This is a genomic window from Micromonospora trifolii (assembly GCF_022229005.1).
Lineage (GTDB): Bacteria > Actinomycetota > Actinomycetes > Mycobacteriales > Micromonosporaceae > Micromonospora > Micromonospora trifolii.
On the sequence record NZ_JAKKFD010000008.1, the window covers coordinates 1 to 170,425 of the forward strand.

159 protein-coding genes, 4 tRNA genes, 2 pseudogenes and 1 riboswitch are annotated in these 170,425 nt (G+C 70.9%); of the genes and pseudogenes, 94 read left to right on the forward strand and 71 right to left on the reverse strand.

Features of this window, described 5'->3' with window-relative positions:
- Positions 1-268 precede the first annotated feature (268 nt).
- From NIE79_RS05365 to rpmH, 8 genes are all read right to left on the reverse strand, one after another.
- Positions 269-1,285, reverse strand: coding sequence for a ParB/RepB/Spo0J family partition protein (locus NIE79_RS05365; protein WP_238677488.1), 1,017 nt, complete (start codon positions 1,283-1,285; stop codon positions 269-271).
- 27 nt (positions 1,286-1,312) lie between these two features.
- Positions 1,313-2,452: a ParA family protein gene (locus NIE79_RS05370; RefSeq protein ID WP_372471415.1), complete on the reverse strand. Its 1,140-nt coding sequence runs from the start codon at positions 2,450-2,452 to the stop codon at positions 1,313-1,315.
- A gap of 441 nt (positions 2,453-2,893) precedes the next feature.
- Positions 2,894-3,604 carry a 16S rRNA (guanine(527)-N(7))-methyltransferase RsmG gene (gene rsmG / locus NIE79_RS05375; RefSeq protein WP_238677621.1) on the reverse strand — a complete coding sequence of 237 codons (711 nt, stop codon included), beginning with the start codon at positions 3,602-3,604 and terminating at the stop codon, positions 2,894-2,896.
- Between the two features lie 154 nt (positions 3,605-3,758).
- Positions 3,759-4,379, reverse strand: a complete 621-nt coding sequence (locus tag NIE79_RS05380; protein WP_238677489.1) for a Jag family protein — start codon at positions 4,377-4,379, stop codon at positions 3,759-3,761.
- 212 nt (positions 4,380-4,591) lie between these two features.
- Positions 4,592-5,581 (reverse strand): membrane protein insertase YidC, encoded by a 990-nt coding sequence (gene yidC / locus NIE79_RS05385; RefSeq protein ID WP_238677622.1) that lies wholly within the window; start codon positions 5,579-5,581, stop codon positions 4,592-4,594.
- 2 nt (positions 5,582-5,583) lie between these two features.
- A complete protein-coding gene (gene yidD / locus NIE79_RS05390; protein WP_238677490.1) occupies positions 5,584-5,880 on the reverse strand; it encodes a membrane protein insertion efficiency factor YidD in 297 nt (98 codons plus the stop codon).
- Positions 5,877-6,293, reverse strand: coding sequence for a ribonuclease P protein component (gene rnpA / locus NIE79_RS05395; RefSeq protein ID WP_238677491.1), 417 nt, complete (start codon positions 6,291-6,293; stop codon positions 5,877-5,879). Before rnpA ends, yidD begins: the two co-directional genes overlap by 4 nt.
- Positions 6,294-6,327: 34 nt before the next feature.
- Positions 6,328-6,465 (reverse strand): 50S ribosomal protein L34, encoded by a 138-nt coding sequence (rpmH, locus tag NIE79_RS05400; protein ID WP_007453904.1) that lies wholly within the window; start codon positions 6,463-6,465, stop codon positions 6,328-6,330.
- Positions 6,466-7,091: 626 nt separating this feature from the next.
- On the opposite strand from rpmH, the pseudogene NIE79_RS34310 reads away from it, so the two are divergent.
- From NIE79_RS34310 to NIE79_RS05425, 6 genes and pseudogenes are all read left to right on the forward strand, one after another.
- Positions 7,092-7,416, forward strand: a pseudogene (locus tag NIE79_RS34310) (chromosomal replication initiator protein DnaA); the annotation flags it as partial.
- Positions 7,417-7,496: 80 nt separating this feature from the next.
- Positions 7,497-8,921, forward strand: a pseudogene (dnaA, locus tag NIE79_RS05405) (chromosomal replication initiator protein DnaA); the annotation flags it as partial.
- Positions 8,922-9,698: 777 nt separating this feature from the next.
- Complete coding sequence (dnaN, locus tag NIE79_RS05410) at positions 9,699-10,832, forward strand: DNA polymerase III subunit beta (protein ID WP_238677492.1); 1,134 nt, start codon at positions 9,699-9,701, stop codon at positions 10,830-10,832.
- A 40-nt stretch (positions 10,833-10,872) separates the two neighbouring features.
- Entirely contained in the window at positions 10,873-11,745 is an 873-nt protein-coding gene (gnd, locus tag NIE79_RS05415) for a phosphogluconate dehydrogenase (NAD(+)-dependent, decarboxylating) (protein ID WP_091396544.1), read from the forward strand.
- Positions 11,746-11,761: 16 nt separating this feature from the next.
- Entirely contained in the window at positions 11,762-12,895 is a 1,134-nt protein-coding gene (gene recF, locus NIE79_RS05420; RefSeq protein WP_238677493.1) for a DNA replication/repair protein RecF, read from the forward strand.
- Positions 12,885-13,493 (forward strand): DciA family protein, encoded by a 609-nt coding sequence (locus NIE79_RS05425; RefSeq protein ID WP_238677494.1) that lies wholly within the window; start codon positions 12,885-12,887, stop codon positions 13,491-13,493. The genes recF and NIE79_RS05425 overlap by 11 nt, the downstream gene beginning before the upstream one ends.
- Before the next feature lie 9 nt (positions 13,494-13,502).
- On the opposite strand, the gene NIE79_RS05430 is transcribed toward NIE79_RS05425, so the two are convergent.
- Positions 13,503-13,730: a hypothetical protein gene (locus tag NIE79_RS05430; RefSeq protein ID WP_238677495.1), complete on the reverse strand. Its 228-nt coding sequence runs from the start codon at positions 13,728-13,730 to the stop codon at positions 13,503-13,505.
- A 125-nt stretch (positions 13,731-13,855) separates the two neighbouring features.
- Between NIE79_RS05430 and NIE79_RS05435 the strand changes: the two genes are divergently transcribed.
- Positions 13,856-14,344, forward strand: coding sequence for a MarR family winged helix-turn-helix transcriptional regulator (locus tag NIE79_RS05435; RefSeq protein ID WP_238677496.1), 489 nt, complete (start codon positions 13,856-13,858; stop codon positions 14,342-14,344).
- Here NIE79_RS05435 and NIE79_RS05440 read toward each other — a convergent pair.
- A complete protein-coding gene (locus NIE79_RS05440; RefSeq protein ID WP_238677497.1) occupies positions 14,329-14,883 on the reverse strand; it encodes a hypothetical protein in 555 nt (184 codons plus the stop codon). The genes NIE79_RS05435 and NIE79_RS05440 overlap by 16 nt on opposite strands.
- Before the next feature lie 521 nt (positions 14,884-15,404).
- On the opposite strand from NIE79_RS05440, the gene gyrB reads away from it, so the two are divergent.
- The 6 genes from gyrB to NIE79_RS05470 all read left to right on the forward strand — a co-directional run bounded on the left by gyrB (position 15,405) and on the right by NIE79_RS05470 (position 21,436).
- Complete coding sequence (gene gyrB, locus NIE79_RS05445; RefSeq protein WP_238677498.1) at positions 15,405-17,351, forward strand: DNA topoisomerase (ATP-hydrolyzing) subunit B; 1,947 nt, start codon at positions 15,405-15,407, stop codon at positions 17,349-17,351.
- A 130-nt stretch (positions 17,352-17,481) separates the two neighbouring features.
- The gene (gene gyrA, locus NIE79_RS05450) at positions 17,482-20,004 is read left to right on the forward strand and encodes a DNA gyrase subunit A (RefSeq protein WP_238677499.1); all 2,523 of its coding nucleotides are present in this window, start codon (positions 17,482-17,484) and stop codon (positions 20,002-20,004) included.
- A 4-nt stretch (positions 20,005-20,008) separates the two neighbouring features.
- The gene (locus NIE79_RS05455; protein ID WP_238677500.1) at positions 20,009-20,923 is read left to right on the forward strand and encodes a DUF3566 domain-containing protein; all 915 of its coding nucleotides are present in this window, start codon (positions 20,009-20,011) and stop codon (positions 20,921-20,923) included.
- Between the two features lie 150 nt (positions 20,924-21,073).
- Positions 21,074-21,147, forward strand: a tRNA-Ile gene (locus NIE79_RS05460).
- Between the two features lie 42 nt (positions 21,148-21,189).
- Positions 21,190-21,318 (forward strand): DLW-39 family protein, encoded by a 129-nt coding sequence (locus NIE79_RS05465; protein ID WP_209444550.1) that lies wholly within the window; start codon positions 21,190-21,192, stop codon positions 21,316-21,318.
- 42 nt (positions 21,319-21,360) lie between these two features.
- A tRNA-Ala gene (locus NIE79_RS05470) sits at positions 21,361-21,436 on the forward strand.
- A gap of 162 nt (positions 21,437-21,598) precedes the next feature.
- On the opposite strand, the gene NIE79_RS05475 is transcribed toward NIE79_RS05470, so the two are convergent.
- From NIE79_RS05475 to NIE79_RS05485, 3 genes are all read right to left on the reverse strand, one after another.
- Complete coding sequence (locus NIE79_RS05475) at positions 21,599-22,543, reverse strand: hypothetical protein (RefSeq protein WP_238677501.1); 945 nt, start codon at positions 22,541-22,543, stop codon at positions 21,599-21,601.
- Positions 22,540-22,872 (reverse strand): PadR family transcriptional regulator, encoded by a 333-nt coding sequence (locus NIE79_RS05480; RefSeq protein ID WP_238677502.1) that lies wholly within the window; start codon positions 22,870-22,872, stop codon positions 22,540-22,542. Before NIE79_RS05480 ends, NIE79_RS05475 begins: the two co-directional genes overlap by 4 nt.
- 120 nt (positions 22,873-22,992) lie before the next feature.
- Positions 22,993-23,751: a TetR/AcrR family transcriptional regulator gene (locus tag NIE79_RS05485; RefSeq protein WP_238677503.1), complete on the reverse strand. Its 759-nt coding sequence runs from the start codon at positions 23,749-23,751 to the stop codon at positions 22,993-22,995.
- A gap of 109 nt (positions 23,752-23,860) precedes the next feature.
- Here NIE79_RS05485 and NIE79_RS05490 point away from each other — a divergent pair, with 109 nt between their 5' ends.
- The gene (locus NIE79_RS05490) at positions 23,861-25,060 is read left to right on the forward strand and encodes a DUF418 domain-containing protein (RefSeq protein ID WP_238677504.1); all 1,200 of its coding nucleotides are present in this window, start codon (positions 23,861-23,863) and stop codon (positions 25,058-25,060) included.
- An 82-nt stretch (positions 25,061-25,142) separates the two neighbouring features.
- Here NIE79_RS05490 and NIE79_RS05495 read toward each other — a convergent pair whose 3' ends face one another.
- Complete coding sequence (locus NIE79_RS05495) at positions 25,143-29,612, reverse strand: cation-translocating P-type ATPase (protein ID WP_238677624.1); 4,470 nt, start codon at positions 29,610-29,612, stop codon at positions 25,143-25,145.
- Positions 29,613-29,830: 218 nt separating this feature from the next.
- On the opposite strand from NIE79_RS05495, the gene NIE79_RS05500 reads away from it, so the two are divergent.
- The 6 genes from NIE79_RS05500 (at position 29,831) to NIE79_RS05525 (ending at position 33,537) form a co-directional block, all read left to right on the forward strand.
- Entirely contained in the window at positions 29,831-30,091 is a 261-nt protein-coding gene (locus tag NIE79_RS05500) for a hypothetical protein (RefSeq protein ID WP_238677505.1), read from the forward strand.
- A gap of 59 nt (positions 30,092-30,150) precedes the next feature.
- A complete protein-coding gene (locus tag NIE79_RS05505; RefSeq protein WP_238677506.1) occupies positions 30,151-31,539 on the forward strand; it encodes an MFS transporter in 1,389 nt (462 codons plus the stop codon).
- Positions 31,540-31,590: 51 nt separating this feature from the next.
- On the forward strand, positions 31,591-32,244 hold the full coding sequence (locus NIE79_RS05510; protein ID WP_238677507.1) for a GAP family protein: 654 nt from the start codon (positions 31,591-31,593) through the stop codon (positions 32,242-32,244).
- A 219-nt stretch (positions 32,245-32,463) separates the two neighbouring features.
- Positions 32,464-32,661, forward strand: coding sequence for a hypothetical protein (locus NIE79_RS05515; protein WP_238677508.1), 198 nt, complete (start codon positions 32,464-32,466; stop codon positions 32,659-32,661).
- Positions 32,662-32,698: 37 nt separating this feature from the next.
- Positions 32,699-32,893 carry a hypothetical protein gene (locus NIE79_RS05520; protein ID WP_030331904.1) on the forward strand — a complete coding sequence of 65 codons (195 nt, stop codon included), beginning with the start codon at positions 32,699-32,701 and terminating at the stop codon, positions 32,891-32,893.
- 95 nt (positions 32,894-32,988) lie between these two features.
- The gene (locus NIE79_RS05525; protein ID WP_238677509.1) at positions 32,989-33,537 is read left to right on the forward strand and encodes a YbaK/EbsC family protein; all 549 of its coding nucleotides are present in this window, start codon (positions 32,989-32,991) and stop codon (positions 33,535-33,537) included.
- Positions 33,538-33,611: 74 nt separating this feature from the next.
- Here the strand turns inward: NIE79_RS05525 and NIE79_RS05530 are convergent, their stop codons facing one another.
- Genes NIE79_RS05530 through NIE79_RS05545 form a run of 4 tightly spaced genes read right to left on the reverse strand, consistent with a single transcriptional unit; the run spans position 33,612 to position 36,990 of the window.
- On the reverse strand, positions 33,612-34,253 hold the full coding sequence (locus NIE79_RS05530) for a DsbA family oxidoreductase (protein ID WP_238677510.1): 642 nt from the start codon (positions 34,251-34,253) through the stop codon (positions 33,612-33,614).
- A gap of 20 nt (positions 34,254-34,273) precedes the next feature.
- Positions 34,274-34,702, reverse strand: a complete 429-nt coding sequence (locus tag NIE79_RS05535; protein WP_238677511.1) for a SufE family protein — start codon at positions 34,700-34,702, stop codon at positions 34,274-34,276.
- 35 nt (positions 34,703-34,737) lie between these two features.
- Entirely contained in the window at positions 34,738-35,163 is a 426-nt protein-coding gene (locus NIE79_RS05540; RefSeq protein ID WP_030487636.1) for a CBS domain-containing protein, read from the reverse strand.
- Between the two features lie 57 nt (positions 35,164-35,220).
- The gene (locus tag NIE79_RS05545) at positions 35,221-36,990 is read right to left on the reverse strand and encodes a proline--tRNA ligase (RefSeq protein WP_238677512.1); all 1,770 of its coding nucleotides are present in this window, start codon (positions 36,988-36,990) and stop codon (positions 35,221-35,223) included.
- 324 nt (positions 36,991-37,314) lie between these two features.
- Here NIE79_RS05545 and NIE79_RS05550 point away from each other — a divergent pair, with 324 nt between their 5' ends.
- The 3 genes from NIE79_RS05550 to NIE79_RS05560 are packed head-to-tail and all read left to right on the forward strand — an operon-like array spanning position 37,315 to position 39,453.
- Positions 37,315-38,082 (forward strand): SGNH/GDSL hydrolase family protein, encoded by a 768-nt coding sequence (locus NIE79_RS05550; RefSeq protein ID WP_238677513.1) that lies wholly within the window; start codon positions 37,315-37,317, stop codon positions 38,080-38,082.
- Between the two features lie 2 nt (positions 38,083-38,084).
- Entirely contained in the window at positions 38,085-38,531 is a 447-nt protein-coding gene (locus NIE79_RS05555) for an imidazolonepropionase-like domain-containing protein (protein ID WP_238677514.1), read from the forward strand.
- Between the two features lie 19 nt (positions 38,532-38,550).
- Positions 38,551-39,453: a sulfurtransferase gene (locus NIE79_RS05560; RefSeq protein WP_238677515.1), complete on the forward strand. Its 903-nt coding sequence runs from the start codon at positions 38,551-38,553 to the stop codon at positions 39,451-39,453.
- A 50-nt stretch (positions 39,454-39,503) separates the two neighbouring features.
- Here the strand turns inward: NIE79_RS05560 and NIE79_RS05565 are convergent, their stop codons facing one another.
- From NIE79_RS05565 to NIE79_RS05575, 3 genes are all read right to left on the reverse strand, one after another.
- On the reverse strand, positions 39,504-40,697 hold the full coding sequence (locus NIE79_RS05565; RefSeq protein WP_238677516.1) for a hypothetical protein: 1,194 nt from the start codon (positions 40,695-40,697) through the stop codon (positions 39,504-39,506).
- Positions 40,694-41,242: a SigE family RNA polymerase sigma factor gene (locus tag NIE79_RS05570; protein WP_238677517.1), complete on the reverse strand. Its 549-nt coding sequence runs from the start codon at positions 41,240-41,242 to the stop codon at positions 40,694-40,696. Before NIE79_RS05570 ends, NIE79_RS05565 begins: the two co-directional genes overlap by 4 nt.
- Positions 41,243-41,312: 70 nt before the next feature.
- Positions 41,313-41,894, reverse strand: coding sequence for a TetR/AcrR family transcriptional regulator (locus NIE79_RS05575; protein WP_238677518.1), 582 nt, complete (start codon positions 41,892-41,894; stop codon positions 41,313-41,315).
- Positions 41,895-42,000: 106 nt separating this feature from the next.
- Between NIE79_RS05575 and NIE79_RS05580 the strand changes: the two genes are divergently transcribed.
- Positions 42,001-43,158 (forward strand): FAD-dependent oxidoreductase, encoded by a 1,158-nt coding sequence (locus tag NIE79_RS05580; protein WP_238677519.1) that lies wholly within the window; start codon positions 42,001-42,003, stop codon positions 43,156-43,158.
- Here the strand turns inward: NIE79_RS05580 and NIE79_RS05585 are convergent.
- The gene (locus tag NIE79_RS05585; protein WP_238677520.1) at positions 43,155-44,384 is read right to left on the reverse strand and encodes an MFS transporter; all 1,230 of its coding nucleotides are present in this window, start codon (positions 44,382-44,384) and stop codon (positions 43,155-43,157) included. The genes NIE79_RS05580 and NIE79_RS05585 overlap by 4 nt on opposite strands.
- A gap of 121 nt (positions 44,385-44,505) precedes the next feature.
- Between NIE79_RS05585 and NIE79_RS05590 the strand changes: the two genes are divergently transcribed.
- The 5 genes from NIE79_RS05590 to NIE79_RS05610 all read left to right on the forward strand — a co-directional run bounded on the left by NIE79_RS05590 (position 44,506) and on the right by NIE79_RS05610 (position 52,350).
- Positions 44,506-46,293: an HSP90 family protein gene (locus tag NIE79_RS05590; protein WP_238677625.1), complete on the forward strand. Its 1,788-nt coding sequence runs from the start codon at positions 44,506-44,508 to the stop codon at positions 46,291-46,293.
- 2 nt (positions 46,294-46,295) lie between these two features.
- Positions 46,296-49,181, forward strand: coding sequence for a tetratricopeptide repeat protein (locus NIE79_RS05595; protein ID WP_238677521.1), 2,886 nt, complete (start codon positions 46,296-46,298; stop codon positions 49,179-49,181).
- Positions 49,182-49,281: 100 nt separating this feature from the next.
- A complete protein-coding gene (locus NIE79_RS05600) occupies positions 49,282-49,881 on the forward strand; it encodes a TetR/AcrR family transcriptional regulator (protein ID WP_238677522.1) in 600 nt (199 codons plus the stop codon).
- Between the two features lie 71 nt (positions 49,882-49,952).
- Positions 49,953-51,290, forward strand: coding sequence for an acetyl-CoA carboxylase biotin carboxylase subunit (locus NIE79_RS05605; protein WP_238677523.1), 1,338 nt, complete (start codon positions 49,953-49,955; stop codon positions 51,288-51,290).
- A gap of 139 nt (positions 51,291-51,429) precedes the next feature.
- Complete coding sequence (locus NIE79_RS05610; protein ID WP_238677524.1) at positions 51,430-52,350, forward strand: hydroxymethylglutaryl-CoA lyase; 921 nt, start codon at positions 51,430-51,432, stop codon at positions 52,348-52,350.
- A 54-nt stretch (positions 52,351-52,404) separates the two neighbouring features.
- Here NIE79_RS05610 and NIE79_RS05615 read toward each other — a convergent pair whose 3' ends face one another.
- Positions 52,405-52,965 (reverse strand): snapalysin family zinc-dependent metalloprotease, encoded by a 561-nt coding sequence (locus NIE79_RS05615; protein WP_238677525.1) that lies wholly within the window; start codon positions 52,963-52,965, stop codon positions 52,405-52,407.
- Between the two features lie 168 nt (positions 52,966-53,133).
- Between NIE79_RS05615 and NIE79_RS05620 the strand changes: the two genes are divergently transcribed.
- The 3 genes from NIE79_RS05620 to NIE79_RS05630 all read left to right on the forward strand — a co-directional run bounded on the left by NIE79_RS05620 (position 53,134) and on the right by NIE79_RS05630 (position 58,681).
- On the forward strand, positions 53,134-54,666 hold the full coding sequence (locus tag NIE79_RS05620) for an acyl-CoA carboxylase subunit beta (RefSeq protein WP_238669690.1): 1,533 nt from the start codon (positions 53,134-53,136) through the stop codon (positions 54,664-54,666).
- A gap of 78 nt (positions 54,667-54,744) precedes the next feature.
- Positions 54,745-55,893, forward strand: a complete 1,149-nt coding sequence (locus NIE79_RS05625; RefSeq protein ID WP_238677526.1) for an acyl-CoA dehydrogenase family protein — start codon at positions 54,745-54,747, stop codon at positions 55,891-55,893.
- 133 nt (positions 55,894-56,026) lie between these two features.
- The gene (locus NIE79_RS05630; protein ID WP_238677527.1) at positions 56,027-58,681 is read left to right on the forward strand and encodes an ATP-binding protein; all 2,655 of its coding nucleotides are present in this window, start codon (positions 56,027-56,029) and stop codon (positions 58,679-58,681) included.
- Positions 58,682-58,904: 223 nt separating this feature from the next.
- Here the strand turns inward: NIE79_RS05630 and NIE79_RS05635 are convergent, their stop codons facing one another.
- Entirely contained in the window at positions 58,905-59,423 is a 519-nt protein-coding gene (locus NIE79_RS05635; protein WP_238677528.1) for a MarR family winged helix-turn-helix transcriptional regulator, read from the reverse strand.
- Between the two features lie 99 nt (positions 59,424-59,522).
- On the opposite strand from NIE79_RS05635, the gene NIE79_RS05640 reads away from it, so the two are divergent.
- Together NIE79_RS05640 and NIE79_RS05645 are read left to right on the forward strand one after the other, a co-directional pair.
- Positions 59,523-60,104: a YceI family protein gene (locus tag NIE79_RS05640; protein WP_238677529.1), complete on the forward strand. Its 582-nt coding sequence runs from the start codon at positions 59,523-59,525 to the stop codon at positions 60,102-60,104.
- A gap of 311 nt (positions 60,105-60,415) precedes the next feature.
- Positions 60,416-61,894 carry a glutamate-cysteine ligase family protein gene (locus NIE79_RS05645; RefSeq protein WP_238677530.1) on the forward strand — a complete coding sequence of 493 codons (1,479 nt, stop codon included), beginning with the start codon at positions 60,416-60,418 and terminating at the stop codon, positions 61,892-61,894.
- Positions 61,895-62,018: 124 nt separating this feature from the next.
- Here the strand turns inward: NIE79_RS05645 and NIE79_RS05650 are convergent, their stop codons facing one another.
- Positions 62,019-63,428 (reverse strand): hypothetical protein, encoded by a 1,410-nt coding sequence (locus tag NIE79_RS05650; RefSeq protein WP_238677531.1) that lies wholly within the window; start codon positions 63,426-63,428, stop codon positions 62,019-62,021.
- A gap of 123 nt (positions 63,429-63,551) precedes the next feature.
- Here NIE79_RS05650 and NIE79_RS05655 point away from each other — a divergent pair, with 123 nt between their 5' ends.
- Together NIE79_RS05655 and NIE79_RS05660 are read left to right on the forward strand one after the other, a co-directional pair.
- Positions 63,552-64,232, forward strand: coding sequence for a PASTA domain-containing protein (locus tag NIE79_RS05655; RefSeq protein WP_238677532.1), 681 nt, complete (start codon positions 63,552-63,554; stop codon positions 64,230-64,232).
- Between the two features lie 159 nt (positions 64,233-64,391).
- Complete coding sequence (locus tag NIE79_RS05660) at positions 64,392-65,210, forward strand: PASTA domain-containing protein (RefSeq protein ID WP_238677533.1); 819 nt, start codon at positions 64,392-64,394, stop codon at positions 65,208-65,210.
- Positions 65,211-65,217: 7 nt separating this feature from the next.
- Here the strand turns inward: NIE79_RS05660 and NIE79_RS05665 are convergent, their stop codons facing one another.
- Entirely contained in the window at positions 65,218-65,679 is a 462-nt protein-coding gene (locus NIE79_RS05665; protein WP_238677534.1) for a hypothetical protein, read from the reverse strand.
- Positions 65,680-65,777: 98 nt separating this feature from the next.
- Positions 65,778-66,062, reverse strand: coding sequence for a hypothetical protein (locus tag NIE79_RS05670; RefSeq protein WP_238677535.1), 285 nt, complete (start codon positions 66,060-66,062; stop codon positions 65,778-65,780).
- 626 nt (positions 66,063-66,688) lie between these two features.
- On the opposite strand from NIE79_RS05670, the gene NIE79_RS05675 reads away from it, so the two are divergent.
- The 3 genes from NIE79_RS05675 (at position 66,689) to NIE79_RS05685 (ending at position 68,373) form a co-directional block, all read left to right on the forward strand.
- Positions 66,689-67,570 (forward strand): helix-turn-helix domain-containing protein, encoded by an 882-nt coding sequence (locus NIE79_RS05675; RefSeq protein ID WP_091396372.1) that lies wholly within the window; start codon positions 66,689-66,691, stop codon positions 67,568-67,570.
- Positions 67,540-67,761 carry a DUF397 domain-containing protein gene (locus tag NIE79_RS05680; protein ID WP_238677536.1) on the forward strand — a complete coding sequence of 74 codons (222 nt, stop codon included), beginning with the start codon at positions 67,540-67,542 and terminating at the stop codon, positions 67,759-67,761. Before NIE79_RS05675 ends, NIE79_RS05680 begins: the two co-directional genes overlap by 31 nt.
- Before the next feature lie 213 nt (positions 67,762-67,974).
- Positions 67,975-68,373, forward strand: coding sequence for a hypothetical protein (locus NIE79_RS05685; protein ID WP_238677537.1), 399 nt, complete (start codon positions 67,975-67,977; stop codon positions 68,371-68,373).
- On the opposite strand, the gene NIE79_RS05690 is transcribed toward NIE79_RS05685, so the two are convergent.
- Positions 68,341-68,943, reverse strand: a complete 603-nt coding sequence (locus NIE79_RS05690) for a hypothetical protein (protein ID WP_238677538.1) — start codon at positions 68,941-68,943, stop codon at positions 68,341-68,343. The genes NIE79_RS05685 and NIE79_RS05690 overlap by 33 nt on opposite strands.
- A gap of 216 nt (positions 68,944-69,159) precedes the next feature.
- Between NIE79_RS05690 and NIE79_RS05695 the strand changes: the two genes are divergently transcribed.
- Complete coding sequence (locus NIE79_RS05695) at positions 69,160-70,716, forward strand: S8 family peptidase (RefSeq protein ID WP_238677539.1); 1,557 nt, start codon at positions 69,160-69,162, stop codon at positions 70,714-70,716.
- Positions 70,717-70,783: 67 nt separating this feature from the next.
- Here NIE79_RS05695 and NIE79_RS05700 read toward each other — a convergent pair whose 3' ends face one another.
- The 3 genes from NIE79_RS05700 to NIE79_RS05710 form a co-directional block, all read right to left on the reverse strand.
- The gene (locus NIE79_RS05700) at positions 70,784-71,590 is read right to left on the reverse strand and encodes a WecB/TagA/CpsF family glycosyltransferase (RefSeq protein WP_238677540.1); all 807 of its coding nucleotides are present in this window, start codon (positions 71,588-71,590) and stop codon (positions 70,784-70,786) included.
- On the reverse strand, positions 71,587-72,702 hold the full coding sequence (locus tag NIE79_RS05705) for an NAD-dependent epimerase/dehydratase family protein (protein WP_238677541.1): 1,116 nt from the start codon (positions 72,700-72,702) through the stop codon (positions 71,587-71,589). The genes NIE79_RS05700 and NIE79_RS05705 overlap by 4 nt, the downstream gene beginning before the upstream one ends.
- A 64-nt stretch (positions 72,703-72,766) precedes the next feature.
- Positions 72,767-72,852 (reverse strand) — tRNA-Leu (locus NIE79_RS05710).
- A 206-nt stretch (positions 72,853-73,058) separates the two neighbouring features.
- Between NIE79_RS05710 and NIE79_RS05715 the strand changes: the two genes are divergently transcribed.
- Genes NIE79_RS05715 through NIE79_RS05750 form a run of 8 tightly spaced genes read left to right on the forward strand, consistent with a single transcriptional unit; the run spans position 73,059 to position 82,780 of the window.
- Positions 73,059-73,847 carry an FHA domain-containing protein gene (locus tag NIE79_RS05715; RefSeq protein ID WP_007454122.1) on the forward strand — a complete coding sequence of 263 codons (789 nt, stop codon included), beginning with the start codon at positions 73,059-73,061 and terminating at the stop codon, positions 73,845-73,847.
- A gap of 6 nt (positions 73,848-73,853) precedes the next feature.
- Positions 73,854-74,339 carry an FHA domain-containing protein FhaB/FipA gene (locus NIE79_RS05720; RefSeq protein ID WP_238677542.1) on the forward strand — a complete coding sequence of 162 codons (486 nt, stop codon included), beginning with the start codon at positions 73,854-73,856 and terminating at the stop codon, positions 74,337-74,339.
- The gene (locus NIE79_RS05725; protein ID WP_238677543.1) at positions 74,336-75,814 is read left to right on the forward strand and encodes a PP2C family protein-serine/threonine phosphatase; all 1,479 of its coding nucleotides are present in this window, start codon (positions 74,336-74,338) and stop codon (positions 75,812-75,814) included. The genes NIE79_RS05720 and NIE79_RS05725 overlap by 4 nt, the downstream gene beginning before the upstream one ends.
- 30 nt (positions 75,815-75,844) lie before the next feature.
- The gene (locus NIE79_RS05730) at positions 75,845-77,338 is read left to right on the forward strand and encodes an FtsW/RodA/SpoVE family cell cycle protein (protein ID WP_238677544.1); all 1,494 of its coding nucleotides are present in this window, start codon (positions 75,845-75,847) and stop codon (positions 77,336-77,338) included.
- Positions 77,335-78,840 (forward strand): peptidoglycan D,D-transpeptidase FtsI family protein, encoded by a 1,506-nt coding sequence (locus NIE79_RS05735; RefSeq protein ID WP_238677545.1) that lies wholly within the window; start codon positions 77,335-77,337, stop codon positions 78,838-78,840. The genes NIE79_RS05730 and NIE79_RS05735 overlap by 4 nt, the downstream gene beginning before the upstream one ends.
- 1 nt (position 78,841) lies before the next feature.
- A complete protein-coding gene (locus tag NIE79_RS05740; protein ID WP_238677546.1) occupies positions 78,842-80,251 on the forward strand; it encodes a serine/threonine-protein kinase in 1,410 nt (469 codons plus the stop codon).
- The gene (pknB, locus tag NIE79_RS05745) at positions 80,248-82,065 is read left to right on the forward strand and encodes a Stk1 family PASTA domain-containing Ser/Thr kinase (protein WP_238677547.1); all 1,818 of its coding nucleotides are present in this window, start codon (positions 80,248-80,250) and stop codon (positions 82,063-82,065) included. The genes NIE79_RS05740 and pknB overlap by 4 nt, the downstream gene beginning before the upstream one ends.
- Positions 82,066-82,117: 52 nt before the next feature.
- Positions 82,118-82,780 (forward strand): SanA/YdcF family protein, encoded by a 663-nt coding sequence (locus NIE79_RS05750; RefSeq protein ID WP_238677548.1) that lies wholly within the window; start codon positions 82,118-82,120, stop codon positions 82,778-82,780.
- Positions 82,781-82,905: 125 nt separating this feature from the next.
- Here NIE79_RS05750 and NIE79_RS05755 read toward each other — a convergent pair whose 3' ends face one another.
- The 4 genes from NIE79_RS05755 to NIE79_RS05770 are packed head-to-tail and all read right to left on the reverse strand — an operon-like array spanning position 82,906 to position 86,387.
- On the reverse strand, positions 82,906-83,556 hold the full coding sequence (locus NIE79_RS05755) for an aminodeoxychorismate/anthranilate synthase component II (RefSeq protein WP_238677549.1): 651 nt from the start codon (positions 83,554-83,556) through the stop codon (positions 82,906-82,908).
- Positions 83,557-83,558: 2 nt separating this feature from the next.
- Positions 83,559-83,840 carry a hypothetical protein gene (locus NIE79_RS05760; RefSeq protein ID WP_238677550.1) on the reverse strand — a complete coding sequence of 94 codons (282 nt, stop codon included), beginning with the start codon at positions 83,838-83,840 and terminating at the stop codon, positions 83,559-83,561.
- Positions 83,841-83,844: 4 nt separating this feature from the next.
- The gene (locus tag NIE79_RS05765) at positions 83,845-85,590 is read right to left on the reverse strand and encodes a class E sortase (protein ID WP_238677551.1); all 1,746 of its coding nucleotides are present in this window, start codon (positions 85,588-85,590) and stop codon (positions 83,845-83,847) included.
- Positions 85,587-86,387, reverse strand: a complete 801-nt coding sequence (locus NIE79_RS05770) for a DUF881 domain-containing protein (RefSeq protein ID WP_238677552.1) — start codon at positions 86,385-86,387, stop codon at positions 85,587-85,589. The genes NIE79_RS05765 and NIE79_RS05770 overlap by 4 nt, the downstream gene beginning before the upstream one ends.
- 218 nt (positions 86,388-86,605) lie before the next feature.
- Between NIE79_RS05770 and NIE79_RS05775 the strand changes: the two genes are divergently transcribed.
- The 5 genes from NIE79_RS05775 (at position 86,606) to NIE79_RS05795 (ending at position 92,883) form a co-directional block, all read left to right on the forward strand.
- Entirely contained in the window at positions 86,606-86,872 is a 267-nt protein-coding gene (locus NIE79_RS05775) for a cell division protein CrgA (protein WP_091396337.1), read from the forward strand.
- Between the two features lie 206 nt (positions 86,873-87,078).
- Positions 87,079-89,277, forward strand: coding sequence for a (Fe-S)-binding protein (locus NIE79_RS05780; RefSeq protein WP_238677626.1), 2,199 nt, complete (start codon positions 87,079-87,081; stop codon positions 89,275-89,277).
- A gap of 105 nt (positions 89,278-89,382) precedes the next feature.
- Entirely contained in the window at positions 89,383-90,708 is a 1,326-nt protein-coding gene (locus tag NIE79_RS05785; protein ID WP_238677553.1) for a hemolysin family protein, read from the forward strand.
- Positions 90,701-91,702 (forward strand): hemolysin family protein, encoded by a 1,002-nt coding sequence (locus NIE79_RS05790; RefSeq protein ID WP_238659890.1) that lies wholly within the window; start codon positions 90,701-90,703, stop codon positions 91,700-91,702. The genes NIE79_RS05785 and NIE79_RS05790 overlap by 8 nt, the downstream gene beginning before the upstream one ends.
- 167 nt (positions 91,703-91,869) lie before the next feature.
- Positions 91,870-92,883 (forward strand): C40 family peptidase, encoded by a 1,014-nt coding sequence (locus NIE79_RS05795; protein WP_238677554.1) that lies wholly within the window; start codon positions 91,870-91,872, stop codon positions 92,881-92,883.
- Between the two features lie 55 nt (positions 92,884-92,938).
- On the opposite strand, the gene NIE79_RS05800 is transcribed toward NIE79_RS05795, so the two are convergent.
- Positions 92,939-94,921 (reverse strand): N-acetylmuramoyl-L-alanine amidase, encoded by a 1,983-nt coding sequence (locus tag NIE79_RS05800; protein WP_238677555.1) that lies wholly within the window; start codon positions 94,919-94,921, stop codon positions 92,939-92,941.
- Positions 94,922-95,156: 235 nt separating this feature from the next.
- A riboswitch (cyclic di-AMP (ydaO/yuaA leader) is annotated at positions 95,157-95,292 on the forward strand.
- A 13-nt stretch (positions 95,293-95,305) separates the two neighbouring features.
- Between NIE79_RS05800 and NIE79_RS05805 the strand changes: the two genes are divergently transcribed.
- A complete protein-coding gene (locus NIE79_RS05805) occupies positions 95,306-96,346 on the forward strand; it encodes a C40 family peptidase (protein WP_238677556.1) in 1,041 nt (346 codons plus the stop codon).
- Between the two features lie 73 nt (positions 96,347-96,419).
- Here NIE79_RS05805 and dcd read toward each other — a convergent pair whose 3' ends face one another.
- A complete protein-coding gene (dcd, locus tag NIE79_RS05810) occupies positions 96,420-96,998 on the reverse strand; it encodes a dCTP deaminase (protein ID WP_089018323.1) in 579 nt (192 codons plus the stop codon).
- A gap of 99 nt (positions 96,999-97,097) precedes the next feature.
- On the opposite strand from dcd, the gene NIE79_RS05815 reads away from it, so the two are divergent.
- The 4 genes from NIE79_RS05815 to NIE79_RS05830 all read left to right on the forward strand — a co-directional run bounded on the left by NIE79_RS05815 (position 97,098) and on the right by NIE79_RS05830 (position 99,751).
- Positions 97,098-97,655 carry a pyridoxamine 5'-phosphate oxidase family protein gene (locus tag NIE79_RS05815; RefSeq protein WP_238677557.1) on the forward strand — a complete coding sequence of 186 codons (558 nt, stop codon included), beginning with the start codon at positions 97,098-97,100 and terminating at the stop codon, positions 97,653-97,655.
- A gap of 253 nt (positions 97,656-97,908) precedes the next feature.
- Positions 97,909-97,982 (forward strand) — tRNA-Gly (locus NIE79_RS05820).
- A gap of 166 nt (positions 97,983-98,148) precedes the next feature.
- Entirely contained in the window at positions 98,149-98,682 is a 534-nt protein-coding gene (locus NIE79_RS05825; RefSeq protein ID WP_238677558.1) for a SigE family RNA polymerase sigma factor, read from the forward strand.
- A complete protein-coding gene (locus NIE79_RS05830; protein ID WP_238677559.1) occupies positions 98,672-99,751 on the forward strand; it encodes a hypothetical protein in 1,080 nt (359 codons plus the stop codon). Before NIE79_RS05825 ends, NIE79_RS05830 begins: the two co-directional genes overlap by 11 nt.
- A 48-nt stretch (positions 99,752-99,799) precedes the next feature.
- Here the strand turns inward: NIE79_RS05830 and NIE79_RS05835 are convergent, their stop codons facing one another.
- The gene (locus tag NIE79_RS05835; RefSeq protein WP_238677560.1) at positions 99,800-100,369 is read right to left on the reverse strand and encodes a 2'-5' RNA ligase family protein; all 570 of its coding nucleotides are present in this window, start codon (positions 100,367-100,369) and stop codon (positions 99,800-99,802) included.
- Between the two features lie 13 nt (positions 100,370-100,382).
- Positions 100,383-101,321: an LD-carboxypeptidase gene (locus tag NIE79_RS05840; RefSeq protein ID WP_238677627.1), complete on the reverse strand. Its 939-nt coding sequence runs from the start codon at positions 101,319-101,321 to the stop codon at positions 100,383-100,385.
- 208 nt (positions 101,322-101,529) lie between these two features.
- Between NIE79_RS05840 and NIE79_RS05845 the strand changes: the two genes are divergently transcribed.
- On the forward strand, positions 101,530-104,667 hold the full coding sequence (locus tag NIE79_RS05845) for an ATP-binding protein (RefSeq protein WP_238677561.1): 3,138 nt from the start codon (positions 101,530-101,532) through the stop codon (positions 104,665-104,667).
- Here NIE79_RS05845 and NIE79_RS05850 read toward each other — a convergent pair.
- The 4 genes from NIE79_RS05850 to NIE79_RS05865 all read right to left on the reverse strand — a co-directional run bounded on the left by NIE79_RS05850 (position 104,651) and on the right by NIE79_RS05865 (position 107,640).
- Positions 104,651-105,400 (reverse strand): ABC transporter permease, encoded by a 750-nt coding sequence (locus NIE79_RS05850; RefSeq protein ID WP_238677562.1) that lies wholly within the window; start codon positions 105,398-105,400, stop codon positions 104,651-104,653. The two genes, NIE79_RS05845 and NIE79_RS05850, sit on opposite strands and share 17 nt — an antisense overlap.
- A complete protein-coding gene (locus NIE79_RS05855) occupies positions 105,397-106,341 on the reverse strand; it encodes an ATP-binding cassette domain-containing protein (protein ID WP_238677563.1) in 945 nt (314 codons plus the stop codon). The genes NIE79_RS05850 and NIE79_RS05855 overlap by 4 nt, the downstream gene beginning before the upstream one ends.
- A gap of 160 nt (positions 106,342-106,501) precedes the next feature.
- On the reverse strand, positions 106,502-106,855 hold the full coding sequence (locus NIE79_RS05860) for a transcriptional regulator (RefSeq protein ID WP_238677564.1): 354 nt from the start codon (positions 106,853-106,855) through the stop codon (positions 106,502-106,504).
- Positions 106,852-107,640, reverse strand: a complete 789-nt coding sequence (locus NIE79_RS05865) for a hypothetical protein (RefSeq protein ID WP_238677565.1) — start codon at positions 107,638-107,640, stop codon at positions 106,852-106,854. Before NIE79_RS05865 ends, NIE79_RS05860 begins: the two co-directional genes overlap by 4 nt.
- A gap of 152 nt (positions 107,641-107,792) precedes the next feature.
- Here NIE79_RS05865 and NIE79_RS05870 point away from each other — a divergent pair, with 152 nt between their 5' ends.
- Positions 107,793-108,134, forward strand: a complete 342-nt coding sequence (locus tag NIE79_RS05870; protein ID WP_238677566.1) for a VOC family protein — start codon at positions 107,793-107,795, stop codon at positions 108,132-108,134.
- Positions 108,135-108,158: 24 nt separating this feature from the next.
- On the opposite strand, the gene NIE79_RS05875 is transcribed toward NIE79_RS05870, so the two are convergent.
- The 3 genes from NIE79_RS05875 to NIE79_RS05885 form a co-directional block, all read right to left on the reverse strand.
- Entirely contained in the window at positions 108,159-108,803 is a 645-nt protein-coding gene (locus tag NIE79_RS05875) for a dihydrofolate reductase family protein (RefSeq protein ID WP_238677567.1), read from the reverse strand.
- A 32-nt stretch (positions 108,804-108,835) separates the two neighbouring features.
- Positions 108,836-109,540 carry a dihydrofolate reductase family protein gene (locus NIE79_RS05880; RefSeq protein ID WP_238677568.1) on the reverse strand — a complete coding sequence of 235 codons (705 nt, stop codon included), beginning with the start codon at positions 109,538-109,540 and terminating at the stop codon, positions 108,836-108,838.
- A gap of 76 nt (positions 109,541-109,616) precedes the next feature.
- A complete protein-coding gene (locus NIE79_RS05885) occupies positions 109,617-110,045 on the reverse strand; it encodes a hypothetical protein (protein ID WP_238677569.1) in 429 nt (142 codons plus the stop codon).
- A gap of 332 nt (positions 110,046-110,377) precedes the next feature.
- Between NIE79_RS05885 and NIE79_RS05890 the strand changes: the two genes are divergently transcribed.
- Entirely contained in the window at positions 110,378-110,815 is a 438-nt protein-coding gene (locus NIE79_RS05890; RefSeq protein ID WP_238677570.1) for a peptidoglycan-binding domain-containing protein, read from the forward strand.
- Between the two features lie 132 nt (positions 110,816-110,947).
- Positions 110,948-111,829, forward strand: a complete 882-nt coding sequence (locus NIE79_RS05895) for an LLM class flavin-dependent oxidoreductase (protein WP_238677571.1) — start codon at positions 110,948-110,950, stop codon at positions 111,827-111,829.
- A gap of 24 nt (positions 111,830-111,853) precedes the next feature.
- Here the strand turns inward: NIE79_RS05895 and NIE79_RS05900 are convergent, their stop codons facing one another.
- The 3 genes from NIE79_RS05900 to NIE79_RS05910 are packed head-to-tail and all read right to left on the reverse strand — an operon-like array spanning position 111,854 to position 113,974.
- On the reverse strand, positions 111,854-112,285 hold the full coding sequence (locus NIE79_RS05900; RefSeq protein WP_238677572.1) for an ASCH domain-containing protein: 432 nt from the start codon (positions 112,283-112,285) through the stop codon (positions 111,854-111,856).
- A gap of 57 nt (positions 112,286-112,342) precedes the next feature.
- On the reverse strand, positions 112,343-113,389 hold the full coding sequence (locus tag NIE79_RS05905) for a questin oxidase family protein (RefSeq protein WP_238677573.1): 1,047 nt from the start codon (positions 113,387-113,389) through the stop codon (positions 112,343-112,345).
- A 33-nt stretch (positions 113,390-113,422) separates the two neighbouring features.
- Positions 113,423-113,974 carry a phosphoribosyltransferase family protein gene (locus NIE79_RS05910; RefSeq protein WP_238677574.1) on the reverse strand — a complete coding sequence of 184 codons (552 nt, stop codon included), beginning with the start codon at positions 113,972-113,974 and terminating at the stop codon, positions 113,423-113,425.
- A gap of 187 nt (positions 113,975-114,161) precedes the next feature.
- Here NIE79_RS05910 and NIE79_RS33960 point away from each other — a divergent pair, with 187 nt between their 5' ends.
- The 4 genes from NIE79_RS33960 (at position 114,162) to NIE79_RS05930 (ending at position 118,474) form a co-directional block, all read left to right on the forward strand.
- Positions 114,162-114,794: a septal ring lytic transglycosylase RlpA family protein gene (locus NIE79_RS33960; protein ID WP_238677575.1), complete on the forward strand. Its 633-nt coding sequence runs from the start codon at positions 114,162-114,164 to the stop codon at positions 114,792-114,794.
- A 104-nt stretch (positions 114,795-114,898) separates the two neighbouring features.
- Positions 114,899-116,023, forward strand: coding sequence for a PP2C family protein-serine/threonine phosphatase (locus tag NIE79_RS05920; protein WP_238677628.1), 1,125 nt, complete (start codon positions 114,899-114,901; stop codon positions 116,021-116,023).
- A gap of 129 nt (positions 116,024-116,152) precedes the next feature.
- Positions 116,153-118,009 carry an acyl-CoA dehydrogenase gene (locus NIE79_RS05925; RefSeq protein ID WP_238677576.1) on the forward strand — a complete coding sequence of 619 codons (1,857 nt, stop codon included), beginning with the start codon at positions 116,153-116,155 and terminating at the stop codon, positions 118,007-118,009.
- Between the two features lie 195 nt (positions 118,010-118,204).
- Entirely contained in the window at positions 118,205-118,474 is a 270-nt protein-coding gene (locus tag NIE79_RS05930; protein WP_030487564.1) for a DUF6458 family protein, read from the forward strand.
- A 49-nt stretch (positions 118,475-118,523) separates the two neighbouring features.
- On the opposite strand, the gene NIE79_RS05935 is transcribed toward NIE79_RS05930, so the two are convergent.
- The gene (locus NIE79_RS05935) at positions 118,524-119,063 is read right to left on the reverse strand and encodes a SixA phosphatase family protein (protein ID WP_238677577.1); all 540 of its coding nucleotides are present in this window, start codon (positions 119,061-119,063) and stop codon (positions 118,524-118,526) included.
- 112 nt (positions 119,064-119,175) lie between these two features.
- Here NIE79_RS05935 and NIE79_RS05940 point away from each other — a divergent pair, with 112 nt between their 5' ends.
- Positions 119,176-119,463: a DUF6458 family protein gene (locus NIE79_RS05940; RefSeq protein ID WP_238677578.1), complete on the forward strand. Its 288-nt coding sequence runs from the start codon at positions 119,176-119,178 to the stop codon at positions 119,461-119,463.
- Between the two features lie 431 nt (positions 119,464-119,894).
- Here NIE79_RS05940 and trhA read toward each other — a convergent pair whose 3' ends face one another.
- Positions 119,895-120,572: a PAQR family membrane homeostasis protein TrhA gene (gene trhA / locus NIE79_RS05945; protein ID WP_238677579.1), complete on the reverse strand. Its 678-nt coding sequence runs from the start codon at positions 120,570-120,572 to the stop codon at positions 119,895-119,897.
- A gap of 107 nt (positions 120,573-120,679) precedes the next feature.
- On the opposite strand from trhA, the gene NIE79_RS05950 reads away from it, so the two are divergent.
- Genes NIE79_RS05950 through NIE79_RS05960 form a run of 3 tightly spaced genes read left to right on the forward strand, consistent with a single transcriptional unit; the run spans position 120,680 to position 122,968 of the window.
- A complete protein-coding gene (locus tag NIE79_RS05950) occupies positions 120,680-121,375 on the forward strand; it encodes a 5-oxoprolinase subunit B family protein (protein ID WP_238677580.1) in 696 nt (231 codons plus the stop codon).
- Complete coding sequence (locus NIE79_RS05955; RefSeq protein ID WP_372471416.1) at positions 121,273-122,235, forward strand: 5-oxoprolinase subunit C family protein; 963 nt, start codon at positions 121,273-121,275, stop codon at positions 122,233-122,235. Before NIE79_RS05950 ends, NIE79_RS05955 begins: the two co-directional genes overlap by 103 nt.
- On the forward strand, positions 122,219-122,968 hold the full coding sequence (locus NIE79_RS05960; RefSeq protein WP_238677582.1) for a LamB/YcsF family protein: 750 nt from the start codon (positions 122,219-122,221) through the stop codon (positions 122,966-122,968). The genes NIE79_RS05955 and NIE79_RS05960 overlap by 17 nt, the downstream gene beginning before the upstream one ends.
- 32 nt (positions 122,969-123,000) lie before the next feature.
- Here NIE79_RS05960 and NIE79_RS05965 read toward each other — a convergent pair whose 3' ends face one another.
- The 6 genes from NIE79_RS05965 to pdhA form a co-directional block, all read right to left on the reverse strand.
- On the reverse strand, positions 123,001-124,839 hold the full coding sequence (locus NIE79_RS05965) for an NHL domain-containing thioredoxin family protein (RefSeq protein WP_238677583.1): 1,839 nt from the start codon (positions 124,837-124,839) through the stop codon (positions 123,001-123,003).
- A gap of 615 nt (positions 124,840-125,454) precedes the next feature.
- Positions 125,455-128,190 (reverse strand): LppU/SCO3897 family protein, encoded by a 2,736-nt coding sequence (locus tag NIE79_RS05970; RefSeq protein WP_238677584.1) that lies wholly within the window; start codon positions 128,188-128,190, stop codon positions 125,455-125,457.
- 342 nt (positions 128,191-128,532) lie between these two features.
- Positions 128,533-128,670, reverse strand: a complete 138-nt coding sequence (locus NIE79_RS05975) for a hypothetical protein (protein WP_165435866.1) — start codon at positions 128,668-128,670, stop codon at positions 128,533-128,535.
- A 219-nt stretch (positions 128,671-128,889) separates the two neighbouring features.
- A complete protein-coding gene (locus NIE79_RS05980) occupies positions 128,890-130,395 on the reverse strand; it encodes a dihydrolipoamide acetyltransferase family protein (RefSeq protein ID WP_238677585.1) in 1,506 nt (501 codons plus the stop codon).
- A complete protein-coding gene (locus tag NIE79_RS05985) occupies positions 130,392-131,381 on the reverse strand; it encodes an alpha-ketoacid dehydrogenase subunit beta (RefSeq protein ID WP_238677586.1) in 990 nt (329 codons plus the stop codon). Before NIE79_RS05985 ends, NIE79_RS05980 begins: the two co-directional genes overlap by 4 nt.
- The gene (pdhA, locus tag NIE79_RS05990; RefSeq protein WP_238677587.1) at positions 131,381-132,556 is read right to left on the reverse strand and encodes a pyruvate dehydrogenase (acetyl-transferring) E1 component subunit alpha; all 1,176 of its coding nucleotides are present in this window, start codon (positions 132,554-132,556) and stop codon (positions 131,381-131,383) included. The genes NIE79_RS05985 and pdhA overlap by 1 nt, the downstream gene beginning before the upstream one ends.
- A 523-nt stretch (positions 132,557-133,079) precedes the next feature.
- Here pdhA and NIE79_RS05995 point away from each other — a divergent pair.
- Positions 133,080-133,946: a hypothetical protein gene (locus NIE79_RS05995; RefSeq protein ID WP_238677588.1), complete on the forward strand. Its 867-nt coding sequence runs from the start codon at positions 133,080-133,082 to the stop codon at positions 133,944-133,946.
- Positions 133,947-134,011: 65 nt separating this feature from the next.
- On the forward strand, positions 134,012-134,635 hold the full coding sequence (locus NIE79_RS06000; protein WP_238677589.1) for a phosphatase PAP2 family protein: 624 nt from the start codon (positions 134,012-134,014) through the stop codon (positions 134,633-134,635).
- A gap of 69 nt (positions 134,636-134,704) precedes the next feature.
- Here the strand turns inward: NIE79_RS06000 and NIE79_RS06005 are convergent, their stop codons facing one another.
- The 3 genes from NIE79_RS06005 to NIE79_RS06015 are packed head-to-tail and all read right to left on the reverse strand — an operon-like array spanning position 134,705 to position 139,488.
- Positions 134,705-135,928 carry a hypothetical protein gene (locus NIE79_RS06005; RefSeq protein ID WP_238677590.1) on the reverse strand — a complete coding sequence of 408 codons (1,224 nt, stop codon included), beginning with the start codon at positions 135,926-135,928 and terminating at the stop codon, positions 134,705-134,707.
- A gap of 57 nt (positions 135,929-135,985) precedes the next feature.
- Positions 135,986-137,671, reverse strand: coding sequence for a GTPase (locus NIE79_RS06010; RefSeq protein WP_238677591.1), 1,686 nt, complete (start codon positions 137,669-137,671; stop codon positions 135,986-135,988).
- Positions 137,668-139,488 (reverse strand): GTPase domain-containing protein, encoded by a 1,821-nt coding sequence (locus NIE79_RS06015; protein ID WP_238677592.1) that lies wholly within the window; start codon positions 139,486-139,488, stop codon positions 137,668-137,670. The genes NIE79_RS06010 and NIE79_RS06015 overlap by 4 nt, the downstream gene beginning before the upstream one ends.
- Positions 139,489-139,708: 220 nt before the next feature.
- Here NIE79_RS06015 and dnaK point away from each other — a divergent pair, with 220 nt between their 5' ends.
- From dnaK to NIE79_RS06040, 5 genes are all read left to right on the forward strand, one after another.
- A complete protein-coding gene (dnaK, locus tag NIE79_RS06020; RefSeq protein WP_238677593.1) occupies positions 139,709-141,589 on the forward strand; it encodes a molecular chaperone DnaK in 1,881 nt (626 codons plus the stop codon).
- Between the two features lie 48 nt (positions 141,590-141,637).
- Entirely contained in the window at positions 141,638-142,393 is a 756-nt protein-coding gene (grpE, locus tag NIE79_RS06025; protein WP_238677594.1) for a nucleotide exchange factor GrpE, read from the forward strand.
- 85 nt (positions 142,394-142,478) lie between these two features.
- Complete coding sequence (gene dnaJ, locus NIE79_RS06030; RefSeq protein ID WP_210782998.1) at positions 142,479-143,660, forward strand: molecular chaperone DnaJ; 1,182 nt, start codon at positions 142,479-142,481, stop codon at positions 143,658-143,660.
- A gap of 30 nt (positions 143,661-143,690) precedes the next feature.
- On the forward strand, positions 143,691-144,131 hold the full coding sequence (locus tag NIE79_RS06035) for a heat shock protein transcriptional repressor HspR (RefSeq protein ID WP_030332087.1): 441 nt from the start codon (positions 143,691-143,693) through the stop codon (positions 144,129-144,131).
- A gap of 137 nt (positions 144,132-144,268) precedes the next feature.
- Complete coding sequence (locus tag NIE79_RS06040; protein WP_238677595.1) at positions 144,269-144,463, forward strand: hypothetical protein; 195 nt, start codon at positions 144,269-144,271, stop codon at positions 144,461-144,463.
- A gap of 160 nt (positions 144,464-144,623) precedes the next feature.
- On the opposite strand, the gene NIE79_RS06045 is transcribed toward NIE79_RS06040, so the two are convergent.
- Positions 144,624-145,055, reverse strand: coding sequence for a hypothetical protein (locus tag NIE79_RS06045; protein WP_238677596.1), 432 nt, complete (start codon positions 145,053-145,055; stop codon positions 144,624-144,626).
- Positions 145,056-145,227: 172 nt separating this feature from the next.
- On the opposite strand from NIE79_RS06045, the gene NIE79_RS06050 reads away from it, so the two are divergent.
- The gene (locus tag NIE79_RS06050; protein WP_238677597.1) at positions 145,228-145,686 is read left to right on the forward strand and encodes a GNAT family N-acetyltransferase; all 459 of its coding nucleotides are present in this window, start codon (positions 145,228-145,230) and stop codon (positions 145,684-145,686) included.
- Here the strand turns inward: NIE79_RS06050 and NIE79_RS06055 are convergent.
- From NIE79_RS06055 to NIE79_RS06065, 3 genes are all read right to left on the reverse strand, one after another.
- Positions 145,675-146,889, reverse strand: a complete 1,215-nt coding sequence (locus NIE79_RS06055) for a cation:proton antiporter (RefSeq protein ID WP_238677598.1) — start codon at positions 146,887-146,889, stop codon at positions 145,675-145,677. The genes NIE79_RS06050 and NIE79_RS06055 overlap by 12 nt on opposite strands.
- A 5-nt stretch (positions 146,890-146,894) precedes the next feature.
- Entirely contained in the window at positions 146,895-147,395 is a 501-nt protein-coding gene (locus NIE79_RS06060) for a cation:proton antiporter regulatory subunit (protein ID WP_030332098.1), read from the reverse strand.
- A 161-nt stretch (positions 147,396-147,556) separates the two neighbouring features.
- Complete coding sequence (locus tag NIE79_RS06065) at positions 147,557-147,778, reverse strand: winged helix-turn-helix domain-containing protein (protein WP_238677599.1); 222 nt, start codon at positions 147,776-147,778, stop codon at positions 147,557-147,559.
- Positions 147,779-148,061: 283 nt separating this feature from the next.
- On the opposite strand from NIE79_RS06065, the gene NIE79_RS06070 reads away from it, so the two are divergent.
- Positions 148,062-148,325 (forward strand): hypothetical protein, encoded by a 264-nt coding sequence (locus tag NIE79_RS06070; RefSeq protein ID WP_238677600.1) that lies wholly within the window; start codon positions 148,062-148,064, stop codon positions 148,323-148,325.
- A gap of 144 nt (positions 148,326-148,469) precedes the next feature.
- On the opposite strand, the gene NIE79_RS06075 is transcribed toward NIE79_RS06070, so the two are convergent.
- A complete protein-coding gene (locus NIE79_RS06075; RefSeq protein ID WP_238677601.1) occupies positions 148,470-149,606 on the reverse strand; it encodes an epoxide hydrolase family protein in 1,137 nt (378 codons plus the stop codon).
- Positions 149,607-149,691: 85 nt separating this feature from the next.
- Between NIE79_RS06075 and NIE79_RS06080 the strand changes: the two genes are divergently transcribed.
- The 10 genes from NIE79_RS06080 to NIE79_RS06125 all read left to right on the forward strand — a co-directional run bounded on the left by NIE79_RS06080 (position 149,692) and on the right by NIE79_RS06125 (position 158,643).
- A complete protein-coding gene (locus tag NIE79_RS06080) occupies positions 149,692-150,336 on the forward strand; it encodes a TetR/AcrR family transcriptional regulator (protein WP_238677602.1) in 645 nt (214 codons plus the stop codon).
- Between the two features lie 85 nt (positions 150,337-150,421).
- On the forward strand, positions 150,422-153,013 hold the full coding sequence (clpB, locus tag NIE79_RS06085; RefSeq protein WP_238677603.1) for an ATP-dependent chaperone ClpB: 2,592 nt from the start codon (positions 150,422-150,424) through the stop codon (positions 153,011-153,013).
- A 113-nt stretch (positions 153,014-153,126) separates the two neighbouring features.
- A complete protein-coding gene (locus NIE79_RS06090; protein WP_238677604.1) occupies positions 153,127-153,510 on the forward strand; it encodes a hypothetical protein in 384 nt (127 codons plus the stop codon).
- A gap of 69 nt (positions 153,511-153,579) precedes the next feature.
- Entirely contained in the window at positions 153,580-154,410 is an 831-nt protein-coding gene (locus tag NIE79_RS06095) for a hypothetical protein (RefSeq protein WP_238677605.1), read from the forward strand.
- Positions 154,411-154,492: 82 nt separating this feature from the next.
- Positions 154,493-155,080: a DUF4178 domain-containing protein gene (locus NIE79_RS06100; protein WP_238677606.1), complete on the forward strand. Its 588-nt coding sequence runs from the start codon at positions 154,493-154,495 to the stop codon at positions 155,078-155,080.
- Between the two features lie 102 nt (positions 155,081-155,182).
- On the forward strand, positions 155,183-155,950 hold the full coding sequence (locus tag NIE79_RS06105; RefSeq protein ID WP_238677607.1) for a hypothetical protein: 768 nt from the start codon (positions 155,183-155,185) through the stop codon (positions 155,948-155,950).
- Between the two features lie 72 nt (positions 155,951-156,022).
- Positions 156,023-156,679, forward strand: a complete 657-nt coding sequence (locus NIE79_RS06110) for a hypothetical protein (RefSeq protein ID WP_238677608.1) — start codon at positions 156,023-156,025, stop codon at positions 156,677-156,679.
- Positions 156,680-156,689: 10 nt separating this feature from the next.
- A complete protein-coding gene (locus tag NIE79_RS06115; protein ID WP_238677609.1) occupies positions 156,690-157,499 on the forward strand; it encodes an SDR family NAD(P)-dependent oxidoreductase in 810 nt (269 codons plus the stop codon).
- 169 nt (positions 157,500-157,668) lie between these two features.
- Complete coding sequence (pyrE, locus tag NIE79_RS06120; protein WP_112586136.1) at positions 157,669-158,208, forward strand: orotate phosphoribosyltransferase; 540 nt, start codon at positions 157,669-157,671, stop codon at positions 158,206-158,208.
- 57 nt (positions 158,209-158,265) lie between these two features.
- On the forward strand, positions 158,266-158,643 hold the full coding sequence (locus NIE79_RS06125; protein ID WP_030332125.1) for an ArsR/SmtB family transcription factor: 378 nt from the start codon (positions 158,266-158,268) through the stop codon (positions 158,641-158,643).
- Positions 158,644-158,810: 167 nt separating this feature from the next.
- Here the strand turns inward: NIE79_RS06125 and NIE79_RS06130 are convergent, their stop codons facing one another.
- The gene (locus NIE79_RS06130) at positions 158,811-159,632 is read right to left on the reverse strand and encodes a DedA family protein (protein WP_238677610.1); all 822 of its coding nucleotides are present in this window, start codon (positions 159,630-159,632) and stop codon (positions 158,811-158,813) included.
- Positions 159,633-159,760: 128 nt separating this feature from the next.
- Positions 159,761-161,341 (reverse strand): LPXTG cell wall anchor domain-containing protein, encoded by a 1,581-nt coding sequence (locus NIE79_RS06135; protein WP_238677611.1) that lies wholly within the window; start codon positions 161,339-161,341, stop codon positions 159,761-159,763.
- Between the two features lie 180 nt (positions 161,342-161,521).
- Here NIE79_RS06135 and NIE79_RS06140 point away from each other — a divergent pair, with 180 nt between their 5' ends.
- Together NIE79_RS06140 and NIE79_RS06145 are read left to right on the forward strand one after the other, a co-directional pair.
- On the forward strand, positions 161,522-162,001 hold the full coding sequence (locus tag NIE79_RS06140; protein ID WP_238677612.1) for a SigE family RNA polymerase sigma factor: 480 nt from the start codon (positions 161,522-161,524) through the stop codon (positions 161,999-162,001).
- 2 nt (positions 162,002-162,003) lie between these two features.
- Entirely contained in the window at positions 162,004-163,065 is a 1,062-nt protein-coding gene (locus NIE79_RS06145; protein ID WP_238677613.1) for an LCP family protein, read from the forward strand.
- Between the two features lie 73 nt (positions 163,066-163,138).
- On the opposite strand, the gene NIE79_RS06150 is transcribed toward NIE79_RS06145, so the two are convergent.
- Both NIE79_RS06150 and NIE79_RS06155 read right to left on the reverse strand, forming a co-directional pair.
- The gene (locus tag NIE79_RS06150) at positions 163,139-164,704 is read right to left on the reverse strand and encodes an LPXTG cell wall anchor domain-containing protein (RefSeq protein ID WP_238677614.1); all 1,566 of its coding nucleotides are present in this window, start codon (positions 164,702-164,704) and stop codon (positions 163,139-163,141) included.
- A gap of 148 nt (positions 164,705-164,852) precedes the next feature.
- Entirely contained in the window at positions 164,853-165,065 is a 213-nt protein-coding gene (locus NIE79_RS06155) for a hypothetical protein (RefSeq protein ID WP_238677615.1), read from the reverse strand.
- 123 nt (positions 165,066-165,188) lie between these two features.
- Between NIE79_RS06155 and NIE79_RS06160 the strand changes: the two genes are divergently transcribed.
- A complete protein-coding gene (locus NIE79_RS06160) occupies positions 165,189-165,572 on the forward strand; it encodes a phage holin family protein (RefSeq protein ID WP_238677616.1) in 384 nt (127 codons plus the stop codon).
- Between the two features lie 136 nt (positions 165,573-165,708).
- On the forward strand, positions 165,709-166,734 hold the full coding sequence (gene fbaA / locus NIE79_RS06165; protein WP_238677617.1) for a class II fructose-bisphosphate aldolase: 1,026 nt from the start codon (positions 165,709-165,711) through the stop codon (positions 166,732-166,734).
- A 50-nt stretch (positions 166,735-166,784) separates the two neighbouring features.
- Here fbaA and NIE79_RS06170 read toward each other — a convergent pair whose 3' ends face one another.
- Positions 166,785-167,978, reverse strand: coding sequence for an LOG family protein (locus NIE79_RS06170; protein ID WP_238677618.1), 1,194 nt, complete (start codon positions 167,976-167,978; stop codon positions 166,785-166,787).
- Between the two features lie 249 nt (positions 167,979-168,227).
- Here NIE79_RS06170 and NIE79_RS06175 point away from each other — a divergent pair, with 249 nt between their 5' ends.
- The gene (locus NIE79_RS06175) at positions 168,228-168,656 is read left to right on the forward strand and encodes a DUF3151 domain-containing protein (protein WP_238677619.1); all 429 of its coding nucleotides are present in this window, start codon (positions 168,228-168,230) and stop codon (positions 168,654-168,656) included.
- A gap of 45 nt (positions 168,657-168,701) precedes the next feature.
- Here the strand turns inward: NIE79_RS06175 and NIE79_RS06180 are convergent.
- A partial coding sequence (locus tag NIE79_RS06180; protein WP_238677620.1) for a MinD/ParA family ATP-binding protein occupies positions 168,702-170,425 on the reverse strand: 1,724 nt, incomplete at its 5' end.

Genomic DNA, 170,425 nt, shown 5'->3' on the forward strand with positions numbered 1-170,425 from the left:
CCGCCCGCCGCCCGCCGCCCGGGGATTGTGCTGTGCCGCGTGCGAGCCGGCCCGACCGACCCATCCCGCTCACCGCTTTCCGCCGATGCCTCCTGCCGTCGGAGGGGTACGCCGGGTTGCTGGGCGGAGCCGAGGACGGCGACGAAACCACAGGGCATGCCGACCGGCCGATCAGAGCCGCCCGGCTGTTTCACGTGAAACGCGACGACCCCGGAACGCAGAACGGCCGCGCCCCCAGTGGGTGGCGCGGCCGTGGGCGAGCGGGGGGTCAGTCCTCCCCGCCCTCCTCCTGCTGCACTCCGATGATCCCGACGATCCGCTCAAGGTCGTCCACCGTCGCGAACTCGATCGTGATCTTGCCCTTGCTCCGGCCGATGTCCACCTTCACGCGGGTGTCGAACCGGTCGGACAGCCGATCGGCGAGATCGGTCAGGGCCGGCGCGTGCGCCTTGGGTCGGCGTTTCGCGGCCTGGCCCTTCGCCGGCCCGTCGTTGAGCGCCAAGGCCACGATCTCCTCGGTCGCCCGAACCGACAGTCCCTCGGCCACGATCCGCAGGGCCAGCTGTTCCTGCGCCTCCGCCTCGTCGAGGCTCAGCAGAGCGCGAGCGTGCCCCGCCGAGAGGATGCCGGCGGCAACCCGGCGCTGCACCTGCGCGGGCAGGTTCAGCAGGCGGATGGTGTTGGAGATCTGCGGGCGGCTCCGGCCGATCCGGCGGGCCAACTCCTCGTGGGTGGCCCCGAACTCCTCCAGCAGTTGCTGGTAGGCGGCGGCTTCTTCCAGCGGGTTCAGGTTGGCCCGGTGGATGTTCTCCAGCAGGGCGTCGCGGAGCATGGCGTCATCACGGGTGTCCCGGACGATCGCCGGGATGCTCTCCCGCCCCACCGCCTGGGCGGCCCGCCAGCGCCGCTCGCCCATCACCAGTTCGTACTTCTCGTCGTCGAGCTGCCGAACGACGATGGGCTGGAGGAAGCCGACCTCCTGGATCGAGGTCTTCAGCTCCTCCAGCGCCTCCTCATCGAAGACCTGGCGGGGCTGCTTCGGGTTGGGCATGATCGCGTCGACCGGGATCTCGGCGAATCGAGCACCGGGCACCGGGCTCAGCACAGGCTCCGGCTCGCGTACTGGCGCTCCGGCGGGCACCTCGGCGACGGCGTCGATGCCGCTGTCGTCCAGGTGCTCGTTCTCCGGCTCGGCCGTCGCGGTGCCAGCGGCACCCGGCACCGGCCCGGTCGGGATCAGCGCCCCCAGGCCCCTACCCAGACCGCCCCGAGGACGGTTTTTCATGCCACGCCTCCCAGCGACTCGTCCGCACTACGCATTCCGGCCCACCGGCTCCTTGACGCCCCGCTCGGCGATCTCCTGGGCGGCCTCGAAGTAACTCGTGGCACCCCGCGAACCGGGATCGTAGGTCATCACCGACTGGCCGTAGCTCGGCGCCTCGGAGACCCGGACGTTGCGGGGGATGACCGCCTGGAGGACCTTGTCGCCGAAGTGGTTCCGGACGTCCTGCTCGACGGCGTCGGCCAACCGGGTGCGGCGGTCGTACATCGTCAGCAGGATGGTGGAGACGTCGAGCTTCGGGTTGAGGTGCTGGCGTACCAGGTTGATGTTGTTGATCAGCTGGTTGAGCCCTTCCAGCGCGTAGTACTCGCACTGGATCGGGATCAGCACCTCCTGCGCGGCAACCAGAGCGTTGACGGTGAGCAGGCCGAGCGAGGGCGGGCAGTCGATGAAGACGTAGTCGAACTCGCCCGGGTAGGCGGCGATCGCCCGGTCCAGGCGCGACTCCCGGGCCACCACCGACACCAGCTCGATCTCCGCGCCGGCCAGGTCGATGGTCGCGGGTACGCACCACAGGTTGGGGATGCCCTCGACCGCCTGTGCCACCTCGGCCAGCGGCACGCTGTTGATGAGGCAGTCGTACACGTCGGGGATGCCGGTGTGGTGCGGGACGTTGAGCCCGGTCGAGGCGTTGCCCTGCGGGTCTAGGTCGACCACGAGCACCCGGTTGCCGTGCAGGGCGAGCGCCACCGCAAGGTTGACGGTGGTGGTGGTCTTACCCACGCCACCCTTCTGGTTGGCGACGCACATGACCCGGGTCCGGTCCGGTCGAGGCATGGTCACCTCGCCACTGGGATTCAGGATCTGCACGGCGCGCATCGCCTCCATAGCCAACGGTGGGTCATCCTCTTCGCGCGTCGGGGTTTCACGTGAAACGTACGTGGGGTCGGCCGCCACGGCAGCCAACGACTCGGTCGAAGCGACCGGCGCGTCGGCGACCACCGCCGCGGCGTCCCGAACGGCCGCCGCAGTGGGTTGGTGTGGGACGGCCGGCTCGAAGCGAACCGCCGCGGCGGTGTTGCGGCGACCCGCTGTCGATCGGACCTCGGCGGCGTTGACCGGTCGACTCGACGCCTCCGGCGTCCGACGACCGCTCGCCGGCTCCGGAATGGCCGAGCCCTCCGGCCGCCCTGCGCCCGACGGCGGGTCGAGCGCTGCCGGCGGATCGCCGTCGGTGGGTCGAGTCGATGGCCCGGTCGCGCCGGGCGACCAGCTTGGGTAGTCGGTTTCACGTGAAACGGGATCGCTGGTCGACCCGGTCACGCGTGGATCGTCGTACCTGCCGTCGTCATGCACCTGTCATCCCTGCCCGCTTCGGATGGTCGGTCCGCGCCCCGGTCAACTTGCCGCATCCTCGCCCGCAACCCGGAGCGTACGGCCCGCGGGAGCGGTCGGAGACCCGCGACGTCCGTCACCCGCTCCACACTATCGACGCGCGGTCAGCCTACGGCGGACGGGCGCGGCCGGTCCACGTCGGGTTCTCATCCCCTCGTCCATCCGTACCGGTACAACGAGGCAACCCACCGACCGGAAGCCCGATGGCGCGAAGTGTCAGCCTCGGCGGGAGCGGCCGCCACGGGCGCGCTTCTTGGCAGCCGGGCGGGCCGGACCGACCATCCGCTCGCGCACGATCTCCACGACTGTGGTGGGAGGGTCGATCACCCCGACGCCGCAGAGCTGCACGGCCGGCTCTCCGCCGCCGAGTCGCGTGACCACTTCGGCGTGCTCCTCGATCTCGGCCGCGGCGGACGAGCCCTTGAGCGCCAGCAGCCGGCCACCGCGAACCGCCAGGGGAAGACTCCAGCCCGCGAGCCGATCCAGGGGCGCGACCGCGCGCGCGGTCACCACGTCTCCGCTGATCGGCTCCCGGCCACTCGACCCGCTGGCTGCCTCATCGGCCCGGCCACGGAACACCCGCACCGACTTGGCCAGGCCGAGTCGCTCGACGACCTCGATCAGGAACGACGTCCGCCGGGCCAACGGTTCGATCAGGGTGACAGTGAGGTCGGGGCGGGCGATGGCCAGGACGAGACCCGGCAGACCGGCGCCGGAGCCGACGTCGAGCACCGTCGCGCCGGACGGGATCCGCTCCGCGACCGCAGCGCAGTTGAGCAGGTGCCGATCCCAGATCCGGGGTGCCTCCCGAGGGCCGATCAGACCGCGGACCACCCCGTCGGTGGCCAGCAGTTCGGCGTACGCGGCGGCCAGGTCGAGACGGTCACCGAAGAGGGTCAGCGCGGCCGGGGCCAGCTCGGGCGGCAACGCCGCGTCGGCCGGCGAGGGGGTGGTGTCCCGCCCGGTCGATTCGGCGTCGACGTCGGTGTCGACGGGAGCGGGACGGACAGCGGACGGCCCGGGCGGCGTGCCGCCCGGGCCGGACACGGCGTCGGCCGTGATGTCGTCGTGGGTCACCCGGTCAGTCCGCCGGCCGTACGACGATGCGCCGGTTCGGCTCCACACCCTCGGACTCGCTCGCCACGCCGGACATGGCGTTGACGACGTCGTGCACGCACTTGCGCTCGAACGCGGACATCGCCTCCAGGCGGACCGGCTCGCCGTACTCCTTGACCTTCTCGACGGCGTTCTTGGCGACCGCGGCGAGTTCCTTACGGCGGTTCGCCCGGTAGCCGCCCACGTCGAGCAGCAGACGGCTCGGCGTACCGGTCTGCCGGAAGACGGCAAGGCGGGTCAGCTCCTGAAGAGCCTCCAGGGTCGCCCCGCGCTGACCGACCAGATTCTGCAGCCGCTCGCCGACCACCTCGACCATCGGACGACCGGCGGCGACCAGCTCGTCGATGTCGCCGTCGTAGTCGAGGATGTCGAGCAGGCCCTCGACGTAGTCGGCGGCGATCTCGCTCTGCCGGAACAGGTCGCCCTCGCCCACAGCCTTCTTCACCCGGGTGCCAGCGGCGGCGGTGTCGGTGTCGTCGTCCGCCTCGGTGTCATCGGCTTCGGTGTCGTCGCCGTCCACCGCGAGCGTGGCGGTCTCCTCCTCGTCCAGGGACTGCTCGGCGCGGGGGATGCTGGTCTCGGTCACGGTCTCATCTCCGTACTCGCTCGGCCGGACCGTCGGGTCCGACTGGTTTCCCGGGGCCGGCGGGAGGTCGCCGGTGCCCACAGGCACGTCTGTACGGGCAGTGTCGCCCGTGGCCGCGCGGTGCGCGGTCGGTTCCGTCCGGCGCCGGCCGTACGGCGGCTGCGCGGTGCGGAACGGGCCGCCGCCGGTGGTCCGGCGGCGGCCCTCGCAGGTCAGCCCTGCCGCTTGGCGGGGCGGCTCTTCTTCGGGTTGTTCGCCGGCTTGGCGCCCGGCTTCGGCCCGGCAACCTTGGGCGCGGCCGCCTTGACCGGTGCCGGCGGGGCGGCCTTGCCGCGACCGAACAGGCCACCGGACTTGGCGGGCTGCACCGGGTTGCGGGTGGCGGCGGGCGCGACCGCCTTCTTGGCGGTCACCGGCGGCGGGAACTTCCGCAGCACCCACTGCTGCTGGCCGAGGGTGAAGAGGTTGTTGGTGACCCAGTAGATGATGACGCCGATCGGGAAGATCGCGCCGGAGATCAGCAGCGACGCGGGGATGCCGTAGAGCATCAGTCGCTGGATCATCCGCTGCTGCGGGTCCTCGGCCCAGCCGGTCTTGAGGATCATCTGACGGCTGGTCAGGTAGGTGGTCGCGATCATGACCAGGACCAGGACACCAGCAATGATCTTCACGGTGGTGCCGTTGGCGCCGAGGCTGGCCAGCTCGTCGGCAGTGGAGCCGAACTTGCCGGCGATCGGGGCGGTGAAGAGCTTCGCCTGCGAGGCGCTCTGGAACTGGTCGGCGGTCCAGCCGTAGAGGGTCTGGTTCCGCTTGTCCGGGTCGAGCCGGCGCAAGACATGGAAGAGGCCCAGGAAGACCGGGATCTGAAGGAACATCGGAAGGCAACCCATCAGCGGGTTGGCCTTCTCCTTCTTGTACAGCTCCATCATTTCTTTCTGGAGCGTCTCCCGGTCACCCTTGTGCTTCTCCTGAAGCTCCTTGACCTTGGGCTGGAGCGCCTGCATCGCCCGCTGCGACTTGATCTGCTTGACGAAGACGGGGAACAGGATCACCCGGACGGTGACCACCAGGAAGATGATGGAGAGGATCCAGGCGAAGTTGGTGCCGATCACCGCGCCGACGGGCACCCCGATGGCGTCCCAGGCAGAGTGCCAGGTCAGCAGGATCCACGAAATCGCGTAGTAGATCCAGTCGAGACTCAGACTCAATTCGGGGCTCCAGTCACATCAGCACGACGGCGGCCGCCCGGCTCCGGCACCGGGTCATATCCACCAGGGTGAAAGGGGTGGCAGCGCAACAACCGCCGGGCCGCCAGCATGGCTCCCCGGAGCGCGCCGTGCCGGACGACCGCCTCCTGGGCGTACGCACTGCACGACGGGTAGAACCGACAGCGAGCCGGCAGTGCCGGACTTATCCACCGACGGTACGCGATGATGGGCGCGATCAGCACCTTGGCACCTGTTGTCGACGGCCGCGGCCTGCTCTGCTCGGTGCCGGTCATCGGGACCGCCGTTCGCGGGGCGACCGGGCCACAGCGATGGCGGCGTCCAGGTCGGTGGCGAGCCGAGGGTACGACGCCTGCGCCGCGGCGGGGAGCGCACGGACGACCAGGGTGCTGCCGGCGGGCAGGTCGGTCAACCGTTCCCGGACCAGCGCCCGCAGTCGGCGCCGGACCCGGTTACGGGTCACCGCGTTGCCGACCGCCTTGGACACGACGAAGCCGGCACGGGACGGCACGGACGACTGCTCCGCACTGTTGTCCCGTACCGGCTCCGGCGAGGTCGGTGTGCTGGGGTCGGCGGTCACCGCCACGGCCAGGTGGACCACGACGGCGCCACGTCCGGCGCGTCGGCCACCGCGAACCGCTGCGGCGAAGTCAGTGCTGCGCCGCAGTCGCTGTGCGGCGGCCAGCACGACTGCCCACGTCCCCTGGACCGGCCCGGTCGGCTCAGGCCGACAGGGTGGTGCGACCCTTGGCGCGACGGCTCGACAGGATGGCACGGCCGGCACGGGTGCGCATGCGCAGCCGGAAGCCGTGGGTCTTCGCGCGCCGGCGGTTGTTCGGCTGGTAGGTGCGCTTGCTCACGTCAGGCTCTCCGTTTTCGTACGCGCCCCGCGCGACGGGATCGCCGGGGTCGTGTGGTGGTCCAGGCCACCTCGAGGGTGGCCCACGATCGGTGCTGTCCAGCGGAGCGGGGACCTCGGCAATGCGGGGATGCGACCGCGGACAGCAAGCACCCATCACCCTAGCAGAGGGCGAGAAAGCAGCCGTTCCAGCCTACGCAGGGGTGCAATGACCGTCAAACACCCCGAGCAGTGGACAACAGGACGCGCCCGAGGCCGGAGGGCGGTTTTCGCTGATGCCGACAAGGGCGCCGCCGCGTCGCCGGTTGATGGCGCAGGGACAACGCTGTTACCGTGCCCGATTGCGGTGAGCGTCGGAAGCTCCGGTCGTCGCGCAGGCAAGACCGGACAAGGCAGTGAATCGTTCGGCACGGTGAACCCGCTTCAGCGCCCGATCAGGCAGGGGCAGGTCCCACCCGCGTCCGGCGGCGGCCACAATCGGTCGGTACACAGGCTGTGGATAACTTGTGGATGACCACCGGTCGACCGTCCGGGTGGGTGTTGTTCCACCCGCGAACGCGGCGGGCCCGGGACGGCCGGCTGGCAGACAGCGGCGGCCGGGAGCAGAAGCGAGGGGGTGGCACGACGGTGGCCGGTACGACCGACCTTGCCGCAGTGTGGTTAGCGGCGACCGACGAGCTCGCCGACGAGATCATCTCCGCCCAGCAGCGTGCCTATCTCCGCCTGACTCGGCTGCGAGCGATCGTCGAGGACACCGCACTGCTCTCCGTTCCGGACGCGTTCACCCGCGACGTGATCGAGTCACGACTGCGCCCGGCGATCACCGAGGCGCTCACCCGCCGGCTGGGTCGACCGATCCAGGTCGCGGTCACCGTCCGGGTGGCCGAGGACGCCACCGGCCGACCGGCCGGCACCGTCTACCGCAGCGCCCCGGAGACCGGGCAGCTCGACATCGACGGCCCCGGCATCGGGCCGTTCGACGACGACCAGGGCTCTCGGCAGTCGTCCGACGCGATGATCCCCGAACAGTCACCCGCGCCGCGTACGCCCGATCCGGTGGGGCCGCCCGCACCGGCGGGTCCGCCGCTCGCACCGCCCGTGGACGGGCATCGCGCGGGGTTGATCCCCGCCAGCAGGGACGGACAGGAGGCGTTGTTCAGCGCCGCCTTCGCGGAGCCCCTGCGGCCCTCCCGCCCGGGCCCGGACCGACGCGGCTACGACGAGCAAGCCGGCCGCCTGGACCCGCCCGGCCCGGACACCCGGCCGTACGAGCCCCGCTATCGGGACGACTCGGCGTCGCCGCGCGACCAGCACGTGATCCGTTCGCTCCCCCGGGACAGCGGTACGGACAGCGGCCCGGGTCGCAGCGCTGTGGACCATCGGACCGGTGGTCGTGACGACCGTCGGTTGCCCGGTGCCGACACCGGCGGCAACCGGCTCAACCCGAAGTACATGTTTGAGACGTTCGTCATCGGCTCGTCCAACCGCTTCGCCCACGCGGCGAGCGTGGCGGTGGCGGAGTCGCCGGCCAAGGCGTACAACCCGCTGTTCATCTACGGGCACTCCGGGTTGGGCAAGACACACCTCCTGCACGCCATCGGGCACTACGCCACGACACTCGGCAACGCCCGCTCGGTCCGGTACGTCTCGACCGAGGAATTCACAAACGACTTCATCAACTCGCTCCGGGACGACAAGACCAGCGCGTTCCAGCGGCGCTACCGCGACGTCGACATCCTGTTGATCGACGACATCCAGTTCCTGGAGAACCGCGAGCGCACCCAGGAGGAGTTCTTCCACACCTTCAACACGCTGCACAACGCCAACAAGCAGATCGTGATCACGTCTGACCGGTCGCCGCGGCAGCTCGCCACCCTCGAGGACCGGATGCGGACCCGGTTCGAGTGGGGGCTGCTGGCCGACATCCAGCCACCGGATCTGGAGACCCGGATCGCGATCCTGCAGAAGAAGGCGGCGCAGGAGCGGATGTACGCACCGCCGGACGTGTTGGAGTTCATCGCCTCCCGGGTGTCGAACTCGATCCGGGAGTTGGAGGGCGCGCTGATCCGGGTGACCGCCTTCGCCAGCCTGACCCGGTCGACGGTCGAGCTGTCGCTGGCCGAGGAGGTGCTTCGGGACTTCATGCCCGACGGCGCCGGTCCGGAGATCAACGCCGACCAGATCATGGCGTCGACCGCTGACTACTTCGGGGTGAGCCTGGAGGATCTGCGCGGCCAGTCCAGGTCGCGGGTACTGGTGAACGCGCGCCAGGTGGCCATGTACCTGTGTCGGGAGTTGACCGAGCTGTCCCTGCCCCGGATCGGGCAGGCGTTCGGTGGCCGGGACCACACCACTGTGATGCACGCCGACCGCAAGATTCGGCAGCAGATGGCGGAGCGCCGCTCGCTGTACAACCAGATCGCCGAGCTGACCAACCGGATCAAGCAGAACAGCTGAGGCGTACGACAGCCCTCACGGCGGCGCTCAGCCGCGGGACACGCCCGACCGGATCTCCGGTCGGGCGTTCTTTTTTGGTAGGTCAGCTGGACTCTCGACATGGTGGAGACCACAGGATCGAGGCCGTGACCGCCTCGATCCCCACTCGTTGTCCACAGCTCGTTATCCACCGTCGGTGGATAACTACGGTCCGTCCTCCGCCAGTTACCCACAGGCTGTGGAGAAACCCTGTGTACGAGGCTGTGGACGCCTGGGGACGACGGTCAGGTTATCCACCGATCTTCATCAACCTGTGCATGAGCTGTTGAAGGTTCTGGGGATGACGGCAATGGTGATCTTCCCCGCGATCCACAGGCTTGGGGAGAAAGTCGGTGGATTACCGGTGGACAACCGGTGGACAACGGTGGACAACCGGCCGCCGTCGCCGGGCTGTGGACACACAAGCCGGTTGTACCCCGGGTTCTCCACAGCTAAATCACCGGTGGATAACCTGTCTGACCTGCGCATACCTCGGTTTTCCACAGTTTGCACAGGTGCGATGAAGACGATGAGTTATCTCTTCTAAGAGAACAAAAACCAATCATCACCGTTGGGCTTTCTGTGGATCGGGCCGAACGCTGTCGGATCAGCCGGTCAGCATCGACACGATCCATGGGGTCGGGCGCACAGCCGATGTCCCCGCGCCCTAAGGTGCGATGGGTACCCGCACGGTCGGGCGGGACGGTAGGCAGCGGTCGGCATGAGAGAGTTGTCGCTGACGTCGACGCGGAGGCATTGATGAAGTTCCGAGTGGAGCGCGACGCGCTCGCCGAGGCTGTGGCGTGGACCGCGAAGAGCCTGCCCAACCGGCCATCCGTACCGGTGCTCGCCGGGGTGATGCTCCGCGTCACCGACGGCAACCTGCGGGTCTCCGGGTTCGACTACGAGGTCTCCAGCCAGGTAACCGTCGAGGTGCAGGGCGACGCCGACGGCGCCGCGCTCGTCTCCGGCCGCCTGCTCGCCGAGATCACCAAGGCGTTGCCGGCCAAGCCGGTCGACATCGCCGCGGTCGGCGCGCATCTCGAGCTGGTCTGTGGCAGCGCCCGGTTCACGCTGCCCACCATGCCGGTGGAGGATTACCCCGCGCTGCCCGAGATGCCGCAGAGCGCCGGCACCGTCGACGCCGCCGCGTTCGCCACCGCTGTGGCCCAGGTGGCCATCGCCGCCGGTCGCGACGAGACGCTGCCGATGATGACCGGTGTCCGCGTCGAGCTGTCGGGCACCACCCTGTCGATGCTCGCCACCGACCGTTACCGGTTGGCGCTGCGCGAGATCCAGTGGCAGCCGGACGACCCCGAGGTGAGCATCAACGCTCTGGTGCCCGCCCGCACCCTGAACGACACCGCCAAGGCCCTCGGCCCGCTGGGCGGCGAGGTAACCCTCGCCCTCGCCCAGGGCGCTGCGGGCGAGGGCATGGTCGGCCTCGCCGGCGGCACCCGACGCACCACCAGCCGGCTGCTCGACGGCGCCAACTACCCGCCGGTGCGGTCGCTCTTCCCGGCCACGCACAACGCCGCGGCGCGGGTGCCGGTCAGCACGCTGATCGAGGTGGTCAAGCGGGTCGCGTTGGTCGCCGAACGAACCACCCCGGTGCTGCTCAGCTTCAGCGCCGACGGCCTGGTGGTCGAGGCCGGCGGTTCCGAGGAGGCACGGGCCAGCGAGGCGATGGAGGCCACCTTCACCGGTGAGCCACTGACCATCGGCTTCAACCCCCAGTACCTCATCGACGGTCTGGCAAACCTGGGCGCCCAGACGGCCGTGCTCTCGTTCGTCGACGCCTTCAAACCCGCGGTGATCTCCCCCGCCGGCGAGGATGGCGAGGTCATTCCGGGGTACCGGTACCTCATCATGCCGATCCGCGTCTCGCGCTGATCGCGCCCAGCAACACCCAGATCCACGGAGGTAGAAACACATGCAGCTCGGCCTGGTAGGACTCGGCCGTATGGGCGGCAACATGCGGGAGCGGTTGCGTTCGGCCGGGCACGAGGTGGTCGGCTTCGACCACAACGCGCAGATCAGCGACGTCACGACCATCGCGGGCCTGGCGGAGAAGCTTGAGTCGCCCCGCGCGGTCTGGGTCATGGTGCCCGCCGGTGTCACCGACGCCACGATCGACGAGCTCGCCGAGGTGCTCGGCGAGGGCGACATCATCATCGACGGCGGCAACTCGCGCTTCAGCGACGACGCGCCTCGCGCGGAGCGGCTCAACCAGCGGGGCATCGGCTACATGGACGTCGGGGTCTCCGGCGGCGTCTGGGGCCGGCAGAACGGGTACGGACTGATGGTCGGCGGCGCCCAGGAGCACGTGGACCGCCTGATGCCGATCTTCAACGCGCTCAAGCCGGAGGGTGAGTTCGGTTTCGTGCACGCCGGCCCCGTCGGTGCCGGGCACTACTCGAAGATGGTGCACAACGGCATCGAGTACGGCCTGATGCACGCCTACGCCGAGGGCTACGAGCTGATGGCCGCCTCGGAGCTGGTGACCAACGTGCCGGGCGTCATCAAGTCCTGGCGGGAAGGCACCGTCGTCCGTTCCTGGCTGCTCGACCTGCTGGACCGGGCGCTCGACGAGGACCCGGAGCTGGCCGACCTGAGCGGCTACACGGAGGACACCGGCGAGGGTCGGTGGACGGTCGACGAGGCGGTCCGCCTGGCGGTGCCGCTGAACGTCATCACCGCTTCGCTGTTCGCCCGGTTCGCCTCGCGGCAGGACGACTCGCCCGCCATGAAGGCCGTCTCCGCGCTGCGTCAGCAGTTCGGTGGCCACGCCGTCCACAAGCGCTGAGCGGTATCCACAACCTGTGTACGTTCACCGGCTGGAACTGGTCGACTTCCGCTCGTACGAGCGGGTGGCCGTCGACCTCCAGCCGGGAGCGAACGTTCTGATCGGCGCCAACGGCGTCGGTAAGACCAACCTCGTCGAGGCGCTGGGCTACGTGGCGACCCTGGATTCGCACCGGGTCGCCACCGACGCGCCTCTAGTCCGGATGGGCGCCACGTCAGCGGTGATCCGCTGCGCGGTGGTGCACGACGGCCGCGAGCTCCTGGTCGAGCTGGAGATCGTGCCTGGCAAGGCCAATCGGGCCCGACTGGGCCGCTCACCGGCGCGGCGGGCCCGGGATGTGCTCGGGGCGCTCCGGCTGGTGCTCTTCGCCCCAGAAGATCTTGAGCTGGTCCGGGGCGACCCGGCCGAGCGCCGCCGCTACCTGGACGACCTGTTGGTCAACCGGCAGCCCCGGTTCGCCGGCGTGCGGGCCGACTACGAGCGGGTCGTCAAGCAGCGCAACGCGCTGCTGCGAACGGCGTACCTGGCCCGCAAGACCGGTGGATCACGGGGCGGCGACCTCGGCACCCTCGCGGTCTGGGACACCCACCTGGCCCAGCACGGGGCGGAGCTGCTCGCCGGCCGCCTGGAGCTGGTGGCCGCGCTCACCCCGCACGTGGCGAAGGCGTACGACGCGGTGGCCGCCGGTCGAGGGGCGGCGAGCATCACCTACCGGCCCTCGGTCGAGCTGGCCGAACCGACCACCGACCGGGCCGCGCTGGCCGAGGCGCTGACGGCGGCCCTGGCCGCGTCCCGCTCCAACGAGATCGAGCGGGGCACCACCCTGGTCGGCCCACACCGTGACGAGTTGGCACTGAGTCTCGGCCCGCTGCCCGCCAAGGGGTACGCCAGCCACGGTGAGTCCTGGTCGTTCGCTCTCGCGCTGCGGCTGGCCGGGTACGACCTGTTGCGCGCCGACGGCATCGAGCCGGTGCTGGTCCTCGACGACGTCTTCGCGGAGTTGGACACCGGCCGCCGGGAGCGGTTGGCGGAGCTGGTCGGCGGGGCGAGTCAGCTGCTGGTCACCTGCGCGGTGGACGACGACGTGCCGGCCGCCCTGCGCGGCACCCGCTATCAGGTCGGCGAAGGGACGGTACGCCGTGTCGGATGAGCCAGGCACCAAGCGGCCTGCGGCCGGCGACGGCCCTGCTGCGCGTACCCCCAAGGCGGCGGAGGGATCGGCGGGCGGTGGGTCGGCGGCCGCCAGCGGCCCGGAGCTGGCCCGGGCGGTCCTCGACGCGGCGCTGTCGCGACGGCAGGCGGCGGCCCGCGCCCGGCGTACCCCCGGCGGTGGCGATGCTGCCGGCGGCTCGGGGCGGCGGCTGCGCGGCTACTCCGGCCCCGGCCCCGACCCGCGCGATCCGCAGCCGCTCAGCGCCGTGCTGAACCGGCTGGTGAAGGCGCGGGGCTGGCAGCAGCCGGCGGCCGAGGCCACCGTGTTCGGCGCCTGGGAGCGGGTCGTCGGCGCGGAGGTCGCGCAGAACAGCCGCCCGGTGAAGTTGGAGAACGGCGAGCTGACGGTGGAGGCGCGCTCGACCGCCTGGGCCACCCAGCTGCGGCTGCTCGCCGGCTCGCTGCTCAAGCAGATCGCCAGCGAGGTCGGTCACAACGTGGTGCGCAAGCTGCACATTCACGGCCCGGCCGCGCCCTCCTGGGGGAAGGGCCCACGCCGGGTACGCGGCCGGGGCCCGCGCGACACGTACGGCTGAGCCGGCCGTTCAGCCCCGCCGGTCGGCTGCGCGGGCTGCCCGCTTGCGTTCCCGCTGCTCCCGGGTGAAGCGCTTGCGTTCGGCCAGGTCGCGTTTCCACGCCTCGCGGGCCTCGGCGGATCCGCCCTGCACCGCGCCCTGCACGCCCTCGGCCGGGCCGGCGAGGTGCCGGAAGGCCCAACGCATCAGTCGGCCACCCTCGCCCGGGGCCCTGGTGATCGCGCCGTCCTCGCTCATCTGCCGCCCTCTTCCCCGCGTCGCCTCGCCGGTTCTCGCCCGTCGCACGAGCATACCTTTGGGGCACCAATGGTTGGTGTACCAATGATCGGTACGATAGTCACCGTGCGGAGAGAGGGCAACCGATGAGCGAACGTCCGGACGGCGTCGACCCGCTGGCCCTGGAGCAGCAGGTCTGCTTCGCCCTCTCGGTCGCGGCGCGCAGCGTGGTGGCCGTCTACCGGCCCCTGCTCGAACCAATGGGGCTGACCCACCCGCAGTACCTGGTGATGTTGGCGCTCTGGCAGCACGCGCCACTGTCCGGTCGCGACCTCAGTCGCCTGCTCCAGCTCGACCCGGGCACGCTGTCACCCCTGCTCAAGCGGCTGGAGACGGCCGGCTACCTGCGCCGGGAACGGGACCCGAGCGACGAACGCAGCCTCGCCGTCACCCTCACCGCCAGCGGTGCCGCGCTGCGGAGTCAGGCCGAGCTGATCCCGGCCGCGATCGTGCAGCGGCTCGGGCTGCCCGTCGAGGACCTGCAACACCTGCACGGGGTGCTCACGCAGCTGATCTCGGCCGCCAACCGGCCGGCCGCCTCGGAGACCGACGCGGCGACTCAGGCGTCGGCGTAGACGGCGAACCCGCGCTCGGCGCAGCGCCGGTAGAACGCGGCCAGCACGCCCAACTCGGCGCAGGTGAAGTTCCACTGCGGCGGGTCACCGCGCTCGTCGCGCAGCGCGTCGAGCCGACTCTCCAGCCAGCGCAACTGCTGCTCGGCCAACCGACCGTCGCCGAGCAGGGAGCGCAGCACCGTGCTCACCGACTCGAAGGTGACCGACTCGCCGGTCGCGCGGTGCGCGGCCACGAACCGCTCGATGCCGCTCGCGATCCAGGAGCAGCCGTCCGGGTCGATCACCGGGTCCTCGTCCTCGGCGGCGGCGTCTGTGGCGTACAACACACCTTCGAGGCCGAGCAGCAGATCCACCAACTCGGTGTACGCCGTCGCCCGGATGGTGCCGGTCTTCGCGATCAGCTCCGCCAGCGCCGCTGTCGGCGCGGAGATGCGCGGCAGATCGACGATCTCGCCGAAGTCGACGAACTCGGCCGGCGCGACCGGATCGTAGAAGCGGCCGGTCCGCGGCCAGTGCACCGCGACGTTGTCCAGCCCCATCTGTCACCTCTTAAAGAGCACGTGTCGGGTCGATCGGGTCGATCGTCCCGGTTCCAACCGGTAAAGATCAAGGCTGGTTCCGGGGCGCCGCAAACGTACGGCACTGACGCTTTGGCCGCGACCCCCGACCCGCCCGACCGCGGGTCAACCCGTTCGGGGGCGGCGCGTGCGATGGGGGCCTGGCGTGTGGGGGGAGTCGTGGGCGGCGGCGTTCTGCCGGCTATGGACTTCTCAGCCGCCTCTCTGAGGGTGCCGAGTGGTGGTTCTGTCCCCCGGGCACAGTAGGATTGACAACGAGACGAAGACCCGGTGCGGGAGTGGGACGGGGCCGGTGGCCCCAGATTCATTCTCCACGTCGGGTCGAGCCGATCGCGATCCGCGGGCAACCGCGGCGACCGGCGCGTTCGACCCGCTGTCCGGAGGTCTCCGGTGCCGGTCCACGCGCCGACGTCGCGTCCTGTCCGCCGAACCCGCGCCCGACGCGCCCTAGCGGCGCGGCTGACGCGAGAAAGTGGCCGAGGGTGGCAGCGCAGGACAAGCAGGAGTACGGCGCAGAGTCGATCACCGTTCTCGAGGGGCTGGAGGCGGTTCGCAAGCGGCCCGGTATGTACATCGGGTCCACCGGCGAGCGCGGTCTGCACCACCTCGTCTGGGAGGTCGTCGACAACGCTGTCGACGAGGCGCTGGCTGGATACTGCGACACCATCGACGTGGTGCTGCTCGCCGACGGCGGCGTCCGGGTCACCGACAACGGCCGTGGTTTCCCCGTCGACCTTCACCCGAAGCTCAAGAAGCCGGGTGTCGAGGTCGCGTTGACCATCCTGCACGCGGGTGGCAAGTTCGACGGCAAGGCGTACGCGGTCTCCGGCGGTCTGCACGGCGTCGGTGTCTCAGTGGTGAACGCGCTCTCCACCAAGATGTTCGTCGAGATCCACAAGTCCGGCTCGGTGTGGCGACAGCACTACACCAACTCCAAGCCCGGCTCACTGGAGAAGGGCGAGACCACCGACCGCACCGGCTCGGCGGTCTCCTTCTGGCCCGACCCCGACGTCTTCGAGACCGTCGACTTCGACTTCCAGACCATCTACCGGCGCCTGCAGGAGATGGCCTTCCTCAACCGTGCCCTCCGCATCCACCTGCTCGACGAGCGGGTGGCGGAGGAGGAGGACGGCCGGCAGCGCGAGGTCACCTTCTATTACGAGGGCGGCATCGCGGACTTCGTCCGGCACCTCAACGCCTCGAAGAGCCCGATCCACAAGACAGTGGTCGAGTTCGAGGCCGAAGAGGAGGGCATGTCCCTCGAGATCGCCATGCAGTGGAACGAGTCGTACGGCGAGTCGGTCTACACCTTCGCCAACACGATCAACACCCACGAGGGCGGCACCCACGAGGAGGGCTTCCGGTCCGCGCTGACCAGCGTGGTCAACCGGTACGGCACCGACAAGAAGCTGCTCAAGGGCGACGAGAAGCTCTCCGGCGAGGACATCCGCGAAGGGCTCGCGGCGATCATCTCGGTCAAGCTGGCCAACCCGCAGTTCGAGGGTCAGACCAAGACCAAGCTGGGCAACACCCCGGTGAAGAGCTTCGTGCAGCGGGTCTGCAACGACCGGCTGGTCGACTGGTTCGACCGCAACCCGGCCGAGGCCAAGATGATCATCACGAAGGCCTCCCAGGCGGCGCGGGCCCGGATCGCCGCGCAGCAGGCGCGCAAGCTGGCCCGGCGCAAGTCGCTGCTGGAGTCCGGCTCGATGCCGGGCAAGCTGGCCGACTGCCAGTCGACCGACCCCCGCGAGTCCGAGGTGTTCATCGTCGAGGGTGACTCGGCCGGCGGCTCGGCCAAGCAGGGTCGCGACCCACGCACCCAGGCGATCCTGCCGATCCGCGGCAAGATCCTCAACGTGGAGAAGGCCCGGATCGACCGGGTGCTGAAGAACAACGAGGTCCAGGCGCTGATCACCGCGCTGGGCACCGGCATCCACGACGACTTCGACATGGAGAAGCTGCGGTACCACAAGGTGGTGCTGATGGCCGACGCGGACGTCGACGGCCAGCACATCCAGACGCTGCTGCTCACCCTGCTGTTCCGCTTCATGCGTCCGCTTGTCGAGATGGGCAACGTCTACCTGGCCGCCCCGCCGCTCTACAAGATCAAGTGGAACAAGAAGGGCGACGACGCCCAGTACGCGTACTCCGACCGCGAGCGGGACGGTCTGATCGCGCTGCGCCAGCAGAAGAAGCCGAACGCCAAGCCGGACGACATTCAGCGCTTCAAGGGCCTCGGCGAGATGAACTATCCCGAGCTGTGGGAAACCACTATGAACCCGGCGACGCGTACCCTGCGCCAGGTCACTCTCGACGACGCGGCGACCGCCGACGAGTTGTTCAGTGTGCTGATGGGTGAGGACGTCGAGGCGCGCCGGTCGTTCATCCAGCGCAACGCCAAGGACGTGCGGTTCCTGGACATCTGACGGACTGCGCCGGATCGGCCGGGCATCGCCCGGCCGATCCGGCGGTCCACAGAGTTATCCACAGCTTGGCCGGTATCCACAGCCGTTATCCACAGCACGAAAACGACTCTGAGTCTGATAAGGGTATACAGTGACCGATTCTCCCGAGTCCACACCGAACGAGCCCGAGGTCCCCGCCGAAGCCATCGCCGCGGTGGTCGCGCACGACCGGATCGAACCGGTCGGGCTCGAGGTGGAGATGCAGCGCTCCTACCTCGACTACGCGATGAGCGTCATCGTCGGTCGCGCGCTGCCGGACGTCCGGGACGGCCTCAAGCCGGTCCACCGCAAGATCCTCTACGCGATGTTCGACTCCGGCTACCGTCCGGACCGCGGCTACGTGAAGTGCTCCCGCGTCGTTGGCGACGTGATGGGTCAGTTCCACCCGCACGGCGACTCGTCGATCTACGACGCGCTGGTCCGGATGGCGCAGCCCTGGTCGCTGCGTTACCCGCTGGTCGACGGCAACGGCAACTTCGGCTCGCCCGGTAACGATCCGGCTGCGGCGATGCGATACACCGAGTGCAAGCTCGACCCCCTCGCCATGGAGATGCTGCGGGACATCGACGAGGACACCGTCGAACTGCAGAACAACTACGACGGTCGGGCCAAGGAGCCCACGATCCTGCCGTCGCGGATCCCCAACCTGCTGCTGAACGGCTCCGAGGGCATCGCGGTCGGCATGGCGACCAAGATCCCGCCGCACAACCTGCGGGAGATCGGCGCGGCGGTCCAGTGGTGCCTGGAGCACCCCGAGGAGGACGAGGAGGCCACCCTCGAGGCGTTGCTCGGCATCGTAAAGGGTCCGGACTTCCCGACCCACGGTCTGATCGTCGGCACCACAGCGATCCAGGACGCGTACCGCACCGGTCGCGGCTCGATCCGGATGCGCGCCGTGGTGGAGGTCGAGGAGGACAAGCGGGGCCGCCCCTGCCTGGTCGTCAGCGAGCTGCCCTACCAGGTCAACCCGGATAACCTCGCCGAGCGGATCGCCGAGCTGATCAAGGAGGGCAAGCTCGCCGGAATCGCGGACATCCGCGACGAGTCCTCCGGGCGTACCGGCATGCGCATCGTGCTGGTGCTCAAGCGCGACGCCGTCGCGAAGGTCGTGTTGAACAACCTCTACAAGCACACCCAGCTCCAGGAGACCTTCGGCGCCAACATGCTGGCCCTGGTCGACGGGGTGCCGCGCACGCTCAACCTGGCGCAGTTCATCCGCTACTACGTCGAGCACCAGATCGACGTGATCCGCCGGCGGACCGCGTTCCGGCTGCGCAAGGCCGAGGAGCGGGCGCACATCCTGCGCGGTCTGGGTAAGGCGCTGGACGCGTTGGACGAGGTGATCGCGCTGATCCGGCGCTCGCCGACGGTGGACGACGCCCGGCAGGGCCTGATCCGGCTGCTGGATATCGACGAGATCCAGGCGACAGCGATCCTCGACATGCAGCTGCGCCGGCTCGCCGCGTTGGAGCGGCAGCGGATCGTGGACGACCTGGCCAAGCTCGAGATCGAGATCGCCGATCTCAAGGACATCCTCGCCAAGCCGGAGCGGCAGCGGAGGATCATCTCGGAGGAGCTCGGCGAGATCGTCACCAAGTGGGGCGACGACCGGCGGACGCAGATCATCCCGTTCGACGGCGAGGTCTCGATGGAGGACCTCATCGCCCGCGAGGACGTGGTCGTCACGATCACCCGTACCGGGTACGCCAAGCGGACCAAGGTGGATCTGTACCGCTCCCAGCGGCGCGGCGGTAAGGGCGTCAGTGGCGCCACGCTGCGGCAGGACGACATCGTCAGCCACTTCTTCGTCTGCTCGACCCACGACTGGATCTTGTTCTTGACGAACAAGGGCCGCGTCTACCGGGCCAAGGCGTACGAGTTGCCGGAGGCCAGTAGGGTAGCCAAGGGCCAACACGTGGCCAATCTGCTCGCCTTCCTACCCGACGAGCAGATCGCGCAGATCATTGAGATCCCGAACTACCAGGTAGCCCCCTATCTGGTACTGGCCACGAAGAACGGCCTGGTGAAGAAGACGCGGCTCGAGGAGTTCGACTCCAACCGTTCCGGCGGCATCATCGCGATCAACCTGCGCGATGAGGACGAGCTGGTCGGTGCTGCGCTGGTTGCGCCGGAGAACGACCTGCTGCTGGTCTCGAAGAAGGCACAGGCGATCCGGTTCAACGCTTCGGACGAGGCGTTGCGGCCGATGGGCCGGGCCACCTCGGGCGTCATCGGCATGCGCTTCACGGACGACGACGTCCTGCTCGCCATGGAAGTCGTGCGGGAAGGTTTGGACGTCCTGGTGGCCACGAACGGGGGATACGCGAAGCGCACCCCGATCGAGGAATACCCGGTGCAGGGCCGGGGAGGTAAGGGCGTGTTGACTGCAAAGATCACCGAACGGCGCGGTGGTCTGGTTGGCGCGGTGGTGATCGATCCGGACGACGAACTGTTCGCGATCACCAGCAACGGTGGTGTCATTCGGACTCCGGTGAAGCCTGTACGGCGTACGCGTGACCGGAACACAATGGGGGTCAAGCTGATGGACCTCCCGGACGGCGTGACTATCGTGGCGATTGCTCGCAATGCCGACGAGCCTGACGAACAGGACTAGTTGAATGACGGAGACACAGGCGAAGTCGGGGAACACGGGGACCTCGGCCAAACCGGTCGACGAGGAGGCCGCCAAGGGCGGCACACCAGCGACCGGCCGCGCGGCCGTGGGCCGGGCGACGGTCCCCGCCGACGCGCCTGCCCCGAAGTTCACCAGGGCTCCCGGAATGACACCCCCGCCGGAGCAGCCGGGCGACGACGGCGAGTCCGGCGACAAGACCGAGACGCCCAGCGCCGAGACGCCGACGTCGGCCGCCGCCAATCCTCCGGGTCCGGCGGCGGCACCTTCGGCACGTCCGGCGACCACCCAGCCGATCGGTCTGCGGGCCGGTCAGGCGACGTCAACCGGGTCCACCGGCACCCAGCCGCGGATCACACCCGGGATGACCCAGCCGCAGCCGGACGCGGCGCGGGCGGCCGCCGCTGCCGGCCGGCCGGCCAGCGGCGGTGGCCTGCCACCGGGGATCGGCAACGCGTCCGCCGTCGGGGCAGCCCGAGTCGGTGACGCGGTGCGTTCGGCGCGTACGTCGGTCAGTTCGGCCGCCTCCCGCGGACCGCGTCGGGCCCGGCTGAACCTCAAGCGGATCGACCCCTGGTCCGTGATGAAGTTCGCATTCGCGGTGTCGGTGGTGCTCTTCATCGTCGTGGTGGTCGCGACCTCGGTGCTCTACCTGGCGCTGGACGCGATGGGTGTGTTCCAGAGCGTCAACGAGAGCCTGAGTGACCTGGTCAACGCCGGCGGTGGGCAGAGCACCAGCGGCTTCCAGATCACCGCCAAGGGCGTGATTCTCAGCTCGGCGCTGATCGGTCTGGTCAACGTTGTGCTGTTCACCGCTCTGGCCACCCTGGGCGCGTTCGTCTACAACGTCTGCGCCGACCTGGTCGGCGGGATCGAGCTGACCCTCGCCGAGCGGGACTGAGTGACCGGGACGCCGGGGCACCGCGGAAAGCGGTCGCTCCGGCGTCCCGTACTCGGGTAGGTTTTGCAGGCGGCGACGGTCTGGCTCGCAAGCGCGGACCCCGATTTGGGGCCGGCGGAGCGGATGGGTTAATCTTGCTCGTCGCAACGCGGGGCTATAGCTCAGTCGGTTAGAGCGCAGAGCTGATAACTCTGAGGTCGATGGTTCGATTCCATCTAGCCCCACCGCATGTCGTCCGACGGTAGTCGAGCGCGAGGGGTCGCCCCATGTTCAAGAAGCTGCTGATTCTGGCTGGCGTCGTCGGTGTGGCCGCCGTCGTGTTCAACAAGATCAAGGCGTCGAACGACGAGCGTGCCCTGTGGCACGAGGCGACCACCGCGCCCGACCTCCGCTGACGTTCGGCCCGGCGACGAGCGATAGTCGCCGCAGCCACTCACGGGGCCCTAGCTCAACTGGCAGAGCACTGCCTTTGCAAGGCAGGGGTTAGGGGTTCGAGTCCCCTGGGCTCCACCAGCATTCTCCTCGGTTGACCTCGGTCCCGAGTACAGCCAAGTGATCACGCTGGCCCCCACCTCCACCGCGAGTCCGGGCGAAGCCGTTCCACGATGTGCGGACTCACGGCGGAGATGGGCTTCAGGCGGGGCCGAGGACGGCATCGATGTGGCGCAGGGCCTGCTAGGTGCGGGCCTGGCGGCGGAGGCCGAGGGTGCCGGCGGTCAGCAGGGCGATGGCACCGATGACTACCGTCCAGAACCACGTGGCTCCGAGAACCTCGGGTTGCCCCCAGGCGCCCAGGGCTCTGAGCGACAGCATGGCGATGATCAGTGGGATGAGAAGCACCGCGGCCGCGATGGTCGCCCGGGCGTCGACGGCAACCCAGAGCAGGAAACCAGCCATGACGACGACAGTGGCCCCCGGCTGCAGGCCAATCGTCACGTCGTAATCAGTGGGCAGCAGAAACACCGCCACCGGCACGGCGGACAGCCAGGCCACAGGCCGCCGTGTGCCTGACGCCGGCCAAATGATCAACGGCACGATCAACAGCACGGCGAGCGGCAGTGGCCAGAGGGTCGAGTCAGTCATGGCGTCGTCGCGGATGAGCTCAATGGGAGGGTAGTGGCGCTCACCGGTGACGTTGTCCACGCCGACCAGGACGAGGCGCAGAACGACCAGCGCGGCGGCGAGCGCGCTAAGCGTGGCCAGTAGGCCCAGGACGTATCGGCCGCCGGCTACCGCGACGACCGCCAAGGCGGCGATGACGGTTACCAGTGGATAGATGAGCTCAGGCGGATAGTCCACGCCGTCCCTGACCATGCGGGGGAGGACCCTCCCGGTCTCGGCCAGGCTACCGGCCGTGGCATAGACCAGCAGGAGGAGCACAGCCAGGCGCAGCGACCCACGAAGCCCACGGCTTGTCGAACGCGCGTCATGCGTCCTGGCGCGGGTCTGCAATCCCCGCAGTACCAGCATCGCCCCCTCCCGCGCCGTCGGGCGCCGCTGATCGGGGCCGGCTGCCTCCATGAGAGTGCCGATCATTTCAGCGCCGCGCTCACGCCGGTAACGCTTCGGGTACGCGCACAGCAGCAGCCGGTATCGCGCCTCAAGGGCCTCCTGACTCATGCCGGCCTCACCGCCCGAACGCGCAGAGCCGGCCGGTCGATCACGACGCGCGCAGCCTGAATCATCCGATCGGCCTCGGTGCGAAGCACGGCAACGCCCTCGTCCGTGAGGTTGTAGTAGCGCCGTGCCCGACCGTTGACCACCTCCTCGTCGACGACGCGGAGAAGCCCTTCGGTGCTGAGCCGGTCGAGTGCCGCATAGAGAGTGCCGGCCGCCATGCGTACCCGACCGCCCGACAACTCCTCGGCGCGCTTGATGATCGCGTACCCGTGCAGTGGGCCGTCCATCAGCGCGGCGAGCGCAAAGTAGCTCTGTTCGCGGATAGTCATGACAGCATCATACTCAGTCAAGATGAGCATGGCTAGGCTGCGTGGCAGGGTGAGAGCAGGGCTGCCCTATCGCCGCAGGGTCAGGCGGGGTCCGGCCCTGACCAGAGCACGTGCGTGGCTTCAGGTGTTGGAGCGCGCGATGCGGACGGCGATGCCGTCGAGGATCAACTCCAGCCCGAGTGAGAAGTCCGCGTCGGCGATCGCCGCGTCGGGGGTGGTGGACGGCGGCGCCTCGAACAGCGTCGAGGAGAACAGCCTGGCTGCCTCGGGGAAGCGGTCGGGGTTGACGAGTCGCGCCAGCGCCCGGCCGTAGTCGCGTTCGGCGTCGGCCTGACCCTGGCCTTCGGCCCTGCCCTCGGCGAGTTCGCTGAACTGCCGTACCGACTGGACCACATAGCCGCTGATCAGTGACATCGCGCCGATCTTGTGCGCCCAGTCCAGGAGGGTGCCGGACATGATCGCCAGCGCGGCCTCCATCCAGGCGATCTGGTGCGGCCCGGACGGCGGTCCGGCGACGGGCACGCGCGTCAACCACGGCCGACGCTGAAGCACCGCGCGGTGCGCGAAGGCCCACCTGCGCAGCCCTTCCCGCCAGTCGGGGGCAGCGATGTCCGGCGGTGGGCCTAGGGCGGCGTCGGCCATGAGGGTGAGCAACTCGTCCTTGGAGCCGACGTGCCGGTAGAGCGACATGCTCGTGAAGCCGAGGCTCTTGGCGACCTTGGGAAGCGTGACGCCGTCGAGACCGTCACGGTCGGCGATCCCTACAGCCGCAGCGACGACCGCCTTGACGTCGAGGGAAGCGGGCCGTCCGAGACGCGACGACTCTGACATTCCCCACAGCCGGCGCAGCGGCGCCGGAACGAAATCATCGCTGGTCATGGGCTCCCACGTTCGCCCCGGAAGGTTACGTCTACATCATGACAGACAGCATTAGTATATGCCTGATACTTTATCTTCGAAACTATAGCCGAGTTACGGGGAGACGTCCATGAGCATTGACACCGCACCGCGGACTTCGAGAGGGCCGGTGCTGCGCGCCGAGCGTGCCCTCGCGCCGGACCTGGCCCGGGGAGCGATGCTGCTGATCATCGCGCTGGCCAACGTCGCCGGAGTCGTCTTCGCCGGAGAGCCCGGCCTCGACGTCACGCCGGAAGGCGTCGACCGTGGCCTCAACTTCCTGCTCTTCGAACTCGTCCATGCCCGCGGCTATCCGGTCTTCGCCGTGATGTTCGGCTACGGGCTCGTCCAGCTCGCCCGCCGCCAGGACGCCTCCGGCGCCACTCCGAAGCGAGTCCGCTCGGTGTTGTTGCGTCGTAACCTCTGGCTCGTCGTGTTCGGGTTCGCGCACGCCGCGTTGCTGTACTACGGCGACTTTCTCGGGGCGTACGGGATCGTCGGGATCGCGATGACAGTGTTGCTGCTGCGCCGCGGCGACAAGTTCCACCGCGTCGTGCTTGTCCTCTGGGCACTGTCGGCGGTCGAGGTGCTGGCCATCGGCGCCATGGTGGTGAGCGGCATGCTCGGAGGGTCAGGCGGGTCGGCGCCGCTGCCGTCGGGTCACGTCGACTCCCTCGCCGCACCCGGTTACGGCGCGGCCATGCTGGATCGTCTCGGCGAGTGGCCGGGGCACACGCTGACCGTCCTGCCCTTCATCATGATCGCCTGGCTGGGCATGTGGGCCGCCCGCCGTCGGATCCTCGAAGAGCCGGCTCGGCACCGGGCCCTGCTCACCTGGACCGCAGCGCTCGGCCTCGGCGTCGCCGTCGCCGGAGGCCTCCCGGCAGCTCTGGTCAGTGCCGGATGGCTGCACGTCGACGAGTCGGCCGCCAGCCTGATGATGCTGCTGCACGGGGCGAGCGGCATGTTCGCCGGACCGGGTTACGTGGCCGTCTTCGGCCTGATCGCCATTCGGGCCAACAGATCCGGCACCGTCGTCGGCGCTCTCTCCGCCCTGGGCCAGCGGTCCCTGTCGGGATACCTGTTCCAGTCGGTGGCCTGGCTCGTTCTCCTGGCACCCTTCACACTCGCCCTCGGCGACCGGTTCGGCAGCCCCACCGTGACCGGCCTGATCACCGCGGTGGCCGTCTGGCTCGCCACCGTCCTGATCGCCCGACAGCTCGACAAGCGCAAGCAGCCCGGCCCCGCCGAGATCGTCCTGCGGCGCCTGACCTACGGGCCACGGGCGTGATCGCCGCCGCATGAAACCGCCTCGGTGCCGGTGGGTCGGTAGACCCACCGGCACCGAGGAATGCGCTTCCTAGCCGATCTGGTCAGTCGGCGGAACCGCCGTCCGCCACCGGCTCGGCCTCGGATCCGGTCCGGTTGGGGCGGGCCTCCGGGAGGCGTTCCACCAACTTGGTGAGCGCGCCGTTGGCGAAGGTCGCGCCGAGCGCCGACCCGGCCCCGATGGTCCAGCCCACCGGCCCGAGCGGGGTACAGCCGAAGAACTGGCTCACCCCCGGCGTCTGCACCACCACGACCAGAACGCCCAGCGACGCAGCCGTGGAGGCCAGCACGGCCGGGCTGGTGCCGCCGGCCAGGATGGTCTGCCCGAGTTGGGTGCCGACCAGGGAGACCAGGGCGACAGTGCCGGCCCGCTGACGGCGTCCGGTGTAGCGGGCCAACGTCCACCCAGCGGTCGCGCCCAGCGTGGTGGCCGCTGCCCGTAGCCCGATCTCCCTGGTGAGGCTCTCGCCGAGCGCTGTGTCCGGGCCCTCGCGGAGGAGCGCGTCGGTGCGGTCCGACGCGGGTGGCCGGACCGCGATGGCCAGCGCCGGCGCCAGGTCGGTGAGCAGGTTGACCAGCAGCAGTTGTCGTCCGGTGAGCGCGGAGCGGCCGGTCGCTGCGGCGGTGAGCACACTGAACGCGATCTCGCCGAGGTTGCCGCCGACCAGGATGCTCAGCGCGTGCCGCACCGACGACCACATCGCCCGTCCCTCGATGAGGGTGGCGATGATGGTCTCCAGCCGGTCGTCGGTGACCACCAGGTCGGCTGCGGCGCGGGCGGCCGGGGTGCCCCGTTGGCCGAGGGCGATGCCGACGTCGGCCAGCCGGATCGCCGGTGCGTCGTTGGCGCCGTCGCCGGTCATCGCCACTGTCCGCCCGCACTTCTGCAACGCCTGGATGATCCGCACCTTGTGCGCCGGGGTGCAGCGGGCCACCACGTCGGTGTTGGCCAACCGCTCGGCGAGCGCGTCGTCGTCCAGTTGGTCGAGTTCCGCGGCGGTGACCACCCGCTGTTCGTCGTGTTCGCTGATGGTGGCGGCGATCGCCTCGGCGGTGGCCGGATGATCACCAGTGATCATGATGGTGTGCACGCCGGCCTGCCGGATCCGGCGTACCGCCGGGGCGGCGCTCTCCCGGACACCGTCCGCGAGGGCCAGGAAACCCACGAAGGTCAGCCCTCGAACGTCGGAGTCGGTCACCTTCGGGTGGTCGACCGGGCACTCCGCGACGGCCAGGATCCGGTTTCCCGCCCCGGCCCGGTCGGCGAGCATCCGCTCCAACTCCGCGCGACCGGCGTCGTCCAGCGGCTCCTGACGACCGTCGGTGCGCCGGGACGAACAGCGCGGCAGCACCGTCTCCGGAGCACCCTTGACGCTCAACAGCAGGTGACCGTCGGTCTGTCCGATGCTCGCGTGGTAGCCGCGGGACGGCTCGAACGGCAGCCCTCCGGCGGCCCGCCACCCGGCGGCACCGGTCTGCTCCACCACCCCGGCCTCGTCGGCACCCCGCCGGACCGCCCGGTCGGTCTGCAACGCCAACTCCTCCGGGTTCTTCGCGGCGGGGGTGGCCCGCAGCGCCGCGGCCAGCGTCATCCGGAGCCGGTCGTCCAACCGGTCCAACGGGGCGTACCGGTCGCCGACGCCGTCGCCGACCCCGGCGAGCAGCAGCTTGCCCTCGGTGAGGGTGCCGGTCTTGTCGAAGCAGAGCACGTCCACCCGGCCCAGCGCCTCGATCGTGCGCGGGTTGCGGACCAACGCACCGTGCTCGGCCAGCCGCCGGGCCGCGGCCAGTTGCGCCGCGCTGACCAGGAACGGCAGCCCCTCCGGCACCGACGCCACGGCGAGGTTCGCGGCGGTCGCCGCCGTTTCGGCCAGGGGTACGCCTCGAAGCAGGCCCGCGCCGGCCACCGCCACCGCGGAACCGGCGGCCAACGGAATGGCGGCGCTGGTCAACGCGCCGAGCCGAGCTTCCACTCCACTGGCCGGTGGGTCCTGCTTGACCAGCGCGAGGCTGCGACCGGATTCGGTGTCCGACCCGGTCGCCACCACCACGGCCGTGCCGTGCCCGGCGGCCACTGTGGTGCCCTCGTAGAGCATCGAGTGTCGATCGGCGATGGCGGCGGCGACCACTGGCCGGTTGGACTTGCCGACCGGCAGCGACTCACCGGTCAGCGACGACTCGTCGGCCTCCAGCCCCACCGACTCGAGCACCCGGCAGTCGGCGGGCACCGAGTCGCCCGGTTCGAGGGAGATGACGTCCCCGAGGACCAGGTCTTCGGCGGCGAGAACCTGCTCGGCACCGTCCCGCCGGACCCGGGCGGTCACGGCCGACCGCGACAGCAGATCCGCAAGTGACCTCTCCGTGTTGCGCTCGTGCACCGCCCCGATCAGGGCGGACCCACCGACCACGCTGCCCACCAGCGCCGCGTCGACCAGCGAGCCGAACGACGCGGAGAGCACAGCCCCGGCGGCCAGCACCGGCGTGAGCGGGTTGGACAACTCGTCCACGAAGGCACGCAGCAGCCCACCACTTCCGGGCGCGGCGGCGTTGCCATCGGAGCCGTGGCGTCGGCGCTGCGCCTCGGCGCTGGCCAGGCCGTCCGGGGTGGAGCGCAGGTGGTCGAGCACGGTGCCGACCGGCATCAGATGCCAGGCGGTTGCCACCGGTGCCGGGGTGTCCGACTGGTCGTGCAAACGGCGGGCCTGCCAGACCCCGTTGGCGAAGGCCAGTCCGGCCGCACCGTTGACGGCGACGAGCGCCCGGTGCGGCAGCTGGGCCGGTGGGGCGGTGAACGCGCCGAGCGCCCCGAGGCCGGTACCGGCCATGGCAAGCCGGATGTTCTGCTGGGCCGTGCGCCGGGCCACCCCGGTCGCCTCGATCACCAGCGCCACCACCCGCAGGTCGGCGCCGACCAGCAGGTGCGCGCCCCACGGCGGCAGCTCCTCCGGCGCGGCGAACCCGAGACCACAGTCGGACGCGCCGAGTGCCTTCCGGTCCGCGGAAACCAGCATCACCACCGCGCCGTCGCGCTGCAACGCGCGTACCGACTCGGCCAACTGGTCCCCGCCGGGGAGTATCGCGTCGGCGAAGCCGTACCGCTGCTCGTCGCCGCCGGCAACGAGCAGCCGCAGGCCGGCATGTCGGGCGGCGGCTGGCAGGCCGTCAACGCCGGGCGCGGGTTCCGGCTCGACCCGCAACAGGGCGGCGAGCCGGTCGCCGTGGGCGAGGCCCAGGAGGTGGCCGCCGGCGGAGCGCAGCCGGGCCGCGTCCGGAATGGCGTCCGGGTCGTTCGCGGGCATCCGGTCCAGCGGCCCGAGCCGCCAGCCGTCAGCCGAACGGGAAGCGGCCGGGTCGTCCGGGTCGAACAACGCGAAGGCCCGCTCGGCCACCTGGTCGACGTCCGCATCGGGCGCCGGTGCCAGATCGGCCAGTACGCCCCGGTCCGAGCCCAGCACCGCGGCGTCGAGCACGAGCGTGTCGATCCGGTCCAGTTCGCGCAGCACACTCCGATCCATCGCGATCACACCACGCCGGGCCAGCATCCGGCCGAGCTGGGCCGCGTACCCCTCGCGACCGCTGCCCGGTGCCTTCGGTAGCGCGGACAGGCCCAGCGCGGTGGCCCGCTTCGGCCCGGCGAACGGCATCGCCGCCGCGCCCGCGGCCGTACCCGCGGCGAGCATCCGGTTGATGTACCGCTCGACCGGGCCGTCCGGCTTCGGCCGCGGACGTTCGACCACCGGCCAGCGGGCGGTGGCCCGTTCCGCGTCGCCGGTCAGCCGCGGCTCGGCCTTCTCCCAGGCGGAGAGTTGGGCCCGATCCTCACTCCACTGCACGATCCGCTGCGCGCCGTCCAGGACGATCCCCGTCCAGCGGCCGGTCAAGCCCTGCACCACGGCCTCGGCCAGCGGAAACAGGATGTCGGCGCGCGGGTCGGAGCGCAGCCGCTTGCCGATGAACTGGTGCAGCTTCGGCTGAAGATCCACTGCGGAGAGCAGGCCGGCCACCTCACCGGGCAGCGGCGCGAACGGCAGGATCCGGGTGGCCGCCGAGATGGTCAGGCCCAGCGCGTCCGAGGCGAGCGCGCCGAGGGTGCGCGGGGTGCGCGGCCCTTCCTCCGGTGGGTGCGGCGGTGGGATCTCCGGGTCGGGCTCGTGGTCGCAGGTCCGCTCGATGCGGTCGATCGTGGCGATCAGGTCGCGCAACGTCGGCTCGGGGTCTTGGACGGCGACCACCACCCGACCGGAGGGTGCGTTGACCCGGGCCCAGGCCACCCCGGGCATCCGCTCCAGCGCGCCCTCCACCTGCCGGGCCAGCCGGTTGCCGCCGTCCTGGCACACACCGTGCACCTCGATGTGGTGCCGGCCCGGCCGGGACCAGACCCGACGCCGCGTCAGCCCGGCCGTCCGGGCCAGCCGGGTCGCGGTCGCGCTCACCGACCGGGACGCCTCGCCGACCAGGTGCGGCACGCCGAACGACGGCAGGATACGGCCGGCAGCGCGACCCGCCGCCGTCATCGAGGCGTACGGCTGGACGGGCGCCGGCCCGGCTCCCTGTTGCCGCTCGTCCTGACCTTCGCCATGTCGTCCTCCCACCGCACTCACGTCCGGCGGCCTGGCTTCCCGACCTGCCATCCGTTATGCCCCCCGGGTGGCGGAATTTTCCGCCGCCGCTGGCGCATGGACGGGGTGGGCCGTGGAACCCGACGACCATCACCGGACATGGGGAGGCCGGCATGAGCACGCTGACGCGACATCTGAACGGTTCACGGGAGAACGTCACGATGTACAGCCGGCGGGTGCAACTGCCGATGCTGGGTGAGGTGGCGGTGCCGCCACCGGACAAGGTCGTCTACTACGCCGGGCTCGGAGTGCTCGCCGCGCTACAGGTCATCGAGTGGCCGATCGCCGTGGTGATCACCGCTGGTCACCTGCTGGCAGACCAGCACTTCTCCGGACTGGTGCGCGGTGTCGGTGAGGCGCTGCTGGACGCCTGACGAGAGCTGGGTCACCGTACGGTTGACATGAATCCTGGTTGAAGTCGCATGCTCGGTCGATGCCGAGCACAGCCGTCACCGCCGCACCCGACGCACCGGGGCTGTTCGCACCCCGGCTGCGCGCGATGACTGTGGGCAGCGTCGCCTTGATCTCACTGCTCGCGTTCGAGGCGTTGGCGGTCGGTACGGCGATGCCGACCGTCGCGCGCAGCCTGGACGGGCTGGGGCTCTACGGGATCGCGTTCGGTGGCCCGTTCGCCACCGGTGTGCTGGCCATGGTGGTCTCCGGCATCTGGTGCGACGCCAGGGGTCCTCGGGGGCCGATGTGGCACGGCGTCGCCTGGTTCGTGGTCGGGTTGCTGATCGCCGGGACCGCCCCCGTGATGAGCGCACTGGTCGTCGGGCGGGTCGTCCAGGGCTTCGGCTCCGGACTGCTCTCGGTGGCGCTCTACGTGATCGTCGCGCAGGCGTACCCGCAGGAGCTGCACCGGCGGATCTTCGCGGCATTCGCGGCGGCGTGGGTCGTACCGTCACTGGTCGGGCCGGCGGTTGCCGGCCTGATCGTGGAGTACCTGGGCTGGCGGTGGGTCTTCCTGGCGGTGCCGGCGGTGGCCGTGCCGGCGGTGCTGCTGATCCATCCCGGCCTGCGGTCGCTGGGTCGGAGTGCGGCAACGAGCCCGCCGACGGGTGCTGCGGCACGGATCGGTTGGGCGTGTGGGGCTGCGGTGAGTGCTGCACTGCTGCACATCGGGGGACAGCAGCGCGGTACCACCGCGGTGGTGCTTGTCGCGTTCGCCGTGGTCGGCCTGTTGGTCTGTGCTCCGCGCCTGCTGCCGGCGGGTTTCCTCCGGGCCGCGCGAGGGTTGCCCACTGTGGTGGGGCTGCGTGGTCTGGCGTCGGCGGCCTTCGTCGGCGCCGAGGTGGTCATCCCGTTGATGCTCTCCCGGGAACGGGGCCTCTCGCCGACCGCGGCCGGGCTGGTGCTCACTGTCGGCGCGCTGGCGTGGTCGGCGGGCTCGTGGTTGCAGGGCCGGATCCCGGTGCCGGCGTCGCGGGCCAGCCTGCCGCGCGCCGGGTTGATCTGCATCACCGTCGGCACCGCCACTGTGGCGTTGGCCGTCCGACCCGAGCTGCCGGTGGCCGTCGCCGTGCTCGGTTGGGCGGTCGCCGGTCTGGGCATGGGGCTGCTCTATCCGTCGTTGTCGGTGCTCACCCTGGAGCTGTCCGCGCCGGGTGAGCAGGGCCGCAACAGCTCGTCGCTGCAACTGAGCGACTCCCTCTTCGCGGCGACAGTGCTCGCGCTGACCGGGGCCGTGTTGGCTGCGGGAAGTGCCCCGGGCCCGGCCAGTTACACGACGACGCTTGTGGTGACCGGGGGGTTGGCGCTGCTCGGGGCGCTGCTGGCCGGCCGGGTCGTGGTGGGCGGGGGTGTGCGACAAGCCGGGTGATCCGCTGATTCGGCCGCGTCCCACCTGCTCGTGCCGGAAGGATGGCGGGCGATGAACCTTCTGACCATCCTGCCGCTGGCCGTGGTCATGGTCGCCGGGACGCAGTTGGTGGTGGCGGTCTTCCTGGCCTCATCGGACCGGCCCCGGGCGGCGTCGCTGGGCTTCCTCGCCGGGGCAGGGCTGGTGGTCGCCGCCGGGGTGACGGTGGCCTGGTTGTTCACCCGCCTGGTGGGCGGAGTGGCCGCCGACGCCAGCGCCGTCGCCGGGAAGGTCGATCGCGGTCCCGTCATCGACCTGGTGGTGCTGGCCCTGCTGGTGTGTCTGGCCGTACTGATCTGGGTACGCCGGGACCGCTCCGGACCGCCGCGCTGGCTGGGCAGCATCGAGCACGCCGGTCCGGCGCGGGCGCTACGGCTGGGTGCGTTGCTCTTCGTGGCGACGCCCACCGACGACCTGACCATGGCCACCGTCGGGGCGAGTGTGGCCCGACACGATCTGCCGTGGTGGCACCTGGTGCCGTTCGTGCTGCTCACAGTGTTCCTGCTCGCGCTGCCTCTGCTGGCGTTGCTGCTGCTGGGAAGCAGGGCCTCGCGGGTGCTGACCCGGATGCGGGAGTGGGCCGAGGGGCACGCCTGGATCGTCAACGAGATCGTGATCGCATTCTTCGCGCTGCTCACCGCGTTGGACCTGATCCGGTCGGGGTGACCCGCCGCCCACCCCGTCACAGGATGCCGCGCCGTTTCGTCAGGGTCAGGTCAAGCGAGCGGGAGGATGAGATGAGGGTTCTGGTCACCGGGGCGTCCGGCAATCTGGGCCGCGCCGTGCTGGGCCGGTTGCGCGACGACGGGATCAGCGTCCGAGCTGCCAGCCGCCGGCCGCCCGCCGGCACCGCTGGGCGGCATCGAGGAGCTGGGCGGGCCGCAGGTGCTCCGCTTCGACGAGGCCGCCCGGGCGTGGCGAGCGGCCCGAGGCTCCCGCCAGCCGTTGCTGCCGGTACGGATTCCCGGCCGACTCGGTCGCGAGCTGCGCGCCGGTGGTCTGGTCACCGAGGCGCTGCCCCGGGGCGTGCGCACCTGGGCCGACCACCTGGCCGACACGTACGGGGGAACCGGCCGGAAATGAGAGCAACAACGGTTCACGTTCGTCTTACGGTGACGCCATGTTCGCTGTCGTCACCACTGTGATCCTCTACGTCTTCGGCTTCGTCTTCCTCTACGGCGTGATCCGGCTGGGTGTCCGGCACGCCTTCGAGGATCTGGAGTTGCAACGGGCCAAGGCCCAGCGCGAGGAGGAGTTGGCGGCTGCCCGCGACCGCTCCTTCATGCGCGACAACGCTTTCCTCGCCGGCAGTTGAGCGCCGGATCGATCCGGCCCGGGCCGGTGGCGTCGCCGGGCGGTCGGGGAGCCGCCGGGCGGTTCAGCGTCGCGGATGCGAGGATCGCACCCGTGATGGGAACGCTGAAGACCGAACCGGCCCGCGCCCGCCTGGATCTGCTCGCCCCGCCGGTTGCGGAGGCCATCGCGCAGTGGCCGGCCGACGCGCCGGTGGACGTCAACGACGTGCTGGTCGCACCGATCGACGCCGACCTCGCCGACACCGCGGCGTTCTGCGCGGCGTACGAGGTGGGGATGGACGTGTCGGCCAACTGTGTCGTGGTGGCGGGCAAGCGCGAGGGCGTGGTCCGCTACGCGGCCTGCATCGTCCTGGCCACCACGCGCGCCGACGTGAACGGTGTGGCCCGCCGGGCGTTGGACGTCCGCAAGGCGAGCTTCGCCCCGATGACCGACGCTGTCGAGTTGACCGGCATGGAGTACGGCGGCATCACCCCGATCGGGCTGCCGGCGCAGTGGCCGATCCTTGTGGACGCGCGGGTCGTCGCCACACCGCACGTGATCGTCGGGTCCGGCGTACGGCATAGCAAGATCGCGCTGCCGGGGCCGGCGTTGGGCGCGCTGCCCGGTGCCCAGGTGGTGGAAGGGCTGGCCAGGCCCGCCTGACCAGGCATCGGCATCGATGTTGTTGCACGTGAAACATCGTGATCATCGATGCCGGACGCCCGGCCGTCAGTGACTCAGTGTGAGTGGGCGGCCGACTCGCGCTGCTCGACCTCGGCGAGCGCGGCGAGCAACGTCTGCACCTCCTGCGCGCCGGAGACCGCGTACTTTCCGGCCAGCACGAAGGTCGGCACGCTGGTGATGCCCAGGTCGCGGGCGGCGGCCAGGCCGGCAGCGACGTCGGCGACGCGCTCGTTGGAGTCGAGGAACCGGCGCGCGTCGGCCGCGTCCAGGCCGATCTCGCCGGCCAGGGTGGCCAGCGCCTCCCGCGACCCGACGTCGACCCCGTTGTTGAAGTGCGCCTGGTACAGCGCCTCCACCATCTCGGCCGCCCTGCCCTGGTCGGTCGCCCAGGAGACCAGCCGGTGCGCGTCGAAGGTGTTGGCGATCACCGCGCGGTCGTAGTCGAGCTGCAGCCCGTCGGCCGCCGCGACCTGGGTCACGTGGTCGACCATCTGCCGGGCGCGCTCCGGGCCGCCGAACTTGCCGGCCAGCGCCTGCACCAGTGGCAGGGGCTGCGGGACCGGCGAGGGGTCGAGCTGGAACGGTCGGTAGCGGACCGTCACCTCGCCCTCGTAGCTGGCCAGGGCCTCATCCAGGCGGCGCTTGCCGATGTAGCACCACGGGCAGATGACGTCCGCGTAGATCTCGATCTCCATGATCGGTGGCAACCTCGCGGTCAGGCGAGTTGTTCCCGGATCTGCCGCTTGAGACGGCCCAGGATCGCCGTGCCGCCGCGGATCCGCAGCGGGCTGATCGCCTGCGCCAGCCCCATTCGCTGGTAGAGGTCGTCCGGCACAGCCAGCACCTGCTCGGCGCTCGCCCCCGCCAGCCCCTCGGCGAGGATCCCGGCGAACGCCCGGGTGGTGGGCGCCTCCGGCGGGCAGTCGAAGAGCGTCTCCACTGTGCCTTCCGGGGTCACCCGGGCGCGCAGGAAGAACGCCGTCTGACACTCGGGCACCTGCTCCATGCCCTCGCGCTCCGCAGTGCCCTCCGGCAGCGCCGGGAGCACGTCCGAGTACTCCAGGAGCAGCTCCAGCACCAGGTCTCGCGGCGCGGCGGCGAACTCGTCGACGATCTCGGCCAGTCGGGCCGGCATGTCAGCCATGCGTCGAGGCTACCGCCGTCGTGTGGGGGCCTCGGTCACACGGTGGGCGACTGCTCGCTGATCTCGCTGAGCGCGCTCGTGGGGTCGAGCTGCATGGCCAGGTCGCCGAGCGAGACGATCCCCACCAGCTTGCGGTCGCTGTCACAGACCAGCACCCGTCGGATGCCCCGATCCCGCATGAGCGCCGCCGCCTCACCCGCCGTGCAGTGCTGCTCGATCATGACGACCTCGCGGGTGACTATCGAACCGATGGTGGTGGCCGCCGGGGAGCTGTTCTCCGCCACGGCCCGCACCACGATGTCCCGGTCGGTGAGCATGCCGGCGAGGCTGGCGCCGTCGGTGACCACCACGTCACCGATGTCGGCCTCCTTCATCACTCTGGCCGCCTCGTCCAGGGTGGTCTCGGCCGGCAGGTACACGACCTGCTTGGTCATCACGTCACTGACCCGGTAACCGGTCATGAGAGCCTCCGAAGACGTTTCCACCCGATCCGACAGCACTACCCAGTGACGCGGCAGCTACACCAGGCTTGCACGAACCTGGCGCACCTCGTGGACGAGTCGCTCCACCACACCATCCAGCGGCAGCTCCGTGCGCCCGTCGCCGGCCCGCTCGCGCAGCTCGACGTACCCGTCGGCGAGTCGGCGGCCGACCACGACGGCCCGGGGGATGCCGATGAGCTCGGCGTCGGTGAACTTGACCCCGGCCGAGACGTGCGTGCGGTCGTCGACCAGCACCCGCAGGCCGGCGGCGGCGAGACGCCCACCGAGCTCCAGCGCCGCGTCGAGCTGCGGGCCCTTGCCCGCAACCACCAGGTGTACGTCACACGGCGCGATGGCCGCCGGCCAGACCAGGCCCCGGTCGTCGTGGTGCTGCTCGGCGACTGCCGCCACCGCCCGGGAAACCCCGATGCCGTAGCAGCCCATTGTCGGCCGGACCGGCTTGCCGGCCGGCCCGAGCACGTCGACCGCGAAGGCGTCGGTGAAGCGGCGGCCGAGCTGGAAGATGTGCCCGATCTCGATGCCCCGCCGGATGGTCAGCTCGCCCGCCTCGCACTCCGGGCAGGGGTCGCCGGCGCGGACGTCGGCAGCCTCGATGGTGCCGTCGGGTGTGAAGTCCCGTCCGCACACCACGTCGGTGGCGTGTCGGCCCGGCTCGTTCGCCCCGGTCAGCCAGGTCGACCCGGCCACCACCCGAGGATCGACCAGGTAACGGATGCCCAGCTTGTCGAGCAGTTGCGGTGCGATGTAGCCGCGAACCAACTCCGGATGGTCGGCCCAATCCTCGAAGACTGTCACCTGTGCGGGGTGCAGTGCGGCGCCGACCCGCTTCAGGTCGACCTCCCGGTCACCGGGCAGCCCGACGACCAGGGGCTCGGCCCGGTCGGCGCCCGGCTGACGGACGGACAGCACGACGTTCTTCAGGGTGTCGGCGGCGGTCCAGCCGTCCCGACCGCCCAACCGACGGGCGTTGGCCAGCTCCACCAGGCTCGCGATCGTCGGGGTCTCCGGAGTGTCGTGCACCTCGACTGCCGGCTGCGTGCTCGGGTCACCGGCGCTCGGCGCCCGGGTGGCCACCGCCTCCGTGTTCGCCGCGTAGTCGCAGGAGGTGCAGCCGACGAAGGTGTCCTCGCCGACCGGCGTCGCCGCCAGGAACTCCTCCGACGCGGAGCCGCCCATCGCGCCGGACATCGCGTGCACCACCGCGTAGTCCAGCCCCAACCGGTCGAAGATCCGCCGGTACGCGGCCCGATGCCGCCCGTACGCCTCCCGCAGCCCCTCCTCGTCCAGGTCGAAGGAGTACGCGTCCTTCATCAGGAACTCCCGGCCGCGCAGCAACCCGGCACGCGGCCGAGCCTCGTCGCGGAACTTCGTCTGCACCTGGAACAGCGTCACCGGGAAGTCCCGGTACGAGGTGAACAGGTCCTTGACCAGTAGCGCTGCCATCTCCTCGTGGGTGGGCGCCAACAGGTGCTCGGCGCCGCGCCGGTCGGCGAGGGTGAAGATGTCGTCGCCGTACTCCGTCCACCGCCCGCTGGTGCGGTACGGCTCGGCGGGCAGCAGCGCCGGAAAGTGCACCTCCTGGTCGCCGATCGCCATCAGCTCGGCCCGCACCACCTCGGTGATCCGATCCAGCACCAGCTTGCCCAGCGGCAGCCAGGTGTAGCCGCCCGGTGCGGCCCGACGGATGTAGCCGGCGCGCAGCAGCAGCCGGTGGCTCGGCACCTCCGCGTCGGCCGGATCCTCGCGCAGGGTCCGCAGCAACAGGGTCGACATGCGTAGCAGCATCCGCGCAGCCTAGAGCGGGCGTGCCCGGCGCGGCGATCCAATTCGCTCCGAGGTGGACCGGATGAAGGTCGCTGAGCAGGCCGAGCCGCCGAGCCTGACCGACCGGTATGCCCGACGTCGCTGATGCCTGTGAGTCATCGCAATGACTCACAGGCATCACGCTCATCAGAACAGCGTCGGCCGGCCGGAGGCCCAACCCGCGGTTGCACCGGACGATCCGGCCCGCCAATGACCTGCGACACGTCGGCAGATCGGGGCACCATGTGCTGCCTCTCCGGTGACAGACTGGTCGCCGCAGGCAACGAAGGCGTGAGGGGGGCGCGGGTGCGCTGGGGCAGCTTTGTCGCGGTCGGGGACAGCTTCACCGAGGGTATGGACGACGCGTACCCGGACGGTACCTACCGGGGCTGGGCGGATCTGGTGGCGACCCGGCTCGCCGCCGACGCGGGCCCCGACTTCCGGTACGCCAACCTGGCCATCCGGGGCCGGCTCTTCCCCAGCGTGGTCGCCGAGCAGGTGCCCTCCGCCGTGGCGATGAAGCCGGATCTGATCAGTTTCGCGGCCGGTGGCAACGACGTGTTGCGGCGCACCTTCGACCCGGACACCCTGGTCGCCCGCTTCGACGAGGTCGTTCGGCAACTGCGCTCCGGCGGCGCCGACGTCCTCCTCTTCCGGTTCGCGGACGTGATGGCCCGACTGCCCGGCCAACGCCTCGTCGCCCCCCGGGTGCAGTTGCTCAACCATGCGGTCGGTGAGACCGCCGAGCGGCACGGCGCCATCATGGTCGACCTGTACGCCGACGACACGTTCCTCAACCCGATGCTCTGGAGCACCGACCGGCTGCACCTTTCCCCGGCCGGGCATCGCCGGGTCGCCGGGCAGGTGTTGAACGCCCTCGGGGTCGGTTGTGACGAGGAGTGGCTGATGGTTCCGCCGCACCCGTCGCCGTCGCCGTGGCTGGCCGCCCGCGCTTCCGACCTGCGGTGGGCCGGTCAGTACCTCGCCCCCTGGGTGAAGCGGCGGTTGACCGGTCGGTCGTCCGGCGACACGGTGACGGCGAAGCGCCCGCAACTCGGCCCGCTCGTCGACTGAGCGTGCTGACCCTGCACACGGCGGCCCTGCTGCGCCGCGACCCGGACGGCGAGCCGGTGCCCGAGCACGCCGTGCTGATCAGTGGCGACCGGATCGAGGCCGTCGGCCCGCTGGCCGAGCTGAGTTCCGCGTACGCGGGTGCCCGGGTTCGCCGCTGGCCCGGCACGCTGGGGCCGGGTCTGCTGCACGATCGTCCGCTGCCGCCCGCGCCAACCCCGCGCGAACGGGTGCACGCGCTGCTCCGCACCGGGGTGACGGCGGTGCTGGCCGAACACCTGGCCGATCCCACCCTGCGGGCCGCCGCCGAGCGCAGTGACCTGCTGGTGCTGGCCACCGCCGTGGCGCCGACGCTGCGGCCGGCCGGGCGGGCCGACCTCGCGGTACACGGCGACGACGGGTCCTGCCTGGTGACAGTCGTCGCTGGTCGGATCGCCCACCGCCGCGCCTGAACGGCGTACCTTGGGGATCATGTCTGTGCCGAACGATCCCGATCCCCGCCTCCAGTCGTACGCGGACCCGCAGCGGCTGGTCACCACCGAGTGGCTGGCCGAGCATCTGGGCGACGAGGGCCTCGTCGTCGTCGAATCCGACGAGGACGTGCTGCTCTACGAGTCCGGCCACATTCCCGGTGCGGTAAAGGTCGACTGGCATCTGGAGCTGAACGACCAGGTGACCCGGGACTACCTGGACGCCAAGAGCTTCGCCGAGATGTGTGCCGCGAAGGGCATCGGCCGGGGCGACACCGTCGTCTTCTACGGCGACAACTACAACTGGTGGGCCGCGTACGCCCTCTGGGTCTTCTCGCTCTTCGGCCACGTCGATGTGCGACTGCTCGACGGCGGCCGGCAGAAGTGGATCGCCGAGGGGCGCGAGGTGACCCGCGACAAGCCGGCTCGCCCGCGCGCCGACTATCCGGTGCCGCTCCGCGACGACGCCCCGCTGCGGGCCTTCCGCGAGCAGGTCATGGCGCACATCGCCTCCGGCCGGCCGCTGGTCGACGTCCGGTCGCCTGGTGAGTACACCGGCGAGATGCTGCACATGCCGGACTACCCGCAGGAGGGTGCGCTGCGCGGCGGGCACATCCCGGGCGCGGTCAGCAAGCCGTGGAAGTCCGCAGCCAACGAGGACGGCACGTTCAAGTCCGCCGACGAGCTGAAGGCGATCTACGCCGACCAGCTTGGGCTGAGCCCCGACGACGACGTGATCGCGTACTGCCGGATCGGCGAGCGGTCCAGCCACACCTGGTTCGTGCTGCGGCACCTGTTGGGCTACCCGCAGGTGCGCAACTACGACGGCTCGTGGACCGAGTGGGGCAACCTGGTCCGGGCGCCAGTCGTTCAGGGTGACCAGCCCGGCGGCCTGGCCGTCTGAGCGGTACGACAGTCCCCGCGCGACAGTGAACGTCGCGCGGGGACGGTGTCTCAGCCAGGCAGTGCGAACACGCCGCGCAGATCGCGGACGATGCCGGTGATCTCGCCGGTCTCCGGGTGCCAGCGGGCCAGGGCTGCCGGTTGCAGTCGAAGCAGCACCGCGCCCTTGTTGTCCCAGCCCAGGACGTCGCAGCAGCCCTTGCCGCGGTCCCGGCCCAGGTCGAGCAGGTGGAGCACGGCGCCGGTCCGCGCGTCCAGCACGGCGGTCCCCTCGGCACCGTCGATCTCGTTGTTGACGATCCAGGCCGCCCGGGCCAGGCGCTCGCCGTGCAGCCAGCCCCGGCCGTAGAACTCGTTGACCTGGTAGGGCGAGGGCAGCGCCGAGCCGTTGATCGGCTGTTCGGAGCGGAGTTTGCCCTCCCGGGCGGTAAGGCTGCGTAGCATCAGGCTGGTCCCCACGCCGTACATGTCGATCAACGGGGCCTCGCGGCCTGCGGCCGGGTCGGGAGCGATCAACTCCCAGGTCGAGACGTCGATCGTGCTGGCCGCCCCGGTGACCCGGTCCACCGCGTACGTCCGGTCGTCGCCGCCGACCAGCACCCGGTCGTGCGCCCACACCACCAGCTCCAGGTAGCCATCGAGCGGTATCCGGCGGACGGCCGCCGTGGTGAGGTCCACCATGATCAGCTCTTTGGTCTGCGCGAACGCGGCCGACCGGCCGTCCGGCGACAGCATCCCCGGCTTCAGCGCGGGAGCCTCGTTGCCGCTCGCGTCCCGGGTCGGCGCCAGCGTCACCACGTCGAGGCTGCGCATCACGCCGTCGTCGCCGAGCACCCGGACCGGGCCGTTCGCGTGGTACTCCTCGTCGACCGGCTGGAACAGCGCCAGTGCCTGCTGGACCGGTCGCTCGGAGAGCGGCACGGTCGCCGGGTCGCCGAGCTTGGCCAACGGATCGGGAGTAAAGGTCAGCCCGGCGGGCGCTTTCTGCACCGGACCCGCGTGGGAGGGGTCGACGGTCGGGGTCACCGTCGGGCCGACCGGAGGGGCCGGCGTCGGGTCGGCGGGCGGTCGCAGCGCCGCCACCGTGCCGCCACCGACCAGCAACACGGCCAGGGCGACCACTCCGACGGCCCGCCGGGTACGCCGGGTACGCCGAGCCCCTTCCCATCCGGCGGCGGCCGGCTGGCTCGGGAGCACGTCCTCGACGCTGACGGTCAGCAGTCGACGCAATTCCTGTTCGTTCACGGGTTCACCTCCAGACCGCTGGCCAGATCGGCCGAGCCTCGGCGCGGTCGGGCATCGCGGGCGAGGTCCGGGGCGACCTCGCGGAGTCGGCGCAGCGCCGCATGGCACTGGCTCTTCACGGTGCCGACGGTCACCCCGAGTGCCTCGGCGGTGGCGACCTCGGTCAGGTCCTCGTAGTAGCGCAACACCAGCACGGCCCGCTGCCGCGGTGGCAGCAGGCCCAGCGCGTCGTGCATCGTCAGCCGCAACGCGCCGTCCCGGTCATGGGCGACCTGGTCCGGCGGCGCGGCACTGAGCCATTCCCGCCGCCGGCGGCGCCACCACGACACCGAGTCCCGGTAGAGGATGGCCCGCACGTACGCGGAGGGGTCGCCGTCGCGGACCGAGGACCAGCGCAGCGCCAGCTTCAGCAGCGCGTCCTGGAGGAGGTCTTCGGCCTGATGCTGGTTGCCGCAGATCAGGTAGGCCGCGCGGAGCAGCCGGTGCTGGTGGTTCTCCACGAAGGCGAGGTAGCCGTCGCGTCCGTCGTCCCTCGTCGGCGCCATCCGCCCCCCTCCCGGCCGTCGCGATGTACGCGTCATCTGGCAGACGCACGGGAGGTGGGAAAAGGTTGGGTCAGCCCGGTGACGTTCCGGTCAGATAGCGCTGGAGGGTCGGCGCGATCCAGGAGACCAGCTCGTCCGGCGGGGTGTCCACAATCGGCGGCAGGCGGACGATGTACCGGGTGAAGGCGAGGCCGAGGATCTGGCTGGCCACCAGGCCGGCCCGTCGGGCGGTCAGCGCCGGGTCGGTGCCGAACGTGGCCACGGCGGCGGTGAGCTGGTCGGCGAAGATGCCGCGCATGCGTTCGGCAGCGCCGGGGTTGGTGCTGGCGGCCCGCAGCAGCGCCACAAGGGTCTCGTCGCCCTCCCAGCGGGCGAGGAAGTGCCGGACCAGCACCTCACCGAGCTGGGCGGGCGGCACCGGGGTCAGGTCGGGCAGGCGTAGGTCGAACTCGGCCGCCGCCGCGAAGAGCCCCTCCTTGCTGCCGTAGTAGCGCATCACCATCGACGGGTCGATCTGGGCGTCGGCGGCGATGGCCCGGATGGTGGCGCGCTCGTAGCCGTCCGCCGCGAACCGTTCCCGGGCCGCTCGCAGGATCGACGCCCGGGTGGCGTCGGAGCGGCGGGGCTGGGTGGGCTGGGCGGACGGGGTCATGCCAACGACCGTATGCCAACAGGTGTTGACATGCAATCGAGTCGGCCCTAGCGTTGCCAACAAGTGTTTGCCAACACCTGTTGGCAAAGGTCTTCTGGAGGTGGCCATGCTGCCCACGAGCACCGACGTCCTGGTGGTGGGGGCCGGCCCCACCGGTCTCGCCACAGCGTTGACGCTGGCCCAGCGCGGGGTCGCCGTGACAGTGCTGGACCGGTTGGCCGCGCCGCCGACGACCTCCCGCGCAGCCGTCGTGCACGCGTACACCCTGGAGGTGCTGGACCGGATCGACGCCGCGGCGCCACTGATCGCCCAGGCGGTGCGCACGCCGCGCTTCACAGTGCGCGACCGGGACCGGGTGCTGCTGTCGGTGCCGTTCCACGAGCTGCCGTCCCGCTTTCCCTACGCGCTGCTGGTCTCCCAGGCGGTCACCGAGGCCGTGCTCACCGAGAAGTTGGCTGAACTAGGCGTCCACATACGACGTCCGTGTCAGCTCACCGGGCTGAGCAACGCCGGTGACGACATGCTCGCGCAGGTCGACGGGGAGGCGCTGCGGGCCCGGTTCGTGGTCGGTGCGGACGGCCTGCACAGCACGGTCCGGCAGTTGGCCGGCATCGGCTTCACCGGCGGCAGCGACGAGGAGTCCTTCGTGCTCGCCGACGTGCGGGTGCGCAGCGTGCTGCCCCGCAACGAGGCGGCGCTCTTCCTCGCCCGCCCCGGGCCGCTGGTCTGGGCACCACTGCCCGGCGGGGTTGTCCGGTTGGTCGCCGCAGTGGCGAGCGCCCCGGCCGAACCGGATGCGGCCTACCTTCAGGCGTTGCTCGACGAGCGCGGCCCGGCGCGACGACCCGACCGGGTGACCGAGGTGCTCTGGGGCTCCCGGTTCCGGGTGCACCACCGGATCGCCGACACCTTCCGAGCCGGGCCGGTGCTGCTCGCCGGCGACGCCGGTCATGTGCACAGCCCGGCCGGTGGGCAGGGGATGAACCTCGGCATCTGCGACGCGGTGGCGCTCGGCACCGCCGTGGCGGACGTGTTCGACGGTGGCCCGGAGACACTGCTCGACGACTACAGCGCCCGGCAGCGGCCGATGGCCGAGGACGTGCTCAGCTTCGCCGCCGGGCTGACCAGGTTGGCCGGCGTCTCCCCGGCTCGTCGGCCCGCCCGCGACGTGCTGCTCCGGCTGCTTGGTGCCGTCCCACCGGCCCGTCGGCGCATCGCGCTGCGCCTGTCCGGGTTGTCGCACCGCGAGCGGACGCCGGGTTAGGCCGCGCGGCTCAGCACGGCGGGCGCGGCCGGCCGCAGCGAACGCCACGCGGCGAGGGTGACCAGCGCTAACGTCCCCGCCGCCGCGCCCGCCACCGGTGCCGTGCCGTAGGCCGCGGCGGCCAGCCCGGCGAGTGCCGCCCCGAGCGGTGCGGCGAGCAGACCCATCATCCGCTGGGCCGCACCGACCCGGCCCAGCAACTCGCTCGGCACGTGCCGCTGCCCGTACGACGCCCAGAGGCTGTTCCACACCACGGTGCCGGCGGCGAAGACGGCCAATGCGATCCCGCCCGACACCGGATGCCGAGCCAACGCGAAGCCGGTCAGCGCCACGGTCTCCACGGCCAGCACCGCGCGCAGCGCCGGCACCGTACCGAGCCACGCGGCGAGCCGCCCCGCCCCCAGCGCCCCCGCCACACCCCCGACGATGGCGGCGGCGGCGAACAGCCCGTACCCCGCAGGCGGTACCCGCAGCACGTCCAGCGCGTAGAGCACGAGCACCGCCATGATTCCGCTGATCGCCAGGTTGCTCGCGGCGGTGAGAACTGTGACCCGCCACAGGGTCCGGTGCGCCCGCAGCCACCGCAACCCCTCGACGATCTCGTTCCACACCGAGCCGCGCCGGGCTCCGGGCCGCGTTGCCACGGTCGCCACGGCAGTCGGCGCGAGGGCCAGCACGAGCAGGGCGGCCGCCGCGAAGGTGACGGCGTCGAGGGCGAACGGGAGGGCCGGAGCCACGGCGAACAGGACACCGGCGGCCGGCGCTCCGAGGAAGCCACCGGCCACAGCGGACCCCGCCTGGAGCCGGCCGTTCGCCCGGGGCAGCGCGTCCGGCGACACCAGCGCGGGGAGCAACGCGAACGAGGCGGAGTCGAAGAGAGTGCCTAACGTGGCAAGCAGAAACGCCGCCACCAGCAGCACCAGGACGGTGACCCGGTTGAGAGCGACCACCACTGCCAGCGCCGCCACCACTGCCGCGCGTACCCCGTCGACCACTGCCATCGTCCGACGACGGTCCCAGCGGTCCGCGTACACGCCGCCGAGCAGGCCGAAGAGCAGCGGCGGCAACTGCCCGGCCACTGTGACCGCAGCGATGATCCGGGGATCCCGGGTCACCGTCGCGGCCAGCAGGGCCAGGGCCGGGGTACGCAGCGCGTCCCCGAACCGGGACGAGACGGCCGCGGACCACAGGAGCCGGAAGTCCCGGCCCAGAGCGGAGGAAGTCATGCCGGCGACCGTGCCGGTTCGACCGGGTCGAGGGTCAAGCCGCCGGGCGAAAAGGGGACCGCGCCTGTCGGTGATCATGGGTACGGTGAGCGCCGGCATCGGGACCGGGGAGACATCAGGCGTGGACCACACCTTCCAGGTCGACCTACGTGGCGTGGTCGACCTGCTCAGTCATCACCTCTACGGCAGCCCGCGGGTCTACGTCCGCGAGCTACTCCAGAACGCAGTGGACGCGATCACCGCCCGACGCCGGGTCGAGCCGGACGCGCCGGCGCTGGTACGCATCGAACCTCCGGACAGCACCGGCGACGGCACGCTACGGGTGCACGACACCGGCATCGGCCTGACCGAGGCGCAGGTGCACGAGCTGCTGGCCACCATCGGCCGCAGCTCGAAGCGCGACGAGCTGGGTTTCTCCCGGCACGAGTTCCTCGGCCAGTTCGGCATCGGCCTGCTCTCCTGCTTCCTGGTGGCCGACGAGATCCAGGTGCTCACCCGACACGGTGACGACCCCACGGTCCGCTGGACCGGGTACGCCGACGGCCGCTACGCGGTGACGGTGGCCCCGCCGGAGGCCGCCCGAGCCGAGCCGGGCACCACTGTCACGCTGGTGCCCCGCCGCGACGCGGACCAGTGGTTCACCACAGCGACAGTCACCGACCTGGCCCGGCTCTTCGGTGCGCTGCTGCCGGTCACCGTCCGCGTCGGCGACGTCGTCACCACCACCGGGGAGCCGCCCTGGCCGACCACGCCGGGTGCGCCACTGGACCGCGCGGCGCTGATCCGGTACGCCCGGGAGACGCTCGGCGTGGACCCGTTCGACGTCCTGCCGCTGGCCGTGCCGGAGGCCGGGCTGACCGGTGTCGCCGTCATCCTGCCGACCCCGGTGAACCCGGCGGCCCGGGCCGGGCACCGGGTCTACCTCAAGCGGATGCTGCTCACCGAGAACGCCGACGGGCTGCTGCCGGAGTGGGCGTTCTTCGCGCACTGCGTGGTGGACGCGACCGAGCTGCGCCCGACCGCCAGCCGGGAGGCCCTCTACGAGGACACCCTGCTGACGGCCACCCGGGAGGCGCTCGGCGACCAGGTGCGCGGCTGGCTGGTCCGCCTGGCCCGGCACGACCCGCACCGGCTGGCCGAGTTCCTCCAGGTGCACCACCTCGGTGTGAAGGCCCTGGCGCTGCACGACGACGAGATGCTCCGGCTGGTCGACAGGTGGTGGCCCATGGACACCAACGTCGGCACGCTCACCCTCGCCGAGTTCCGGGAGCGCTACGGCGTTGTCCGCTACGCGGCGAGCCTCGACGAGTTCCGTCAGCTCGCCGCGGTGGCCGCCGCTCAGGACCTGGCGGTGGTCAACGCCGGCTACACGTACGACACGGAGCTGATCGAGCGGCTGCCGGTGGTGGACCGCTCGGTGCTGATCGAGCGGCTGGAGCCGAGCGACCTCACCACCCGGTTCGACGCGCTCGACCCGCAGGTGGAGTTGGCGCTGCGACAGTTCCTCGCGGCGGCGCAGCGGGCCGTCGAGCGGTCCGGCTGCGAGGTGGTCATCCGGGCGTACGACCCGGTCTCGCTGCCAGCGCTCTACCTGGTCAGTCGGTCGGCCGCGTTCAACGACCAACTCGCGGCCAGCAGGGACCGCGCCGACGAGCTGTGGGGTGGAGTGCTCGACGCGCTCGCCGCCACCGCCCCGCCGGATCGCCCGCAGTTGGTGCTCAACCACCGCAACCCACTGGTACGACGGGTGGTCAACCTGAACGACCCGGAGCTGGTCGGCCTCGCCATCGAGGCGCTGTACGGGCAGGCGCTGCTGCTCGGCCACCATCCGATCCGCGCGGCCGACGCGGCGCTGCTGAACGATTCCTTCCTCGGCCTGCTCGGCCGGGCTGTTCCGGGACGGGAGTGAGCATGAGCGACGAGGATCTGTGGCGGGTGCTGCACGGCATCGCCGACATGCCGTACGGGGCGGGGCAGATCGCCGCCCTGGAGCAGTTGCTACGCCGGGTGGACGCCGCCGACGACAGGCATCTCGCCTTCGTCACCCGGATGCAGGCCACCACCGGCTACATCTACGGCGGTGAGCCGGCGAAGTCCTTCGTGACGTTCTCCTGGTGTCTGTCCGAGTTCGACAGGGACCCGCAGCCCTACCATCAGCGCCACCTGCACCAGTTGCTGTGGCACTTCAAGTACATGGCGTCCGGCCTGCTGAAGTTCCCCGAGGTGCCACTGGACCGCACGTACGCGGTGCTGGACGACATGGAGAGGCGCTACCGGGCCGGTGGGCACAGCCTTCAGGCCGTGCACAAGCACCGGTTCCGGGTTGCCGAGCACGTGGGCGACGTCGAGGCCGCCGCGCACTGGTACCGGCTCTGGCAGACCACCCCGCGCGACGAACTGTCCGACTGCGCCGGCTGTGATCCGACGAGCCGGGTGGGCCACCTCGCCGACACCGGCCGGGACGCCGAGGCGGTGGCGCTGGCCGAGCCGGTGCTCGCCGGTCGGCTCACCTGCACCGAGCAGCCGCAGGCGATCCTCACCGCGCTGCTCCTGCCGTACCTGCGCACCGGGCGGGGTGACCAGGCACGGGACGCGCACCGGGAGGCGTACCGCCGGCTGCGCGGCAACCTCGCGGACCTCTGGGACATCGCGGACCACATCGAGTTCTGCACGCTGACCGGCAACGAGGCGCGGGCGGTCGAGCTGGTCGAGCGGCACCTGGACTGGCTGGACCGGCCGCCGTCGCCGGCGGCCGCCATGCACTTCGCCGCGGCGTCCGCCGCCGCGCTGCGTCAGGCCGGCCCGTCGACCGTGTACCGCCGCGCCGCCGAGGGCCGGCCCGCCGCCGAGGTGTCGGCGGCGTCGTTGGCGGAGGACCTGGCCGCGACCGCGACCGGTCTGGCCGCCCGCTTCGACACCCGTAACGGCACCACCCACCAGTCGGAGTGGATCGCTCGCCGGCTGGCCGTGCAGGCGAGCGGGGAGCACGTGCCGCTGTCGGCGAGCGTCCGCCGCCGCCCGGCCCGCCCGGTCGGGGACGAGCCGGTCGTCGAGCAGGGCACACCAGCGTCGTCGGCCGACCGGGTCCGGCGAGTGTCAACCGACAGGGCTGAACCACGGGCCGTGACCCTGCCGGTCGACGCCGGCCCGGACGATCTGCTGGACCTCGCTGAGCAGAGCTGGGGCCGGCACGACCGGGCCACCTTCCGGGCGGCACTTGTCGCCTTCGATGACCGGTTCGGCTCGGCCGAGCTGCCCGCACGCACGTCCGCGCACCGGCTGGCGCTGCGCGCGTCGGAGCGCGGCGACGAGGACGACACCGATGGTGCGATCAAGCTGAACCGGGCGGCGTTGGAGCTGTACCGGGAAGCTGGCGAGGAGGTGGCCGCCGAGACGGTCGCCGGGCGGCTCGGCGTGCTGTTGACCCGGTCCGACGACGACACCGACGAGGGTCTGCTGCTGGCCCGAGAGGCGGCCGAGGTCCTGGACCGGCTCGGTGACGCCGGGCAGCGGGCGGCCGGACACGACCGGGTGGCGTTGGCGCTGCTGCACCGCGAGCGTTGGGCGGACGCGCTCGCCGCGCTCGACGGGGTGCCGGCCGACGCGGGCGGCGACCAGCACCTGGCGGCCCGGATCGCCCTGCACCGGGGGCACCTGCTGGAGCAGTTGGACCGCGTCGACGAGGCCCGCGCCGTCGTCGACGAGGCACGTCGGATCGGCCGCGAGCTGGGCGTCGGCGAGGTGGTCACGGGCGCCTGCCTGGCGTACGCGCGGCTCGTCGACGATCCGGCGGACGCCGTGGCCGCCTGCGACGAGGCGTTGGCGGCGGCACCGGCGGACGCGGAGTTGCCGGTCCGGGTCACCCGCGCCCGGGCGCTGTTGGCGGCCGGCCGGGCCCCGGACGCTGTGGACGACTTCGTCGAGGCGGTGACGCTGTGCGTGGAGCGGGGCGCCGAGGGGGACGCGTTCCTGCGGTGGGAGCTGGCGAACGCGTACCGCATGGTGGGCCGGCTCGCCGAGGCCGCCGAGGTCGCCGAGGAGGCCGTGCTCGGTCTGGATCGGCTGGGCGCCCAGGCGGAGGCTGATCGCTGTCGACACCTGCTGGCCGGCGTCTACGCCGGCCTTGGTGAGATCGACCCGTCGTTGGCGCTGCTGGAGCAGCTGGCCAGCAATCTGGACGGACCGGACAACCTTCCGCACCGGGCGCAGGTGCTGGAGGAGGCCGGCGGGATCCTCTACGACGCCGACCGGGACGCGGCGGCGGGCGAGCGGTTCGCCGCCGCGGCTGAGGCGTACCGGCTCGGTGACCTGCCGCTGGACGAGCTGCGCGCCCGCCGGCGGGAGACGTACGCCTGGTTCTGGGCCGACGACCGGGACGCGGCGTTGCACGCCGTCGAGGTGGTGGACGGGTTGGCGGCGAAGCTGGCCGGGCAGGCCGATCCGCCGGTGCTGTACGAGCTGGCGATGGCGGCCGAGGCCGGAGCACGCGTGCTCACCGGGCAGGACCGACCGGACGAGGCGCTGGCCCGGCTCACCGGGGTGCCGGACCGGTTGCGTTCGATTGAGGCGTTCGGCGAGGCCGCCCAGGTGGAAGCCCTGATCGGTGAGCTGCTGCTGCGCATGGACCGGCCGGCCGAGGCGGAGCCGCTGCTGCGCCGCGTACTCGGTGGGTTGCCGGCCGCCTCGCGGCAGGTCCGCCAGACGGCCTGGCTGCTGACGCGGGCGCTCGATCTGCTCGATCGACCCGAGGAGGCCGCCGCGTTGCGCGCGGAGCATGACCTGGACGAGGACGACTGACCTGACTGGCCGCCCCTGGCCAGGTCAGGGGCGGCCCGGTCCGGTGCGGAGGGAACTGACCGGCAACCATTGCGGGCTCCTCGCGGTCTAGGCTTGCCCGGTGACGGTGGAGCAGCAGGCACGGGGTGCGGCGGGTGCGGGCCGGCGCAGGTCCCGCAAGGACGAGATCCTGGAGATCGCGGTAGGTCTGTTCGCGGCCCGTGGCTATCACGGCGTGTCGATGGACGACATCGGCGCGGCCGCCGGGGTCACCGGTCCGGCGCTCTACCACCACTTCGCCGGCAAGGAAGCCATGCTGGCCGCCGCGCTGATTCCGGTCAGCGAGGGGTTGCTGGCCGGTGGGCGGGAACGCGCCGTCGGGGGTTCGGACGACCCGCGCGGCGTGCTGGAGTCACTGATCGACTTCCACGTCGAGTTCGCGCTGGCCAATCCGGCGGTGATCGCATTGCACCTGCACGAGCTGGACCGCCTGCCGGAGGAGCCTCGGCGCCGGATTCGTCGCCTGCAACGGCTCTACGTCGAGGAATGGGTCACGGTGCTCACCGCGCTGCACCCGGGCATGCCCGACGGTGAGGCGCGGGTGCTCGCGCACGCCGCGTTCGGCCTGATGAACTCGACGCCGTTCCTCGGTGGTGAGGTGGACCGGCGACGCCGCGCCGAGCTGCTGCGCGGCGCAACCCTGGCCGCGCTGCTCGCCTGAGCCGACTCGTCAGAACCGTACCGGTCATGATTCCCTGACAGCGTCCCACCATCCGGACGCCGGGAGGAAACATGATCGAGTCACTGCTGGTCGCCAATCGGGGCGAGATCGCCCGCCGGATCATCCGGACCGCCAAGCGGCTCGGCATCCGCGTGATCGCGGTCCACTCGGAGGCCGACGCGGATCTGCCGTTCGTCGCGGAGGCGGACGAGGCGGTCCTCATCGGCCCACCGAACCCGGCGCTGAGCTACCGCAACACCGAGGCGATCCTCGCCGCCGCGAAGTCGACGGGCGCGCAGGCCATCCACCCCGGGTACGGCTTCCTGTCGGAGAACGCCGAGTTCGCCCGTACCGTCGAGGCGAGCGGCCTGATCTGGGTCGGACCCGACGCGGACGCGATCACCGCGATGGGCGACAAGATCAACGCCCGGAACCTGATGGCGGCGGCGGGTGTTCCGGTCGCGCCCGGCACCACCGACCCGGCCGCCGACCTGGACGCGGCGGTGACGGCCGCCGCCGAGATCGGGTACCCGGTGATGGTCAAGGCCGCCGCCGGTGGTGGCGGCATGGGCATGGGCGTGGCCGTCGACGAGGCCGCGCTACGCACCGAGTACGACAAGGTGCGCGCGTTCGCCGAGCGGATGTTCGGCGACGGCTCGGTGTTGATCGAGCGGTACTTCCCCCGGGTGCGGCACGTCGAGGTGCAGATCCTCGGCCTGGCCGACGGCCGGGTGGTGGCGCTCGGCGAGCGGGAGTGTTCGGTGCAGCGGCGCAACCAGAAGCTGGTGGAGGAGTCTCCGTCCCCGGCGGTTTCGCCGGAGCTGCGAGCCCGTCTCCTGGCCGCGGCGGTGCGGGCCGGCGAGGCGGTCGGCTACCGCAACGCGGGCACTGTGGAGTGTCTGCTCGACCCAACGATCGGCGAGTTCTTCTTCTTGGAGATGAACACGCGGTTGCAGGTGGAGCACCCGGTGACCGAGTACGTCTACGGCATCGACCTGGTCGAGGAGCAGCTGCGGGTGGCCTCCGGGCTGGCGCCGACGTTCGACCCGGACGCGTTGACCCCGAGTGGGCACGCCATCGAGATGCGGATCAACGCGGAGGACCCGAAGCGCTTCCTGCCCGGCCCCGGTGTGATCAGGACGTGGGTGGAGCCGACGGGCGACGGCGTCCGGGTGGACTCCGGCTACACCGAGGGCAACACTGTCACCCCGTTCTACGACAGCCTGCTGGCCAAGCTGATTGTGAGCGGCGCGACCCGCGACGAGGCGCTCGATCGCGCGAAGGCGGCCGTCGCGGCGTTCCAGATCGAGGGCCCGAAGAACAACGTCCCCTTCTTCGCCGAGCTGCTGACCAACGACGAGTTCCTCACCGGTGCCTACGACACCGGCATCGTCTCCCGCATGCGCTGACCCCACCCCCACCCTTGTTGATCAAGAGGTTTGCGTCAGGATTCGCGCCGCGGATGACGCAAACCTCTTGATCAACAGCGGGGTGGCATGCTGGGAGGACCCCCTAAGCACTGCTTTCGTCACAGTGAGGTGACCCCTTATGGCGGACCTGCCAGATTCCGTCTCCATTCGTGAGGTTGGGCCGCGGGACGGGTTGCAGAACGAGGACCCGATCCCGACCGACGCCAAGGTGCGGCTGCTCGACGCCCTCTCCGGCACCGGCGTACGCCGGATCGAGGCGGTGTCGTTCGTGCACCCGAAGGCGATCCCGCAGATGGCCGACGCCGACGAGGTGTGGCAGCGGGCGGTGAAGGCCGACGGGGTGCGGTACTCCGCGCTGGTGCCGAACAGCCGGGGCGCCCAGCGGGCCCTCGCCGCCGGATTCACCGAGATCGAAGTGGTGGTCTCGGCCAGCGACACGCACAACCGGCGCAACGTCAACCGGTCCACCGATGAGTCGCTGGACGACATCGCCGAGCTGATCGACCTGCTGCACGGTGCGTCGGCGCGGGTCGAGGTGATCGTGGCGACCAGCTTCGGCTGCCCGTACGAGGGGGACATCGACCCGCGGCGGGTGGCCGGGATCGTGGACCGGGTCGTTCGCGACGGCGCGGACCGGGTCGCGTTCGGCGACACCACCGGCATGGGCACTCCGCGTCGGGTCCGCGAGCTGTTGACAGCGGTACGCGACCGCAACGCGCACGTGCCGGTCCTGCTGCACTTCCACAACACCCGGGGTACGGCGTTGGCCAACCTGCTGACCGCGCTGGAGCTGGGGGTGACCGAGTTCGACGCCAGCGTCGGTGGCCTCGGTGGCTGCCCGTACGCGCCGGGGGCGAGCGGCAACCTGGCCACCGAGGAGGCCGTGCACATGCTGCACGACATGGGCATCGACACCGGCATCGACCTGTCGACGCTCATCGAGGCGGCGGAGTTGGCCGAGGAGCTGCTCGGCAAGAAGCTGCCGTCCGGTGTGCTGCGCGCCGGTCCGCGTACCCGGCTGACGCCGCTGCCGAGCTGAGGACGCGACGAAGGGGCCGGCGCGTGCGCCGGCCCCTTCCACCTGCCAGGTCGGTCAGCTCACCGGGGTGAGCACGCTCGGCCAGCTGTCGCGGAAGATGTCCGCGCTGCGGTCGGTGGCGCTGAACGTGCCGGCGAAGAGGTTGCTGACCCGGTTCGCCTCGGCGGTGCTCGGGTAGGCGTTGGTGCAGCTGGTGCCGGCGCTGCCGCCGGACATCAGCAGGGCACAGTTTCCGTTGTAGTTGTCCGGCAGGCCGAGGATGTGCCCGATCTCGTGGGTCATGATCCGCAGCACGCTGTACTGGGCGGCCTGCTGGGTGTCGATGTAGACCCGGCCGTTGCCGAGGCTGGTCCGCTGGGCGTACGAGCCGCCGCCGGTGATCCGGTAGATGCGCAGGTTCGAGCCGCAGTTGGCGGAGAGCGTCAGGTTGACTGTGGCGTTGTTCCAGATCGAGGCCGCCTGGTTGGCGACGCTGGCGTAGTTGCCCGCCTGGCTGGTGTTGTAGCAGATGGTCATGGCGGCGGACGCGGGCGACGGGTTGGCGACCGTGATGCCGAGGGTGGCGAGTGTCGTCGCGAGCAACGCGACGGCGAGCCGGTTGAGTCGTGAGGTCATCGCTGACTCCGATCTGGGAGGAGGGGTGCCAGGAGCCTAGCGATGTGTATTCATGTTTTTCAATGTCTTGCTCTCGGCTCCGCTGTCTGGTTCGCTCGTAGGTCGCCGACAACCGTGCCGATGCGCTAGCCTAACGATCGTTCAGGTCAGTATGGCGGAGGAGTCGGCGTGACGCTCGACGGTGAGGCACTGGAGCAGCTGCGCAAGCGGGCCCGGTCCGGCGGCGCGGACAAGTACCACGCGGCCAACGCGGCCAAGGGCAAGCTCTTCGCCCGTGAACGGGTCGCACTCCTGGTCGACGAGGGCTCGTTCGTCGAGGACGGCCTCTACGCCAACACGATGGCCGAGGGGCTGCCCGCCGACGGCGTGGTGACCGGCACCGCCACGATCGACGGCCGACAGGTCTGCCTGATGGCCAACGACTCCACAGTCAAGGCCGGCAGCTGGGGTGCCCGCACCGTCGAGAAGATCATCAGGATCATCGAGCGGGCGTACGGCGCCGGCGTGCCGATGGTCTACCTGGTCGACTCGGCCGGCGCCCGGATCACCGACCAGGTCGACCTCTTCCCCGGCCGGCGTGGCGCCGGCAAGATCTTCTGGAACCAGGTCCGCGCCTCGGGCTCGATCCCGCAGGTCTGCGCGCTGTTCGGCCCGAGCGCCGCCGGTGGGGCGTACATCCCGGCGTTCTGCGACGTGGTGGCGCTGGTCGACGGCAACGCGAGCATGTATCTCGGCTCCGACCGGATGGTCGAGATGGTCACCGGCGAGAAGACCACCCTGGAGGCGATGGGCGGGGCGAAGGTGCACACCGCCGAATCCGGCGTGGGGCACTTCCTCTGCAAGACCGAGGCCGACGCGCTCGACGTCGTGAAGACCTACCTGTCGTACCTGCCGGCGAACTGGACGCAGGCGCCGCCGACCGCGCCAGCGGTCGCCGCGCCCGCGAAGGCCGACCTGGCCGCGCTGGTGCCGGCCAGTGAGCGGCAGGCGTTCGACATGCGGCGGTACGTCAAGGGCCTGCTCGACGAGGGTTCGTTCTTCGAGATCCAGGCGCTCTGGGCCAAGGAGTTGACAATCGGCTTCGGCCGTCTCGACGGCCAGGTCGTCGGCGTGGTCGGCAACAACTCGATGTTCAAGGGTGGCGTGCTCTTCGTCGACTCGGCCGACAAGGCCACCCGGTTCGTGCAGCTCTGCGACGCGTTCAACGTGCCGCTGCTGTTCCTCAGCGACGTACCCGGCTTCATGGTCGGGAGCGCCGTGGAGAAGCAGGGCATCATCCGCCACGGCGCCAAGATGATCACCGCGATCTCCGAGGCGACAGTGCCGAAGATCTGCGTGGTGGTCCGCAAGGCGTACGGCGCCGGCCTCTACGCGATGGCCGGCCCCGGGTTCGAGCCGGACGCCACGATCGCGCTGCCGACCGCGAAGATCGCCGTGATGGGCGCCGAGGCCGCCGTGAACGCTGTCTACGCCAACAAGATCGCCGCCATTGCGGACGAGGACGAGCGGGCGGCCTTCGTCGCCGCCAAGCGGGCCGAGTACGAGCAGGACATCGACGTCGTCCGGCTCGCCAGCGAGCTGGTGGTGGACGCCATAGTCGAGCCGCACGACCTGCGCACCGAGCTGGTCCGTCGATTCGCGGCGGCGCGTACCAAGGATCGGCACTTCTCCCGCCGTCGGCACGGCGTCACCCCGGTCTGACCATCGACTCAGGCCCGCACAGCGACCCGCCCCCGGCGTCACGAGCGTCGGGGCGGACCGTCCTTACAGGAGGATGAGATGGACTTCCGGCTCACCGACGAACAAGCGGCGCTGCGCGAGAGCGTGCGGGAATTCGCCCGCGAGGTGGTCGCCCCGGTCATCGCCGAGCACTACGAGCAGCACACCTTCCCGTACGAGGTGATCCGGCAGATGGGCAAGATGGGCCTGTTCGGTCTGCCCTTCGCCGAGGAACACGGCGGCATGGGCGGTGACTACTTCGCCCTCTGCCTGGCCCTGGAGGAGTTGGCCCGGGTCGACTCCAGCGTGGCCATCACGTTGGAGGCGGCGGTCTCGCTGGGCGCGATGCCGATCTACCGCTTCGGCACCGAGGAGCAGAAGGCGACCTGGCTGCCCCGGCTGCTCAGCGGCGAGGCGCTGGCCGGCTTCGGTCTCACCGAGCCGGGCACCGGATCGGACGCCGCCGGCACGCAGACCCGGGCGGTGCTGGACGGCGACGAGTGGGTGATCAACGGGTCGAAGGCGTTCATCACCAACTCGGGGACCGACATCACCGCCATGGTCACTGTCACAGCGGTGACCGGCACGAACCCGGACGGCTCCAAGGAGCTGTCGACGATCATCGTGCCGACCGGCACCCCAGGCTTCACCGTCGCGCCCGGCTACTCCAAGGTGGGCTGGACCGCCTCGGACACCCACGAGCTGACCTTCGACGACTGCCGGGTGCCGGCCGCCAACCTGCTCGGTGACCGGGGTCGGGGTTTCGCGCAGTTCCTGCGGATCCTCGACGAGGGCCGGATCGCCATCGCCGCGCTCGCCGTCGGCCTCGCGCAGGGCTGTGTCGACGAGTCGATCAAGTACGCGAAGGAGCGGCACGCCTTCGGCAAGCCGATCGGCGCCAACCAGGCCATCCAGTTCAAGATCGCCGACATGGAGCTGAAGGCACACACCGCTCGCCTGGCGTACTACGACGCCGCCGCGCGGATGCTGGCCGGCGAGCCGTTCAAGCGGCAGGCCGCCATCGCCAAGCTGCACGCCAGCACGATCGCCGTGGACAACGCCCGGGAGGCCACCCAGATCCACGGCGGGTACGGCTTCATGAACGAGTACCCGGTGGCCCGGTTCTGGCGGGACTCCAAGATCCTGGAGATCGGCGAGGGCACCAGTGAGGTGCAGCGCATGATCATCGCTCGGGATCTGGGTCTCTGACTGGTCCAGTCGGACTGATCGGCCGGTCGTCCCGGACGGACTGTCCGTACGGCTGTCGGGTTTCGGCGAGCGGGCGTCAGTAGCCCGACGTTCGACTGCCGACGGTCGGAGTCCATCCGTACTCTTCGTGCCCATGACTCCGGATCATGACTGGTCGCGGAGCCCGGCTGGGCGTGGCAATCTGCCGGAGCTGCTCCGCGGGCATCGACGCGCCGCCGGCCTGACCCAGGCCGAGCTGGCGTCCCGGGCCGGGGTGGGTGTGCGGACGGTGCGTGACCTGGAGCGTGGCCGGTCGATCCGGCCACAACGCACCACTGTCGAGCTGCTCGCCGGGGCGCTGGCGCTGACCGGCACCAGCCGGGCGGCTTTCCTGGCCGCGGCCCGCGGCGCCGGTGCCGAACCGACCCCGCCGGACGCCACCTCGACGGCGTTCGCGGTCGGCGGCAACGCCACGTCGGCGGCCGCACCCGCCGACCCGTCGGTCGCGCTCCCGCCGCCGGTCGCGTTGATCGGCCGCGAGCGCGACCTCACCGAGCTGGCCGGAATGCTGACGGCGGAGCGAGGGCCCCGGTTGGTGAGCCTCGTCGGGTTGGCCGGCGTCGGCAAGACCGCCCTCGCGACGTCGGTGGCGCACCTGGTGGCCTCCGCCCACCCGGCCGGTGTGGCAGGGGTGCTGGTGGGCGAGGGCGCGGACGGTCCGGACGTGCTCGCCGCCTCGATGTCGGTGCTCGGCGTGGCGCGACTGTCCGAACTCGTGGCGCTACTCGCCGGGCGGCCGACGTTGCTGGTGATGGACGCGGTGGAGCGCGCCCCGGGCCCGGTGGCCGCTACCCTGCACCGGTTGATCGGCGCACTGCCCTCGCTGCGGGTGCTGGTCACCGGGCGACACCCGGTCGGGTTGCCCGGTGAACGGGTCTGGCCGGTCGCGCCGCTCGACGTGCCGCCACCGGAGGCAGAGCACTCCGGACTCGAATCGTGGCCGGCCGTCGCGTTGTTCACCGCCCGGCTCGCTCAGGTCCGCCGCGAGCCACCCACCCCCGACGAGTTGCCGGCGCTCGCCGCGTTGGTGCGCCGGTTGGGCGGGCTGCCGCTGGCCATCGAGCTGATGGCAGCCCGGGGCCGACTCCTCGACCTCACCGAACTGCTCGACCGGTACGGCGACCGGGTGCTCGACCTGGCCACTCCCGCCGACGCGACCGCCCACCCGGCCTGGGACGCACCGGAGGCCCTCGCCGGCCGGCCGGGCGGACCCGACACCCGTGCGGCGGTCTCGGTCGCCGTCACCCTGCGCGACGCGGTGGCGTTCAGCTACCGCCTGCTGGCGTCGGACGAGCAGGCCGCGCTGCGGCAGTTGGCCGTCTTCGGTAACCGCTGGTCGGTCGAGCTGGCCGAGGAGATGCTCGCCGACGAGGCCGATCGGGACGGCACTGTGGCGATCGACCCGGTTCCGCTGTTGGACCGCTTCGTCGAGTTGGGGCTGCTGAGCGTACGCGGGACCGGGTCGTTCCGGTTCCGGCTGCTCGACGCGGTCCGCGACTACGCCGTCGAGCAGGCGGCCGGTGCCGGTGAGCTGACCTGCATCCGGCGTCGACATGCGGAGGTCATCGCGCGCCTGGTGGCCCGGACCGCCACCGACCTGATCGGCCCACGGATACCCGATGCGGTGCACCGGCTGGACGAGATGAGCAGTGACATCAGCTCGTCGCTGGCCCATGCGGCTACCGACGACCCGTTGACAGCGCTGCGGTTGGCGGCCTGCCTGACCCGTTGGTGGCGGTTCCGCGGACGCGACGTGGTCGGGCGGCAGTGGCTGCGGCGGCTGCTGGCGGACCCGCGGACCGCCGACGCCGATCCTCTCCTGCGTGGCTGGGCCGCCCTCGGGGTCGCCCGGCTGGCGGCGGAGCACGGCGCGGGTGCCGAGGAGTTGTCGACGGCCCGCGCGGCGTTGGACAGCTTCCGGCAGGCCGGCGACGTCACCGGGGAGTTGGAGGCGCGCAACGTGCTGGGCACCCTGCTGATCTCCGTCCGGCGGCAGGACGAGGCTCGCGAGCAGGCCGAGGCGCTGCTGCGGTTGGCCGCCCGCAACGGGCGGACCCGGGACCTGGCGGTGGCGCAGAACAGCCTCGCCTGGCATGAGATCCGTACGGGTGACCTGGCTGCGGCCCGACGCCGGCTCGCCGCGGTGGACCGACTCGCCGCCGAGAGTGGGGAGCAGCGACTGCGGGTGCTCGGCTGGGCCAATCGCGCCGAGGTCGCCCGCCTGGAGGGCTGGTACGCGGACGCCATCGATCGGGGCCGGCGGGCGATCGCTGCGCTGTCCGAGCTGGGTGACCCCGGGCGTCGCCGTCGGGTGCTCGGGACCGTCGGGCTGGCGCTCGCCCAGGACGGGCGGGTCGCGGAGGCGACCGAGGTGCTGACCGAGTTGCGCGCCGGGGGCGGGGAGGCGCTGCCGACTCGGCCGTCAGTGCCGCGACCGCGCTCGGACGACGCTGGGCTGGCCTGGGGTGGCCCGGAGGCCGGACTCTGTGCGCTGATCGAGGGGAACCTGGCGCTGCACCGGGGCGACCGGGAGTTGGCTGCCGAGTGGTTCGCGGCGGCCGCCGACCATGCGGGGCAGGATCGCCGCGACGTGGTGGAGGCGCTGGTGGGGCTGGCTGCGAGCACTGCGGACCCGGCGGTGCTCGATCGACTGGACCGGGTCTGTGTGGAGGGCGGTATCCGGCTGTTGCCGCAGGAGTCGGGCCTGCTCTACGCGCTGATCGCCGCCCGGGGTGGACCGGCTCAGTAGCCTGCGCTTTCCCGGATCGCGACGGGAGAGTGGCGCGGGCGAAGAGCCCCCTTTGGTGCTACCCCTCGCTGATCGCCCGCGCCGTCACCCCCCGGTGATCCCCGGTGCGGGAAGCCTGCCACCGCTGCGGTGGCAGAAAGTCGGCTTGGACCGAATCCTCCAGCTTGGCTGGGTCAGTTCTGCCGGTCTTTCTGCCGCTGCGGCCGCCGGACAGCGGTGCTTGTCAGTGGCGCCGGCTGGCGTTGTCGGTGGCGGCGACCTGCTCCGGGCTGACGTCGTCACTGCCGGCGGTGGCGCACGGATGCGCGGCGTCGCGAACTCGGCGCAACCCGTCGAGGAGAGCCGCCAGCGCCTCGGGGTCGAGCTGACCGGTGAACCACTGCTCGATCATTTGCAGGTGCCCGGGCAGCGTCTCGTTCAGGCGCTGCATCCCAGAGGCGGTGACCACCGCGTACGAGCTGCGTCGGTCGTTCGGGCAGGCCCGGCGGGTGAGCAACCCGTCGCGTTCCATCCGGTCCACCACTCGGGTCACTCCGCTGGTCGACAGGGAGGTCTGCGCGGCGAGGTCGGTCATGCGTAGTTGGTTGCCCGGCGAGCGGGCCAGTCGGGTGATGACCTCGAACTCGACCGCGGAGAGGCCGTGCTCCTCAAGCTGGGCGTTGAACCGGGCGGACAGCCCGGCGTGTGCCTCGAAGAGCAGGCCGACGGCGGTGATCCGGGGATCGTCGAAGACGTTGGTCACCCGTTCATCATACCAGTGCTTGACACGGGGAATGTTGTTGCAGTTATAGTTGCTCAAGCAGTCGTTGGGCTACTAAACAATCTCCTGGAGGACAGCAGCATGACCAGCAGCATCGATGCGGTTACCCGCGACTGGGACGGCCTCACCATCCCGGCGGCCGGCACCTACGCGCTCGACGTGGCGCACAAGCGGGTCGGCTTCGTTGCCCGGCACATGATGGTGAGCAAGGTTCGCGGTGAGTTCAACGAGGCGACCGCCACCATCACCGTCGCCGAGGACCCGCTGCAGTCGTCGGTGGTCGCCACCATTCAGGCCGCCAGCGTCGACACCACCCAGGCTGACCGGGACGCTCACCTGCGCGGCCCCGAGTTCCTGGACGCCGAGAAGTTCCCGACGCTCGAGTTCCGCAGCACCGGGGTCAAGTCCCGTCGTGGCGGCGAGTTCGTGCTCACCGGTGAGCTGACCATCAAGGACGTCACCCGCCCGGTCGAGCTGGAGGTGGAGTTCGAGGGTGTCGGCCGCAGCCCGTTCGGCCAGGACATCTTCGGCTTCTCCGCGAGCACCGAGATCGACCGCGAGGAGTTCGGCCTGACCTGGAACGTCGCCCTGGAGACCGGGGGCGTGCTGGTCAGCCGCAAGATCAAGATCGAGATCGAGGGCGAGGCCGTCCGTCAGGCCTGATCCCCGGGGATCGCCGGAGGGCCAGGGGGGATCCTCCCGGCGATCCGGTACGCAGGGCCCGCGCCGCACGTCGGCGCGGGCCCTGCGTCGTACCCGCTCGTGGTAATTGTCACGGGTTGTTCGCACCGCCATCGGGTCCACCCGGTCGACGACGGGGTACAGATGGCGCCACGAGCGCGTCCGCGCCGGTCGACGTCGGATCACCGCCGTCGGCCTCTGGCCCCGGTCAGGTGGGCGCTCTTACCGTGGATGCTTCACAAAGCGCTTCCGGGACGGCAGGATCCCGACCGCGCCGGCCGTCGGGAGGACACATGGGCAGGGACGTCTCAGAGGGCGCCTTCACCCGGGATGATCGCGTCCGATATCGGCAGAAGGTGCGGCGGTGCCTGGACGTCTTCGCCCTGATGCTGGACGACTTCGGCTTCGACGCCGACCGGCCGATGACCGGCCTGGAGATCGAACTCAACCTGGTCGACTCGGCCGCCGAGCCGGCGATGCGCAACGAGGAGATCCTCGCCGACATCGCCGACCCCCTCTTCCAGACCGAGTTGGGGCAGTTCAACCTGGAACTCAACGCCGAGCCCCGACTGATCGAGGGCACCGGCTTCGCCGACTACGAGCACGACCTGCGCGGCAGCCTTTCCCGGGCCGACGAGCGTGCCGCCAGATCCGATGCGAAGATCGTCCTGGTCGGCATCCTGCCCACCCTCACCGAGGGGCACCTGGTCGAGGACAACCTCTCCACCAACGAGCGGTACCGGGTGCTCAACGACCAGATCGTCGGTGCCCGGGGCGAGGACATCGAACTGGACATCCGCGGCGTCGAGCAGTTGCGGACGCACACCGACTCGATCGCCCCAGAGGCCGCCTGCACGAGCCTCCAGTTCCACCTCCAGGTCGCCCCGGACAGCTTCGCCGACTACTGGAACGCGTCCCAGTCCATCGCCGGGGTGCAGGTGGCGGTCGGGGCGAACAGCCCCTTCCTGTACGGCCGCCAACTGTGGGCCGAAACGCGGATCGCCCTGTTCCAGCAGGCCACCGACACCCGCCCGGACGAACTGAAGGCCCAGGGCGTACGGCCGCGGGTGTGGTTCGGCGAACGGTGGATCACCTCGATCTTCGACCTGTTCGAGGAGAACGTCAGGTACTTCCCGCCGCTGCTGCCGATCTGCGAGGACGAGGACCCGGTGGAGGTCCTGCACGCCGGCGGTGTGCCACAGCTCGGTGAGCTGCGGCTGCACAACGGCACTGTCTACCGCTGGAACCGTCCGGTCTACGACATCATGAACGGCCGTCCCCATCTGCGAGTGGAGAACCGGGTGCTGCCGGCCGGTCCGACGGTGGTGGACATGCTGGCCAACGCGGCCTTCTACTTCGGGCTGGTGCGCGGTCTGGCCGAGGCCGACCGACCGATCTGGAGCCAACTCACCTTCAGCTCCGCCGAGGAGAACTTCCACGCCGCCGCCCGACGTGGCCTCGACGCCGTGCTGCACTGGCCCGGGCTCGGCGACGTGCCGGTCACCAAGCTGGTCCTGGACCAACTTCTGCCCACCGCCGCCACCGGCCTGGACGGGTTCGGTGTCGCCCCGGCGCAGCGGGACCGGCTGCTCGACATCATCGAGCAGCGCTGCCGTACCGGCCGCAACGGCGCCGTCTGGCAGACCGAGGCGGTCTGGGCGGCGGAACGGCATCACGGCATGGACCGGGCGGCCGCGCTACACCACATGGTCCAGCGCTACGCCGAACTCCAGCGCACCAACCAACCCGTCCACACCTGGCCAACCACCTGACCCGCACCCCACCCCGAAACGCGTTGATCATGAAGTTATTGCCATGACACGCCGAGCGAGGTGGCAACAACTTCATGATCAACAGAGTGGGTCGGGGCCCAGGGTGGGTCGGGGTTAGTCGGGGTTAGTCGGTGGTGGGGCGGGTGGTGCGGCGGGCTGCTCGGGTGCGCCGGCTGGTGGCGGTCAGGTCCTCTGCCACTGTTGCTTCGGTGGGACGACCGGCCGGATCCGCCAGGTCTGGGTCCGTACGCGGCGCGGGAACCTGCGGCGCGGCGGTGGCGTCGCCCGGCAGCGAGCCCGTCCGGGGCGTCTGCGATGCAGCGTCGGCCCTTCTGCGCCGCGCTGCGGTTCCGGCCGTCGAAGCTGAGGTTGTGGCCGTCGAGGCGGGGACCGGTGGCTCGGTCTCGGGGACCGGGGCCGGGTCGGCCACCGTGTCCCGTGGCACCGCACTCAGCTCGGCCGAGCGGCCCTGTTCGGCCGGGCGGTTCCGTTCGCTCCGCTCGCCGAGGCGGGCGGCCAGCACTGAACCGCCGATACCGGCGATCACCGCGTACGGGGCGATCAGCTGGGTGGACAACTGCGCTGGGCCCAGCGTCGACCAGTGCGGCAGGGTGGTCAGGTAGGCGAGCGCGACGAGCACCGGGCCCGCCGCTCCGGAGGCGGCCGCACCCACGAGGTGCCCGCCCGAGCGGGCGGATCGCCGGGCGGCCAGTACGCCGATCAGCAGCGCGGGCACCAGTGCCAGCAGCGCGCCGGGCCAGTAGAGCTGGCCGCCGATCCAGTATCTGGCGTGGTCCGGGTCGAACTGCCAGGTGCCGAGTTGCGCGCCGGTCAGCCCTCGTCCGACGCGTACCCCGTCGATCACGGAGATCACCGCGAGCAGCCAGAGCCAGGCGGCCGTCGCTGTCACATTGGCCGCTGCGGCTCGGGAGCGAAGCGCCCAGATCGCGACGAGGACGCCGATCAGGATGCCCAGCGTCGCCTGTACGGCGGCCGTCCGTTGCGGCGCGCCGGTGTCCGCACCGGTCGCGACGCGCGCGGGTACGGCGATCAACAGCACCGTGACCAGCCCGCCCAGCCCCGCGCCAAGCGCCAGGGCCACCCGGCGCAGCAGGCCACCTCGGTCGTGGACCGGCGGCTCGACCACCGGTGGTGGCGTGCCCGCCACCTCCGGCCGGGCGGTGTCGACGGCCGATGGAGGCCCGTCAACCGGGCTCTCGTGCTCCGGTGCCCGATCGCCGAGCTGCGGGCCCTCGCGACGGGCAACACCGTCGGGCGGCGAGATTACGGTCTTCGTCGGGGCGTTCCGTTGGTGCAGCCGCTGCGCGCAGACCGCGCCGAGGACCGTCGAGCTGGCGGCGAGCCAGGTGGCCCAGGCGAGGCCGTCCGCCCAGGCTGTGTCGGTCGCACCGGCGTCGGTGGGCGTCCAGGTGATGACGCCGAGCCCGTAGCCGAAGCCCAGTTGTGCGGCACCCGCGCCGGCAGCGACCCCGATCGCCGTCGCGATCGACACTCCCCAGCCCTGTCTGGCCATGCCGGGCAGCGTAACGTCCCGTCGTCGGCGCGGCGAGTCGCAACGACCCGCCGGTGTGGACCGCCGGTGCGGGCGGATTGGGCGGCGGGCGGTACGGTCGCCGGTGATGAGGCGGTGGGCGTTATGACGGACACGAACACGGGCCAGCAGAATGCCGCTGGTGGCGGTGCGGGTCGGGCCAGCGTCGTGCTCGGTGGTGGGTTGGCGGCTGTGCTGCTCGCCGCCGTGGGCGCGACCGGTGGCTGGTTGCTGGCCGGCGAGGACGACGCACCCTCTGGTGATCCGCTGGCCGTCGCGACCACGGCTGGCGCGTCGACCACCCGGGCCACAGCACCCCGACCGAGCAGCGGGCGGCCGACACCGTCAGCGGTCCAGACCTCCGCCACCTCGACCAAGGGGGCCGGCCTGACCGTGCCGCCGGTGATCGGCACCGACTTCGAGCAGGCCCGGGACACGCTGCGCAAGCAGCGGCTGGGTTGGCGGCTGGTCTTCGGTGGCGGCGTCGGCCGTACGGTCGAGAGCACCACACCGGACGTGGGCACCGAGGTCGCCCGGGGGACGACCGTGCAACTACAGGTCGCCGGGCCGGCGCCGGCCGCCGAGGTGCCGGACGTGGTCGGCAAGAGCTGCGCGGACGCCGCCGACGAGTTGGTCGACGAGGGCCTCTACCCGCGCTACGTCAGCGGACGCACTGGGAAGGTCAGCCGGCAGGAGCCCGCCGAGGACGGCCCGGCCCGGTGGAACGACCAGGTCAGCATCTGGTGTGGCTCCGCCGGCCAGCCGACCACGACACCCACGCCCTGATTCCAGACCGGGGGTCGAGCCTCCCGGCGCGTAACCGCCGTCCTGCCTCGCCGGCAGTCGGCGCGACTCGGCCCGCTGATCCCCACCGATGGCGGTGTGGACGACTAGGTTGGCGGTCGAGGGGCCATGACGCCCGTCCGGTTCGGGAAAGGACGTGCGATGAGCGACGACCGCCAGGAGCCTCCCGCCGGCGAGCACGACGACGACCGGACCCGCCCTCTGCCCCCTGCCGCTGACCGGCCGGAGCCGACGCAACCGGCGCCAGCGGCCGCCGACCCGGACGAGACGGCACCGATCGACGGTACTGTCCCGGCTCGTCCCGACCTGTCGCCCGACCAGACCATGCCGATCGACCGGTCCGCCGGCACCCGGCCGGGCCCGCCGGCCGACCGGACGGCGCCGATACCGCCGTCCTGGTCCGGTAGGGCTGAGGTCCGCTCGCCTCGACCGGACGACGCCGGGGGTGAGTGGTACGTCGAGGAGCAGGGTGGTCGGCGGTGGTGGTCGCCGATCCTCTGGGGCGTACTGGCACTGCTGCTCGCCGGCCTGCTCGGGGGTGCGCTCTGGTTGGTGCTCGCCCAGCAGGACGACCGGGACGATCGTGGGCCTACCCCGTCCCCTTCGCCGACCAGTGCCCCCAGCGCCCCGCCGACCAGCGCAGCCCCCACGTCGGCGGCGCCCACCAGTGAGTCGCCGAGCAGCTCGCCGACCACTGAGGCGCCGGAAGAGGTGCCGGTGCCTCCGATCGTCGGCCTGCCGCAGGCCACCGCCGAAGGGCTGTTGACTCGGCTCGGTCTGCCCTACCGGGTGGTGTACCGCCCGTCGGAGCTGCCACCGGGGACGGTGGTGGGCACCGAGCCGGAGGCGGGCACGTCGGTGTCGACCGACGACGAGGTGTTGTTGATCATTTCCCAGGCCCAGCCATCGACCGGTGCGAGCCCGACCACGCCGAGCCCCACTGTGACGAGCACGTCGTGACCGCTGGTCACCACATCCGGCGGCGGGTGCCGACGAGGCCGATGCCGGCGAGTGAGATGGCGAGGCCGAAGATGCCGGACCAGAAGAGGGAGCGGCGGATGTCCGTGGCGCTGTGCCCGGCCGGAGCTGCTTCGGTGAGTGCCTGACGGCCTTCGGACTGGCCGCCGGCACCAAGGCCGGACACCGGCCCGGTCGGGTCGGCGCCACCGGCGTGGTCGGCCGGGGGGCCGGTGTCGACCCAGCCGGGTTCGTCGTGGATCGACCGACCGTCGCCCGTCGGCGGGTCGGAGTCGAGCACGGTGATCTCCGGTGCGGGCACCGGTGTGGTCAGCCGGGTGGACGACATTGCCGGGTCGCGGACGAGGACCAGGAGTGTCGTCATCGCCCCGAGGAGGGCGAGGAGTCCGAAGGCGTAGGCGATACGGGAGCGGTGGTGCCGCCGCAGGGCGGGCTGATTGACCATGACCATCCCAGGGTCAGGGTCCTGGACGAGCGGGTGGAACGGTGCCGGGGTGGGCGTACCGATTCTATGGCGACGGCACGCCCACCGGCGGCGGATCGGGTCGGTCAGCCCACCCGGAGCGGAGTACGCGCGACCGGGCGGCGGGCCCGCACTGTGTGCGGGCGGGGTTCGGGGGCGGCCTGCAGTTGCTGCAACCCTTCCCGCTGGACGAAGATCGACCGTCGGGTGACCGCGTCGCCCGCGGAGTTCAACTCGTAGCCGTCGAGCCAGAGCCAGCCGTCGTAGGTCGGCCAGTCGAGCACCCGGATCACCCGGAACTTGATCGGCCTGAGGAACTGGACACTCGCCGCGCGTGTCACGTGCAGTACGTCACCGGTGCGGGGAAGCACATGGGCTCCTGGGGAGGATCGGCCGGCGGCTGCGCCGGCGGTGCCTGAACGGGGGACGTCTCGGCCGGTGACGGGGTCGTGCCTCGTGAACCGGTGGTGCGGATGGCAGTGGTCGGGCCGTACCCCGCTGGTGACGTGCCGCCACCCGACCACCACCCGGTTGCTTCCGGGAACCGCGCCCGCCGCCGCAGCTTGCCGGCTTGCAGCGGCGGGGTCCTTACCCCGGAGCAGGTCGCGTTGTCGTCGGCCGGGCTCGCGCCGTGTCCGGCTTCCCCGGAGCGGTGGGGTCACCACTCCGAGGGACCGAACGGAGACGCTGAGTGATCCGTGCCATACGGACAGAGTGCATCAGGGACGTGCTTCATGCAAGTTGCACGTCGACTTTTGCCGATACGTGAGCGTGTCGCGCGAAAGGCCTATTGAAGCCATCCGCGTCCGGACGGCAGACTGAGGGCCGGTTTCGCCCGTCGCGGCCGGCCGAGGACCGGCACCACCCCCTTCGTCGCGAACGCTCGCCGGTCGACGGTCGCGCCCCCGGCGGGTGTCACCCAGTGGCGCGTTACCGGAGGTAGCCCGAGTGGGGTCGAGCAGCCAGCGGCGGGAACCAGTGGCTCACGGGTTGCGCCATGAGTGAGCGGCGCAGTCCCACCATCAGACGGCGGCGGCTCGGGGCCGAGTTGCGCCGCCAGCGGGAGTCCGCCGGAATCACCATCGAGGTGGTCGCCGAACAGTTGGAATGCTCGGCGTCGAAGGTCTCCCGGATCGAGACCGGGCACACCACTGCCACCCCGCGCGACGTGCGGGACATGCTGCGGATCTACGGGGTGGTCGGCGCCGAGAGCGACGAGCTCGTGCAGATCGCCCGGGAGGCCCGCCAAAAGGGCTGGTGGCACCCCTACAGCACAGTGCTCGTCGGCGCGTACGTCGGGCTGGAGGCGGCGGCGAGTTCGATCCGGGCGTACGAACAGCAGGTCGTTCCGGGTCTTCTGGAGACCGAGGAGTACGCCGGGGCCATGATCCGCGCCGCTCGGCCGGACTTCACCGCCGATCAGGTGCATCAAAGGGTGCGTGTCCGTTTGGGCCGTCAGTCGTTATTGACCCAGGACGATCCGGTCGATCTGTGGGTGGTGCTCGATGAGGCGGTGGTAAGTCGGCCGGTGGGCGGGGACGAGGTGATGCGCGGCCAGCTCAAGCGGTTGGTCGAGGTGGCCGAGTTGCCGAACGTGACGCTGCAGATCCTGCCCTTCGAGGTGGGTGCGCATGCCGGCATGGACGGCACGTTCACGATCCTCAGCTTCCCTGAGCCCGGTGATCCGGATGTTGTGTACGCGGAGAACGCCACGGGTGGGCTCTTCCTCGAGAAGAGCGACGAACTGCAGAAGTACAGCTTCATCTTCGATCACATCCGCGCTGCGGCCATACGTCCGGAGGAGTCCGTCGCACACATCGCAAAACTGGCAGAGGAGCCGTTGTGGAAATGGCGACCAAAGGGTTCCCCGTGGACCTGACGCAGGCAGCATGGTTCAAGAGCTCGAAGAGCGGGCCGAACTGTGACAACTGCGTGGAGGTGGCGTACGTGACGGGGGCGGTCGGAGTGCGGGACTCGAAGGACAAGGCGGGCCCCGCCCTGGTCTTCGCTCCGGGTGAATGGCACTCCTTCGTTGCCGGCACCCGGGGTGGTGTGTTCGGCGCGGTCTGACCGACTGGTCAGTGAAGTCCCCGTCCGGTTCGCCGGACGGGGACTTCGCCGTGTCCGCGGTAGGCGCGGCTGACTGCCGCGTCGAGGCGGGGGCCGGCGAGGTTCCGTCGGGAATCCCGTCGCCAGAGCGTCCCCGTCTCGTTGAACCGGTCGGTACGGCGCTGGTCGACGACCCGCCGCACCGACCCGCAACCGAGCGAGTAGGCGAGACGGATGACGACGATCGGTTCAGACAACCTCACCACCGGTCCGGCAAAGCCGGAGCGGTTCGGTGGCAAGTACCGCGGCGCTCGTCGGGACACGGTTCTGACCGAGGTGGTCTCGAGCGACCAGGAGCTGAGCGGGCGGGAGGGCGCTTCCGAGACGACGGATCCTCCGCTCTCGCTGCCCTCACTGGACCCGAACCCGCTGATCGAGCCGTCGTTCCCGCCAGCGGGCTGGCCGATGGAGCCGCCCGAGTCCCTGGCCGACCACCCGTTGCTGCGTGGTCTGCTGATGGAGTTGCCGCCGAAGGGCACGGTGCCCTCGCAGGACTGGCTGGACCGCTGGTTCGAGGCGACCAGGTCGATCCTGGAGTTGCTATACGTGCAGAGCGCCAGCCGTCCGCGTTGACCGTGTGACGGCGGCGGGCTGGGCCCGCTCCGCGAAGCGGTTGTGACGGAGCGCGTGCCGGACCCCGATGGCGATCACCGCGAGCGCGCCCACTGTGATCGCCGGCCCGGTGACGCCGGGGTCGGCCCCGAGGTCGGCACCGGCCGCGGCGATCAACGCCGGCACCGTGGCCAGGGCGGTGACCTGTAGTGGCAGCCCGACGAGCGGGTGGGCCGCGGCGGCGCGCAGACCGTGCGGCGCGGGGGTCGCAGGGGCGCTGGCGAACGCGCCCGCACCGGCCCACAGTCGGCGGATCCGTCGTACCGAGCAGACCGTCGCCACGAGCGCCGGGCCGGCGGCCAGGGTGAGCCCGGCGGAGGCCCGGTCGACCGGCGCGGTGCCGGCGCTGAGCAGCCCGCCGCCGAGCACGACCGCGGTGAGCGCCACGCCGGTGAGGGCCAGCATCAGCAACCATCCGGTACGCCGACGCAGCATGCGGGTGTTGCGCAGCCGGGGAAGGCCGTCGGCAACGACGCCGGCGGCCAGCCAGACGGCGGCGACCGGGAGCAGGATGGTGAGCTGACTCTCCATGTTCGAGAGTCTTTCCCGAATCCCGGCGAGGCGAATCCGGGCCTGTCCCCCGTTCGCCCCGGACGCCGGGCCCGTAGGGGGTCATCACTCGAAGGTATGGCCGTTTCGACATGTTCAACTGCCCGACGGCTGACCTACCCTCAGCTAGATCGGCAAGTGTCGATTGATGTTGGGACCGGTGGTCACGTTTCGCTGCCGGTCAGAGGGAGGTAGGAGATGGGTCTTCCACGAAGGTCCGTACTGATCGGGGTGGCAGCGGCGACAGTGCTGGCCGTCGGTACCCCGGCCCTGGCCGCCGAACCCGTGGGTGTGGTTCGGGCCGCCGGCGGAGCCACCGCCGTGCCGGACAGCTACATCGTCGTACTCAAGGACAGCGCAGTGGCCCGGGACCGGGTCGGCGACACCGCGAAGCGGCTCTCCGGCCGCCACGGCGGCACTGTGGCCCGCACCTACGGTGCGGCGCTGCGCGGCTTCGAGGTCACTGTGAACGCGAGCGCGGCGGCGCGGATCGCGGCCGACCCGGCGGTGGCGTACGTCGAGCAGAACCACACCGTCTCGATCTCCGGCACGCAGGCCAACCCGCCCTCCTGGGGCCTCGACCGGATCGACCAGCGCAACCTGCCGTTGGACAGCTCCTACACCTACCCGAACACGGCGAGCAACGTGCACGCCTACATCATCGACACCGGCATCCGGTTCTCCCACAACGACTTCGGCGGCCGGGCCACCTCCGGCTACGACGCGGTGGACGGCGGCTCGGCCGACGACTGCAACGGGCACGGCACGCACGTGGCCGGCACCGTCGGCGGGTCCGCGTACGGGGTGGCCAAGGCCGTCCAGCTCGTCGGCGTGCGGGTGCTGAACTGCTCCGGCAGTGGCACCAACGCCGGTGTGATCGGCGGCGTCGACTGGGTCACCGCGAACGCGATCAAGCCGGCGGTGGCGAACATGAGCCTCGGTGGCGGCGCGAACAGCTCGCTGGACAACGCCGTCCGCAACTCGATCGCCTCGGGTGTCACGTACGGCCTGGCGGCCGGCAACGACAACGGCGCGAACGCCTGCAACACCTCGCCGGCGCGTACCACGGAGGCCATCACGGTGGGCTCGACGACCAGCTCGGACGCCCGGTCGTCGTTCTCCAACGTCGGCACCTGCCTGGACATCTTCGCGCCCGGCTCGTCGATCACCTCGGCCTGGTACAACAGCAACACCGCCACCAACACGATCAGCGGCACCTCGATGGCCACCCCGCACGTGGTCGGAGCGGCGGCCCTGGTGGCCAGCGCCAACCCGACCTGGACCCCGGCTCAGGTCCGCAACCAGCTGGTGGCCAACGCCACCCCCAACGTGGTGGGCAACCCTGGCTCGGGCTCGCCGAACCTGCTGCTCTACGTGGGCACCGGCACCACCCCGCCGCCGCCCACCGGCTGCACCGGCACCAACGGCACCGACGTGTCGATCCCGGACGCCGGCTCGGCGGTGACCAGCTCGATCACCATCTCCGGCTGCGGTCGCAACGCCTCCTCGGCCTCCACCGTGGCGGTGAACATCGTGCACACCTACCGCGGTGACCTGGTCATCGACCTGCTGGCCCCGGACGGCAGCTCGTACCGGCTGAAGAACAGCAGCACCTCGGACAGCGCCGACAACGTGAACGCCACGTACTCGGTGAACGTGTCCGGTGAGGCCGCCGACGGCATCTGGCGACTTCAGGTGCGGGACACCTACTCGGCCGACACCGGCTACATCAACACCTGGACCCTGACAGTCTGACCGGTCTCCCTACGACCGAGGCCCCACCCGGCACGCCGGATGGGGCCTCGCGTCGTACGGATCGGGCTCAGACCGAGAAGGTGGCCGGCCGCTCGGTGGCCGGGGCCGGCGGGCGGGCCTTCCACAGGCCGATCTTCTGCGCGGCGAGGCGGCTCAGGTAGGCCGGGTTGAGGATGACGTAGCGGCGCCAGAGCCGCTTCGGCTCCAGACCGAGGCGCCAGAACCACTCGAGACCGGCGCGCTGCATCCACGGCGGGGGCTGGCGCAGCAGCCCGGCGTGGTAGTCGAAGGCCGCGCCGACAGCCATCAGCGGCATGTCGAGCAGCGGGCGCATGGCGTACGCGAAGACCTCCTGGCGCGGGCAGCCGAGCCCGACCAGGACCAACCGGGCACCACTGGACCGGATCCGGTCGGCGATCTCGGCGTCCTCACCGGGCTGGACGGCACGGAACTTGGACGGCTCCACCCCGGCGATCTTCAGCGCCGGGAACATCCGCTCCAGGGCCGGGATCAACCGGGTGAGGGTTTCCTCGGTCGAGCCGTACAGGTAGACCGGAAGCCCCTCGTCGGCGAAGCGTGACAGCACGTGCAGGGTCAGGGTCGGGCCGTACACCCGGTCGCTGAGCCCGGCGTGGTGAAGCAGGTTGAGCGCCCACCGCACCGGCTGCCCGTCCGGCGTGACAACGTCGAAGGAGTTGAGCCGCGCGTTGTGCGCCGGGTCGAGCACCCCGGTCATCACACCGTGCACTGCCAACGCGGTCAGCGCGAGGGGACGCCGCTCGTGTGCCGCGGTGACCACCGCGTCGGTCGCCGTGGCGTAGTCGGTGGCGTCGACCAGGACGCCGAGCACGTTGCGCTTCGTCCGGGCGCTCATGGCTGGGCCACCCACTTGTCCACGTTGGCCTCGTAGATTTCCCGCAGGATCATCGGCACGTCGTATGTGATCTTCCAGTCCGGATACTGCGCCTCGAACCGGGCCATGCTGCTGACGTACCACTGGTGGTCGCCGGTGCGGCTCTGCTCGACATAGTTGATCCGCGCCTCGCGGCCGGTGATCTCCTCGGCGATCCGGAACGCCTCGATGTGCGAGGTGTTGGAGTGCCGGCCGCCACCGAGGTTGTAGACCTCGGCGGATCGCGGGGCCCGGAAGAACGCCTCGAACGCGGTCAGCACGTCGTGCGAGTGGATCGCGTCCCGGACCATCTTGCCCTTGTAGCCGAAGAGGTTGTACGTCCGGCCCTCCATGACGCAGCGCATCAGATAGGCCAGGAACCCGTGCAGCTCGGCCGCGGAGTGCGCCGGGCCGGTCAGCGTGCCGCCCCGGAAGCAGGCGGTCTTCATGTCGAAGTAGCGACCGTACTCCTGGACCATCACGTCCGCGGCGACCTTGGAGGCGCCGAAGACCGAGTGCAGCGAGTGGTCGATCGACATCTCTTCGGTGATGCCCTGGTACCAGCGGTGGTCCTCGGGCAGTTCGTACCGGGTCTCCAGCTCGATGAGCGGCAGGCTGTTGGGCCGGTCGCCGTACACCTTGTTGGTCGAGCAGTGGATGAACGGCGCGTCGATCGCGTGCCGGCGGGTGTTCTCCAGGATGTTGAGCGTGCCGCCGGCGTTCACGTCGAAGTCCGTGTACGGCTCCTTGGCTGCCCAGTCGTGGCTCGGCTGGGCAGCGCTGTGGATCACCACGGCGATGTCCGAGCCGTACTTCTTGAACACCTGCTCCAGGCCGTCCCGGTCCCGGATGTCCACCGCGAAGTGGGTGTACGCGTTACCCAGGTCACGGCCGAGCCGTTCCAGACTCCACGAGGTGGAGCCGTCCTCGCCGAAGAAGTACCGGCGCATGTCGTTGTCGATGCCGACGACATCCAGACCGAGGCCGGCGAAATGCCGGACCGCCTCGGAGCCGATCAGACCACCCGACCCTGTCACCAACGCGACACTCACACGCCACTCCTGGTCCATCGGAGGCAGAATCCATCGGAGCATAGCGTGACGTCCAGCACGCCCCGATATGACGGAAGGGCCCCGCATGAAGCGGAGCCCTCGTCGGTGGTGGGGATGGGGGGAGTTGAACCCCCACGCCCTTTCGGGCACACGGACCTGAACCGTGCGCGTCTGCCATTCCGCCACATCCCCGTGGCACAACCCGGAACACTCTAGCTGCCCGGCCCCGCTGTCTCCAACGGGCCTCGGGAATACTACGCTGTCCCTGGCGCTCGCCACGAGCGATTACCGTTCGTGGCGGACGAAAGATTAGCACGACAGTCGCGGCCCTTCCGAACGGGCCGAGAGCAGCCGGCCGAGCGGCGTGTGAGCTGCGCGCGCGCCGGCCGGATACCATCATGTCCTCGGGACCCGAGGAGGAGCCGGTGAGCGTGCTGCAACGCTTCGAGAAGCGTCTGGAAGGCCTGGTCGAAGGGGCCTTCGCCAAGGTCTTCAAAGGGGTGGTCCACCCCGTGGAGATCCTCAACGCCATGCAGCGGGAGGCCGAGGCGCACAAGGCGATCCTGGCCGGTGGGCGCACGTTGGTGCCCAACCGCTACGTGATCGATCTCTCGCCGTTCGACCACAGTCGGCTGGCGCCGTACGCCGCCGCGCTGGCCCAGGAGTTGGCCCAGTCGCAGGCGGAGTTCATCGGCGAGCAGGCGTGGACGGTCTACGGCGACGTGATCGTCGAGATCGAGCGAGGGGAGGGTCTGGACACGGGCATGTTCCGTGTCACGGCCGAGGTCTACACCGGCGGCGAGGTCGCCCCGGTGTCGGCGCCCGGCTACGACGCCGGCCCGCCCGCCTACCCCGCGTACGACCAGGGCGGTGGCTACGGCCCGCCGCCCGGGCACGGTGGCGGTCGCAACGTGCGGCTGGTCTCCGGCGACGGTCGTACCTACCCCCTCCAGATGGGGTCGACGGTGATCGGTCGCGGCGACCAGGCCAACCTGCGTCTGCCCGACGTCGGCATCTCCCGGCGACACGCCCGGCTGGATTTCGACGGGGGTCAGGTCGTGCTGACCGACCTGGGTTCGACCAACGGCACCATGGTGAACGGGCAGCGGGTCTCCGCCGTCGCGCTCAACCCCGGTGACATGGTCCAGCTCGGGACGACGACGCTGACCTTCCGCGTGGACGGCTGACCCGCCTTGCCGGAACTGGTCATCACCGTTGCCCGGTTCGGGTTCCTGATCCTGCTGTGGATCTTCGTGTTCACTGTGGTCGGCGTGATCCGCCGGGACCTCTTCGCGGGGGCCCGGTCTGGTCGTCTGGTGGCCGCACCACGCGCGGTGGGCGCCTCGACGGGGCAGGCGGCCAAGCCAGCGAAGGTGAAACGGGGCCGAGCGGCACACCAGCTCGTGGTGACGGCTGGTCAGCTGGCCGGCACCAAAATCACTCTCGGTGAAGCGCAGATCACGATCGGTCGGGCCGAGGACTCCACCCTGGTCATTACCGACGACTACGCCTCCGCGCGACACGCCCGGCTCCTGCCGCGTGACGGGCAGTGGTACGTCGAGGACCTTGGCTCGACTAACGGCACGTACCTCGATCGCGCTAAGGTCTCCGGACCAACCCCCGTCCCCCTCGGCGTGCCGATCCGGATCGGCCGCACTTCCCTCGAATTACGGCCATGACTCTGACCCTGCGCTATGCGGCCCACAGCGACCGCGGTCTGATCCGAGACGGCAATCAAGACTCCGTCTACGCCGGGCCGCGGTTACTCGCCGTTGCCGACGGCATGGGCGGTATGGCCGCCGGTGACGTCGCCAGCAACATCGTCATCGGTGCCATGGCGCCGCTCGACGAGGACGTCCCAGGGGACGCTCTCGTCGACGCGTTGCGTTCGGCCGTGGGCACCGCCAACCAACAACTCCGCGACACGGTGGACGCCAACCCACAGCTGGAGGGGATGGGCACCACGCTGACGGCGACCCTCTTCACCGGCAGCAAGCTGGGAATGGTCCACATCGGCGACTCGCGGGCCTATCTGCTGCGCAATGGCGAGTTCGCGCAGATCACCAAGGACGACACGTACGTCCAGATGCTTGTCGACGAAGGTCGGATCAGCGCCGAGGAGGCGAGCAGCCACCCGCAGCGGTCGCTGCTCACCCGAGCCCTCGACGGTCGGGACATCGACCCGGAATACTCGGTCCGCCAGGTCATGCCCGGCGACCGGTATCTGATCTGCAGCGACGGCCTCTCGGGCGTGGTCAGCGCCGAAACCATCGGCGAGACCCTGCGGGAGTACACCGACCCGCAGCAGTGCGTCGAGCGGCTGGTGCAGCTCGCGCTGCGCGGCGGTGGGCCGGACAACATCACGGTGATCATCGCCGACGCCACGGACCAGGACATCGTGGAGGCGACCCCGATCGTGGGCGGCGCCGCCGCCCGGGACCGCGGCATGGCCACCTCGGCCGACGACTCGACTCCGGCAGCCCGGGCATCGGCGCTCTCCGCGCCGCGCCCGGCCGCACCCGAGGAGCCGGCGGCCTCCGACGATGACGCCGACCGGCCGAAGCGACGCCCGGTCCGGACCGCCGCGATGGCGCTGGCCCTGCTGGTGATCGTCGGCGGAGCGTCCTTCGGTGGTTGGACGTACACCCAGCGGCAGTACTACGTGGGCGCCACCGAAGAGGGCCAGGTTGCCGTCTTCCGCGGTGTCCAGGGTCAGATCGCCGGGATGGACCTGTCCAGCGTGCACCGCCGCAGCGGCACCCGGCTGGACGACCTCACCGTCGCCGCACAGGACACCGTCAAGGTCGGCATCCGGGCCAAGAGTGAGCCGGACGCCGAGCGTCAGCTCGCCGAGCTGACCAGCGACACGCCGAGCAACCCGAACCTGAAGCCGCTCTGCCCGCTCGACCCGACCGTCGCTGGCGGCAACAACACGCCCACGCCCACGCCGACGCCGGTCGGTTCGACACCGACCCCGAACGGCAGCCCGAGCGCCAACGCGTCGCCGACCCCCAACGGGGTTGTCAGCGCGAGCCCGACCGCCGGTGCCACCACCGCTCTCGGTGGGGCCGGCGCGACCACCACACCCGACGTCACGCCCTCCGACTCGGCAACGCCGGCGCTCGACCCGGCCGGCTGCCGGTCTCCTGAGTGAGCGTCGGCTGAGATCCTGAGGACTCCACCCGTGACCGTAGCGGCCACACCGGCACCCTCGCCCGCCACTGCGGGCGAGCAATCCGGCGTACGCCTGGCGCGGTCGCGCCGCAACGCCGAGCTGTACCTGCTGTTGCTCGCGATGGTGCTGGTGGCCGCGTACGGGGCGACCGTCGAGGCGAACCTGCTGGACACGGTCACCCCGGACTTCTGGATGCCGGCCGCCGCGCTCGGCGCGGTCTTCCTCGGCCTGCACCTGGTCATCCGGTTCCTCGCCCCGTTCGCCGACCCGGCGCTGCTGCCGGCGGTGGCCCTGCTCAACGGGCTCGGGGTGGGCTTCCTGCGCCGGATCGACCTGGGCGACGCCCCGGTGGCCGAGCGGGAGAGTCTGGCCGTCTTCGCCGGGCAGGGTGGGCGCCAGTTGGCCTGGACGCTCGGTGCGGTGATCCTCGCCGCCGGCCTGCTCGCGATCATGCGCGACCACCGGTCGATCTCGCGGTACGCGTACACCCTGGGGTTGGCCGGCATCGTGCTGGTGATGATCCCGGCGGTGCTGCCGTCGAGCATCTCCGAGATCAACGGCGCGAAGCTTTGGGTCCGGGTCGGCAGCTTCTCCATCCAGCCGGGTGAGTTCGCCAAGCTGGCGCTGCTGGTCTTCTTCGCCTACTACCTGGTGCGTAAGCGCGAGGTGCTGTCGCTGGCCAGCCGGCGCTTCCTCGGCATCGACTTCCCGCGGGGCCGCGACCTGGGCCCGGTGGTCGGCGTCTGGCTGATCAGCGTCCTGGTGCTGGTCTTCGAGAAGGACCTGGGCACCTCGCTGCTCTACTTCGGCATGTTCGTGGTGACGCTCTACATCGCCACCGAACGTGTCAGCTGGCTGCTGATCGGCCTGGTCCTCTTCTTCGGCGGCGCCTACCTCGCCTACTTCCTCGGTTCGACGGTGGGCGGTCCGTTCGCCAACTTCTACGTGCGGGCGGAGATCTGGCTCGACCCGTTCGCCGACCCGACCAACAAGGGCTACCAACTCGTGCAGGGCCTGCTGGCCCTGGGCACGGGTGGGCTCTTCGGTGCCGGGCCGGGTGGCGGTCAGCCGGAGATCCTGCCCGAGGTGCAGAACGACTTCATCTTCGCCGGCATCGGTGAGGAGATCGGCCTCTTCGGCCTCTCCGCGCTGCTGGTCGTCTACCTGCTCATCGTGGAGCGCGGGCTGCGTGCCGCGCTCGCGGTACGGGACTCGTTCGGCAAGCTGCTCGCCGGCGGTCTCGCGTTCACTCTCGGCCTCCAGGTCTTCGTGATCGTCGGCGGGATCAGCAAGCTGATTCCGCTGACCGGTCAGACCACCCCGTTCCTGTCCGCCGGTGGGTCGTCGCTGATGGCCAACTGGCTGCTCATCGCGGTGCTGCTGCGGGTCTCCGACGGCGCCCGCCGGCCGGTGACCGGAGGCGGCGGCGGCAAGGCGGCTCGCCCCAGCGCTGGCCCGCCCGAGCAGCTGCACGGTGCTCCCACGGAGGTGATCAAGCCGTGAACGCACCCCTGCGCCGCGTTGGCGTCGTCGTCATGGTCCTGTTCGGTCTGCTCTTCGCCAACCTCAACTGGATCCAGGCCTACAAGGCGGATGAATACCGGACCAGCGACTACAACGGTCGGGTCCAGGTCGCCGAGTACGACCGCAAGCGCGGAAACATCGAGGCCGGCGGTACGGCCCTGGCCACGAGCAAGGAGACCAGCGGGAGCCTGAAGTTCCAGCGCACCTACCCACTCGGCGCCAAGTACGCCCACGTGCTCGGCTACAAGCCGGTCAACCTGGCCGACCAGGGCATCGAGCGGGTGGAGAACGACTTCCTGGCCGGCACCAGCGACCAGCTGATCGGCGACCGGTTGAAGGACATGTTCACCGGCGACGACACCGGCGGCGGCAACGTGCTGCTCACGCTCTCGAAGCGGGCCCAGGACGTGGCGTACGACCAACTGAGCGACAACAGGGTGGGCGCCAAGAGGGGTGCGGCGATCGCCATCGATCCGCGTACCGGCGCCATCCAGGCGCTGGTCTCCATGCCGAGCTTCGACCCGAACCCGCTGGCCAGCCACGAAACCAAAGAGGCAACCGCGGCGTACAACAAGCTGGAACAGGACCCGGAGGGTCCGCTGAAGAACCGCGCGCTCTCCGAGACACTTCCGCCGGGCTCCACCTTCAAGATCGTGGTTGCGGCGGCGGCACTGGAGAACGGCGTCACCAAGGCCACCCAGATCCCGGCCGGTTCCAGTTGGACCCCGCCCACGTCGGGCACCCCGATCCGTAACGCCGCCGCCTCGATCTGCCCGGATCCGAAGGTCACCCTGCTGGACGCGGTCACCTACTCGTGCAACACCGGCTTCGCCCAGCTCGGCGTGCGGCTCGGCGCCGAGACTGTCAAGGAGAAGGCCCGCCAGTTCGGCTTCGAGCAGGACGACCTGACCGTCGGCCAGCTCGGCGAGGGCGGCCTGCCCACCGCGGCCAGCCGGACCGGGGACATCCAGAACCCGGACGGCAGCACCGACCAGGCCGCGCTGGCCCAGTCCTCGATCGGCCAGAACAACGTCCGGATGACGCCCCTCGAAGGCGCCATGATCGCCGGCTCGATCGCCAACAACGGCAGCCAGATGCGGCCGTACCTGGTGCGGCAGCTGCTCGCTCCGGACCGGACAACCAGCTACTACACCGCGAAGGCGCGGGAGCTGCGCCAGCCCGTCGAGCCGCAGGTCGCCACCGACCTGCGCGAGATGATGGTCAGCGTGGTTCGGAACGGCACCGGCAAGGGTGCCGCGATCAGCGGCTACACGGTCGGCGGCAAGACCGGCACCGCCCAGTCCGCACCGGACCGGCCCGACCACGGCTGGTTCATCGGCTTCGCCCTGGACAAGAACGGCAACCCCGTCTCCGCTGTCTGCGTGTCGTTGGAGCAGGCAGGCCCCGGTGGTAGCGCCGAGGCCGCTCGGATCGCCGGCCAGATCATGAAGGCCGCCATCGCCGACCCAGGGGGTCGCTGACATGCTCAGCCCCGGCGTGCAGCTCGGCAACCGCTACCGTCTCGACGAGCGGATCGCCAGCGGCGGCATGGGCGACGTGTGGCGCGGCACCGACCAGGTGCTCGGCCGGACGGTCGCGGTGAAGAGCCTGCTCCCCGCCCTGCTCGACGACCCGGACTTCGGCGAGCGGTTCCGCGGCGAGGCCCGCACCATGGCCACCATCAACCATCCCGGCGTGGTGGACGTCTACGACTTCGGCAACGACCAGCAGATCGCCTTCCTGGTCATGGAGTACGTCGAGGGTGACGCCCTGTCGTCAACGTTGAGCCGGGTCGGCCGGCTCACTCCGGCCCGGACGATGGCCCTCGTCGCGCAGGCCGCCGACGCGCTGCACGCCGCGCACGAGAAGGGCATCGTGCACCGCGACGTGAAGCCGGGCAACCTGCTGGTCCGGCCGAACGGCACGCTGGTGTTGACCGACTTCGGCATCGCCCGCTCCGACCTGGTCGGCCAGCTCACCGCCGCCGGTTCGGTGCTCGGCACCGCCTCGTACATCTCGCCGGAGCAGGCCACCGGCGGCGTGGCCACCCCGGCGTCCGACGTGTACGCCCTCGGCGTGGTCGCCTACCAGTGCCTGGCCGGTCGACGGCCGTTCGAGGGCGACAACCCCCTCGACATCGCGATGCGGCACGTCCGGGAGACGCCCCGGCCCCTGCCGGCCGACATCCCTCCGCAGGTACGCGCCCTGGTCGAACGGGCCTTGGCGAAGGACCCGGCCGCCCGTTGGCCGAGCGCCGCCGCACTCGCCGGGGTCGCCCGTCAGCTCAAGGCCGCGCTCTCCCAGCAGGCCAGGGCCGGCGCCAACTCCGGGCCGGTCTCCGCTGCGCCGGCCTCACCCGCCGCGCCCGGCCGGGCCCAGGTGCCGCAGGCACACCAGATGCGCCCGCCGACTGCCCGCCCGCCGGTGGCCGGGCAAAGGCCGACCGCTGTCGCACCCGCCCAACAGCCACGCCCCACCGCCGTCGCGCCGGCCGTTCAGCCCGCCCGGCCACAGGGCGCACCGAACGGCTACCCGCGCGGTGCGGCAGCGGTGCCGTCCGGGCCGCCCCGGCAGGAACACCCGCCGGCGTACGTCCGACAGGCCGGCCCGGCGACGCCGTCACCCCAGCCCCAGCGGTCCCGGCCGGGAATGGTGCTCCTCGCCATCCTGCTGGCCGTGCTGGTCCTGCTCTGCTCCGGCGTGATTTCCTACAACCTACGGAAGCAGTCGCAGGCCGGTGTATCCGCCGGGCTGGCGCCGCGCACCGTGGCGTCCGGCGCGCTACGACTCGACGGGCGCGACGATCCGACCTGGACGTCGTACCGTCGGGAGGTACGACTCCAGCCGGGCAACGGCGGGACGACGACGAGCGAAGGACGACAGACGCGATGACAGCGCAGGCCCGCCTGCTCGGTGGCAGGTACCAGGTCGGCGAGCTGCTCGGCTATGGCGGCATGGCCGAGGTGCACCGTGGTCGCGATCTCCGGCTCGGTCGGGACGTCGCGATCAAGATGCTCCGCACCGACCTCGCGCGGGACGCGACGTTCCAGATGCGGTTTCGTCGGGAAGCGCAGAACGCCGCCTCGCTCAACCACCCGGCCATCGTGGCGGTCTACGACACCGGCGAGGAGACCGCGCCGACCGGTGAGACGCTGCCGTTCATCGTCATGGAGTTCGTCAACGGGCGGACCTTGAAGGAGGTCCTCGGTGCCGAGGGGCGACTCCAGCCCCGCCGTGCGCTGGAGATCTGCGCCGACATGTGCGCCGCACTCGAGTTCAGCCACCGGCACGGCATCATCCACCGGGACATCAAGCCCGGCAACGTGATGCTCACCCAGACCGGCCAGGTCAAGGTGATGGACTTCGGCATCGCCCGGGCTCTGGCCAGCGGCGCGACCACAATGACGCAGACCAGCGCGGTCATCGGCACGGCGCAGTATCTTTCCCCGGAGCAGGCGCGCGGCGAGGCCGTCGACGCGCGCTCCGACGTGTACGCGGCCGGCTGTGTGCTCTTCGAGCTGGTCTGCGGGCACCCGCCGTTCGTCGGGGACAGCCCGGTCAGCGTCGCGTACCAGCACGTACGGGAGACACCGCCGACGCCGAGCGACATCAACCCGGACGTCACCCCGGCCGTCGACGCGATCGTGCTCAAGGCACTGTCGAAGAACCCGCTCAACCGCTACCAGAGCGCCGGCGAGATGCGGGCCGATCTGCTCCGCGCCGCCGCCGGCCGGCCCGTGCTGGCCACCCCGGTGCTGCGCGAGGCGGAGACCGTGGCGATGGCCCCGGCCGGCGGTGGGGGCGGCTATCCGCCTTCCGGCCGTGGGCCGCAGACCGGGCAGATCCCGGCCCGGGTGGGCGACCCCCGTCAGCGCAAGGCTTCCTCCTGGCTGATCGCGATGTTCAGCGCGGTCGGCGTGCTGGCGGTGATCGCCCTGGTCGCCGCCCTGCTCTGGAACATGCAGCAGGACAAGGACCTGAAGTCGGTGCCCACCCTCACCGGCAAGACCCGGGATGCGGCGATCGCCGAGCTCAAGAGAGTCGGTCTGTCCGCGCAGGTGGGTGACCCGGTGCTGACAAGTGACTGCACAGTGGGCACTGTCGTCCAGCAGAACCCGCTGCCGACCACCCAGGTCGAGCAGAACCGCACGGTCACCATTCAGGTCTGTGGTGGCAAGCCCGAGGTGCGCGTTCCCGCCGGGCTCAAGGGCAGCAAGCAGGACAGCGCCATCGCCCGGCTCACCGAGGCGAAACTGACGTTCGACGTCAAGACGGTGAACGCCGAGGCGAGCGAGGACGAAGTCCTGAATGTCGACCCGCCCTCGGGCGAGAGCGTTCCCGAAGGCACGAAGGTCACGCTCACGGTCTCGAACGGCAAGGTCAAGCCGGTGCCGGATGTCGTCGGACTGGGCCAGGAAGAGGCCACCCGCGTCCTCAAGAACGCCGGCTTCACTGTTGTCGTGAACGACGGGCCGGAGGTGCCCGCCGACCAGGCGGGAAAGGTCACCGACCAGAGCCCGAACGGCAACGAGAAGAAGCCCACCGGCACGAAGGTGACCATCAAGGTGAGTCAGCCGGAGCCGGAGACCGACCCGACGCCGACGGGCACGCCGACGGGCACGCCGACGGGCACGCCGACCACTCCCGGCAACGGGGGCGGCATCGGCCTGCCGTTCCCACCTCCGCCGAGCCGGCCGCAGGACTAGGCAGCACCCGGGCATCGGCATGGCCGAGGCGGAATCGGTCCCGGTCGGGCCGGTGCGGCGATGGCCTCGACGCGTCCGCCGGCTGGTCATCGTGGGCCTCGTCCTGCTCGTGCTCGCCAGTTCGCCGTGGCTGTGGACGACGCTCGCCGCACGCGGCCACCTGTACGCCGCCGCCGACGCGCCGGCCGCCGACGTGGTGATCGTGCTCGGCACCGAGGTGGCAGCCGATCGGCAGCGGCCGGGGGATCGTCTCGCCGGGCGCCTGGACACCGCCGCCGAACTGGTGGCCAGTGGGCGGGCCACCGTCGTCCTCGTGTCGGGCGACGGCGGCGGCGCCTCAGGTGACGAGCCGGCGGTGATGACGACGTACCTCTCCGAGCGGGGCGTCGACAGGCGTCGGGTGGTGGCCGACCCGTTCGGCCTGGACACCTACGACAGTTGCGCGAGAGCGCGCGAGGTGTACGGCGTCGAGCGGGCCCTGATCGTCACCCAGTCGTACCACCTGTCCCGGGCGGTGACGCTGTGCCGGCAACTCGGCCTCGACGTCGACGGGGTGGCTGCCCGTTGTGACGGCTGCGGCGCTGCCCTGCTCGCTGAGAAGTCGGTTCGGGACTACTTCGCCAGTGGCAAGGCGGCGTGGGACGCGGTGCGCGATCGACCGCCGGCGGTGCGGTCGCCAGCGGACCCCGCGATCCAGAACCCGCTCCGGGGCTGACCCACCACCCCCACCCCGCCGATCTTGCACTTGCTGTCGCGACACATGGGGCATCCCCACCCATACCGACGACCGAAACTGCAAGATCGGCGGGGTGGGGGTGGGGGTGGGGTGGGGTGGGGGCTTCAGGCGGTGGCGAACGCCGCGCGACGACGGGCGTCGACCTCGGCGGCCAGCGCGGGTGCCCGCTCCAGCGCCTCGGAGTGACCGCAACTGGCCAGCCAGTTGGCCAGCATCAGGTGACCGCCCTCGGTGAGCACCGACTCCGGGTGGAACTGGACGCCCTCGATGGGCAGCGTCCGGTGCCGCATCGCCATCACCACGCCGGAGCCGGTCCAGCCGGTGACCTCCAGTTCGTCGGGGAGCGTCTCGGGCAGCACGGCGAGCGAGTGGTACCGGGTGGCGGTGAACGGGTCAGGCAGACCGGCGAGTACGCCGACCGAGTGGTGTCGTACCTCGGAGGTCTTGCCGTGCAGCAGCTCCGGAGCGCGCGTCACTGTCGCCCCGAAGGCTTCGCCGATCGCCTGGTGGCCGAGGCAGACGCCGAAGATCGGCAGCTTGCCCGCGTACTCCCGGATGACGTCCAGGCAGATGCCGGCGCGGTCCGGGCTGCCCGGCCCGGGTGACAGCAGGATGCCGTCGGCGCCGACAGTGCCCACCTCGGCGACGTCGATCTCGTCGTTGCGACGGACCTCGCAGTCCACGCCGAGCTGACCCAGATATTGCACGAGGTTGAAGACGAACGAGTCGTAGTTGTCGATCACCAGGACGCGCATGGTCACCTGCTCGGAGAGGGAGGCGCGGAGTTGTTCTGATCGGTGTCGTACGGCAGCTCGTGCTCGTCGCCGGCCGGGGTCTCCCCGGTCACCGGGTCGCCGCCGCCACCCGTCTCGGCGGGTACGCCGGACTCGACCTGCACGTCGTCGAAGGGCAGCAGAGGCTCGGCCCAGGGGAAGGCGACATACCACAGCAGGGCCACGGTGGCGGCCAGGAGCAGCACCGAGCCGGTCAACTTCCCGACCACACCGAACGGCAGCTTGCGCCAGATGAACGCGTACATCGGGTCAGCCTCCCAGCTCCGCCGGGCGGCCCGCAGACTTGGGTTGGGTGCGGTCCAGTTCGGCGTGGATGATCAGGCGCTGGTAGTTGTCGAACTTCGGGTTGCACGTGGTGAGGGTGAGCATCCGTTTGGTCGCCTTCTTGTCCGGCTCGCCGGGCACCGGCGCCACCACCTCGACCTGGGTCGGTCGGACGATCCGGGACTGCGACACCCGGTAGACGTACCAGTCGGTCTTGCTCTCGACCACTATCGAGTCGCCCTCGTCCAGCTCGTCCAGCCGCCAGAAGGTGGCCCGGTTGCGGTGGCCGGCGACGGAGAAGTTGCCCACCTGGCCGGGGAGCGCGCTGGTCGGGTAGTGGCCCGGGGCGAAGCGGATGTCCTGCTGAGTGACGCCCTCGACGACGACCCAGTTCTTGTCGAGCTTGGGGATGTAGAGGCCCGCGAGCGGCTTGCCGCGTACCGGTGGGGACGGTTTGACGCTCGGGCCGACCGACGGGGCCACCGTCGGGTCGTCGGTCGGGCCCCACGCCTGGGCCAACTGGTTGTTGAGGTCGTTCTGGTGGGCGTCGACGATGGCCGACTTGCCCCACACCTCGTACCCGGCGAAGAGCAGAACCACCAGGCCGAAGGTGATCAGGACTTCGCCGGTGACGCGGACGCCGGTGCGCAGTCGCGAGCCGAACGACGGGCGGGTCAGCTCGGAGTAGACGCTCTTGTAGCCCTCGCCGGTCTGGTGCGGCCGGAGTTGCACCACCCGCTCGCCGCGTCGGGGTTGGGGAGGGTCGGCGGGGTTGGCGCCGGCCGGCTCATCCGGGACCGCGGTGCGGGGGACGGCACCCATCAACGCTGTCGAGTCCATGGTCGGGGGCCTGCTGGCGGGTGTGGCGGGCACCGCCGGAATCAACGCGGTGGCGGCCGGGTCCGCGCCGCTCGGCGGGACCCGTCCCGGCCCGGTCGACGGCACTCGGCTGGGCCCGGTCGGTGCGAAGCCTTCCGGCCCGGCCGCCGCGACGCGGTCGGGGGCGGCCGGGGAAACCGGCGTGGCCGGGGAGCCGGTGGGTCGGGCGGGCCGGGCGGTGACCTGCGGAATGTACGCCGTCGGTGAGTCGGCCAGCGGCGGCGTCGAGGGGCCGGAGGAGACCGGCCGGTTCGGCGTGCCGGAGGTCGCCGGCCGGGTCGGCATCGGCATCCCGCCGGGCGTGGCCGGACGGGTCGGTGCGGCACCGGGTGGGTTGCCGACGCCCGGTGGGCGGGTCGGTGCGGCACCGGGTGGGTTGCTGGTGGTCGGTGGTCGGGTCGGTGCGGCGCTGGGCGCGGTCGGTCGGGTGGACGCGACGCTGGGCGCGGGGGGCCGGGTCGGGGCGTTGCCGGGGGCAGGGGGCCGAACCGGGCCCTGGTTGCTGGCGGTTGGGCGGCCGGCGGCGGCCGCGGGGGGGACCCCGGCGCCGCCGTGCGGGCCAGACCCGGCAGCTGTGCTGCCCGGCCAGGGCGGCGGCGCTTCGACACCGGGGCGGCCCGGGGTCTCGGTCGGCTGGGGTCGACTGGCGCTCGGCTGCGGCGGCTGCGGCGGCTGCTCGGCTTGCGGCGGCTGCTCGGCTCGCGGAGGATGCAGCACCGGCTCGGGCCAGTTGCTGGCGGGAGTCGGTCGGCCCGGTGCGGACTCGGGCCGGTCGAACTTGGGCAGGAAGGCGGTCGGCTCGTCGGTCTGGTCCCGGTGTCGCCCGTCGCGTCGCTCGTCCGGCCCGCTCACTTGGGCACCGTAGCCGAGCGCAGGGCGGTGGAATCCTCGAATGCGGGAACTCGCACCTCGGAGGCCGTCTCCTTGTAGCCAAGCTGGTAGTCGTCGACCGCGTCCTTGAACAACCGGACTCCCTGAGAGCTGGCGAGGGCCTGCTGGAGGGCAGCGGGATCGCCGATCGCTACGATCTTGAACGGGGGGGAGTACACCCGGCCGTGAAGTAGCAGGGTGTTACCGACGCAGCGTACCGCGCTGGTGGTGAGCACGCGGACATTCATGATTGACATGGCCTCGGCTCCGCCGGCCCAGAGCGCGTTGACCACCGCCTGAACGTCCCCCTGGTGCACCACCAGGTCGTCGTTGCTGGCGTCCGACTGCGTCTGGTCCAGTTGTGGCGCGTCGTTCAGCTCGACGGTGACCCCGGGCCCGCCGAGGGCGGTGAACCCGGCGTTCTGGAGGCTGCCCTGGGCGCGATTCTGCTGATCCTTGATCGGGGCGTCCGAGCCGGCCAGGGTGTTGGTCCGTTGCTCGACCTCGCCGCGCAGCGTGGCGGCGCGGCGCTCGCTGGCGGCGACCTGTTCGCGGCGGTCCTCGATGAGTTGGTTGAGCTGGGGGCGCCGGTCCTCCCGGAGAGCGGTGCCGCCCGCTGTGGTCGCGGTGGTGGTGAAGAGCAACCCGGCCGCCGCGGCGATCAGGGGCACCCCGATCGACCAGCCCGGACGGCGTTGGCGAGGTCGCCGGGGCAGCAGCCCGGCAGCGGCCCGTCGGAGGACCTTCTGCCAGGAGGTCGCGCCGGATGTGTACTCCACCGAGCGTTCCTTCCGCGTGTCGGGGATCGGTCCGTGCCGGCTGGGCCGGTACGAATAGTTCCGCCTCTTTCGGTCACTCCGTGCACCGGCCCGACCCCATTCGTGGTCCGGGCGGCCAATCGGGACTACGCTAGCTCTCGAACATTATTGGCCATGGACCGTCGCCCCCGCGCCCGGTTGTCAGGCCGGACGAGGTCGTCACCCCTCTGGAGAGCGCCGTGCCCAAGTCTCAGGTCCGTAAGAAGAAGGTGTACACCCCGCCGACGGACGTCCGTCCGACGACGACGTCCTCGTCGTCGCGCAAGCCTAGCCCGGTGTGGTTGCCGATCACCGCGGTCGCCTTGATCGTCGTCGGCATCGGCTGGCTGGTTCTCTACTACCTGTCCGAGCAGGAGTACCCGGTCATGGCGTGGGGTTACTGGAACCTCGCCGTCGGCTTCGGTGCGATGGTCGCCTCGCTGGCGTTGCTCTCCCGCTGGCGCTGATCCGAGCGGACCGTCGCGTCGGCGGTCCCACGTCACCCCGCCGAGCCCCTGCCCAGCAGGATCGGGTGGGGCCCCTTATGGTGTGCGCAGGCAGCGCGGCCTACTGCGAGATGACTCACGTTACTGCTGGGTAACCTTCGCGTAGGCTGCACTGCATGACCGAGCAGAGCGAGGTCATCAGGCAGCAGACCGGGGAGGCCAACTCGATGGGCAGCGTCCAGATCGTCACCACGATCCTCGCGGCCGCCATCACCGCCGTGGCGGTGTGGCTTGCGGTGCGTGCGGTCCTGAAGATGGTGGCAGTCATCCGGCTCGGGCAACCCGCGCCGGAGCGGTTCTCCGACAAGGTCGCCCGCGCCAGGACGATGCTCGTGGAGACGGCCGGCCACACCCGGATGCTCAAGTGGGGCGTGGTGGGCGCCGCGCACTGGTTCGTGATGGTCGGCTTCGTCGTGCTGTCGCTGCTGGTGCTCGAGGCGTACTTCGAGGTGGTCACCACCGACGGCGGTCTGCCGATCATCGGGCACTGGACGATCTTCGGTCTGGTCACCGAGATCATCGGGGTGCTGGGTCTGGTCGGCATCCTGGTGCTGATGGCGATCCGGCTGCGTAACCGGCCGACCCGCCCGGGTGGGCGGTCCCGGTTCACCGGCTCGACCATGTGGCAGGGCTACTTCGTCGAGTGGATCGTGCTGTTGGTCCTGATCTTCGGCTTCGTGATCCGGGGCTTCAAGGTCGCCACCGACCACTTCGAGTTCCCGTTCTGGGCCACCCCGGTCAGCCACGCGGTCGGTGCGGTGCTGCCCGACTGGGCGGACGGCGTCAGCGTCGCCGCAGCCATCAAGATCATTATTTCGATGACGTGGCTGATCGTCATCTCCCTGAACGTCACGATGGGCGTCGCCTGGCACCGCTTCCTGGCGTTCCCCAACATCTTCTTCAAGCGGGAGCCCGCCAAGCCGGCCGGCTCCGGTCTCGGCGCGCTGCGCCCGATGACGAGCCAGGGCAAGCCGCTCGACTTCGAGGAGGCCGACCCGGAGAAGGACCAGTTCGGCGTCGCCCACGTCGAGCAGTTCAGCTGGAAGGGCCTCCTGGACTTCAGCACCTGCACCGAGTGCGGTCGCTGCCAGTCGCAGTGCCCGGCCTGGAACACCGGCAAGCCCCTGTCGCCCAAGCTGCTCATCCTGAGCCTGCGCGACCACGCGTACGCCAAGGCGCCCTACCTGCTGGCCGGCGGCGGCAAGGACCTGACCGGCGAGGAGAAGGCCACCCAGGCGCAGCTCGCCCACCTGGACGTGCTGGCCCTCGCCGAGGCCGACAAGCCGTTGATCGGCACCGCCGAGGAGGGCGGTGTCATCGACCCGGACGTGCTCTGGTCCTGCACCACCTGCGGCGCCTGTGTCGAGCAGTGCCCGGTGGACATCGAGCACGTCGACCACATCGTCGACATGCGCCGCTACCAGGTCCTGATCGAGTCGAGCTTCCCCTCCGAGGCCGGCGTGATGCTGCGCAACCTGGAGAACAAGGGCAACCCGTGGGGCGCCCCGCAGAACACCCGCGAGGACTGGACCAAGGGCCTGGACTTCGAGGTGCCCCGGGTCGGCGAGGTGGACGACTTCGAGTACCTGTTCTGGGTCGGCTGCGCCGGCGCGTTCGAGGACCGGGCCAAGAAGACCACCCGGGCGGTGGCCACGCTGCTCAACGAGGCGGGCGTGACGTTCGCGATCCTGGGCGAGGGCGAGACCTGCTCCGGTGACCCGGCGCGCCGGATCGGCAACGAGTTCGTCTACCAGATGCTCGCCCAGCAGAACGTGGAGACGCTGAACGAGGCGTTCGAGGGCCGGGACAAGGCCAAGCGCAAGATCGTCGCGACCTGCCCGCACTGCTTCAACACCCTGGGCAACGAGTACGGGCAGCTCGGCGGGGAGTTCGAGGTGGTCCACCACACCCAACTGCTCGCTCACCTGGTCGCCACCGGGAAGCTCACGCCGGTGCAGCCGGTCGACGGCGGCGTCACCTACCACGACCCCTGCTACCTGGGTCGACACAACCGTGTCTTCGCGGCCCCCCGGGAGGTGCTCGGCGACGCCATCGCTGGCGAGCTGACCGAGATGCCGCGTAACAGCGAACGCTCCTTCTGCTGCGGTGCTGGCGGCGCCCGGATGTGGATGGAAGAGAAGATCGGCAAGCGGATCAACGTGGACCGGGTCGAGGAGGCCATGGCCACCGGGGCGAAGACGGTGGCGGTCGGCTGCCCGTTCTGCTCGACGATGCTGAACGACGGGGTCAACGGCAAGGGCGCCGGCGAACAGGTCGAGGTGATCGACGTGGCGAGCGTGCTGCTCCGTTCGGTCAAGCCCGAGCAGTCGCAGGGCGGCAAGGAGACCGCGCCGGTCGGCGGCTGAGACGCATACCCCTGGGATCTGTTCATCGACGGCGGGCGGCCCCCTGAGGGCCGCCGCCGTCGTGCAAGAATCTCGCCGAGGTGAGGCGACATCGACGGCCTACTCTTGACGACGTTGTTGCCCCTGGTCGGCTTCGTAGCCCTGACCGCGGGCAACGCGTTCTTCGTCGCGGCCGAGTTCGCCCTGGTCACTGTCGACCGGGCGGAGATCGACCGGCGGGCCGCCGCGGGCGACCAGGCCGCCCTGACGGTACGCACGGCGTTGCGCGAACTCTCCTTTCAGCTCTCCGGGGCGCAGCTCGGCATCACCATCACCGCGCTGCTCACCGGCTACCTGGCCGAGCCGGCCCTGGCTCGGCTCTTCACCCCGCTGCTGCGCCCGCTGGCCGGAGACAGCACCGAGCGGCTCACCCCGTTCATCGCGTTGGCCCTGGCCACGCTGATCTCCATGCTCTTCGGCGAGTTGGTGCCGAAGAACGCGGCGCTGGCCCGGCCCATGCCGGCAGCGCTGGCCACGGCCGGCCCGATGCACACCTTCTCCCGGACGTTCGGCTGGGTGATCCGAGGGTTGAACGGATCGGCGAACCGACTGGTCCGGGCACTCGGCGTGGAGCCGCAGGAGGAGTTGGCCAGCGCCCGCTCGCCGGAGGAACTGGGCCTGCTGGCGGGTATCTCGGCGCGGGCCGGGGCCCTGCCCACCGACACCGCGATGCTGCTGCGTCGCACCATCCGCTTCGGTGACAAACGGGCCGCGGAGGCGATGACCCCCAGGGTGGACGTGGTCGCGCTGCGCGCCACGGCCACAGTGGCCGAGCTGCTGGAGGAGTCGCGGCGGACCGGGCGGACCCGCTTCCCTGTGTACGAGGAGACACTGGACCTGGTGACCGGCGTGGCCGGCGTGCCGGACGCGTTGGGCGTGCCACTGGCCGACCGGGCGTCGACCCGGGTCGCCGCGGTGGCCCGTGAGCCGGTGTACGTGCCGGAGAGCCTGAACCTGGACGGTGTCCTGGCCGCGCTGAAGGCGGCCGGGGCCGACCTGGCCATCGTGGTCGACGAGTACGGCGGCACGGACGGCGTGGTGACCGTCGAGGACCTCGTCGAGGAGCTGGTCGGAGAGATCGCCGACGAGTTCGACCCGGCGAGCGTGGACGACCACGGGTCGGCCGAGCTGACAGTGCCGGGCGATGAGCGCACTGTGCTGGTCGACGGTGTGCTCCGCTCCGACGAGTTGGCCGAGCAGACCGGCTTCCGGCTGCCCGAGGGGCCGTACGAGACGTTGGCCGGGTTCCTGATGGCCCGGCTCGGGCACATCCCGCTCGCCGGCGAGACGGTCGAGACGGGCGGCTGGGAGTTCACTGTGGTCGAGGTGGAGCGGCACCGGATCGAGCAGGTCCGGGTGTTGCGCCCGGCGGATCCGGACGACGATGACTGAACTGTTGGTGACAGTGCTGCTACTGCTCGGCAACGGGTTCTTCGTGGGCAGCGAGTTCGCGCTCATCGCGTCCCGCCGGACAGTGATCGAGCCGCTGGCCGCCGGGTCGAAACGCGCCCGCTGGGCGTTGTCGGCGATGAACCAGATCCCCTTGATGATCGCTGGCGCGCAGCTCGGCATCACTGTCTGCTCGTTGGGTCTGGGCGCGATCGCCGAGCCGGCGTTGGCCCACCTGCTGGAGCCGCCGTTCCACGCGGCCGGCCTGCCGGAGCGGGCGGTGCACCCGGTGGCGTTCGTGCTGGCACTGGGCGTGGTGGTCTTCCTGCACACTGTCGTCGGCGAGATGGTTCCGAAGAACATCACGCTTGCCGGCCCGGAGGTCTCCGCGCTCTGGCTCGGCCCGGCGATGCTGGCATTCTGTGTGGCCACCAAACCGTTGTTGCTCGCGATGAAATGGGCGGCCCGACGGGTGCTCGCGTTCTGGCGGATCGAGGCGTCGGAGGCGGTGAAGACGGTCTTCACCGCCGAGGAGTTGGCCGGGTTGGTCTCCCAGGCGCGAACCGAGGGGCTGCTCGACGCGGAGCAGCACGCGCGGATCACCGGCGCGCTGGCCCTGCACGCGCGGACGGCGGCGGACGCGCTGCAACCGTGGTCGACTGTGGTGACAGTGGCCGAGGACGTGTCGCCTGCGTCGCTGGAGGTGCTGGCGACCCGGACCGGCCGGTCCCGGTTCCCGGTGGTGCAGCGGTCGACCCGTCGGGTGCTCGGCTTTGTGCACGTCAAGGACGTGCTCGGGTACGCCGGGCAGGGTCGCCGGTCCCCGGTGCCGGCCGACGTCTACCGGCCGCTGGCGGTGGTGCCGCCGGAGCGTACGTTGGCCGATCTGCTGCTGGCCATGCGCCGCGAGCGGCGGCACATGGTGCTGGTCAGCGACGGGCGACGGCCGCTCGGTGTGGTCACTCTTGACGATGTATTGACCGCAATCGTTGGCTGATGGACCAATACCCTTGGTGTGCAAGCGGTTGCACGACAGTGATGGTTACGGCGCTCACCTTGATTACCGCCTCAAGCTTCCCTAATGTGGGGCACCGACCGCTGTGGGTCGTCTGCCTCGGCCCTTCCCTCACGCGAGGCGCCCGGCGGTCGGTTGCAAAGGAGTCGGTGCCGGTGGCAACCATGCCCCCTCATCGTCACGACCTGTTTGCGTCTGCTCGCTCTGGTGGCCTGCGCCGCGCCGCGCACCGGGTGCTGATCCTGGTCGCTGCGGCGGCGGTCGGCGCCGGTCTGCTGACCGCGCCGGCACATGCCGCGCCCACGGTCGACGAGATCGAGGCGCAGATCGACAAGAAGTGGGAGCAGTTGGAGCCCACTATCGAGCAGTACAACAAGGTCCGGGCGCAGCTGAAGGTCAACCGGCAGAAGTCGGCGGACCTCCAGAAGAAGATCGAACCGCTGGCGCTGCAGAGCGAAATGGCGCTCAACCGGGTCGGCGACCTCGCCTCCCGCTACTACATCTCGGGCCCGTCGCACGACATTGGCGCGCTGCTGGTCAGCGCCAAGCCGGACACGCTCACGGAGCAGCTCACCATCCTCGACCGGCTCGCTTCACAGGAGCGCAAGCAGGTCGAGGGCGTGCTGGCCGTGCGGGCCAAGTACGACGGCGAGAAGCAGAAGCTGGACGCGCTGATCGTCACCCAGACCAAGCAGCAGAACGAGCTGGCGGCGAAGAAGAAGCAGATCGACGCCGAGATCAAGCAGCTTGAGGCGTCGATGCCCAAGACCACTGTCAAGACCGCGGCCTGCCCGACCATCAACGGGGTGTTCAGCGCAGCGGCACGCACCGCGATCAAGACCGCCTGCGGCAAGGTCGGCAAGCCGTACGTCTGGGGTGCCACCGGGCCGAACTCGTTCGACTGCTCGGGGCTGACCCAGTACGCCTACAAGGCGGCCGGGATCTACCTCACCCACCACACCGGTGACCAGTGGAACGAGGGCAAGGCCGTCTCGCGAGCCGATGCCCGCCCCGGTGACCTGGTCTTCTTCTTCTCCGGCCTGAGTCACGTCGGGCTGTATCTGGGGAACAACACAATGGTGCACGCGCCACGTGCCGGTAAGCCGGTGCAGGTGTCCAGCATCAACACCATGCCTGTCGCCGGGTTCCGCAGACCTGGCTGATCCACCTCGCGCAACACGAAGGCCCCCGGTCACCGACCGGGGGCCTTCGTGGTTCTCAGCGGGGCGCGCCGACCGGGGACGGCAGCAGCTGCACGTCGGCGAGGTCGACGTACATGATCCGGTGGCCGAACTGGATCTGCGCGTACCGGTTCTTGCCGCGAATCACCGTCCAGTCGCCGGGCGAGGAGCCGTCGAACGTGCTGGCCCGGTAGTACTCGCCGGCCAGCACCGCGCCGACGGCGTACCGCTGCCCGGCCGCCAGGGTGTACTGCAGCGGCGAGATCGCCTGGTAGGGCACCCCTTCCGGGTACGCGGACTGCTCCGGGTACGCCCGTCCGTAGACCGGAATGGTGGTCCGTCCGGGCTTCGGCGTGGCCACGACGCCGACGGTCCAGCTGGCGGTCGGCGCGGACGCCGGGTTGTGGAACCAGGCCCGCTGCCCGAGGTACCAGATCGCCGTCCAGTCGCCCTGCCGTCCGGCCAGCGCGTACGTCTGCCCGGCGGACGCCCGGGCCCCGTGGTCCGACACGACCATCGTGTTCGGGCTGCCGTCCGGGCGGAGCGCGATGTCGTTTACCAGCGGCGCGTCAGCGGACGGTGCGCTGCGCAGCACCACCGCCGAGGAGCCGCGTGGCACGCAGGGCACGCCGGGGGTGACGCAGTCGGTGAACGCCGGCTGGTTGGTGGCGTAGTCCGGGTCGATTCGGACCAGCCCGGTGGCCGGGGTGCCGGTGTCCAGGCGAGGCGCGTGCAGCAGGTCGAAGTAGTGCGTCCAGTCCCAGTACGGGCCCGGATCCCAGTGCATCCCCCGCACTGTCGAGGGAATGGTGCCGGGCACGTTGTCGTGGCCGATGATGTGCTGGCGGTCCAGTGGGATGCCCAGCCGCAGCGCCAGGTGCCGGACCAGCTTCGCCGAGGTCCGGTACATCGCCTCCGTGTACCAGGTGCCCTGCGCCGCGAAGCCCTCGTGTTCCAACCCGATCGACTTCGCGTTGACGTACCAGTTGCCGGCGTGCCAGCCGACGTCCTTGGTCTTCACGTGCTGGGCGATGTGCCCGTCGACCGAGCGAAGCGAGTAGTGCCAGCTCACGTAGGTCGGATCCTGGACGAGTCGCAGGGTCGTGGCCCAACTCGCCTCGGTGTCGTGGATGACGATGTACTCGATCTTCTGCCGCGCGGGTCGGTCGGAGAGGTCGTGGTTGCCGTAGTCCCCGTCGCCGAACGCCTCGTAGGGTGCCGGGATCCACTCGCAGGAGATGGTGCGGGGGCACTCGACCCCGTCCGGGCGCGCCAGCCGGCGCAGGCCCAGCCGGTCCAACCAGGAACGCTCGGGCCGCACCACGCGGGCCGGCAGGGTGATCCGCTGGCCGTCGTCGGTCACCCGGGCTTCGCCAGCGCCGATGGTGGTGAAGACCTCGTCGGCGAAGGCCGCTGCGGCGTCGGCGCTGTCCGCGCCCGAGTAGCGGGCCACCGCGCCGTACCAGGCCGCCGGGTCGGTGTCCGCGCCGACCGGCGCGCCCAGATCCCTCTGGTACGCGCTCAGCAGCGCGGCCCCACCCCGGATGTTGAGGCCCGCGTCGGTGCGCAGTGCCTCGGGGGTGGCGCCGGTCAGCGTGGCGGCGGCGTCCACGGTCTGCAACGCGGCGGTGGACGGCGCGGGGGCCTCGACCGGGCGGGGCGCGGGCACCCGGGCGGGACGGGAATCGTCGCCGCGTGGATCCTCGGCACCGGCGTCGTGGTGGCCCCGCCCGGGTAGGGCGGCCACGTGCCGCGCGTCGGTCAGGTGCATCGGGCCGTAGCCGCCACTGGTGCTCGGTGTGCCGGCGTTGGTGTCCCAGCGCGACTCCAGGTAGGAGACGCCGAGCAGCACGACGGCAGGCACGCCGTACTCGGTGGCCGCTGCGGCGTACTGCTGCTGGCGGTCGGTGTTGGGCGCGGCGGCGGCCGGGCCGACGGAGAGTGGCACCGTTGTCGCGGCGGCGACCACGGTGGCGGCGAGCAGTGCGCGCCAGCCGGCCGACAGGGTTGGATGGTGCATCGAACCCCCTAGATTCTCGCGGAGTGAGGTCAGGTCACCATCGCGCCGTCCGGGAGGTCGCGTCAATACCTTTCTATCTATCGAAGTAGATGGAAAGAATTCTTCACACACGGTCGGTGACCTAGTCCAATCCGTACGGAGTGTCACGGCCGCACGGGTTGCGGATCGGTAACAGGCGTCTCTACTCTGGTCATTTGTCGGCCCGACAGCAGCTCCGCCCAGCCCGGGCGGTAACGGACCGACACCGCCGAGTCGTTTCCGAGCGAACCGGGGACCCAGGTCCCTCGGGGTGAATCCGCAGCCACTGCGGTAGGGCGCCGACTTCCCGCCCGAACCCGTCAGCTAACCCGGTAGGCGGTCAGGAAGAAGGAGTACGAGACCCCGGTGGCACTCCATGCCCCGCGGCCGTCGTCCGAGCGGTCGGCATCAGCCGGCCCGACGTCGATCGCGCCGCGCCCACGCTGGTCCCGCTTCACCACCGCTCTCGCCGCGCTGGCCGGCATCGCCGTCGTCCTGACCGGCAGTGCCACGGCGGCTCACGCCGACCCGTCCGTCGCCGAGATCGAGCGCCAGATCGACGCCGACTGGAACAAGCTCGAACCGATCATCGAACGGCACAACGCCACCCGCACCGACCTCGCCGCGAAGCGCAAGCAGGCCGACGCGCTGGCCGCCCGGATCACTCCGCTTGAGCGCCAGGTCGACGCCGCGATGGACAAGGTCAGCGCCCTGGCCGTACGCGCCTACAAGGGCGAGAATGTCTCGACAGTCAACGCGGTGCTGGGCAGCCGGTCGCCCAGCGAGGTGGTCGGCCAGCTCGAAATGCTCGACCGCTTCGCGCACAACCAGCAGAAGGACGTACGCCAGGTGGCCGACCTGCGCGACCAGCTGGCCGCGCAGAAGGCGCCGCTGGACGAGATGGTGGCCCAGCTGACCCGCACCGAAGCTCAGCTGGCGGCGAAGAAGAAGCAGATCAACGACGAGATCGACCGCCTCCAGAAGCTGCGCCTCAAGGTGTACGGCAGCGGCGGCGGCGGTCCGCTGCGTCCGGCGCCCTGCCCGGGCAGCTACCCCGGCGGCGCCGCGGGCACCGCTGTCAAGTTCGCCTGCGCGCAGATCGGCAAGCCCTACGTCTGGGGTGCCGAGGGCCCGAACTCGTACGACTGCTCCGGGCTGATGCTGGCCGCCTGGGCGAAGGCCGGCGTGTCGCTGCCGCACAACGCCGCCGCGCAGAGCCGGGTAACCAAGAACGTCAGCAAGGGCGACCTGCGCCCCGGCGACCTGGTCTTCTACTACAGCGACATCCACCACGTCGGCATGTACGTCGGCGGCGGCTGGGTGGTGCACGCCTCGCAGGCCGGTCAACCGGTCAAGATGAAGAAGGTCGACGACGGCCCGATCCACAGCTACGGCCGCCCAGGCTGACCCCTGGTGACCGAGGGGCCCGTCGCGATCCGTCGCGGCGGGCCCTCGTCGTCTGTGTTCTAGCGGGTGGGCCTCAGCGGGTTGGCCAGGTGCGCCAGTGCTGCCAGGCGCGGCTGGGCGTCGGCCCCCGCTGGCCCTGGTAACGCGAGCCGTAGACCACCGAGCCGTACGGGTGCTCGGCCGGCGAGGAGAGCCGGAAGATGCAGAGCTGCCCGATCTTCATGCCCGGCCACAGGGTGATCGGCAGGTTCGCCACGTTCGAGAGTTCCAGCGTCACGTGGCCGGAGAATCCCGGGTCGATGAAGCCGGCGGTGGAGTGCGTGAGCAGCCCGAGCCGCCCCAGGGAGCTCTTGCCCTCCAGTCGACCGGCGAGCTGGTCACCCAGCGAGATGACCTCCAGCGTCGAGGCGAGCACGAACTCCCCCGGGTGCAGCACGAACGGCTCACCGTCGGGAACCTCGACCACCGATGTCAGGTCGTCCTGCTGCATGGCCGGATCGATGTGGGTGTAGAGGTGATTGTTGAAGACCCGGAACAGCCGGTCGAGTCGGACGTCGATGCTGGACGGTTGGACCAGGGTGGGCTCGAACGGCTCCAGGCCCAGCGTGCCGGCCTTGATCTCGGAGACCAGGTCGCGGTCGGAGAGCAGCATCGGACCACCATAGCCGCGCTGCCAAAAGTGGCCGGATTCGGTGCCGGTGACCAGCGCGCCGAGGTCGCTGCTCGTACATTTGTTCGATAGAATGCCCACATGGCTTCCTGGTCCGAATTCGCCGCCGACGAGCCCCGACTCGCCGACGGGATCCGCGTTCTCCTCCAGCAATACGGGCCGGGCTTCGGCTATCTGGCCACGGTCCGCGCCGACGGCGGGCCCCGCGTCCATCCGGTCTCCCCGGTCATCACCGCCGAGGGGCTGTTCTGCTTCATCATCGACTCACCCAAACGCCGCGACCTCGAACGTGACGGCCGTTACGCGCTGCACTCGTTCCCTGCGGAGGAGAGCGACGACGAGGCGTACGTGGCGGGCCGCGCCCGTCCGGTGACCGATCCGGTCCGGGTGGCGCAGCTGGCGCAGAGCGCCCGGGCCGAGCCGCAGGTCGACTGGCGGCTCTTCGAGTTCACTGTCGACGTGGCCATGCTCACCCGCCGCGAGCAGCACATCGCGGGCATTCCGGGCCTCCCGCCGGGTCGGCCGGCCGTTCGGGTGTGGCTCGACCCAAACGTCCCGCCGCCGGTGGCCGCGCCCCTCGCCGTCCCGCAGGCGCGCCCTACCCGCCTCAGCCGTGACGTCCAGTACACGGCCGCCTGACCACAGCCGGAAGATCATCGGTGCCGGCCCCGTCGTAACGGAGCCGGCACCGGGCGTCCGCGCAAGCCCCGCGCCCCGCCCCCGGCGGTGATCAACTCGACGTCAAGAAAATCGCGGTGTCCCAGCGCTCCGGATGCCCCGACTTCCAGAAAGCCGAGTGGATCAAGCCGGGCGGAGCGGCACGTGGACACCTGCGGCCGGCAGGGGTACCTGGGTGCACGGGCTCGACGACTCGGGTACAGTGGTGCCGCTTGCGGGTGTAGTTCAATGGCAGAACATCAGCTTCCCAAGCTGACAGTGCGGGTTCGATTCCCGTCACCCGCTCCACTGCGAAGGCCCTGGCCAGGACGAGAGTCCTAGCCAGGGCCTTCGATGCTGTTGCGGCCAGCAGCGCTCGCGGCCGACAAGACCCTGAAGGCCCCGAACCCCGGCCGTTCCTGCGTTAACCTCGCTGCCCTCCCAGAGCGTTCAAGTGGTGGGAGGTACACACACGATGCAACGACCTCGGGAACTGGCGCCACCGGAAGGCTTCGCCGAGTTCGTCGCGGCGCGCTCCGATGCACTGCTGCGTTCGGCCTGGTTGCTGACCGGTGATGCCGGGCGGGCCGAGGATCTGTTGCAGACGGTCCTGGCGGACGTCTGGCGGCGCTGGGCCACGATCAAGAGTGCCGGACATCCCGAGGCGTACCTGCGCCGAGCGTTGTTCACCACCTACGTCTCGTGGTGGCGGCGGCGCTGGCGCAGCGAGATTCCGAGCCAGCCACCGGACGAGCCGTCCCGTGGCGACATGGCAGGTGAGTCCGCCGACCGGGACGCCGTACGCCGCGCCTTGGACCGGCTCAGCCGGCAGCAGCGGGCGATCGTGGTGCTCCGCTACGTCGAGGACCTGACGGTGCAGCGGACAGCGGAAGTGCTCGGCTGCTCGCACAACACGGTCAAGGTGCAGGCCTTCCGTGCCCTACGGATTCTGCGTACCGATCCGAATCTTGAGCTGTTCGGCGCCTGGAGGTCGAGAAGTGACGCGTGAGGACGAGGACATCAGGCTCCTGTTGACCAACGCCGTTCCCCCACTGACGCCGCCGCCAGATCGCGTTGTCAAGGTGGCCAGGCGGGTCCGCCGGCACCGGCAGCGCCTGATCGGGACCGCCGCGCTCGCCGTGGCCATGGCCGTTGGACTGGGCGTCGGAGGGGCGCAGATCCTCACCGATGGCAACCGTGCCCCCTCGATGGCGGGCGATTCCGGCGGACAGGGGCAGTGGACTTCGTGCGTCGAGGCTGCACCGGAGATGGTCAAGCGCGGCTTCAGTGTCCGGACCGAGGAGGCAGCCGCCCTGCCCCGCCTCGGCGATGGCTTCATCCCCGCCGAGGCCGTCATCTGCCGGCTGGAGCAACGCGCCAACGGGGGCGAGGACGTGCTGGTGACGGAACAGCGCAGCGACGACGCCGCCGCTCTCGCCGCCCTCGCCGCCGTGCTCCGCCTGCCTGATGCACCAGAGAACCCCGGCGCCGCGTGCAGGGCAAACCTGGAGAAGCCACCCTGGCTTGCGCTCGTCGACGCGGAGGGCCGGTGGACACGGCCCGGCATACCGCTCGCTACCTGCCACAACCATCTCCCCGACGCGGTCAGTGAAGCCCTCTATGCCCTGCCGCTGACCATCGTGGCAACCCATCGGCTCGCCGAGTCGCCCACGGCGGGTTGTGACATGACAGCGTTGGCGAGGACGAGCGACCCTGACGCCCGTCCCGGGGCCCTGCCGGAGCCGTTCCCCGCCGGGCGGCAGGTCCGCCTCTGCGTCTACGACGTGCCGAAGAGTCAGCAGGGAAGCCGCATGCTCGACGGCGACTTCGCGCACGGGACGGTGCTGCCGGAGGATCGACGGGCGGCGATCGGGGGTGCGCTGCGCTCGTCCGGGCCGGCGAACCCGTGCCATAGCCGCGCCAGCCGCTTCGCGGTGCTGAGTCCGATGACCGGCAGCGGCCCGCACACCTATGTCGAACTCGACGGCTGCCGTCGAGTCACCATGGGAGCCGCTCCTGATCCCGTGATCAACGCGCAGGGCGACGCCGCACTGATCGCGCTGATCGACAAGCCGTGACCTTGGGGGGCTTCCCGGGAGATCCGGTTTACCGGCCGTGCCTGGAGGTCATGCCGAGGTCGCTTGTAGTCCAATACCAGCCGGCCGCTGAGGGTGGGCGCCCAACGGGAACTCACAGACGGTGCGCCACGGGCTCACGTCAGGTGTTCCGGCGATGAGTAGGACCCTGTCGATGGCCGCGTTGATCGGCAGGTGCGCGGAGATGGTTTCCGCGGCGTGGCTCAGCACGGGCTTGGCGGCGTCGTGACCGATGGTCAGGTGCGGCACCACATCGCTGTGCGCCCCGGCGTACGGGGGTGCCTCGGGGAACCGTTGCCACACTGCCTCGGTGAGGTCGCGGAAGGGCAGGTCTGGCTGCGGAGCAAGCCAGAGGACCGCGTCACCGAACCAGTCGACGTGCGTCAGTGCGACGTCGAACCGTGGTATCCCGGCAAAGGCTTCGCGCAGCACCGCCAGGGCCTGCTCATTGATCTGTTGCGGCGGCAGGAACGGGTAGAGGACTGTCACGTGCGCCGGCACGCCCCACGAGGCGGCCCGGTCGAGCGATGCCCGGAACCGGCCCACCGCGTCCTCGGCCTCGGGTATCGGCACGATGAGCGCTGTCTGTGTCGGTTCCATGCCCTGCGGCCTCCTATCGGTAGTCGGCGAAGATTCGACGCTCCACGCCGTCGACGGTGACCGGGCCGCCGTGGGGAAGGATCCACTGCGGTCTGGTGTGGCCGAACGGCACTCCGACGCAGACGACCGCCTCGGAGTTGTAGCGGTTCACCACGTCGACCACAGTGTCCCGCTGCTGCTCGCGGAGCCGTACCCGATCTGCGGCTGCGGGTCGACGGCTGTGGTCGGAGACCGGCGGACGGGCGACCAGGACCGCGTCGACGGCGCTGAGGAAACCGCGTTCGCCCAGCGATCGAACGATCCAGCCGACCTCGCGGGCGGGGAGAAGCTCCTCCGACGTCTCGATCGTCAGAACCCCGCCGTTCAGGACCTCCGGGGGAAACGGGAAGCGCCCCGCCGTCAGGATCCACTGGATGACTTCCAGGCAGCCACCCCAGGTGCGGCCGGTGACTGCGCGGCGCGGCCCGTACCAGCTCCACGGCTCCGTCGGTTCGCGCTCTCCAAAGGACTTCAACGCCTGCGGATCTGCCCAGTCGATGCCGACGTCCTCGGACTCACCGGGATCGGTGATCTCCAGCCGCTCCCCGGTGAGTAGCGCCGCTCGCAGCGACCGGACGTGGATGTCATCGACGGCAGGCCCGGGGCCAAGGTGCACCTGGGAGGAGCCGCCGTAGAAGCTGGCGATGCCGAGGCCCCAGAGCCAGTGGTGCAGGTTGGTGTTGTCGCTGGTGCCGAGGAACGGCTTCGGGTCGGCTCGGGCCAGGTCGGCGTCCAGGTGGGGAATGACAGTGATCTGGTCGTCGCCCCCGATGACGGCGAGAATGCCGCGTACCTGGGGATCCGCGAAGGCGGCGTTGATGTCCGCCGCTCGCGCTGCCGCGCTCGCGCCCACCTGGCGGGTGGTGGGGTATTCGACCGGAACGAGGCCGGTCAGGTCGGCGAGGCGTCGCATGGCCTGCTCGTGGATCTCGGGATAGGCGCCGGCCGCGGCGAACGACGGCGACAGGACCGCGAGGCGGTCCCCCGGGCGTGCCTTTTGAGGACGAACAAGCTCATGCGCCATGTCGAGATCCAACAGGTGCGCCAGCCGATGCGCATCTCATTTCGTGGAGGTTCCAGGAGAACCGGATGCTTTTCATGTTCATGGCAGGATCTGCCAGGTGCAGGTCGGGATGCTTGGTCCATTCGAGGTTCGCACGGGCGTCGGCACCGTCATCGACGTGCCGGGCGCGCGGCTGCGCGGGCTGCTGACCGCTCTCGCGCTCAACCCGGGTCACGTGGTCGCGAAGGGGCCCCTCGTCGACTGGATCTGGGGCGAACATCCGCCCACCGACGCGGCGAACGCCCTGCACCGCCTGGTTTCCCGGCTGCGCAAGGTGCTGCCGGAGGGGTCGATCGAGGGGCAGACGGACGGCTACCGGCTGATTGTCGAACCCGACGTCGTCGACGCCGTACGGTTCGAACGCCTCGTCGGCCTGGCTCGCGATGACGAGGGCCCGCAGCGGGTACTGCGGTTGCGTGAGGCCCTCGACCTGTGGCGCGGTGCGGCTATGCAGGACGTCGGTCTGGTCGACAGCACGGCGCTCGACGCGGCGGTCACCCGATTCGACAGGCTGCGTCTGACCGCCCTGGAGGATCGCTTCGACGTGGAGGTCAGCCTCGGCCACGGCCCGGAACTTGTCGCGGAGCTGACCGACCTGGTGGCCGAGCACCCCGTACGGGAGCGGCTGGCTCTCGCGTTGATGCGGGCCCTCGCCGCGAGCGGCCGCGACAACGAGGCGCTGCTGGTGTACCAGCGCACGAGTGCGGCCCTGGCCGACGCGCTGGGCGTCGACCCCTCGCCGGAACTCTCGGCGATGCACGTCGCGCTCCTGCGGGGCGAGGTGCGACGGCGCGAGGAGGGCCGGAAGACCAACCTTCGTGCCGAGTTGAGCAGCTTCATCGGCATTGACGAGGCCGTTGCCGAGGTCGGCACGCTCGTCGCCGAACATCGGCTCACGACCCTGATCGGGCCGGGTGGCTCCGGAAAGACCCGGCTGGCCACGGAAACCGCGCGCAGAATGCTCGACGACCTGCCGGACGGTGCCTGGCTGGTCGAGTTCGCCGCCATCGGCGCGGACGGTGACGTGGTGCAGGCGACGCTCACGGGGCTCGGGCTGCGGGACGCTCTGCTCGGCGAGCCACCGAGCATGGAGTTGGTCGACCGGCTCGTCGCCGCTATCCGCGAGCGGGAGGCGTTGCTGATCCTGGACAACTGCGAGCACGTGATCGAGTCGGCGGCGGTGCTCGCTGACCGGCTGCTCGGGGAGTGTCGGCGACTGCGGATCCTCGCGACGAGCAGGGAACCGCTCGGCATCACCGGTGAGGCGCTCTGGCCGGTCGCGCCACTGGCCCTGCCGGACGTCGACGCCGACCCCGGCGAGATCGAAGCCTCTCCCGCTGTCCGGCTGCTGCGGGACCGAGCGGGCGCGGTGCGGAGGGATCTGGCGGTCGACGCCTCCACGTTGTCGACGATGGCGCGGATCTGCCGGGCGCTGGACGGGATGCCGCTGGCGATCGAACTGGCCGCCGCCAGGTTGCGCACGATGTCCATCGACCAGCTCGCCAGGCGCCTCGACGATCGGTTCCGCCTGCTGACCGGCGGCAGCCGTACCGCGTTGCCCCGGCACCGGACGCTGCGCGCGGTGGTCGACTGGAGTTGGGAGCTGCTGACCGACGCCGAACGGACGGTCCTGCGCCGGCTGTCGGTGTTCTCGGGTGGGGTGAGCCTGGAAGCGGCCGAACGGGTCTGCGCCGGCGACGAGGTCGAGCAGGAGGACGTGCTCGAGCTGGTCACCGCGCTGGCCGAGAAGTCGCTGTTGGTCGCCGAGGGCGGCGAAGCCCCGCGCTACCGGATGCTCGGCACGATCAAGGAGTACGCCGCGCACCGCCTCGCCGAGGCCGGGGAAACGGACCTGGCGCGGCACGCGCACCTGGCGTACTTCACCGAACTCACTGAGACCGCAGAGCCGCAGCTTCGCCGCGCGGACCAGGTGAAATGGCTCGCCACTCTCGAAGTCGAGCACGACAACATCGGTTCCGCGATGCGCGGTGCCCTCGCCGCCGGCGAGGCGCACGCGGCCATGCGGCTGGCCGCGGGTGCCGGCTGGTACTGGTGGCTCGGTGGACACCGGACCGAAGGCATGGAGTTGATCACGGCGGCCACCGGAACGTCTGGTGAGGTCAGCGACGAGATCCGGGCCATCGTTTACGCGCTCGTCGTGCTCTTCATCAACTCGGGGCCTGGTGACGAGCACCAGGCGGCGGAGTGGATCCACAAGGCGTACGAGTTCAGCCGGCGCAGTAACGGCAGCCACCCGGGGACGGCGCTCGTCGTCCCGCTGGAACGCATGTTGCGAGCCCCGGACGCGATCCTGCCCGCATGGGAACCACTGTTGAACCACGAGGATCCCTGGGTACGTGCACTGGCGCGGTTGCAACTCGGCAAGATGCGGATCATTTTCGGCCAGGACGGTCGGGAGGTGGACGCCTATCTTGTGGCGGCGCTCGCCGAGTTTCGGGCACTCGGCGAACGGTTCGGGATCTCATTCGCCCTGACCGAGCTGGCGGAGCTGATTGCCGTACGCGGTGAGTTCGTCGGTGCGTGCGAGCTCTACGAGGAGGCGACAGCGGTCGTCACCGAGGTCGGCACCGTCGAGGACATCATCCGGATGCGGTCCCGGCAGGCTCAGTTGTACTGGTTGCTTGGCGATGAGAAGTCCAGCGCTGCTGCCATGGCAGAGGCGCGGCGATGCGCGGCGCGGGTCACGTGGCCGGGTGCGTTGGCCGTGCTGGCTCTGTCGCAGGCGGAACTCGCTCGCTGGAGTGGCGATGCCGAGGAGGTGGCCCGGCAGGTCGGTGTCGCGACGACCCTGTTGCGCGACGAGGCGAAGCAGGCGCACATCCGCGTGGTGACACACGACCTGCTCGGCTATGTCGCAGACGATCTCGGTGAGGCACGCAGACACCACTCCTTGGCCTGCGAGGCGGCAGCCGAGACAGGGCACGCACCCTCGATCGCGCGGGTACTCGTCGGCGTCGCGGACCTGGCGCTGCGCCGTGACCAGTACGAGCACGCCGCCCGGCTGCTCGCCGCGAGCAGCGGTGTGCGCGGACGGCAGGATCATTCCCAGCCGGATGTGGCCCGGATCGAGCAGGAAGTACGGCGCCGCCTCGGCGAAGTGGGCTTCGCAGAGGCGGCGCGAGAAGGCAGTCGGACGGACTGGAATCGGTTGGTCGCTGTCACGCTCGCTTCGTGAACGTGGAACGTGCCCACAGGTAGCCGACGAGAGCGATGCCGACGCACCAGGCGAGGGCGGGGATCACGTCATCGCTGGACGGCGTTCCGTTGAGGAATCCACGCAGAGTTTCGATGATCGGCGTGAAGGGCTGGTATTCCGCGAACTCCCGCAGCCCAGGCCCCATCTTGTCCGCCGGCACGATCGCGCTGCTGAAGAACGGCAGCATCACCAGCGGTACGGAGGCCAGACCCGCCGTTTCCGGAGACTTCGCCGAGAGCCCCAGGGCGACAGTGAGCCAGCCGGCGGCGAAGCCGAGCAGGACGATGATGCCGATCGCGCCGAGCCAGCCGACGAGGCTCGCCGACGGGCTGAATCCGAGCAGGAAGGCCACTCCGACAAGGGCCGCTATGGCGACCAGGTTGGTCAGCACGCTGGCGACGACGTGACCGGTCAGCACCGCGCCGCGGGAGACGTGCATGACTTTGAACCGGTTGATGATGCCCTTCGTCATGTCGGAGTTCACAGCGGTCGCGGTGGCCCCCAGCCCGTAACAGACCGCCAACAGCATCAGTCCGGGAGTCGCGTAGTCGATGTAGTCCACACCGACGTTGAAGGCGTCACCGAACATGTACACGAACATCAACATGATCACGATGGGCATCAGGACCGCGTTGAACACCGAGGTCGGGTTGCGGGCGATGTGCTTGAAGTTGCGACGCAGCATGACGATCGAGTGGGACTTGGTGCTCATTTCGCGGAAACCTCCTGGGTGCGGCTGCCCGTCAGGGCGAGGAAGACGTCGTCGAGGTCCGGCGTCTGCACGGAGAACCCTTCAGCGCTGATCGCGTACTCGTCGAGCCGGTCCAGCAGGGCCCGCAGCGAGGCCGTTCCGCCATCGCTGGGAACCCGCAGCGCCAGTGCCTCGTCGTCGCGAGTGGCGCCGGTGAGGACCCGGGCGGCCGCGTCGAGTTCGGCGACGGTGGTGAACCGGAGCCGGACGTGAGTGCCGGGGATCTGGCGCTTGAGCTCGTCGGGCGTGCCCTGGGCGACCAGACGTCCCTGGTCGAGTACGGCGATCCGGTCGGCGAGCTGATCGGCCTCCTCCAGGTACTGAGTGGTGAGGAAGATCGTCACGCCGTCGGCCACCAGGTCACGGATGATCGACCACATCGTGCGGCGGCTGCGGGGATCGAGGCCCGTCGTCGGCTCGTCGAGGAAGATGATCCGCGGGCCGCCGACGAGCGTCATCGCCAGATCCAGCTTGCGGCGCATACCACCGGAGTAGGTCGACACCGACTTCTGTGCCGACTCCACCAGATCGAACCGCTCCAGCAGTTCCGTGACGACCCGCGTGCCGTCCTTGCCGGGCACCTGGCTGAGATCCACCATCAGCTGCAGGTTCTCTCGGCCGGTAAGCAGCTCGTCCACCGCCGCGAACTGACCGGTGACACCGATCGCCGCGCGCACCGCTCTGGCCTCGGTGGCGGCGTCGTGCCCCGCGATGCGTACGGTCCCACCGTCGGCCTTCACCAACGTGGTCAGCACGTTCACCGTCGTCGTCTTACCCGCCCCGTTCGGACCGAGCAGGGAGAAGATCGTGCCCGCAGGGACATCCAGATCGATGCCATCGAGCACGACCTTGTCCTTGTAGGCCTTCCGCAGCCCGGAGACTGCAATCGCTGAACTCGTCATGCGACTACCATCGGCGGCTGGGCTGTCACCCCCCTGTCATGGCCCTGACACGGCCACTGACACCGGGTTTCACCACGTCAGGCCCCCATTCGGCAGTGGCGGCGTTACCGACTGCGGCCCGCCGGTTCGGTCGGACGACGCCGCGCCGGACCCCCGGCCGTCAGGTGGCGGCCCGGAACTCCTGGTGGCGGCGGAGCAGCTCCCGTAGGGCATTGATCTCGGCGGCCAGCGCGGCCTGCCCCTGCTCGGTGATCCTGATCCAGGTCTTGGGCCTGCGGCCGTGGTAGCCCCGTTCGATCTGGATGAGGTCGGCCTCCTCCAGCACGGCGAGGTGTCGGGAGAGGTTGCCTGCGGTGAGTTCGAGTGCGTCGCGCAGGTAGGCGACCTCCACCCGCTCGGCCTCGGCGGCGATGGTGAGGATGCCGAGCCGGTTGCGTTGGTGGACGGTGTCGCTGAGCCCGTTCGTCGGGTGCCCGCGGTTTCCGGCGCCGACGGCCTCGTCGTTGCTGCTCACGCCGACCTCTTGATCGTGTTGAGGAGGGCGATGCCGCCGCCGACGAGCAGGATCGGCGCGGGCAGGAGAGCCGCCAGCAGGAGGCTGTAGCGGTTCAGGTCCCCCGGCTCGAAGTTCGCGGTCTGGAAGTAGATGTTCACGAGGACGACCGCTGCGGCGTAGACCGCGGCCACGACCGTCAGGCCACGGCTGCGTTCCAGTCGAGCCAGGACCAGCAAACCCACAGCGATGACCAGGTGCGGGAACATGCCGCGATCGGAGATGCCCAGCAGCGGTGTGGTCACCCAACTGGTCGCGCTCGAAACCGCCGTCGCCGTGTTGAGCAACAGGTACCGCAGCACGATCGGCAGCACGAGACCGACGATGGTGCCCACGATGCCGGCGATGACGTACGGCCGAGCCGGTGTCTGGACGCCCACCCGCACACCATGCCACCGATACCACCAGAGGCTGAGCAGGTAGCCGCCGATGAGCGCCGCCAGCCAGTACCAGCCGAGGGTCGCGGAGCGTTCGAGGAAGTCCCCACCGAGGCCGGTCAGTGCGGGGTTGTCCTGCCCGCCGCGCATGGCGAGCGGGTCGACCGACTCGACGTACAGGGGTGCGGCCGCCGCCATCAGGAGACCGAACAGCAGCAGCGGCAACCAGTAGGCGTTGCGGACGGCGCGAGTGCGTCGCTGGAGGGCGGTCACCGAGGCCAGCAGCTCTGCCGGTGTGTCGCCGCTGTTCGGCGCGGTGCTCGATCGGTCGGACACGGTGACCTCCAGGCTGCTGCGCGAATGCTGCACTACCAATAGGTTTGCATCACAAATCATTCTGCGCAAGAGTTCCGGGAAGTGATGACATGCGCGGGGATCGACAGCGGTAGTTCCTGCCGGACCCCGGCACCGGCTAGGGTCCGGCTTGGAGGTGGTCCGTGTTCACCGAAGCGTTTCCGATCGTGACGACACCTGACCTGCCACGACTGATCGCGTTCTACCGGGACGTGGTCGGCTTCGAGCTGACCTACCGGTTCCCGGACGAGGGCGCACCGGAGTTCGTCGCTCTCCGGCTGGGCAGCAGCGAGCTCGGCCTGGCCGCCAACCCGGAGGCTGGCGAGCCGGCCGACTCGCACCGCTGGGAGTTGTGCGTCTACGCCGACGACTGCGACGCAGCAGTGGGCGCGCTGCGCACGGGTGGGGCGACAGTCACCGAGGAGCCGGTCGACCAGCCCTGGGGTGAACGGTCCGCGCGGGTCACCGACCCCGACGGCAACCGGTTGCTGGTGCTGGCCCGGCTGTAGACGACCCTAATGGAGAGAGTGCTGTCATCGTCTCCAGAACAGGAGATGGGTGACACCGCTGGGGCTGGACACCGACTCGAGGTGGAAGCGGTCGAGCAACTCGTCGGGGCTGTCCCACAACCGCTCACCCCGTTCGAAGTCGACGGGCGCCACGGCGATATGCATCGTGTCGACCAAGTCAGCCTCGATGAACTCGCGGATGGTGGCGACCCCACCACCGAGGCGTACGTCCCGACCGTCGGCTGCCTGCTTGGCCTCCGCCAGTGCCTCGGCCGGGCTGACATCGCGGAAGTGGAACGTGGTGTCGGACAGACTGAACGACGGGCGCACGTGGTGGGTGAGTACGAAGACCGGCGTGTGGAACGGCGGGTTGTCCCCCCACCATCCCTGCCACTCGTGGTCCTGCCAGGGGCCACGCTGGGGGCCGAACTTGTTGCGACCCATGATCTCCGCGCCGATGTTGCACTCGGCGTCGCGGGTCAGGTAGTCGTCCAGGCCACGGGTGCCGCCCGGCTCGGTGCGATACACGAAGCTGGCGGTCGCGGCACGCCAGGAGAACAGCGGGGTGGGGTCCGCGTGACCGAAGGGCCGTTCCAGGCTCTGCCCCTCGCCGGTCCCGAACCCGTCGCGCGAGACGTTGAAGCACTGCACCCGCAACAGTTGCGCCATGGTGGCTCCTCCTTCCTTCGATGGGCCGGGGTTCAGTTCGTGGTGACCGTCGGGCCGCCACCGCTGCCCCGGTCGTCGAGCACGAGCGGGGCGCGGCCGCGCACCGCGTACCGGATGTGGGTCACCTGCGGGGTGGCGAGGACGCGGGTCGGCGTCAGCTCGACCCCCTCCCGGTCGCCCAGGTCGAGGTCCGCGTCGAAGAGCCGCAGGCCGGTGCCGAGTACGACGGGTACGACGTGCAGTTCCAACTCGTCGAGCAGGCCGGCCTTGAGCACCTGCCGCACGAGGCTGCCGCCTCCGGCCACCGCGACATCCTTGCCACCGGCCACGGCGCGTGCCTGCTCGACGGCGCTGGCCACGCCATCGGTGACGTAGGTGAAGCTGGTGCCCCCTCCCTTCAGCAGCCGCTGGCGGGGGCGGTGGGTGACGACGAAGACCGGTGCGCGAAACGGCGGCTCCTCACCCCAGGGGATCTCACCCCCGTCGGCCATCCGGCGCCCCATCACGTATGCGCCGGCCGCACCGAACGACTCGGCGATCACCTCGGAGTTGGTGTCCTGCTCTCCGCCGGCGAAGCCCTGCCGTTCGCGCCAGGCAGCGGCTTCGGTCGCCCAGCGGGTGACCCGGAAGAACTTGGCGCTCTCCGCCGAGTCCATCCAGTTGCCGTTCCCATCGAACTGGGGGCCGGCGTAGAAGCCGTCCACCGACACCGACAGCTGTGCGGTCACCTTCGTCATCGCGCCTGGTCCTCTCCTCGGGCGACACCCCGCCTGGGTGCCGCTCACCGAAAGGTCGGAGCCGATCGCGATGCCCCTACCGGGAGGAAGTGTGACCTGTGTCACCGGTCGGCTCGGTCAGGAGCCACCTCCCGGCGTGTTCCGGGTCGCGCGACCAGTGCATCCGGCGCTTCTCCTCGGGGCGAGGGCTCCAGTCCCGGTAGGGCGTGAGGGCCACCCGCCAGGCGATCACCGTGAAGACGTAGATGCCCGGGCCGACCAGCCAGAGCAGGGCGTCGCGTCGCCGGTAGGAGGCGTACGGCGCCAGCCACGCGGTCGCCGCCATCGGCACTGCGACAGTGCTGAGGTCGGCGAGCGGCCCGCGGCCGAACCGGGCCTCGATCAGCTCGCGAAGAACGAGGGACGGAACGACCACCCCGACCAGCAACGCCACAGTGCGGATCATGCGGATCCGACGCGTCCGGCGATCCGGGGAGACGCGGGCGGCAGGTGCTTCGGCGGGCATCCCCGGAGGGTACGGGCTGGTCGCAGCGGGAGATCTAGGACTTCCGGTCGGCGAAGGTCGGGTGGCGAAGGTGTTCCGGACGCCGGCCCTGACTGGGCGCGGGTGCCCGGCCCGGCCAGGAATAGCGATCATGCGCATTTGAGGGATTTAGCCCGCCCTTTCGGCGATCGACCCTTCGGTCCAGAAGGGCGGCGATTTATGGACGGGCCGGGTGGACCTTTTCCTAAGGCAACAACATTGATCTATCTGGTTAGGTGCAGTATCGTCGGTCCAAGCCGACAGCGTTTAGGCGTGGCACGGGGCTAGCCAAATGCTGCGGCACAGGAGGAAATATGTTGCTGCGTCGCATCCTGACAATTTTTACGCTGGCGACCATCGCTGCCGCAGCCACCACGACGCCTGTAATGGCTGCTCCGGTGGGTGAAGTAGGAACCATGGCAACGACCTGCAACAAGTGGATTTCCTACAACGGGGCCGACGTGCCTGCGTACGGAAGCAGCGTCAATTGCTCGCTGCGCCGGGGCAATGTGAACTCTGCCGTCTTTCAGCTGCAGGTCACAATGAACGTCTGCTACGAATGGGTTCTCCGTAGTAAGGGCATCTATCCGCTCACCGGCGATAGCAACTTTGGCCCAACTACCGAAAAGGCACTACGAGCCGTTCAGGCTGCGGAATCCATTCCCGCCGACGGCGTGTATGGCCCGTATACCCGTTCGTCGATTTATCACCAGCGTTCAAATGGTGGCGTGCCCTGCCTGCAGGTGCCGTAAACCGTAGTCGCTCGGATCGGAGGGTGGCCGGCGGGCAAGCCGCAGGTCGCCCTCCGGCAGGCCGCCGTGAGGTCCACAGCAGAACGATAGCGAGAACCCGGCCCCGCCGTTGTCCCAGCTAGGCTGGCGATCATGCGGATTGGCATCGTGATCCTGCCGGACCAGCGGTGGGCGGAGTCGCAGCGTCGCTGGCGACAGGTCGACGAGTGGGGCTTCGACCACGCCTGGACGTACGACCACCTGGGCTGGCGTGACCTGGTCGACGGCCCGTGGTTCGACTCGATGGCCACGCTCACCGCCGCCGCCACGGTGACCTCGCGGATTCGGCTGGGCACCCTCGTGGCGTCGCCGAACTTCCGGCACCCGGCCGCGTTCGCCCGGCAGATCACCACTGTGGACGACGTCTCCGTCGGCCGGCTGCTGCTCGGCCTGGGCGCGGGCGGCATCGGCTTCGACTCGGCGGTGCTGGGCGGGGAGACGTTGCCGCCGCGTCAGCGGGTCGACAGGTTCGCCGAGTTCACCGAGTTGTTGGACCTGATCCTGCGGGAGGACGGCACCACCTGGCGTGGCGACTGGTTCGCCGCTGTGGATGCCCGCAACAACCCCGGCTGCGTGCAGCAGCCCCGGGTGCCGTTCGTGGTGGCCGCCAACGGGCCGCGGTCGATGCGGTTGGTGGCCCGTTTCGGGCAGGGGTGGGTGACCACCGGCACCGGTGACGACAACGACCTGGCGGGTTGGTGGGCGAGTGTGTCGGCGCTGTCCGCGCGGATGGACCGAACCCTTGACGAGGCCGGCCGCGATCCGGCCAGCCTGGACCGCTACCTCTCGCTGGACGCGGCACCGGTCTTCTCGCTGAGCAGCGCACAGTTCTTCGCCGATCAGGTCGGCCGGGCCGCCGAGCTGGGCTTTACCGACGTGGTGACGCACTGGCCACGCGCCAGCAGCTGGTACGCCGGTGACGAGGCCATCCTGGTGGACGTGGCGACGCGGTTGCTGCCACAACTACGCGGCTGAGGCCGACGCACCGACCCGACCGGGTCAGGTGCCGAGGTCGCCGCTGGCCACCCCGCCCTCGCCGCCGGACACCAGGCGGAAGCGCAGGCAGACGACCGGGGTGTCGCCGTCGACAGGTGTGCCGAGCCGCGCCCAGTAGGTCGAGTGCCCGGCCCGCCACTCCTCGATCGAGCGGTCGCCCTCGCCCTCGGCATGGGCGAAGTCCCAGGGCACGTCGGCGAAGCGGACCACCTCGACACCGGTGATCTCCACGACGCCGGCCAGTGCGTTGTCGTCGTCGACCAGGGCCAGGCGTTCGCCGACGTGCTCCAACTCCTCGCCTTCCTCCGCGTACTCGGCGAGCCGGCCGGCCGTCGCGGTCTTCACACCGGCCAGCACCAGTGTGTTGAGGGTTGCCCGCAACTCGCCGGGGGTGCCGAGGGCGAGGGCGCGCAGTTCACCGATCCGAGGCCACATCCTGCCGAGGCTAGGCCAGCACCGACCGGATCGCCGCCGCAATACCCGTTGCCGCGCTCAGATCAGCTGGCCGGCATAGCCGGGTGCGGTGAGGAGCCGCTCGTCGGCACTTGTCGCGTACGCGTCGAGGATCGCGTCGGCGAGCTTGACCACGTGCTCGTCGCCGTGCCGGGCCGCGCGGGCGAAGACCTCTGCCGGCGTCGCGGGGGTCACTGTCGGTGGCGCGATGCCGTCGGCTGGGGCGTACACGGAGGTCATGGCCGCCGTCGCGGCCCAGGCCGCGGCGAAGCTCGGCGCCCACAGACCCCGGTCCAGTGCCGGCAGGGTACGCAGCACGGCGGTCGGCGCGGTGACCGCGTGCACCAGCATGACCGGCGCGGCGTGCCCGAAGCGCAGGTAGTCCAGGCCGGCCCGGTGCACCAGCGTGGTGAGCCCGCGCTCCGCCCCGGCCGGGGTCCGCACGGGGCGCAGCGTCGCGAGTGCCGGCTCCCATCGGGGTACGCCCGGCAACTGGTCCAGCCGATCCCGGACCCCGCCGGTCTGGTCGTCGATCCGGGGCAGCCCGTCCAGCGCGGCCGCCACGTCGCTGTCGTCGCTGCCCGGCCCCTCCGTCTCGGCGGTGAGCAGTCGGTCGGTGCCGGGGATCGGCTGCCAGCGGGCCGCCCAGTAGCCGAGGGCCTGGCCCAACTCGGCGAGGCGCTGCCGGTTCTCGTCGTCCGGGTCGAGCGCGCGGACGGCGTGCCCGACCCGGATCACACCGTGTGTGGCGCCGGCGGCGATGCCCGGCAGCAGCCGGGGCCACCAGGTGCCGAGCACCGCGCGCCACGGGTGTTCGCGCAGTTGCCGGTCGAAGTAGGCCAGCCAGTCGCCGGCGCGCTTCGGATCGCCCAGCGCCGACCGCCAGTCGTCGATCGGGTGCAGCCCTCGGGGCAACTCGTCGAGGCGGCCGAGGTAGTCGTCGAGCCAGCGGTGCACCCGGTGGGGGTGCCCGTGACGGACCAACGCCTCGACGGCCATCGGCCCGTGGTTGGACAGCCATCCCTGATATTCGGGGCCGGTGCGGTGCAGCCGCTGGTACGCCTCGTCGAGAACTCCGTCACTCATCCGCCGATCGTCGGTGCTAAACCTCGCTTCAGGTCAAGCGGGGAGATCCGCGGCGTCGATCAGGCCGGTGATCCGGAGGTCGGCCGCGACGTCGGGCGGGCAGTCCACGGCCACCACGGAGGTGCCCAGCACCTCGGCACCCCGTGCGGCGCAGATGTCGTAGAGGGCGCGTAGCTGCGCGCCGGTGCGCACCCAGTCGTCCACCACCAGCACCCTGTCGTTGGGGCCGAGGTGTCGGTCCCGTACGGCGAGGTCGACCTGTCGCCCCCGGTAGTCCGGCGGGCTCTGCGCCCAGGTGAGCGGCCCGGCCGGCAGTCGCCCGTCACCGGGCTTGTGGGCGGCCACGAAGCCGACGCCGAGGGCGGTGGCGGCCAGCGGCCCGAGCAGCAGCCCGGTGACGGCCGGCGCGAGCACCACTGTGGGCCGGGCGGCCCGGTACGGCGCCACCAGGGCCGGCCCCAGCTCGGCCAGCACCGCCGGGTCCCGCCACCAACCGGAGATGTCGCTGACCAGGTGACTGGTGTCCGGGCCGGGGTCGATCCACTGGAACAGGGCGGCCAGGCGTTCGGTCAGATCGGCGGGCATCCGCTCATCCTGCGGCACTGGCGGTGGGCGTGGCGGCACCCGGGCCACCCGGCCCACCCCGGGTCGGATGATCGGCTACACGTACCTGTGCAAATGCGATCATACCACCATGATCACGTTGACTTCGGAAGTGCTTCTCTCGTTACGGTCCGACCCGGTTTGTTCAGACGACGAAAGGACCGGGCCGGTGGCAGGCAAGCACTCCCGTACCCGCATCTTCTCCTCCCCGGCGGGCATCGTCGCCACCGCGGCGGTCGGCGTCGCCCTCGCCGTCGGCGGCACCGTCGGTGCCGTGCAACTGGTCTCCGGCTCCGACCAGTCCGGGCAGGTGGCTCTCGACCTCACCCCGACCACCGCCGCGAGCAGCCTCACCCCCAGCTCCCCGGCCGTCACTCCGAGCGCCAGCGCCTCGCCCAGCGTGGCCCCCAGCCCGTCGGCGACCCGGTCGCAGCAGGCCGCCTCCCGGGGCAAGGAGCGCACCGCGTCGCCGAAGCCGAAGCCGACCGCCAAGAAGACCACTGCCGCGGCGAAGGTGCTGGAGAGCGGTTCGTGCGGCGCCTCGTTCTACTCCGACGGGCAGCTCACCGCCAACGGCGAGTCGTTCAACCCCGACGCGCTGACCGCCGCGCACAAGACACTGCCGTTCAACACCAAGGTCCGGGTGACCAACCCGGCCAACGGCAAGTCGGTGACGGTACGGATCAACGACCGTGGCCCGTTCATCGACGGCCGCTGCCTGGACCTCTCCCGGGCCGCCTTCGCCAGCATCGCCTCGGTCGACGTGGGCGCGCTCACCGTCCGCTACGAGGTCCTCGGCTGAGCGGGGCCGGCGCCGCCGATTCGGCCGGCGGAGTGGGCCGGCCGGACAGAACCTCCTCGGACGACGGGTCAGGTTCATTCACCGGTTCACGTGGATCAGGCAAACTGTCCCTCGTACCCACGCGACTCCTCCAGTCGGGCCGTCGCCCGCTGAGCCCCGGATCCCGCGCCGGCCTCGGCGCGGCCCTCGTTCTGCTCGCGATCGTGTCGGCGGTGGAGGCGGCGGACGGCCGTAAGGTGCACTACGTCGCGCTCCTGGCGGCCGCGCCGATTCTCGCCGCCGCCCTGGCGTCCTGGCTGGTGGTCCTGGGTGTGGGCGTCGCGGCGACGGTGATCGGCGCCGGCTTCGCGCTGGCCGCGCCGAAGGTCTCGTTGGTCACCTCGGTCGACGTTGTCGCGGTCGCGCTCGTCACCGGGATGGCCGTGGCGGTGGCCTGGGTTCGCCAGCGGCAGGCCGAGCGGATCGTGGAGCTGACCAAGCTCGCCTCAGTGGCCCAGCAGGCGGTGTTGCGCCCGCTCGGGCCGCAGGTCGGCACGCTTTCGGTAGCCGGACGCTACATCTCCTCCACAGCGACGGCCGAGATCGGCGGCGACCTGTACGAGGCGATCGACACGCCCTACGGCGTCCGCATGATCATCGGTGATGTGCGGGGCAAGGGCCTGGACGCGGTCCGGCTGGCCAGCATCGTCCTCGGCTCCTATCGGCACGTGGCGTACGAGCGGTCCGACCTGCGAGCCGTCGTGGCCGACCTGGACCGCGCGGTGGCCCGCAACGTCGGCGACGAGGACTTCGTCACTGCGGCACTGGTCGAGGAGCGTGGCGGCACGCTCACGATCGTCAACTGTGGGCATCCGCCACCGCTGCTGCTCCGCCGGGGTGCGGTGATCCCGCTGGAACCGCCGGCCCCGGCGCCTCCGCTCGGGTTCATGCCGGTGGTCCGCCCCCGGGTCGAACGTCTGGAGCCCGGGGACCGGCTGCTGCTGTTCACCGACGGCCTCGGCGAGGCGCGGCGGGACGGCGAGTTCTTCCCCACCGCCGACCGGGCCTGGCGACTGCTTGGCCATGGCACTGTCGCCGACGGGCTGGCGTCGCTGGAGACCGCCCTGGTCGAGTGGGTGCACGGTCGGCTCGACGACGACATCGCGCTGGTCCTGATGGAGTACGTCGGTGCCCGTACCGGCGCGGCCGTGGCCGTCCCGAGCTGGGAGGTCGGCGCCGCCGAGAGCTGAGCCGGCAGACAGCGCCCGTAGGTGTGTAATCGCCGTCACTTGGGTGATCCGCTTGTCGCTGCCTACCCGCGAGTAATACAGTCGGGGTTACTGATCGGTAACACCTGTCCGGAAGCGGGGCCAGCGAGCATGACCCACTACAAGAGCAACCTCCGGGATCTCGAGTTCAACCTGTTCGAGGTCTTCGGGGCGGACCGGGCGTTCGGCCAGGAGCCGTACTCGGATCTCGACACCGACACCGCCCGCAGCTTCCTCGCTGAGGTCGACCGCCTCGCCCGCGAGGACCTGGCCGCCAGCTACACGGACAGTGACCGCAATCCGCCGGTCTTCGACCCGGCGACGCACACCGCGCCGCTTCCGGAGTCGTTCAAGAAGTCCTACCAGGCATTCATGGACTCCGAGTTCTGGCGCCTGGACCTGCCGCCGGCGCTGGGCGGCACCAACGCGCCGCGCGCCCTCTGGTGGGCGCTCGCCGAGCTGGTGCTCGGCTCGAACGCGCCGGTCTGGATGTACGCCTCCGGCCCGTCCTTCGCGCACGTGCTGCACGTCGAGGGCAACGAGCGGCAGCAGAAGTGGGCCAAGCTCTTCATCGACAAGCAGTGGGGCTCCACCATGGTGCTCACCGAGCCGGATGCCGGCTCGGACGTGGGCGCGGGGCGCACCCGGGCGGTCCAGCAGCCCGACGGCACCTGGCACATCGAGGGCGTCAAGCGCTTCATCACCTCGGGCGAGCACGACCTGAGCGACAACATCGTGCACTACGTGCTGGCCCGTCCGGTCGGCGTGGAGGGTGTCGGTGGCCCCGGCACCAAGGGCCTGTCCCTCTTCGTGGTGCCGAAGTTCCACTTCGACGAGACCACCGGCGAGCTGGGCGAGCGCAACGGCGTCTACGCCACCAACGTCGAGCACAAGATGGGCCTGAAGGTCTCCAACACCTGTGAGGTGACCTTCGGCGAGCACGGCGTACCCGCCAAGGGTTGGCTGCTGGGCGACAAGCACGACGGCATCCGACAGATGTTCATGATCATCGAGTACGCCCGGATGATGGTGGGCACCAAGGCGATCGCCACCCTCTCCACCGGCTACCTCAACGCCCTCGAGTACGCGAAGAACCGGGTGCAGGGCGCCGACCTGATCCAGCAGGCGGACAAGACCGCCCCCCGGGTCACCATCACCCACCACCCGGACGTGCGCCGCTCGCTGCTGCTGCAGAAGTCGTACGCCGAGGGTCTTCGCGCTCTGGTTCTCTACACCGCCACCTGGCAGGACAAGGTCGCGCTGGCCGAGGCTGCCGGCGACGAGAAGGCCACCAAGCTGGCGAAGCGGGTCAACGACCTGCTGCTGCCGCTGGTGAAGGGCGTCGGTTCGGAGCGGGCGTACGAGATGCTCGGGCACGAGGCCCTGCAGACCTTCGGCGGCTCCGGGTTCCTCCAGGACTACCCGCTGGAGCAGTACGTCCGCGACGCCAAGATCGACACCCTGTACGAGGGCACGACAGCCATCCAGAGCCTCGACCTGATCTTCCGCAAGATCGTCCGGGACAACGGCAAGGCGCTGCTCGCGGTCTCCGGCGAGATCCAGGAGTTCATCTCCTCCGAGGCGGGCAACGGCCAGCTCAAGGAGGAGCGGCAGGCGCTCGGCAAGGCGCTGGCCGAGATCCAGAACATCCTCGGTGTGCTGACCGGTTGGCTGGGCGAGGCGCAGGGCGGCGACACCCGCGCGCTCTACAAGGTCGGGCTGAGCAGCCGGCGGTTCCTGCTGGCGATCGGCGACCTGGTGGTGGGCTGGCTGCTCCAGCGGCAGGCCGACGTGGCGCTGAAGGCCCTCGCCGGCGAGGTCTCCGCCAGCGACAAGGCGTTCTACACCGGCAAGGTGGCCGCCGCCCGCTTCTTCGCCCGCGAGGTGCTGCCCCGCATCGGCGCCGACCGGCGGATCATCGAGGGTGCCGACCTCGACATCATGGATCTCCCGGAGGATGCCTTCTAGGTCCTGTGCTGGGTCGCACCACCCGGCACTTGCCACGGCCGGTGGGGCTTCTGCCCCGCCGGCCGTCGCCGTCTCCACCCGGCTGCGGCACGTATTGGCCGAGCCCTGTCGGGTATGCCGCAGGCGTGGCGGGTAACCGTCGCGTGACCTCGAAAGGGAACGCCCAGAGCCACCGCACGGGGGAGTGCAGCGCACATGGGTGTAGGAAGCGGCATTTTTCTCATCGCGATCGGCGCGATTCTGACCTTCGCGCTGAGAGCCAACGTCTGGTGGATCGACGTACGCGCGGTCGGCTGGGTGTTCATCCTGGCCGGGCTGGCCGTACTGCTGACCACTGTCTGGTTCTGGCAGGACCGGCGCAAGCGGGCTCGAACCCTCATCGTGGAGGAGAACCGGCTGTCTCATCCGACGGCGATGATGCCGCCACCGCCGGACCCGCCGCCACCAACCGCGCCGCCGTCCTGATCCCTGCACAACGCGTACCCCTGAGCCACCCGTCGGACCGGCGGGTGGCTCAGTCGCGTGCTGTGTGCCGAGCCGTGAGCGGCGCTCCCGCCCTGCTCAACTCCGCCCAACCGGACGGGAAGCGGTGCACCGCCAGTTCGGCGGTGCGCAAACCCTCATCGTCCACTCCCTCGGGATCGAGGAGCGCTGAGAGCAGCGAGATGCCCGGATTGTGGGCAATGAGCAATGCTGTGCGGGCCGCCGGGTCCACCGTGCGGACCAGCGACAACAACTCCTCTGGGTGCGCGTCGTACGCACCCGGCTCGTAACGGACCGTCGGGCGAGGACCGGTCGGACCACCCTCCGGCGGCGAACCGGTCATTCCCATCGCCACCCCGTGCCAGGTCTGCCGTGTGCGTCGGGCCGTCGAGCAGATCACCACGTCGGGCAGCAGCCCATGGTGCGCCAACCAGGCCCCAGCCGCAGCCGCGTCGGCGTTTCCGCGTGCGCTCAACGGCCGCTCGGCGTCGTCCGCCGCGTCGCTGCCCTGCTCGGCCTTCGCGTGCCGCAGCAACACCAGTGTCAGTGTGTCGGGGTCGGCGTCCGTCATGCCCCCAGCTTGCCCGATTGGCGATCTCCGTGCCTGGGTAAGTCGATGGATGCCGCACCCCTACCGACGGCCGCGGCGCGACGTACGCCAGGTTAGAGCCGAGGAGCGAGACATGGGCATTGGTGGCAGCATCTTCTTGATCGCATTAGGTGCGATCTTCGCGTTCGCAGTGGAGGCCGACCTGGGTTGGCTGGACCTGGCCGTGGTCGGCTGGGTGCTGATGCTCGCCGGCGTCGCCGGCCTGCTCACCACCCTCTACTTCTGGAACAGCCGCCGCCGCCCGGTGGTCGCCGCGCCGGTTCGCGAGGAGCGCGTGGTGGCCGACCGGGTCGTGCCGGTCCAGGACAACCAGGTCATGCAGGAGTACCGCGAGATGCGTCGGCCGGGCCGCCCGGTCTGATCCTCGCCCACACACTCCGGGGTCCCGCAGCGTCGCGGGGCCCCGGCTCGCGTCCCGGCCCACCTCACGCGTACCCGGCCCGCTGTTTCCGGCCCGCTGTTTCCGGCTCGTGCGTGGACCCGGCTCGTGCGTGCGCGGGAGAAACGCCACACCCCGCCAAGATCCGCGCACTTTCGGGGAAACTGCTGCCTGAGGGCCCGTCGAGGCGGCAGTTTCCCCGAAGTTGCGCCGATCTTGAGGTGTGGGCCCGGTCTCGGGCGGCGGGGGTCGGCCCAAGATCGTGCTCGATCCAGGAAATAGGGCTTTCGGGTGCGTGCGAGGCCACTACATCCTTGATCGAGCACGATCATGGCGGCTGCCACCGTGGCGTTTCTCGCCGAGCGGCCTGAGCCTTGGCCGTTCGGGCCGCGCCTGCGCCTTGGCCGTCTGGGTCAGGCGAACAGCGCGAAGTAGATCGCGATGTGGTGACAGAGCGCCGCCAGCAGCGTGCAGGCGTGGAAGAACTCGTGGTGGCCGAAGACGGTCGGCCACGGATTGGGCCGGCGCAACGCGTAGAAGACCGCGCCGATGCTGTAGATCGCACCGCCGACGATGAGCAGCACCAGCGCCGCGACGCCGCCCCCGTGCAGGATCTCCGGCAGCATGGCCACCGCCACCCAGCCCAGCGCCAGGTAGAGCGGCGCGGACACCCAGCGCGGCGCGTGCGGCCAGACCACCTTGACGGCCACGCCGGCCAGTGCGCCACCCCAGACCAGGGCCAGCATCACGGTGGCCGGCCGGGGCGCGAGCAGCATCGCGCAGAGCGGTGTGTACGTGCCGGCGATGAACACGAAGATCATCGAGTGGTCCATCCGGCGCATCACCTGGTAGCCGCGCTCCGACCACACACGACGGTGGTACAGCGCGCTCGTGCCGAAGAGGCCGCACACCGTCAGGCTGTAGATGAGGCAGCTCACCAGGGGCGTCCACCCCGGCCGGGTGGCGGCGATCGAGCAGAGCACGATGCCGCAGACCAGGGCGACGAAGAAGGCGTACGTGTGTAGCCAGCCGCGCATCCGGGGCTTACCGATGTCGACCGGCTTCAGGCGAAGCGGGGCGGAGGTGGTCACCCAATCAGGTTACGGCACCGTAGGTTACTTGTAAGTAGTGGCGTTGGTGACACCCGGCACCGTCCACGTGAACACCGCGGCGGCACGACATCGGCGAGGATGAGCGGATGCGGATCCGACAGGTCGGGGCGCACGCCCTGCTACTCGACTGCACCGCCCCCGCCGACACCCCCGAAGCCGTGGCCGACACCCGGGAGGCCGCGTTCGTCGAAGCATGGCGGGCCGAGCTGTGGCGGCGTCGGGAGCGGGGCGACCTGATAGCCGTGGAGATCGTGCCGGCGGCCCGGACCGTGCTGCTCGACGGCCTGCCCGACCCGACCACCACGGCCGGGCAGCTGACCCGATGGGCGTCCGCCGTCACCGCCGCGACCACCAGCCCCGATCAGGCCGACCCCCAAGCCACAGCAAGAGGCCGAGCCGACGCGGCGGACGTGGTCGTACCGGTCACCTTCGACGGGCCGGACCTGCCGGCGGTGGCGGAGCACTGGGGCGTGGACGTGCCGGCAGTGCGGCACCGGTTGACCAGCACCCGGTTCCGGGTCGCCTTCTGCGGCTTTGCCCCCGGCTTCCCCTACCTGACCGGGTTGCCCGCCGAGTTGGCGCTGCCCCGGCTGGCCACGCCCCGTCCCCGGGTGCCGGCCGGCTCGGTCGCGCTGGCCGGCCCGTACGCCGGCATCTATCCGGGCGCCTCCCCGGGCGGCTGGCAGTTGGTCGGTCGGACCGACCTGGTGCTGTTCGACGTGGCCGCCGACCCGCCGGCCCGACTCGGTCCGGGCACCACGGTCCGGATGGCGGCGGCGTGACCCACCCGGCCACCATCGAGGTGCTCAGCGCCGGTGCGCTCACCACAGTGCAGGACCTGGGTCGGCCCGGCTGGGCGCACCTGGGCGTACCCCGGTCCGGCGCCCTCGACCCGGGTGCCCTGCGGTTGGCCAACCGACTGGTCGGCAATCCGGAGCACGCGGCCGGCCTGGAGATCACCCTGACCGGCTGCACAGTGCGGCTGACCCGGGCCGCCACGGTGGCGGTCACCGGCGCCGAGGTCCCCGTCCAGGCGGGTGCCCGGCCCGGTGACACCGGACGTCCGCTCAGCGTGCCGGCCGGGACGGTGCTGCGGATCGGTCCCGCCCGGCGGGGCGTACGGAGTTGGCTGGCGGTGTCGGGCGGCATCGACGTGTCACCGGTGCTCGGTAGCCGGGCCAGCGACACCCTCTCCGGGCTCGGCCCTCCTCCGCTGCGGGACGGCGACCGACTGCCGCTCGGCGAGCCGGTCGGCGCCCCCGCACCGGTGGACCTGACCGTGTGCCCCACGCTGCCTGAAGAGCTGCACCTGACGCTGGGCCCCGGCCCTCGCGAGGACTGGTTCACGCCGACCGCGTTCGACCGGCTCTTCGGCAGCGCGTACACCATCAGCCCGGTGAGCAACCGGGTCGGCGCGCGGCTCGCCGGCGCGACGCTGCCCCGCGCGGTGGCCGGCGAACTCCCCAGCGAGGGCATCGTGCTCGGCGCGGTGCAGGTGCCGGCGGACGGCCAACCCCTGATCTTCCTCGCGGACCATCCGACCACAGGTGGATACCCCGTCATCGGGGTGGTCACCGACGTGACCCCGCTCGCGCAGGCCCGGCCAGGTACTACCGTCAGATTCCATGGACCTCAACGCTGACCTGGGCGAGGGATTCGGCATCTGGCGACTCGGCGACGACGAGGCGCTGCTGAGCCTCGTCACCTCCGCCAACGTCGCCTGCGGTTTCCACGGCGGCGACCCGTCCACCATGCGGCGGGTCTGCGAGGGCGCCGCGCGACGCGGGGTCGCGGTGGGCGCGCAGGTCGGTTACCGCGACCTGGCCGGCTTCGGCCGGCGGCACATCGCGTACGACTTCGCCGAGCTACGCGACGAGGTGACCTACCAGCTGGGGGCGCTGGACGCGTTCTGCCGGCTGTTCCGCACCCGGGTCCGCTACCTCAAGCCACACGGCGCGCTCTACCACGCGGCCAGCACCGACGAGTCCCAGGCAGCGGCGGTGGTGGCCGCCGTCAGCGGTTACGACGCCGAACTGCCCGTGCTCTGCCTGCCCGGCTCGACGCTCGCCCAACTCGCCGTCGGCGCGGGCCTGCCGGTGGTCGCAGAGGCGTTCGCCGACCGCGCCTACCTGCCCAACGGGGCGCTGGTGCCGCGCGGCACCCCCGGCGCGGTGATCACCGACCCCGAGCAGGTCGCCGAACGGGCGGCGCGGATGGCCACCGAACGCAGCGTGGTGGCCGTCGACGGCACCGTCATCCCGTGCTCGGTCGACTCGATCTGCGTGCACGGCGACACCCCGGGCGCGGTCTCCGCCGCCGAACTGGTCCGCGCCACCCTGATCGACGCCGACATCACACTGGCCCCCTTCGCCTGATCGGAGGGGCCCAGCGGGCCCCTCCGATCGCGTCAGGCGTCCAGGCCGCGAAGCACCAGCGGCAGCCGGGTCACGGCACCGTCGACCACCCGGACCGGTACGCCCCAGTCCTGCCGGGTCAGGTGACACGCCGCGTGCTCGACGTCCGCGTCGCAGGTCGCCGCCTGCGCGGTCACCTGGAGCACCCCAGCGGTGACCTCGCCGTTGAGCACCAGCCGACGGGACAGCTCGGTGCCCGTGCCGGCACCGTCGACCAGCAGCTCCGGCGGGGACGCGGAGACCACCAGCCGGGTCGACGGCCCGTACGTCTCGTCCAGCTTCTGCCCCGGCGCCGGGGTGAAGACGATGTCCAGGGTGACCTCGCCAGCCGCGACGTCGGTCGGCTTGCGCTCGGTACGGTGCCGGGGCCCGTCGACAGTGCTGGCACCCGCCGCCGACAGGGCACCCGGCGCGAGCCGGGTCAGCCGGTGTGCGGCGGACTCCACCACCAGCACCTCACCGGACGGGGTGAGCACCAGGTCGCTCGGCTCCGCCAACCCGTCGGCGACGGTGGAGACCTGGTTGCTGGCCGGGTCGAAGCGGCGCACCGCGCCGTTGTACGTGTCAGCGATCAGCACCGAGCCGTCCGGCAGCGCGCACACGCCCAGCGGGTGCTGGAGCAGCGCGGTCTCCGCCGGACCGTCCACGTGCCCGAAGTCGAACAGGCCCTGCCCGACGGCGGTGCCCAGCACACCGTTCTCGACGTACCGGATCGAGCTGGTCTCGCTGTCGGCCACCCAGAGCCGGGTGCCGTCGGCGGAGGTGGAGAGCCCCGACGGCTGGGCCATCCACGCCTCGGCCAGCGGGCCGTCGCGCAACGCCTCAACTGTGGTGCCGGCGTACATGCCGGCGGTCCGCTTGATCGGGTCGAACCACCAGAGCTGGTGGATCCCGGCCATCGCGATGATCAGCTTGTCGTCGTACCAGGCCAGGTCCCACGGGGAGGAGAGGTCGACGGCGAACGCGTCGTGGGCGTGGTCGTCGACCTCAGCGCGCCACTGCCGCCCACTGCCGGCCACCGTGACCACCTCGCCGGACTCCAGCCGTACGCCGCGCAGCAGGTGGTTGACAGTGTCGGCCACCACCAGGTCGTAGCCGGCCACCTCGGCGACGTGCGTGGGCAGCAGGCACACCCCCTGCGGCTCGGAGAACGTCGCCGCGGCGGCTGGCCCGTCCGCCCGGCCCCGCTCACCCGAGCCGATCCGACGCACCGGCGTCTCACCGTCCGGCTCGATCTCGACCAGTGAGTGCCGGGCCGAGTCCGAGACCAGCAGGTTGCCGTTCGGCAGCAACACCGCCTTACCCGGGAAGCGCAGCGCGGTCTCCGGCGCCGGCGGCGGGACGTACGGGCCGTTCCCCCGGTGCAGGGTGCCCTTGGCCTCATGGGCGGCGATCAACTCGTCGACCAGTCGGGCCAGCCCCTCGGCGTGCCCCTCGCCGGCCATGGTGGCCACCACGTAACCCTCGGGGTCGATCACCGACAGGGTCGGCCAGGCCCGGGCCGCGTACTGCTGCCACATGTCCAGCTCAGGGTCGTCGAGTACGGGGTGGTGCACCCCGTACCGCTCCACGGCGGCGGCGAGCGCGTCGGCGTCCTTCTCGTGCTCGAACTTCGGCGAGTGCACGCCGATCACGACGAGCACGTCGCCGTACTTCTCCTCCAGCGGGCGCAGCTCGTCGAGCACGTGCAGGCAGTTGATACAGCAGAACGTCCAAAAATCAGCGATGACGATCTTGCCGCGAAGGTCGGCGAGCTTGAGGTCGCGCCCGCCGGTGTTCAGCCAGCCCCGACCGTGCAGTTCGGGAGCCCGTACTCGCGCTGTCGTTCCCATGCCTGTCAGCCTGCCACGCCCCGTGGGCCCAGCCGCCGTGACCCGTACGACAAGCGTCCTAGCCTGCGCCGCGCTCCCGGCGCTTCGCGGCGTACTCGCGGACCTCTGCCGCGTCCCAGATCAAGCTCGACCGAGGACTCGCTAGCTACCTAACGTCCCGATCTCGCTGATCGCGGTCCCAAGAGTCGGACAGGCCCAGACCGCTCGGTCGGCGCGTACCACCGCTGTCAGGGGGTGGCTCTCGGGATGCTGGGGACAGGGCGGCCAGTTGGTGGCACGGCCCAGTGACCACAGTGCCTCCACCGCCCAGTCCTGAACCTGGTCGGCGAGTGTGACGATCTGCGTCACGGCGGGTAGTCCGAGGTCGACTGAGATCCCGTGGCCGGAACCGTCGGAAGCGTAGAGGAAGGCGCTGGCGGTCTGTGGGTCGTCTCGCCACCGTTCATCGCGGAGATCGGGCTGCACCCCGTCAGGCTTCCCAAGATCGGACAAGATCGGCTCCAGCGCCGCCGCCAACTCACGTTCCACAACCGGATTGTGCCCGAGATGCCGACAACACCTGCGGGTACGACGACGGCGGGGCCACGGTTGCCCGTGACCCCGCCGCCGGTGGAGCTACTTCGCGGCCGGCTTCAGGCAGAGCACCCGGTTGGTGCCCTCACCCGGCAGCACCACGTGGGGCTGCGTCGGGTCGGCGCACTTCTCCTTGGCGTCCACCTTCGAGACGATAGTGAACGCGCTCGCCTCGCCGCAGTCCGCCGCCGAGGCGCCGCCCTGCCCGGACTGCTTCACGCAGGTGCCGACCGCCGGGTCGAAGGCCGGCGTGTCGTTCTTGTCACCGACCTTGCCGAGCAGCAGCAGCAGGCCGAGCGGCACCGCCAGGATGAGCATCGCAGCGATCAGCACCGCGGCGAGCACCCTGCCGTTGCGTACCTTCGGCGTCGGTGGCTCGACCTTCGGCTCGTCGGCGTCCGGCTTGAACGCGTCGAACCGGCCCTGGTCCGACTGGCCGGCCTCCTGGCCCCAGGACGGCGCGGGCTGCGGCGGTGGCGGGAACGACGGCGGGAAGCCGCCGCCCGGCACCGGCTCGGTCGCCGGTCCGCCGTAGCCCGGCGTGCCGGAGCCCGGGCCGCCGAAGCTCGGCGCGCCGAAGGTCGCCGTCCCGTTCACGGTGCCGGCGGCAGGTGACCCGGGGCCGCCGAACTGGTCCGCCGGCGGCTCGGCACCCGAGTGCGGGCGGGTGCCGTTCACCGGCCTGTTGTTGCCCGGGGCGTCGACGAAGGACGGCACACCGGGCGGGAACGCCGGCGGCGCCGACGGGGCCTCGTTGAACGTGTTCGGCGCGGGCTGCCGGTCGTCGAAGCGCGGATCGGCCGGGGACTCGCCGCCCCAGCCGGGCCCAGCCTGCCGCTGCGCGTCGTTCTGCCAGTCGGGTGCGGCCTGCTGCCGCTGCGCCTCGTGCTGCCAGTCGGGAGCGATCTGCCGCTGCCCCTCCTGCTGCCAGTCGGAAGCGGCCTGCCGTGGCGCGTCGTTCTGCCACTCCGGAGCACCCTGACGGTCGTCGCCCGGGTCGCCCTGGAACGCCTCCGGCTCCGGCTCGGCCTCCGGTTCCGGTCGTGCCGGACGGCCGTACACCCGGGGTTGCGGGGTGGCCGTGCCGGTCGGTCGGATGGCCTGGTCGGTCGGGGGCATCACCCGGCTGGCCAGCGGCACCGAAGCGCTCGCCGTGGCCCGGGCCGCCGCGCTGGCTGCCGACTCGGCGTCCGACACCGGTACGACAGCGCGGCCCGCTCCGGACTCCGGAGAGGTACGCGGGGCGGGCACCACAGCGGCACTCGCCTGCACGTCCTCGGGGCGGCCACCGTACTGCGCGGCGGCGTCCGGGGTCTCCCGCTCGGGGTAGGCGGGCTGCTCGGGGATCGGAGCGAACTGGGCCTGGGGCGCGTAGTCGGCCGGCGGGGCGGCAGCCAGGCTGGCACCCGGGACGCGCTGCTCCTGCGGAGGCAGCGGCACCGCGTTCGCCGGCGAGATGCCCGGCGCGGGACCGGGCTGGTAGGCCGGTGCCTCGTCGCCCCGGTCAGCTTCCCAGCCCCCACGGGACTGGGCGGAAGCCTCGGCCTCCGCGCGACCCCACACCTCACCGGGGGCCCACGGCTCGACCTCCGGCGCGCCGCCGGAATTGCCCTGTACGGCATTGTCCGGGCCGGCGGCCCAGTTGGGCGCACCACCGCTGGTGGGCACGCTGGCGCTGGCCCGGGCGGGGAGGTTGCTCGGCTCGGCCGGGGTCCACCCTGCCTGCTCCGGCCGCTCGGTCGGCTGCTCCGGCTGGGAGAGCACCCAGTCGGGCTGCTGCGGACGGCTCTCGGCGCCGCCCCAGGCGGTCGGCTGCGCGGGCTGGTCCTGCCGCGCGTCGCTGCCGTCGTTCCACACTGCGGGCTGCGCCTGCTGCTGCTGCGCGGCCCACCCGCCGGAGTTGGCCGGGTCGTCCTGCGCGGGCCAGGTCGTCGTCGGGGCCGGGACCTGGGCAGCGCCACGGGCCGGGTTCGGCTGGGCGGCCTGACCCCAGGCTTGGGCGGGCTGCTCGGTCGCTTCGGCGGGTTGGCCCCAGGCCGGTGGCGACTGCTCCGCCGGCGTCCACACCGGCTGGTCGTCGCGGGCGGCGCCGCCAGCGGGCCAGCCGCCGTTGCCAGTGGCCTGGTCCTGCTGAGCGCCGCCGGACCAGCCGGCGGCCTGCCCTGCGTCGGGTTGCGGCGATTCGGCTCCGCGCCAGTCGGCGGCGGGCGGGTTGGCCTGCGGCGCGTCGCCCCAGCCGCCGGCGCTGGCCGGGTCTTCCTGGGCGGGCCAGGCGGCGGTGGCCGGGGGAACCTGCGCGGCCCCCCGCGCGGCCGGCTGGACCTGCACCCAGTCCGGCTGCTCAGCGGGGGCGTTCGGGGCCCAGGTCGGCGAGGGTGCGCTCTGCTCGGCGGGCGTCCAGCCCTGCTGCTGCGCGGCCCAGGGGTCGGGCTGTGCCGGAGCCTGCGCGCCGTCGTTGCCGGGCCACGCGCCGGCCTGCTGCTGCGGCGGTTCGCTCGCGCCGCCAGCGGCCCAGGCGGGCTGCGCCGGGTCGTCGGGCTGCGGAGCGGCGGCGGCACCCCAGGCGGGGGCCGGCGGCTGCTCGGGCTGGGTCGCCCATGCCGGTGCCGACGGGTTGGACCGCGTCGGGGGCGGGGGTGCCCAGCCCAGGTCGGGGCCGCCGGCGTTCTGGCCGTTGTCCGGCTGCGCCGGGCGGTCGCCGTACGGCGCCGGTCCGCCGGCGCCCGGTGACACCTCGTCCGGCTCCTGGCCGGGTCGGTGCGGGCCCTCGGACGTCATGGGTGCGCCTCCTCCATCACATGTCGGCTCGCCGGTGCCGATCGGTCTCCTCGGCGTGGCTGCCGGCGTCACCGGCGTACCGCTGTGCCGGCTCCCCGCACGGTATCGGGTGGTCGCACGACACGTCCAAGGAGCACTGGCCGTCACTCACCGTGGCCGGTTGACGTCGAGCAGTTTTGTCGGCTCGGCCTCTGCCGGGTCGGCGGGCGGCGACCGAAGCCCACCGTACCGGGCGCTGCGGCAGGGCGGAATCCCGGTGGTGGTGGTTGGGAAACGCCGATGGCCCACCCGGTGGGCCGGGTGGGCCATCGATCTGGAGGAGGTGCGAAATGTCGTGGAGCGTCAGCTCATGTGACGCTGGGCGATGACGAGGATTTCCTCGCGGACCGCCGGCGAGTTCGCCGAGCGCAGCGCGTGCTCGATGGCACGGGCGCGGCGGGTGGCGTCGCGGTGGTTGCGGATTCGCTCGATCATGCTCATTGGTGGGTCCCCCTAGCTATTCGGTTGTCAGCCCCTGATGCCTCTATTCAACAGCAGAAGCCGGCGAACTTCCATCGATTATTAGGTGAGCTGAGACACCTGCCTAACAATCAAAGGTCAACAGGCCATCTGGCCGAAGGTTCCGTCGTCCAACGGACACGGCCGGTGTGCCGGGCGTTAACCCGTGGCACACCGGCCGTGGCTGGCGTTTCGAACCGGTCAGGTCCAGGCGAGCAGCGCCGCCTCCGGATCCGTGAGGAAGTCGCCGACGTCCCGCAGGAACTTCGAGCCCAGCTCACCGTCGATGATCCGGTGGTCGAAGCTCAGACCCAGCGTGGTGACCTGGCGAACCTTGACCTTGCCCTTGTGCACCCAGGGCATCTCCCGCACCGCGCCGAAGGCCAGGATCGCGGACTCACCCGGCGGCAGGATCGGTGTGCCGGTGTCCACCCCGAACACGCCGACGTTGGTGATCGTCAGGGTGCCGCCGGACATGGCCGCCGGTGAGGTGCGGCCGGACTTCGCCGTCTGCACCAGGTCGGTCAGCGCGTCCGCCAACTCGCGCAGCGAGAGTCGGCCGGCGTCCTTGACGTTCGGCACGATCAGGCCACGCTCGGTGGCCGCCGCGATGCCGAGGTTGACGTACTCCTTGACCACGATCTCGTCGCCCGCCCAGGTCGAGTTGACCATCGGGTGCCGTTGCACCGCCAGCAGCACCGCCTTCGCCACCAGCAGCAGCGGCGAGACCCGTACGTCGCGCCACTCCCGTCGGCCGCGCAGCCGGTCCAGGGCCTTCATCGCCCGGGTCACGTCGACGGTCAGGAACTCCGTCACGTGCGGGGCGGTGAACGCCGAGCGGGACATGTTCTCGGCGGTCAGCTTGCGGACGCCCTTGACCGGGATGCGCTGCTCCCGGTCCGTACCGAAGCTGGGCGCGCTCGTCACCGCGATCGGCTCGGCAACCACCACGCTCGCACCGCTCGCCGCCTGCTGCACGTCCTCCCGGGTGATCGAGCCGAGCGGCCCCGACCCGGTCAACGTGCCAAGGTCGACCCCGAGATCCTTGGCGAGCTTGCGCACCGGCGGCTTGGCCAGCACGCCGCCGGTCGCCCTGCCGCTTGCCTCGCCGCGTCGATCATGGACTTGTGGTGCCGGAATCGTAGAGGTCGCGGCTGGTTTGTCACCCACCACAACTCCATGATCGACCCCAGCGGGGGCGGCGGCGGGAGCCGTCGCGGCCTGCGCCGGGACCGCGCCCTTGCGGGGGCGGCGCTTAGCGGCGGTGGTACGCGGGCCGTAGCCGACCAGCACCGCCGTCCGCCCACCCGGGGCCGCGCCACCGATCAGGCCGGGCTCGACCATGCCCTCGGCCGGCGCCACCTCCACCGCCGCCAGCGAGGCCGCCGACGGGGTCGGCAGGTCACCGCTGGGCGTGGCAGTTGTCGACGGCGCGTCCAGCGGGCCGGCACCCGGGTCGGTGTCGATCGCGATGATCGGCGTACCGACCTCGACAGTGGTGCCCTCCGGGTGGTGGATGGCCTGCACCTGGCCGGCCCACTTCGCCGGGATCTCCACCGCCGCCTTGGCCGTCTCCACCTCGACGATCGGCTGGTTCAGCTCGATGATGTCGCCGACCTTGACCAGCCAGGCCAGGATCTCGCCCTCGGTCAGCCCCTCGCCCAGGTCGGGCAGGTTGAACGTCTTGATCCGGGACATGTCGCTCACCAGCCGAAGGAGCGGTCGACGGCGTCGAGCACCCGGTCGAGGTCGGGCAGGAACTCCTCCTCCACCCGGGCGGCCGGGTAGGGGATGTCGAAGCCGGTCACCCGCAGCACTGGCGACTCCAGGGAGTAGAAGCACTCCTCGGTGATCCGGGCGGCCAACTCGGCGCCGAGGCCGATGTTGGACGGCGCCTCGTGCACCACTACCGCACGGCCGGTGCGCTTCACCGACTCGTACGCCGCGGTCAGGTCCAGCGGCGAGAGCGAACGCAGGTCGATGACCTCCAACTCCCGGCCGTCCTCGGCGGCGGCGGTCGCCGCCTCCAGGCAGGTCCGCACCATCGGGCCGTAGGCCAGCACGGTGACGTCGGTGCCGGGCCGCACGACCCGGGCCGAGTGCAGGGGGTACGCGTCGGCCAGCGGCGCCTCCAGGTCGACCTGGCCCTTCTCCCAGTAGCGCCGCTTGGGCTCCAGGAACACGATCGGGTCGTCCGAGGCGATGGCCTGCTGGATCATCACGTACGCGTCCTGCGGGTTGGAGCAGGTCACCACCTTCAGGCCGGCGGTGTGCGCGAAGTACGCCTCCGGCGACTCGGAGTGGTGCTCCACAGCGCCGATGCCGCCGCCGAACGGGATCCGGATCACCATGGGGATGCTGAGCCGGCCGCCCGAGCGGTAGTGCATCTTCGCCACCTGCGACACGATCTGGTCGTACGCCGGGTAGACGAAGCCGTCGAACTGGATCTCGCAGACCGGCCGGTAGCCGCGGATGGCCAGACCGACGGCGGTGCCGATGATGCCGGACTCGGCCAACGGGGTGTCGATCACCCGCTGGTCGCCGAAGTCCTTCTGGAGACCGTCGGTGATCCGGAAGACGCCGCCGAGCTTGCCGACGTCCTCGCCCATGATGATGACCTTGGGGTCGTTCTCCAGGGCGCGGCGCAGACCTGTGTTGAGGGCCTTGCCGATGGTGAGCGTCTCCGTGGCCATCAGTGGACGCTCCCCTCGAACGACTCCATGTAGCGGCTGAACTTCGCGCGCTGCTCGTCGAGCAGCGGAGACCCGTTGGGGTAGACGTTGTCGAACATCGTCACCGGCTCCGGGTTCGGCATCTCGAGCACCCGCTCGCGCAGGTGCACCGACTCGCGGCGGGCCTGCTCGTCGACCTCGGCGAAGAAGCCCGCGTCGGCGATCTTCTGCTTCTCCAGGAAGGCCTTGACCCGGGCGATCGGGTCCTTGGCCTGCCACGCCTCGACCTCGCTGGCGATGCGGTAGCGGGTCGGGTCGTCGGAGGTGGTGTGCGCGCCCATCCGGTAGGTGTACGCCTCGATCAGGCTCGGGCCCTGCCCGAGGCGGGCGTTGTCCAGCGCGGTGCGGGTGACCGCGTACGTGGCGAGGACGTCGTTGCCGTCCACCCGTACGCCGGGGAAGCCGAAGCCGGCGGCCCGCTGGTAGAGCGGGACGCGGGTCTGCCGCTCCAGCGGCTCGGAGATCGCGTACTGGTTGTTCTGGCAGAAGAAGACCAGCGGCGCGTTGAACACGCTGGCCCAGACGAACGCCTCGTTCACGTCGCCCTGGCTGGTGGCGCCGTCGCCGAAGTAGGCGATCGCGGCCTCGCCGTCGTCGGTGCCGGTCTTGCCGTCGATGGTGATACCCATCGCGTAGCCGGTCGCGTGCAGGGTCTGCGCGCCGATGACGATCGTGTACATGTTGAACTTGAACTCGTTCGGGTCCCAGCCGCCCTGGTCGACACCGCGGAACAGGCCGAGCGGCATGATCGGGTCGATGCCCCGGCAGTAGAGGACGCCGTGCTCCCGGTAGGTCGGGAAGGCCATGTCCTGGGTACGCAGCGCCCGCCCGGAGCCGACCTGGGCGGCCTCCTGGCCGAGCAGGCTGGCCCAGAGGCCCAGCTCGCCCTGGCGCTGGAGAGCTGTCGCCTCGGCGTCCAGTTTCCGGACCAGCACCAGGTCGCGGTAGAGACCGCGGTATTCCTCGTCGGTGAAGTCGACGCGGTACTCGGTGCCGTCCGGCCCGGTGGCGCTGTCGATCCGCTCGCCTTCGGGGGTGAGTAGCTGCACCAGCGCGGGGTCGCCGGCCGCGCCCTTCCTGGAGCGGGGTGCAGCCCGCCTGCTGCGGGTGGTGCCCCCGGGGTCGCCCTTTGCCATCGGTCTCTCCCTGTCGTGTCTGCGTCGGCACCGGGGGGTCACCCGGCCGCGCAACTCGTGCGCCTGCCCGGCTGCTGCCGGACCGGTTCCTGGCGGCCGCGCCTAGCCCCGGTGGGGGTTGCCGCACGGCGTGATCCGGGTTCTGGCCGAGCCCGGATCGGGAGCGCCGGCGCTCAACCGCGCCTGCCGCGAGGGTGCGCGGAGGTCACGGCTGCGTTGCCGTCGTGCTCCATATTCGCAGAGCAGGTGAGCGCGCCCACAGTACGCCTGCCTCAGCAATCCGACCGCCCATGCTTTGACGCCGTTTGTCGCCATCATGCCGGCCCGCGTTTGCCATGCGTTGCGGCACGATTCGTCACCGTTCGGGCAGCACCGCGTGTCGACACGCGGTGGAGGTTGGCTGACGCACTGTCACTGCGCGAGGCTGATTCCCGCAGGATCGCGCCTATCAGGTTATTTGTCGGGTTTTTACCCCTGGCGGCGTCCATCCATGTCTGCGACGGTCGACGACAAGGGGTGTGCGGTGTACGAGCCAGGTGACGGTCCCGGCACACCAGCGCTTGGTCGGCACCGGTCGGCCGGCGCCTACCGCCGGGTGGTCGGTGTCCACCGGGCCCCCGGCGCCGGTGGCCCCTCCCGCGGTTACCTGCTCACCGTCGCGCTGCTGGCCGGCACGGCGTCGATGCCCATCCTCGCCGCGATCAGCGCCGGCTCGGCCACCCCGGGCAGCACCGCCCTACCGGACAGCAGCACCCCGTTCATGCCGACCCCGTCCGTCGGGCCGGTGGTGATCCCGCTGCCGATGACCAGCCAGCCACCGCTTCCCCCGCTCGGCACACCCAGCGTCGGCCCGACCAGCGGCTGGCTGCCGGCCGCTCCGTTGCGTCCACGGGAAGGGCCCGCCGCCGCCGATCCCGGGCCCGCCCGGTGGACGACCGCCCCGCCGGTGGCACCGAGACCCACGCGGAGCACCGTGCCGCCGGTACCCCCGCCCGTCGCTCCGCCGCCGACCGGCACCGACCCGACCGACCCGCCGGACCCCGATCCGACCGACCCCGATCCGACCGACCCGCCGGAACCGGACCCCACCGACCCGGACCCGACCGGCTCGGCCGATCCCGATCCGACCCCGACCCTGACTGTGGACCCGACGCCCACACTGGACCCGACGTTGGGGCCGACACCCACGCCGACCGACGACGCGACAGCGACCGCCGTGCCGACCAGCACCCGGTCCGTGCCGGCCCCCACACCCACGCCGACCGCGGTACCGACCCGCCGACCCGGCCCGGCGATCCCGTCGCCGTCGGCTGGCGCCCCGACGCCCAGCGTCAGGCCGGCGCCGCTGGCCGGACCGACGTACCCTGCGGTGTGGCCGGCGGTACGGTGACGATCAGGCGCGGCCCGTCCGGCGACGGCGGTGTTCGGCGGTAGGCGCGTACCGGAGGGGGTGGCGTGGGCGGCGGTGCGGAACCCCGCCCGGTCACCACCCGGCCCGGCCCGGGGTTGCGGATCGCCCGGCTGGTCACCGAGGTGACCGCCCCGGCGGTGCTCGTGTCGCTGCAGATCATCACGGTGAGCTGGCACAGCGCCAGCCGCCCCGGTCAGGGCCTCGTCTGGGGTCTGCTCGCCACTCTCTTCGTCACCGGGATTCCGTTCGCCTACATCGTCGGCGGAGTACGCCGTGGCCGGCTCACCGACCACCACGTCGGCCGCCGGGAGCAGCGCCGGGCGCCGCTGCTGGTCGGCCTCGGTTCCGTCGCGGCGGGGCTCGGCCTGCTCGCCGTGCTCGGCGCGCCCCGCCCGGTGTTGGCGCTGGCGGTGTCCGGCCTCGTCGGCCTCGTCGTCGCCGTGTCGGTCAGTCACTGGTGGAAGATGTCGATCCACTCGGCGGTGGCCGCCGGCACGCTGGTCGTCCTGATGCTGACCTTCGGGGCGCGGCTGGCCGTCGCCGCACCGCTGCTGGCCGTGGTCGGCTGGTCCCGGGTACGCCTCAAAGACCACACGGTGGCGCAGGTGCTGACCGGAGGCGCGCTCGGCGCCCTGATCGCCGCAGCGATCTTCGGCCCGCTGCGGTAGCCCGCTCAGGCCCGCTGCGCCGGCCTGGCCCAGGGCGGGCGGCGCGGGGCCGCCCACCCTCGGACGCCGTCAGGCGCCGTCGTCGGCGAGGCGGTGCCGGTTCGCCTCGATCCACGCGTCCAGTGCGGCCGGGTCGTCCGGGTCCACCCCGTCGGCCATCAGCTGCGCCACCGCTGCGGTGGCCGCGCTGCGCCGCTCACCGGTCGAGTAGAGGCGGGCGAACTCCGGCACCATCTCCTCGATCGCCTCGTCGGTGCGCGTCGTCGCCGCCTCGGGCAGCCCGCGCTGGCGCGACGCGTACCGCGCCCAGGCCCGCAGCACCCGGGGCAGCATCGCCGCGTCGTCCATGTCCAGCACGGCTCGGCGGTGCACCCAGTCGAGCAGGAAGAGCCCGGACACGGCAGGGCTCCAGCGCATCGGATCGGCGTCCGGGAAACTCGCTGAGTGGTCCAGCAGCAGGCTCAGGCAGAAGTGCAGGGAGGCCAACTCGGGGCCGTCGACGGCGTCCAGCCCGAAGCGGACGGCCTCCGGCGCGGCGAGGAACCGCCGGACCAGGTCGGTGCGCTCGGCCGCGGAGAGCGGCTCGACCTCCGCCGGCCCGGTCGGGTCGGCCGCGGTGGGCAGGATCGCCAGCCGGGCCCCGACCAACGCCCGGTCGGTGGCGAGCGACCCCTCGCCGGGCAACTCGCTGAGGTCGTCGGTGACCGCCAGATGGCGGGCCACCTCACCCCGGAACCGGGCCGGATCTTCGGTACGGAACCAGGTCAGCTCGTCGTCGGCGCACATCTGCCGGACCTGGTCCAGGATCCGTTCGGCCGGCCCGCCCACGAAGATGTCCTTGGTGATCCCGATGTTGTGGTCCACCAGGGCCACCAGCGCGTGCTCCGAGCCGCCGGACTCGTCGTCGTAGGCGAAGGTCGCGAGGTAGGAGGTCTGGTCGCCGTACACGTCCCCGTACGCCCAGGTGCCGGTGAGGTGCACCCGGCCGAGCTGGGCCGTCCAGGTGGGCGCCTGGCTGCCCGGGCGCACCCGATCGGTGCCCTCGGCGGTCGGGACGAGGGTGGCGAAGACCTGCCGGATGGTGGTCGCCGCCGCGATCCTGCGGCGGGCGGTGGCGGCGAGGAAGCCGGTGACGAACTCCCGTACGGCGGCGTCGCGGTCGGTCTCCGCGATCGCGTAGACACTGCCCAGCAGGGCGCTGCCGAGCATCTCGGCGTCGAGGGCGGACTCCAGCTTGGTCACGTCGCGTGCGGCGTGCAGCACCGCGTCGTAGGGGGTCTGAGGCGTGGCCATGCTCCGACCCTACGCCGCCCGGGGCGTACGCAGAGCGGTAGCGAGCCGTGCGGAGCGTCAGCGGCGCGCGGCGTCCCGCAGCGCGTCGCGTGCCTGCGCGTACGAGGCGAGCACGAGCCGTACCGGTGCCAGCACGTACTCGTCGCCCACCTGGGCGACCCGCGCCGTCAGCCGCTGGTCGGCGCGGGCCCGGGCGCGCCGGGCGGCCCAACGCACCACCGGGCGGGTCAGCGCCGCCACCAGCAACCCGGCCAGCAGGCCGCCGAGCAGCAGCACTGTCGGCAGCGGCACCTGGCCGACCATCGGGTTGTCCAGCGCCGGCAGGCCGAGCGCCCGCAGCGCGTAGCCGAGCACCAGCCAACCCAGCCCGACCACTGCGGCGAGGGTGACCACCCACTGCACACCGCCGACGAACCGCCACCACAGCGGGCGACGGTCGAGGCCGAGATCGGTGCCGGCGATCGTGCGATCCAGGGCGTCCGGCAGGTCGCCGAGGCGGGACCGGGCGGCGGCGGTCACCGCGCCGGGCCAGGCGGCGGGCAGGTCGGTGGCGGCCCGGTCGGCCACCGCGCGGATGGCGAGGCCGAGCGCCGAGCGCTGGGCGGCCGTCGGGTCCGGTACCGAGGTGGCCGCGATCAGGCTCTCCGCCGGGTCGGCCTGGTCGCCGGTCGGGCCGGGCAGGTGCAGCCGACGCAGCGGGTCGGGTCGCAACCGCCGCCAGCCCCGGACCACGGGCCAGCCGGTGGCCGCGCCGGCCCGGTGGCGGTACGCCCGCTCCACGGCCTCGGTCACAGCGGGCACTCCGGCCGCCCCGGCCAACGCCCGGTTGAGCCCCTTGACGGCGGTGTCGTCCGGCCCGTCCGCCGGCCGGGTCGAACCGACAAGCTCGTCCAAGCCGGCGACGACAGTGTCGACGTCACCAGCGAGCCGGCGCAACGCGGCCTGCCGCTCGGCGACAGTGCGCTCCAGCGCGTTGCGCAGCCCGACCATCCCGGCCGGATCGACAGCGGTGGTGGCCAGCAGGGGCACCCCGGTCAGCCCGTCCGTGTCGAGCAGCCGACGCAGGTCGTCCAGGACCCGGGGCACCTCGGCCGGGGGCAGCCGGTCGGCCTGGTTGAGCACGACCACTGTGACGTCGCGGTGCCTGTGGAACTCGCGCAGGTAGCTGTCGTGGATGACCCGGTCGGCGTACTTCTGCGGGTCGACCACCCAGACCACCTGGTCGACCAGGCCGAGGAGTCGGTCCACCTCGAGCCGGTGCGATCGCTGCACCGAGTCGAAGTCGGGCAGGTCGAGCAGGATCAGCCCGTGCAGGGCCGTCTCGTCGTCCGCGTCCAGGGCGCTCTCCCGGACGAAGCGGTGTCGGGGCAGGACGCCGATCCAGTCGAGCAGATGGTTGGCGCCCTCCAGCGCCCCCCACACGCACGCGTGGGTGACGCCGGTGGTCGGCCGGCGGACCCCGACCGGCGAGAGTTCCAGTTGGGCCAGCGCGTTGAAGAGGCTGGACTTGCCGCTGCCCGTGGCGCCGGCCAGGGCGACCACTGTGTGGTCCCGGGACAGCGTGAGCCGGGTGCCGGCCCGCTCGACCACTGTGTGTGCGGGCACCAGGTCGGAGTCCGGCAGCAGACCGTCCACGGCGGTCAGGAACCGGCGTACCGCGTCCAGGCGGGCGATCAGCGCGTCGGCGTCGACCCGCTGGTCCCCGCGGAACACCTCGCGGACCCGGCCGGCGATGTTGCTCACCGGGAACCCTCCTCGTCGGCGGCGGACAGACCGCTGCGGTGCCGGGCCAGCTCGACCCGGCCGGCGGCCCGGCGCAGCCTGTCGCCGGCGTCCTCGGCGGGGCGGGCGTCGGCGGTGCGGCTCAGGAAGCGGTCGGCCTCCGCGTCGAGCAGCGTCCGCACCCGGTCCAGCAGGTCGGCGCGGGCCTTGGCAGCGAGGGTACGCACCGCCTGGTCGCCGAAGATCGCCTGGAGGACGGCCTGCGCGGCGACAGTGGTGCCGGCCCCGGTGGCCAGCTCCAGCCCGGTCGGGATGAACGCGGTGGAGGCGAAGACGGCGATCATCACGGCCAGCCCGGTGGCGTTCACCGCGTACGCGGCGGTGCGGGCCACGAACCGCTTGTCACCGCCCTCGACCCGGACCAGCTCCAGCACCCCGCGCTGCCAGTCCCGGACCATGCGCTCGGCGCGTTCGGGTAGGTCGTCGCTCGGGTGGGCGAGCGCCGGGTCGAGCAGCCCGGCGCCGGCCGGGTGTGCCTTCCACCCGGTGTACGCGGACTCGGCGGCCTCCGAGGCCACCCCGCGCAGCAGCGTCACCAGTTGGGACTCGATGGCGTTGCGCAGCTCGACGGAGGGCGCCGGCCGACCGGTGACGGCGGCCACCACCCGGTCCCGGAGGCGGCCGATCCGTGCCTCCAGTGTGCGGAACAGCTCGCCGGTGCCGACGAACTCCTGCCAGCGGGCGAGCACCTCACCCCGGAGCAGCCGGCCGTCCTGGAGCCCCTGCTCGACGGTGCGCTCGGCGCCCCGGTACGCGGCCTGGACCCGTTCGTCCAGCCCGTCGGCGGCGGCGAGCTGCTCGTCGGCGGCGTCGGCCAGATCCTCCACGGCGGGGTGGAGGGCGGCCAGCGCCCCGTCGAGGGTCTGGCGGACCACCGCCGCCCGCGCGTCCACGTCGGCGGCCAACCGGGCGAACCAGTCGGCCAGTGGGGCGGTGACTCCCTCGGGCAGCAGCCCCTGACCGTCGACCCAGGTCTCGGGCAGCACGAACAGCGGCGCCCGGCCGAGGTCCTGCTCGGCGAGCATCTCGGCCAGGTGCGCGGCGATCTCGTCGGTGGCCTCGGCGGGCACCCGGTCCAGCACCATGGCGATCACGGCGCCGCGCGTCCGGGCACTGCGCAGCAGCTCCCAGGGCACCGCGTCGGCGTACCGGGCGGCGGTGGTGACGAAGAGCCACAGATCGGCGGCGGCCAGCAGTTGGGTGGCGAGCGCCCGGTTGGCGTCGACGACCGAGTCGATGTCGGGTGCGTCGAGGAAGGCCAGTCCGGCGGGCAGGGCCGGGGCGGTGACGAGGTGCAGGGCGCGCGGATCGTCGCTCGGCTCGGTGGTGCGGGTCAGCCCGGGCAGGAGGTCACCCTGCCGAAACCAGGCCGCATCGGACGGGTTGCAGACCAGCACCGGCGAACGGGTGGTCGGCCGGAGCACGCCAGCGGCGCTGACCCGGGCCTTGACCAGGCTGTTGACCAGTGTCGACTTACCCGCGCCGGTGGAGCCGCCGACCACCACGAGCAGTGGGGCGTCCAACCGGGCGAGCCGGGGCAGCAGGTAGTCGTCGAGCTGGTCGGTGAGGGCGGTGGCGCTGTGCCGGGCAGAGTTGGCAGAGGGCAGCGCGAGGGGATACCGGGTCGCGCAGATCGCCTCCCGGAGGCCCGACAGTGCGCCGGGGAGGCTGTCGTCCCCGGTGGTGGCGGGCGGCTCCTCCGCGGCGTCCGGCGGGTCGGTGCGGGCTGCGACGGCGGGCGCACCGGAACGGGTGGCGGGATCGCCGTGCGTCGTCACCGCTAAAGCGTGCCCGACCGATGCAAGGGAAGACAACCGGACGGTAATAACGGCTGGGTTGCGTCGGGTTGACTCAAGTCAACTTGACGATTGGCCAACGCGTGGCACTATTGAGTCAAGTTCACTCAACTTGTGGTGGGGCCCGCTGCGGGCGGTGCTCGCCAGCAGCCCACGGGCGACGCCCGTCACCTGCACAACCTTACGAAGCGAGGAAGCGAAGATGGCACGTGCGGTCGGTATCGACCTCGGCACGACGAACTCCTGCGTCAGCGTTCTCGAGGGCGGTGAGCCCACCGTCATCGCCAACGCTGAGGGGTCGCGGACGACTCCGTCGATCGTCGCGTTCGCCCGCAACGGCGAGGTGCTCGTCGGTGAGGTCGCCAAGCGCCAAGCGGTGACCAACCCCGATCGGACGATCCGGTCGGTCAAGCGCGAGGTCGGCACGAACTGGTCCGTCGACATCGACGGCAAGAAGTACACCCCGCAGGAGATCTCGGCCCGGACGCTGATGAAGCTCAAGCGGGACGCCGAGGCGTACCTGGGTGAGCAGATCACCGACGCGGTGATCACGGTTCCGGCCTACTTCAACGACAGCCAGCGCCAGGCCACCAAGGAGGCCGGTGAGATCGCCGGCTTCAACGTGCTGCGGATCGTCAACGAGCCGACCGCTGCCGCCCTGGCGTACGGGCTGGACAAGGGCTCCAAGGAGCAGACCGTCCTGGTCTTCGACCTCGGCGGCGGCACCTTCGACGTGTCGCTGCTGGAGCTGGCCGAGGGCGTCGTCGAGGTCAAGTCGACCAGCGGTGACAACCAGCTCGGTGGCGACGACTGGGACCAGCGGATCATCGACCACCTGGTCAAGACGTTCCGCGGTGAGCACGGCATCGATCTGTCCCAGGACAAGATGGCCCTCCAGCGGCTCCGTGAGGCCGCCGAGAAGGCCAAGATCGAGCTTTCCGCCGCCACCACCACCAACATCAACCTGCCGTACATCACCGCCGGCGCGGCCGGCCCGCTGCACCTCGACGTGACGCTCAGCCGCGCCGAGTTCCAGCGGATGACGCAGGACCTGCTGGACCGGTGCAAGGGCCCGTTCGAGCAGGCCGTGAAGGACGCCGGGATCAAGATCTCCGACGTCGAGCACGTCATCCTGGTCGGCGGTTCGACCCGGATGCCCGCCGTGACCGACCTGGTCAAGCAGCTCACCGGTCGCGACCCCAACAAGGGCGTCAACCCGGACGAGGTCGTCGCCGTCGGCGCCGCCCTCCAGGCCGGTGTGCTCAAGGGTGAGGTCAAGGACGTTCTGCTGCTCGACGTGACCCCGCTGAGCCTGGGCATCGAGACCAAGGGCGGCATCTTCACCAAGCTGATCGAGCGCAACACCACAATCCCGACCAAGCGTTCCGAGGTCTTCACCACGGCGGACGACAACCAGCCGTCGGTGCTGATCCAGGTCTTCCAGGGTGAGCGGGAGATCGCGGCGTACAACAAGAAGCTCGGCACCTTCGAGCTGACCGGCCTCCCGCCGGCGCCGCGCGGCGTGCCGCAGATCGAGGTCGCGTTCGACATCGACGCCAACGGCATCGTCAACGTGCACGCCAAGGACCTGGGCACCGGCAAGGAACAGAAGATGACGATCACCGGCGGCTCCTCGCTGCCGAAGGACGACATCGAGCGGATGCGCCGGGACGCCGAGGAGCACGCGGAGGAGGACAAGCGTCGTCGCGACGACGCCGAGGCTCGCAACGTGGCCGAGGCGCTGCAGTGGCAGACCGAGAAGTTCCTCGCCGAGAGCGGCGACAAGCTGCCCGCTGAGAACCGCGAGCAGCTCAACGAGGCGCTCGGCGAGCTGCGGGGCGCCCTCGGCGGTCAGGACATCGAGAAGATCAAGTCGGCGCACGAGAAGCTGGCGAAGGTCTCCCAGGAGGCCGGTTCGCTGCTCTACTCCCAGCAGGCCGAGCAGGGTCAGCAGCCGGGTGGCGAGCCCGGCCCGGGTGCGGCCGGCGCGACCGGTGCGACCGGCGCGCAGCCTGGCCCGCAGTCCGGCGGCGCCGACGACGTGGTCGACGCGGAAATCGTGGACGAGGACGGCAAGAAGTGACCGTCGGCCTCCGGCACGTTTTCACCGCGAAGGGGATGAGGTAGCCGCATGACGCAGAAGCCACGAGCCGCCGACCCGGGCGACACCGGGTCGACGCCGGGTGGCTCCGCGACCACGGAGCCGACCGGCGACGGGGAGCGGGTCGTCATCCGCAACAACCGCAAGCTCGTCGACACCGCCGAGCCGGAGGGCACCGCCGCCGACGCGGAGACCGGTGTGCCGGCCGAGGGTCTGGTCGAGGACGCCGAGGTCGTGGTCGACGAGATCGAGGTCGAGGTCAACTCCACCGACGGGCCGGAGCCATCCGGTCCGCCGGTGGTGGACGCCCCGGCGCAGCCGGTGGACGGCGGCGGCACGGGCACCTCGCTCGGCGCCGAGCTGGAGGCGCTCCGGGCCGAGCTCGACGAGCGGACCAGGGACCTGCAGCGGGTGTCGGCGGAGTACGCCAACTACCGCAAGCGGGTCGACCGTGACCGCGGCCTCGTACAGGAGCAGGCGACCGGCTCGGTGCTGGCCGCGCTGCTGCCGATCCTGGACGACCTGGACCGGGCCCGGGAACACGGCGACCTGGTCGGGCCGTTCGGCACGGTGGCGGAACAACTCACCACCGCGCTGGGCAAGTTCGGCCTGAACGCCTTCGGCGAGCAGGGCGACCCGTTCGACCCGACCCGGCACGAGGCGGTAGCGCACCAGACCTCGGCCGACGTCAGCGAGCCGACCTGCGTGCAGGTCATGCGGCGCGGCTACCAGCTCGGTGAGCGGCTGCTGCGCCCCGCGCTGGTAGCGGTAGCGGATCCGGAATAGTGCCAGACAGTGACCGGGTCGTCCCGTCCACCGCGCGACGGTGGGCGGGACGGCCGGGCCATCAGGGTCGGAAGGAGGTGGACCGGTGAGTTCGAAGGACTGGATCGAGAAGGACTTCTACGCCGTACTCGGCGTGGACAAGGCCGCCTCCGCGGATGACATCAAGAAGGCGTACCGCAAGGTGGCCCGGGAGTCGCACCCGGACCACAACCCGGGCGACCCGAAGGCCGAGGAGCGGTTCAAGGCCGCGTCCGAGGCGTACAACGTGCTGTCGGACAGCGGCCGCCGTCGCGAGTACGACGAGATGCGCTCGCTCTTCGGCTCGGGCGCGTTCCGGCGCAACGCCCGGGGTGGGGGTCAGCCGGGCGGCATGCCGTTCGACGTCTCCGACATGTTCGGCGGCGGCGGAGGCGGCGATCGTCGCTTCGGCGGCGCCGGCTTCCAGGACCTGTTCAGCTCGATCTTCAGCGGCGGCCAGGCCGGTGGGCAGGCCGCACCACACGGTCCGGCCCGTGGCCGGGACGTGGAGACCGAGGTGGCGCTGGACTTCGGCGACGCGGTGCGCGGAGTGACGCTGCCCCTGACGCTGCGCGCGCCGGGAGTCTGCGACACCTGCCACGGCAACGGGGCCAAGCCCGGCACCCAGCCGCGTACCTGCCCGGTCTGCCATGGTGCCGGCGTGACCACCCGCAACCAGGGGTCGTTCAGCTTCTCCGAGCCGTGCCGCAACTGCCAGGGCGTCGGCACAGTGGTCGAGGAGAAGTGCCCGGAGTGCCACGGCAGCGGCGGTGTCACCAAGACCCGCACCATGAACGTGCGCTTCCCGGCCGGCGTGGCCGACGGTCAACGCATCCGATTGGCCGGGCGTGGCGAGCCGGGCGAGCGCGGTGGCCCGGCTGGCGACCTCTTCGTGCACGTCAAGGTTCGGCCGGACGAGCTGTTCGGGCGTACCGGGGACGACCTGACGCTGACCGTGCCGGTCACCTTCGCGGAGGCCGTGCTCGGCACGGACCTGCGGGTGCCCACGCTCGACGGTGCGATGACCCTGCGGGTGCCGCCGGGGACGCCGAGCGGACGGGTGCTGCGGGCCCGGGGCAAGGGTGTGGTCCGCCGCGACGGGCAGGCCGGTGACCTGCTGGTCACGCTGGACGTGGTGGTGCCGGCCCGGTTGTCGGACGAGGCGCGCACGGCGCTGGAGTCGTTCGCCGAGCAGACCCCGCCGGCGGCCCGGGAACATCTCGACGCACGGGTGCGTCGAGTCAGTTAGTCCGGTGGAATGGACGCGGAGGTGAGCGGGATGTCGGGCGAGTTCCTCGGTTCGGGCGACCCTGCCTACGAGGCCAAAGTGCTGATGATCTCGGTAGCGGCACGGATGGCGGGAATGCATCCACAGACCCTGCGCCAGTACGACCGACTGGGGCTGGTGCAGCCCGGCCGGGCCGCTGGTGGCGGGCGTCGCTACAGCGTCCGCGACGTGGTGCTGCTGCGCGAGGTGCAGCGGCTCAGCCAGGACGACGGGATCAACCTGGCCGGCGTCAAGCGGATCATCGGGCTGGAGCGGCTGCTGGAGCAGGCGCAGCAGCGGGTGGCCCGGCTGGAGGCGGAGCTGGACGCCGCGTACCGCCGGGTGGCGGAGCTGGAGTCGCTGGCCCGCTTCCCGGGCCGGGATCTGGTGCCGACCAACCGCACGTCCACCGCCCTCGTGGTGTGGCGCCCCCGCCGCACGCCCGATCGCTGAGCTGCCGCTCACCCGGATCTGTCTTGTCGGCCCGGACCACGCTGGATTCCCCGGCGCGGTCCGGGCCGCTTCGGTTAGCCTGTCGATAAGGGTCCAATCGGCTTAATCTGGACCTACCGGCATGGCGAGGGGGAGCGATGGCGGAACCGGCGAAGAAGGTGGCCCAGCAGACCGAGGACCGGTTGGAAGATCTGGCCGAGACCGTCCGCAAGAAGTTCGACAAGGTGACCGAGGGGACCTACCGGGACCGGATCATCGCGGGCCGGTTCGCCGAAGACGGCGACCACGCCGGCGAACGGGGCCGAGCCGAGACGGAACGCAAGCAGGACTGACCGGTGACCGACGTGCGGGCCGGGACCCACGGGGGGTCCCGGCCCGTTCGCCGCCGCCATAAGCGCCGATCTTGCACTTGCGGATGACGAAATGTCTAGTTTCGCGTAATAGGCGGGGGCAGAAAGTGCAAGATCGGCGCAATGAACTGAGCGATCCAGCTCAGCCGAGGCGGCGGTTTTCGCGGACCAGGCCGCCCTCGCACCAGTCCCGGTAGATGAAGAGGTCCGGTCGGGCCAACAGCACGCGGCCGTTGTGCGCCCAGATCTTCATCAGCTCGTCGCCGTCACGCTCGGCCTGTTCGACGAGCTTGCGGAAGCGGCGCTTGGGGTGGGCGCGAAAGTTCGTCCGGATGCCGTCGGCCGCGTAGATGTAGAGGCAGTGCAGCGCGAACCGCCGGGCCGGGCAGGTTGGATCCATCGCTAACTCGAAGAGTGTCAACACCAGCCGGTCGCCGGAGACCAGAAGGTCCCAGTCGGGTGGCATCGAGGCCAACGGCACCGAATCGGGCTTGTACGCCCAAGCTCGCAACTCCGCCGGAGTCGGATCGACGGGGTTGGCGAAGCCGTGGAACGTCGACTCCTGCACGCTCACCGGCCAACCTTCCGCTCTCGCCCGCGTCTGGCAACGCTGCCTGCGGACCCTGGCTGCTGGGGCGAAACGGTAACCCGCCGTCGGGTGCTGCGGTAGTACCCGCGAGGAGCAATTCCGCAACCGTTGGCACGGGCGGGTCCATTGCATCGACAGCGCAGCCGATGATGCTCCTATGACAATCCACGTTAGACGGTTGCAGCGGGGCTCCGAGGCCGAGTTCGTCCTGGGGCTGGAGTGGCTTTTCGCCCCTCCCGGTAGCCGTCCCGTGGATTGGGACCACGACCGCGCCGTCGAGCGGACCACGCAATTGCTCGCCCACGAGGACGTCGCACTCTTCGAGGCGCGGTCGGACGAGGATCAGCTGGTCGGGGTGGCCAGCGTCTACGTGGACATCCTCTCGGTGCGCTTCGGCCGTCGGGCGTCGATCGAGGATCTCGCCGTGCACCCCGAGTGGCGCTCCCGGGGTGTCGGCTCCAGCCTCCTCGCGGCGGTCAGGGCGTGGGCGCACGACCAGGGTGCCGACTACGTCTTCCTGGAGTCCGGCCTGGCCCGTACCGGGGCGCACCGCTTCTACCTCCGCGAGGGTGCGACCCACGCCGCCGCGGCGTTCAGGTGGAGCTCAGCGCAGTGATTCGACGACCGGCGTCGGCTCCCGCCGCTGGGCCGCCGCGCGGTTGCGCAGCCACCGCTTGAACCACGGGAAGTCCGGCAGCCGAGCCAGGATCGGCCCGGTCACCACGGTGATCAGGACGTACGTCGCGGCCAGCGCCGCCAACCGCGGCTCGACGCTCCCGGCGGCCACCGCGAGACCGGCGATGACGATGGAGAACTCACCGCGAGGTACGAGCGCCAGACCGGCCCGCCATCGACCGGGTTCCGCGATGCCGACCCGGCGGGCCGCGAGGTAGCCGGTGAGCGTCTTCGTCGCCATGGTGACCACGGCCAGGGCGAGTGCCGGCAGCAGCACCGGCGGAATGTCCTGCGGGTCGGTGGTCAGGCCGAAGAAGACGAAGAACACCGCGGCGAACAGATCCCGCAGAGGCGAGAGCAACTCGGTGGCGTGGTGCGCCACCGGGCCGGAGAGGGCGATGCCGACCAGGAACGCGCCGACCGCCGCCGACACCTGGAGCGACGCGGCGATGCCCGCGATCAGCAACGTCAGACCGAGTACGCCGAGCAGCAGCGCTTCCGGGTCCTTCGCCGACAGGGCGGACGAGATCAGGTGGCCGTACCGGATGGCGACCACCAGCACGATCAGCACCGTACCCACCGCTACGGTGAGCGCGATCCCGCCTCCGAGCAGGCCGGTGCCGGCCAGCACGGCGGTGACGAGCGGCAGGTAGAGGGCCATCGCCAGGTCCTCGATGACCAGCACCGAGAGGATCACCGGGGTTTCCCGGTTACCGAGCCGGCCCAGGTCGGCGAGAACCTTGGCGATCACGCCGGAGGAGGAGACCCAGGTGATGCCGCCGAGTACCAGGGCGGCGACCCAGTCCCAGCCGAGCAGCAGGGCGAACCCCGCGCCGGGTAGCGCGTTGAGGACGCCGTCGATCAGCCCTGCCGGTGCCGCCGAACGCAGGTTGCCGACGAGTTCGTTGGCCGAGTACTCCAGGCCGAGCATCACCAGCAGAAGGATGACGCCGATCTCGGCGCCGACTGCGAAGAACTCCTCGCTGGCGTCCAGCGGCAGGAGCCCGCCGTGCCCGAAGGCGAGCCCGGCGAGCAGGTAGAGAGGAATGGGAGAGAGGCCGAACCGCCGGCTGAGCCGGCTGAGGAGCCCGAGCAGCAGCAGCAGCGCACCGACTTCGATGAGCAGCGTGGTGAAATCGTGCATCCGCCTCAGCCGTCCGGGTCACTGTCGGCGAGGATGGCGGAGACGCCGTCGAGACCTCTACGGGTCCCGACAACGACCACCACGTCGCCGGCCGCGAAGCGGAAGGAGGGGAGTGGCGAGACGATCACTTCGCCTTCGCGCAGTACAGCCACGATGGAGGCGCTGGTGCGGGTACGCGCCTTGGTGTCGCCGAGCTTCCGGTTGACGTACGGGGACCCGGCCGTGATGGCGATCTGCTCGGTGAGCAGACCGGCGGCCTGCTCCCGGAGCCCGGAGAGCTGGCCGAGCATCAGCGACGCGCCGAGGATGTCGGCCAGAGCCTCGGCCTCGTCGTCGGTCAGCGGAATGTCCGACTGGCAGGCGTCGGGATCGTCGGGATCGTAGAGAACGAGATCACGGCGGCCATTGCGGTGGGAAACGACGCCCAGGCGGCGTCCGGACTCCGTCACCAGATCGTGACGTACCCCGATCCCGGGTAAGGCGGTCTGCTCGACACGTACTCGCACTCTCCAAGGCTACCGCTTCGTGAACAGAGCGCAGATCTTGGACGGACAGCGCCCTGCGGGCCGGCCCCGGCGCAGCTCAACGGCCATGATCCACCCGGGTTCATTGAAGTCGGGGCATCCGGCGCGGCGGGACACCCCGACTTCAATGAACCCGGGTGGATCTACTTTGGGTGGCTGACGTAGGTGCCTTTGCCTTGATGTCCCTCGGTCAGGCCTTCGGCCTGCAGAATCAGTAGCGCTGATCGGACCGGCTCGGCGGAGACGCCGTAGTGCGCGGTCATTTCACGCAACGAGGGCAGCTTGTCGCCTGGCGCGTATTCGCCGGAAGCGATCTTGTCGCGGATGTCCTGCGCGATGCGTTGGCGGTCCGAAACTCGGGGCATGGGGCAACTCCTGGTAGGCCCCAAGATCTTCCCATGCGGTTGGCCGGTCGGCCAACACTTCGCGTGCTAAGCATGGTCACTGGTTGTCCTGCAATGCTTTGCATTGTATGTTGATCGGGCGGGCACTCGGGGTGTGGAAAGCCTGGTAGGCAGCCGGCCTCCTCGGCCGGGTCGTCCGTGTCGCGCTGGCACGGCCGTGCGCTCCCCTCGGGCAAACGGCCGTGCCAGCGATCCGCCCCGCCAGGAGAGGAGCAGCGCTGATGGTGGACCGAGGGTGGCGGCGATGACCGGGCGGTTCGTCATTCACCTGCCGATATCCGCCCCCGACCTGGCGCGCGCGAAGATGCTGGGGCGAACCGCCGGTCGGTCGCTGGCCTTCCTGGCCCGGATCGACCTCGGCGGGATCACCGTCTCGACCGAGGACAACCAGGGGGTACGGCACTGGGTCTTCTGCGACCGTCGGCTGGACGGTGGCCGTCGCTGCGTGCTCCGCGCCGACCACGAGACCCCGTGCACCGCCCGGTTGCCCCGGCGAATCGGCCCTTAGTGGCCGTACAGAACCGTGATCGACTCGGTTTTCAGGATGGCGCGGTGTCCTGGCGGTCCGGATAACCCGACTTTCTGTAAGTCGAGTGGATCAAGCGGTCGGCGCCCGCCCCGGTCGAGCGGAGCGGGCACCGATCGATTCGGGTCAGTGGAGGCTGGCGAAGAACTGGCGGATGTCGGCGACCAGCACCTCGGTGGCCTGGTGGGCCGCGTAGTGGCCGCCGACGTCGCCCCGGCCGTCGACGTCGGTCTCGTACGCAGTCCACCGGACGATGTTCGCGTGGTCCCGCTCGGCGAAGCGACGGATGGACTGGAAGTCGCCGGGGAACATGGCCAGCGCGGTCGGAGCGGTGGTCGGCTCGGTCGGCGGCTCGCCGGCGTGCGCGTCCTCCCAGTAGAGCCGGATCGCCGAGGCGGCCGTGCCGGTGAACCAGTAGAGCGCCACGTTGGCCAGGATGAAGTCGGCGTCCAGGCTCTCGTCGAAGAGTTGGGCGTTCCAGGCGAGCAGCCCCACCGGCGAGTCGGCCAGCGCGAACGCCAGGGTCTGCGGCTGCTGGCTGTGCACCTGGTTGAAGGAGAACTTGTTCTCGTAGAACCACTGGAGGTGCCCGAGCGCCGCCTGGTCCGTCTCGGAGAGCCCGGCGAACTCGGCCGGGTCGCCGGAGGGGAATGAGAAGAGCTGGGTGACGTGTACGCCGAGCACCCGCCCCGGGTCGACCCGGCCCAGCTCCGGCGCGATCATCGAGCCGGCGTCGTTGCCGACCGCGCCGTAGCTGTCGTACCCCAGGCGGTTCATCAGCTCGGCCCAGGCCCGGGCGATGCGGAACCGGTTCCAGCCGGCGCTGCGGGTCGGGCCGGAGAAGCCGAAGCCGGGCAGTGACGGGATGACCACGTGGAAGGCCGGCGCGTCCCTGTCGGTCGGCTCGGTGAGCGGGGCGATCACGTCGAGGTACTCCAGCACCGAGCCGGGCCAGCCGTGGGTGAGCACGAGCGCGGTGGCGTCCGGCCGGGACGACCGGACGTGCAGGAAGTGGATCTGCTCGCCGTCGATCTCGGTGACGAACTGCTGGTGGGCGTTCAGGCGGGCCTCGACGACTCGCCAGTCGAACTCGCCCCGCCACCGGTCGACGAGGGTGCGCACCCGGTCGCTGCTCATCCCGTACGAGTCGTCCGCGCCGGGCAGGTCGGCGGGCCAGTTGGTGCGGCCCAGCCGGGCGGCCAGGTCGTCGAGGGCGGTCTGCGGGATCTCGACGCGGAATGGGCGGATCGCGGCGTCACTCATGACGGAACTCCTTCGGAACGGAATGTTTCGTTCTGCAAGCACCATAACAGAGCGGAACGATCCGTTCCACTGTTAGGCTGGGGGCATGTCAACGACTTCCGGCAAGACGCTGGGCGGTCGCCGCGCCCAGGCCGCCCGCAACGACGAGGTCATCCTCGAAGCCGCCCGGGCCGTCTTCCTCGACGACCCGAAGGCCCCGATCGCTGCCGTCGCGGAACGCGCGGGCGTCGGGATCAGCGCCCTCTATCGGCGGTACGCGGGCAAGGAGGACCTGCTGCGCCAGCTCTGCCACGACGGGCTGCGCCGGTACGTCGAGGAGGCCGAGACCGCCCTCGCCGAGCCGGACGACTGGGCCGCGTTCACCGGCTTCCTGGCCCGGGTGGTCGACGCCGACGTGCACTCGCTCACCGTCCACCTGGCCGGCACCTTCACCCCGACCGAGGAGATGGGTCGGGACGCGATGCGCGCCGGCGAGTTGGCCGCCACCCTCGTCGACCGCGCCCATGCCAGCGGGCGGCTGCGCCCCGACGCTGTCGTGCACGATCTGGGGTTGTTGTTGGAGGCGTGCGCCGCTGTCCGCGTACCCGATCCGGAGCGGACCCGCCAACTGCGCCGGCGGCAGCTCGCGGTCCTGCTGGCCGGCCTGTCGTCGGTGCCGGACACGGACCCGCTGCCCGGCCCGGCCCCGGCGGCCGGCGAGTTCGACTGGCGGTGGCGTCGCCGGGAGTGATGGGCATCACGCGCTAAGGTTGAGCGGAATACGCTCAACTCTGGTTGTGTCCAACCCAATGGACAACGCCGATCCGGGGGAGCCCATGAACACCGAAAGACTCACCACCAAGAGCCGCGAAACCATCACGGGCGCGGTCGCGCTGGCCAACCAGCGTGGTCACGCCACGGTCGAGCCCTGGCACCTGCTCCTGTCACTCCTGGACACCGACGGCTCGACCGCCACCGGTCTGCTGCGCGCCGTCGGGGCCGACCCGACCGAGCTGCGCCGGGCCGCCCAGCGCGCTGTCGACAACCTGCCGGCCGCACACGGCTCCAGCATCGCCGAGCCGACGTTGGCTCGGGAGTTCGTCAACGCCATCGGCGCCGCCGAGCAGATCGCCCGGCCGCTGGGCGACGAGTACACCTCCACCGAGCACCTGCTCGCCGGTCTGGCCCAGGTGGGCGGGGCGGTGTCCGGCGCGTTGAAGACCGCCGGTGCCACCGAGGAGGCACTGGTCGCCGCCTTCCCGACAGTTCGCGGTGGGGACCGTCGGGTCACCACCGCCGACCCCGAGCAGACCTACCAGGCCCTGACCAAGTACGGCGTCGACCTCACCGCCAGCGCCCGGGACGGCAAGATCGACCCGGTAATCGGTCGGGACTCCGAGATCCGTCGGGTCATCCAGGTGCTCTCCCGGCGTACCAAGAACAACCCGGTGCTGATCGGCGAGCCCGGCGTCGGCAAGACCGCGATCGTCGAGGGCCTGGCCCAGCGGATCGTCACCGGCGACGTGCCCGAGTCACTGCGCGACAAGAAGCTGATCTCGCTGGACCTCGGCGCGATGGTCGCCGGCGCGCAGTACCGCGGCCAGTTCGAGGAGCGACTGAAGTCCGTCCTGGAGGAGATCAAGAACTCCAACGGGCAGGTCATCACGTTCCTCGACGAGCTGCACACAGTCGTCGGCGCCGGCAAGGGCGAAGGCTCGATGGACGCCGGCAACATGCTCAAGCCCATGCTGGCCCGTGGTGAGCTGCGCATGGTGGGCGCCACCACGCTGGACGAGTACCGCGAGCACATCGAGAAGGACCCGGCGCTGGAGCGCCGTTTCCAGCCGGTGCTGGTCGGTGAGCCAACCATCGAGGACACCATCGGCATCCTGCGGGGGCTCAAGGAGCGCTACGAGGTGCACCACGGCGTGCGGATCACCGACGCCGCGCTGGTCGCCGCCGCGACGCTGTCCGACCGCTACATCACCGAACGGTTCCTGCCCGACAAGGCGATCGACCTGGTCGACGAGTCCGCGTCCCGGCTCCGGATGGAGATCGACTCCCGTCCGGTCGAGGTGGACGAGATCGAGCGGGCGGTCCGCCGGTTGGAGATCGAGGAGATGGCCCTGGCCAAGGAGCCGGACGCCGCCTCGGCCGAGCGGTTGGAGCGGCTCCGCAAGGAGTTGGCCGACAAGCGCGAGCAGCTCACAGTGCTCTCCGAGCGCTGGCAGACGGAGAAGAGCCACATCACCAAGCTCTCCGCCGCCAAGGAGGAGTTGGAACGTCTCGGCGGTGAGGCCGAGCGGGCCGAGCGGGACGGCGAGCTGGAACGCGCCGCCGAGCTGCGCTACGGCCGGATCCCCGCCCTGAAGGTCGAGCTGAAGCAGGCCGCGGAGGAGCTGGCCCAGCTCCAGGCCGACGGCGCGATGCTCAAGGAGGAGGTCGGCGCGGACGACATCGCCGCTGTGGTCGCCTCCTGGACCGGCATTCCCGCCGGCCGCCTACTGGAGGGTGAGACGGCCAAGCTGCTGCGGATGGAGGATTCGCTGGGCGGCCGGGTGGTCGGCCAGGCCGAGGCGGTCGGCGCGGTCTCCGACGCGGTACGCCGTGCCCGGGCCGGTATCGCCGACCCGGATCGCCCGACCGGCAGTTTCCTCTTCCTCGGCCCCACCGGTGTCGGCAAGACGGAGTTGGCCAAGGCCCTCGCCGAGTTCCTCTTCGACGACGAGCGGGCCATGGTCCGCATCGACATGAGCGAGTACGGCGAGAAGCACTCGGTCGCCCGGCTGGTCGGTGCGCCGCCCGGCTACGTCGGCTACAACGAGGGTGGTCAGCTCACCGAGGCGGTGCGCCGACGGCCGTACTCGGTGGTGCTGCTGGACGAGGTGGAGAAGGCCCACCCGGACGTCTTCGACGTGCTGCTCCAGGTGCTCGACGACGGTCGGCTCACCGACGGCCAGGGCCGCACCGTGGACTTCCGCAACGCGATCCTGATCCTCACGTCCAACCTCGGGTCGTCGGTGATCTCCGACCTGACGCTGGCCGACGAGCAGCGCCGGGAGGGCGTGCTGGCCGTGGTCCGGTCACACTTCAAGCCGGAGTTCCTCAACCGGCTGGACGACATAGTGGTCTTCGCCTCGCTGCGCGGGGACGACCTGCGTTCCATCGTCGACATCCAGTTGAACCGGATGCGAAACCGTCTTGCGGACCGCCGATTGGCACTGGACGTCACCGAGTCCGCCCGTGAGTGGCTGGCCGAGCACGGCTACGACCCGATCTACGGTGCCCGCCCGCTCCGTCGCCTCGTCCAGACGGCAATCGGAGATCAACTGGCCAAGGCCCTCCTGAGCGGATCGATCCGCGACGGCCAAACAGTAAAGGTAGACCGCGCCCCAAGTACCAACGCCCTGTCGGTAGTCCCCGCCTAACCCCACCCTCCCCGTGTTGATCATGAAGTTATTGCCCGACCGCGCGGCGTGTCGTGGCAATAACTTCATGATCAACGGGGTCGAAGTGGGGCGGGTGGGGAAAGAGTTGGGGCATGTTTGGGATTGGGAAGAAGAAATGGGAGCGGGAACTTGGTGCGGCCGCCGACACGTTGGCGGCGGCTGACACGCTTGCCTTCGGTGGGGTGGGGATCGCTGGCACCCTGTTGCCGGTGACGGAGGCGTACGAGCAGGTCTCGGCCGCTCTCGACGACCACCCCGAGGAGGTACGCCGCCAACTCGACCGGGTGCTGGCTGACGGCACACCCGCCGGCCGGGCGTACGCGGCCTCGCTGCTGGAGCGCGTCGACCCGGAAGCGGCCCGAGCGGCCTGGACGTCGCTGCGGGACGACCCGAGCGAGTTCACCACCTTCGTGGGGTGCGTGATGGACCGCGAAACCCTTGGCACGTACGCCAGCCGGCGGCTCGCCGCGGCATGATCCATTCGCCGGTCGGTACTGCCCGATTGGTCCTGCCGGTCGCCGTCGACGGGCCGTACGTTGCGGGCCATGAACCCGCCCGCCACCGCGTCGCGTCCGCCCCGCCCGGCCACCGTGACCATCGCGTTCTGGCTGCAACTGGCAGTGGCGCTGGTGCTGCTCGGCCTGGCCGCGCTGACAGTGGCCGAGGCGGTGCACTTCAATGGCCAGATCGACCGCGCGGTGCGACTGGTGCCGGACGCCGACCCGGCCGAGGTGACCGGCGAGCGGCAGGGCAACGTCGCGATGACGCTGATCCTCGGCGTACCGGCGGTGTTGCTCGCGGTCTGGCTGGCGGCCACCGCCGTTCCGGTCCGGCGGGGCGCCAACCTCGCGCGGATCCTGGTCTTCGTCGCCAGTGGCGCGCAACTGCTGGTCTGCTTCGCGCAGTGCTGCTCCGGCGGATTTCTCGTCCCCCTGCTGACCACCCCGGAGATGGGGGCGGAGCCGCCACCGGACTGGGACGAGGAGTGGGAGACCTCGACCTTCTTCGACACGCTCTACGCCGGCACCGACCCCTGGGACGACCTGTTCTTCCCCGCGGCAGGGCTGGGGGTGCTGACCGTCCTGGCACTCTCCGCGGCCGTGGTCCTGCTGCTGGCGCTGCCACCGGCGAACCGCTGGTTCGTGCCGCGTGCCGCGAACGAGGCGCTCGCCGGCCCGGCCTGGGCGATGCCCGGCCCCACCTACGTCCCGCCCGGATACGGATATCCGACGGTTCCGTTCCTGCCGCTCCCACCCGGCTACCTGATCTGCCCCGACCCTGCCGCGCACCTGACGCCGGGCGCGCCAAGCTCGTCACCAGGGCCAACCGGTCCGTCGACGGCGCCTCCGCAGGACGCACCGGACGGCCTTCGCTAGCTGAGCTGTCGGCCACAGCGCGGGCCTTCCTGGTGCCGAAGGTTGTTACCGTCTGCGCCGACGTACCTGGGGAGGTGGTCGGGTGGACGCGCTGGTGACATGCCTGGTGGCGGCTGTTGCCGTACTCGTGGTGGTAGTGGTCGTCGTGGTCGTCGTGCGGGCCCGCCGGCGGCCGACGGGCCCGCCCGACGGCGAGCCGACAGAGCCGCCGCGCGGCGGCCCGCTCCGCCTGACCCCGGGCGACCGCGTGTGTATCCGCGAGCGGGAGTACGCGGTGAGCGCCACGATCCGCCTGGTCGAGGGTGACTGGAGCTGGGTGCAGCACCTCCTCGACGACGACTCCGGCACCCGCCACCGGCTCTCGGTGGAGGACGGCCCAGAACTCGAGCTGGTCTTCTGGACCGCCGAACCGGGTGCCACCGTCACACCGGGCGCCCCGACCATCGAACTCGGTGGGCGGCGCTACACCTGGGCTGAGACCGGGCAGGCGCGTTACACAGCCACCGGCGAGACCGAGCTGCCGTCGACCGGGACGATGCGCTACCACGACTACCAGTCCGGCGGCGCCGCGCGGCTCTCCTTCGAGGCGTACGGCGAAGAGGGTTGGCGGGTGGCCCGCGGTGACCTGCTCGACCCCGCCGACCTGACGATCCGACCGCCCCAGGCCTGAGGCCCGCTCAGCCGGACCGGGCGGACGCGCCGGGCTCGTCACGGCATGCCGAACTGGCCGGTTGTCGATACGGTGTGGGCGCGATCTTAGGGAAGGAGAATCGTGGTCGATTCCCAGAGCACGCCGGCCCGTCAGCGGCCATCCATTGTGTCGATTTCCAGTTACCTGCTCTTCCTGTTCCTGGCACTCCAGGTGATCAGTCTGATCATCTCGCTCAGCACCTTCGGCAAGACGCGCGACGCGCTCCGTGCGGCGTACGAGGGCAGCACCACCGACGGTGACCAGGTGGCCGACGTCTTCGCCGTCGTCGGCATCGGCGGCAGCATCGTCCTGTTGCTGCTCGCGGTCGTGCTGGGCGTGCTGGCCCTGTTCAACAACCAGGGCCGCAACGGCGCCCGGATCACCACCTGGATCGTCGGCGGCATCATGGTCTGCTGCGTCGGCGGTAGCCTGCTCAGCAACGCGGCCGGCGGTTTCAACACCGGTGGCGGAACTACCGGCGACGGGCCGAGCCCGGAGGAGATCCAGCGCCGCCTGGAGGAGGCCCTGCCCTCCTGGGTCACCCCGGTCAGCCTCCTGCTCAATGTGCTCAGCCTGATCGCACTGATCACGGCGCTGGTCCTGCTGGCGCTGCCGAAGGCGAACCCGTTCTTCCGCAAGCAGACCGCAGGCTGGGAGCCGCCCACCCCGGGCGCCAGCTACCCGGGCCACCCGCAGGCGCCGGGTCAGCCCGGTTACCCGCAGGCGTCCGGTGAGCCGGGCTATCCGTCGAGTGGGGAGCCGAGCTACCCGCCGCCGCCGGCCGCGAACCGCCCGGACGACACGCCGCCCACGGATCGGCCCGGGTCAACCCCGCCGTCGACGAGCTGACGGCTCGATAAGCACGACGCCGACGATCCCTCCGAGTAGGTTGCAACCCGACGCCTACCGGAGGGATTCGTCGTGTCGTACCCGGAATCGGCACCGGCCCGCAGGCCCGCCGCCGTCCTGTCGGCCGCGACAGTGCTGTTGGTGATGGCGGTCGCCGCGCTCGCGTACGCCGTGGTGGACCTGGTGGTGCTGGGCGGGACTGTCGACGCGTTCCGCTCCGCCGCCCGCGACACTTCGGCGAGCCCGGAGCAGATCGATGACGTGGTGACTCTGCTCCGCGCGTCCGCTGTGCTGTCGGCGGTGGTGGCGGTGCTCTCCGCGCCGCTGCTCGCTGGCCTCGCCTTCGGGTTGCTGGCCGGTCGCAACGGCGTCCGGGTGGCGACCTGGGTGGTCAGTGGGCTCGGCGTGCTCGCCGGCTGTTGCAGCGTGGCGGTGGTCGTCGGAGAACGTGCCGCGCCACTGCAACTGGGCTCCGGCGAGCAGGCCCTCGCCGAGTTGCTGGGTCTGATCGGCGACGCGTACCCGTCCTGGTGGATCCCGCTCAACGCCGGGCTTTCCGTCGCACAGGCGCTCGGTTACCTTGTAGTAGCTACGCTGCTGGCGCTGCCGGCGGCGACCAGCTGGTTCGGCCGCCACCGCTCGACGGCACCAACCGCGCCGCCCATGTTCACGCCCGCCCCGCACCAGCCCCCGTCGGCGCCGCACGCGCCCCCGTACCCGCCCAGGTGAGGACCACCCCGTGACGCTCGACCCCACGACTGCCGAGCGCCGAGCCCTGATCACCGGGGCCACCGCCGGCATCGGCGCGGCGTTCACGCGACGACTGGCCGCCGACGGCTGGCATCTGGTGCTCGTCGCCCGCGACGCGGCGCGCCTCACCGAGCTGGCCACCGAGCTGGGCTCCACGTACGGACGCGAGGTGGAGACGATCCCGGCGGATCTGTCCACCGACGACGGCTGCGCCATCGTGGAGCAGCGGCTCGCCGACGGCAGCCCGGTGCACCTGCTGGTCAACAATGCGGGGATCAGCCTGAACAAACCGTTCCTGCGCTCGACGGCGGAGGACGAGGCACGACTGTTGCGACTCAACGTGCACGCGGTCATGCGGCTGACCCTTGCGGCGCTTCGACCGATGACTGAACGGCGAAATGGGGCAGTGATAAATGTCTCTTCGGTCGCCGGGTTCGGCACCGCGATGCCCGGATCGACGTACTCCGCCAGCAAGGCGTGGGTCACCAACTTCAGTGAGTCCGTCGGGCAGTCCGCGCGGCCGTTCGGCGTTCAGGTGATGGCCCTCTGCCCCGGCTACACGCGCACCGAATTCCATCAGCGAGCCGGCATCAACATGTCCAAGACGCCGGAGTGGCTGTGGCTGCGGGCCGAGGATGTCGTGGACGAAGCCCTGCGTGACCTGCGCAAAGGCAAGATGGTCAGCATCCCGGCGTGGAAGTACAAGGTGGTCGTCGCCGGTATGCGACACGCGCCGCGGCGGCTGCTCCAGGCGGTCGCGCGGGACACCCGCGGCCGGATCGGTCGCGACGAGCGCTGAGCTTCGATCGGCCCGCCGACCCCGAGTGAGTGGTGGGACGCCGCTGGCACGCCGCTGTCGGGCCAGTTGCTGAGCGTAGTCGAACATCGCCAGTCATCGGTTCCCCCCGAGGCTGATCAGGGTGGACCCCGCACACGGCGTTCAGAGTTGCGCAGTAACCTCTATCGCCATGGGGGACCACGACGACCTGCGTAAATTCATTACCGACCTGGCTGTGGTCCACGGCCGGGTCGTGCTCTCGTCGGGGCGCGAGGCAGACTGGTACGTGGATCTGCGGCGCGTCACGCTCCATCACCGGGCCGCTCCTCTGGTCGGCCGGGTGTTGCTCGACCTCACCGCCGACTGGGAGTTCGACGCCGTCGGGGGCCTCACCCTGGGGGCGGATCCTGTCGCGCTCTCGATGCTGCACGCCGCCGCTCCGACCGGCCGGGCCCTGGACGCCTTTGTGGTGCGCAAGGCGGGCAAGGCTCACGGTCTTCAGCGGCGGATCGAGGGACCGGAGGTGGCTGGCCGCCGAGTGTTGGCGGTGGAGGACACATCGACGACGGGCGGAAGTGTTTTGACGGCTGTCGAGGCGCTTCGCGAGGCCGGGGCGGAAGTCGTGGGTGTGGTGGTTATTGTTGATCGAGGCGCCGGCGACGCGGTGCGAGCCGCCGGATTGCCGTACCGGGCGGCCTATACGTTGGCTGACCTCGGCCTTGTGGCGTAAAAGTCTGCCGATTCGGATCTGCTGATATGCAGGCGGATCGATGCTGCTGGTGGAAGGATGGAATACGTGGGAACTGCGTTGGCCGAAATGACTATGCCTCAGATCTCGCCGCTAAACGGCGAGCCGATCGAACGTGCCGATGCCGAGCGTCTCGCCGGGGTCCTCAAGGCCCTTGCTGATCCTGCTCGGTTGCGGCTGCTCAGCCTGATCCAGTCGGCCCCCGAGGGCGAGGCGTGCGTCTGTGACCTGACGGCGCCGCTCGGCCTCTCTCAGCCGACGGTCAGTCACCACCTGCGCATCCTCACCGAGGCTGGCTTGTTGCAGCGGGAGAAGCGCGGTGTCTGGGCGTACTACAGCCTGGTCCCGAGTGCGATCGCGACGATCGCCGACCTGCTGACCCCGCCGCGTAAGCGGGCCACCAAGAAGGCCCGCTGACGTAGGCACTACACGCCGTCCCGAGTTGGGGCCGGCGTCCGGTGGCGAGCCAGGGGTGGCGCCACCGGTGGTTGACACCTGCTCGTCCCCGGTCGCACCACCGGAGGCCGGGTTCGACATGCCGACGGCCGACCCCCTCACCAGGGGGCCGGCCGTCGTCGTACCGCTCAACGATCCTGACCGTGCTCCGGGCGTTGACCGCCGTGCTGGTGCCGGTCGTGGTCGAACGCCTCGCGAGCCGCCTCCACAGCGCCGGCGGCACTGGCCGCCGCGACCACCGCGACCGCCTCGCCGCGCTTACGAGCCCGCCGGTCGCGAAGGAACTCGAAGAAGATCGGCAGCACCGAGATCAGAATGATCAGGGCCACCACCGGCAGGATGTAGTGGTCGATCTTGTCGCCGATGGCCTGGTAGATCTGCTCAGCCAGCAGGTAGCCGATCAGCAGGATGCCGTCCACCCAGAGCACCGCGCCGACGATGTTCCAGAGCAGGAACTTCTTCGCCGGCATGCCGAGCGCGCCCGCGACCGGGTTGAGGAACGTCCGGACGATCGGAATGAAGCGCGCCAGCACGACGGCCTTCGCCGGGCCGAACTTCTGGAAGTAGTACTCGGCCTTCTCCACGTACTCCTTCTTGAAGAGCCGGGAGTTCGGCCGCTCGAACATCGGCCGGCCGTACCGCGCGCCGAGCCAGTGCCCCAGCTGGGCGCCGACGATCGCGCAGATCGGCCCACCGATCAGCAGGCCGACGAGGGAGAGGCGGGTGCCGTCGCCGAAGATCGCGTCCGCCACCGGTGACGAGGCGACGCCGGCGAGGAACAGCAGCGAGTCACCCGGAAAGAAGAAGCCCACCAGCAGGCCGGTCTCGGCGAAGAGGATCACCCACACGCCGATCAGCCCGAAGGTCTGCAACAGATCCTTGGGATCGAGCGGGTTCAAAGCGACGCTCTCCACGAGAGCGCGGGTCTTCTCAGCTGTGTCCACGGCCACAAAGGGTACCGAAGCCCAGGGTCCCGGCCGCGCCGGACCGGCCCGTCACCACCCGCCCGCGCCGCAGGTCCTACGACGGTGCCCCGCCGACCGTGGTGGTCGACGGGGCACCTGCGGTGCGAAGTGGGTCAGGCGACGAAGCGGGTCCGGCGGCGCTTGGCCACCAGGTAGCCGCCGGCGCCCGCGGCGAGCAGCAGCGCGCCGAGGCCGGCGATCAGCCCGGTGGACTGACCGGTGATCGGCAGCGAACCGCCGTCACCGTCACCGTCACCGCCGCCCGTGCCACCGCCCGCGCCGCTGGCCGCGTTGACCAGGATCTTGGCGACGTCGTTGGCGGGCTTCAGATCCTCGTAGAAGCCGCCATCGCACTCGCACGGCACGTTGACCTTGATGGTGCCGGTGGCGTTGGCGACCACCTTGTCGATCCGGAACGTGAACTCACCGGTCAGGGTCTCACCGGCCGCCGCGAACGGGCCCGGGTAGCAGCGGTACTCGCTGGCGCCGGGGGTGCCCGCCTCCGGCCACTCGACGTCACTGCCGGTCCGCGGAGCGCAGTCCACCGGCACCTCGACGGCGGTGGTACCGGTCGGGACCGTCACGTCGACGTACGTCACGTTGGAGTCGCTGCGGAGGTAGTCCAGCGTCGCCGGACCGTTGTTGCGGAAACCGAGGGCGGCGGTCAGCTCGGCACCCTTCTTGCCGTTGAGCGTGGCACCGACGGCCTCCAGGTCGGCGCCGTTCTTGCCAGTCACCTCTACCTTCAGCTCGCTGAAGTTGTTGCTGGGGTCGGTGTCGGTCTGCACGGCACGGGCCGCGCGAGCGGCGGAGACCGCCTTCAGCGACAGCGTCTTGCCGGTGCCGCGACGGGCCTCTTCCGCGCCGGCCTCCTTGCGGATCCCGAGGAGATCCTCGAAGTCGGCAGGGGTCATGAACCAGGCGTAGCTGTACTCGCGACCTGGCGCGTAGGTGTCGGTGGCCAGTTCGTAGTTGAAGGTCGCCGTCGCGCCCCCGGAAGCCGGGATCTTCTCATCGAACTCGCAGGCGAAGAGGAAGTCGTCGGCGTAGAGGCAGTTGTCGAACCGCTCCTTGGTCCGGATGCCGTAGTCGGTGTCGAACATGGCCACGACACCATCGACCTCGGTCGTGCCGGCATTGAACACCGTCACCGGCGCCTGGAACTTGCCGCCGGGTGCCGCCGTCACAGTGGAGTCCGGCCCGCCCTGCAGGTCGACGCCCTCGCCGACCCGGATCTGGGAGGCGTAGCTGGAGGCCTCCTTGCCGGCGACCTTGAGGCTGATCTTCAGCTCGCCGGTGTCGCCCTTCGCTGCCTTGTCGGTCGGCGCGATGACGACCTCCCCGAAGAAGCCGCCGTACAACCCGTCGACGGTGACCGGACCGTTTTCGCGGCAGAGCAGGACGCCCTCGCCGTCGGCGGTGCAGTCGTTACCGCTCTCGCCCGCCAGCGTGACCTTGCCGGCGAGGCTGCTGTAGTCGTAACGAACCGAGACCTCGTTGAGCACTGCGGACTCGCTGCTGTACACGGACGGCGACCGAACGACGCCAGCCGAATCGGCGGCGACGGTGACGTCCTCGAAGTACAGGTCGAACTCGGCCGCGGGGGCGGCGACGGCCGGGCTGGCGGAGGCAGCGACGAACGCGCCTGCTACGCCCAGTCCGGCGAGCCAACGCCGGGTGGAGTGGGTGAGCATGAGGGGGTTCCTCCAGTTGGGGGATCAGGTGGAGCCTGCGGATCTTAAGGAATCGCTAAGGCTGATTGCATCCCCCGGAGCCGCCCACTGGATAAGACGAACCAAAAGGTTGATCAGAGTCGCCGCAACGTTCGGTCGGTCCGCTTCCGTCATCTGTGGCAGGAGCCCCCGGGAGGTGCAGTGACGTACGAGGAGTTCGCGGACACGCGGCTGGCCCCGCTACTGCGGTACGCGGTCATGCTGACCGGCGAACCACACCAGGCTCAGGATCTGGTCCAGGAGACCATGGTCCGGGTCCAGCTCAACTGGCGTCGGGTCGCCCGCGCGGACTCGCCCGAGCGTTACGTACGCCGGATGCTCACCAACCAGTACGTCGACTGGCGGCGCGGCTCGTGGGTTCGCCGGGTGCTGCTGCGCGGGGAGCCCGACACGTCGGTGCCGATGCCCACCGACCATGCCCAGTCCGCCGTGGACCGGGATCAGGTCTGGTCCTGGCTGTCCCGGCTGCCGCGTCGGCAGCGGGCGGCTCTGGTGCTGCGCTACTACGAAGACCTGCCCGACGTCGAGATCGCCGACACTCTCGGCTGTGCCGTCGGGACCGTCCGTTCGTCCATCTCCCGGGCCCTGGCCACGCTCCGGGCCGAGTACGTGGAGGCGTGAACATGATCGAGGATGACCTGCGTGCCGCGTTCGTCCGGCACGAACCGTTGACCCCGTCGACGGGTCCGCTGCGGGTCGCGATCGACCGGCTCGCCGCTGTCCGCCGTCGCCGTCGGCAGCGGTTCCAGGCCGCCGGCGTCACGCTCGCCCTGCTCGGCGCGCTCGGAGTCGGGGTGCCGCACCTGCGCCCCGATCGACAGGTGGAGGGCCCGTCGTTGTCCGGTCAACCGGCTGGCGCGCAGTCCGGGGCGCTGAACGTCCTGCTGGTCGGTGTGGACGGCTTCGGCGACCAACCGTCGTACCGGTTGGCGGACTCCGTCCTGCTGGTGCACATCCCGGCCGACCGGAGCCGGCCGTACCTCATCTCGTTGCCGCGCGACCTGGAGGTCTCGATCCCCGGCCGGGGGGTCGAGAAGCTCAACAGCGCGTTCTACACCGGCGCCGGCGAACCCCGGCCCGACCTGGACGCCGGCTACGACCTGACCCGCCAGGTGGTCGCCGACCTGACCGGGGTACGCGTCGACGCCGGCGCGGTGCTGACCTTCGCCGGGCTGCGTCGGATCACCGAGGCGGTCGACGGGGTGGAGGTGTGCCTTCCGAAGGAGGTTCGGTCCTGGCACACCCGCCGGACCTTCCCGGCCGGCTGTCAGCTGCTCGACGGCGATGCCTCCGTCGACCTGTTGCGGCAACGGCGGTACCCGCCCGACGGCGCGTCCGACCGGGACCGTAACGCCCAGCGCTACGTCGCCGGGCTGGTCCGGCGGGCTGTCGCCCAGGACGTGCTGACCAGTCCGGTCCGGCTCACCGCGCTGCTGTCGGCCGCCGGCAAGGGTCTGGCGGTCGACGACGACGGCCTGCCGCTGACCAGGCTGGTGGCGGTGCTACCCGAGCTGAAGACAGTCGACCCGGTGGGGCTCAGCCTGCCGGTCGGCCCCCCGGCGGGCAACGCTTCGCGTCTGCCGCTGGACCCGAAGCAGGGCCCGGAGTTCCTCGCCGCGCTGCGGGAGGATCGGGTGGCGCAGTGGGCGGCGCAGCACCCGGAGCAGGTCAATCCCGTCCGGTGACGGACGAGGACATCACAACGACGCCCCGCCGACCCGGTACGGGTCGGCGGGGCGTCGGTCGGGTCGGGGTGGGTCAGGCGACGAAGCGGCCGCCGTGGCGTCGGGCGAGCAGGTAGCAGCCCGCACCGGTGACGAGCAGCAGGGCGCCGATGCCGGCGATCAGGCTGGTGGGGGCGCCGGTGATGGGCAGCGAACCACCGCCGCCACCGCCACCACCGCCGTCACCATCGCCTTGGCCGCCGCCCTGGGCCGCGTTGACCACGATGGTGGCCCTGTCGTTGGCCGGCTTGATGTCGTCCTCGAAGCTGCCGCCGGCGGGGCACTGGCACGGCGCGTTGACCTGCACCGCACCCCGGGCGTTGGGAATGACCCTGTCGATACGCAGCCGGAACTTCGTGGTGTAGCTCTGCCCGGCCACCAGCAGCATCTCCGAGGCGCACTGGTACGTGCGGGTGCCCTGCCGCAACTGGCAGGTGTCGGGGACCTCGACGGCGGTGGTGCCCGGTGGCAGCTCGACGGCGGTGTGAGTGGCGGCCTCGTAGTCAGCGTTCGTCCCGTCGAGCGTCGCCGGGCCGTTGTTCCGGAAGCCGACGGTCGCCGTGACGACGGCGCCGGCCGTGCCCTTGAGCGTGGCACCGATCGCCGCGAGGTCGGTGCCGTTCTTGCCGGTGGTCTTGATGGTCCACCCGGTGTAGTCGTAGGCCGGGCCGACATCGGTCTGGTCGGCCTGCCGCACGCTGGCGGGCGCCTCGGCCAGAGTCAGCTTCGGGCCGCTGCCGGGAGTGCCCGCCCGGGCGCCGACGGCTGCAAGTACCCGGGTCAGGTCCTCGAAGTCGGCAGTGGTCATGAACTGGGCGTAGCCGGACTGGTTGCTCGGCGCGTACGTGTCCTTGGCGAGTTCGAGGTTCAGCGCTGTGGCGAGCCCGGTGCCCACCGGGATGTCCACGTCGAACTGGCAGGAGACCAGGTGGTCGTCGGCGTAGCGGCAGTTGCTGAACCGGTCCTTGGTGCGGATCGAGTAGCTGAGATCGAAGACCGCCACGAATCCGTTGATGACCGTGTCGCCGGCGTTGGCCACTACCAGCGGCACCGAGAACTTCCCACCGGGCTTGGCGGAGAGGGTGGTGAACGGCCCGCCGGTCAGGTCGACCCCCTCACCGACCCGGACACGGGAGGTGTAGCTGCCGCGCCGCCCGCCGGCCGCCTGGAAGCTGACAGCGACGTCGCCGGAGTCGCCGAGCTGCGCATCTTCGGTGAGGCCGAGGTTCACCCGCTTGGCCCCGTTGCGGTAGATCCCGCTGCCGAGCGGCGGCATCTCGTACAGGGTGACATCGGAGGGCTCCGCGCAGACCAGAACCCCCGGCTCCGGCGCGGTGCACTCCTGGCCGTCCGCCGGAGTCACAGTGAGCTTGTCGGCCAGGGAGCGATAGTCGTACCGCACGGAGACGTCGCTGAGGACCGTCTGCTCGTCGGCGTACAGGAACAGGCCGCGGATGGTCGGCGTCGCGCCGATGGCCAGTGTGGCGTCCTGGAAGTAGGGCTCGATCGTGGGTGCGGCGACGGCGGGGGCGGCGGAGGCGACGATCAACGCGCCGGCGGCGCCGAGCCCGGTCAGCCAGCGGAGCGAGTGCTTGAGCATGGGGGTCCTCCCGTGGGGGTACAGGTGGCGCTCGTCCAACCTAGGGAGGCCCCGACTCCTCCGGTAACCCCTTTCGGATCGATATTTGTCTCATGACCCGAACGGTTGAACATCCCTGTCGCAACGGGCGGCCGACCCCGCGACGGAATCAGCGGTAGTCGTCCTCGTCCCCGGTGACCACCCGGGCCTGCTCCATCGCGTCCCAGTCGTCGACCTCCAGGCCGCGGTGCGGCTCACTGTCGACGCCGTCCGGACCGGCGACGGTGGCCTGCTCGACCGCGTCGGCCGGGTCCGCCTCGGGGTCGCGTTCGTTGGGCGCGAGGTGGTCGCCGGGGGTGAAGTCCTCGTCGGGCTGACCCATCATCCCTCCCGGGGGTCTCGGGGCATGGCTTCCACCCACCGTACGGGTTGGGCCGGCGCACCGCCCGGAAGCGAGTAGGCGGAATCAGCCCTTGGCGACGCGACCCGGTGCCAGGATGGTGCCGTGGGCTTCCTCATCAGACTGGCGATCACCGCTGTCGCGTTGTGGATAACCACGCTGATCGTGCCCGGGGTCGACGTGCACGGTCGCTCGGGTGGCAACACCGTCCTCACCCTGATCGTGGTGGCGCTGATCTTCGGCGTGATCAACGCGGTGCTCAAGCCGGTGATCCGGGTCGTCGGCTGTGTGTTCTACCTGCTGACCCTGGGCCTGTTCGCGCTGGTGGTCAACGCGTTGCTGTTCCTGCTCACCGACCGGATCGCCAGCGGGCTCGACCTGCCGTTCCAGGTGGACGGATTCTGGCCGGCGTTCTGGGGAGCCATCGTGATGACGGTGGTGACCTGGTTGATCAGCGTCATCGTGCCGGACAACCTGGACCGGCGGTAAAGGGCTGGCACCCGGGTCGGTTGTTCCGGCGCACCTCACCTACGGGATACTTCCGGGCGGAGGACAGCGCGGTCCGGCGCACAAATGAAGAACAGCGGCCAGCACGGCCGAGAGTGGTAAGTAAGGAGCGCATCACATGCCCATCGCTTCCCCCGAGGCTTACGCGGAGATGCTGGACCGCGCCAAGGCTGGCCGGTACGCGTACCCCGCGATCAACGTGACCTCCTCCCAGACGCTGAACGCGGCGCTCAAGGGCTTCGCCGACGCGGAGAGCGACGGCATCATCCAGGTCTCCACCGGTGGCGCCGAGTACCTCTCCGGCCCGTCGATCAAGGACATGGTCACCGGCGCGGTGGCGTTCGCCGCGTACGCGCACGAGGTGGCCAAGAAGTACTCGGTCAACATCGCCCTGCACACCGACCACTGCCCGAAGGACAAGCTGGACGGGTTCGTCCGTCCGCTGATGGCCATCTCGCAGGAGCGGGTGAAGCGCGGCGAGGAGCCGCTGTACCAGTCGCACATGTGGGACGGCTCGGCCGTGCCGGTCGCGGAGAACCTGCAGATCGCCGCCCAGCTGCTCGACGAGGCCGCCAAGGGCAAGATCGTCCTCGAGATCGAGGTCGGCGTCGTCGGTGGCGAGGAGGACGGCGTCGAGAACGCCATCAACGACAAGCTCTACACCACCACCGATGACGGTCTGGCCATGGTCGAGGCGCTCGGCCTCGGCGAGAAGGGCCGCTACATGGCGGCGCTGACCTTCGGCAACGTGCACGGCGTCTACAAGCCGGGCAACGTCAAGCTGCGTCCGGAGATCCTCAACCAGATCCAGGAGGCGGTCGGCGCCAAGTACGGCAAGGACAAGCCGCTCAGCCTGGTCTTCCACGGCGGCTCGGGCTCCCTGCTCAGCGAGATCCGTGAGGCTCTGGACTACGGCGTCGTGAAGATGAACATCGACACCGACACCCAGTACGCCTTCACCCGCCCCGTCGCGGACCACATGCTCCGCAACTACGACGGCGTGCTGAAGATCGACGGCGAGGTCGGCAACAAGAAGCTGTACGACCCGCGCGCCTGGGGCAAGGCCGCCGAGGCCGGCCTGGCCGCCCGCGTCGTCCAGGCCTGCGAGGACCTGCGCTCCACCGGCACCACGATGACCAAGTAACGACGTACCACCAACGGCCGGCTTCCCGCACGGGGAGCCGGCCGTCGTCGTCAGGCCGTCAACAGGCGTACGGCCTCGCGCACGTCGTCGGTGAGGTGGATCGTCGACGACAGGTCACCGAACGGGGACGCGGCCAGCAGCGGCCGCAACAGCGCCTCCACCGGCAGTTCAGTGGTCCAGTAGGCACGGTCCAGGAAGATGTACGCCCCGCTGGCCCCGTCGGTGCCGTAGTAGGTCTTGGTGGCCGCCTGGAACACCTCCTGCACAGTGCCCGCCCGCCCCGGCGCGAAGACGATGCCGCCCCGGGCGAGGCGCAGGATGGTGTCCTCCCGGATCGCGTTCGAGAAGTACTTCGCGATCCGCCCGGCGAACAGGTTCGCCGGCTCGTGCCCGTACAGCCAGGTCGGAATGGCCAGACCACCGGCACGCGCCCAGCCCAGATCGTCGCCACGTTGCCGGGGCACCCCCGCGTACCGCTGCCGGACCGTCAGCGCGGTGGCCGTGTACCGGTGGTGGTCGGTGAAGTCGGGGGCGGTGGCCAGCAGGTCGATAGCGGCCGTCACGTCGGTCGCCGGCCGGTCCGCCAGGTAGGCGCCCAGGTTCGCGGCCTCCATCACACCGGGGCCGCCGCCGGTCACCACCAGCCGGTCGGCCCGCGCCAGCTCCCAACCCAGCACGGCCGCCATCCGGTACGCGGGACTGCCGCGCCGCACCGCGTGCCCGCCCATGATGCCCACCACCGACTGCGGCCCGTGCGCGGTCAGCCAGACCCGGGTGGCGTCGGCCAGCGCGTTGTCCACGCCGTGGTCGTGCAGCCGCTGGCCCAGTGCCTCCTTGACGTCCGGCAGCGCGCCGCCGTGCGCTCGGTAGTGGTCGTACACCCGGGTGTCGTACATCCCGGTGAACCCGCCCTCGGCGAACCCGGCGGCCAGGTCGTCCGGGGTGTAGAGGTGCGTCGGCTGGGTCGGGTACGGCAACCCCGAGAACGGCGGCACCACGTTCGCGCCGCGCCGGACCAGGTCGGCGCCCACGTCCCGGGACGCGAACCGGCAACCGACGAAGAGGGTGCCGGCGACGTCGATGCTGGTCAGGTCGGGTACCGGTGCGAGGTCGAGCCGCAGACCCTGCACGGTCAGCCCGGTCAGCCGACCGGTGGTCAGCTGGTGGTCGAACTCGGCCCGGGTCTGGATCTCACCGGCGTGCAGGTGCGGCTCGATGACGTCCGCGGGAGGTGGGGTCGGCACCGGGCCATCCTGCCCCTCCGCCGGGGCCGGTCAAACCTCGGGCCAGGGGTGGAACCGACAGGAGCCCGGTGGTCGTGGCCACCGGGCTCCTGCATAACCGGTTCCTGGGGAGGCTCCGGACCATTATTTGTAGTGGAAAACACCAGGCAGCGGCATAGGCCGCAGGCGTGACCAACTCCTCAGCCGTTCAGCGGGACACGTCGGCCGACCCGCTCGCGTGTCGCCCTGTCCAGCGGGTTGAATGGGGCGATGCAGAACCTTTTGCCAGAGCCACCGGCCACCCGCCTGCCCGTGAACGACGAGGCCGACGCCGCCCTGGCCGCCGCCGACGAGGCCGGCACCGATGAGGCGTACGCCAACGTGGCGGCCGGCTTCCCGACCTACAGCGCGGCCTGGGCGGAGCTCGCGGCGCGGGCATTCGCGCAGGACCAGGTGGTGGCGGCGTACGCGTACGCCCGCACCGGCTACCACCGGGGCCTCGACCAACTGCGCCGCAGTGGTTGGAAGGGGCACGGCCCGGTGCCGTGGTCGCACGAGCCCAACCGTGGCTTCCTCCGCTGCCTCTACGTGCTGTCCCGGGCCGCCGACGAGATCGGCGAGGCCGACGAGGCGGCCCGCTGTGCCCAGTTCCTGCGCGACTGCGACCCGGAAGCGGCGGACGCGCTGGCGAGCAACTGACCCCGCCCCGACGGCCGGCCCGACATCGGGCCGGCCGTCGGTCTGCTACAGCCCTTCGGCGACCGCGGCGGCGATCTTGAGCCACGCGTCCCGGGTGGCCGAGGAGAGCCCGCCGTACCGGATCGGCTCGCCGCTGTCGATGAGCCGCTCGTACGGGGCCAGCAGCACCGCCCTGGTGCGGGCCGCGAAGTGCTCCTGGATGGCCGGCAGGTCGATCTCCTTGCGGGACGGTGGCATCGACACCACAGTCACTGCCTGACGGACCAGCCGTTGCCGGCCGCTCTGCTCCAGGTGGTCGAGCATCCGGGCGGCGGTCTCGGCGGAGTCGTTACGGGCCGACATGGTGACCACCAGTTGGTCGGTGGCGTCCATCGACGCCTGCCAGTTCTGCGCCCGCACGTTGTTCCCGGTGTCCACGAAGATCAACTTGTAGAACCGGCTGACCACCTCACGGATCTCGGCGAAAGCGGCAGCTGTCAACATCTCGCCACCGGTGGCCGACTCGTCCGAGGCCAGGACGTCGAACATCCCCTCGCCCTGCGAGCGGACGTACTGCGACAGGTCGCCGACCCGCCCGTGCGCGCCCTGGAACTGCCCGAGGTCACGCAGCATGTCCCGCACCGTGCGGGAGTGGAAGTCCTGTTGGGCGCGCATCCCCAGGGTGCCCTGGGTCTCGTTGTTGTCCCAGGCCAGCACATAGCCGCCGCGCTTCTGACCGAACGTCATCGCGAGCAGCAGGATGGCCACCGTCTTACCGGCACCGCCCTTCGGGTTGACCACCGTGACCTGCCGCAGACCGCCGAAGTTGCGGCGCACCATCTCGATGTCCCGCTTGAGCTCCTGCTCGTGCCGCCCCGGAGAGAGCCGGAGGAGGCCCATCTTGTTGACCACCGCGCGTACACCCATCGTCGCCACCGGGTCGGCGGGTCGAACCTGGCGGCGTCGGGCGAAGTCCTCGGCGGTCGGTGCGGCGGTCGTGTCCGGCGTCCAGCTCGCATCCGGGTACGCGGCCGCGTCCGGGTACGCGGGAGTCGGCACCCGGGTCACCCCATCGGCCTCCTGGTACGGCTGGGCGGGCGTGCCGCCGGGCGAACCCTGCTGCCAGGGCGGCGGGTACCAACCCGGCGAGGGTGGGAACGGCCCGGGCGGTGGGGTCGTCGGCCCGGCCTGCCCCGGATCGTGCTGCGGTGCGGCCAGGCCGTGCGGCGGACCGCTGAACTGCGTGACGTCGGGCGGCGGCGGAATCTGCGCCGGGCCAGCCTGACCGGGGATGAACGGAGGCCCGGAGTGTGCCTGCGCGGGACCAGCGTGCGGGATGACCGGCGGCGGAGGCGGAATCGGAGGCGTGGCGCCGGCCTCGTCCTGAGCGGGAGTGGTCGCTCCAGCCGGGCGTTGCGGCGGGTACGCCCACGGCGACTCGGCAATCGGCCGCGCCGGCCCGTCGGCGGACCCGTCCGCACCGGGCCCACCCGCCTGCTGCACCGGCTGGCCAGTCTGTGGTGCCGGCCCGCCAGCCTGCGGTTTGGTCCCGCCCGGCTGCGGTGCCTGCCCGCCAGCCTGCGGCGCGGTCCCGCCCGGCTGCGGTGCCGGCCCACCAGCCTGCGGCTTGGTCCCGCCCGGCTGCGGTGCCGGAGCACCAGTCGATGGTGTCGGCCCGCCAGTCTGTGGCGCAGGCCGGCCAGTCTGTGGTGTCGGCTCGGCTGCGGCTAGGGCTGCGGCCGGGGAGTCGGCCGGCGCGGCGGCCGGGGGGCGGGCGCGCGGAGGGCGGG

Excerpts from the sequence above, each read along its gene's own strand:
- NIE79_RS05950 (WP_238677580.1), top strand. The coding sequence starts at position 120,680 with ATGCGGATCCGACAGGTCGGGGCGCACGCCCTGCTACTCGACTGCACC.
- grpE (WP_238677594.1), top strand. The coding sequence starts at position 141,638 with ATGACGCAGAAGCCACGAGCCGCCGACCCGGGCGACACCGGGTCGACG.
- NIE79_RS05880 (WP_238677568.1), bottom strand. The coding sequence starts at position 109,540 with ATGACGAAGGTGACCGCACAGCTGTCGGTGTCGGTGGACGGCTTCTAC.
- NIE79_RS05675 (WP_091396372.1), top strand. The coding sequence starts at position 66,689 with ATGAGTGAGCGGCGCAGTCCCACCATCAGACGGCGGCGGCTCGGGGCC.
- NIE79_RS05580 (WP_238677519.1), top strand. The coding sequence starts at position 42,001 with ATGCTGCCCACGAGCACCGACGTCCTGGTGGTGGGGGCCGGCCCCACC.
- NIE79_RS05815 (WP_238677557.1), top strand. The coding sequence starts at position 97,098 with ATGGCTTCCTGGTCCGAATTCGCCGCCGACGAGCCCCGACTCGCCGAC.
- NIE79_RS05650 (WP_238677531.1), bottom strand. The coding sequence starts at position 63,428 with ATGGCCAGACAGGGCTGGGGAGTGTCGATCGCGACGGCGATCGGGGTC.
- NIE79_RS05760 (WP_238677550.1), bottom strand. The coding sequence starts at position 83,840 with ATGTACGCGTTCATCTGGCGCAAGCTGCCGTTCGGTGTGGTCGGGAAG.
- NIE79_RS05655 (WP_238677532.1), top strand. The coding sequence starts at position 63,552 with ATGACGGACACGAACACGGGCCAGCAGAATGCCGCTGGTGGCGGTGCG.
- NIE79_RS06065 (WP_238677599.1), bottom strand. The coding sequence starts at position 147,778 with ATGCCCCGAGTTTCGGACCGCCAACGCATCGCGCAGGACATCCGCGAC.
- NIE79_RS06075 (WP_238677601.1), bottom strand. The coding sequence starts at position 149,606 with ATGAGTGACGCCGCGATCCGCCCATTCCGCGTCGAGATCCCGCAGACC.
- NIE79_RS05800 (WP_238677555.1), bottom strand. The coding sequence starts at position 94,921 with ATGCACCATCCAACCCTGTCGGCCGGCTGGCGCGCACTGCTCGCCGCC.
- NIE79_RS05485 (WP_238677503.1), bottom strand. The coding sequence starts at position 23,751 with ATGACCAGCGATGATTTCGTTCCGGCGCCGCTGCGCCGGCTGTGGGGA.
- NIE79_RS06125 (WP_030332125.1), top strand. The coding sequence starts at position 158,266 with ATGGAATACGTGGGAACTGCGTTGGCCGAAATGACTATGCCTCAGATC.
- NIE79_RS05780 (WP_238677626.1), top strand. The coding sequence starts at position 87,079 with ATGGGCAGCGTCCAGATCGTCACCACGATCCTCGCGGCCGCCATCACC.
- NIE79_RS05535 (WP_238677511.1), bottom strand. The coding sequence starts at position 34,702 with ATGGCTGACATGCCGGCCCGACTGGCCGAGATCGTCGACGAGTTCGCC.
- NIE79_RS05835 (WP_238677560.1), bottom strand. The coding sequence starts at position 100,369 with ATGGAACCGACACAGACAGCGCTCATCGTGCCGATACCCGAGGCCGAG.
- NIE79_RS05855 (WP_238677563.1), bottom strand. The coding sequence starts at position 106,341 with ATGACGAGTTCAGCGATTGCAGTCTCCGGGCTGCGGAAGGCCTACAAG.
- NIE79_RS05940 (WP_238677578.1), top strand. The coding sequence starts at position 119,176 with ATGGGCATTGGTGGCAGCATCTTCTTGATCGCATTAGGTGCGATCTTC.
- NIE79_RS05850 (WP_238677562.1), bottom strand. The coding sequence starts at position 105,400 with ATGAGCACCAAGTCCCACTCGATCGTCATGCTGCGTCGCAACTTCAAG.
- NIE79_RS05560 (WP_238677515.1), top strand. The coding sequence starts at position 38,551 with ATGTCTGTGCCGAACGATCCCGATCCCCGCCTCCAGTCGTACGCGGAC.
- NIE79_RS05595 (WP_238677521.1), top strand. The coding sequence starts at position 46,296 with ATGAGCGACGAGGATCTGTGGCGGGTGCTGCACGGCATCGCCGACATG.
- NIE79_RS05755 (WP_238677549.1), bottom strand. The coding sequence starts at position 83,556 with ATGCGCGTCCTGGTGATCGACAACTACGACTCGTTCGTCTTCAACCTC.
- NIE79_RS05455 (WP_238677500.1), top strand. The coding sequence starts at position 20,009 with ATGACGGAGACACAGGCGAAGTCGGGGAACACGGGGACCTCGGCCAAA.
- NIE79_RS05540 (WP_030487636.1), bottom strand. The coding sequence starts at position 35,163 with ATGACCGGTTACCGGGTCAGTGACGTGATGACCAAGCAGGTCGTGTAC.
- dnaK (WP_238677593.1), top strand. The coding sequence starts at position 139,709 with ATGGCACGTGCGGTCGGTATCGACCTCGGCACGACGAACTCCTGCGTC.
- NIE79_RS05930 (WP_030487564.1), top strand. The coding sequence starts at position 118,205 with ATGGGTGTAGGAAGCGGCATTTTTCTCATCGCGATCGGCGCGATTCTG.
- NIE79_RS05495 (WP_238677624.1), bottom strand. The coding sequence starts at position 29,612 with ATGACGGCGGCGGGTCGCGCTGCCGGCCGTATCCTGCCGTCGTTCGGC.
- NIE79_RS05475 (WP_238677501.1), bottom strand. The coding sequence starts at position 22,543 with ATGAGTCAGGAGGCCCTTGAGGCGCGATACCGGCTGCTGCTGTGCGCG.
- NIE79_RS05925 (WP_238677576.1), top strand. The coding sequence starts at position 116,153 with ATGACCCACTACAAGAGCAACCTCCGGGATCTCGAGTTCAACCTGTTC.
- NIE79_RS06145 (WP_238677613.1), top strand. The coding sequence starts at position 162,004 with ATGATCGAGGATGACCTGCGTGCCGCGTTCGTCCGGCACGAACCGTTG.
- NIE79_RS05520 (WP_030331904.1), top strand. The coding sequence starts at position 32,699 with ATGTTCGCTGTCGTCACCACTGTGATCCTCTACGTCTTCGGCTTCGTC.
- NIE79_RS05970 (WP_238677584.1), bottom strand. The coding sequence starts at position 128,190 with ATGACGTCCGAGGGCCCGCACCGACCCGGCCAGGAGCCGGACGAGGTG.
- NIE79_RS05695 (WP_238677539.1), top strand. The coding sequence starts at position 69,160 with ATGGGTCTTCCACGAAGGTCCGTACTGATCGGGGTGGCAGCGGCGACA.
- NIE79_RS05610 (WP_238677524.1), top strand. The coding sequence starts at position 51,430 with ATGGCGGACCTGCCAGATTCCGTCTCCATTCGTGAGGTTGGGCCGCGG.
- NIE79_RS05840 (WP_238677627.1), bottom strand. The coding sequence starts at position 101,321 with ATGCGACGCCTCGCCGACCTGACCGGCCTCGTTCCGGTCGAATACCCC.
- NIE79_RS05900 (WP_238677572.1), bottom strand. The coding sequence starts at position 112,285 with ATGTGGCCTCGGATCGGTGAACTGCGCGCCCTCGCCCTCGGCACCCCC.
- NIE79_RS05885 (WP_238677569.1), bottom strand. The coding sequence starts at position 110,045 with ATGCCCGCCGAAGCACCTGCCGCCCGCGTCTCCCCGGATCGCCGGACG.
- gnd (WP_091396544.1), top strand. The coding sequence starts at position 10,873 with ATGCAGCTCGGCCTGGTAGGACTCGGCCGTATGGGCGGCAACATGCGG.
- NIE79_RS06175 (WP_238677619.1), top strand. The coding sequence starts at position 168,228 with ATGCAGAACCTTTTGCCAGAGCCACCGGCCACCCGCCTGCCCGTGAAC.
- NIE79_RS06070 (WP_238677600.1), top strand. The coding sequence starts at position 148,062 with ATGACCGGGCGGTTCGTCATTCACCTGCCGATATCCGCCCCCGACCTG.
- NIE79_RS05705 (WP_238677541.1), bottom strand. The coding sequence starts at position 72,702 with ATGCTCCGATGGATTCTGCCTCCGATGGACCAGGAGTGGCGTGTGAGT.
- NIE79_RS06080 (WP_238677602.1), top strand. The coding sequence starts at position 149,692 with ATGTCAACGACTTCCGGCAAGACGCTGGGCGGTCGCCGCGCCCAGGCC.
- NIE79_RS05365 (WP_238677488.1), bottom strand. The coding sequence starts at position 1,285 with ATGAAAAACCGTCCTCGGGGCGGTCTGGGTAGGGGCCTGGGGGCGCTG.
- NIE79_RS05585 (WP_238677520.1), bottom strand. The coding sequence starts at position 44,384 with ATGACTTCCTCCGCTCTGGGCCGGGACTTCCGGCTCCTGTGGTCCGCG.
- NIE79_RS05630 (WP_238677527.1), top strand. The coding sequence starts at position 56,027 with ATGACTCCGGATCATGACTGGTCGCGGAGCCCGGCTGGGCGTGGCAAT.
- NIE79_RS05910 (WP_238677574.1), bottom strand. The coding sequence starts at position 113,974 with ATGCCCGCCGATCTGACCGAACGCCTGGCCGCCCTGTTCCAGTGGATC.
- pdhA (WP_238677587.1), bottom strand. The coding sequence starts at position 132,556 with ATGGCAAAGGGCGACCCCGGGGGCACCACCCGCAGCAGGCGGGCTGCA.
- NIE79_RS05625 (WP_238677526.1), top strand. The coding sequence starts at position 54,745 with ATGGACTTCCGGCTCACCGACGAACAAGCGGCGCTGCGCGAGAGCGTG.
- NIE79_RS05825 (WP_238677558.1), top strand. The coding sequence starts at position 98,149 with ATGCAACGACCTCGGGAACTGGCGCCACCGGAAGGCTTCGCCGAGTTC.
- NIE79_RS05685 (WP_238677537.1), top strand. The coding sequence starts at position 67,975 with ATGACGACGATCGGTTCAGACAACCTCACCACCGGTCCGGCAAAGCCG.
- NIE79_RS05740 (WP_238677546.1), top strand. The coding sequence starts at position 78,842 with ATGCTCAGCCCCGGCGTGCAGCTCGGCAACCGCTACCGTCTCGACGAG.
- NIE79_RS06035 (WP_030332087.1), top strand. The coding sequence starts at position 143,691 with ATGTCGGGCGAGTTCCTCGGTTCGGGCGACCCTGCCTACGAGGCCAAA.
- dnaN (WP_238677492.1), top strand. The coding sequence starts at position 9,699 with ATGAAGTTCCGAGTGGAGCGCGACGCGCTCGCCGAGGCTGTGGCGTGG.
- yidD (WP_238677490.1), bottom strand. The coding sequence starts at position 5,880 with ATGACCGGCACCGAGCAGAGCAGGCCGCGGCCGTCGACAACAGGTGCC.
- NIE79_RS05690 (WP_238677538.1), bottom strand. The coding sequence starts at position 68,943 with ATGGAGAGTCAGCTCACCATCCTGCTCCCGGTCGCCGCCGTCTGGCTG.
- NIE79_RS05605 (WP_238677523.1), top strand. The coding sequence starts at position 49,953 with ATGATCGAGTCACTGCTGGTCGCCAATCGGGGCGAGATCGCCCGCCGG.
- pyrE (WP_112586136.1), top strand. The coding sequence starts at position 157,669 with ATGGGGGACCACGACGACCTGCGTAAATTCATTACCGACCTGGCTGTG.
- NIE79_RS06005 (WP_238677590.1), bottom strand. The coding sequence starts at position 135,928 with ATGGCCACGCCTCAGACCCCCTACGACGCGGTGCTGCACGCCGCACGC.
- NIE79_RS06150 (WP_238677614.1), bottom strand. The coding sequence starts at position 164,704 with ATGCTCAAGCACTCGCTCCGCTGGCTGACCGGGCTCGGCGCCGCCGGC.
- NIE79_RS05500 (WP_238677505.1), top strand. The coding sequence starts at position 29,831 with ATGAGCACGCTGACGCGACATCTGAACGGTTCACGGGAGAACGTCACG.
- NIE79_RS05905 (WP_238677573.1), bottom strand. The coding sequence starts at position 113,389 with ATGAGTGACGGAGTTCTCGACGAGGCGTACCAGCGGCTGCACCGCACC.
- NIE79_RS05660 (WP_238677533.1), top strand. The coding sequence starts at position 64,392 with ATGAGCGACGACCGCCAGGAGCCTCCCGCCGGCGAGCACGACGACGAC.
- NIE79_RS06090 (WP_238677604.1), top strand. The coding sequence starts at position 153,127 with ATGTTTGGGATTGGGAAGAAGAAATGGGAGCGGGAACTTGGTGCGGCC.
- NIE79_RS05570 (WP_238677517.1), bottom strand. The coding sequence starts at position 41,242 with ATGGCGCCGACGAGGGACGACGGACGCGACGGCTACCTCGCCTTCGTG.
- NIE79_RS05525 (WP_238677509.1), top strand. The coding sequence starts at position 32,989 with ATGGGAACGCTGAAGACCGAACCGGCCCGCGCCCGCCTGGATCTGCTC.
- NIE79_RS06095 (WP_238677605.1), top strand. The coding sequence starts at position 153,580 with ATGAACCCGCCCGCCACCGCGTCGCGTCCGCCCCGCCCGGCCACCGTG.
- NIE79_RS06055 (WP_238677598.1), bottom strand. The coding sequence starts at position 146,889 with ATGCACGATTTCACCACGCTGCTCATCGAAGTCGGTGCGCTGCTGCTG.
- NIE79_RS05440 (WP_238677497.1), bottom strand. The coding sequence starts at position 14,883 with ATGGGGCTGGACAACGTCGCGGTGCACTGGCCGCGGACCGGCCGCTTC.
- fbaA (WP_238677617.1), top strand. The coding sequence starts at position 165,709 with ATGCCCATCGCTTCCCCCGAGGCTTACGCGGAGATGCTGGACCGCGCC.
- NIE79_RS06040 (WP_238677595.1), top strand. The coding sequence starts at position 144,269 with ATGGCGGAACCGGCGAAGAAGGTGGCCCAGCAGACCGAGGACCGGTTG.
- NIE79_RS05965 (WP_238677583.1), bottom strand. The coding sequence starts at position 124,839 with ATGGGAACGACAGCGCGAGTACGGGCTCCCGAACTGCACGGTCGGGGC.
- NIE79_RS05465 (WP_209444550.1), top strand. The coding sequence starts at position 21,190 with ATGTTCAAGAAGCTGCTGATTCTGGCTGGCGTCGTCGGTGTGGCCGCC.
- dcd (WP_089018323.1), bottom strand. The coding sequence starts at position 96,998 with ATGCTGCTCTCCGACCGCGACCTGGTCTCCGAGATCAAGGCCGGCACG.
- NIE79_RS05490 (WP_238677504.1), top strand. The coding sequence starts at position 23,861 with ATGAGCATTGACACCGCACCGCGGACTTCGAGAGGGCCGGTGCTGCGC.
- NIE79_RS05680 (WP_238677536.1), top strand. The coding sequence starts at position 67,540 with ATGGCGACCAAAGGGTTCCCCGTGGACCTGACGCAGGCAGCATGGTTC.
- NIE79_RS05935 (WP_238677577.1), bottom strand. The coding sequence starts at position 119,063 with ATGACGGACGCCGACCCCGACACACTGACACTGGTGTTGCTGCGGCAC.
- NIE79_RS05430 (WP_238677495.1), bottom strand. The coding sequence starts at position 13,730 with ATGAGCGAGGACGGCGCGATCACCAGGGCCCCGGGCGAGGGTGGCCGA.
- NIE79_RS06050 (WP_238677597.1), top strand. The coding sequence starts at position 145,228 with ATGACAATCCACGTTAGACGGTTGCAGCGGGGCTCCGAGGCCGAGTTC.
- NIE79_RS05435 (WP_238677496.1), top strand. The coding sequence starts at position 13,856 with ATGAGCGAACGTCCGGACGGCGTCGACCCGCTGGCCCTGGAGCAGCAG.
- clpB (WP_238677603.1), top strand. The coding sequence starts at position 150,422 with ATGAACACCGAAAGACTCACCACCAAGAGCCGCGAAACCATCACGGGC.
- NIE79_RS06155 (WP_238677615.1), bottom strand. The coding sequence starts at position 165,065 with ATGGGTCAGCCCGACGAGGACTTCACCCCCGGCGACCACCTCGCGCCC.
- NIE79_RS05640 (WP_238677529.1), top strand. The coding sequence starts at position 59,523 with ATGACCAGCAGCATCGATGCGGTTACCCGCGACTGGGACGGCCTCACC.
- NIE79_RS05545 (WP_238677512.1), bottom strand. The coding sequence starts at position 36,990 with ATGCTGCTACGCATGTCGACCCTGTTGCTGCGGACCCTGCGCGAGGAT.
- NIE79_RS05725 (WP_238677543.1), top strand. The coding sequence starts at position 74,336 with ATGACTCTGACCCTGCGCTATGCGGCCCACAGCGACCGCGGTCTGATC.
- pknB (WP_238677547.1), top strand. The coding sequence starts at position 80,248 with ATGACAGCGCAGGCCCGCCTGCTCGGTGGCAGGTACCAGGTCGGCGAG.
- NIE79_RS05895 (WP_238677571.1), top strand. The coding sequence starts at position 110,948 with ATGCGGATTGGCATCGTGATCCTGCCGGACCAGCGGTGGGCGGAGTCG.
- NIE79_RS05530 (WP_238677510.1), bottom strand. The coding sequence starts at position 34,253 with ATGGAGATCGAGATCTACGCGGACGTCATCTGCCCGTGGTGCTACATC.
- NIE79_RS05985 (WP_238677586.1), bottom strand. The coding sequence starts at position 131,381 with ATGGCCACGGAGACGCTCACCATCGGCAAGGCCCTCAACACAGGTCTG.
- NIE79_RS05700 (WP_238677540.1), bottom strand. The coding sequence starts at position 71,590 with ATGAGCGCCCGGACGAAGCGCAACGTGCTCGGCGTCCTGGTCGACGCC.
- NIE79_RS05890 (WP_238677570.1), top strand. The coding sequence starts at position 110,378 with ATGTTGCTGCGTCGCATCCTGACAATTTTTACGCTGGCGACCATCGCT.
- NIE79_RS05975 (WP_165435866.1), bottom strand. The coding sequence starts at position 128,670 with ATGAGCATGATCGAGCGAATCCGCAACCACCGCGACGCCACCCGCCGC.
- NIE79_RS05510 (WP_238677507.1), top strand. The coding sequence starts at position 31,591 with ATGAACCTTCTGACCATCCTGCCGCTGGCCGTGGTCATGGTCGCCGGG.
- NIE79_RS05665 (WP_238677534.1), bottom strand. The coding sequence starts at position 65,679 with ATGGTCATGGTCAATCAGCCCGCCCTGCGGCGGCACCACCGCTCCCGT.
- NIE79_RS05505 (WP_238677506.1), top strand. The coding sequence starts at position 30,151 with ATGCCGAGCACAGCCGTCACCGCCGCACCCGACGCACCGGGGCTGTTC.
- NIE79_RS05480 (WP_238677502.1), bottom strand. The coding sequence starts at position 22,872 with ATGACTATCCGCGAACAGAGCTACTTTGCGCTCGCCGCGCTGATGGAC.
- NIE79_RS05715 (WP_007454122.1), top strand. The coding sequence starts at position 73,059 with ATGTCCTCGGGACCCGAGGAGGAGCCGGTGAGCGTGCTGCAACGCTTC.
- NIE79_RS05615 (WP_238677525.1), bottom strand. The coding sequence starts at position 52,965 with ATGACCTCACGACTCAACCGGCTCGCCGTCGCGTTGCTCGCGACGACA.
- NIE79_RS05960 (WP_238677582.1), top strand. The coding sequence starts at position 122,219 with ATGGACCTCAACGCTGACCTGGGCGAGGGATTCGGCATCTGGCGACTC.
- NIE79_RS05790 (WP_238659890.1), top strand. The coding sequence starts at position 90,701 with ATGACTGAACTGTTGGTGACAGTGCTGCTACTGCTCGGCAACGGGTTC.
- NIE79_RS05875 (WP_238677567.1), bottom strand. The coding sequence starts at position 108,803 with ATGGCGCAACTGTTGCGGGTGCAGTGCTTCAACGTCTCGCGCGACGGG.
- NIE79_RS05645 (WP_238677530.1), top strand. The coding sequence starts at position 60,416 with ATGGGCAGGGACGTCTCAGAGGGCGCCTTCACCCGGGATGATCGCGTC.
- NIE79_RS05575 (WP_238677518.1), bottom strand. The coding sequence starts at position 41,894 with ATGACCCCGTCCGCCCAGCCCACCCAGCCCCGCCGCTCCGACGCCACC.
- NIE79_RS06135 (WP_238677611.1), bottom strand. The coding sequence starts at position 161,341 with ATGCTCACCCACTCCACCCGGCGTTGGCTCGCCGGACTGGGCGTAGCA.